This is a genomic window from Billgrantia gudaonensis, from assembly GCF_900100195.1.
Classification (GTDB): domain Bacteria; phylum Pseudomonadota; class Gammaproteobacteria; order Pseudomonadales; family Halomonadaceae; genus Halomonas; species Halomonas gudaonensis.
Genome location: NZ_FNES01000002.1, coordinates 1 through 224,589, shown reverse-complemented (window position 1 = coordinate 224,589; position 224,589 = coordinate 1). Strand labels below are relative to the sequence as shown.

221 protein-coding genes and 1 other RNA gene (1 of these 222 only partly in view) are annotated in these 224,589 nt (G+C 64.3%); 99 read left to right on the top strand and 123 right to left on the bottom strand.

Annotated features, from left to right (window positions below):
• From BLP96_RS03145 to BLP96_RS20065, 7 genes are all read right to left on the bottom strand, one after another.
• Positions 1-881: the 5' portion of a nitrite reductase gene (locus BLP96_RS03145; RefSeq protein ID WP_281182540.1), read on the bottom strand. It extends 661 nt beyond the left edge of the window; 881 of the gene's 1,542 nt are visible here — the first part of the coding sequence; its start codon is at positions 879-881; its stop codon lies off the left edge, out of view.
• The gene (cobA, locus tag BLP96_RS03140) at positions 878-1,729 is read right to left on the bottom strand and encodes a uroporphyrinogen-III C-methyltransferase (protein WP_089682986.1); all 852 of its coding nucleotides are present in this window, start codon (positions 1,727-1,729) and stop codon (positions 878-880) included. The genes BLP96_RS03145 and cobA overlap by 4 nt, the downstream gene beginning before the upstream one ends.
• A gap of 71 nt (positions 1,730-1,800) precedes the next feature.
• A complete protein-coding gene (nirJ, locus tag BLP96_RS03135; protein WP_089682984.1) occupies positions 1,801-3,000 on the bottom strand; it encodes a heme d1 biosynthesis radical SAM protein NirJ in 1,200 nt (399 codons plus the stop codon).
• Between the two features lie 26 nt (positions 3,001-3,026).
• Positions 3,027-3,587 (bottom strand): siroheme decarboxylase subunit beta, encoded by a 561-nt coding sequence (gene ahbB, locus BLP96_RS03130; protein ID WP_089682983.1) that lies wholly within the window; start codon positions 3,585-3,587, stop codon positions 3,027-3,029.
• Positions 3,562-4,044: an AsnC family transcriptional regulator gene (locus tag BLP96_RS03125; RefSeq protein WP_089682980.1), complete on the bottom strand. Its 483-nt coding sequence runs from the start codon at positions 4,042-4,044 to the stop codon at positions 3,562-3,564. The genes ahbB (BLP96_RS03130) and BLP96_RS03125 overlap by 26 nt, the downstream gene beginning before the upstream one ends.
• A complete protein-coding gene (ahbB, locus tag BLP96_RS20070) occupies positions 4,016-4,543 on the bottom strand; it encodes a siroheme decarboxylase subunit beta (protein WP_176761441.1) in 528 nt (175 codons plus the stop codon). Before ahbB (BLP96_RS20070) ends, BLP96_RS03125 begins: the two co-directional genes overlap by 29 nt.
• The gene (locus BLP96_RS20065) at positions 4,540-5,013 is read right to left on the bottom strand and encodes an AsnC family transcriptional regulator (RefSeq protein WP_176761440.1); all 474 of its coding nucleotides are present in this window, start codon (positions 5,011-5,013) and stop codon (positions 4,540-4,542) included. The genes ahbB (BLP96_RS20070) and BLP96_RS20065 overlap by 4 nt, the downstream gene beginning before the upstream one ends.
• Before the next feature lie 253 nt (positions 5,014-5,266).
• On the opposite strand from BLP96_RS20065, the gene BLP96_RS03115 reads away from it, so the two are divergent.
• Both BLP96_RS03115 and BLP96_RS03110 read left to right on the top strand, forming a co-directional pair.
• Positions 5,267-5,602: a c-type cytochrome gene (locus tag BLP96_RS03115; RefSeq protein WP_176761439.1), complete on the top strand. Its 336-nt coding sequence runs from the start codon at positions 5,267-5,269 to the stop codon at positions 5,600-5,602.
• A 10-nt stretch (positions 5,603-5,612) separates the two neighbouring features.
• A complete protein-coding gene (locus BLP96_RS03110; RefSeq protein WP_089682978.1) occupies positions 5,613-6,833 on the top strand; it encodes a cytochrome D1 domain-containing protein in 1,221 nt (406 codons plus the stop codon).
• Positions 6,834-6,913: 80 nt separating this feature from the next.
• Here BLP96_RS03110 and BLP96_RS03105 read toward each other — a convergent pair whose 3' ends face one another.
• Both BLP96_RS03105 and BLP96_RS03100 read right to left on the bottom strand, forming a co-directional pair.
• Positions 6,914-8,080, bottom strand: a complete 1,167-nt coding sequence (locus tag BLP96_RS03105; RefSeq protein ID WP_089682976.1) for a cytochrome P450 — start codon at positions 8,078-8,080, stop codon at positions 6,914-6,916.
• A gap of 143 nt (positions 8,081-8,223) precedes the next feature.
• Entirely contained in the window at positions 8,224-8,652 is a 429-nt protein-coding gene (locus BLP96_RS03100) for a MarR family transcriptional regulator (protein ID WP_089683369.1), read from the bottom strand.
• A 134-nt stretch (positions 8,653-8,786) separates the two neighbouring features.
• On the opposite strand from BLP96_RS03100, the gene BLP96_RS03095 reads away from it, so the two are divergent.
• Positions 8,787-9,353: a YIP1 family protein gene (locus BLP96_RS03095; protein WP_089682973.1), complete on the top strand. Its 567-nt coding sequence runs from the start codon at positions 8,787-8,789 to the stop codon at positions 9,351-9,353.
• Positions 9,354-9,448: 95 nt separating this feature from the next.
• On the opposite strand, the gene BLP96_RS03090 is transcribed toward BLP96_RS03095, so the two are convergent.
• The 7 genes from BLP96_RS03090 to BLP96_RS20055 form a co-directional block, all read right to left on the bottom strand.
• Positions 9,449-9,796: a hexameric tyrosine-coordinated heme protein gene (locus BLP96_RS03090; RefSeq protein WP_218118570.1), complete on the bottom strand. Its 348-nt coding sequence runs from the start codon at positions 9,794-9,796 to the stop codon at positions 9,449-9,451.
• Positions 9,797-9,927: 131 nt separating this feature from the next.
• Entirely contained in the window at positions 9,928-10,065 is a 138-nt protein-coding gene (locus tag BLP96_RS20060) for a hypothetical protein (protein ID WP_176761438.1), read from the bottom strand.
• 49 nt (positions 10,066-10,114) lie between these two features.
• Positions 10,115-10,351, bottom strand: a complete 237-nt coding sequence (locus BLP96_RS03085) for a hypothetical protein (RefSeq protein ID WP_089682972.1) — start codon at positions 10,349-10,351, stop codon at positions 10,115-10,117.
• Between the two features lie 125 nt (positions 10,352-10,476).
• Positions 10,477-13,575, bottom strand: a complete 3,099-nt coding sequence (locus tag BLP96_RS03080) for an efflux RND transporter permease subunit (protein ID WP_089682970.1) — start codon at positions 13,573-13,575, stop codon at positions 10,477-10,479.
• A complete protein-coding gene (locus tag BLP96_RS03075; protein ID WP_089682968.1) occupies positions 13,572-14,939 on the bottom strand; it encodes an efflux RND transporter periplasmic adaptor subunit in 1,368 nt (455 codons plus the stop codon). The genes BLP96_RS03080 and BLP96_RS03075 overlap by 4 nt, the downstream gene beginning before the upstream one ends.
• Positions 14,936-15,553, bottom strand: coding sequence for a TetR/AcrR family transcriptional regulator (locus BLP96_RS03070; RefSeq protein ID WP_089682966.1), 618 nt, complete (start codon positions 15,551-15,553; stop codon positions 14,936-14,938). The genes BLP96_RS03075 and BLP96_RS03070 overlap by 4 nt, the downstream gene beginning before the upstream one ends.
• A gap of 110 nt (positions 15,554-15,663) precedes the next feature.
• A complete protein-coding gene (locus BLP96_RS20055; protein ID WP_176761437.1) occupies positions 15,664-15,813 on the bottom strand; it encodes a hypothetical protein in 150 nt (49 codons plus the stop codon).
• On the opposite strand from BLP96_RS20055, the gene ytfE reads away from it, so the two are divergent.
• The 8 genes from ytfE (at position 15,812) to BLP96_RS03030 (ending at position 23,339) form a co-directional block, all read left to right on the top strand.
• Positions 15,812-16,468 (top strand): iron-sulfur cluster repair protein YtfE, encoded by a 657-nt coding sequence (ytfE, locus tag BLP96_RS03065; RefSeq protein WP_089682964.1) that lies wholly within the window; start codon positions 15,812-15,814, stop codon positions 16,466-16,468. The genes BLP96_RS20055 and ytfE overlap by 2 nt on opposite strands.
• 73 nt (positions 16,469-16,541) lie before the next feature.
• Complete coding sequence (locus BLP96_RS20470) at positions 16,542-17,747, top strand: methyl-accepting chemotaxis protein (RefSeq protein ID WP_281182539.1); 1,206 nt, start codon at positions 16,542-16,544, stop codon at positions 17,745-17,747.
• Between the two features lie 114 nt (positions 17,748-17,861).
• On the top strand, positions 17,862-19,586 hold the full coding sequence (locus BLP96_RS03055; protein WP_089682960.1) for a ribonucleoside triphosphate reductase: 1,725 nt from the start codon (positions 17,862-17,864) through the stop codon (positions 19,584-19,586).
• 41 nt (positions 19,587-19,627) lie between these two features.
• Positions 19,628-19,789 carry an anaerobic ribonucleoside-triphosphate reductase gene (nrdD, locus tag BLP96_RS20465; protein WP_089682958.1) on the top strand — a complete coding sequence of 54 codons (162 nt, stop codon included), beginning with the start codon at positions 19,628-19,630 and terminating at the stop codon, positions 19,787-19,789.
• Positions 19,790-19,845: 56 nt separating this feature from the next.
• On the top strand, positions 19,846-20,571 hold the full coding sequence (locus BLP96_RS03045; RefSeq protein WP_089682956.1) for an anaerobic ribonucleoside-triphosphate reductase activating protein: 726 nt from the start codon (positions 19,846-19,848) through the stop codon (positions 20,569-20,571).
• 102 nt (positions 20,572-20,673) lie between these two features.
• The gene (ubiU, locus tag BLP96_RS03040; RefSeq protein ID WP_089682954.1) at positions 20,674-21,669 is read left to right on the top strand and encodes a ubiquinone anaerobic biosynthesis protein UbiU; all 996 of its coding nucleotides are present in this window, start codon (positions 20,674-20,676) and stop codon (positions 21,667-21,669) included.
• Positions 21,670-21,678: 9 nt separating this feature from the next.
• Positions 21,679-22,599 carry a U32 family peptidase gene (locus BLP96_RS03035; protein WP_089682953.1) on the top strand — a complete coding sequence of 307 codons (921 nt, stop codon included), beginning with the start codon at positions 21,679-21,681 and terminating at the stop codon, positions 22,597-22,599.
• Positions 22,596-23,339 carry an anaerobic ribonucleoside-triphosphate reductase activating protein gene (locus BLP96_RS03030; protein ID WP_089682950.1) on the top strand — a complete coding sequence of 248 codons (744 nt, stop codon included), beginning with the start codon at positions 22,596-22,598 and terminating at the stop codon, positions 23,337-23,339. The genes BLP96_RS03035 and BLP96_RS03030 overlap by 4 nt, the downstream gene beginning before the upstream one ends.
• Here the strand turns inward: BLP96_RS03030 and cdd are convergent.
• The 7 genes from cdd to BLP96_RS02995 are packed head-to-tail and all read right to left on the bottom strand — an operon-like array spanning position 23,336 to position 29,954.
• A complete protein-coding gene (cdd, locus tag BLP96_RS03025; protein ID WP_089682948.1) occupies positions 23,336-23,746 on the bottom strand; it encodes a cytidine deaminase in 411 nt (136 codons plus the stop codon). The genes BLP96_RS03030 and cdd overlap by 4 nt on opposite strands.
• Entirely contained in the window at positions 23,743-24,480 is a 738-nt protein-coding gene (gene deoD / locus BLP96_RS03020) for a purine-nucleoside phosphorylase (protein WP_089682947.1), read from the bottom strand. The genes cdd and deoD overlap by 4 nt, the downstream gene beginning before the upstream one ends.
• Complete coding sequence (locus BLP96_RS03015) at positions 24,480-25,718, bottom strand: phosphopentomutase (RefSeq protein WP_089682945.1); 1,239 nt, start codon at positions 25,716-25,718, stop codon at positions 24,480-24,482. The genes deoD and BLP96_RS03015 overlap by 1 nt, the downstream gene beginning before the upstream one ends.
• On the bottom strand, positions 25,715-27,055 hold the full coding sequence (deoA, locus tag BLP96_RS03010; protein ID WP_089682944.1) for a thymidine phosphorylase: 1,341 nt from the start codon (positions 27,053-27,055) through the stop codon (positions 25,715-25,717). The genes BLP96_RS03015 and deoA overlap by 4 nt, the downstream gene beginning before the upstream one ends.
• Complete coding sequence (gene deoC, locus BLP96_RS03005) at positions 27,055-27,831, bottom strand: deoxyribose-phosphate aldolase (RefSeq protein WP_089682943.1); 777 nt, start codon at positions 27,829-27,831, stop codon at positions 27,055-27,057. The genes deoA and deoC overlap by 1 nt, the downstream gene beginning before the upstream one ends.
• 22 nt (positions 27,832-27,853) lie before the next feature.
• A complete protein-coding gene (locus tag BLP96_RS03000) occupies positions 27,854-29,128 on the bottom strand; it encodes a NupC/NupG family nucleoside CNT transporter (protein ID WP_089682942.1) in 1,275 nt (424 codons plus the stop codon).
• Between the two features lie 16 nt (positions 29,129-29,144).
• A complete protein-coding gene (locus BLP96_RS02995) occupies positions 29,145-29,954 on the bottom strand; it encodes an outer membrane protein OmpK (RefSeq protein ID WP_089682940.1) in 810 nt (269 codons plus the stop codon).
• A gap of 255 nt (positions 29,955-30,209) precedes the next feature.
• Between BLP96_RS02995 and BLP96_RS02990 the strand changes: the two genes are divergently transcribed.
• A complete protein-coding gene (locus tag BLP96_RS02990; RefSeq protein WP_089682939.1) occupies positions 30,210-30,971 on the top strand; it encodes a DeoR/GlpR family DNA-binding transcription regulator in 762 nt (253 codons plus the stop codon).
• Positions 30,972-31,043: 72 nt separating this feature from the next.
• On the opposite strand, the gene BLP96_RS02985 is transcribed toward BLP96_RS02990, so the two are convergent.
• The 6 genes from BLP96_RS02985 to BLP96_RS02960 form a co-directional block, all read right to left on the bottom strand.
• Positions 31,044-31,814 (bottom strand): ribonucleoside-diphosphate reductase, encoded by a 771-nt coding sequence (locus BLP96_RS02985; protein ID WP_089682937.1) that lies wholly within the window; start codon positions 31,812-31,814, stop codon positions 31,044-31,046.
• Positions 31,815-31,895: 81 nt separating this feature from the next.
• Positions 31,896-34,007 carry an adenosylcobalamin-dependent ribonucleoside-diphosphate reductase gene (locus BLP96_RS02980; RefSeq protein WP_089682935.1) on the bottom strand — a complete coding sequence of 704 codons (2,112 nt, stop codon included), beginning with the start codon at positions 34,005-34,007 and terminating at the stop codon, positions 31,896-31,898.
• 32 nt (positions 34,008-34,039) lie between these two features.
• Positions 34,040-34,513: a ubiquinone anaerobic biosynthesis accessory factor UbiT gene (ubiT, locus tag BLP96_RS02975; RefSeq protein ID WP_089682933.1), complete on the bottom strand. Its 474-nt coding sequence runs from the start codon at positions 34,511-34,513 to the stop codon at positions 34,040-34,042.
• A gap of 301 nt (positions 34,514-34,814) precedes the next feature.
• Positions 34,815-36,341, bottom strand: a complete 1,527-nt coding sequence (norR, locus tag BLP96_RS02970; RefSeq protein ID WP_089682930.1) for a nitric oxide reductase transcriptional regulator NorR — start codon at positions 36,339-36,341, stop codon at positions 34,815-34,817.
• A 52-nt stretch (positions 36,342-36,393) separates the two neighbouring features.
• Positions 36,394-37,779 carry an oxygen-independent coproporphyrinogen III oxidase gene (gene hemN / locus BLP96_RS02965; protein ID WP_089682928.1) on the bottom strand — a complete coding sequence of 462 codons (1,386 nt, stop codon included), beginning with the start codon at positions 37,777-37,779 and terminating at the stop codon, positions 36,394-36,396.
• A 113-nt stretch (positions 37,780-37,892) separates the two neighbouring features.
• The gene (locus BLP96_RS02960) at positions 37,893-39,056 is read right to left on the bottom strand and encodes an NnrS family protein (RefSeq protein ID WP_089682926.1); all 1,164 of its coding nucleotides are present in this window, start codon (positions 39,054-39,056) and stop codon (positions 37,893-37,895) included.
• Positions 39,057-39,117: 61 nt separating this feature from the next.
• Here BLP96_RS02960 and BLP96_RS02955 point away from each other — a divergent pair, with 61 nt between their 5' ends.
• The 3 genes from BLP96_RS02955 (at position 39,118) to BLP96_RS02945 (ending at position 40,455) form a co-directional block, all read left to right on the top strand.
• Positions 39,118-39,540, top strand: coding sequence for a DUF454 family protein (locus BLP96_RS02955; RefSeq protein WP_089682924.1), 423 nt, complete (start codon positions 39,118-39,120; stop codon positions 39,538-39,540).
• Positions 39,541-39,587: 47 nt separating this feature from the next.
• Positions 39,588-40,034, top strand: coding sequence for an Rrf2 family transcriptional regulator (locus tag BLP96_RS02950; protein ID WP_089682922.1), 447 nt, complete (start codon positions 39,588-39,590; stop codon positions 40,032-40,034).
• 109 nt (positions 40,035-40,143) lie between these two features.
• On the top strand, positions 40,144-40,455 hold the full coding sequence (locus BLP96_RS02945; RefSeq protein WP_089682920.1) for a c-type cytochrome: 312 nt from the start codon (positions 40,144-40,146) through the stop codon (positions 40,453-40,455).
• A gap of 94 nt (positions 40,456-40,549) precedes the next feature.
• Here the strand turns inward: BLP96_RS02945 and BLP96_RS02940 are convergent, their stop codons facing one another.
• The 6 genes from BLP96_RS02940 to nosR form a co-directional block, all read right to left on the bottom strand.
• Positions 40,550-41,107 (bottom strand): nitrous oxide reductase accessory protein NosL, encoded by a 558-nt coding sequence (locus tag BLP96_RS02940; RefSeq protein ID WP_089682918.1) that lies wholly within the window; start codon positions 41,105-41,107, stop codon positions 40,550-40,552.
• A 5-nt stretch (positions 41,108-41,112) separates the two neighbouring features.
• A complete protein-coding gene (locus BLP96_RS02935; RefSeq protein ID WP_089682916.1) occupies positions 41,113-41,943 on the bottom strand; it encodes an ABC transporter permease in 831 nt (276 codons plus the stop codon).
• Entirely contained in the window at positions 41,940-42,926 is a 987-nt protein-coding gene (locus tag BLP96_RS02930; protein WP_089682914.1) for an ABC transporter ATP-binding protein, read from the bottom strand. Before BLP96_RS02930 ends, BLP96_RS02935 begins: the two co-directional genes overlap by 4 nt.
• Positions 42,923-44,233, bottom strand: coding sequence for a nitrous oxide reductase family maturation protein NosD (locus BLP96_RS02925; RefSeq protein ID WP_089682911.1), 1,311 nt, complete (start codon positions 44,231-44,233; stop codon positions 42,923-42,925). Before BLP96_RS02925 ends, BLP96_RS02930 begins: the two co-directional genes overlap by 4 nt.
• A 57-nt stretch (positions 44,234-44,290) precedes the next feature.
• The gene (nosZ, locus tag BLP96_RS02920; protein ID WP_089682909.1) at positions 44,291-46,216 is read right to left on the bottom strand and encodes a TAT-dependent nitrous-oxide reductase; all 1,926 of its coding nucleotides are present in this window, start codon (positions 46,214-46,216) and stop codon (positions 44,291-44,293) included.
• A 123-nt stretch (positions 46,217-46,339) separates the two neighbouring features.
• The gene (gene nosR, locus BLP96_RS02915) at positions 46,340-48,481 is read right to left on the bottom strand and encodes a transcriptional regulator NosR (protein ID WP_089682907.1); all 2,142 of its coding nucleotides are present in this window, start codon (positions 48,479-48,481) and stop codon (positions 46,340-46,342) included.
• A gap of 297 nt (positions 48,482-48,778) precedes the next feature.
• On the opposite strand from nosR, the gene BLP96_RS02910 reads away from it, so the two are divergent.
• From BLP96_RS02910 to BLP96_RS02900, 3 genes are all read left to right on the top strand, one after another.
• A complete protein-coding gene (locus BLP96_RS02910; protein ID WP_089682905.1) occupies positions 48,779-49,117 on the top strand; it encodes a hypothetical protein in 339 nt (112 codons plus the stop codon).
• 98 nt (positions 49,118-49,215) lie between these two features.
• A complete protein-coding gene (locus tag BLP96_RS02905) occupies positions 49,216-49,584 on the top strand; it encodes a c-type cytochrome (protein WP_089682903.1) in 369 nt (122 codons plus the stop codon).
• A gap of 94 nt (positions 49,585-49,678) precedes the next feature.
• A complete protein-coding gene (locus BLP96_RS02900; protein WP_089682901.1) occupies positions 49,679-50,239 on the top strand; it encodes a hypothetical protein in 561 nt (186 codons plus the stop codon).
• A gap of 6 nt (positions 50,240-50,245) precedes the next feature.
• On the opposite strand, the gene BLP96_RS02895 is transcribed toward BLP96_RS02900, so the two are convergent.
• The 11 genes from BLP96_RS02895 to BLP96_RS02845 all read right to left on the bottom strand — a co-directional run bounded on the left by BLP96_RS02895 (position 50,246) and on the right by BLP96_RS02845 (position 61,197).
• Positions 50,246-51,022, bottom strand: coding sequence for a ferredoxin--NADP reductase (locus tag BLP96_RS02895; protein WP_089682899.1), 777 nt, complete (start codon positions 51,020-51,022; stop codon positions 50,246-50,248).
• Between the two features lie 287 nt (positions 51,023-51,309).
• Complete coding sequence (locus tag BLP96_RS02890; protein WP_176761436.1) at positions 51,310-51,681, bottom strand: copper-binding protein; 372 nt, start codon at positions 51,679-51,681, stop codon at positions 51,310-51,312.
• 95 nt (positions 51,682-51,776) lie between these two features.
• Positions 51,777-52,325, bottom strand: coding sequence for a hypothetical protein (locus tag BLP96_RS02885; RefSeq protein WP_089682896.1), 549 nt, complete (start codon positions 52,323-52,325; stop codon positions 51,777-51,779).
• Between the two features lie 74 nt (positions 52,326-52,399).
• Positions 52,400-52,744, bottom strand: coding sequence for a cupredoxin domain-containing protein (locus tag BLP96_RS02880; RefSeq protein ID WP_089682894.1), 345 nt, complete (start codon positions 52,742-52,744; stop codon positions 52,400-52,402).
• Positions 52,745-52,770: 26 nt separating this feature from the next.
• Positions 52,771-54,441, bottom strand: coding sequence for a NapC/NirT family cytochrome c (locus BLP96_RS02875; RefSeq protein ID WP_245682144.1), 1,671 nt, complete (start codon positions 54,439-54,441; stop codon positions 52,771-52,773).
• Positions 54,442-54,616: 175 nt separating this feature from the next.
• Positions 54,617-56,227, bottom strand: a complete 1,611-nt coding sequence (locus BLP96_RS02870) for a cytochrome D1 domain-containing protein (protein WP_089682892.1) — start codon at positions 56,225-56,227, stop codon at positions 54,617-54,619.
• 236 nt (positions 56,228-56,463) lie between these two features.
• The gene (locus BLP96_RS02865) at positions 56,464-57,240 is read right to left on the bottom strand and encodes a Crp/Fnr family transcriptional regulator (RefSeq protein ID WP_089682890.1); all 777 of its coding nucleotides are present in this window, start codon (positions 57,238-57,240) and stop codon (positions 56,464-56,466) included.
• Positions 57,241-57,269: 29 nt separating this feature from the next.
• Entirely contained in the window at positions 57,270-58,145 is an 876-nt protein-coding gene (gene ccmI, locus BLP96_RS02860) for a c-type cytochrome biogenesis protein CcmI (RefSeq protein ID WP_089682889.1), read from the bottom strand.
• A gap of 15 nt (positions 58,146-58,160) precedes the next feature.
• Positions 58,161-58,661: a cytochrome c-type biogenesis protein gene (locus tag BLP96_RS02855; RefSeq protein WP_089682887.1), complete on the bottom strand. Its 501-nt coding sequence runs from the start codon at positions 58,659-58,661 to the stop codon at positions 58,161-58,163.
• Positions 58,658-59,203, bottom strand: coding sequence for a DsbE family thiol:disulfide interchange protein (locus BLP96_RS02850; RefSeq protein WP_089682886.1), 546 nt, complete (start codon positions 59,201-59,203; stop codon positions 58,658-58,660). The genes BLP96_RS02855 and BLP96_RS02850 overlap by 4 nt, the downstream gene beginning before the upstream one ends.
• On the bottom strand, positions 59,200-61,197 hold the full coding sequence (locus BLP96_RS02845) for a heme lyase CcmF/NrfE family subunit (RefSeq protein WP_089682884.1): 1,998 nt from the start codon (positions 61,195-61,197) through the stop codon (positions 59,200-59,202). The genes BLP96_RS02850 and BLP96_RS02845 overlap by 4 nt, the downstream gene beginning before the upstream one ends.
• A 325-nt stretch (positions 61,198-61,522) precedes the next feature.
• On the opposite strand from BLP96_RS02845, the gene BLP96_RS02840 reads away from it, so the two are divergent.
• Entirely contained in the window at positions 61,523-62,065 is a 543-nt protein-coding gene (locus tag BLP96_RS02840) for a peptidylprolyl isomerase (protein ID WP_089683362.1), read from the top strand.
• A 62-nt stretch (positions 62,066-62,127) separates the two neighbouring features.
• Here the strand turns inward: BLP96_RS02840 and BLP96_RS02835 are convergent, their stop codons facing one another.
• Both BLP96_RS02835 and hemE read right to left on the bottom strand, forming a co-directional pair.
• Complete coding sequence (locus BLP96_RS02835; RefSeq protein ID WP_089682882.1) at positions 62,128-62,508, bottom strand: VanZ family protein; 381 nt, start codon at positions 62,506-62,508, stop codon at positions 62,128-62,130.
• On the bottom strand, positions 62,495-63,577 hold the full coding sequence (hemE, locus tag BLP96_RS02830; protein WP_089683360.1) for a uroporphyrinogen decarboxylase: 1,083 nt from the start codon (positions 63,575-63,577) through the stop codon (positions 62,495-62,497). Before hemE ends, BLP96_RS02835 begins: the two co-directional genes overlap by 14 nt.
• 170 nt (positions 63,578-63,747) lie before the next feature.
• On the opposite strand from hemE, the gene ribA reads away from it, so the two are divergent.
• Together ribA and trhA are read left to right on the top strand one after the other, a co-directional pair.
• The gene (gene ribA, locus BLP96_RS02825) at positions 63,748-64,383 is read left to right on the top strand and encodes a GTP cyclohydrolase II (protein WP_089682880.1); all 636 of its coding nucleotides are present in this window, start codon (positions 63,748-63,750) and stop codon (positions 64,381-64,383) included.
• Between the two features lie 99 nt (positions 64,384-64,482).
• Positions 64,483-65,154, top strand: a complete 672-nt coding sequence (gene trhA / locus BLP96_RS02820) for a PAQR family membrane homeostasis protein TrhA (RefSeq protein WP_089682879.1) — start codon at positions 64,483-64,485, stop codon at positions 65,152-65,154.
• Between the two features lie 15 nt (positions 65,155-65,169).
• On the opposite strand, the gene djlA is transcribed toward trhA, so the two are convergent.
• Genes djlA through BLP96_RS02800 form a run of 4 tightly spaced genes read right to left on the bottom strand, consistent with a single transcriptional unit; the run spans position 65,170 to position 69,057 of the window.
• A complete protein-coding gene (gene djlA, locus BLP96_RS02815) occupies positions 65,170-65,928 on the bottom strand; it encodes a co-chaperone DjlA (protein WP_089682877.1) in 759 nt (252 codons plus the stop codon).
• Positions 65,922-67,877, bottom strand: coding sequence for a 1-deoxy-D-xylulose-5-phosphate synthase (gene dxs / locus BLP96_RS02810; protein WP_089682875.1), 1,956 nt, complete (start codon positions 67,875-67,877; stop codon positions 65,922-65,924). Before dxs ends, djlA begins: the two co-directional genes overlap by 7 nt.
• Positions 67,878-67,892: 15 nt before the next feature.
• Positions 67,893-68,777, bottom strand: coding sequence for a farnesyl diphosphate synthase (locus BLP96_RS02805; protein WP_245682143.1), 885 nt, complete (start codon positions 68,775-68,777; stop codon positions 67,893-67,895).
• Positions 68,767-69,057: an exodeoxyribonuclease VII small subunit gene (locus BLP96_RS02800; RefSeq protein WP_089682873.1), complete on the bottom strand. Its 291-nt coding sequence runs from the start codon at positions 69,055-69,057 to the stop codon at positions 68,767-68,769. The genes BLP96_RS02805 and BLP96_RS02800 overlap by 11 nt, the downstream gene beginning before the upstream one ends.
• A gap of 227 nt (positions 69,058-69,284) precedes the next feature.
• Between BLP96_RS02800 and serA the strand changes: the two genes are divergently transcribed.
• The gene (gene serA / locus BLP96_RS02795; RefSeq protein ID WP_089682871.1) at positions 69,285-70,535 is read left to right on the top strand and encodes a phosphoglycerate dehydrogenase; all 1,251 of its coding nucleotides are present in this window, start codon (positions 69,285-69,287) and stop codon (positions 70,533-70,535) included.
• A gap of 18 nt (positions 70,536-70,553) precedes the next feature.
• Here the strand turns inward: serA and BLP96_RS02790 are convergent, their stop codons facing one another.
• Positions 70,554-71,765: an amino acid deaminase gene (locus tag BLP96_RS02790; RefSeq protein WP_089682870.1), complete on the bottom strand. Its 1,212-nt coding sequence runs from the start codon at positions 71,763-71,765 to the stop codon at positions 70,554-70,556.
• A gap of 101 nt (positions 71,766-71,866) precedes the next feature.
• Between BLP96_RS02790 and BLP96_RS02785 the strand changes: the two genes are divergently transcribed.
• The 3 genes from BLP96_RS02785 to BLP96_RS02775 all read left to right on the top strand — a co-directional run bounded on the left by BLP96_RS02785 (position 71,867) and on the right by BLP96_RS02775 (position 74,117).
• The gene (locus BLP96_RS02785; RefSeq protein WP_089682868.1) at positions 71,867-72,658 is read left to right on the top strand and encodes an enoyl-CoA hydratase; all 792 of its coding nucleotides are present in this window, start codon (positions 71,867-71,869) and stop codon (positions 72,656-72,658) included.
• Between the two features lie 98 nt (positions 72,659-72,756).
• A complete protein-coding gene (locus BLP96_RS02780; protein ID WP_089682866.1) occupies positions 72,757-73,602 on the top strand; it encodes an IclR family transcriptional regulator in 846 nt (281 codons plus the stop codon).
• Positions 73,599-74,117 (top strand): Lcl C-terminal domain-containing protein, encoded by a 519-nt coding sequence (locus BLP96_RS02775; RefSeq protein WP_089682864.1) that lies wholly within the window; start codon positions 73,599-73,601, stop codon positions 74,115-74,117. Before BLP96_RS02780 ends, BLP96_RS02775 begins: the two co-directional genes overlap by 4 nt.
• Before the next feature lie 3 nt (positions 74,118-74,120).
• On the opposite strand, the gene BLP96_RS02770 is transcribed toward BLP96_RS02775, so the two are convergent.
• Complete coding sequence (locus BLP96_RS02770; RefSeq protein ID WP_089682862.1) at positions 74,121-74,591, bottom strand: MarR family winged helix-turn-helix transcriptional regulator; 471 nt, start codon at positions 74,589-74,591, stop codon at positions 74,121-74,123.
• 252 nt (positions 74,592-74,843) lie between these two features.
• Here BLP96_RS02770 and BLP96_RS02765 point away from each other — a divergent pair, with 252 nt between their 5' ends.
• Together BLP96_RS02765 and BLP96_RS02760 are read left to right on the top strand one after the other, a co-directional pair.
• On the top strand, positions 74,844-75,872 hold the full coding sequence (locus BLP96_RS02765) for an aspartate carbamoyltransferase (protein WP_089682860.1): 1,029 nt from the start codon (positions 74,844-74,846) through the stop codon (positions 75,870-75,872).
• A gap of 188 nt (positions 75,873-76,060) precedes the next feature.
• Positions 76,061-76,708, top strand: a complete 648-nt coding sequence (locus BLP96_RS02760; protein WP_089682857.1) for a hypothetical protein — start codon at positions 76,061-76,063, stop codon at positions 76,706-76,708.
• Between the two features lie 156 nt (positions 76,709-76,864).
• On the opposite strand, the gene BLP96_RS02755 is transcribed toward BLP96_RS02760, so the two are convergent.
• The 7 genes from BLP96_RS02755 to BLP96_RS02725 form a co-directional block, all read right to left on the bottom strand.
• Positions 76,865-77,581: an ABC transporter ATP-binding protein gene (locus tag BLP96_RS02755; RefSeq protein WP_089682855.1), complete on the bottom strand. Its 717-nt coding sequence runs from the start codon at positions 77,579-77,581 to the stop codon at positions 76,865-76,867.
• On the bottom strand, positions 77,574-78,317 hold the full coding sequence (locus BLP96_RS02750) for an ABC transporter ATP-binding protein (protein ID WP_089682852.1): 744 nt from the start codon (positions 78,315-78,317) through the stop codon (positions 77,574-77,576). Before BLP96_RS02750 ends, BLP96_RS02755 begins: the two co-directional genes overlap by 8 nt.
• A gap of 13 nt (positions 78,318-78,330) precedes the next feature.
• Positions 78,331-79,578, bottom strand: coding sequence for an ABC transporter substrate-binding protein (locus BLP96_RS02745; RefSeq protein ID WP_089682850.1), 1,248 nt, complete (start codon positions 79,576-79,578; stop codon positions 78,331-78,333).
• Positions 79,575-80,549 carry a branched-chain amino acid ABC transporter permease gene (locus BLP96_RS02740; RefSeq protein ID WP_089682848.1) on the bottom strand — a complete coding sequence of 325 codons (975 nt, stop codon included), beginning with the start codon at positions 80,547-80,549 and terminating at the stop codon, positions 79,575-79,577. The genes BLP96_RS02745 and BLP96_RS02740 overlap by 4 nt, the downstream gene beginning before the upstream one ends.
• A complete protein-coding gene (locus BLP96_RS02735) occupies positions 80,546-81,403 on the bottom strand; it encodes a branched-chain amino acid ABC transporter permease (RefSeq protein WP_089682846.1) in 858 nt (285 codons plus the stop codon). Before BLP96_RS02735 ends, BLP96_RS02740 begins: the two co-directional genes overlap by 4 nt.
• A gap of 77 nt (positions 81,404-81,480) precedes the next feature.
• Entirely contained in the window at positions 81,481-82,314 is an 834-nt protein-coding gene (locus BLP96_RS02730) for a phosphoenolpyruvate hydrolase family protein (RefSeq protein ID WP_218118569.1), read from the bottom strand.
• Entirely contained in the window at positions 82,311-83,435 is a 1,125-nt protein-coding gene (locus BLP96_RS02725; RefSeq protein ID WP_089682842.1) for a Tm-1-like ATP-binding domain-containing protein, read from the bottom strand. Before BLP96_RS02725 ends, BLP96_RS02730 begins: the two co-directional genes overlap by 4 nt.
• 187 nt (positions 83,436-83,622) lie before the next feature.
• Between BLP96_RS02725 and BLP96_RS02720 the strand changes: the two genes are divergently transcribed.
• Entirely contained in the window at positions 83,623-84,306 is a 684-nt protein-coding gene (locus tag BLP96_RS02720; protein ID WP_089682840.1) for a phosphoenolpyruvate hydrolase family protein, read from the top strand.
• Here BLP96_RS02720 and BLP96_RS02715 read toward each other — a convergent pair.
• The 9 genes from BLP96_RS02715 to BLP96_RS02675 all read right to left on the bottom strand — a co-directional run bounded on the left by BLP96_RS02715 (position 84,303) and on the right by BLP96_RS02675 (position 91,798).
• Complete coding sequence (locus tag BLP96_RS02715; protein ID WP_176761435.1) at positions 84,303-86,093, bottom strand: phosphoenolpyruvate hydrolase family protein; 1,791 nt, start codon at positions 86,091-86,093, stop codon at positions 84,303-84,305. The two genes, BLP96_RS02720 and BLP96_RS02715, sit on opposite strands and share 4 nt — an antisense overlap.
• Before the next feature lie 55 nt (positions 86,094-86,148).
• Positions 86,149-86,592, bottom strand: coding sequence for a Holliday junction resolvase RuvX (gene ruvX, locus BLP96_RS02710; protein WP_089682836.1), 444 nt, complete (start codon positions 86,590-86,592; stop codon positions 86,149-86,151).
• Entirely contained in the window at positions 86,592-87,149 is a 558-nt protein-coding gene (locus tag BLP96_RS02705; protein WP_089682834.1) for a YqgE/AlgH family protein, read from the bottom strand. Before BLP96_RS02705 ends, ruvX begins: the two co-directional genes overlap by 1 nt.
• Before the next feature lie 19 nt (positions 87,150-87,168).
• Positions 87,169-88,080 (bottom strand): energy transducer TonB, encoded by a 912-nt coding sequence (locus BLP96_RS02700; protein WP_089682832.1) that lies wholly within the window; start codon positions 88,078-88,080, stop codon positions 87,169-87,171.
• A 12-nt stretch (positions 88,081-88,092) separates the two neighbouring features.
• Complete coding sequence (gshB, locus tag BLP96_RS02695) at positions 88,093-89,064, bottom strand: glutathione synthase (protein ID WP_089682831.1); 972 nt, start codon at positions 89,062-89,064, stop codon at positions 88,093-88,095.
• A 258-nt stretch (positions 89,065-89,322) separates the two neighbouring features.
• The gene (locus tag BLP96_RS02690; protein WP_089682829.1) at positions 89,323-90,033 is read right to left on the bottom strand and encodes a CvfB family protein; all 711 of its coding nucleotides are present in this window, start codon (positions 90,031-90,033) and stop codon (positions 89,323-89,325) included.
• 39 nt (positions 90,034-90,072) lie between these two features.
• Positions 90,073-90,843: a 16S rRNA (uracil(1498)-N(3))-methyltransferase gene (locus BLP96_RS02685; protein ID WP_089682827.1), complete on the bottom strand. Its 771-nt coding sequence runs from the start codon at positions 90,841-90,843 to the stop codon at positions 90,073-90,075.
• Entirely contained in the window at positions 90,818-91,345 is a 528-nt protein-coding gene (gene secB / locus BLP96_RS02680; protein ID WP_089682826.1) for a protein-export chaperone SecB, read from the bottom strand. The genes BLP96_RS02685 and secB overlap by 26 nt, the downstream gene beginning before the upstream one ends.
• A 30-nt stretch (positions 91,346-91,375) precedes the next feature.
• Positions 91,376-91,798: a rhodanese-like domain-containing protein gene (locus BLP96_RS02675; protein WP_089682824.1), complete on the bottom strand. Its 423-nt coding sequence runs from the start codon at positions 91,796-91,798 to the stop codon at positions 91,376-91,378.
• Between the two features lie 202 nt (positions 91,799-92,000).
• On the opposite strand from BLP96_RS02675, the gene gpmI reads away from it, so the two are divergent.
• The 3 genes from gpmI to BLP96_RS02660 all read left to right on the top strand — a co-directional run bounded on the left by gpmI (position 92,001) and on the right by BLP96_RS02660 (position 96,136).
• Positions 92,001-93,581 carry a 2,3-bisphosphoglycerate-independent phosphoglycerate mutase gene (gpmI, locus tag BLP96_RS02670; protein WP_089682822.1) on the top strand — a complete coding sequence of 527 codons (1,581 nt, stop codon included), beginning with the start codon at positions 92,001-92,003 and terminating at the stop codon, positions 93,579-93,581.
• Between the two features lie 18 nt (positions 93,582-93,599).
• On the top strand, positions 93,600-94,739 hold the full coding sequence (locus BLP96_RS02665) for a murein hydrolase activator EnvC family protein (RefSeq protein WP_089682820.1): 1,140 nt from the start codon (positions 93,600-93,602) through the stop codon (positions 94,737-94,739).
• 74 nt (positions 94,740-94,813) lie between these two features.
• The gene (locus BLP96_RS02660) at positions 94,814-96,136 is read left to right on the top strand and encodes a S41 family peptidase (protein ID WP_089682818.1); all 1,323 of its coding nucleotides are present in this window, start codon (positions 94,814-94,816) and stop codon (positions 96,134-96,136) included.
• Here BLP96_RS02660 and BLP96_RS02655 read toward each other — a convergent pair.
• The 4 genes from BLP96_RS02655 to BLP96_RS02640 form a co-directional block, all read right to left on the bottom strand.
• Positions 96,133-97,377, bottom strand: a complete 1,245-nt coding sequence (locus BLP96_RS02655; RefSeq protein WP_089683357.1) for a UbiH/UbiF/VisC/COQ6 family ubiquinone biosynthesis hydroxylase — start codon at positions 97,375-97,377, stop codon at positions 96,133-96,135. The genes BLP96_RS02660 and BLP96_RS02655 overlap by 4 nt on opposite strands.
• 101 nt (positions 97,378-97,478) lie before the next feature.
• The gene (gene ubiH, locus BLP96_RS02650) at positions 97,479-98,690 is read right to left on the bottom strand and encodes a 2-octaprenyl-6-methoxyphenyl hydroxylase (RefSeq protein ID WP_089682816.1); all 1,212 of its coding nucleotides are present in this window, start codon (positions 98,688-98,690) and stop codon (positions 97,479-97,481) included.
• 64 nt (positions 98,691-98,754) lie between these two features.
• Positions 98,755-100,092: a Xaa-Pro aminopeptidase gene (gene pepP, locus BLP96_RS02645; protein ID WP_089682814.1), complete on the bottom strand. Its 1,338-nt coding sequence runs from the start codon at positions 100,090-100,092 to the stop codon at positions 98,755-98,757.
• A gap of 34 nt (positions 100,093-100,126) precedes the next feature.
• Complete coding sequence (locus BLP96_RS02640; RefSeq protein WP_089682811.1) at positions 100,127-100,705, bottom strand: UPF0149 family protein; 579 nt, start codon at positions 100,703-100,705, stop codon at positions 100,127-100,129.
• Positions 100,706-100,890: 185 nt separating this feature from the next.
• Here BLP96_RS02640 and BLP96_RS02635 point away from each other — a divergent pair, with 185 nt between their 5' ends.
• The 3 genes from BLP96_RS02635 to BLP96_RS02625 all read left to right on the top strand — a co-directional run bounded on the left by BLP96_RS02635 (position 100,891) and on the right by BLP96_RS02625 (position 102,052).
• Complete coding sequence (locus BLP96_RS02635; protein ID WP_089682809.1) at positions 100,891-101,196, top strand: cell division protein ZapA; 306 nt, start codon at positions 100,891-100,893, stop codon at positions 101,194-101,196.
• Between the two features lie 36 nt (positions 101,197-101,232).
• Positions 101,233-101,417: non-coding RNA, 6S RNA (ssrS, locus tag BLP96_RS02630), on the top strand.
• Between the two features lie 8 nt (positions 101,418-101,425).
• Complete coding sequence (locus BLP96_RS02625) at positions 101,426-102,052, top strand: 5-formyltetrahydrofolate cyclo-ligase (RefSeq protein ID WP_089683355.1); 627 nt, start codon at positions 101,426-101,428, stop codon at positions 102,050-102,052.
• A gap of 539 nt (positions 102,053-102,591) precedes the next feature.
• On the opposite strand, the gene ilvA is transcribed toward BLP96_RS02625, so the two are convergent.
• Positions 102,592-104,106 (bottom strand): threonine ammonia-lyase, biosynthetic, encoded by a 1,515-nt coding sequence (ilvA, locus tag BLP96_RS02620; RefSeq protein ID WP_089682807.1) that lies wholly within the window; start codon positions 104,104-104,106, stop codon positions 102,592-102,594.
• Between the two features lie 166 nt (positions 104,107-104,272).
• On the opposite strand from ilvA, the gene rpiA reads away from it, so the two are divergent.
• Positions 104,273-104,947 carry a ribose-5-phosphate isomerase RpiA gene (gene rpiA, locus BLP96_RS02615; protein ID WP_089682805.1) on the top strand — a complete coding sequence of 225 codons (675 nt, stop codon included), beginning with the start codon at positions 104,273-104,275 and terminating at the stop codon, positions 104,945-104,947.
• Between the two features lie 12 nt (positions 104,948-104,959).
• Here the strand turns inward: rpiA and waaA are convergent, their stop codons facing one another.
• From waaA to BLP96_RS02600, 3 genes are read right to left on the bottom strand one after another with little or no spacing between them, the layout of a single operon-like run.
• Complete coding sequence (gene waaA / locus BLP96_RS02610; protein WP_089682803.1) at positions 104,960-106,264, bottom strand: lipid IV(A) 3-deoxy-D-manno-octulosonic acid transferase; 1,305 nt, start codon at positions 106,262-106,264, stop codon at positions 104,960-104,962.
• On the bottom strand, positions 106,261-107,691 hold the full coding sequence (gene hldE / locus BLP96_RS02605) for a bifunctional D-glycero-beta-D-manno-heptose-7-phosphate kinase/D-glycero-beta-D-manno-heptose 1-phosphate adenylyltransferase HldE (RefSeq protein WP_089682801.1): 1,431 nt from the start codon (positions 107,689-107,691) through the stop codon (positions 106,261-106,263). Before hldE ends, waaA begins: the two co-directional genes overlap by 4 nt.
• Entirely contained in the window at positions 107,681-108,769 is a 1,089-nt protein-coding gene (locus BLP96_RS02600; RefSeq protein WP_089682800.1) for a glycosyltransferase family 9 protein, read from the bottom strand. The genes hldE and BLP96_RS02600 overlap by 11 nt, the downstream gene beginning before the upstream one ends.
• Between BLP96_RS02600 and BLP96_RS02595 the strand changes: the two genes are divergently transcribed.
• Positions 108,768-109,472, top strand: coding sequence for a 3-deoxy-D-manno-octulosonic acid kinase (locus tag BLP96_RS02595; protein WP_089682798.1), 705 nt, complete (start codon positions 108,768-108,770; stop codon positions 109,470-109,472). The two genes, BLP96_RS02600 and BLP96_RS02595, sit on opposite strands and share 2 nt — an antisense overlap.
• Here the strand turns inward: BLP96_RS02595 and BLP96_RS02590 are convergent.
• The 3 genes from BLP96_RS02590 to BLP96_RS02580 form a co-directional block, all read right to left on the bottom strand.
• Positions 109,454-110,443, bottom strand: coding sequence for a glycosyl transferase family 90 (locus BLP96_RS02590; RefSeq protein ID WP_089682796.1), 990 nt, complete (start codon positions 110,441-110,443; stop codon positions 109,454-109,456). The two genes, BLP96_RS02595 and BLP96_RS02590, sit on opposite strands and share 19 nt — an antisense overlap.
• A gap of 107 nt (positions 110,444-110,550) precedes the next feature.
• Entirely contained in the window at positions 110,551-111,594 is a 1,044-nt protein-coding gene (locus BLP96_RS02585; RefSeq protein WP_089682794.1) for a glycosyltransferase family 4 protein, read from the bottom strand.
• 24 nt (positions 111,595-111,618) lie between these two features.
• Entirely contained in the window at positions 111,619-112,401 is a 783-nt protein-coding gene (locus tag BLP96_RS02580) for a glycosyltransferase family 2 protein (RefSeq protein WP_089682792.1), read from the bottom strand.
• Positions 112,402-112,515: 114 nt separating this feature from the next.
• Between BLP96_RS02580 and BLP96_RS02575 the strand changes: the two genes are divergently transcribed.
• Positions 112,516-114,186 carry a sulfatase-like hydrolase/transferase gene (locus BLP96_RS02575; protein ID WP_245682141.1) on the top strand — a complete coding sequence of 557 codons (1,671 nt, stop codon included), beginning with the start codon at positions 112,516-112,518 and terminating at the stop codon, positions 114,184-114,186.
• A 7-nt stretch (positions 114,187-114,193) separates the two neighbouring features.
• On the opposite strand, the gene waaF is transcribed toward BLP96_RS02575, so the two are convergent.
• Positions 114,194-115,246, bottom strand: a complete 1,053-nt coding sequence (gene waaF, locus BLP96_RS02570; RefSeq protein WP_089682790.1) for a lipopolysaccharide heptosyltransferase II — start codon at positions 115,244-115,246, stop codon at positions 114,194-114,196.
• On the bottom strand, positions 115,239-116,195 hold the full coding sequence (rfaD, locus tag BLP96_RS02565) for an ADP-glyceromanno-heptose 6-epimerase (protein ID WP_089682788.1): 957 nt from the start codon (positions 116,193-116,195) through the stop codon (positions 115,239-115,241). Before rfaD ends, waaF begins: the two co-directional genes overlap by 8 nt.
• 99 nt (positions 116,196-116,294) lie before the next feature.
• Between rfaD and glyQ the strand changes: the two genes are divergently transcribed.
• The 3 genes from glyQ (at position 116,295) to gmhB (ending at position 120,193) form a co-directional block, all read left to right on the top strand.
• Positions 116,295-117,287, top strand: a complete 993-nt coding sequence (gene glyQ / locus BLP96_RS02560; protein WP_089682786.1) for a glycine--tRNA ligase subunit alpha — start codon at positions 116,295-116,297, stop codon at positions 117,285-117,287.
• A gap of 2 nt (positions 117,288-117,289) precedes the next feature.
• Complete coding sequence (glyS, locus tag BLP96_RS02555) at positions 117,290-119,356, top strand: glycine--tRNA ligase subunit beta (protein WP_089682784.1); 2,067 nt, start codon at positions 117,290-117,292, stop codon at positions 119,354-119,356.
• A 282-nt stretch (positions 119,357-119,638) separates the two neighbouring features.
• Positions 119,639-120,193 (top strand): D-glycero-beta-D-manno-heptose 1,7-bisphosphate 7-phosphatase, encoded by a 555-nt coding sequence (gene gmhB, locus BLP96_RS02550; RefSeq protein ID WP_089682782.1) that lies wholly within the window; start codon positions 119,639-119,641, stop codon positions 120,191-120,193.
• Between the two features lie 224 nt (positions 120,194-120,417).
• Here the strand turns inward: gmhB and gyrB are convergent, their stop codons facing one another.
• Genes gyrB through dnaA form a run of 4 tightly spaced genes read right to left on the bottom strand, consistent with a single transcriptional unit; the run spans position 120,418 to position 126,617 of the window.
• A complete protein-coding gene (gene gyrB, locus BLP96_RS02545; RefSeq protein WP_089682780.1) occupies positions 120,418-122,838 on the bottom strand; it encodes a DNA topoisomerase (ATP-hydrolyzing) subunit B in 2,421 nt (806 codons plus the stop codon).
• Positions 122,839-122,849: 11 nt separating this feature from the next.
• Positions 122,850-123,971, bottom strand: a complete 1,122-nt coding sequence (gene recF, locus BLP96_RS02540; protein ID WP_089682778.1) for a DNA replication/repair protein RecF — start codon at positions 123,969-123,971, stop codon at positions 122,850-122,852.
• A 20-nt stretch (positions 123,972-123,991) separates the two neighbouring features.
• Positions 123,992-125,095 carry a DNA polymerase III subunit beta gene (gene dnaN / locus BLP96_RS02535; protein ID WP_089682776.1) on the bottom strand — a complete coding sequence of 368 codons (1,104 nt, stop codon included), beginning with the start codon at positions 125,093-125,095 and terminating at the stop codon, positions 123,992-123,994.
• A 58-nt stretch (positions 125,096-125,153) separates the two neighbouring features.
• A complete protein-coding gene (gene dnaA, locus BLP96_RS02530; protein ID WP_089682774.1) occupies positions 125,154-126,617 on the bottom strand; it encodes a chromosomal replication initiator protein DnaA in 1,464 nt (487 codons plus the stop codon).
• A 377-nt stretch (positions 126,618-126,994) separates the two neighbouring features.
• Between dnaA and rpmH the strand changes: the two genes are divergently transcribed.
• The 4 genes from rpmH to mnmE all read left to right on the top strand — a co-directional run bounded on the left by rpmH (position 126,995) and on the right by mnmE (position 130,796).
• Entirely contained in the window at positions 126,995-127,129 is a 135-nt protein-coding gene (gene rpmH / locus BLP96_RS02525) for a 50S ribosomal protein L34 (RefSeq protein WP_010626003.1), read from the top strand.
• Positions 127,130-127,142: 13 nt separating this feature from the next.
• Positions 127,143-127,514, top strand: coding sequence for a ribonuclease P protein component (rnpA, locus tag BLP96_RS02520; RefSeq protein WP_089682772.1), 372 nt, complete (start codon positions 127,143-127,145; stop codon positions 127,512-127,514).
• 118 nt (positions 127,515-127,632) lie between these two features.
• Positions 127,633-129,330 carry a membrane protein insertase YidC gene (gene yidC, locus BLP96_RS02515; protein ID WP_089682770.1) on the top strand — a complete coding sequence of 566 codons (1,698 nt, stop codon included), beginning with the start codon at positions 127,633-127,635 and terminating at the stop codon, positions 129,328-129,330.
• A 95-nt stretch (positions 129,331-129,425) separates the two neighbouring features.
• Positions 129,426-130,796, top strand: coding sequence for a tRNA uridine-5-carboxymethylaminomethyl(34) synthesis GTPase MnmE (gene mnmE / locus BLP96_RS02510; RefSeq protein WP_089682768.1), 1,371 nt, complete (start codon positions 129,426-129,428; stop codon positions 130,794-130,796).
• A 98-nt stretch (positions 130,797-130,894) separates the two neighbouring features.
• Here mnmE and BLP96_RS02505 read toward each other — a convergent pair whose 3' ends face one another.
• Positions 130,895-131,767 carry a MurR/RpiR family transcriptional regulator gene (locus tag BLP96_RS02505; protein WP_089682766.1) on the bottom strand — a complete coding sequence of 291 codons (873 nt, stop codon included), beginning with the start codon at positions 131,765-131,767 and terminating at the stop codon, positions 130,895-130,897.
• A gap of 198 nt (positions 131,768-131,965) precedes the next feature.
• Here BLP96_RS02505 and BLP96_RS02500 point away from each other — a divergent pair, with 198 nt between their 5' ends.
• The 7 genes from BLP96_RS02500 to BLP96_RS02470 all read left to right on the top strand — a co-directional run bounded on the left by BLP96_RS02500 (position 131,966) and on the right by BLP96_RS02470 (position 139,902).
• On the top strand, positions 131,966-132,697 hold the full coding sequence (locus BLP96_RS02500; protein WP_245682140.1) for an N-formylglutamate amidohydrolase: 732 nt from the start codon (positions 131,966-131,968) through the stop codon (positions 132,695-132,697).
• A complete protein-coding gene (locus BLP96_RS02495) occupies positions 132,690-133,286 on the top strand; it encodes a TRAP transporter small permease subunit (RefSeq protein ID WP_089682762.1) in 597 nt (198 codons plus the stop codon). Before BLP96_RS02500 ends, BLP96_RS02495 begins: the two co-directional genes overlap by 8 nt.
• On the top strand, positions 133,286-134,608 hold the full coding sequence (locus tag BLP96_RS02490) for a TRAP transporter large permease (protein WP_089682760.1): 1,323 nt from the start codon (positions 133,286-133,288) through the stop codon (positions 134,606-134,608). Before BLP96_RS02495 ends, BLP96_RS02490 begins: the two co-directional genes overlap by 1 nt.
• Positions 134,609-134,740: 132 nt before the next feature.
• Positions 134,741-135,793 carry a TRAP transporter substrate-binding protein gene (locus BLP96_RS02485; RefSeq protein WP_089682758.1) on the top strand — a complete coding sequence of 351 codons (1,053 nt, stop codon included), beginning with the start codon at positions 134,741-134,743 and terminating at the stop codon, positions 135,791-135,793.
• Between the two features lie 98 nt (positions 135,794-135,891).
• Positions 135,892-137,262 carry a glutamine synthetase family protein gene (locus tag BLP96_RS02480; RefSeq protein WP_089682756.1) on the top strand — a complete coding sequence of 457 codons (1,371 nt, stop codon included), beginning with the start codon at positions 135,892-135,894 and terminating at the stop codon, positions 137,260-137,262.
• 115 nt (positions 137,263-137,377) lie between these two features.
• On the top strand, positions 137,378-138,760 hold the full coding sequence (locus BLP96_RS02475) for an aldehyde dehydrogenase family protein (protein ID WP_089682754.1): 1,383 nt from the start codon (positions 137,378-137,380) through the stop codon (positions 138,758-138,760).
• Positions 138,757-139,902, top strand: a complete 1,146-nt coding sequence (locus BLP96_RS02470; protein WP_089682752.1) for an iron-containing alcohol dehydrogenase — start codon at positions 138,757-138,759, stop codon at positions 139,900-139,902. The genes BLP96_RS02475 and BLP96_RS02470 overlap by 4 nt, the downstream gene beginning before the upstream one ends.
• Before the next feature lie 59 nt (positions 139,903-139,961).
• Here the strand turns inward: BLP96_RS02470 and BLP96_RS02465 are convergent, their stop codons facing one another.
• The 4 genes from BLP96_RS02465 to rdgB form a co-directional block, all read right to left on the bottom strand.
• On the bottom strand, positions 139,962-140,810 hold the full coding sequence (locus BLP96_RS02465) for a 23S rRNA (adenine(2030)-N(6))-methyltransferase RlmJ (RefSeq protein ID WP_089683351.1): 849 nt from the start codon (positions 140,808-140,810) through the stop codon (positions 139,962-139,964).
• Between the two features lie 86 nt (positions 140,811-140,896).
• A complete protein-coding gene (locus tag BLP96_RS02460) occupies positions 140,897-141,580 on the bottom strand; it encodes a YiaD family glycine zipper/OmpA-like lipoprotein (protein WP_089682750.1) in 684 nt (227 codons plus the stop codon).
• Positions 141,581-141,618: 38 nt separating this feature from the next.
• Entirely contained in the window at positions 141,619-142,827 is a 1,209-nt protein-coding gene (gene hemW, locus BLP96_RS02455) for a radical SAM family heme chaperone HemW (protein WP_245682139.1), read from the bottom strand.
• Complete coding sequence (gene rdgB / locus BLP96_RS02450) at positions 142,824-143,441, bottom strand: RdgB/HAM1 family non-canonical purine NTP pyrophosphatase (RefSeq protein ID WP_089682748.1); 618 nt, start codon at positions 143,439-143,441, stop codon at positions 142,824-142,826. Before rdgB ends, hemW begins: the two co-directional genes overlap by 4 nt.
• 356 nt (positions 143,442-143,797) lie before the next feature.
• Here rdgB and BLP96_RS02445 point away from each other — a divergent pair, with 356 nt between their 5' ends.
• Both BLP96_RS02445 and BLP96_RS02440 read left to right on the top strand, forming a co-directional pair.
• Positions 143,798-144,478, top strand: a complete 681-nt coding sequence (locus BLP96_RS02445) for a LuxR C-terminal-related transcriptional regulator (RefSeq protein WP_089682746.1) — start codon at positions 143,798-143,800, stop codon at positions 144,476-144,478.
• 86 nt (positions 144,479-144,564) lie between these two features.
• Positions 144,565-145,920 (top strand): sigma-54 dependent transcriptional regulator, encoded by a 1,356-nt coding sequence (locus BLP96_RS02440; protein ID WP_089682744.1) that lies wholly within the window; start codon positions 144,565-144,567, stop codon positions 145,918-145,920.
• A gap of 66 nt (positions 145,921-145,986) precedes the next feature.
• On the opposite strand, the gene BLP96_RS02435 is transcribed toward BLP96_RS02440, so the two are convergent.
• The 6 genes from BLP96_RS02435 to BLP96_RS02410 all read right to left on the bottom strand — a co-directional run bounded on the left by BLP96_RS02435 (position 145,987) and on the right by BLP96_RS02410 (position 151,021).
• Positions 145,987-147,084, bottom strand: coding sequence for a transporter family protein (locus BLP96_RS02435; RefSeq protein ID WP_245682138.1), 1,098 nt, complete (start codon positions 147,082-147,084; stop codon positions 145,987-145,989).
• Positions 147,085-147,257: 173 nt separating this feature from the next.
• Entirely contained in the window at positions 147,258-148,073 is an 816-nt protein-coding gene (locus BLP96_RS02430) for a hypothetical protein (RefSeq protein ID WP_089682742.1), read from the bottom strand.
• Positions 148,074-148,106: 33 nt separating this feature from the next.
• Positions 148,107-148,820 carry a C39 family peptidase gene (locus BLP96_RS02425; protein ID WP_089682740.1) on the bottom strand — a complete coding sequence of 238 codons (714 nt, stop codon included), beginning with the start codon at positions 148,818-148,820 and terminating at the stop codon, positions 148,107-148,109.
• 72 nt (positions 148,821-148,892) lie between these two features.
• Complete coding sequence (locus BLP96_RS19780) at positions 148,893-149,798, bottom strand: hypothetical protein (protein ID WP_143005061.1); 906 nt, start codon at positions 149,796-149,798, stop codon at positions 148,893-148,895.
• Positions 149,799-149,858: 60 nt separating this feature from the next.
• Positions 149,859-150,614 (bottom strand): hypothetical protein, encoded by a 756-nt coding sequence (locus BLP96_RS02415; RefSeq protein WP_089682736.1) that lies wholly within the window; start codon positions 150,612-150,614, stop codon positions 149,859-149,861.
• 5 nt (positions 150,615-150,619) lie between these two features.
• On the bottom strand, positions 150,620-151,021 hold the full coding sequence (locus BLP96_RS02410; protein WP_089682734.1) for a hypothetical protein: 402 nt from the start codon (positions 151,019-151,021) through the stop codon (positions 150,620-150,622).
• Between the two features lie 656 nt (positions 151,022-151,677).
• Here BLP96_RS02410 and BLP96_RS02405 point away from each other — a divergent pair.
• Both BLP96_RS02405 and BLP96_RS02400 read left to right on the top strand, forming a co-directional pair.
• Complete coding sequence (locus tag BLP96_RS02405) at positions 151,678-153,042, top strand: sigma-54 interaction domain-containing protein (protein WP_176761434.1); 1,365 nt, start codon at positions 151,678-151,680, stop codon at positions 153,040-153,042.
• Positions 153,043-153,128: 86 nt separating this feature from the next.
• Positions 153,129-154,271: a DUF3187 family protein gene (locus BLP96_RS02400; protein ID WP_245682137.1), complete on the top strand. Its 1,143-nt coding sequence runs from the start codon at positions 153,129-153,131 to the stop codon at positions 154,269-154,271.
• Between the two features lie 53 nt (positions 154,272-154,324).
• Here the strand turns inward: BLP96_RS02400 and BLP96_RS02395 are convergent, their stop codons facing one another.
• From BLP96_RS02395 to BLP96_RS02360, 8 genes are all read right to left on the bottom strand, one after another.
• Positions 154,325-154,948, bottom strand: a complete 624-nt coding sequence (locus BLP96_RS02395; protein ID WP_089682728.1) for a hypothetical protein — start codon at positions 154,946-154,948, stop codon at positions 154,325-154,327.
• 26 nt (positions 154,949-154,974) lie between these two features.
• Positions 154,975-155,664, bottom strand: a complete 690-nt coding sequence (locus BLP96_RS02390) for a C39 family peptidase (RefSeq protein ID WP_245682136.1) — start codon at positions 155,662-155,664, stop codon at positions 154,975-154,977.
• A 14-nt stretch (positions 155,665-155,678) separates the two neighbouring features.
• Positions 155,679-156,086: a hypothetical protein gene (locus BLP96_RS02385; RefSeq protein ID WP_089682724.1), complete on the bottom strand. Its 408-nt coding sequence runs from the start codon at positions 156,084-156,086 to the stop codon at positions 155,679-155,681.
• 102 nt (positions 156,087-156,188) lie between these two features.
• A complete protein-coding gene (locus BLP96_RS20050; RefSeq protein ID WP_089682722.1) occupies positions 156,189-157,391 on the bottom strand; it encodes a hypothetical protein in 1,203 nt (400 codons plus the stop codon).
• Positions 157,392-157,886: 495 nt separating this feature from the next.
• The gene (gene hemL / locus BLP96_RS02375) at positions 157,887-159,170 is read right to left on the bottom strand and encodes a glutamate-1-semialdehyde 2,1-aminomutase (protein WP_089682720.1); all 1,284 of its coding nucleotides are present in this window, start codon (positions 159,168-159,170) and stop codon (positions 157,887-157,889) included.
• A 227-nt stretch (positions 159,171-159,397) separates the two neighbouring features.
• Entirely contained in the window at positions 159,398-160,216 is an 819-nt protein-coding gene (thiD, locus tag BLP96_RS02370; protein ID WP_089682718.1) for a bifunctional hydroxymethylpyrimidine kinase/phosphomethylpyrimidine kinase, read from the bottom strand.
• A 10-nt stretch (positions 160,217-160,226) separates the two neighbouring features.
• Positions 160,227-160,658 carry a protoporphyrinogen oxidase HemJ gene (gene hemJ / locus BLP96_RS02365; RefSeq protein WP_089682716.1) on the bottom strand — a complete coding sequence of 144 codons (432 nt, stop codon included), beginning with the start codon at positions 160,656-160,658 and terminating at the stop codon, positions 160,227-160,229.
• A 69-nt stretch (positions 160,659-160,727) separates the two neighbouring features.
• On the bottom strand, positions 160,728-162,512 hold the full coding sequence (locus BLP96_RS02360; RefSeq protein WP_089682714.1) for a chloride channel protein: 1,785 nt from the start codon (positions 162,510-162,512) through the stop codon (positions 160,728-160,730).
• A 133-nt stretch (positions 162,513-162,645) separates the two neighbouring features.
• Between BLP96_RS02360 and argC the strand changes: the two genes are divergently transcribed.
• The 19 genes from argC to mgtE all read left to right on the top strand — a co-directional run bounded on the left by argC (position 162,646) and on the right by mgtE (position 180,366).
• On the top strand, positions 162,646-163,680 hold the full coding sequence (argC, locus tag BLP96_RS02355) for an N-acetyl-gamma-glutamyl-phosphate reductase (RefSeq protein ID WP_089682712.1): 1,035 nt from the start codon (positions 162,646-162,648) through the stop codon (positions 163,678-163,680).
• A gap of 80 nt (positions 163,681-163,760) precedes the next feature.
• Positions 163,761-164,114, top strand: a complete 354-nt coding sequence (gene erpA, locus BLP96_RS02350; RefSeq protein ID WP_089682710.1) for an iron-sulfur cluster insertion protein ErpA — start codon at positions 163,761-163,763, stop codon at positions 164,112-164,114.
• A gap of 116 nt (positions 164,115-164,230) precedes the next feature.
• A complete protein-coding gene (locus BLP96_RS02345) occupies positions 164,231-165,001 on the top strand; it encodes a transporter substrate-binding domain-containing protein (RefSeq protein WP_089682708.1) in 771 nt (256 codons plus the stop codon).
• A 112-nt stretch (positions 165,002-165,113) separates the two neighbouring features.
• Positions 165,114-165,785, top strand: coding sequence for an amino acid ABC transporter permease (locus tag BLP96_RS02340; RefSeq protein ID WP_089682706.1), 672 nt, complete (start codon positions 165,114-165,116; stop codon positions 165,783-165,785).
• Positions 165,786-165,797: 12 nt separating this feature from the next.
• Complete coding sequence (locus tag BLP96_RS02335; RefSeq protein WP_089682704.1) at positions 165,798-166,571, top strand: amino acid ABC transporter ATP-binding protein; 774 nt, start codon at positions 165,798-165,800, stop codon at positions 166,569-166,571.
• Positions 166,572-167,094: 523 nt separating this feature from the next.
• Positions 167,095-168,990, top strand: a complete 1,896-nt coding sequence (gene mnmG, locus BLP96_RS02330) for a tRNA uridine-5-carboxymethylaminomethyl(34) synthesis enzyme MnmG (RefSeq protein WP_089682702.1) — start codon at positions 167,095-167,097, stop codon at positions 168,988-168,990.
• Positions 168,987-169,649 carry a 16S rRNA (guanine(527)-N(7))-methyltransferase RsmG gene (rsmG, locus tag BLP96_RS02325; RefSeq protein ID WP_089682700.1) on the top strand — a complete coding sequence of 221 codons (663 nt, stop codon included), beginning with the start codon at positions 168,987-168,989 and terminating at the stop codon, positions 169,647-169,649. The genes mnmG and rsmG overlap by 4 nt, the downstream gene beginning before the upstream one ends.
• Positions 169,650-169,678: 29 nt before the next feature.
• Positions 169,679-170,449 carry a ParA family protein gene (locus tag BLP96_RS02320; protein ID WP_089682698.1) on the top strand — a complete coding sequence of 257 codons (771 nt, stop codon included), beginning with the start codon at positions 169,679-169,681 and terminating at the stop codon, positions 170,447-170,449.
• Between the two features lie 22 nt (positions 170,450-170,471).
• A complete protein-coding gene (locus BLP96_RS02315) occupies positions 170,472-171,395 on the top strand; it encodes a ParB/RepB/Spo0J family partition protein (protein WP_089682697.1) in 924 nt (307 codons plus the stop codon).
• 262 nt (positions 171,396-171,657) lie between these two features.
• Positions 171,658-172,083 carry an ATP synthase subunit I gene (locus tag BLP96_RS02310; protein WP_245682135.1) on the top strand — a complete coding sequence of 142 codons (426 nt, stop codon included), beginning with the start codon at positions 171,658-171,660 and terminating at the stop codon, positions 172,081-172,083.
• A gap of 17 nt (positions 172,084-172,100) precedes the next feature.
• The gene (gene atpB / locus BLP96_RS02305) at positions 172,101-172,928 is read left to right on the top strand and encodes a F0F1 ATP synthase subunit A (RefSeq protein ID WP_089682693.1); all 828 of its coding nucleotides are present in this window, start codon (positions 172,101-172,103) and stop codon (positions 172,926-172,928) included.
• A 69-nt stretch (positions 172,929-172,997) separates the two neighbouring features.
• Complete coding sequence (gene atpE / locus BLP96_RS02300; protein WP_089682691.1) at positions 172,998-173,225, top strand: F0F1 ATP synthase subunit C; 228 nt, start codon at positions 172,998-173,000, stop codon at positions 173,223-173,225.
• 73 nt (positions 173,226-173,298) lie between these two features.
• On the top strand, positions 173,299-173,769 hold the full coding sequence (locus BLP96_RS02295) for a F0F1 ATP synthase subunit B (RefSeq protein ID WP_089682690.1): 471 nt from the start codon (positions 173,299-173,301) through the stop codon (positions 173,767-173,769).
• Positions 173,770-173,780: 11 nt separating this feature from the next.
• Positions 173,781-174,317: a F0F1 ATP synthase subunit delta gene (locus BLP96_RS02290; protein WP_089682688.1), complete on the top strand. Its 537-nt coding sequence runs from the start codon at positions 173,781-173,783 to the stop codon at positions 174,315-174,317.
• A 16-nt stretch (positions 174,318-174,333) separates the two neighbouring features.
• The gene (atpA, locus tag BLP96_RS02285) at positions 174,334-175,878 is read left to right on the top strand and encodes a F0F1 ATP synthase subunit alpha (RefSeq protein ID WP_089682686.1); all 1,545 of its coding nucleotides are present in this window, start codon (positions 174,334-174,336) and stop codon (positions 175,876-175,878) included.
• A gap of 68 nt (positions 175,879-175,946) precedes the next feature.
• A complete protein-coding gene (atpG, locus tag BLP96_RS02280) occupies positions 175,947-176,831 on the top strand; it encodes a F0F1 ATP synthase subunit gamma (RefSeq protein WP_089682684.1) in 885 nt (294 codons plus the stop codon).
• Positions 176,832-176,949: 118 nt separating this feature from the next.
• Entirely contained in the window at positions 176,950-178,326 is a 1,377-nt protein-coding gene (gene atpD / locus BLP96_RS02275) for a F0F1 ATP synthase subunit beta (RefSeq protein WP_089682682.1), read from the top strand.
• Positions 178,327-178,350: 24 nt separating this feature from the next.
• Positions 178,351-178,779 carry a F0F1 ATP synthase subunit epsilon gene (locus BLP96_RS02270; protein ID WP_089682680.1) on the top strand — a complete coding sequence of 143 codons (429 nt, stop codon included), beginning with the start codon at positions 178,351-178,353 and terminating at the stop codon, positions 178,777-178,779.
• A gap of 219 nt (positions 178,780-178,998) precedes the next feature.
• Positions 178,999-180,366 (top strand): magnesium transporter, encoded by a 1,368-nt coding sequence (mgtE, locus tag BLP96_RS02265; protein WP_089682678.1) that lies wholly within the window; start codon positions 178,999-179,001, stop codon positions 180,364-180,366.
• On the opposite strand, the gene BLP96_RS02260 is transcribed toward mgtE, so the two are convergent.
• On the bottom strand, positions 180,359-181,567 hold the full coding sequence (locus BLP96_RS02260) for a cation diffusion facilitator family transporter (protein WP_089682676.1): 1,209 nt from the start codon (positions 181,565-181,567) through the stop codon (positions 180,359-180,361). The two genes, mgtE and BLP96_RS02260, sit on opposite strands and share 8 nt — an antisense overlap.
• A gap of 207 nt (positions 181,568-181,774) precedes the next feature.
• Here BLP96_RS02260 and BLP96_RS02255 point away from each other — a divergent pair, with 207 nt between their 5' ends.
• The 6 genes from BLP96_RS02255 to BLP96_RS02230 all read left to right on the top strand — a co-directional run bounded on the left by BLP96_RS02255 (position 181,775) and on the right by BLP96_RS02230 (position 189,419).
• The gene (locus BLP96_RS02255) at positions 181,775-182,575 is read left to right on the top strand and encodes an undecaprenyl-diphosphate phosphatase (RefSeq protein WP_089682672.1); all 801 of its coding nucleotides are present in this window, start codon (positions 181,775-181,777) and stop codon (positions 182,573-182,575) included.
• A 23-nt stretch (positions 182,576-182,598) separates the two neighbouring features.
• Positions 182,599-183,669, top strand: a complete 1,071-nt coding sequence (locus tag BLP96_RS02250; RefSeq protein WP_089682669.1) for an FAD:protein FMN transferase — start codon at positions 182,599-182,601, stop codon at positions 183,667-183,669.
• 63 nt (positions 183,670-183,732) lie between these two features.
• Positions 183,733-185,100: a bifunctional UDP-N-acetylglucosamine diphosphorylase/glucosamine-1-phosphate N-acetyltransferase GlmU gene (gene glmU / locus BLP96_RS02245; protein WP_089682668.1), complete on the top strand. Its 1,368-nt coding sequence runs from the start codon at positions 183,733-183,735 to the stop codon at positions 185,098-185,100.
• 10 nt (positions 185,101-185,110) lie between these two features.
• A complete protein-coding gene (gene glmS, locus BLP96_RS02240; protein ID WP_089682667.1) occupies positions 185,111-186,946 on the top strand; it encodes a glutamine--fructose-6-phosphate transaminase (isomerizing) in 1,836 nt (611 codons plus the stop codon).
• 48 nt (positions 186,947-186,994) lie between these two features.
• Positions 186,995-187,816 (top strand): DUF72 domain-containing protein, encoded by an 822-nt coding sequence (locus BLP96_RS02235; RefSeq protein ID WP_089682665.1) that lies wholly within the window; start codon positions 186,995-186,997, stop codon positions 187,814-187,816.
• A 256-nt stretch (positions 187,817-188,072) separates the two neighbouring features.
• On the top strand, positions 188,073-189,419 hold the full coding sequence (locus BLP96_RS02230; RefSeq protein WP_089682663.1) for a sodium-dependent transporter: 1,347 nt from the start codon (positions 188,073-188,075) through the stop codon (positions 189,417-189,419).
• A 72-nt stretch (positions 189,420-189,491) separates the two neighbouring features.
• On the opposite strand, the gene BLP96_RS02225 is transcribed toward BLP96_RS02230, so the two are convergent.
• Entirely contained in the window at positions 189,492-189,692 is a 201-nt protein-coding gene (locus BLP96_RS02225) for a PA3496 family putative envelope integrity protein (RefSeq protein WP_089682661.1), read from the bottom strand.
• 229 nt (positions 189,693-189,921) lie between these two features.
• On the opposite strand from BLP96_RS02225, the gene hexR reads away from it, so the two are divergent.
• From hexR to BLP96_RS02210, 3 genes are all read left to right on the top strand, one after another.
• A complete protein-coding gene (gene hexR / locus BLP96_RS02220; RefSeq protein WP_089682659.1) occupies positions 189,922-190,785 on the top strand; it encodes a transcriptional regulator HexR in 864 nt (287 codons plus the stop codon).
• Between the two features lie 309 nt (positions 190,786-191,094).
• A complete protein-coding gene (uvrD, locus tag BLP96_RS02215) occupies positions 191,095-193,302 on the top strand; it encodes a DNA helicase II (protein ID WP_089682658.1) in 2,208 nt (735 codons plus the stop codon).
• A 132-nt stretch (positions 193,303-193,434) separates the two neighbouring features.
• Positions 193,435-194,535 carry a TRAP transporter substrate-binding protein gene (locus BLP96_RS02210; protein ID WP_089682656.1) on the top strand — a complete coding sequence of 367 codons (1,101 nt, stop codon included), beginning with the start codon at positions 193,435-193,437 and terminating at the stop codon, positions 194,533-194,535.
• A 48-nt stretch (positions 194,536-194,583) separates the two neighbouring features.
• Here BLP96_RS02210 and BLP96_RS02205 read toward each other — a convergent pair whose 3' ends face one another.
• Positions 194,584-194,997, bottom strand: coding sequence for an acyl-CoA thioesterase (locus tag BLP96_RS02205; protein ID WP_176761433.1), 414 nt, complete (start codon positions 194,995-194,997; stop codon positions 194,584-194,586).
• On the opposite strand from BLP96_RS02205, the gene BLP96_RS02200 reads away from it, so the two are divergent.
• The 5 genes from BLP96_RS02200 to phoU are packed head-to-tail and all read left to right on the top strand — an operon-like array spanning position 194,996 to position 200,341.
• A complete protein-coding gene (locus BLP96_RS02200; protein WP_245682134.1) occupies positions 194,996-196,033 on the top strand; it encodes a PstS family phosphate ABC transporter substrate-binding protein in 1,038 nt (345 codons plus the stop codon). The genes BLP96_RS02205 and BLP96_RS02200 overlap by 2 nt on opposite strands.
• A 43-nt stretch (positions 196,034-196,076) precedes the next feature.
• Entirely contained in the window at positions 196,077-197,207 is a 1,131-nt protein-coding gene (locus tag BLP96_RS02195; protein ID WP_089682652.1) for an ABC transporter permease subunit, read from the top strand.
• Positions 197,204-198,769 (top strand): phosphate ABC transporter permease PstA, encoded by a 1,566-nt coding sequence (gene pstA / locus BLP96_RS02190; protein ID WP_089682650.1) that lies wholly within the window; start codon positions 197,204-197,206, stop codon positions 198,767-198,769. Before BLP96_RS02195 ends, pstA begins: the two co-directional genes overlap by 4 nt.
• Before the next feature lie 14 nt (positions 198,770-198,783).
• Positions 198,784-199,572: a phosphate ABC transporter ATP-binding protein PstB gene (gene pstB, locus BLP96_RS02185; protein ID WP_245682133.1), complete on the top strand. Its 789-nt coding sequence runs from the start codon at positions 198,784-198,786 to the stop codon at positions 199,570-199,572.
• Between the two features lie 40 nt (positions 199,573-199,612).
• Positions 199,613-200,341, top strand: a complete 729-nt coding sequence (phoU, locus tag BLP96_RS02180; RefSeq protein WP_089682646.1) for a phosphate signaling complex protein PhoU — start codon at positions 199,613-199,615, stop codon at positions 200,339-200,341.
• Positions 200,342-200,359: 18 nt separating this feature from the next.
• Here phoU and BLP96_RS02175 read toward each other — a convergent pair whose 3' ends face one another.
• Complete coding sequence (locus BLP96_RS02175; protein WP_089682644.1) at positions 200,360-201,307, bottom strand: helix-turn-helix transcriptional regulator; 948 nt, start codon at positions 201,305-201,307, stop codon at positions 200,360-200,362.
• A 151-nt stretch (positions 201,308-201,458) separates the two neighbouring features.
• Here BLP96_RS02175 and BLP96_RS02170 point away from each other — a divergent pair, with 151 nt between their 5' ends.
• The 6 genes from BLP96_RS02170 to BLP96_RS02145 all read left to right on the top strand — a co-directional run bounded on the left by BLP96_RS02170 (position 201,459) and on the right by BLP96_RS02145 (position 207,743).
• A complete protein-coding gene (locus BLP96_RS02170) occupies positions 201,459-203,615 on the top strand; it encodes a TonB-dependent siderophore receptor (RefSeq protein ID WP_089682642.1) in 2,157 nt (718 codons plus the stop codon).
• 13 nt (positions 203,616-203,628) lie between these two features.
• The gene (locus tag BLP96_RS02165) at positions 203,629-204,591 is read left to right on the top strand and encodes an alpha/beta hydrolase (protein WP_089682641.1); all 963 of its coding nucleotides are present in this window, start codon (positions 203,629-203,631) and stop codon (positions 204,589-204,591) included.
• 50 nt (positions 204,592-204,641) lie between these two features.
• On the top strand, positions 204,642-205,367 hold the full coding sequence (cysZ, locus tag BLP96_RS02160; RefSeq protein WP_089682639.1) for a sulfate transporter CysZ: 726 nt from the start codon (positions 204,642-204,644) through the stop codon (positions 205,365-205,367).
• An 82-nt stretch (positions 205,368-205,449) separates the two neighbouring features.
• Positions 205,450-205,926, top strand: coding sequence for a copper chaperone PCu(A)C (locus BLP96_RS02155; RefSeq protein ID WP_089682636.1), 477 nt, complete (start codon positions 205,450-205,452; stop codon positions 205,924-205,926).
• 273 nt (positions 205,927-206,199) lie between these two features.
• Positions 206,200-206,463, top strand: a complete 264-nt coding sequence (locus BLP96_RS02150; RefSeq protein ID WP_089682634.1) for a hypothetical protein — start codon at positions 206,200-206,202, stop codon at positions 206,461-206,463.
• A complete protein-coding gene (locus BLP96_RS02145) occupies positions 206,460-207,743 on the top strand; it encodes a Wzz/FepE/Etk N-terminal domain-containing protein (RefSeq protein ID WP_089682632.1) in 1,284 nt (427 codons plus the stop codon). Before BLP96_RS02150 ends, BLP96_RS02145 begins: the two co-directional genes overlap by 4 nt.
• Here the strand turns inward: BLP96_RS02145 and phoR are convergent.
• The 4 genes from phoR to BLP96_RS02125 all read right to left on the bottom strand — a co-directional run bounded on the left by phoR (position 207,700) and on the right by BLP96_RS02125 (position 211,374).
• Complete coding sequence (gene phoR / locus BLP96_RS02140; RefSeq protein WP_089682630.1) at positions 207,700-209,055, bottom strand: phosphate regulon sensor histidine kinase PhoR; 1,356 nt, start codon at positions 209,053-209,055, stop codon at positions 207,700-207,702. The two genes, BLP96_RS02145 and phoR, sit on opposite strands and share 44 nt — an antisense overlap.
• A gap of 1 nt (position 209,056) precedes the next feature.
• Positions 209,057-209,746 carry a phosphate regulon transcriptional regulator PhoB gene (gene phoB / locus BLP96_RS02135; protein ID WP_089682628.1) on the bottom strand — a complete coding sequence of 230 codons (690 nt, stop codon included), beginning with the start codon at positions 209,744-209,746 and terminating at the stop codon, positions 209,057-209,059.
• A gap of 84 nt (positions 209,747-209,830) precedes the next feature.
• Positions 209,831-210,721: a 4-hydroxybenzoate octaprenyltransferase gene (gene ubiA, locus BLP96_RS02130; protein WP_089682626.1), complete on the bottom strand. Its 891-nt coding sequence runs from the start codon at positions 210,719-210,721 to the stop codon at positions 209,831-209,833.
• A gap of 86 nt (positions 210,722-210,807) precedes the next feature.
• Positions 210,808-211,374 carry a chorismate--pyruvate lyase family protein gene (locus tag BLP96_RS02125; protein ID WP_245682132.1) on the bottom strand — a complete coding sequence of 189 codons (567 nt, stop codon included), beginning with the start codon at positions 211,372-211,374 and terminating at the stop codon, positions 210,808-210,810.
• A 110-nt stretch (positions 211,375-211,484) separates the two neighbouring features.
• Between BLP96_RS02125 and BLP96_RS02120 the strand changes: the two genes are divergently transcribed.
• From BLP96_RS02120 to BLP96_RS02110, 3 genes are all read left to right on the top strand, one after another.
• The gene (locus BLP96_RS02120; RefSeq protein ID WP_089682622.1) at positions 211,485-212,642 is read left to right on the top strand and encodes an FAD-dependent oxidoreductase; all 1,158 of its coding nucleotides are present in this window, start codon (positions 211,485-211,487) and stop codon (positions 212,640-212,642) included.
• Positions 212,643-212,768: 126 nt separating this feature from the next.
• Entirely contained in the window at positions 212,769-213,047 is a 279-nt protein-coding gene (locus BLP96_RS02115) for an HU family DNA-binding protein (protein WP_089682620.1), read from the top strand.
• Between the two features lie 70 nt (positions 213,048-213,117).
• Complete coding sequence (locus BLP96_RS02110) at positions 213,118-213,474, top strand: hypothetical protein (RefSeq protein WP_089682618.1); 357 nt, start codon at positions 213,118-213,120, stop codon at positions 213,472-213,474.
• A gap of 146 nt (positions 213,475-213,620) precedes the next feature.
• Here BLP96_RS02110 and recG read toward each other — a convergent pair whose 3' ends face one another.
• Together recG and BLP96_RS02095 are read right to left on the bottom strand one after the other, a co-directional pair.
• The gene (recG, locus tag BLP96_RS02100; RefSeq protein ID WP_089682616.1) at positions 213,621-215,702 is read right to left on the bottom strand and encodes an ATP-dependent DNA helicase RecG; all 2,082 of its coding nucleotides are present in this window, start codon (positions 215,700-215,702) and stop codon (positions 213,621-213,623) included.
• Complete coding sequence (locus tag BLP96_RS02095; RefSeq protein ID WP_089683340.1) at positions 215,699-216,619, bottom strand: hydrogen peroxide-inducible genes activator; 921 nt, start codon at positions 216,617-216,619, stop codon at positions 215,699-215,701. Before BLP96_RS02095 ends, recG begins: the two co-directional genes overlap by 4 nt.
• 80 nt (positions 216,620-216,699) lie before the next feature.
• Between BLP96_RS02095 and BLP96_RS02090 the strand changes: the two genes are divergently transcribed.
• Positions 216,700-217,572, top strand: a complete 873-nt coding sequence (locus tag BLP96_RS02090; protein WP_089682614.1) for an NAD-dependent epimerase/dehydratase family protein — start codon at positions 216,700-216,702, stop codon at positions 217,570-217,572.
• A gap of 56 nt (positions 217,573-217,628) precedes the next feature.
• On the opposite strand, the gene thpR is transcribed toward BLP96_RS02090, so the two are convergent.
• The 7 genes from thpR to BLP96_RS19770 all read right to left on the bottom strand — a co-directional run bounded on the left by thpR (position 217,629) and on the right by BLP96_RS19770 (position 224,213).
• Positions 217,629-218,156, bottom strand: a complete 528-nt coding sequence (gene thpR, locus BLP96_RS02085; RefSeq protein ID WP_089682612.1) for an RNA 2',3'-cyclic phosphodiesterase — start codon at positions 218,154-218,156, stop codon at positions 217,629-217,631.
• Between the two features lie 7 nt (positions 218,157-218,163).
• Positions 218,164-218,553: a RidA family protein gene (locus BLP96_RS02080; RefSeq protein ID WP_089682610.1), complete on the bottom strand. Its 390-nt coding sequence runs from the start codon at positions 218,551-218,553 to the stop codon at positions 218,164-218,166.
• A gap of 83 nt (positions 218,554-218,636) precedes the next feature.
• Positions 218,637-220,772, bottom strand: coding sequence for a RelA/SpoT family protein (locus BLP96_RS02075; protein WP_089682609.1), 2,136 nt, complete (start codon positions 220,770-220,772; stop codon positions 218,637-218,639).
• A 21-nt stretch (positions 220,773-220,793) separates the two neighbouring features.
• Entirely contained in the window at positions 220,794-221,054 is a 261-nt protein-coding gene (rpoZ, locus tag BLP96_RS02070) for a DNA-directed RNA polymerase subunit omega (protein WP_089682607.1), read from the bottom strand.
• Positions 221,055-221,123: 69 nt separating this feature from the next.
• Positions 221,124-221,756 (bottom strand): guanylate kinase, encoded by a 633-nt coding sequence (gmk, locus tag BLP96_RS02065; RefSeq protein ID WP_089682605.1) that lies wholly within the window; start codon positions 221,754-221,756, stop codon positions 221,124-221,126.
• Between the two features lie 511 nt (positions 221,757-222,267).
• On the bottom strand, positions 222,268-223,257 hold the full coding sequence (locus BLP96_RS02060; RefSeq protein ID WP_089682603.1) for an IS481 family transposase: 990 nt from the start codon (positions 223,255-223,257) through the stop codon (positions 222,268-222,270).
• 248 nt (positions 223,258-223,505) lie between these two features.
• Positions 223,506-224,213: a hypothetical protein gene (locus BLP96_RS19770; RefSeq protein ID WP_143005059.1), complete on the bottom strand. Its 708-nt coding sequence runs from the start codon at positions 224,211-224,213 to the stop codon at positions 223,506-223,508.
• A gap of 88 nt (positions 224,214-224,301) precedes the next feature.
• Here BLP96_RS19770 and BLP96_RS19765 point away from each other — a divergent pair.
• On the top strand, positions 224,302-224,589 hold a 288-nt coding region (locus BLP96_RS19765; RefSeq protein WP_143005058.1), incomplete at its 3' end, for a transposase.

Sequence of the window (224,589 nt, the reverse complement as noted above, 5' to 3'; positions counted from 1 at the left end):
TGCTCGGGCCAGCGGATCTCCCAGATCTCGGGAATGTCCTTGAGGGCGGCGACGAAGCTGTTGCGCGGTGGCGCCGTGTAGACCGCGCTGACCCGCGAGGTCTCGCCGTTCTCGGCCTCCACCGGCAGGGTGGCGATCAGCTCGAGATTGCGGGCATCGAACAGCACCAGGGTGTGCGGCAGGTAATTGGCGGCCATCACGTAACGGCCATCGGCCGAGACGGCGATATTGCGCATGTTGATGCCGGCACGCACCTCGGCGGTGACTTCGAGGTTGTAGATGTCGTACTTGGTGATCCAGCCATCGCGGGAGCCGAAATAGACGTAACGGCCGTCCGGGGTGTACTTGGGTCCGCCGTGCAGGGCATAGCGGCTGGGAAAGCGTTCGATGCGCTCGAAGGTGTCGCCGTCGAGCAGACTGACGTGGTGGTCGCCCGTCTCCACCACGATGAAGAGGTTCTTGAGATCTTCGACTTCGAACACCGGCTCGTCGGGCAGACTGCCGTAAGGATGGTCGACGACATGGCTGGCGCGAATGTCGTCATCCGTCCAGGTCGGTTCCTCCTCGGGTGGCTCATGGATCCACTCGGCCAGTGCGGCGACTTCGTCATCGTCGAGCAGCGCACCGAAGGCCGGCATCTGCGTGGCCGGACGACCGTCACGAATCACGTCTCGAGCCGCATCGGGCTTGAGTCGCGATAGGTTTTCCGGCAACAGCGCCGGCCCGATGCCGCCCAGCCGACCGACGCCGTGACACGCGGAGCAGTGCTGATTGTAGAGCATGTGCGGATCGGGGCTCTCGGCCGTCACCGGAAGGGCAACCATGGCGAGCCCCCACAGCCCCCCGGTCAACAGTGTCGTTACGGCAGTGCGCAGGTTCACAGTGCCAGCCTCCCCATGGCCGGTTCCTCCATCGCGTGACGGGTCAGGTTGGTCATCGCCGGTGCCAAGTGGTCGGCCAGTCGCACCACCTCGCCCACCACGATGAGGGTCGGCGGCCGGAACCCCTCGCGTTCGATGACCTCGACGACATCCCCCAGGGTGGCCAGCACGTGGCGCTGCTCGGGGGTGGTACCGCGTTCCACCAGCGCCACCGGATGCGACGCGGGCAGCCCATGGCGCTGCATTTCGCGGCTGATCAATTCGGCGTTGGCCAGCCCCATGTAAAACACCACGGTGTGATTGGGCACCGCCAGCGCGGCCCAGTCCAGCGCCAGCTCGCCGTCCGCCTTGGCGTGGCCGGTGACGAAGGTGACGCTCTGGGCGAAGTCGCGATGAGTGAGCGGAAACCCCGAGTAGGTGGAGCAGCCCGAGGCCGAGGTGATGCCCGGCACCACGCGAAAGCCGATGCCATGCTCGATGAGGTATTCGGCCTCCTCGCCGCCTCGCCCGAAGATGTAGGGGTCGCCGCCCTTGAGACGCAGCACCCGCTGGCCATCGCGGGCCAGGCGCACCAGCAGGGCATTGGTCTCCTCCTGAGGCAGAGAGTGGTGACTGGCTGCCTTGCCGACATAGAAACGCGTCACGCCGGGGCGGGCCAGCGCCAGTACCTCCTGTGAGACCAGGCGGTCGAAAACCAGGCAGTCGGCCTGCTGCAGCAGCGACAGGGCACGCAGGGTCAGCAGCCCCGGATCGCCCGGCCCGGCGCCGACGATGGCGACCTCGCCGGGCGCCAACGGCGCCTCGTCGAGATCGAAATTCAGGTGTCGCGGTTGGCGATGTGTCGTCATGATCGGCCTCTCCCCGAAGCGTCAACGCGGTCTTTTTGGCTCGTTATGTTGTGGTCTTTCTGGTGTCGACATCACAGCTCGATGGCCTGGATGGCCTCGAAGGGCGCGGCCACGCGCCGTGCGCTCCCCCCGACGACGCCGATCTCCTCGTTGCCGAGATAACAGCCGGGATCCTCTTCCCAGGGGTCGCCGCTCACCTTCCAGGCGCGGACTCGGGTGTTGCCGTTGCAGATGGCCAGAAAGCGGCACTCGGCGCAGCGACCCTTGAGCGGCCTGGGGCGCTGCCGGAAGCCGCGCATCAGCGGGTCGGTGGTATCGCGCCAGATCGCCGAGAAGGGTCGCTCACGCACATTGCCCAGGTCGTGGTCCCACCAGAAGGTATCCGGATGGACGTTGCCCAGGTTGTCGATGTTGGCGATGTGCTCGCCGGATGCGTTGCCCCCCCAGTTGAGCAGGCGCCGCTCCAGAGCATCCGCCTGCTCGGGGAAGTGCTCGCGCGCCCACATCAGCAGGAAGGGACCGTCGGCGTCGTTGTTGCCGGTGACGTACTCGCGTTCGATGCCGCGCTCGAGTTCGCTGCGGCAGTGGTCGAACAGCCGCGTCATGGCATCGCGGGTCATCTGGTGCCAGGCGTCCTGCTTGCTGTGGCGACGCCCACGACCGCCGTAGTTGAGGTGCGAGAGGTAGAACTTGTCGACGTCGTGCTCGTCGAGCAGCGCCAGGATATCGCCGAACTGCTCGACGTTCTCGCGGGTCAGCGTGAAGCGCAGCCCCACCTTGATGCCGCGCTCCTTGCACAGCTTGACGGCATGCATCGACTCCCGGAACGCCCCACGGCGCTGACGAATGACGTCGTGGGTGGCCTCCAGCCCGTCGATGCTGATGCCCACGTAGTCGTAGCCGACCTCGGCGATCGCATCGATGTTGTCTTCGGTGATCAGCGTGCCGTTGGTGGAGAGCCCGGTGTAGATGCCCAGCGCCCGGGCTCGTCGCGACAGCTCGAAGATATCGGGACGCATCAGCGGCTCTCCGCCCGAGAGGATCAGCGCCGGCACGCGGAAGCGGTGCAAGTCGTCGAGCACCGTCATGGCGTCTTCGGTGGATAGCTCGCCGGCGAAGTCGATGTCCGCCGACGTGGTGTAGCAGTGCTTGCAGGTGAGATTGCAGCGCCGGATCAGGTTCCAGATCACTACCGGACCGGGCGGCTTGTGGGCCGGCGGCACCGGGGTCGGTTCGACCAGGGACTTGACGTAGCGGGTGACTCGAAACATGAGACTCTCCTCGAAAGCGGCAGCGCCTAGCGCATCTGGCCCCGCCGGTCGGAGCGGCCGGCCAGGCGCAGGCCGGTCTTCTTGAGAATGCGCGAGCTATAGAGAATGCGGTGGTCGCGACAGGCCGCACCCAACAGCTCGCATAGCCGCTCGGCCTGCTGTTCCACCTCCTCGCGGGTTCGGCCATGCAGCATCACGAACAGGTTGTAGGGCCATTCCGGCAGATGGCGCGGGCGGCGGTAGCAATGGCTGACGCCCGGCAGCCTGGCCACCTCGCGACCCAGCCGGTCGACGTGCGCATCGTCCACGTCCCACACCGTCATGCCATTGGCCACGTAGCCCAGGCGATAATGGTTCGGCACGGCGGCCACGCGGCGGATGACCCCGGCGGCCTGCATGCGCACCATGCGTTCGCGTACCGCCTCGCCGGATAGCCCGAGCGGCTCGCCCACGGCGCGCCACGGGTCCGGAACCAGCGGCAGGCCGGCCTGGGTAGCCACCACGATGGCCCGGTCGAGGACATCCAGCCCGTCCTGCCGAGGGGGATTGCTCGCCGCAGGCTCAGACGGGCAGGTGGAGACGGACATGGAATTCCTCCTGCTTGGGCATGTTGTAGACGGGCAGACCGGTCGCCGCCTCGATCTCGGCGATCGTCTCATCGATGCGTGCCGGGGTTTCGGTGGCCAGCACGAACCACATGTTGAGCCGATGCTCGCGGCGGTAGTTATGGGCCACTTCGGGAAAGGCGTTGACCAGCTCGGTGACTCGCGGGTACTCGGATTCGGGCACCGCCAGTGCGGCCAGGGTCAGGCCGCCGCCCAGCCGCTCGGCGTGATACATCGGCCCGAAGCGACTCAGCACGCCGCTCTCCAGCAGCCGCTCGAGACGATAGAGCAGCTCGCCCTCGGAGAGCCCGATCTCGGCCGCCACGCTTGCATAAGGCGACGCCACCAGTGGCAGCCCCTCCTGCAGACGGTTGATGATGCGTCGGTCGGCGGCATCCAGCGCGGCCGGCTCAGGCCGGGTGGTGGACTCTGCACTCATGGCTAGACTCCTCTTGGGTAAAGCGGCCGCCACACTGCTTGTAGGCCCGGTGACTGAACAGCACGCTATGGGGGATGGCCTCGAGGCCCTGGCGGGCGACGATCTCGGCGAGCTGCGCCTCGACCTGCTCGCGACGGGTGCCATGGATCATGCAGAACAGGTTGTAGGGCCAGCCGGGGCGCCGCGGACGCCGGTAGCAGAGCGTGACCGCCGGCTCGGCAGCCAGCCGGCGTCCCAGCTCTTTCACGGCGTCGTCGGGTACGTCCCACACCACCATGGCGTTGGCGTCGATGCCCAGCGCACGGTGACGCACCACCAGGCCCAGGCGTTTGATCAGGCCCTCGGCTCGCCAGCGCTCGACGCAGGCCAACACCTCGCTTTCGGAGAGTCCGCACTGCTCGGCCAGTGCCTGCCACGGGCGAGACGTGAGCGGCAGCCCCTGCTCGAGCCGGGCACGCAGCCGGCATTCGGCCGCCTGGCGAGATCCGGTTTGGCTCATGCGCGCTCCAGCTCGTACCAGGGAATGGGAAAGCCGAGGTCGATGTGAAACGCCTCGATCATCGGCAAACGCAGCACCGGATGGCCCAGCTCGGCTTCCAGGGCATCGAGCCGGGCGTCGAGCTGCTGCTCATCGGCAGCGGTCATCACGAACCACAGGTTGTAGCGGTGCTCACGGGCGTAGTTGTGATTCACTCCGACGGACTCGCTGATACGGGCGGCAACGGCATCGCGCTCGGCCTCCGGCACGGCCACGGCAGCCAGCAGGCTGGCCCCGGCCCGGGCGTGGTCGAACACCGGCCCCACCCGGCTCAGCACGCCTGCGGCCGCCAGACGCTCGAGCCGAGACAGCACCACCGCTTCGCTCTCACCGAGCCGCTCGGCCATGACCGCAAAGGGGCGCTCGCACAGCGGCAGGTCACGCTGATAGGCGTCGATGAGGCGTCGATCGAGTGCATCGAGTGCGACCATGGCAGTCACCGGGGGTCGAGTGGAATGATCTGGCTCAGTGGTATCTTACATGCCACATTCACTCGGCAAGCGATGATCGCCGCTGGCGTTGACACAGGTCAAAAGAGGTATCCGCCATATGCCTTTTATGCCGCTACGACATGACGAACCCCACTGCCATTGACGCCGGTCAAAGCAACGCCGCTGCCGCGGCGGGACACTCGCTCGAGCGTCCTTCACCGACGCACCGTTCATCCTGCATCCGAGGCTTTCCATGCACTTGCTGCCCCTGCTGCTCTGCGCTCTGCTGATACCGCCGGTAGCCCAGGCAGAGACGCCGGCCCCCGACGCCGAACGTCGGGCCGAACTGGAGACACTGCTCTATCAGGACTGCGGCTCCTGCCATGGAATGACGCTACGCGGCGGGCTGGGGCCGGCCCTGCCCCGCGATCGCATGAACGAATACGACGTCGAGGCGCTCAGCCACCTCATCCTGAGCGGTATCCCCGGCACCGCCATGCCGGGGTGGGGTGCGCTGATCGATGAATCCGACGCCCGCTGGATCGCCGAGCACCTGCAGACCGACAACCCCCTCGAAACGGTGGATTAGGAGAGACCCGATGCCCATTTCCGCTTCGCTCAAGACCCTGTTCGCCGCTGCCGGCCTGGCCCTGCTGACGGCCACTCCGGCCGTAGCAGAAACCAGCGGCGACGATGCCCCCGTGCTTCGCGGAACCGGCGATCTCGGCGTGGTGATCGAGCGCGCCACCGGTAGCGTGGCGCTGGTCGATACCACCGAGAAGAGCGTGCTCGAGCACGTCGATGGCTTCGGCGATCTTTCCCACGCTTCGGTGAAATTCAGCCGCGACGCCCGCCACGCCTTCGTGTTCGGCCGCGACGGCGGGCTCACGCGCCTAGACCTGCTCACCGGCGAGATCGACGGTCGTATCATCCAGTCGGGCAACAGCATCGGCGGCGCCATCTCCCAGGACGGTCGCTACGTCGCGGTGGGCAACTACGAGCCCGGCGGCGTCAAGGTGTTCGATGCCGAAACGCTGGAGCTGGTCGCCGACGTACCCGCCGACTATGAAACGGACGAAGGCGAAACCGCCCAGGCCAAGGTGGTGGGCGTGGTGGACGCCCCCGGCAACCGCTTCGTGTTCAGCCTCTTCGAGGCGAACCAGATCTGGGTGCTGGACATGAGCGGCGACGAACCGGAGGTGACCAAGTACCGCGACATCGGCAGCCAGCCCTACGATGCCCTGATCACCGCCAACGGCCGTTACTACATAGCGGGGCTGTTCGGCGAGGACGGCATGGCGCTGCTCGACCTGTGGCACCCCGAGAAAGGCGTCCAGCGCATCCTGCCCGACTACGGCCGCGGCGAGGAGCGCCTGCCGGTCTACAAGATGCCGCATCTGGAAGGCTGGGCCATGGCCGGCGACCAGGCCTTCTTCCCGGCGGTGGGGCGCCACGAGGTGCTCGTCGCCGACACCGACGACTGGTCGCTTACCGACCGCATCGAGGTACAGGGTCAGCCGATCTTCGTGATGAGCCGCCCCGACGAACGCCAGGTGTGGGTCACCTTCGCCCACCCCGACAACGACGCGGTACAGGTCATCGACAGCCGGACTCACGAAGTGATCGAGACCCTCTCGCCCGGCGATTCGGTGCTGCACAAGGAATTCACCCCGCGCGGCGAGCACATCTGGATCTCGGCCCGCGACAGCGATACCGTCACCGTCTACGACACCCGCACCTTCGAGAAGCTGGCCACCCTCGAGGCCGAATCGCCCAGCGGCGTGTTCTTCACCTACCGGGCACATCGCATCGGTCTGTAAGCGCCCCGACAAACGCCAGGGCCCGGGTCATCGACCCGGGCCCTGCTGCTGGGATCGCCGCTGCGTGACGCTCCTCGGCCTCAGCGCGTCACCCGCAGCGGTACCGCAGAATAGCCGCCGGCGGGGAACTTGGCGCGTACGGCCGGCTTTTCCGGTATCGGCTTCAACTGCACGGTATCGGCCAGCAACGCCTCCATGAACAGCTTGAGCTCCATGCGCGCCAGCGGCGCGCCGGGGCAGACGTGGATGCCGGCACCGTAAAGCAGGTTGTCCTCGGGGTCACGGTCGAGGCGGAACGCGTCCGGGTCGCCGAACACTGCCTCGTCACGGTTGGCCGAGCCCCACAGGATCGTCAGCCGCTCACCGGCGGGAATGTGTCGCCCGCCGATCTCCACCGGTCGCGTGGTGCGTCGGCGGTTGGACATCAGCGGTGCATCGATGCGCAGGATCTCGTCGATGGCCGGGGGCAGGAGCTCTGGCTCGCCACGCAGCCGGGCCTGCAACTGGGGATGGTCGGCGAGATAGCGCATCAATATGCCGATGCTGGCCGAGATGGTGCCCAGCTCGCCCACCGTCCAGTTGCGCAGGATGCTGACGATCTCTTCATCGCTCAGCGCTCGCCCCTCGACGGTTTCGTTCATGATCCTCGTGGTCACGTCATCAGGCGCGGCATCGCCGGCAGCGCGACGGGTTTCCAGCAGGTCGCGAATCACCCCGTCGAACTCCAGCGCCAGCTCGCCCAGCGCCTGGCGATCGCCGGCCAGGGTGGCGGCGTGCTGGCGGCGCGTCCAGTCGCGCAGCGGCTCATGCAGGCCCGTCGGCCAGCCCATGAAGGCGCACTGGATCTCCAGGGCGAAATTCTGACCCAGCTCGGCCATGGCCTCGATCTCGCCCGATTCGGGCAGGCGGGCCACCAGGCTCTCGGCGATCTCACGACAATGCGGCTCGAATGCCGCCATGGGACCGGGGCCGAAATAGGGCTCGATGAGACGCCGGAAGCGAGTGTGCTCGGGCGGGTCCATGGCATTGGGGACGGAAAGATGCCGGCTCGCCGCGTTGCTGAAGGTGTCGTGGTCTTCGAGCACGCGCTTCACGTCGGCATGGCGGAACAGCGACCACTGCAGGTAGTCGCTGTAGGCCACGGGGCAGCGACTGCGCATGGCATCGTAGGCGGCGATCTGGTCGTCGAGCACGGACTCGGCACGAGGATCCCAGTCCTGATGCACCGCATCGGTCGTTTCGTTCATGGTCTCTCCTTCTCGGATGAAAGCGGTCATCACCGACCAGCGCCGCAACTCACAGGCGAGGGAGGTCGTGGTAACGCATCACACCAAATGTCGAGGAAAGGCGCTTTGACGCACATCAGCCCATGTCCAATCGAAGCGGGCACTCAGTCGTCGTGGCGCTTGGCGACCTCGGGCCATCCCGGCAGTTGGAACTCCTCCTGCAGGTGCCGCAGCTCCGGCTGGTGCAGCCCCGCGATCTTCTCGACCAGCCTGTTTCCCTTGGGCAGCAGATGGACTTCGCTGCGTCGGCGGTCGTGACGTCCGGGACGACGCTCCACCAGGCCCAACTGCGCGCAGCGATCGACCAGCATCACCGTGCCGTGGTGCTTGGCCTGCAGCCGCTCGGCGAGCTCGCCCACCGTGGCCCATTCGCGCTCGGCGAACCCTTTCAGGTGCAGCAACAATTGGTACTGCAGTGCGGTCAAGCCGTGTTGTTGGCAGATGTCCTCGCTGGCACGCAGAAAGCAGCGCAGCTGATAGCGAAAGTGGGAGAGCCGTTCGTAATCCCGTTTGGTCAAGGCGTCATCGCACATGGACAGCATCCGTAGGGCAGAGTCCGGCGCCTCTCGGCTTGACAGACCACCGGACGGTGGCTAATGATTAACCAATAATATCATAGATTGATATTTTTGAATCCTCACATCCCTGACGTCAAGAGGACGCAGTCATGAATCCCGTCACCGTGATCAAACTGCCCTTCACCCGCCAGGCGGGATGGAAGGAGCTGCAGCGCCGCAAGCCCTCGATCGCCGTGCTGGCCTGGTGCCTGGTGCTGCCCATGTCGCTGCTTCCGCCGGTCCTGCTCTACTATGCCGGCACGCATTACGGCAACGAGTTCGTGGCCGGCTTCGGCGAGCGGGAGTGGCGCTTCATCACCACCATCCTGTTTCTCGCCGAGCTACTCACCTTCTGCGTGATGGGCTGGCTGATCCACGCCGTGGTCAATGGCACCCGCGAACTGTCGATCGGCTACCACGATGCCTATTTGCTGGCCGCCCTGGCGCCGCTGCCACTGTGGTCCTCGGCCATCGTGCTGCTGATTCCCAGCCTGCTGCTCAATGCCCTGGCGGTGCTGGTGGCACTGGGCATCTCCTGCAGCCTGGTCTACCACGGCCTGCAGGCGCTGTGCGCACGCAGCGACAACGACGTGACGACCATGTCGGCCACCTACACCATCATGGCCGCCGGGGTGCTGGCCTGGGGGCTGTTGATGGCCATCGTCTGGGCGTATTGATGCGCAACGCTTGGCCACGATGCAGCGAGGCCCCGGTTTGACCGGGGCCTCGCTGCATTAGGAAGGGATGGCTTCAGCGAACAGGTCGGGTCGCGTCAGTCGCGCCAGTAATCGTTGGCCGCGGCGACCGTCTGGAAGTGTGTGGCAATGACCTGCGATACGGCAATCAGACTGTCCGGATCTTCGGCATATTCAGGGCGCAATGCCTGGCGCACTTCGCCATCGGTCTGAGTCGTCGCCACCCCTTTCTGCGAAAGGGTAACCGCCAGAGCGAACCCCGCCTGCGGCGTTTCCGTGACCAGGCTGGGCAACCAGCTCTCTGCCTCGCCGTCGCCGTGCTCATCGGCCCAGATCGGGCTTCCCAACACGCTCGCTCCCAACAGAATGGAGAGCAGTACGGCCAACGGCATGCGCCGCTGCATCATCTTCACGGTCATGTTCATATCGCAACCTCCTCGTTGCTTGTCGTTGTGGTGCTTCAGTGCACATCCGCTGTACGTCATGTCTCCTTCAATGACCTCCATCGAGCGATATCGTGGGTCTGCAACCCCGGCGAGGGCCACGTCGGCGAGTGTCAGGTTCCACGTGCCAGTAGCATCGCCTCGATCCGGCCAATGGCGCGCATCGGGTCGAGACCCTTGAGGCATACCCAGGTGAAGTTGGCGATCTGCCGACAGCGGAACACGCTGGACGGATCGTCGAGATCGGCCATGCGCTCGTCCGTGTCGGCAGCGCGACTGTCGATCGGAAAGCGGTGGGCCTCAATAAGCAAGATGCAGACGATGCCGGGCGTTGATACGCATGACGTACCCGATCTTGACCAGAGTAGGGCCGACGATGACCAGAATATGCGCCAGCACCTGGACCATCAGCGACAGCCGGTCGTCGATCACGTAGCCGCCCATCACGCCGGCCCCCAGCAATGCCAGCCCCAGTATCAGCAGGGTGTCGCCTAGCGCATGGGTTCGGCCGGGATCTTCGAAGTAATGCAACAGCATACGGCTCCTCCTCGCTTCTGGGCAGGCCACGACAAGGGCCACCGATGGGCATCGCTTCCTGCCAACAAAAGATGCATTTGAATTACTTCTTATAGGATAGCCGCCATGCACCATCGGTCAACCCATCATGGGCACTCCGACACCTTCGCCAACCCCCAGTCGTCGAACAGCACGTAGAGCGCCGGAATCACCAGCAGTACCAGCACGGTGGCGCTGAGCAGGCCGAACACCACGGCGATCACCAGGGGCTTGATGGCATCCGCTTGGGTGCTGGTCTCGGCCAGCAACGGCAGCAGGCCGGCGATGGTCGTCGAGGAGGAGATCAGGATGGCGCGCAGCCGGTCGCGGCTGGCTCGGCCGGCCGCGGCCGCGGCATCGAGCCCCCTCGCCCTGTGCTCCTTGATGAAGTGGATCAGCAGGATGGCATTGTTGACCACGATGCCGGCCAGGGACGCTGCACCGATCAGCGAGGGCGTGGAGAGATAGTAGCCCATGATCACGTGTCCCCAGATGGCGCCGATGAAAGCCAGCGGGATGGAGAGCATGACGATCAGCGGCTCCACGTAGCTGCGGAACTGGAACGACAGGATCACGAAGATCCCCACCAGGCCGATCAGCAGGGCGCGGCCGATGGAGCCGCCGGTCTCCGCGGAGCTGGCCACCTGGCCCTCGAAGGTGACTTCCACATCGGGATGCTTCTCCCGGAAGTCTTGCAGCCAGCCGCTGCCGATCAGATCGTCGACGATGGCCTGGCCGCTGGCCCGACGGGCGTCTACGTTGGCCTCCACGGTCACCGTGCGCCGCCCGTCGATACGAGTGATGCGTGCCCACTCGCGACGCTCGGCCATCTCGGTCACCACCGAAAGCGGCACCTGGCTTCCGTCGGGCAGCATGATGGTCTGGTCGGCCAGGTCGTCGAGGCCGTCGCGGTCTGCCTCGGCCTGGCGCACCAGCACCTCGATCTCCTGCTCGCCGATGCGCTGGGTATCGGCGATCTCGCCGAGCAGGGCGGCACGCAGCTGGCCGGCCACCTCGTCGGCGGTGAGGCCCAGGCCGTGAGCCCCCGGGGCCAGGGAGTAGGCGCGCTGGGGCTTGCCCAGGCGCTGGTCATCCATGACGTTGTAGACCGCCGAATAACTCTCGAGTCGCTCGGCCAACTCGTGGGCTGCCGCCTTCATGGCATCGAGATCCTCGCCGGTGAGGCGCACCTCCACCGGCACTCCGGCAGGGCCGAAACCCGGTTCCTGGATGATCAGACGCTGCAGGCCCTCGATCTCGCCGATCGCCTCGCGCCACGCCGCGGTGAGCTCGTCCAGGCTCTTGGTGCGCCGCTCGGCAGTGAGCAGGTCGACGCTCACCGTGGCCACGTGGGGGCCCGTCTCCCGGGCGCTGAGGTTGTGGTTGAAGCGCACCTGAATCGCCTCGATCAGCGCCCTGCCCTCCGGCTGCTCGGGGGAGAACCGCGCATCGAGCTCGCGCATCGCCGCCTCGACCCGCTCGGCCACCGCCTCGGTACGTTCCAGCGGCGTGCCCTGGGGCATCAGGATGCGCGCCTCCAGCACGTCGCCGTCGATGTCGGGCATCGCCTCTCTGCCGACATGGCCACCGGCCATGAACCCCACCGATCCCAGCATGACGGCCAGCACTGTCCCCAGCACTGCATGGCGGAAACGAATCGTTCGGTCGGCCAGCCGTCCCACGCCCTCGCGGAAGCGCTCGAAGCCGCGGTCGAAGGCAGTGCGAAAACGGGAGTCAGGGTCCTGCTGCAGATATTCGACACTGCTTTTGAGGTGGTGGGGCAGGATCCAGAACGCCTCGACGAGACTCGCCGCCAAGGCGGCGATCAGCACTACTGGCAGCACCTCCAGCACCGCTCCCAGCTCGCCGGCCAGAAAGGAGAGCGGCACGAACACGGAAGCCGTGGTCAGGAAAGACGACAACACCCCGGGCAGCACCTGACGGGTCCCCGCCACCACCGCCTCCAGTGGCGTGGCGCTCTCCCCGGCGTGGGCAGCGATGTTGTCGGTGATGACGATGGCATCGTCCATGACGATGCCGATGGCCATCAGCAGCGCCACCAGGGTGATCATGTTCAGGGAAAGGCCGGCAAGCCCCATCACCAGAAAGGCGCCCATGAAGGCGGCGGGCAGTCCCAGTACCGCCCACAGCGCCAGGCGCGGTCGGAAGAACAGGCTCATCACCAGCACCACCAGCGCCAGACCCATGAGGCCGTTGGCCACCAGCATCTGCAGGCGGTCGCGCACGATGCGGGTCATGTCCTGGGTCAGGGTCAGCGAAACGCCGTCGTCGAAGCGGCGGCGCTCCGCATCGAGAAGCCCTTCGAGGCGCTCTTTCACCGCCAGAGCGTCATCGCCCAGGCCCTTGCTCACCTCCAGCACCAGCGCCGGCTCGCCGTTGAAGCGCAGCTTCTCTTCCTTGCGCTCACCGGTCTCGGTCAAGGTGGCGATGTCGCCCAGGGTCAGTTCGCCGCCGGCCGAGTCGGACATCACCACCAGGCTCTTCAGTTGGGAAAGCGAACGTCGCTGATCGGTGAAGCGCAGCAGAATATCGCGCTCGGGCGTCTCCAGCGTGCCCAGCGGCAGGTCTAGGCTCTGGGCGGCGATCCGCCGCGCCAGCTCGCTGGCCGAGAGACCGTGCTGACCGAGCACGTCACCGGGCACCTCCACCTGCCACTGACGCTGGGACATGCCGTGAATGGCCACGTCCGCCACGCCGGACAACGCCATGATGCGCTCCTCCAGGCGCAGGGCGTACTCCTCGAGCTGGCGGGCGGGCATGTCGGCCGACACCGCCACCGCCGCCACCGAATCGCTGCGATGCAACTCGCGCACCACCGGCGGCTCGGCCCGCGCCGGCAGCTCGGTGATGGCGCCGACCTCGGTGTCTATCTCGCTGACGAAGCGAATCGGGTCGCCACCGCCCTGCATGGTGGCGGTAGCGCTGGCCAGATTGTCCTGGGCCATGCAGACGAATTCGTCGAGGTACTCCACCCCCTTCACCGCCTCATGCAGGCGCCGGCACACGGCATCCTCCACGTCGGCGGCGCTGGCTCCGCGATAGACCACCTCGACGCTTACCTCCACCGGGCGATAATCGGGAAACGTCTCGCGCTCGAGCGACGGAGCGCTGAAGAGACCGGCAGCGATCAGCAGCACCAACAGCAGATTGGCGGCGGTGGGATGGGCGGCGAACCAGCGGATCATGGCCGCTCTCCCCGTGCGCGCGCGGCGATGCGTGCCTCCAGGGCTTCGTCACGCCGTGTCGTCAGCGCCATACCGGCGATCGCCGCGGGCAGGTCGTCGACCACCACCCGCTCGCCGGGCTCGAGACCCGCCTCGATCACCGCCAGGTCGCCCTGGGTGAAGGCCACGCTCACGTCGCGCCGCTCGAGGCGCTGCTCGGCATTGGCCAGCCACACCTCGCCCTGATGCACGGCGCTGGCCGGGATCGTCAGTCGTGGCTGCGGGCTCGATGCCGTGAGCCGCGTACGCACGTACATGCCGCGTTGCAGGGGTGGACGATCTGGCGGTCGAATGTCTCGGTAGGGTTCGTCCACCCGTACCACGGCACGCACCGTCCGCGTACTCGGGTCCAGCCCGCTGGCGACACGCACCAACCGCCCCGTCCAGCCCACGCCTTCGGCACCAGCCAGCGACAACTCGGCGTCCACTGCGGAGAGATCCAGCCGCTCGTCGAGGTCCAGTCCCGGATCGAAGGGTTCGTCGGGCAGGATCGCACCCAGCAGGCGGCGCATCATGTCGATGGGAACGTGCGCCTCCACCTCGGCAGCGGCCAGGCTGTCGGCCTCGAACAGCCGCTGCCCGCTGGCCACGAACTGGTGACGTTCTGCCTCCACCTCGCCCAGGCGCAGGTCGTAGGGTGCCACGAAGCGGGTATCCGCAAGATCCTCGCGGGCCTGGGCGAGGCGCACGGCGGCGCGCTCGCGCTGAGCCTCGAGCACCGCACGCCGTGCGGGCACCAGCGCCAGGGTGTTCTCCAGCGAAGCCACCGCCTGGCGCTGTCCCAGGGTGCTGCGACGCTGCTCGTCACGCCGTGAAGTGGAGACCGAGCCGCTGTCCGCCAGGCGCTCGATACGCGACAACTCCTGCTCGGCCAGGGCCAGCGCTTCCTTCTCCAAGGCCAGCAGGCGACCGGTATTGTCCTCTTCGGCCCGAAGCTGGGCCAGTTCGCCGGCCAGGCTCGACAACTCCGCCTCGGCCTCGGCGATGGCCAGCTCATAGCGGCTGGGATCCAACGCCACCAGCAGGGTACCCTCGGGCAGCAAGGTGCCACTCTCCAGCTCCGGGTGGCGCTCCACCACCCGGCCCGGCACATTGGCCACCGCCTGCCAGGTCTCGGCGGGGCGCGCCACTCCGTGCCCGCGCGCTTCCAGACGGAAAGCCAGCGGGCGGGCCTCGATGACCCGCACCGGAGTGGCGGCCGCCGACGCTTCCAGGCGCTCGGGAGCCTGGCGGTTGACCACGAAAAAGACCAGCAGCGCCACACCCAGGGCGACGCCGACGAGCACCGTCAGCGCCCGCCCCAACCGCCGACTCCAGGGCTTCATGCGTCACCTCCCGGCGCCTTGCAGATACCATACCGATAGAGGTCGAAGGCGGCCGGCGCGCGCTCGACGATGCCCGCCACGTCATCGGCGATCAACGCCTGCATCACCAGCCCCTGAAGCGTGCCGATGAACTGGGTCGCCGCGGTATCCAGATCGAGCCCGGGGCGCAGGCGTCCCTCGTCGCGGGCACGTTGCAGCAGGCTCAGCAGCCGTTGGCGGTAGCGCTCCATCAGCTCGCGCACCGTGCGACTGGCCGGCGTCGGACGGGGATGCTGAAGCTGGCCCATCAGCAGTCGCGGTACGCCAGGGTGCTCGGCGATGAAGGCAGCATGTGCCAGATACATCGCCTCCAGCGCCGCGAGGGGGTCATCGACACCCTCGGCGGCGGCGTCGACGCGCGCCATCACCCGCCCGGCCACCCAGGTCACCACCGCCTCCCAGATGGCGTCCTTGCTCGGAAAATGGCGAAACAACGCGCCCTGAGTGACGCCCATGCGCCGGGCAATGCGCCCGGTGGTGAGAGTGGCAGGCTCCTCCTCGCCGCACAGGGCGACGACGGTCTCCACGGTGCGCTCGCGACGCGCCTCGGCACTGAGATGCTGACGTTCCGACATGGCCGAACCTCAAAAGATAGTAATTGATTACTATCTTATCAGTCAGGTCGGCCTCCTTCCAGCCATCCACTCTGAGAGGATGTCTTACTTCTGAAGGACACGCGGCATGGTCAAAAAAACCCTTCACGGTCATAAAAACCCTGACCCAACAGGGTGATTTCGACCCTAAAACCCATAAAACCTTGATTGAAAAGCAAAGATTTGAGTGGCACGCCTTTTGCTAACTCAAGAGACCATTCTTTGTAAGGAGTCACTGCCATGCCCCTGCTCGACCAGACCGTAGGCCGTACCGCTCTCACCCTGCCCGGCGCCACTCGCGTCTTCCATGCCCATCACATCGATTTCTGCTGTGGCGGCCGCGTCACGCTGCGAGAGGCGGCCAAACGCGCCGGCCTGCATCCCGACAGGCTCATCGCCGAACTGGAAGCGTTGCCGGCCAACGCCAGCGAGGAGCACGACTGGTCGGCAGCCAGCAACGACGAACTGATCGACCACATCCTGACCCGCTACCACGACGTCCACCGCCAGCAGCTGCCCGAACTGACGCGCATGGCGCGCCGCGTCGAGCAGGTCCACGGCGACCGCGACGCCTGTCCCCGCGGGCTCGCCGACCTGCTGGCCGGCATCCACCAGGAGATGGAGAGCCACATGCAGAAAGAGGAGCAGATCCTCTTCCCCATGCTGCGCCGCGGCCAGGGCGCCCAGGCCCAGGGGCCGATCACCGTGATGCGCCACGAACACGACGATCACGGCGCCAGCCTCGAGCATTTGATGGTGCTCACCGACGACATCCATCCCCCCAGGGGCGCCTGCACCACCTGGCGCGCCCTGTATGCCGGCCTGCGCGAATTCCGCGAGGACCTGATGCAGCACATCCACCTCGAGAACAACCTGCTCTTCGAGCGCGCCGGCTGAATCACCACCACCCGACTTTGCACGCCGTCTCGTCATGGCAGGCGGCTTTTCCCCTGACCGACCCGGAGACTTCATGCGACTCTTTCGACGTACCGCACCGTCTCATCAGCGCGCCAGCGGCGATGCCGCAGACGCGCTGCGTGCCGAGCGCGACCGCCTTCAGGCCCGCATCGATACCCTCGAGGCCGAGCAGCGCCTCCACCAGCATCTGTTCACCAACCTCACCGGATTCGGCGACTCCGTGGTGGCTCTGCGCGAATCCTTCTCGGATCTCTCCGAGCTACTGCAGGGCAACCAGCGGGTCGCCGACTTCACCACCAGCGAATCGCAGCGCAGCCAGGATGCCTTGAACGCCATGGTCGATGAGCTGCGCGCTCTCAATGCACGCATCGGCCAGGCCGCCGAACAGGTCACGTCGCTGCGCGGCGATGCCGGGCGCATCGACAACTTCGTCACCGTCATCGACGAGATCTCCATGCAGACCACGCTGCTGGCCTTCAATGCCAGCATCGAGGCGGCCCGGGCCGGCGATGCCGGTCGCGGCTTCGCCGTGGTGGCCACCGAAGTGCGTCAGCTCGCCTCGCGGACCAACGACGCCACCGACGAGATCGGCGGGCTCAACGGCAGCATCCTGAGCCAGGCCGACCAGGTCGATGGCGTGATGGACGACAACGCCCGCAAGGCCGAACGTTTGAGCGCCGAGGCCAGCCGCGTCATGCAGCGTACCGAACAGCTGCTGGGCCTGAGCGGCGAGAGCAGCCAGGCGCTGGCCTTCTCCGCCATGCTCAGCGAAGTCGAGCTGGCCAACCTGGAAGAGCTGGAAATCAAGCTGGAGGTCTATCGCATCTTCATGGGCCTGTCGGACAAGCGCGCAGAGGACCTGCCCGACGAGACCCAGTGCGCCCTGGGGCGCTGGTACTACGACGGCACCGGCAGCCAGCGCTTCTACAGCGACAGCGATTTCCAGGCGCTGGAGGCTCCTCACCGCGAAGTGCACCAGCGCGCCATCGAGGCCGTGGCCCATCACCAGGAAGGACGCATGGACGAGGCGATGGCCGCCCTGGCGAAAATGGAATCCGCCAACCTCGACGTCATGAAGCGGCTGCGCTACATCATGCGCAAGTATCGGCCGGACACGCGCCAGGCTCGCTTGCCCGAGACAGCCGGCGCGCCTGCCCCTATCGCCCAAGATCCGCTACCGGAACCGGCAGCTCGGCGCAGCAACCGAGAAGGCAGCACTGCACCGGCTGCTGGAAATCACGCATTGCAGCCTTCATGACCTGGATCATTTTCCTGCCCCGCTGGAGTGTCTACCCTGCACGAAACACAACATATGGTGCCAATTTTTTTAGGAATCACCATATATGGATAATCGGCCAGCGAGGAAAGCGCCATGGAAAGCCCCCAGCTCAGCGTCGTCGACGTCGCTTCGACGGTCAACGAGTACCTGCAGCGCGCCGACTGGCGCGTCAACGCCAACGCCAATCAGGGTTTCTCCCTGGGTGGGCTGATCCTCAACGCCTCGGGCAAGCTGATCGCCAACTACTGGCTCGACGAGGTCTACCCCAGCGCCGTTGGCGAGGCCCACCGCCGCGGCGATCTGCACATTCACGACCTGGACATGCTCGGCGGCTACTGTGCCGGCTGGTCGCTGCGCACCCTGCTGATCGAAGGCTTCAACGGCGTTCCAGGCCGAGCGGAAAGCGGGCCGCCCAAGCATCTCTCCAGTGCACTGGGGCAGATGGTCAACTTCCTCGGCACCCTGCAGAACGAATGGGCCGGCGCCCAGGCGTTCAGCTCCTTCGACACCTACCTGGCGCCCTACGTGCGCATCGACCGGCTCGACTACCCGGCGGTGAAGCAGGCGGTGCAGGAGTTCATCTACAACCTCAACGTGCCATCGCGCTGGGGCAGCCAGACGCCCTTCACCAACCTAACCTTCGACTGGATCTGCCCGGCGGACCTGCGCGATCAGGTACCGATCGTCGGCGGCGAGGAGCAGCCCTTCACCTACGGCGAGCTGCAGGCCGAGATGGATCTGCTCAACCGCGCCTACCTGGAAGTGATGGAGGAGGGCGACTGCCGCGGCCGGGTGTTCACCTTCCCGATCCCCACCTACAACATCACCGCGGATTTCGATTGGGAGAGCGACAACGCCGAGCGGCTCTTCGCGCTGACCGCCAAGTACGGTCTGCCCTACTTCCAGAACTTCCTCAACTCCGACCTGGAACCGCACATGGTGCGTTCCATGTGCTGCCGGCTGCAGCTCGACCTCAGCGAACTGCTCAAGCGCGGCAACGGCCTGTTCGGCAGTGCCGAGCAGACCGGCTCGCTGGGCGTGGTGACGATCAACTGCGCGCGCCTGGGGCACCGCTTCGCCGGCGACCGGGCAGGGCTCTACGCCGAGCTGGACCGCCTGCTGGAACTGGGCCGCGACAGCCTGGAGGTCAAGCGCGAATACATCCAGCAGTGGATGGACGACGGCCTCTACCCCTACAGCCAGCGCTACCTGGGCACCCTGCGCAACCACTTCTCGACGCTGGGCGTGAACGGCCTCAACGAGATGGTACGCAACTTCAGCGACGACCGCTTCGACATCGCCGACCCCGAAGGCCAGCAGCTGGCCCTCGAACTGCTGGATCACGTCCGCGAGCGGATGCGCGAATTCCAGGAAGGCACCGGCCATCTCTACAACCTGGAGGCGACCCCCGCCGAGGGCACCACCTACCGTTTCGCCAAGGAAGACCGCAAGCGCTTTCCCGGCATCTTGCAGGCCGGCACGTCGGAGGCGCCCTACTACACCAATTCCAGCCAGCTGCCGGTCGGTTTCACCGACGATCCCTTCGAGGCGCTACTTCACCAGGATCCGCTGCAGACGCGCTATACCGGCGGCACGGTGCTGCATCTCTACATGCGCGAGAAGCTCTCCTCGGCCAGGGCCTGCAAGCAGCTGGTGCACACCGCCCTGTCGCGCTTCCGCCTGCCCTATCTCACCGTGACGCCGACCTTCTCGATCTGTCCGGTGCACGGCTATCTGGCCGGCGAGCACGAGTTCTGTCCGAAGTGCGACGAGGCGCTTCTGGCAAGACAGGCCTCGGCTGCCGCGACGACTGCCTGAGGCCATTCCCCCGCAAAAACCACCGTGAAAAGGAGCATCACATGAACCAGGCCATCGAGAACTTGCCCACCGAACAGCGTCAGCGCTGCGAAGTCTGGACCCGGGTGATGGGCTATCACCGCCCGGTCAGCCAGTTCAATCACGGCAAGCAGTCCGAGCACCGCGAGCGCCGCCACTTCAGCGAATCGGCCGGTCGCGCCTAACCCCACCGCCATACCAGGCGCCCCGGCGACCCCGGGCGCCTGCCTGGAAAGCGCCAATGCCCGCATCCGTATCGCCCCAGCTGCGCCTTCCCGTGGCCGGCCTCACGCCCATGACCACCCTGGACTACCCCGGCCACCTGGCCTGCGTGGTGTTTCTGCAGGGCTGCCCGCTGCGCTGCGGCTACTGCCACAATCCGCAGATGCTCGAACCGCGCAAGGCCGGCTCGGAAGAGTGGGCCGAGATCGAGGCGTTTCTCGAACGGCGCCGGGGACTGCTGGAAGGCGTGGTGTTCAGCGGCGGCGAACCCACGCTGCACGCCGACCTGCCCAATGCCGCCGAGCGGGCCCGCTCCCTGGGTTTCAAGGTGGGGTTGCACACCGCCGGCGTCTATCCGCGGCGCTTGCGGGCGCTGCTGCCCTGGCTCGACTGGGTGGGGCTGGACGTGAAGGGCCCGGCCGAGCGCTTCGATGCCATCGTCGGCCGCACGGGGCTCGGGGCCGGGCATCGTATGAGCCTGCAGATGCTGCTGGAGAACGGCATCGATTTCGAGTGCCGCACCACGGTGCACTGGCGCGACTTCGATCTGGACAATCTGCGCCGGCTGGCACTCGACCTCGCCGGACAGGGCGTGGGGCACTACGCCATCCAGTTGGCGCGACCGGGGCAGTGCCTGGACCCTGCCTATGCCGCCCCCTTCACCGACCGGCCTCGCAGCGAGGCCCTGGAATCGCTGCTCGCCTCGCTCCGTCCCGCCTTCGAGCGGCTCGAACTGCGCGATTGATCCCATCTCCTCGCGGGACCGTGTCTCGCCATGACCCGAGTCAAAAGGCCATGCCGCATAGTCGACTAGCATGGTTGGGTTTCTCATCACAGGAGGCTCACCATGGAGCTCGTCTGCCCCGCCGGCAATCTGCCCGCCCTGAAGCGGGCCGTGGATGAAGGGGCCGATGCCGTCTATTTCGGCTTCCAGAACACCACCAACGCCCGCCAGTTCGCCGGCCTCAACTTCACCGACAAGCGCGCCCGGGAAGGCATCGACTACGCCCACGCTCGCGGCAAGCGGGTGTTCTGCGCCATCAACACCTACCCGCAGCCGGACGGCTGGGCCATGTGGACCCGCGCCGTGGACCAGGCCGCCGACCTCGGCGTCGACGCCTTGATCCTGGCCGACATGGGGCTGCTCGACTACGCCGCGCGCCGCCACCCAGGGCTCGCCCGCCACCTCTCGGTGCAGGGCTCGGCCACCAGCCATGAGGCACTGCGCTTCTACCACGATCAGTTCGGCATCAAGCGCGCCGTACTGCCGCGGGTGCTCTCCATCACCCAGGTGCGCGACCTGGCCAAGCACACCCCGGTTGAGCTCGAGGTGTTCGCCTTCGGCAGCCTGTGCATCATGGCCGAGGGGCGCTGCTACCTCTCCTCCTACCTCACCGGCGAGTCGCCCAACACCCGCGGCGTCTGTTCGCCGGCGGCCCACGTGCGCTGGGAGGAGACCCCCCAGGGGCTCGAGTCGCGCCTCAACGGCGTACTGATCGACCGCTACGGCGAGGGCGAGAACGCCGGTTATCCCACCCTGTGCAAGGGTCGCTTCGAGGTGGGCGGCGAGACCTATCACGCCATCGAAGAACCCACCAGCCTCAACACCCTGGAACTGCTGCCGGAGCTGCACGAACTGGGCATCAGCGCAGTGAAGATCGAGGGCCGCCAGCGCAGCCCTGCCTACGTCTCCAAGGTCGCCGGCATCTGGCGCCAGGCGCTGGACCGCCTGGAAGTCGCTCCAGGTCGCTTCCACGCCGAGCCTGCCTGGATGAGAGGTCTTGGCGAGGTCTCCGAGGGCGCCACCACCACCCTGGGCGCCTACGAGCGCCGCTGGAAATAGGAGAGAGCCATGTCCACCCCCCAGACCCTGCAGCTGTCGCTGGGCCCGGTGCTCTTCTACTGGACCCGCGAGCGCTATGCCGACTTCTACCGCGAGGCCGCCGACTGGCCGGTGGAGATCGTCTATCTGGGCGAGTCGGTGTGCTCGCGCCGGCGCGACATGAAGCTCGACGACTGGCTGGGCATCGGCCGAGAGCTGGCCGAGAGCGGCAAGCAGGTCGTGCTTTCGAGTCAGACGCTGATCGAATCCGAAGCCGATCTGCGCGACCTTCGCAAGCTGTGTGACAACGGCGAGTTCAGCGTCGAAGCCAACGACCAGAGCGCCCTGCAGCGCCTCTCCGCCGCCCGCGTGCCCTTCGTTGCCGGGGCCGCGCTCAATCTCTACAACCCGACCACGCTGACGGTATTGGCGCGTGTCGGCATGCAGCGCTGGAACGCCCCGGTAGAGATGTCGCGCGACGACCTGGCCCGCCTGCTCGCCGACTGCCGCGCCGAGGGGCTCGACCACCCCTGCGAGGTATTCGCCTACGGCCACCTGCCGCTGGCCTGGTCCTCGCGCTGCTTCACTGCCCGGCGCTACCAGAAGCCCAAGGATCGCTGCCAATTCGTCTGCCAGAAACACCCGGAGGGCCTGGCGCTGCGCTCCCAGGAATCCCGGGAGGTGTTCACGCTGAACGGCATCCAGACCCTTTCCGGCGCCTGTCAGGATCTGCGCCATGAAGTGCCGAGCATGCAGGAGATGGGCGTCGGCGTGGCCCGCCTGAGCCCACGCGCCGAGGGCATGGCCGAGGTAGTCGCCGCCTTCGATGCCGCTCGACGTGGTGACCTGCCCGCCCCCGACCCACTCGCCCTGATCGACGCCGAGATCTGCGACGGCTACTGGCACGGCCGCCCCGGCATGGACAACACCCGGTCGGCGAGCCAGTCATGAGCGCCGTGCTACGCCTGGTCGACACCACGGCGCCGGCCATCCGCCTGCCGGTGGCGGGGCTGGCCGCCGACAGTGCCACGGCCTTTCCCGGTCGCCGGGCGGCGGTGGTGTTCCTGCAGGGCTGTCCGCTGGCCTGCCACTACTGCGACAGCGGCCCCATGGCCGAGGCGCGGCGCGCCAATCCCGGCGAGTGGGAGGCGATCCTGGCGTTTCTCGAGGCCCGGCAGGGCGAGATCGACGCCGTGGTGTTCAGCGGTGGCGAACCCACCCTGCACCCGGACCTGCCTGCCGCCGCCGCGGTGTGCCGGGAGCTTGGGCTGGCCGTGGGGCTGCACACCGCCGGCCCCTATCCCGAACGCCTGGAACGGCTGCTGCCACTGCTCGATTGGGTGGCGCTCGACACCAAGGGGCGCGGCCGCGACTTCGACCGTATCGTCGGGCGAGAGCGGGTCTGGCAGCGCCACGTGCGCAGCCTGGGGCTGCTGCTGGACGACGACACGCCCTACGAGTGCCGTACCACGGTACACTGGAAGGACTTCGACCTGGCGAGCCTGGAGCAGCTGGCGCTGACGCTGGCCGACTGCGGCGTGCGCCACTACGCCATCCAGCTGGCGCGCACCGCCCAGTGCCGCAACCCCGACTACTGCCACCCGGTCCCCGACGCCCCCACGCGGGAGAGCCTGGAGATCCTGATACGCAGGCTCAGGCCCTATTTCGAGCGCCTCGAATTGAGGGGTTAGGTGGGCAGATTCTCCGGCCCGAAGGCATCGGGCAGCAGCTCGTCCATGGTGTAGCACTTGAGCAGCCGGCCCCGGGCATCGACCACGTGGATGCGCGTCTCGGGCGTGGCGAACTCGCGGATGCGCTGGCGGCAGTCGCCGCAGGGCGTGCAGAGGTGCTCGCCGGGGCCGATCACGTAGACGTCGCGCAGCCGCCGCTCGCCGGCGCTGGCCATGGCAGCGATAGCCGAAGCCTCGGCACAGATGCTCTTGTAGTGGGCGACCTCGACGTTGGCGCCGAGGTAACGCGTGCCGGAGTCGCTCTCCACCAGCGCGCCCACCGGATGCTTCGAGTAGGGCGCGTAGGCGCGGTCGCGCACGGCGATCAGTTCCCCGACGATGGCCGTGTCGATGCTCGTCTCGTTCATGCCCGCTCTCCCCGCTGTGCGGCATCGTCGCGCAGCACGGCGTCCAGCGACACGCGCATCATCTCGTCGAAGGTGCTCTGGCGATCGGCGCTGGATAGCGACTCGCCGCGCCGGATGTGGTCGGAGACCGTGCAGATCGTCGCCGCCCGAGCGCCGTATTCGGCGGCCACGCCATACAGGCCGGCGGCCTCCATCTCCACGCCGACGATACCGTAGCGCTCGAGCAGCTCGACGGTGTCCGGGCGTGGATCGTAGAAGAGATCCGCCGAGAAGAGGTTGCCCACCTTGACCGGTACGCCCAGCGCCGCCGCGGCGTCCACGGCGTGGCGGGTCAGGGCGAAGTCGGCGATGGCGGCGAAGTCCATGCCGGCGAAGCGAGTGCGGTTGACCCCGGAATCGGTGCAGGCGCCCAGGCCGATCACCACGTCACGCAGCGCCACGTCGTCGCGCACCGCGCCGCAGGAGCCGACACGGATCAGCGTGGTCACGCCGTAGTCGGCGATCAGCTCGCGAGCATAGATGGAGACCGAGGGTATCCCCATGCCGTGCCCCATCACCGAGACCGGCCGTCCTCGGTAGGTGCCGGTGTAGCCGAGCATGTTGCGCACTGCATTGACCTCACGGACATCGTCCAGGAAGGTCTCGGCGATGTAGCGGGCGCGCAGCGGGTCGCCGGGCATCAGCACGGTATCGGCGAAATCGCCGCGCGCCGCCTCGATATGCGGCGTGGCCATCAGGGGTCTCCTTGGCTGTCGATGAGGAAGGAAGTGCCATCGGCGAACGGCGGCAGGTCGAAATGGTCGGCCAGGCTCTGACCGATGTCGGCGAAGGTCGCCCGCGCTCCCAGCGTGCCGGGCACGAGCCCCGCACCGCTCGCCAGCACCGGCACGACTTCGCGAGTGTGATCGGTGCCGTGCCAGGTGGGGTCGCAGCCGTGGTCGGCGGTGAGGATCAGCAGGTCGTCATCGCCGATCCGGGCCAGCAGTTCGGGCAGCCGGACGTCGAAGTGCTCCAGCGCGGCGGCATAGCCGGCCACGTCGCGGCGATGGCCGTGGACCATGTCGAAGTCGACGAAGTTGGTCATGATCAGCGAACGCTCGCCGGTCTCGTTCAAGGCGGTCAGAGTGGCGTCCATCAGGGCGTCGTGGCCGCTCGCCTTCACCGTGCGCGACACGCCGCAATGAGCGTAGATGTCGGCGATCTTGCCGATGGCGATCACCTCGCCGCCATCGGCGTGCAGCTTCTGCAGCAGCGTGGGCGACGGCGGCTCGACGCTGTAGTCGCGGCGATTCGACGTGCGTGCGAAGTCCGTCGCGCTGGTGCCGGTGAAGGGGCGGGCGATCACCCGGCCGATGTTGTAGGGCTCGAGCAAGCGACGCGCCGTCTCGCACACTGCGTAGAGTCGCTCGAGGCCGAATGCTTCTTCGTGGGCGGCGATCTGGAACACCGAGTCCGCCGAGGTGTAGACGATGGGTTTGCCGCTAGCGAGATGAGCCTCGCCGAGACGGGCGATGATCTCGGTGCCCGAGGCGTGGCAGTTGCCGAGCACGCCCAGCAGCTCGGCCTCGCGCGTCAGCGCCTCGAGCAGCTCGGCGGGAAAACTGCTGTCCCGTTCCGGGAAGTAGCCCCAGTCGAAACGCACCGGCACCCCGGCGATCTCCCAGTGGCCGGAGGGCGTGTCCTTGCCTGACGATATCTCCCGGGCGTGTCCCCAGGCGCCCGTGACCTCGGCCGGCGGCGTCACGCCCACTGCCCAGGCGCCGGTCGCCTCGCGGTGGGCGTGGAAGAGCCCCAGGCGGGCCAGGTTGGGCAGGTGCAGCGGCCCGCTGCGACCGCGGTCGTCGCACTCGCCGCGGGCACAGGCCGCGGCGATGTGTCCCAGGGTATCGGCACCCTCGTCACCGAAGCGCGCGGCGTCGGGTGCAGCGCCGATGCCGAAAGAGTCGAGCACCAGCAGGATGGCACGATTCATGGCACCTCCCGACGAATCACGTCCTGAATCAAGGTAGGGGCAGGCTCCGCGGCGTCGCCGACCGTTACGGCGGCACGCACTGCCCAGGCGGCCTGCTCGGCGTCCGCTCGGCTGGCGGCATGCACCACCGCCAGCGGGCGCTCGGCGTCGACCCCCTCGCCCAGGGCAGCGATCTCGGTGAGGCCCACGGCGGGGTCGATGGCTTCGCCGGGCTTGCGGCGCCCACCGCCCAGCGTCACCACGGCCAGTCCCAGAGCGCGGGTATCCAGGGCCTGAACGATGCCGCCCCGTTCCGCGGTCACGGCCAGTTGGACCGGTGCCTCGGGCAGGTGGTGGTCGGGGCTATCGAGCAGGTCGACCGGCCCGCCGAGGCCCACCACCATGCGCGCGAAACGCTCGGCGGCCGCGCCGGAGGCCAATCGCGCATCGAGCCGTGCCAGCGCAGCCTCGCGGTCCGCGGCCAGGCCACCGGCCAGCAGCAGTTCGGCCGCCAGCTCCCGGGTCACCGCGAGCAGCCGCGTATCCTGCCCTTCACCGGTGAGCAGACGGAGGGCCTCGCGCACCTCCACGGCGTTGCCGGCACAGGAAGCGAGCGGCTGGCTCATGTCGGTGACCAGCGCCGTAGTGCGCGTGCCGGCGCGGCTGGCCACGGTGGCGATCGACTCGGCCAGTTCCACCGACGCCGAGTGGGTGGGCATGAAGGCACCGCTGCCGGTCTTGACGTCCATCACCAGGGCATCGAGCCCGCAGGCGAGCTTCTTGCCGAGGATGGAGGAGACGATCAGCGGCAGCGACTCCACGGTGGCAGTGACGTCGCGCACTGCATAGAGGCGCTTGTCGGCGGGTGCCAGTTCGCCGGTCTGGCCGATGATCGCCACGCCCACCTCCTTGACCAGGCGGCGGAAGGTGGTGGTATCGGGCGTGACCGAATAGCCGGGAATCGCCTCGAGCTTGTCCAGAGTGCCGCCAGTGTGGCCCAGTCCCCTGCCGGAAACCATCGGCACGTGGCCGCCGCAAGCGGCGATCCACGGCCCCAGCACCAGCGACACCAGATCGCCCACGCCGCCGGTGGAGTGCTTGTCGAGCACCGGACCGGGCAGGTCGAGGCGCGTCCAGTCGAGCACCTCGCCGGAGTCGCGGATCGCCTCGGTGAGCGCCACCGTCTCGGCCTCGCTCATGCCGTTGAGGAAAATCGCCATGGCCAGCGCTCCGACCTGGGCATCGGACAGCGAACCGTCACTGATGCCCGCCACCAGCGACTGGATACCCGCGACATCCAGCGCCCGGCCGTCGCGCTTGGCGCGGATCAGCTCCTGGGGCAGGATCTGGGCAGCCATCAGTAGCCTCCCGCCGCCCCGCCCGGGGCCGGCATCACGCCAAGGGTTTGCAGCAGGTCGTCGAGCAACCCCGAGGCGCCGAAACGAAAGTGCGCCGGGGTGATCCACTCGCGGCCCATGATGCGCGCGGCGAGATCGAGATAGGCCTGGGCATCCTCGGCGCTGCGCACACCGCCGGCGGCCTTGAAGCCGACCTCCTTGCCACTGGCCCTGATCGTCTCGAGCAGGATCTCGGCCGCCTCCAACGTGGCGTTGACCGCCACCTTGCCGGTGGAAGTCTTGAGGAAGTCGGCACCGCCCTCGATGGCCAGCTCCGCGGCACGCCGAATCAGTGCCGGCTCGGCCAGCTCGCCGGTCTCGAGGATCACCTTGAGAGTCGCCCCACCGCACGCCTGGCGACAGCACGCCACCAGCTCGCGGCCGGTCTCCTCGTCGCCCGCCATCAGCGCGCGATAAGGGAAGACCACGTCCACCTCGTCGGCCCCGGACGCCGCGGCCGCGCGAGTCTCGCGCGCCGCCGCCATGACGTCGTCGTCACCGTGGGGAAAATTGGTCACCGTAGCGACCTTGACGGTGCCGCCCAGCTGGTGGGCAGTGAGGGCGCGCCGGGCAGTCACGACGAAGGCGGGGTAGATGCACACCGCCGCCGGCGTCCCCACCGGTGTCTTGGCACGCTGGCAGAGCGCCTCGATGGTGGCGTCGCTGTCGTCGTCGTTGAGGCTCGTCAGGTCCATCAGCGCCAGCGCTTGGCGAGCGGCCCGTTGCAGTTCGGTCATGCAGTCACCTTGTGAAATGGGTTTAGCCGAGCGCCGCAAGGGCCAGGAAGAACCCCGCAATCGACGCCGACATCAGGTTGGAAAGTGTACCGGCCAGTACCGCCTTGAGCCCGAAGCGGGCGATGTCGTGACGCCGGCTCGGAGCGATGCTGCCCAGACCGCCGAGCAGGATGGCGATCGACGACAGGTTGGCGAAACCGCACAGCGCGAACGAGAGGACCGCCATGGTGTGGGCGCTCATCGTCTCGCCGGTGGCGGCCACCACCTGCTCGCCGTCGAGGTAAGGCGCCAGATTGATGTAGGCGACGAACTCGTTGACCACCAGCTTCTGGCCGATGAAGGAGCCGGCGAGCGTCGCCTCCTCCCAGGGCACGCCGAGTAGAAAGGCCAACGGCGCGAAGAGCCAACCGAGGATCCACTCCAGGCTCAGCGCCTCGAAACCGAACCACCCGCCGATGCCCCCCAGCATGCCGTTGACCAGGGCGATCAGGCCAATGAAGGCAAGCAGCATGGCACCGACGTTGGCAGCCAGCTTGAGGCCCGAGGTGGCCCCCGTGGCAGCGGCATCGAGCACGTTGCTGGGGCGGTCTTCGTCGTGTTGCCGCTCCTCTTCGACCTTGGAGACGCTATCTTCGGGCTCGTCCGTTTCGGGCATGATCAGCTTGGCGAACAGCAAGCCCCCCGGGGCGGCCATGAAGGAAGCGGCCACCAGGTACTCCATGGGCACCCCCATGGCAGCGTAGCCGGCCAGCACCGAGCCGGCCACCGAGGCCAGCCCGCCGCACATGACCGCGAACAGTTGCGAGGAGGTCATGCGCGCGATGAAGGGGCGCACCACCAGCGGCGCCTCGGTCTGGCCGACGAAGATGTTGGCCGTCGCCGACAGCGACTCGGTACGCGAGGTGCCCAGGGCTTTCTGCAGGGCGCCGCCGAGAATGCGGATCACCCACTGCATGATGCCCAGATAGTAGAGCACGGCGATCAGCGAGGAGAAGAAGATGATCACCGGCAGTACCTTGATGGCGAACACGAAGCCCACTTCATCGGCATCGGCCAGACCGGCGAAGAGGAATTCGATGCCGTCGTTGGCATAGGCGACCACTTGGCTGACCGCCGCCGATATGGTGTAGAGCACCGTTTGGCCGAACGGAACGTAGAGCACGAAGGCACCGATGCCGGCCTGAATGGCAAAGGCGCCGACCACCGTTCTCAGACGGATCGACTTGCGGTCGTAAGAGAAGATCAAGGCGATGGCGATCAGGGTCACCATCCCGACGAGGCTCATGATGAGGGTCATGGTAGTCCCCTTTGCCTTACAGCAGGTTGAGCTTGAGGGTGTAGATCACGGCGTTCTGGTACTGTCCCGGCGCGCCCAGCTTCTCATCGGAGTAGCGATACTGCACGCCGGTGGTGATCCGATCATGGGGGTGCCACCAAAGACTCACCGCGCCGTTGGTACCCACGCTGTCGGCCTTGTCACCCACATAGTTCCGCTCCAGATAGTCGTCGTCGCGACCGAAAGTCTGCTCGTGCCAGTTGGTGACGCTGAACGCCTGACCGAAAGCACGGAAGTCGTAGCCGGCCACCCAGCCGGCCATGAAGCCGTTCATGCCGGTATAGGCGTCGCTCTGGACCCTTGCTGCCCCCAGGAAGGGCTTGAACCACAGGCCGCTCGCGAAGGTGTGACGGTAGCCCAGGCCGAGGATCTGGTCCTGTTCGCGGATATCATACCCATAGTCGCGGAAGTCGTAGAGGTGGGCATAGACCGAGAAGGACGACTCCCCGAGGTAGAGGTGGGAGGTCACCTTGCCGGCGGTACGGAAGTTGTCCTTGCCGTCGCTGGCTTCGTCGAACTGGTCGTTGCCAGGGTTTTCGAAATCGAAGAAGCCGTAGAATTCTCCCCACTCGTAGCCCAGGCCTCCCTCCAGTTCCAGATAGAGGAAGTCGCCCTTGGCGGCGTTGTCCGCGGTACGCGCCTCGGTACCGTCGGACCAGTCGAGGTAGTTGACGGAGACGTTAGCGAACGACCACTGCGGTTGCAGGGCATCGGCTTTAGCGTGCGTAGCGGCGAACAGGGCGCCGGCACAGAGAACGGCGAGGGAAGTCGTGCGTACGAAAGTCATCAGTGGCCTCGAGACGTTTGTCGTTGTTGGCGTCCCGGCGGTGCCGGGGGTGAAAGCATGACCTGCGCTAGGCAGCCTCAGTGTAAAACCTATAACATGCAATGTGATTTTTCTAACATTTATTGCCGTCATTCACCAGCTCAAAGTCCTTTGGGCGCTGCCGAACCCGCTGCGAGGCATGGCGGTGGCATTTCGGCGGTACCTGGATCAGCATGGGAGCAACACGATGTGCCACGATGAGGAGGTAGGGGGTCGATGAACGGTCGAAGCGCCAAGCGCCTGGCTCGGCTACAAGAGACCTTGTCTGGGGGTGGGACCATCCATCTCAGCGAGGCGGCCAAGCTGTGCGGCGTCTCGGAAATGACCATTCGCCGCGACGTAGCGGCCAGCAACGGTGCCATGACCTTCCTCGGTGGCCGCCTGGTGATGGCCGACAACCCTCTGTTCGCGCCGGTCTACGACCTCGACGAGCAGCAGGGCAGTCACTACCTGGCCAAGCATCGACTGTGCAAGGGGGCGGCCTCGTTCATTGCCGAGGGCGATACGCTGTTCATCGACTGCGGGACCACCCTGATGCCACTGCTCGGCATGCTGGGAGACTTTCAGTCAATCACCGTGGTGACCTACGCGCTGAACGTCGCCAATGCGGTGAGCGGGCTACCCAACGTGCGCCTGGTGCTGCTCGGCGGGCTCTACCACGACGTCTCGCAGACCTTCGCCGACGATGCGATGGGCGATGCCATTCGTCGCCTGGGCATCAACCGCGCCTTTCTGTCGGCCGCCGGCGTGCACGCCGAACGCGGGGTGAGCTGCTTCCACTTCCACGAGGTAGCGCCGAAGCAGGCCGCCATCGCCAGCGCCGCCCAGCGCCTGCTGGTAGTGGACGAGAGCAAGCTCGGTGCGATCCGCCCTGCTTACTTCGCCCGGCTCAGCGACTTCGACGTGGTGATCACCGAGAACGACGCCAAATTGGCGTCGGCGGAGGGAGAGCCCGGGCCGCGCATCGTTGCCGCCTGAGCGATGCCAGACGTGCCGAAGCCGGGCAATGCCCGGCTTCGTGGGTGGATTCTGGCCGAGCGCAGCCAGTTTTCAGCCGCACTTGGACCAGCCACAACCCGCATAGCAGGTAGGGCAGCCATCCATCATGATCAGCTCGCCGCGACACTCGGGGCAGTGGCCGACCACGGTGGGGCCATCGCTCTTGTCACCGCTCGCCTCGCTGCCGCCGATGGGGGAGACCGTACCGGTGGCCGGCGCCTCGTCCTCCTCTTCGGCCGAAGGCTGCCAGGCGTGGCCATGGGTCAGGCGGTGGGCGTAGCGGCGCACCAGTTCCTCCACCGGCACCTGGTTGCCGTCCTGGTCGAGGAAACCGCGGCGGTAGAGGATCTGCTGGATCGACCAGGCGATGGCCGCCACTTCGGAGTCGTGGAACATCGGCTTGCCCCAGCGGTTCATGCCGCAGCGCACCAGCCCCTTGTCCCAGGCCACCTTGCGCAGGTCGGCCACCGCCTGGGTCACGTAGCCGCCCCGCGCCGCCAGCGACAGGCTGCGCATGGTGGCGGTGATCCACTGGTGCTCGCTGGAGAGCTGGCCGGAGGGGAAGAAGAACTCCACCGGGCGCTCGATCACCACCCGCTTGCCGTCGAGCACGCCCTCCACGGGCATGAACGATACCAGCAGGTAGACCTTCTTGCGCCCCTCGGCACCGACGTAGGAGATCTTCTCGGAGACGGCCTCGAGGGTGCCCTCCGGGCGCGAGGGAATGCGCACCGTGAGCGGGTTCTCGTCGGCCAGCGGCGCCTCTTCCACGGCCTTCTTGACGCTGTAGGAGACGATCTTGGAGTTGATTTCGACGGCCATCAGAGGGCTCCTTGGATCTGTTGTGCTTTGACACCCGGGTGGCGACCACTCACAGCCACCACGATCGCAGTAGGACGTGGCTTACCACTTACCATAGGTGCCCTCCTTCAGCGCATCATACAGGTTGGCCGCGTTGTGCTCCTCGCCGTCGTAGATCACCTTCTCGTCGCCGGCGAGCTCGACGGTCTCGCCGTTCTCCAGCTCGAAGACGTAGGTGGTGTTCTTGAGATCGTCTTCGCGCACCAGCACGCCCTGGAAGGCCTCCGGATTGAAGCGGAAGGTGGTGCAGCCCTTGAGCTTGCTCTGGTAGGCGTCCAGGTAGAGGTTCTTGAACTGTTCGAAGGGAAACTCGGTCGGCACGTTGACCGTCTTGGAGATCGCCGAGTCGACCCAGGTCTGCGCTGCCGCCTGTACCGCCACGTGCTGTTCCGGGGTCACCGCGTCGGCGGTGATGAAATAGTCGGGCAGATCGCTCTCCACGGCGTCGGCGGCGATGAAGTGACGGTAGGCGGCCAACTCGAAGGAGACCACTTCCACCTGATCCTTGGTCTTCTTGCCCGACTGGATGACGTTGCGGAAGTAGCGGTGCGAGAACGACGGCTCGATGCCGTTCGACGCGTTGTTGCCCAGCGACAGCGAGATGGTGCCGGTCGGCGCGATGGAGCTGTGGTGAGTGAAGCGTGCGCCGTGCTCGGCGAGTGCGGCGACCAGCTCCGGCTCCACCTCGGCGACCTTCTGCATGTAGCGGCTGTAGCGCGCATGCAGAATGCGGCCGGGCACCTTGTCGCCCACCTCGTAGCCGTCCTTCTTGAGCTCGGGCCGTTCGCGCAGCATCTTGGGCGTGATCGCGAAGTCCTCGGCGAGGACCGGGGCCATGCCCTTCTCGCGGGAGAGTTCGAGCGCCTGTTTCCAGCCTTCGATGGCCAGGTTGCGGCTCACCTCCTCGGTGAACGCCAGCGACTCGGCCGAGCCGTAGGGGATCTTGAGCATGGTCAGGGTGGAGCCCAGGCCGAGAAAGCCCATGCCGTGACGACGCTTGGCCTCGATCTCGCGGCGCTGGCCCTCGAGCGGCAGACCGCTGATCTCCACCACGTTGTCGAGCATGCGGGTGAAGATCGCCACCACCTTGCGGTAGCGCTCCCAGTCGAAGCGCGGCTTCTTGCCGAAGGGGTCGATGACGAAGCGGGTCAGGTTCACCGAGCCCAGCAGGCAGGCACCCTCCGGCGGCAGCGGCTGCTCGCCGCACGGGTTGGTGGCACGGATCTCCTCGCAGAACCAGTTGTTGTTCATGCGATTGACCTGATCGATCAGGATGAAGCCCGGCTCGGCGTAGTCGTAGGTGGAACGCATGATGGTGTCCCACAGCTCGCGCGCCTTGATCACCTCGACGATGCGGCAGGCCACGCGGCCCTCGTCGTCGACGGTGTAGCCCTCCTCGATCACCGGCCAGTCGCGATAGATGAGCTCGGAGGGTTCGACGTCGTCCTTCTCGCCGGCATGCAGCGGAAAGGCCAGCGGCCAGTCGGCGTCGGTCTTCACCGCTTCCATGAACTCGTCGGTGATCAGCAGCGAGAGGTTGAACTGGCGCAGGCGCCCCGCTTCGCGCTTGGCCTCGATGAACTGGCGCACGTCGGGATGACCGACGTCGAAGGTGCCCATCTGGGCGCCGCGACGCCCCCCGGCGGAGGCCACCGTGAAGCACATCTTGTCGTAGATGTCCATGAACGCCAGGGGGCCGTTGGTACCGGCGCCGGCACCGAACACGAAAGCACCCTTGTGGCGCAGGGTGGAGAACTCGTAGCCGATGCCGCAGCCCGCCTTGAGGGTCATGCCGGCATCCACCACGGAGTCGAGGATGTCGTGCATGGAGTCGTGGATGGTGCGCGACACCGTGCAGTTGATCAGGCTCACCGCCGGTTTGTAGGCCTCGGCGCCGGCATTGGACATGATGCGCCCGGCCGGGATGGCGCCGTTTTCCAGCGCCCAGCGGAACTTGGGCAGCCATTCGTCGGCCTTGTCGCCTTCCACCGCTGCCAGGGCGCGTGCCACGCGATCCCAGGTCGCCGTCACGTCCTTGTCCACCGGCCGCCCGTGACGGTCCTTGAGACGATACTTGGAGTCCCAGATATCGCGCGAGGGTACCTGCAGCGGCACCGCATTGGATGTCTTGACGGCCTTGGTGGAAGTGCTCATGTCGGGAAGTCTCCGCAAGCTCGAAAGTCGGTTCAGTCGTCGCGCCGCGCCAGGCGCTCGAGGCGCACCAGCCACTCACCCAGCCGGCCCTGGGCCAGGCCCTCTTCGCGGCTGTCCAGCAGGTTCTTGACCATCAGCCCCAGCTCGGTGTCGCCCTCGATCAGCAGCCGGCGCTGGAAGAACAGCGCGTCGGGATCCTCGCGGCGCGTAGCCAAGCACAGGAACTCCCGCCAGCCGCCGCGGATGGTGGCCTCGCCAGCTTCGCCGCACAGCACCAAGCGACCGTTGACCAGCGAAAGGGTCAGCACCACGCCCAGATCCTCGACGGCGAGGGTGATGCGCCGTCCTTCCAGGGCGTCGAACTCGCCTTCGTCCAGAGGCTCGGCGAAGGTACGGTTGAGCACCGGCTCGATCACTCGGCGTTTGACCGGCAGGGGCACCCGCGGGTCGATGGCACGAATCAAACGGGTCGGGGCGGGGGGGCGTGGCAGCGACAGCGGCAGCATGAGCACTCTCCTTGGTCGGCGTCTCATCGTTGGACCATGAACCGTCGGCCCTTCTTCACGCGGGCCGGCGAACCGTTCATCCTAGGCGCCCTGGCCACGCTGCGCACTGATATGCGTCAAGCCCTCTCCATTGCCCCCGACCGGGGCCTGCACACCATATATAGTCCATATCTCAGGTTCAAGCACCATATCTGGTTAACTTTTTGTATCTGCGCTTGCCTTTTGCCGCCACTCTCGATCCACGCGACGGTCCACCGCACGGCGGCGGCGGCCATGCATGGCAGCGCAGGGGCGCGAGCGGCTACTTGAGCCCCAGCCGATGCGCCAGCTTGTGCAGGTTGCTAGCATCCACCCCCAGCGTGCGGGCGGCCTGTGCCCAACTCCCGTCGCTCGCCGCCAGGGCCTGGCGAATGGCACGACGCTGCGTCTGCTCCACCTGATCGCGCAGCGGCCGCGCAGTCTGGATCGGATCCAAGGACGCCCCCGCATCGCCCACCGCGCCAATGCTCCGGGCAACCGGCAAATCCAGCTGGTCCGGCTCGAGGGTCACGATGTCGTCGCGACGCGCACCTCGCCCCAGCGCCTTGATGGCGGCGCGGCTGATCACGTGCTCCAACTCGCGGACGTTGCCCGGCCAGGCGTAGGCGGTGAGTGCCGCTTCGGCCTCCGGCGAGAGGCGCAGGCTGCGCACGCCGAGACGTGCCCGGTTGATCTCCAGGAAATGACCGGCCAGCACCAGGACATCGCTGCCCCGCTCGCGCAAGGGAGGAATCGCCACCGGGTAGACGGAGAGACGGTGATAGAGGTCGGCACGAAAACTGCCTTCACGCACGGAGTCGGCCAGGCGGCGATTGGTGGCGGCGATGATGCGCACGTCGACCTGGCGCGGGGTGTCCTCGCCCAGGCGCTGCACCTCGCCGTTCTGCAGCGCGCGCAGCAGCTTGGCCTGAATGCTCGGCGGCAGCTCGCCCACTTCGTCGAGGAACAGGGTGCCGCCGTCGGCGGCTTCGAAGCGCCCGGGGCGCTCTGCGGTCGCCCCGGAAAAGGCCCCCTTCACATGCCCGAACAGCTCGCTTTCGGCCAGCGACTCGGGCAGGGCGGCGCAGTTGACCTGCACCAGAGGCCGGTCGCGACGTGCCGAGCGCTGGTAGAGACGGCGCGCGAACAGCTCCTTGCCCACCCCGGTCTCGCCGGAGAGCAGCACCGGCAGATCGGATTCCGCCACCACGTCGAGCTCGCGCAGCAGCCGCTGCAGCACGGCGCTGTGGCCGAGGATCTCACCGCCGTCGCCAGGCTCGACCCGGGTCACTTCGCCATGGTGCGCCATGCGCAGCGCACGCAAATCCCGCTCCAGACGGGTCACCCGCACCGCCGCCTCGATCAGCAGCGCGTAGCGTTCGAGAGCGGCATGTGCGGTTTCGTCGAAGGTGCCGGCAACCAGGGCATCGAGGGTCAACACCCCCCATGGCTCGCCCTCCACGTACAGGCTGATGCCCATGCAGTCGTGCACGTGCAGGGGTTCGCCGGGATGCTGCTCGACCAGACCGTCGTAGGGGTCGGGCAGACTCGAGTCAGGCGGAAAGATGGTGGTGCGACGACTGGCCAGGATGGTGGCCAGGCGCGGATGCCGCGCCACCTCGAAGCGTCGCCCCAGCGCCTCGCGCACCAACCCATCCAGGGCGACCGGAGCCAGTGCGCCATCCTGCAGGCGTAGCAGGCACACGGCTCCGCAGTGGAAGCCTTCGCGCAGGGTCCGCACCAGCCGCTGGAGGCGCACGGCGCTGGGCAGATCGGCGGTGAGATCGGCCAACAGGGTATCGTCGAGCATGAGGCGGTGGCTCAGGGGGCCGGCGAGTCGCCGGCCGCAATGGTTTGAACGCTCACACCGTACGCGAGAAGCGACCCTCGGCGGGCTTGAGGTAGGCGTCGAAGGCCATGGCCAGATTGCGCATCATCAGCCGTCCGGCAGGCAGCACCTCGAGCGCGTCTTCGCGGATGGCGATCAGGCCGTCGTCGGCCATCTCGGTCAACTGCTCGAGAGCATCGGCGAAGGTGTCGCGAAAGTCGATGTCATGGCGCCCCTCGATATCGGCGAAGTCGACCCGTCCATGGCACATCAAGGCGTTGATCACGTCGCGACGCAGGCGGTCGTCGTCGTTGAGCCGGTAGCCGCGCATCACCGGCAGCCGGCCACTCTCCAGGCGGTGCTGGTACTGGGCGGTTTCCTTGACGTTCTGGCTGTAGGTGTCGCCGACCTTGCCGATGGCGGTGATCCCGAGGCCCACGATGTCGCAGTCGGCATGGGTGGAATAGCCCTGAAAGTTGCGCTGCAGGGTGCCGTTCTCGCGGGCCAGGCTGAGTTCGTCGCCCGGCAGTGCGAAGTGGTCCATGCCGATGTAGACGTAGCCGGCCTCGGTGAGACGCCGAATGGTCAGTTCCAGCAGCTCCAGCTTGCGCTCGGGAGGCGGCATGTCCTCGGGGCGAATCAGCCGTTGCGCCTTGAACAGCTCCGGCAGGTGAGCATAGCTGTAGGTGGCGATCCGGTCCGGGCGCAGGGCGATGATCTTGTCGAGGGTCGCATCGAAGCTCGCCACCGTCTGCAGGGGCAGGCCGTAGATGAGATCGACGCTCACCGACTGGAAGCCGGCCTCGCGGGCCGCTTCGACCAGCTCGACCACCTGCGCCTCGCTCTGCTCGCGGTTCACCGCTTTCTGCACTTCGGGGTCGAAGTCTTGAACGCCGAAGCTCAGGCGGTTGAAACCCAAGGCATGAAGCTCGTGAATCTGGATGGGCGACACCGTGCGCGGGTCCACTTCGAGGGAGAACTCGCGCGCCGCGGGCTCGGCGAAGTGGAAGGCCGCATCGAGCGCTGCCATCAGCTCGCCGAGCTGCGCGTTGGTCAGGTAGGTGGGCGTGCCGCCGCCCAGGTGCAGCTGGGTCATGCGCCGCGTGTCGTCGAACAGCGCTCCCTGAACCTCGATCTCGCGCTCGAGCCAGGCCAGGTACTCGGCAGCACGGTCGGTATTATGGGTGATGATTTTGTTGCAGGCGCAGTAGTAGCACAGGCTCTTGCAGAAGGGGATGTGCACGTAAACCGACAGCGGCTTGGGCGAGGCGACCCGGTTGCTGCGCTCGGCGGCGGCCCGATAGTCGTCCTCGGCGAAGGCCGTGTGAAACTGCGGTGCCGTGGGGTAAGACGTGTAGCGCGGCCCCGGCCGGTCGTACTTCTCTACCAGGGGGCGATTGAACAGCAGCTCGTCTTGCATGGTCGAAAACAACCTCTTGAAAGGGTGGGCATGGACTGGCCATGGCCGCATGCCACCAGTATGCCATTGGCGATACGCATCGTCTCGGCCAGGCGCGTCTCTCTTGCTCGGGGTCAATTCGCGGAGGGGCGCGGTGTCGGCAGCCGGCCGATCCAGTACCACAGCCGGCCGGCCACCAGCAGCCAGGCAAGACTCCACGCCAGCGCCGCACCCCACAGCACGCCCAGCCAGGCGCTGCCGGTTTCCAGCGCCCACAGGCGCAGGATCGCCGCCGTGGCGAACAGCACCACCAGCGGCATCAGGGCCCACTCGCGCTCCGGCCGTGCCTTGGTACGCAGGATCGCCTGGCGCAGCATCACCGTACTGGCCAGCGTGCCCAGGGCACCGATGGTGAAGGCATGCAGTGGCGCGCTGTCGTGAGCCGGCAGCCACCAGGTACGCGCCATCAGCACCAGCCCCACACCCAGCCAGGCGTAGCCGGCCATCAGCGCCAGCAGATCCGGGCGCTGACGGCACTGGCCCGGCCCCCAGCGGTAGAGCCGCAGCAGTACCAGCCCTCCGGCGGCCAGCGCCAGCACGGCCGCCAGCGGCTGCAACCGTGGCCACAGCATCAGGAAGGGCGCGACGCCCAGCAGCACGATCAACCCCGCCTCGATGCGCGGCTGCACGCCGGCCCCGGACTGACCGAATTGACGCATCAGGTAGCCATTCACTGCCGGTGCGATGATGCGCCCGCCCATGAAGGTCATCAGCAGCACCAGCCACAGTACGCTCTGGTGCATCAACGGCGCCGTGGTGGGCATGTCGCCCAGGTAACGCCAGGTGAGGGTCACCACGCCGAGCAGGCAGATCAGCCCCAGCAGCGGCGAGAGAATGCGGTTGCGCCACTTCTTGGCGGCCATGAAGCGCGGAACCAACAGGCCGGCGACCCACAGCGCAAAGAGACCATCGGCCAGCGTGGCGACATACATCAGCGGCCAGGCCAGCACCCCCAGGCGCCCCACCGCCCACAAGGCGACCAACCCCGCCAGCCGACGCCGTGGCAGCGGGCCCAGCAGATAGCCGGCGATCACCGCCAGGGCGAATCCGAACACCAGCTCGCGGGCGTGCGCTGCCGGCGAGGCGAGCTGCGGCAGTACCTCCAACTGGTGATAGAGCGACAGCAGCGAGAGCGGCACCATGAGGGCTGCATGCAGCGCTGCCAGCGGGAAGAACCATCGCCAGGCCGGTAATCGTCGTTCTGGTGCGGAACCAGGTTTTGCATTGTCCTCAAACATGCATATAAAATACTATTTACACATCCCGCTGCCAATCGAAATGAGGAAGAGGCAAGGCGCCATGACCATCCGGATACCGCGTTTCGGCTGGAACCTGCTGGCCATCGTCAGTGTCGGTCTCGGTATGCTCGGGCTGCTGTTGCCCTTGCTGCCCACCACGCCCTTCCTGCTGATGGCGGCCTGGGCGGCATCCAAGGGATCGACGCGACTGTCGGACTGGCTGTGGCAGCATCCACGACTCGGGCCCGTACTGCACGCGTGGCAACGAGAGCGCGCCGTACCGCGGCGCAGCAAGTACCTGGCGGTGCTCCTGCTGCTCTCGAGCTGGTGGCTGTTATGGTTGTCGAGCGTGCCCACCTGGGGGCTGGTCAGCCTGGCGCTGCTGTTCGCCGGTATCGCCGCCTTCGTGTTGACGCGACCCGATGCCACACCGTTTCCCTACACTGCGACTTCGTGGGTCGATGATAGAATGTCACGCTTTTGAACCATGCCCCTTGATGAGCATCAAGGGAGTGCCGAGCCGGAAATCCTATGCGCCTGACCCGTTTCACCGACTATTCGCTACGCGTGCTGATCTACCTCGCCGTCAAGGGCGAGGAACGCTCGACCATCACCGAGATCGCCGAAACCTTCGAGGTCTCGCGCAACCACTTGATGAAGGTCGTGCAGGAGCTCAGCCACAAGGGTTACATCACCGCCATCCGCGGCAAGAACGGCGGCCTACTGCTCAATCGCGCACCCGAAGACATTTCGCTCGGCACCCTGGTCCGCGACATGGAACACGAGCTGACGTTGGTCGAGTGCTTCGGCGACCACAACGACTGCATCATCACCCCCGCTTGCCAGCTCAAGCCGATCCTCGGCGAAGCATTGACGGCCTTTCTGGCGGTACTCGACCGCTATACCCTGGCGGACATGCTGGGCCGGCGCCAACCGCAGTTGGCCAAGCTGATGCAGATCCCTACCGCCGAGATGTGAAAAATGCCAAGCGATCGACTTGGTTTAGAATGGAAGCCAGTTCCGAGCCGGGGCCGGTGCGCCCATCGACTGTTCTTCCCCGTGACTAGCCACGACTAGGAGAAAGAGAATGAAACTGCTGTCTACTGCACTCTTTGCCGGCGCTGCCGCCCTCGCCTTCACCACCTCCGCCCAGGCCGAAGCGGACGGCGAGGCGGTCTACAACCAGGCCTGCATGGCATGCCACATGACCGGGGCCGCCGGTGCGCCGATCAAGGGCGATGCCGACGCCTGGGCGCCGCGCATCGAGAAAGGCATGGAGACCCTCTACGATCACTCGCTCAACGGCTTCAACGCCATGCCGGCCAAGGGCGGCAACGCCAGCCTGAGCGACGAGGAAGTGAAAGCTGCCGTGGACTACATGGTGGCAGAGTCGCAGTAAGGATTGACACGCCTCGCTTGGCAGACGCCCCGTCCGGTAGCTTCCGGCGGGGCGTCTGTCGTCAAGGCGCGTCATGCCGCGATGGGTCAGGCGATCACCTGCCGCGCTGAATGTGCGAACGGGCGAGCTCGTTGATGGTCGCCACGTCGACCTCCTCGAAAGCCAGCTGGCGTCCGCCGTGCTCCTCCATGAACGCCTCGGCGTCGGCCGTGCTGGCGAAGGCGGCCAGGGTCGGTCCCATGGCGCCCTTCAGCGGCTGCTCGGTCACGTAGACGGCCGTATCGGCAACGATGTAGGCCTCGTCGGAGGGAGCATCCCAGGCGGTCTCGCCCATGTCGTGCACATAGGCCTGACGCAGCTGCGGTGGCGAGTCCGGCTGCAGCAGCCACACGAACAGATCCGAGGTGGAGCAGAACTTGAGCAACCGGCCGTCGCGCAGGCAGGCCTGCGCCTTGGGGCCGGGAAACCCGGCGATGAACATGCCGCACACGGCGCACTCGTCGCCGTCACCGATGGGTTCGGGCGCACAGGCGACATCGGCTTCCTCTTCACCGCCACAGCCCGTCAGAGCGGCCAGCGATACACCGCCGACCACGAAGATGAAGCGACGCCGCGTCAAGCGGGTTGCGTCAGCCGAATTCGGATCGCGCATGACGTTCACGCCTCCCGCCGACGGAAGATCCACAATGCCGCCCCCAGCGGTGCCGCGACCCACAGGCTCAGGGCACCGAGCAGCAGCGCCGGATGAAAGGCGGCATCGGCACCGAGGGAGGCGAGCCCCGCCTGGGTACGCGCCGCTTCGAAGAAGGTGAGATTGAGGATGCGGAAGATGTCGGCAGGGTTGAGCAGCAACAGCACGTGAAACAGCCCCTGGCTCACCTCGCCGCCGGTACCCACCAGCAGAGCCAGCAGAAGCAGATCGAAGACCAGCACGAAGGCGAACCACACCACCAGCGCGATGCCGGCGGCCCGCGACTTCTCCGACACGCTGACGCTGATCAGGTAAGCAAAGCCGATGAAGGCCCAGCCCAGCAGGGTGGCGGAAAGGATGAACAGTGCCAGAGCCGCAAGCAGCTGACCGAGGTCGTCGTGATTGCCGAAGGCGGCGATCACCAGCCCCGCCACCCCGAAGCCGACCAGCGTGGAAACCCCGAGAATCGCCGCATGGCCGAGGAACTTGCCGGCCAGGATCTCCACCCGGCTGATCGGATAGGTGAGCAGCAGCAGCAGCGTGCCCTGCTCGTCCTCGCCGACGATGCTGTCGTAGGCCAGCAGCAGCGCAATCAGCGGTATCAGAAAGACCGCCAGGCTCGACAGACTGACGATGGTGGTGGCCACGCCGGTGAAGCCCACCTGGCCGGACGCCGCGGCGCCGAAATAGGCCAGGCCGATGGCCAGCAGACCGAACACCAGGGTGATGGCCAGCACCCAGCGGTTGCGCAGGCCGTCGCGAAACTCCTTGCCGGCCACGGTGACGAGATGGTTCATGCGTTGGCCTCCTCGCGGCGGGGGGACGACGATTCGCTGGCCCGCATTCCCGGTGCCGCCGCCTGTGGATGCAGGGTGGCATCGAAGTGGGCGTAGAGCGACTCCAGCGTCGGCGGCTCGAGGTCGACATCCTCGACGGCGCCGTCGGTCATCAGCGCACGCAGCACCTCGATCTTGGCACTGCCCGGCACGGCCAGAGTGACGCGCGCTCCCGCCGCACCGGTCACCGATACGCCGACGGAGCCAAGCCGCCGCTCGAGATCTTCGGCTCCGCGCGACGTACGCAACCGCACGACCAGAGGCAGGTCGGCGGCCTCGCGAAGCTCGTCGATGGTGCCGGAAGCAAGCAGCCGCCCCTGGCCGAGGATCGCGGCGCGGTCGATGTGGCGTTCCACTCCCGGCAGCACGTGAGAGCACAGCACCACGCTCACTCCCTTTCCGCGCAGCTCGTCGACCAACGCGTAGAAATCGCGGGAAGCCATGGGGTCGAGACCGACGGTAGGTTCGTCGAGCAGCAGCAGACGCGGCTCGCCGAGCAGCGCCTGAGCCAGACCCAGGCGCTGGCGCATGCCCTTGGAGTAGGTCTTCACCCGGCGGTGCATGGCATGGGTCAGGCCCACGCGTTCCAGCAGGGCATCGACGCGGCGCAGGTCGTCGACGCGCTTGAGGCGGGCGAAATAGCGCAGCACTTCGACGCCACTGAGCTGCTCGTAGAACTGCACGTTCTCGGGCAGGTAACCCAGGCGCTGGCGCAGAACGTTGGCCTCGGCGCCGCTGGGGTCGTGGCCGAACACTCGAAGGCGGCCCATGCTGGGACGTATCAGGCCGAGTATCAGTTTCATCGAGGTGGACTTGCCAGCGCCGTTGTGGCCCATCAGCCCCAGCACCTCCCCCTCGTTCAAGGTCAGGCTGACCTCGTCGAGGGCGGTGAGGGTGCCGAAACGCTTGCTGACGGCGGCCATCTCGATCACGGGTTGAGTCATTGCAGGATCTCCGCCATCCGGTCCGGAAGGCTCATCAGGGGGTGGCTATCCTTGACGCCCGGCGGGCGCAGCACGGGGAACTCGCGTTGCACCCAGCGCAGCACCTGCACCGCCGGGCTGTTCATCAGGACCTTGGCCATGGGATAGGTCCAGACCAGACGGTCCACCGAGTCGTTGGGTTCGTAGGGCACGTCGCCGATGCCGTCGCCGCTGAGATCCCAGCCCAGGTAGTCGCTCCAGTAGTTGCCACGCCCCTCGTGAGACCACTCCTGCTGGCGCACCGCCACGTACTTCACCTGGGTCCGGTTGGCGACGAAGGCATTGCCGTGGAATTCGTTGTCCTCGGAACCGGCGGTCAGATGAATGCCGATCTCGGTGTGGGCGAAGAGGTTGTCGCGAATCTCGTTGAACAGCGAATTGTAGACGAACAGTGCCTTGCCTTCGGCGCCGCTGATGGCGTGACCATCGCCAGCCTCCGTACCGGGAGTGACGCCGCGCTGCGCCTCGATGGAGACGTTCTCGGCGATCACCGAGTCGACGATGTAGTTCATCAGGAAGCCGTAGTTCTGATCGCGTATGGAGCGATTGCCCACCACCTCGAGGTTGCGCGACTGCATCAGCGCATAGCCCAGGCGGTTGTTGCGGGTCACGTTGTCGCGCACCACGTTGTCCTGGGAGAACATGTAGTGCACGCCGTAGCGCTGATCGCGCAGCCGATTGCCGATCAATCGATTGCCGTTGCTGACGTCGATGTAGATGCCGTCGCGGGCCTGCCACACTTCGTTGCCAATGATCTCGGCACCGGTGACGTTATAGAGCTGCAGGCCGTTGCCACGATCCTGGGAGCGCAACGAAGTATCGCCGCTGATGCGGTTGGCTTCGACGCGCACGTCGGCCACGCCATCCAGCCAGATGCCGAAACCGCGGGCTTCGATGCGGTTGTTCTCGATCACCGCCCCCGCAGCGGACTTGGCCACGAAGATGCCGCTGTCCATGTCGGTGATGTTGGCGCCGTCATTGCGAATGTGCAGCCCGCTGACGTGCGCGCCGGGGGCCTCGACGGTGAGCACGCTGCCGCGACCCTGACCGTCGAGAATGGCCCCGTCGTCACCGCTCAAGGTGATCGGTTCGTCGATCACGAAGTTGCCGGAATAGACCCCGGCTGACAGGCGAACGCGGTCGCCCGACTCGGCGGTATCGAGCACCGCCTGCAGCGGTCGCTCGTCCGGCGAAGCCACGAGCTCCGCCGCCTGAACGCCGGCCGAGCCCAGAAATAGGAAAACGCTCAATAACCAGATCGGTCGCATGGGGATCTCGGCAGAAGAAAAATCGAGGGGCCGGCCGTGGGCCGGCCCCAGCCGGCATTATGCCGGTTCGACGAGCATGCGGCCCGTCATTTCCATGTGCAGCGCATGGCAGAACCAGTTGCAGTAGTACCAGTGCACCCCTGGCTTGTCGGCGGTGAAGGTGATGGAGGCAGTCTGCTGCGGACTGATCTCCATGCTCACCCCATGACCCACCATGCAGAAGCCGTGAGTCAGGTCCTCGACCTTGTCCATGTTGGTGATGGTCACCGTGACCTCGTCGCCCTGCTTGACGGTGAACTCGGTCACACCGAAGTTGGGTGCCACCGAGGTCATGTAGACGCGCACCTTGTTGCCGTCGCGGATCACCTGGTTGTCGGTCTCCAGGTTGATGCCATCCTCCTTGGCCATGGCCACGGTTTCGGCGAAGAACGGGTCGTCGCGTTCCCAGATCTGCTTGGTGGAGATCTGGTCACGACGAATGATCACCGCATCGTGGGGCTCGGCGAAGGTGGGCGTATCGTGGATCACCTTCATCTCGTCACCGGAGATGTCGATCATCTGATCGTTCTCGGGGTGCAGCGGCCCTACCGGAAGGTAGCGATCCTTGGAGAACTTGTTCAGCGAGAACAGGTACTTGCCATCGGCATCCTTGGATTCGGAGAGGGTCGCATGGTTGTGCCCGGGCTGATAGTGAACGTCGAGCTTCTGGATGATGTAGTCCACGTCCTCGCCGTTGTAGTTGCGCACCGCGGCATCCATGTTCCACTTCACGATCTGGCTGTCGATGAACACCGTGGTATAGGCATTGCCGCGACCATCGTAGGTGGTGTGCAGCGGACCCAGACCGATCTCCGGCTCGGCGGCGACCACGTCACGCTCATCGGACAGGTTGCCGGCGAACAGGTCGTCGAGCTTGGCGATCTCGATCATGGTGACGGTGGGCGAGAGCTTGCCGGCAGCGATGAAGTACTTGCCGTCGGTGGAGGTGTTGAGACCGTGCGGGTTCTTGGGCACCGGCACGTAGCGGGTGACGTTGAGATCGGCGCTCTTGCGACCGTCCACGACCGGCACGTCGGAATCGCCGATGGTGGTGAAGTTGCCGTCGGCCACCGCCTTTTCGATGTTCTCGATATTGAACACCACCACCCAGTCGCGATCGGCACGCATCTTGCCGGCTAGATCCACCGCACCCTCGGAGTTGTAGCAGGTGGCGGCGGCATACTTGCCAGTGTAGTCGGCATCCATGTTGTCCAGGTTGCCATCGACGATCACCTGCCACTTCACTTCCATGGTGTCGGCGTCGATGGCGTTCCACATGGTGTAGTACTTGGACGGGTCGTTGAGATCGCGACCGTCGTTGGGCTGCGGAATCATGTACTCCGCATTGCAGAACACATAGTTGGTGCGCGGTACCTTCTGCAGACGCAGACCGTGGATCGCCTGCACGTTGGGCAGGGTGACCACCTTGTCGGTCTTGAACACGTCCAGGCGCACGCGCGCCACGCGGGTGTTGGCCTTGTCGTTGATGAACAGATAGCGGCCGTCGTGGCTACCGTCGGTGTAGCTGATGTGGGGGTGGTGGGCATCGCCGTTGGTGAAGCGATGGCTGTCGCCCAGGACGCGCTTGGACTCGTTGGTCATGCCCCAGCCGGAGGCCGAGCAGTGGTTGAAGACCGGAATCCGCATGATCTCGCGCATGGAAGGAACGCCGTAGACGCGCACCTCGCCGCTGTGGCCGCCGCTCCAGAAGCCGTAGTACTCGTCGAGCTCGCCCGGCGCTACGTGAATGTCAGGGCCGTTACCGTTGCTGGCTGCCTGGGCCGGCTGACTGCGGGTCAGTGCGCCGACCCCGGCTACGCCGGTCGCCCCGGCTACACCGGCGGCACCGACCATGGCGCTGCCGGCGAGAAAGCGACGACGTCCCTGGTTGACCGTGGCGCCCGGCACCTCGGTCGGCTTGTCGTCGTGATGCTGATCACTCATGGCACTACCTCCGTTTCATTATGTCGAGAGAAGTTCTCGATACCGACTCTGCGATCGGCGTTTTTCGGCGAGGCGCTCGTTGTCGTGGCGTCCCGCCCTCGCTGCGCCTTCAGGCCCACGCCTTCAGGTCTCGTTCCCCGACAGCTGCGTCGCGGGAATGCGCTGCTCGTCCGCTGCCTTGCTGCTCAACCGCGCCGTCTTCTCGCGCTTCTTGCGCTGCACCACCATCGGCGGGCACTTGCGGTCGTCGTAATACGTCACCTGGCAGTCCAGGCAGTAGTGGCACTCGTTGGGATTGATCCGCCCATCGGGGTGGATCGCCCCGATTTCGCACTCGTGGGCACAGATCTGACACGGCTTGCCGCACTCCTTGTGGCGGCGCAGCCAGTCGAACAGCCGAATGCGCGCGGGAATCGCCAGCCCAGCGCCCAGCGGGCACACGTAGCGGCAGTAGAACTTGTGGTTGAAGGCGCTGATCGCCAGCAGCAGCCCGGCATACAGCACGAAGCCCCATTCGCGCTGGAACTTGAGCAGCACCGCCGTCTTGAACGGCTCCACCTCGGCATAGCGCTCGGCCTGGCCCAGCGACTGCAGGGAGACCGCGAACAGCGCCAGCAGGATGATGTACTTCAGCGCCCACAGCCGTTCGTGCAGCATGAAGGGCACCGAGAACTGAGGCACCTTGAGCTTGCGCGCCACGGCGCTGATCAGCTCCTGCATGGCGCCGAACGGGCACAGCCAGCCGCAGAACACGCCACGCCCCCACAGCAGCAGGGTCACCGCCACGAAGCTCCACAGGATGAACATCATCGGGTCCATCAGGAAGGTGGACCACTGGAAGTCGGTGAACAGGGCGTTGGTGAAGGTCAGGATGTTGACCACCGACAGCTGTGCCAGGGCGTACCAGCCGATGAACACCACGGTGTAGACCAGAAAGCCGTAGCGCAGCACGTGCAGCAGACGCGGGCGGCGCACCAGCCAATCCTGGAACAGCAGAATCGCGGTGAGCACGCCGAGGCCGGCACCCAGCACCGTGATGTGCAGCACGCGGTCTTCCCACACGCTCACCCACAGCGGGGCGTTCTCCTCGTCGGCCATGGCATCGGCGGCCGGCTCGGGAAACTCGAGAAAGCGCTCAGGGACCTGCACCTCGGAGGAGAAGCTGGCGAACTCGGTATCCAGCGCACCGACCTGGCGGCGTACCAGCAACTCCAGCTCCCAGGGCTTGCCGGGATCGAAGCGCGAGTCCTCGCGCAGGATGAAGATGTCACGCTCGGGCAGCTCGGGTGCCCCCTCGGCTTCGATGCCCCACAGGCGGCGCATGTCGCTGTCGTGGAACTGGTCGGCACGCCCTTCATGGTGAATCAGGATGCGGTCGTAGATGCCGCCGCGCACGAAGCCGGAACCCTTGAAGGAGTAACGGCCGTCGGCCATGATCGCCAGGGCGTGTTCGTCTTCGCCCAGCGCTTCCATCAGATCGTCGTACTGGCGGTCGCCGAGCAGGTTGCGCCCGATGGTCGGCACGTTGAGGTAGGCGAAGTAGAGGTCGATGAAGGTCTCGTCCTCGGCTCCCTCGGGGACGGGATCGACGTCTTCGGCCTCCGTGCCCTCGAAGGCCTCGTCGACCTCGCCGCGGGTCAGGTGCAGGTTGCCGATGACGCCCTGCTCGCGCAGCTCGCTCCAGCTCGCCTCTTCGAAAAGGTCGTGCCGTACCCGGGCGTGCTCGGTGACGCCACCACCGCTGAGAATGCCGACATGGCGCGCCACGCGCCGTGCCGAACGCATGATCCCTTCGCCCATCACCACCACCGTGACGGTGGCTCCGGACACCGCATCGACGCTCTCATAGCCTTCGCGCTCGCGCCGCGACAGGCCCACGCGGACCTTCTGCTGCACCGTCTTGTCACGATACTGGGCGACGAAGTCGTCGAGCACCGATTCCGGAATGCCCACCAGCATGATCGGCTCGGAGTGCTCCAGCACCTGCACGCCGGTGATGCGCCCCTCGAGATCGAGGCCCACGCGCATGTTGACGGGTTTGCCCGAATAAGCGGGAATCGGCGCGATGTCGTTGGTCTCGAAGACGTAACCCACCGGCTCGCCGTCGCGCAGCACGGTCACCGCCTCCACGTCCTCGACGGACTCGCCCACGGCGTCCGCCTCCGGGAAGACCTCGGGCAGCCAGTCTTCCGCCATGGCAGCCGGTGACATCCAGATCGCCACCAGCAAGAACAGCCCCCACAGCGCGGTATACAACGCCCTCATTCACTCGTCTCCATGCGCTCGTCTGTCGCCTGGAAGTCACTCGGCCATCTAAGAGAAACCGTCTAGAAGTCGTGACAGCAGCGGCAAAAGAAGTATTTTTGAAGCATGAACAACGTTAGCATACGAGGCAGCAGAAACCCTGACCTGCATCAACCCCGACTTGCCATCCCGCGTTTTCCCGGCACCCCTGCATGACCAGAGCGTTCGCTGAGGACAAAGCGTCACGGCTCGCTTCTCGTCGGCATGACGTGGTGCTAGGCTCAGGTCATCCCCATGCGCTTGTGGCAAGGAGCCGCCATGACCCCGGAAGATCCCCGTCCCGTTCCCCATTCGCTGATCACGCAACAGCGCCACTTGGTGACGGAATTCGCCTTCTGCCTGGGCGAGATACCCACCACCATCCGCATTCGTGTCTACCGACAGTTGGCCAATCAGCGTTATAGCGCCGAGCAGAGCCACTACATACAGACGCCATTGCAAAAAGAGCCGGCCTTCGAGAGCGGTGATGAGCATGCCAATCTGGATGCCTGCCTGACGGCCATCGCCGATATCATGGTGGAGCACTATCAGCAGGCCGAAAGGGCCGGCCACGCCCCTTCCGAAGACTGGCTGCTGCCCAGCCGCGACTTCGACTGAGCGCCGGCAGATGGAAGCGCAAGGCTGACATTGGTCAAGGCATGTCGGCGGGCTCCCGCGTTAAGCTGGCGCCAACGGCGAACAGCGACGAGACGACCATGCATCCACTCAGGACGCTCACCATGGCCTGTGCCGCGGTTTACATCGGCATCGGCATGCCGGCCATGGCCGAGAACGACGCCAGTCGCAACGAGACAGCGACCGCGCCACAGGCGACCGCCATGCCAGACGGCGACGCCGGACGCGGGGCCACCATGGCCCACCTGTGCGAAAACTGCCACGGCCCGGACGGCCATAGCCTCACCTCCCGCTACCCGGCCATTGCCGGCCTGCCCGAATCACGCATCATCGAGCGCCTGACGGCGTTTCGCGCCGGCGAGAGCAGCCACCTGATGGAGAGCATGACCCGCGGCCTCAGCGACCAGGACATTGCCGATCTCGCCGCTCACTTCTCACGGCTCGAGTGACTCCAACGCCTCCCGCATGGCGTCGCCGAGCGGGCACCCGGCTGCTACCATGCCTCTTTCACTACTGCCTTCGCCTGCCTCGGGAAGTCCTGACATGTCGCGTCGCCCAATCGCCGCTTTCGCTTATCTATCGCTCGCCGGCCTGCTGAGCGGCACGCCGGCCCTGGCCACCACGTTCAATGCCGAAGCTCTGAAGCGCCACGAGAACTGGCAATCGGCCGTGCTGAGCCTGGGCGAGGAGCGCCACTTCCGTGCCCTGGAAGCCGACAGCTACAGCGACACCGTCCTCAGTCTCAATCACACTGCCGGCGTGTGCGACCTGCCCTGGCTGGAAGTGCGCGTCGATCTCGACGAGCGCCAGGCGAAAGACCGGGCGGTCAACCTGGTGCCCGCCGACTTTCGCGTCGATCAAGACACCATCCACAACGGCATGGCCGAGTTCATCACCGAGCGCGGCGACAGCGGCTTCTACGCCCAGTTCTATCTACCGCGGCAGGCGCTATTGATCGAGGAGATGCGCCAGGGCGAAACCCTGCGACTGCGTTTCACTCTGGAGGAAGACGAACGCTGGTTCCTGACCTTCACCCTGAACGGCGCAGACGCCGCCATCGACCGGGCCGAGAGTCTCTGTCTGGCAGCCGACGACCCGCCGTGACGCCGCTCAGCGCTCCACGAAGGCACGCTCGATCACATAGTCGGCCGGCTCGCCCTGACGTGGCGAGATGGTGAAGCCCAGCTCATCGAGCAGGTTACTGGTCGAATCGAGCATCGAGGGGCTGCCGCAGATCATGGCGCGATCCCGTTGCGGATCGAGCGCCGGCAGTCCCGTGTCCTCGGCCAGCTTGCCGCTGCGGATATGGTCGGTGAGTCGTCCCTGGGTGTGGAACGCCTCCCGAGTCACGGTAGGATAATAGATGAGCTTGTCGCGGATCTCATCGCCCAGGTATTCGTGGGCCGGTAGCTCCCGGGTGATGAAGTCAGAATAAGCGAGTTCGCTGACCCGACGCACGCCGTGCACGAGCACCACCTTCGCGAAACGCTCATAGGTTTCGGGGTCCTGTATCACGCTCATGAAGGGCGCCAACCCGGTCCCCGTCGCCAGCAAATAGAGATGACGCCCCGGCAGCAGGTCGTCGATCACCAGGGTCCCGGTGGGCTTGCGGCTGACCATGATGGAATCCCCCACCCGAAGATGCTGCAACCGCGAAGTGAGCGGGCCATCCGGCACCTTGATGCTCAAGAACTCCAGGTGATCTTCGTAGTTGGGGCTGGCAATGGAGTAAGCCCGCATCAGCGGCTTGCCGTTCACCTCGAGACCGATCATCACGAACTGGCCGTTCTTGAAGCGCAGGCTGCGCTCGCGCGTGGTACGGAAACTGAACAGCGTGTCGTTCCAGTGGTGAACGCTCAGCACCTCTTCCAGGGCGAATTTGCTCATGCCAACTCCTTGATGCGCCTTCGGTCCAACAGGTTTCACACCCTATTCCGATCCGCCCCTCGTCATACGAGTCGGCTACAGAAGAAGGGTGCCGGATTGCACAACCGGCAATCGTTCGGCCCAGAGTAGCGAGCCGGGGAGTGCATGGCATGATATGCATCAAGAGACATGGCACTGAGCCCGTTACTGCGACATGATGTCTCGCCTGCCGCGCTGCCCGCCGAGCCGGCAGTGCCAGGACGATCGGCGCTCCACAGGACGCCGGTTCGAGCGACGATGACCCGGTATCAGAGGCCGATCTTGTCGCGCAGCGCTGGCGGCAGCGACAGCTCGGTCTCGGCGGGCAGCGCCTCGAGCTCCTTGGCATACCAGGTGCGGCCGTTCTCCACGCGGCTGAACATCTGGAAAGCGACCTTGTCGCCGACCGAGAAGTCCGGGGTCGGCTCGCCGTCCGGCAGGGCAAGGTGCATGCGCATGGCCATCATCACCTCGGGGACCGCCTCGTGGGCGATGGTGACGCGGTGCTCAGCCTCGTCGTAGCCGAGGAAGATCCCACGCGCCGCATGCCCCTCTTGCGTCGCTGCCATGTCGCTGGCCTGCGCCCCCAGGCTCAGCCAGGCCAGTGCCAGGCCGACCAGCAGCCCGCTACGTTTCATCATCGTCTCCTCCCTCATCGCGTCGAGCCGGACTCGACGCCTGCACATAGCAAAGCCGCCCCGTCAGGGCGGCCGTGCCGAACTGCCAGCGCGTCGGCTCAGTCGAAGCGCTGAGTGTCGAGATACTCCACAGACAGGTAGTCGTCGAAGGTCCATAGACGCACGAAGCGGCCGCGCTGCGAGGTTTCGTCGCCGCTGCCGCCCCACACCATCAGGCTCTGCGGCGGCTGCGGCATCCCCTCCTGAAGCTGCTCGAACCACCACTCGGCCATCTCTTCCTCCCAGGGATCGCCATGGTTCGATTCGAGCCGTGCGATGACCTTCTCGCGCTCCGCGACATCGGGATGGAAGGTGACCACCAGCGCCAGCTCATCGCCACCCGCCGGAAAAACGTAGCGCAGATCGGTCTCGGGCGCCTCGTCGGCCTGGAGTTCGCCATCGATGATCCGGTCGCCATCCTCGGTCTCCTCGACGGAGAGATTGGCCACGGCGTCATCGTTGCCCAGTGCCGACATGACCTCCTGGTAGGACATGCCGAACTCGACGCTGCGATAGCCGGTCGGCCCCTCAGCCGCCAGCGCCCCGGAGAAGGCCAGAGCGGCCAGACAGCCGCCAAGCCAGCCCGAAGCTCGGACGAATCGTTGCATTCTCGTTCCTCTCGATACTCGGGATGCGGTGACCGGTCTCGGCCGGCCACCGCATCGATGCATGATGCGTCGCATCACTCGGCCGGCACCACCGTTACCACGCCATCCATGTCGCGATTCTCGTGGGGACGGCAGTGGTAGGGGTAGGTACCCGGCTCGTCGAAGGTACGCTCCCAGCTCTCCTCGGGAAACAGGCGCTCCGAGCCGGCATCTTCCTCGGGGAAGTAGATGTCGTGGCTAGTGCGCTTTTCGGCATTGACCCAGCGCACCGTGGTACCCGCTTCGATTTCCAGTTCCGCGGGATGGTAGCCGTATTCGAGCATCTCCACTTCGACCACCGAGTCGCCGGCCAAGGCCGCCCCGCCCGTAAGCAGGGCGGCCAGGGCGGTAGCACCGAGTGTCAGTCGCGGATGTCGCATGAAAGCGTCCTCCCCTGTATGGCGCGTCACTCGACGCGCGTGGCGTTGATCTCCACCATGTCGGCACCGAAGGTCTCGTCGGGATCTTCGACGCCGAAGGCCAGGCCGTACTGCCAGGAAACGTGGTGGAAACGCGAGTCGGCGAAGTCGTCGTGCAGCGCAATGTTGGCACTGTAGAGCTTGTCGAGATCGAGCGGCTTGTCGCCTTCCACGCCGGTCTTGAGCGCACGCGTCAGGTAGGCCGTCCACACGCCGTCTTCCTCTTCGGCGCTGAATACCACGGCCTCGCTGTCACTGAAATGGCGCTCGTCGAGGACGTAGCCGGATTCGGTGGAACCGTCGCCGCTCTTGTAGCGTGCCAGGTTGAGATAGGCGCCGCCGTCGAGCAGCTCCTGGATTTCTCCCTCTTCCTTGAGCTTGTCCCAGCCGCCACGGGGCGTGTCATCACCGCCATCCACCTCGACCTCGGTGCGGCTCTCACCGAGATACTTGGTCACGCCATCGGAGAGGTCCAACCGGTCGACCAGGTCGCTGGTCGCCAGGGCATCCGGCTCCGGCGCATCGGGCATGTGCCGCGAGTCGTGGTGGCAGCTCGCCCAGCAGCCCGCCTGGTCGGCCAGTTCGACACGATCGTCGGAGAGGCTCAACGTCAGCTTGAAGGGGTTGTCGGGATCCATCTTGCCGTCGTTGTCGGCGAAGGGCAGCGGCGCATGCTCGCCTTCCTCCCACTGGAACTGCATGTAGAGGTATTCGTCGTCGAAGGCCGCCTTCACGCTCATCGGCACGTGGCCGCGCTTGTCGCCCAGATCGAAGGTCTCGATCTTCTCGGCGGTGACGGCCATCTCGCCGATGTCAGCCTCTTCGCCCTGGTGGCACCAGATGCAGCGGTCGCCGAAATCGACGGCTCGGCTGCCGCCATGCTCGCCGCCATCCCGAATCCACTCGATGGAGGCCTGACCCGGCAGGAACAGCGTCAGGTCGGTGGCGGCAATGGACTCCCAGTCCAACGATGCGGCTACGTTCTCGTCGACCGCCTTGGCCTCACCCAGGTCTTCCTCTTCGAGCGGCACCGCGGGCTCATCGCTGGCCTCGTCGGCTTCGGCGACCGCAAAGCGGTCTGCCCACACCTCGGACTCATCCCAGTTCTCGGGCAGCTCGTGGGCGATGCCCTGGTGACACTCGATGCAGGTCTGGCCCTGCTCGAAGGCGCGGGAGTGTTCGCGGCTGGCGCGTTTGGCCTGTTCCTCGAGGTCCATGTTCGACCAGTCGTGACAGTTGCGACACTCGCGGGAGTCGGTGGCGAGCATGGATCGCCAGACGTTCTCCGCTAGATCGAGCCGCTTGCCCTCGAACTTCTCCTTGGTGTCGATGGTCCCCAGCATCCAGTGCCATACCTCGCGGCTGGCCTTGATCTTGCGGATCATCTTGGGGCCCCAGGCGTCGGGCACGTGGCAGTCGGAGCACTCGGCACCCACCCCGGTGGCGTTCTCGTAGTGCGGACGATCCTGATACTCCTCATAGACCCAGCTCATCTCGTGGCAAGTCGAACTGCAGAACTTGAGGTTGTTGGTGGCTTCCATCACGGTATTGAAGCCACCCCAGAACAAGATGCCCGCCACGAAGAAAACCACGGCGGCGCTGATCGACGCCCCCATGATCGTGATCTTGCGCCAGTTGCGTGGACGCTCCCCTTGCATGTCAGTCTCCCGAATATGTCGTGACACGAGTTGTCGCTTTCATTGCCTGCCCTGCCGTCGGGTTGTGGTTGTCGTGTCCGGCCCCTTGCCCAGCCACTCCCGCTCGTGACGCAACGGGAGTGGCTGAAGAAGAGGCCGGAGCGCCCGAAGGCGCCCCGGCGGGCTCGGCCATTGATCAGCCGATGTGGTTCTTGCGGTTGTAGACGTTGAACTTGCCGGTCGGCGTGTTCAGGCCTTCGACGCGCGCCTTCTCCTCCAGCGTCTTGTCGTCGTAGACGACGATGGCGCCATCGTCCTGATGGCCTTCGCCGCGGGCCCAGATGGAGACCCACACCTCGGTCCCGGTCTGGTCGTACTCCATGTGCACCGCCACGGCATCATGCTCGGCGGGACGGTCGGCCACGTGGACCTTGGTCAGCTCGCGCGTCTCCTTGTCCATGACCATGACGTACTGGTTGACGTCGGCCTCGGGGTGCAAGGCCTGGTCGATCCAGACGTTGTCGGAGTCGGGGTGCGTGCGCACGAACAGGCCAGGACCTTCGGTCTCGACGCTGTCGCAGATCTGCCACGCCTGATCGGGATGCCCTTCGGGATCGTTGCCCCAGAAGGTCATGCGGCCTTCGCCCAGGTGAGTGGTACCGGCCACCGGGCCGCACTCGGGATCGACCCAGTTGGCACCCGGTCCCGGATGGGGCTTGACGCCGGTTTCCAGCATGCTGATCTTCTTGCGCGTCTCGGTGTCGATGAACACCATCTTGTCGCTCATGTTGGCCGCGATCTGGAAGTAGCGACCGGTCGGATCGAAGAAGCCGTCGTGCAGGTACTCGGCGGTCTCCATCATGTCGACGCGCAGGTTGTCGAGGTCGCTGTAGTCGACCTGCCAGACCTGACCGGACTCCTTGACGTTGACCAGGAAGGTCGGGGCATGCGGCGTGTTGTACAGCGCCGCCACGCGAGCCTCGTTGCGGAAGTTGCCTTCCGTGTCGTAGCTGCGGGTAGAGATGACCTTGAGCGGCTCCAGGGTGTCCGCATCGGTGATCACGGCGTGCGGTGGCCAGTAGGCGCCACCGATGACGTACTTGTCCTTCCACTCGCCGTAGTGGGAAACGGCCACGTCGCGGGCGTCGTAACCGATGAACACCTCGGCGGTGACCTGGGGCGGGTCCATCCACAGGTCGATCTTGGAGAGACGGCCGTCGCGACCCTGGACGTACCAGAAGCGGCCGTCGGAGCTCTCCTTGGCCACGTGCACGGCATAGCCGGTCTCGACCTCGGTGACCAGCTCCTTGGTGTCGGCATCGATGATGCCCATGGCGCCACGGTCACGCAGGATGGTGACCATGAAGTTTTCCCAGTTGAGATCGTGCTGGGGTTCGGTGGGCAGGTCTTCCGGCTCGACGAAGACCTTCCAGCGCTCCTTCATGTCGGCCAGCGACATCTCCGGCGGCTCGACCGGCTCGTTCTGGATGTACTTCGAAATCAGCGTGATCTCTTCCTTGGAGAGCATGCCGTCGAAGTTGTTCATGCCGCCTTCGGTACCCAGCGTGATGATGCTCTCCAGGCGACGCTGGCCCAGCTCCTGGGTATTCTCGGGCAGCAGGTCGGGGCCGGTGGCGCCGCCACGGGTGGTGCCGTGACAGCCCGCACAGCGCTGGAAGTAGATGTCGCTGGCGCGCTCCATTTCTTCCTCGCTCAGCTCCGGTGCCGCGGCCTGGGCGGTGCCCATCATGGCTGCCAGCGGGAAGCTGAGGGCGAAGATCCCCTTGCTCAAAGCTCTCTTGTACATAACACGTGCCTCGCTTGGTTTCCCCTTGGGGTAGTGGCTGGCGGGTGCTCGACCCGGCTGTGGTCGCCGGATTCATTGCCACCCTCCACCTGCGTTAGTAGTAGCAGCTTTGGTCCTGCCCTCACTTGACCGCTGTCAATAGATGCATTCTGGAGTTGACTTATGTCAGATGAGGCAGCAACTAAATCGCCAAAGCGGCACTTGCCCCCTTGACGACTCGGCGCTGGCGCCGGGAATCAGCGCACGGCCAGGGGCGATGGCGAGGTCGACGAAGTCGAGCGAGCCGCGCTAGCGCACAGTTTCTCCCCGGGGACGGCGGTCACCTCGGCACCGCTGGCAAAGTCGCGCAGCGCGGCAACGTCATCGATCCGCACGCAGTTGCCCTCGCAGCTCACGCCGACCTCCTTGAGACGCGCCATGGCTCGCGAGAAGCTCTCCGGCTTCATGCCCAGCCGTCCGGCGATCAACAGCTTGTCGCAGGGCAGCCGTACGGTGGCCGCTCCGGCATCGCGCTGGCACAGCGAGACGATGAACGCCGCCAGACGCTGGTAGGTGGGTTGGTTGGTCAGCTGATCGAGCTGACGTACCAGGTAGCGCAGCATGCTGGAGAGGTTCGCCAGCAGGTTGAGAGCCAGGCCGTGGTTCCGCTCGAGAGTGGTGAGGAAATGATCGGCGGTGAAGATCAGCAGACGGGCATCCTCGGCCACGGCGGCATTCACCGGAAAGCCCAGGCGGTCGAACATGGCCGCTTCGGCAAAGGATTCGCCGCGGGTGAACAGGCCCACCATGCACTCATTGCCATCGGGACTCTCGCGGTAGAGTTTGATCCAACCATCGAGCACCACGTAGAAGCGATCCGCCGGCTCCCCTTGGCTGAACAGCAGGGTGCCGCGCCGATAGCTGCGCTCCAGAGCGCCCGACGTCAGTAGCGCCAGGGTATCGTCGGCAAGCCCCGTGAACAGCGGCACCTGCCGAACGGCCTGCAGGGCGTCTCGACTCAGTGGCGTTTTCATAAGCACCTCCCACGCTAAACGTTGTCGTCTCAGCCCTTGCCGGTTGCCGCATCCACCCGGTCCAGGTTGCTGCGAATGATCTCGGCCTCGCGTGACTCGGACGGCAGCACCTCGAGCAGACGTTCCCAGTGCTGTCTGGCGGTGGCCAGTTCCTGGTTCTGGAACGCCAGACTCCCCGCCATCCACAGCCCCTGAGGATGATCGGGGTCGATGTCCAGCGCCTTCTCGATGAGCGTTGCCGGCTCGCCGCTCAAGCCCCCCTGGCGCTCGGCCAGGAGGTCGGCATAGCGGGTCAGCGCGTCGGGGTCGCGGTCGCCGCCGTGGGCCATGGCCTCTCGGAAGGCCCGCTCCGCGGCGGCAAGGTCATCCAGATACATCTGCGTACGCCCCAGCAGCATCCAGCTGTCGAGATCGCCGGGGCTTTCGGCAAGGCGCCCCTGCAACTGCTGCACCAGCATCTCGAACTCACGCTGGCGGCCCTCTGCCGACACCGGTGGCGCCTCATCCATCGCTGGATCGGCAAGGGCGAAGACCGTCTCGGCACTGCCCACGCCGAGGTAGAGCCCCATGGCCGCAAAGGGCAGACCGCCCAGACAGAGTGCCGCCGCGGCCATTGCCAACCGCCGCGGTCGAGGCCGCGGCGTCGCGCCGTCCTCGGACAGGGCGCCACTGTCGAGCAGCTCGCGCTCCAGGTCGGCCAACGCCAGATCGTACTGCCCCTGGGTCAATGTACCGGCGGCCAGGTCCTGGTCGAGCTCGCGCACGCGGTCACGGTGCACTCCCCGGTTGACGTCCGCCTGGCTGTCGGCCTCCATCCGTGGGGCGGGACGCAGCAGCGGGTAGGCCACGAAGGCCAGCGCCACCAGGCACGACACCAGAGCCGCTATCAGGAACAATCCGTTCATCACCACCCTCCGGAATCAATCGCCACGGCGCAGGCGCTCGAGCACCGCTCGCTCCTCGGCCGTGAACGTGGGTCGCGCCGCCGTGCCGCGACGCCCTCGCACCACCTGCCACCACACCACGCCGCCGACCAGCAACAGCAGGATGGGGCTGGCCCACAGCAGGGCGGTATTGGCCTGCAGCGGAGGGCGATAGCGTACGTAGTCGCCATAGCGCGCCACCATGAAATCGACGATGGCCTCGGCGCTCTGGCCATCACGGGTCATCTCGTAGACGCGCCGCCGCATGTCGCCGGCCAGCGTGGCGTTGGATTCATGAATCGTCTCGCCCTGACACACCGTGCAGCGCAGTTCGCGAATCACTCTCTGGTACTGCTCGCGCTCGGCCTCGCTGTCGAAATCGCCGGGTTCACCGATGGCCAGCGCCAGGGCCAGGCCTGCCGGCAACAGCCAGCCCACCAGCAGCCAGGGCAGTGCGGTGGCCGTTCGCCAGAACCCTCGGGGGAAGCGCCCTGTCATGACGTGGCCTCCCGCTGCTCGGCGCGCAGCTCGTCGATCAGCGGCAATACGTCCTCGCGAATCAGCTCGCGACTCAGAGGCCCGGTACGCTTGTAGCGAATCACGCCATCGGCATCGAGCAGATAGGTCTCCGGCGTGGCGTAGACGCCCCACTCCATGCCGGCATCGCCGTCGGGATCGTAGGCGATGGTGCGGTACGGGTCGTCGCTGATCTCGAGATAGCGCAGCGCCGCCGCACGCTCGTCGCGGTAGTTGATGCCGTGGATGGGAATGCCCTTTTCCGCCAACTCCATGAGCAACGGCTTCTCGGCTCGGCAGGTACTGCACCAGGTGGCCCAGACGTTGACCAGCGCGACCTCACCGGTGAAATCCGCCTCGGTGAGCCGCGTTTCCGGATCTTCCAGCGCGGTGAGCGAGAAGGCGGGCGCCGGCTGCCCTACCAGCGGCGAGGGCAGTTCACGGCTGTCGAGGCCCAGGCCGACCAGGAGCACGCCCAGCAGAGCGAGCACGGCCACCAGGGGTACGAGGATTCGCCATTTCATGTGCCGATTCCTTCTTCCCGAAAGGTAGCGCCCGATGGCCGCACCGCCGCCTTGCGGCGCTGGCGCAGACGGTAGCGCTTGTCCGCCGCGGCCAGCAGGCCACCCAGGGCGAGCAGCAGCGCACCGGACCACATCCAGAACATGTAGGGCTTGTAGTAGAGCCGCAGGCTCCAGGCATCGCCTTCCAGTCGCTCCCCGAGCGAGACATAGACGTCGCGAGTCGGGGCCCGGTGCAACGATGCCTGGTTCATGGGCATGTCGGGCTGGGTATCGTAGTAGCGCCGCTGGGGGACGAGGGTCGCTACCGGCCGGCCGTCGCGCGTCACCTCGAGGGTGGCCTGATCGGCCTCGTAGTTGGGCCCCTCCACGATGGAGACGCTCTCCATGCGGAAGTCGTAGCCCGCTACCGTAGCGCTCTCGCCGGGCGCCAGGCGCACGTCGCGCTCCACTTCATAGGTCTTGACCATGGCGATGGCCACCACCACCAGCGCCAACCCCACGTGGGCCAGGTGCATGCCGATGAACGAGGGCTTCGCCACCCGCCGGAGACGCGTGGCGAGCGGCTGGCGGCGGCTCCCCAGGCGTCGGTGGATATCCTTGCCGGCCGTCAGCACGATCCAGGCCGCCAGCATCAACGACAACGCGGTGAGCGGTCGCCAGGCGCCTGCCGCCAGCGGCCACAGGCCGCCGACGACGATGCTGACGAGGGCAACGCCGCGCAGCTCGCGCAGGATGATCGCCGGGCTGGCCTGCTTCCAGGCCACGCTGGGAGCCAGGCCGACCAGCAGCAGCAGCGGCATCATCAGCGGCGCGAACACGGTATCGAAGAAGGGCGGGCCCACCGATATCTTGCCCAGCCCCAAGGCGCTGAGCACCAGCGGATAGAGCGTGCCGATGAACACCGCCGCGCAGGCCACCGCCAGCAGCACGTTATTGGCCAGCAGCAACGACTCCCGCGAGTAGGCACCGAAGGCACCGCCCAATCCCACCTTGGGCGCTCGCCAGGCGTACAGCGAAAGGGCGCCCAGCAGGGTCAACGCCAGCAGGCCGAGCAGGAAGATGCCGCGCTGCGGATCGGTGGCGAAGGCGTGCACCGAGGTGATCACCCCGGAGCGCACGATGAAGGTGCCGAGCACGGTGAGCGCGAACGTGATGATCGCCAGCATCAGCGTCCATACCTTGAAGCCGCCGCGCTTCTCGGTCACCGCCAGAGAGTGGATCAGCGCGGTGGCGGTCAACCAGGGCAGGAAGGAGGCGTTCTCCACCGGATCCCAGAACCACCAACCGCCCCAGCCCAGCTCGTAGTAGGCCCACCAAGCGCCTACGGCGATGCCCAGCGTCAGGAACACCCAGGCCACGGTGGTCCAGGGCCGCGACCAGCGGGCCCAGGCGGCATCGAGGCGGCCACCGAGCAGCGCGGCGATGGCCAGGGCGAACACCACCGCCGTGCCCACGTAGCCCATGTAGAGCAGCGGCGGATGCAAGATCATGCCCGGATCCTGCAACAGCGGGTTCATGCCGCGTCCGTCGGCCGGACCCGGCACGATGCGTTCGAAGGGGTTGGAAGTGAACACCGTGAAGGCGATGAAGCCCACCGATATCAGCCCCATCACACCCAGCAACCGGGCCAGCATCTCGCGCGGCAGCGCGCGGCTGAAGTTCGCCACGGCCAGGCCCCAGCCGCCCAGGATCAGCGCCCACAGCAGCATCGAGCCTTCGTGGCCACCCCACACCGCCGTGACGCGATAGAGCAGTGGCTGCGAGAGGCTCGAATGGCTCGCCACGTAGCGCACGGAGAAGTCGCTGACCACGAACGTCCAGGTCAGCAGCGCATAGCTGACGGCCAGGAATACGAACTGCCCGGCGGCCAGGAAGCGCCCCGAGCGCATCAGTCGCGCCTCGCCGCAGTGGGCGCCCAGCAGGGGCAATACACCCTGGATCACCGCCAGGCACAGCGCCAGTATCAGGGCGAAGTTACCGAGCTCCGCTACCATGGATGGACCACCTCCTGCCGACGTCGGCGCCAACGGGCACCGCGACCGGTCGTATCGGGTCGGGATGGAGGCCGAATGCCGCCGAATTGGGCGACGACTCGACCGGCATGCCGCGATGGTCCGGCGAACGAGCGATAAAATCCATACTGGATACCTCTTTCCGCTCGCTCCTCGTGATCCAAGTCAAAGTATCCGTCCCGACCCACCAACGACCCGAATGCCGGGCACTCCAGCGCCTGACAAGCCGGCCTGCAGCCCGTAAGCTGATACTCCCCACCTGCAAGGAGCCCTGACCGTGCCGAAACGAACCCTGCTGCCCCTGCTCATGGCTGCCTGCCTGCCACTGGCTGCCTTTGCCGCCAGCGACGACGCCGATCTCACCCTGCACACCAACCACGGCGAGATCGCCATCGAGCTGTTCCAGGAGCAGGCCCCGCAGAGCGTCAACAACTTCCTCACCTACGTGCAGGAAGGCCACTATGCGGGCACGCTCTTCCACCGGGTGATCGACGGCTTCATGATCCAGGGTGGAGGCTTCGACCGGGACCTCCGCCAGAAGCCGACTCGGGACCCCGTGACCAACGAGGCCGACAACGGCCTGTCCAACGACCGCGGCACCCTGGCCATGGCGCGTACCGGCGACCCGCACTCCGCCACCGCCCAGTTCTTCATCAACGTGGCCGACAACGACTTCCTCGACCACCAGAGCAAGGATTCCGGCCAGACCTGGGGCTATGCCGTGTTCGGTCGCGTGATCGAGGGCATGGACGTGGTCGATGCCATCGCCCGGGTGCCCACCGGCAGCCGCGGTCCCTTCCAGGACGTGCCGGAAGACCCCGTGGTGATCGAGAGCGCCGAGATCCACTGACCGCAACGACACGCAAGCCCCCACCACTGAGTGGCGGGGGCCAAGGCATGGAGGGACGACGCCTATCGGTCGTCGAGTCTCGAACCGCGTCGTAGAGCGGACAACAGCAGCACCGCAGCACCTGCCCCGATGGCATTGGCGAGGATATCGGCAGGATCGCCGCCGCTACGCCCCGGTACGGCGAGCTGAGCGACCTCGATGGCAGCGCCGTACAGCAGGGTGACGATGAAAGCCGACGACAGGCGCAGGCCAGCCAGTCCGACGAGTCCCGCCAGCCCGGCATAGCCGAGGAAGTGATTGAGCTTGTCCCAGGGCAGGCGACTGGGCATCTCACCGCCCGGCGTCAGACTGCCCAGCGCGATGACGAAGGCCGCCAGCACGGCCAGCGCCGCCCACAGGCGGCGCCGTTCATGCCAGGTCGCCAGCCATCTAGACGCTGGCATGCTCGATGGAGCGGTGATAAAGCGGGCTCAGCTCGTGCAGCGCCTCCATGAAGGCGGTGACCCGATCGGGATCGGTGAACTGACTGATGCCGTGGCCCAGGTTGAAGACGTGCCCCGGTCCCTGACCGTAACTGTCGAGAATGCGCGCCACCTCGGCACGAATCGCTGCCGGACGGGCGAACAGCACATTGGGATCCAGGTTGCCCTGCAGCGCCACCTTGTGGCCCACCCGCGCCCGAGCGTCGGCCAATTCGGTACTCCAATCCAGACCCACGGCATCCGGACCTGCCAGCGCGATGTCCTCCAGCCACTGACCGCCATTCTTGGTGAACAGGATCACCGGTACTCGGCGCCCGTCATGCTCGCGGATCAGACCGGCGACGATCTGCTCCATGTAGCGCAGCGAGAACTCCAGATAGGCCGGCGTGGAGAGCGCACCGCCCCAGGTATCGAAGATCTGCACGGCCTGGGCGCCGGCACGAATCTGGGCGTTGAGGTAATCGGTGACCGCCGCCGCCAGGGTGTCGAGCAGCTCGTGCATCACGCTCGGCATGTCATAGAGCATGGTCTTCACGTGGCGAAAGTCCTTGCTCGAAGCGCCCTCGACCATGTAGGTGGCCAGTGTCCAGGGGCTGCCCGAGAAGCCGATCAGAGGCACGCGACCGTCGAGTTCGCGGCGAATGGTCGACACGGCGCGCATCACGTAGTCCAGGTCGCGCTCGGCATCCGGCGCGGCGAGTGCCGCCACATCCTCGGCACTGCGCACCGGCTTGCGGAATTTCGGCCCCTCGCCGGTCTCGAAGTAGAGCCCCAGCCCCATGGCATCCGGAATGGTGAGGATGTCCGAGAAGAGGATCGCCGCATCCAGCGGGTAGCGCTCCAGCGGCTGCAGGGTGACTTCGCAGGCCAGATCGTGGTTGCGACACAAGTCCATGAAGCTGCCGGCCTCGGCGCGGGTCGCACGATACTCCGGCAGGTAGCGGCCGGCCTGGCGCATCATCCACACTGGGGTACGGTCGACGGGCTGGCGCGCCAGGGCGCGTAGAAAGCGGTCGTTCTTGAGTTCCATGCAGGCGGTCATCCACAGGAAATGTCGCGACATTGTAGCGCATCGTTCGGGCTGCGGCTTGACCGAGGCCAAGTTCGGCGCCCCGCATGGACCGTGAGCCCGACCGGCGTTCCTGCTAGAATGGCGAGTCCGTTTCCGGCAGCGCCGTGGTCTTTCACCCGAGGTACCCCGTGACGATTCGATTCATCGCCGCCTCCCGGCTGCCCACCCCCTGGGCCACCTTCACCATGCATGGCTTCGAGGACGAGGCCACCGGCAAGGATCACATCGCTCTGACGCTGGGCGACGTGGCCGATGGCGAGCCGGTGCTGGGGCGAGTGCACTCCGAATGTCTGACCGGCGATGCGCTGTTCTCGATGCGCTGCGACTGCGGCTACCAGCTGCAGGAAGCGCTGAAGCGCATCGCCGACGAGGGGCGCGGCGTGCTGCTCTATCTGCGCCAGGAAGGGCGCGGCATCGGATTGCTCAACAAGATCCGCGCCTACCATCTGCAGGACCAGGGCGCCGACACCGTGGAGGCCAACGAGCGTCTCGGCTTCGGCGCCGACCTGCGCCGCTACGATCTCTGCGTGCCGATGCTCGAGCACCTGGGCGTCGCCGCCCTGCGGCTGATGACCAACAACCCGCGCAAGGTCGCCGCACTCACCGAAGCCGGCGTCAACGTCACCGAACGGGTTCCGCTGACCACCGGTCTCAACCCGCACAATGAGCACTACCTCTCCACCAAGGCCGGCAAGCTCGGCCACATGATGGCGCTGGGCGATTTCACCCAGGCCAGTGACGTGGACATCGAGCGCAAGCCCTGAACCGCAACCGATACGAACCGTTATCGGCTTCGTCTGTCCCATTCTAGAATGGGCGTGTAACGACGCACGTTTCGACACGACGGCCACGGGATCTCGGACATGGACAAGCGCGACAGAGCGGCAGGGCACGACTTCTCGCGGATGGAAGAGTTGCTGCACAGCGTCAGTCACGGGATCGGAGCCGGCCTCAGCCTCGCGGGGGTCGTGGTTCTATTGGTACTGGTCGTCCTGTCCGCCGATGTCGATCCGTGGAAGCTGGTCGGCATCAGCCTCTATGGCGCCAGCCTGGTCCTGCTCTATACCGCTTCGGCCCTCTACCACGCTTTCCGCCATCCCCGACTGAAGCACCTGTTCCAACTCTTCGACCACTGCGCCATCTACCTGCTGATCGCCGGCACCTATACCCCTTTCCTGCTGGTCAACATGCGCGGCGCGACGGGCTGGACCCTGTTCGCCATCGTCTGGGGCCTGGCAGTGGGCGGCATCGCCTGCAAGCTCTGCTGGCCCCACCGCTTCACCGCCCTGCGTATCACCATTTACCTGGTGATGGGCTGGCTGATCGTCTTCGCCAGCGGCGAGATGGCGGTCAGCCTCTCGGCAACCGGCATTGCGCTGCTCGTCGCCGGCGGCATCACCTACACTCTCGGCACGATCTTCTATGCCGTTCGCGCGATCCCCTTTCACCACGCCATCTGGCACCTGTTCGTCCTCGGCGGCAGCGCTTTCCACTACTTTGCGGTGTACACCGCGGTGCTGCCCCACACCGCTTGAGCGGCCAGGACGCCCTCAGGCCGCGCGCGCCTTGCGGATGCGCTCGTAGGCATTGGCAATCTCGCTGGTACGCTGCTGAGCGACCTCGCGCATGCTCTCCGGCAGGCCCTTGGCGGCGAGCTTGTCGGGATGATTCTGGCTCATCAGGCGGCGGTAGGCTTTCTTGAGTTCGGAGTCGCTCGCGTCTTCCTCGACCCCCAGCACCCGATAAGCCTCGTCGAGGGACGTCGCCCGGTCGCTCGCCGACTCGGCGGCGCCATGCAGTATGGCCTCGATCTGGGCGACCTCCGCCTCCGAGCAGCCCAACCCGCGCACCACCCGCATCAGCATGTCGTGCTCGGCGGGATGCAGTTGCCCGTCGGCAGCGACTGCCGCCAACTGGACCTGCAAGAACACCTGGCGCATGGCCGGCTGGCTGCCCACGATCCCCCGGACCTTGGCCAGCTCCGCCTCCAGGTCGAAGTCCGCCGACTTGCCGCGGGTGAAGTCGGCCCGAGCCTTGGCGCGCTGGGCCTCGTTCAAGCGCAGGCGATCCCACAGCTGGCGCGACGCATCCAGTTCATCCTCGGTGACCTGGCCATCGGCCTTGCACAGGCAACCCATGACCGCAAAGGTCGATTCCAGGAACTGCGCCTGGGCTTCGGCCAGTCGGCCCAGGGCACTGCGCCGCAGACGCTGGGCGAGCCAGTAGCCCAACCCACCGCCTACCAGCATGCCCAGCGGTCCTCCAATCCAGAAGCCCAGGAAGGCACCGATCAGCATGGCCATCAACATGTCGTTCGTCTCCCCGTGTCGCACCCTTCCACGTCACCGGCTTCCAGCCGCCGACGAATCGTCGCCTCGATGCCGTCCGCATCGAGACCGCAGTCGGTGAGCAGCTCGGCCGGCTTGCCGTGCTCGACGAAGACATCGGGCAGGCCGAGATGGAGCAACGCCACCGCCACTCCTTCGGCCGCCAGCAGCTCGCCCACCGCGCTGCCGGCCCCGCCGGCCACCACGTTTTCCTCCAGCGTTACCAGCAGGTCATGGTCGGCGGCAGCGGCGAGCACGGCCTGGCGGTCGAGCGGCTTCACCGAACGCATGTTGACATGGCTGGCATCGAGACGTTCGGCGACCTCGCCCGCCGGGCCGTTGAGGCTGCCGAAGGCGAGCAGGGCGATTCGCCGTCCCGGCTCGGCGCCGCTTCGGCGCCGCGGCTGGGCCGTGCCGATGGGCAAGGCTTCCAGATGGTCGGGGATCGCCACTCCCGGACCGGTACCGCGCGGATAGCGAACTGCTGCCGGGCCAGGATGGTGATAGGCGGCGCTGAGCATGGCACGGCACTCCGCTTCGTCGGCCGGCGCCAGCACCACCATCCCCGGCACGCAGCGCAGATAGCTGAGATCCAGGGCGCCATGATGGGTCGGGCCATCCTCGCCGACCAGGCCGGCACGGTCGAGAGCGAAGGTGACGTCGAGCCCCTGTACCGCCACGTCGTGGATCAGCTGGTCGTAGCCGCGCTGCAGGAAGGTGGAATAGATCGCCACCACCGGCTTCATCGCCTCGCAGGCCATGCCGGCGGCGAGCGTCACCGCGTGCTGCTCGGCGATCGCCACATCGAAGTAGCGCTCCGGATACTCCCGGGAGAAGCGCACCAGGTCGGAACCCTCGCGCATCGCCGGGGTGATGCCGATCAGCCGTGCATCGGCCGCGGCCATGTCGCACAGCCAGTCGCCGAAGACGTTGCAATACTTCTTCGGCTTGGGCTTGGGTGCCGCCGGCTTGAGCGGCGGTGGCGTGTCGCCGTTCTTCTCCAGCTTGGTGATGGCGTGGTAGCCGATGGGATCCGCCTCGGCGGGCAGGAAGCCGCGGCCCTTGCAGGTCTTGACGTGCAGGAACTGCGGCCCTTCCAGGTCGCGAATGTTGCGCAGCGTCTGGGCCAGCGTCGGCAGGTCATGACCGTCGATGGGCCCGATGTAGTTGAACCCCATCTCCTCGAAGAGCGTGGCCGGGCTGACCATGCCCTTCATGTGCTCCTCGGTGCGACGCGCCAGTTCCAGGGCGCCGGGCAGGTGAGCCAGCACCTTCTTGCTCTCCTCGCGCATGGCGAGATAGGGCTTGCTGGAGAGAACGTTCGCCAAGTAGCTGGCGATGCCGCCGACGTTTTCGGAGATCGACATCTCGTTGTCGTTGAGCACCACCAGCAGGTTGGCATCGACGTGGCCGGCATGGGCAAGCGCCTCGAAGGCCATGCCTGCGGTGAGCGCGCCGTCGCCGATCACCGCGCACACGCGGCGTTTCTCGCCGCTCGTGCGGGACGCCAGGGCCATGCCCAGCGCCGCGGAGATCGAGGTACTGGAATGGCCCACGCCAAAGGTGTCGTATTGCGACTCGGCGCGCCGTGGGAAGGCCGCCAGGCCGCCATGCTGGCGGATGGTGGTCATCGCCTCGCGGCGTCCGGTGAGGATCTTGTGCGGGTAGGCCTGGTGCCCCACGTCCCACACCAGGCGATCGTGGGGCGTTTCCAGCGCGTGGTGCAGGGCGACGGTGAGTTCGACCACGCCCAGACCGGCGCCGAAGTGACCGCCGGAAACCCCCACGCTGTAGAGCAGGTAGGCGCGAAGCTCATCGGCCACCTGCGCGAGCTGGGCCGTGTTCATCGCCCGCAACGCCGAGGGCGTATCCAGGGTGTCGAGCAGCGGCGTGTACGGGCGCTCGGCGGGAATGTCGTCGTAGAGCTTCATGAATGCCCTGTGGTGTCAGTGGTCACGTTCGATCATGTAACGGGCCAGTTCGGCCAACGGCGCCGCGGCATCACCCAGCGGCGCGAGTGCGGCAACGGCCTCGTCGACCAGTTCGCCAGCCCGCCGGCGCGCGCCCTCCAGCCCCAGCAGGGCCGGATAGGTGGGCTTGTCGCGCGCCGCATCGGCACCGGAGGCCTTGCCCAGAGTGCCGGTGTCGCCGGCCACGTCGAGCACGTCGTCATGGATCTGGAAGGCCAAGCCGATGGCGGCGGCGTAGTGCGACAATGCCGCCACCCGCGGGTCCGTTTCGTCCACGGCAGCCAGCGCCCCCAGACGCACGGCAGCGCCGATCAGGGCCCCGGTCTTGTGAGCGTGCACGCGAGCCAGCGTCTCGACGTCAGGGTGGCCGCCCACCGCGGCGAGGTCCAGCGCCTGGCCGCCGACCATGCCGTCGCGACCCGCGGCTTCGGCCAGGGTCCGCATCTGGGCCGGCAAGCGCGGGTGCGAGATCCCGGCCAGCACCTCGAAGGCCAGACACTGCAGGGCGTCCCCGGCGAGGATCGCCGTCGCCTCGTCGAAGGCCTTGTGCACCGTGGGCTGGCCACGGCGCAAGTCATCATCGTCCATGGCGGGCAGATCGTCGTGCACCAGCGAGTAGGCATGGATCAGCTCCACGGCGGCGGCCGGCGCATCCAGCACCGCGTCGTCGGCGCCCAGGGCTCGGCCGGAGAGATACACCAGCACCGGGCGCAGCCGCTTGCCGCCGACCAGCACGCCGTGGCGCATGGCGGCCTCGAGACGCGGCGCCGTCATCCGGCGCCCCTCGAACAACCCCGCCAGGTAGGCGTCGACTCGCGCACGATCGGCGGCCAGGCGCGCGGTCAGTGAGTCAGCGTTCACCCTCGCCCTCCGTCGGGTCGGCGAACGGCTGGAGGTCGGCGCTACCGTCGCCGCGCTCGGTCAGGGTGCGCACGCGCAGCTCGGCTTCGTCCAGCCGGCGCTGGGCATCGCGGGTCAGCCTCACGCCCTCCTCGAAGGCGGAGAGCGCCCCTTCCAGCGACAGTTCGCCGCCTTCCAGCTGCTCCACCAGCCGCTCCAGCCGCGCCACGGTGGCCGCGAAATCGGCCTCGCCGGAGGCGTCACCCGCGGCCGGGGATGATGACCGGTCATGCTCTACCATGGCTCGCTACTCGTCACCGCTGTGTCGAAATTCCAGGAGGCGACAGTATACACGCTCTGCCCCCGGGGTCGTCTGCCCAACATGCAGGGCGCTCATTCACGCAGCGCAGCCTTTTCATCGTCGTGGCGACCCGCTGTGTTAAGATATGTGCCCTGTTTCCCGCCCGATCCCGTCGGCCAGGCTGCGTCGTTGCCGACGGATCGCACCATCGAAGGGTTGATTCGACCATGGCCAAAACGTCCCTGGACAAGAGCAAGATCAAGATCCTGCTACTCGAGGGCGTCCACCAGAGCGCGGTGGACAATTTCCTGAATGCCGGTTACACCAACATCGAGCACCTGCCGACTTCGCTGGACGAAGCCACGCTGATCGACAAGATCCGCGACGTCCACTTCATCGGCATCCGCTCGCGCACCCAGCTCAACGAGCGCGTCTTCGCCGCCGCCGAGAAGCTGGTGGCGGTGGGCTGCTTCTGCATCGGCACCAATCAGGTCGACCTGGGAGCGGCGCTCGCCCGCGGCATCCCGGTGTTCAACGCGCCCTATTCCAATACCCGCTCGGTGGCGGAACTGGTGCTGGCCGAGGCGATCATGCTGCTGCGCGGCATTCCCGAGAAGAATGCCCGCGCCCACCAGGGCGGCTGGCTGAAGAGCGCCAAGCATTCCCATGAAGCACGCGGCAAGACGCTGGGCATCGTCGGCTACGGCAACATCGGCGCCCAGCTCTCGGTGCTCGCCGAGTCGCTCGGTTTCAACGTGCTCTACTACGACGTAGTCGCCAAGCTCGGCATGGGCAACGCCACCCAGGTGGCGAGCCTGGAGGAACTTCTGGCCCGTGCCGACGTGGTGAGCCTGCACGTCCCGGATGTGCCCTCCACACGGTGGATGATCGGCAAGGAGCAGCTGGCGCTGATGAAGCAGGGCGGCATCCTGATCAATGCTTCGCGTGGCAGCGTGGTGGTGATCGAGGAACTGGCGGCGGCGCTCGAGGCCGGTCGCTTGCTGGGCGCGGCCATCGACGTCTTCCCGGTCGAGCCCAAGGGCAACTCGGAGGAATTCGTGAGCCCTCTGCGCGGCCTGCCCAACGTCATTCTCACGCCGCACATCGGCGGCTCCACCCTGGAGGCTCAGGAGAACATCGGCATCGAAGTCTCCGAAAAGCTGATCACCTACTCCGACAACGGCACTACCGTCACTTCGGTCAACTTTCCGGAAGTGGCCCTGCCGGCCCATCCGGACAAGCACCGCCTGCTGCACATCCACGACAACGTGCCGGGCGTGCTCTCCGAGATCAACCGCGTGCTGTCGGAGAACGACATCAACATCTCCGGCCAGTATCTGCAGACCAACGAAAAGGTCGGCTATGTGGTCATCGACGTCGACAAGGCCTACGGTCCCAAGGCGCTGGACGCCCTGCGTCACGTCGAGCATACCTTGCGCGTGCGGGTGCTCTACTCGGAGACCAACTACCATGAGTGAGGTCTGGAAAGCGGGAGCCTAGAAACAGGTTTCCAGTACCTCAACGACGGCCAGCCGCTCGTCGACCCGGCACAGCCGGCGCCACTTGTCGAAGGTGAGGCAGGGGTGCGAGGCGCCGAAGGCGACGATATCGCCGACGCGCACCCCGTCGGGGTCGGGCGGCAGCGTCACGAAGGCGTGCTGGTCCATCAGCTTGGTTATCCGCCAGCCGTCCACCTCCAGCGGACGGTCGGCCCGGCCGCCTTCGCGGTAGCGGCGTAGCGGCTCGGGCAGCTGGTCATGGCCGATGTCGCGCTTGCCCAGGCCGACGATGGCCAGGCCCGGTTCGGGCAGCGACACCACTTGGGCAAACACCTCCAGTGCCGGCTCGAGCCCGCGCTCCAGATCGGGGCGGCGCTGGAGAACGCCCTGCTGAGCGCGGTGATACAGGCCGTGGTCGTGCACCAGGTAGCAGCCGGGGCGCAGCACCGGCACGAAGTGAGCGCCGAGCCGGGCCTCCTGGAAGACGGCGGCGATGAGGTCGTACCACGCCGAGCCGGAGGCGGTGATCAGCGGCTCGGCGGCTTCGATCAGGCCATCGAGGTCGAGCGCCTGAGCCGCCTCCACCAGACGCCAGGCGTAAGCTCGCACGTCTCGCGTGGGCTCGTCGCTCTGCACCACGCCCTCGTAGCCCTCCAGCCCCGCCAGTACCAGCGCCGGCTCGCCGGCCACCCGTTCGGCCAGTGCCACAACGGCGTCACGATCACGGCAGCCGCAGCGTCCACCGTCGATGCCCAGTTCGATCAGCACCGGCAGGCGCAGGCCTCGCGCGGCGAAGTAGCGGCCCAGTTGGTCGACATTGGCCGCGCTGTCCACCACGCAGTGGAACTCCGCTCCCGCTTCGATGAGCCGGGCGACGATGGCCATGTTGGCCTCGCCGACCAGCTGGTTGGCCATCAGCAGCCGCGTGACGCCATGGGCAAAAGCCGCCCGACACTGTGGCGCGGTGGCCAGAGTGATGCCCCAGGCCCCGGCAGCGAGCTGGCGGTGAAAGAGCGCCGGAGCCATGGTGGTCTTGCCATGAGGAGCGAGGCGCGCCCCGTGGTCGTCGGCGAAGCGTTGCATCCACGCCAGGTTATGGGCGAGCGGTGCCTCGTGAATCACCGCAGCGGGCAGGCTGACGTCGGCGAGCAAGTCGTTGCCGGTTTCCGGCAGCCCCTTGTCGAGGAGCGTCTTGGGAGAGTCGGGCATGGCGGGCCTCCGGCAACGGTCGTCTTTGGTCGCAAGCGTAACGAAAGGCGCGGCTGGCGCGCTAGGCTGGTGGGCGAATCCTACGCCAGCCAGGAGCCTCCATGTCCCGCTTTGACGACGAACTCCCCCTACGCCGCCATGTCGACGGCGGTGTGACCACTCTGACGATGCAGCGTCCCCGCCAGTTCAACGCCCTTTCCGAAGCGATGCTCGAGGCGCTGGGCCGCGAGCTCGAGCGACTCGCCGAGGACGACGACGTACGCTGCGTGGTGCTGGCCGCCGAGGGGCGCGCCTTCTGTGCCGGTCACGACCTCAAGCAGATGCGCGCCACCCCCGACGAGGCCTACTACCGTGACCTGTTCGCCCGCTGCGGTACCGTGATGCAACGCATCGTCACCCTGCCGGTGCCGGTGATCGCACGGGTGCAGGGGCTGGCCACGGCGGCCGGCTGCCAGTTGGTGGCAAGCTGCGACCTGGCAGTGGCCGCCCGCTCGGCGCGCTTCGCCGTCTCCGGCATCAACGTCGGGTTGTTCTGCTCCACCCCGGCGGTGGCGCTGTCGCGCACCATCGGCCGCAAGCGTGCCCTGGAGATGCTGTTCACCGGCGAGTTCATCGACGCCGATCGGGCCTTGGACTGGGGCCTGGTCAACCGCGTGGCCGACGACGACGCCCTGGACGATGCCCTCGGCGAACTCACCGCTGCCATCTGCGCCAAGAGCGCCGTGGCCCTGCATACCGGCAAGGCGCTGTTCCAGCGCCAGCTGCAGCAACCACTGGATGAGGCCTACTGCCTGGCCGGCGATACCATGGCCGCCAACATGATGGCCGAGGACGTGACGGAAGGCATCGATGCCTTCATCGAAAAGCGCACGCCGCAGTGGCGACATCGCTGAACCGGCAAGGTATGGAAGCCTTTTCCGCAACCGCGACATCACTGACACGAGCGGGTATCCTGTGGCCGTGATGGTTACTGGCACGAGGAGAGACGCGGGTGAGTGACGGCAAACGCAGAACGGCGGGACGTCCCCCAGGTCCCGGCAAGAGCAACAGCGGACACAGCCAGTCGTTGGTGCGCGGCCTGACCCTGCTCGAGCGTCTGGCGGCGACGCCCGGGGGGCTGGCGCTCTCCGAGCTGGCCGAGGCCGTCGACCTGGCGCCCTCCACCACCCATCGGTTGCTGCAGGCACTGCACGGCCAGGGTTTCGTCACCCAGGACGCCGAACTCGGCGTGTGGAAGATCGACGTCAAGACCTTCCGCATCGGCAACAGCTTTCTCGAGGCGCGCGACTTCGTGGCCACCAGCCGCCCCTTCCTGCGTCGCCTCACCGCCCAGACCGGCGAGACCGCCAACCTGGGCATCCGCGACGGCGGAACGGCGGTGTTCCTGGCCCAGAGCGAGTCGCCGCAGATGATGCGCATGATCACCCGGCTGGGCTCGCGAGCACCGCTGCATGCCTCCGGCGTGGGCAAGGCATTGATGGCCTGGCTGCCCGACGACGAGTTCGAGCGCATCCTCGACGAGCGGGGCCTGGCCCGGGTCACTGCCAACACCCTGCACAGCGCCGAAGCGCTGAGCGCCGATCTCGCCGAGATTCGCCGCCTCGGCTACGCTTGCGACCGAGAGGAGCACGCCATCGGCCTGCACTGCGTGGCGGCCTGCCTGCACGACGAGCACGCTACGCCGCTGGCGGCCATCTCGGTATCCGGCCCGGTGGCACGCATTCCCGAAGCGCGGCTCGCCGAGCTCGGCGAACTGGTTCGCGACACCGCCGCCGAGATCACCGCCCGCCTGGGCGGGCGAGTGCCGTCACCCAGCGAATCGCTGGCAGAAGCATGACGTCTCTTCGCCCCGCCCTGCTTCTGCTGGCCCTGGCGGCACCGATGGCGTTGGGCAGCGAGACCGAACGCTTTCGCTTTCCTGTCGCAGGCCTGGTAGTGGATTCCGCCGAGGAGCTGGTGTGGCAACGCTGCAGCCTGGGGCAGGCCTTCGTCGAAGGGCGCTGCGAAGGCGAGGCCGCCGATGTGACGCTAGCCGAGGCCGAGACCTACGCCGAGGCACAGTCGAGCCGCGACTGCCCATGGCGGCTGCCGCGCTTCTTCGAGATGCGCTCGCTGATGCGCGAAGACAACCGGGCCGATGTGGCCATCGATACGACGGCCTTTCCCGACACGCCTCGCGGCTGGTACTGGAACCAGGCGAGCGCCGGCGGCCACTCCCAACAGGACTGCTTCGTCGACTTCGCCGGCAACGGACGCACCCGCTGCAACATGGCCGGCGAGTTTCACGTGCGCCTGGTGATGGAACAGCAGGAAACGACTGGCGCATGTCGCGCGCCCGGCAACGATCGCTGACCCTCAACCGAGCCGCTCGAGCTGGCGTTCGAGCTTGCGCATGGCGTTGAACAAATCGCGGTATTCGCCGGCGGATAGGGTGGCGACGAGCTCGGCCTCCCAGGCCTGGGCATCGGGGATCAGCTTGGTCAGCAGCGCCTGGCCCTCCTCGGTGAGGTGCAGCTGGTGCAGGCGATGATCCCGCGGCGACGGCGTGCGGCTGATCAGTCCCCGCTCCTCCAGGGCTTGAATCGCCCGCGAGACGCGGGCCTTGTCCATGTGGGTATGGTCGCAGACTTTCTTCGCCGTCAGCTCGTCGCAGTGGCTGAGCCATGCCATCACCCGCCACTGCGCCATGCTGAGCCGATAGCGCTCGGCATACAGGCGCTCCAGTTCGCCGCCGATACGCTCGGCCAGACTGTTGAGCCGATAGGGCAGAAACTGGTCGAGATCCAGCTCGGGCTGTCCCACGGCTTCCGTCCGCTCGATGTTCATGATGGCTCACCTCGGCCCGATTCGCCGTAACCCGATGGCGAGAACGACACGGGCACCAGCCGTTCACGCCAACTGCAGACCGTCCACAGCGCCGCGATTAAGGCACATCGTTTCGCCGCCGTCCTTGATAGTGGGCAACCCCCACGGAGGATAACCTCCTGTCGCCTCATCGCCCGGGCATGGACTGGGCTGAATCCCGACGCCCTGCGCGGTTACACTAGCGGCAATTCCCGCTGCCAGCCGAGGCCCGCCATGTCCCCACACTTGCTCTCCGTCGACTCCCTCTCCCGGGACCATGTCGATCACCTGCTGCGCGTCGCAGCGCGCATGGAACCCATCGCATGCCGCCGCCAGGTGACGCGGGTGCTGGAAGGCGCCGTTCTCGGCAATCTCTTCTTCGAGGCCAGCACCCGTACCCGGGTGAGCTTCAACGCTGCCTTCTGCCGCCTGGGCGGCAGCGTCTGCGATACCACCGGCTTCACCTTCTCTTCCATGGCCAAGGGCGAATCGCTCTACGACACCAGTCGGGTAATGAGCGGCTACTGCGACGCCATCGTCATGCGCCACCCCGAACAGGGCTCGGTGGCGGAGTTCGCCGCCGCCACCCACGTGCCGGTGATCAACGGCGGCGACGGCCCCGGTGAGCATCCCAGCCAGGCACTGCTCGACCTCTACACCATCGACAAGGAGTTCACCCGGCTGGGCAAGCAACTGGCCGGTGCCCACGTTCTGATGACCGGCGATCTCAAGTACGGGCGTACCGTGCACTCGCTGATCAAGCTGCTGTCGCTCTACGCGCCCATGCGATTCACCCTGGTCGCCCCGCCGGGGCTCGAGATGCCCAGTCACCTGATCGATCTCGTGGCCACGCACGGACACCGCGTGGAGCAGCGCGACAGCCTGGCCGATGACTATTCGGACGTCGACGTGGTCTACACCACGCGCATCCAGAAGGAGCGCTTCACCGCCGAAATGAGCGAGGGCTTCAGCCTGTCACGCGACTTCACCGTCGACCGCGCCTTCATGGACGAGCGCTGCGGCCGCGATACCATCGTCATGCATCCGCTGCCCCGCGACAGCCGTCCGGATGCCAACGACCTGGACGTCGACCTCAACGGCGACCCGCGCCTGGCGATCTTCCGCCAGACCGACAACGGCATTCCGGTACGCATGGCGATCTTCGCCACCTTGCTGCAGGTGGAAGACCTGGTGGAGCAGGATTTGCGCCCGGTACGCTGGTTCGTGCCCAAACAGGTCGGGACGGACGATCCTGCCTGGTAACGAAGCAGCCGAGCCAACGCTGGGCATCGCCATGCTGATGATGCACGGAGAATATGCGAAGCTGTCTAAGCGGCCAGTGGTCGCCATGCCCTGACGACACGGTTCGAACGAGCCGACTAACGCGGATGACGAGCTCGAATAACAACGGCGTTGCCACCCAAGGCAACCGCGGAAAGGAGATGTGACGCATGACCCTGGAACGAGCGTACATATTGCTGGCGGTGTTCTACAGCGTCCTGGTAGCGATCGGCATCATTGCCCTGTTGGTGGGCGGTGGCCCGCTCTGGGGGGCGATTTCGGTGGGATTGGGTGCCCTGGTCGCCGCTGGCCTGTGGGGCCAAACCATGGGCAAGCCGGTGATGAATCCACGCATGTGGCGCCCGCTGTCGGGCATCATGGCGGCAGCCTTCCTCATTCAGCTGTTCGCCGTGTTCGCGCTGCATCCTCCCGGACCCGAACTGGCCTGGCTGCTGACCGGCGCCATCTTCTCCGTGCTGCCGGCCATCATGCTGTTCCAGTACGGCAAGCGCGACCAGGACGTGTGGGCCACGCCCGAGGAGCGCGAAGGCGGAAAGGTGCTCGAAGAGCTGCTCGCCGAGGGAAAGAATCTGTTCGTGGAAAAGCACGAAGCCGATCGCGAAGCGTCAGTGACCCTCACCAAGGCTGGCAACGAGTATCGCGCCAGCGTAGTGCGCCGCTACGGAGAACGGCAGGAGCGTTTCGAGGAGCGCTTCGCTTGCCCGTCGACGCTGGCTTTCTTCATCGAGAAGTTCACCTGCATCTCGGTCAACGACATCGCCAGCCAATACGGTGACGACGGTGCCGCAACCCCCTGAACGTTCCCCGTTCCCTCGTCCGTCCGGGCCTTGCCTCCGTCGGCGGTAAGATTACTGGCACTCAGGTCGGCTCGTGACGGGGGCTAGATCGATGCACGAGAGGCACGGAGCCGGCAGAGCGTCTGCCGGCCCCGTGCAGGCCGGCCAACGGACTGACTACACCGAAACGCCGAGATAGCGTCCTAGTGTCGCTTCGTCGGACATCGACTCACCATCGACGGTTTCGTGAACGATGCGACCCTCCGACATGAAATAGGCGCGGTCAGCCGCCAACGTCGCGGCCCTGACGTTCTGCTCGATCAGCAATACCGCCACTCCCTCGCGGCTGAGTTCCTTGAGGCTCAATGCGACATCCTCGACCACCGCAGGTGCCAACCCCTCGGTAGGCTCATCGAGTATCAGGCAGCCCGGGTTGGTGACCAGCGCCCGACCTATGGCCAACATGGAGCGCTCGCCCCCCGAGATCTGATCGCCATACGCCTTACGTCGACGTCCCAACGAGGGGAACAATTCGAAGACGCGGCTCGTCGACCAGTGTTCCCCAGTCGGTCCTTTGCGCGAGTTGAGCTGCAAATGCTCGTCGACGCTGAGCGACGGAAACAGTCGCCGCCCCTGAGGCACGTAACCCACTCCAAGACGCGCAATGCGGTACGGCGGCCAGCCGAGAACCGACTGGCCGAGCAGCTCCACCGAGCCTGTCGCCTGGGGCGGATCGAGCCCCATCAAGACTCTCGCCAGGGTGGTCTTGCCTACCCCGTTGCGGCCCATTACCGCTACGCACTCCTTGCCAACGTGCATGTCGAGGTCGTGCAGCGCCTGGCCAAGACCGTAATGGGCCTCGAGGCATTCGACGCGAATCATCGTTTCAGTCATTGGCACGCCCTAGGTAGATGTCACGCACACCCTCGTGGGCGGCGATTTCGTCAGGGCTACCCTCGGCGAACATCTCTCCTTGATGCAGCACGGAAATGCAATCGCTGAGGGCCAGCACCATCTCCATGTCGTGTTCGATCATCAGCAGGGTGACCTCCTGCGGCAAATCTTGCAGGAGGCCCTGCAGCACCTGGCGCTCGGCATGGGAAAGTCCGGCCGCGGGCTCGTCGAGCAGCAGCAGCCTCGGCTTGCGGGCCATCACCATGGCAAGCTCAAGCTGACGCAGGGTACCGTAGGAGAGGTTGGCCACCGACTCGTCGAGCACCGGCGTCAGTCCCAACTGGTCGGCAGTGGTCATCAGGTCATCGTCGAGCCTGGACTGCCAAGGCTGCCACAGCGATGGCAGGCGGCCGTCGCCCCGCGCCAGCGCCAGGTTCTCCCTGACCGTGACCGAAGGCACCAGCGTCGAGACTTGATAAGTGCGGCCCAGGCCCTCGAGGGTGCGCTGGATGACCGAATCGCCGGTGATCGCATTGCCGAAGAAGCGTATCGTCCCGCGGTCGGGCTTGAGCTCCCCGGCGATCATGTTGAACAGCGTGGTCTTCCCGGCACCGTTGACGCCGATCAGCCCACGCCGCTCACCGGGCATCACCTGTAGATGAACGTCGCTGGCCACCATCAGCGAGCCGAAGGACTTGGCAAGGCCGACGACCTCCAGCGCCGGCGCAGGATTCATCACGGAATGTCCGTCAGTCATAGTAAGGGTCCGAACAGTCGCCCGGGGGAAAGTCGCGGCTGTCGGGCTCGCCGGCCAGGTACTCTTCGGGGTCGAAGGGGCCGAACTGGCTGACGTCCGAATAGGTCTCGATGGGCACATTGACCAGCCGTCCGTCGACCTCCTGTACTTCGTTGATATAGATGTTCTGCACCGGGTTGCCGTAGTCGTCGAGATGGAAGGGGCCCCGCGGCGCATCGGGCATTTCGGACTCACGCAGCGCAGCGATCACCGCCTTGCGCTCCGCACCGTCGGCACTCTCGATGGCCTTCACCGCCATTTCGAAGGCCACGTAGCCGTGCTCTGCCGGCGCTAGCGGCATGGTGTCGTCTCCGTGCATCTCGCGAAAGGCGTCACGGAACGCCACGAAATTGTCGTTCTCGAGGCCTTCGGCATATTGCAATGCCGAGAGCCCGCCGAGGGCTGCCTCGCCCATCTCCGGCAGATCGCCTACGGCGAAGAAGTTGGACCCGCCCAGTAGCGGCATGCGTGCGTCCAGGCCAAAGTCATGGTACTGCTGGAAGAAGGCCAGACCGTCGCTGCCCGCGCCGTTGTAGAGCACGGCATCACCCTCCGGCAGAGTTGCCAGGATCGAGCTGTAGTCCGAGGTGCCGGTGGGATGCCAGATGCGCTCCACGGATTCGCCGCCGGCGCGACAGAACGTCTTCAGGAAGCCACCGGCCTGGTTGTAGGGAAAGGAGTAGTCCTGCCCGACCATGACGATTCGCTTGTGGCCTAGCTCTTCGGCCACGTACCGGCCGAAGGCAAACATCGGCTGCGCGCCGGTCCAGCCAGCCCGCACGACGTTCTCGACGCGGTTACGCATGGTGATGTCCTCAGGCGCCGAATAGGAGATCACCATTGGCATGCCAGAGCCCTGGGCCCACTCGAGCCCGGCTAGACCGGTGCCGCCCAGCACCGGGCCGATTACCAGATCGACATCGTCGCGCGACTCCATGGCCCGCAACCGGTCGACGGTGGTTTCGGCATCCCCTTGGGAGTCGTAGAACTCCACCTCGATATTCCTCTCATCCAGCCGATCCGAAAGCTGCTCCATGGCCAGCTCAACGCCCATGCGCTGCTGCTCGCCGAAGAACGAGAACACGCCGGTGGTAGGGCCGACCACCCCGATCCGAATGGTGTCGTCGGCCTGCAGCTGAGCGCCGCTGGCCAGTGTCAGGGCCGATACGCTCCCTAGCATGAGTGATTTGGCGTACTTCATGACTCGTCTCCACGGTTTGTTGTTGTCACTGAAGCCAGTGGCTTCGACTTGCGCTTGAATCGCTGCTCCAGTACATCCGCCAGCCCACGCGGCATCAGCAGGATGGAGAGCAGCAAGACCAGACCGATCACCATCATGTGACGGTCGGTGTACTGAGCTACCAGGGACTCCAGGGCGATCAGAATGGCTACGCCCAAAGCGGGACCCCACAGGCTGCGATAGCCACCCAGTACCGCCGCGGTCAGTACCCAGACGGCGTGTCCCAGGCCCAGCGGGGAGGGCGACATGATGCCCATGTCGTAGACCAGAAAGACGCCCGCTACCCCAGAGATCGTGCCGGCCAGCACGAAGGCGACGAAGCGAGCCAGATAGACGGGGTGGCCGAGGGCGCGCATGCGCTGTTCGTTCTCCTGAATGCCCAGCAGCAGCAACCCGAAAGGCGAGCGATACAGACGCCATACGGCAAGAAAGACAGCTAGCGTGGTTACGGCGACCAAGGCGTAGAACACCCGGGTGTCGTTGAGATCGAGCCCGCCGTAGGTGGGCAGGCGCACCCCGGCGATACCGTTGTAGCCGCCGGTGACATCGACCCACTGGAATGACAGCGCCCACACCATTTGCCCCAGCGCCAGCGTCAGCATCAGGAAGCTCACTTGGCGCGAGCGCACGGTCAGCAAGCCGAAGACGACGGCGCTGAGCGTGGTGAACAGCAGTGCCAGCATGACTACCAGCGGAAAGGGCAGACCGAAGCGCACGCCCAGAATGGCGATGGTGTAACCGCTGATACCGGCGAAGGTGGTCTGACACAGGGAGAACCAGCCCAGCCGACCCGCCAGCAGCGAGAAGCTCAGCGCCGCCAGGGCATAGATCATGGCTCGGTTGGCCTGGGCAACGGCATAGTCGCCCATCAGCAGCGGCCAGGCCACGAGCGCGGCGAGAACCGCGAGAATCAGCAGGCGTTCACGTTTCATGCGGCCCTCCCGTACAGCCCCTGGGGCCGGAAGACCAAGATCAGGGTCATGGGCAGGAACAGGAAGAACAGCGCGAATTGCGGCAGGTAGCCAGTGGCGAAGCTGGAAACCATACCGGTGATCAAGGCCCCTATCGCAGCGCCCTTGAGCGAGCCCATGCCACCGATGATGATCACCACCAACGAGAGCATCAGAACCCTTACGTCCAGCCCCTGGTTCAGCGACATGTAGGAGGTACCGATCACGCCGGCCACGCCGGCCAGGAAACTGGCCACGGCGAAGACGCCCCCGAACAGCCGCGATACGTTGATGCCCTGGGCCATGGCGGTTTCTCGATCGTCGACCCCGGCACGGATGGCGGCTCCGATACGGGTATAGGTCATCACCAACCACAGGGCGATGCCCAGCATCACGGCGAAGGCCATGATCAACACTCGGAAAAAGGGATACATCATGACGCCAAGGTCCACCGGCGCTCGCAGCTCTCGCGGCAATGGCAGGCTCACCGGCTTACCGCCGTAGACCACCAGCAGTGCATCGGCAATCACCAGCCCCACGGCGATGGTCAGCAGCGCCTCGGAAAGATCCAAACCGCGTACGCGCTGCAACAGGAAGCGCTCCATCAGCAGCCCTCCCACCAGAGCGATACCACCCCCGGTGAGAATGCCCAGCGCCAGGCTTCCCGTCTTGTCGATGACCTGGACTCCGACGTATCCGCCCAGCAGGTAGAAGGCACCATGGGCCAGGTTGACCACCCGCATCAGCCCGAAGGCCAGGGTCAGACCGCTGGCCATGATGAACAGCAGCGCCGCCATGGTCAGGCCGTTGAGGGTCAGAAAGTAGAAGGTATTCATTCCCATACCTCCCCGCTGATCGAGCATGGCGTTGCCATCGCCGGAGTGCCTTTGTTGTCGTTGAAGCACATGGCGGTTCAGCCTCGGCGAATGTTCTTGAAAGCCCGGGTCTGCTCCGTCAGAGCACGCTCGGTGGGCAGGCGCTCCATGCTCGAGGCACCATAGAAGCCGTGACACTGCGGACAGCGCGCCAGAACGTACTCGGCGTCATCGGGATCGGCGATGGGGCCGCCGTGGCAGAGCACGATGACGTCATCACGCACCGCGCTGGCCGCTGCCGCCCACTGGTTGATGGCTTCCACGCAGTCATCCAGGCTCATGGCAGTCTCGGCCCCAATGCTGCCCCCGGTCGTCAACCCCATGTGGCAGACGATGATGTCAGCACCAGCCTCGGTCATGGCGCGAGCATCCTCGCTGCTGAAGACGTAGGGCGTGGTGAGAAGGCCCGCCTCACGCGCCTGGCGGACCATCTCCACCTCCAGGGCGTAGCTCATGCCGGTCTCTTCCAGATTGGCGCGGAAGGTACCGTCGATCAGCCCTACGGTGGGGAAGTTCTGTACGCCGGCAAAGCCCATTGCCTTGAGCTCGGCGAGAAACGGTTCCATGAACACGAAGGGGTCGGTGCCGCAGACGCCTGCCAGAACCGGAGTCTTGCGAGTGACGGGGAGAACCTCGCGGGCCATCTCCTTGACGATCTCGTTGGCATTCCCATAGGGCATGATCCCGGCGAGCGAGCCACGCCCCGCCATGCGGTAGCGGCCCGAGTTGTAGATCACGATCAGATCGATACCGCCGGCCTCCTCGCACTTGGCCGACAGGCCGGTGCCCGCACCACCGCCCACGATGGGTTCGCCTCGCGCCACCATGGCCTGGAACTGCGCCATCAATTCTTCTCGGTTCCACGTTTTCAATTGGGCCTCCTCGGGTCATTTGCCATGACATCCCGAAAGTGCTCGACCAGGGCGGTGGCAAACTCGGGGTCATGGAACGGCTGGTCAGGCGCATCGAGCAGCGACACGCCGCCTTCCGGCATCAGAAAGCGCACCGGACCGGCGCAGCGATTGAGCTTCTCGCCGATCCAACGGCCCATGCGCGCGTTCTCCTCCGCAGTAGTGCGCATCAGCGTGACTTGGGGGTTGTGCTCGTGGAACAGGCGCTCGCGGTAGCACTCGGGCACGCTCTCCCGGCCGCCGAAGTTGACCATGTCCAGTGCTCCGCAGGAGCCCACATAGGGCACCCCGGTACGCGCTACGACGTCCAGACGCCCTTCACCGGCGCTGAATACGCCGCCCATGAATAGGTCGCAGATTTCAGTGGTGGTGATATCCAGCAAGCCGGCGACCATGCCGCTTTCCGCGAGTTTTTCCATCGACTGCCCACCGGTCCCGGTAGCGTGGAAGACAAGGCAGTCGTAGTCGTCTTCCAGGGTCCGGGATACCTGGCCGACGCAGTCGGTGGTCACACCGAACATGCTCAGCCCGATAGCGGGCTTGCCGTCATCCACCTCGGGTATGCGCCCCTGGAGCATGCCGGCCAGAGCGTTGGCAGCGTTGCCGAGAACCCGCCGCGAGATCCGGTTGATGCCAGCCACGTCGGTGACCGAGTAGATCATGGCAATGTCGCTGGGCCCGACATAAGGCGCGACATTGCCGGAGGCGACCGTCGAAACCATGACCTTGGGCACACCGATGTCCAGGTCGCGCATTGCCGGAGTGATCAGGGCCGTGCCTCCCGAGCCTCCCAACCCGATGACGCCCCCCAGGTCGTCGCGACTCGCCAGCAGTCGACGCAACGCCTCGGCCATGGCCGACACTGCTCGTCCGCGAACGTTTACGAAGACCTCTTCGGGACCATCGGGATGACTGGCGGCCACATCGACGGCGCGAATGTCGGCAGTGTCGTTGTCCTCGCCTCGCGTACTGACGTCGACGACGACGGTATCCAGGCCCGCCGCCTGTAGCAGACTTCTCACATAGCGCAGTTCGGCGGCTTTCGTGTCGCAGGTGCCAATGATGTAAGCTTTGAAGCCCATGGCGTGTCTCCCGTTCGGCCGCCCCGTCGTACGCAGCGGTCTCATTGTTCTGGCATAGCGTTGCAGTAAACGTGCCAAGTAAGAAATCACGCCAAACGGCGGGTTAAGGACCCAGGACGACCGGAAGCCTGGGTAATATTGGGAACCCGCTACCCAAGATTGCTCACAATGACTCATCGAGGTCGCCATGCCCCCTTCCTCTCGAGCCGAGCCTGGCTACCTGGTGGCCAGCCTCGAAGCGGTGCCGAACGACGCAGACGCTCCCCGCCTGCTGAGTCCCGTGACCGCTCGGCTTCCCGCGCCCTTGTCCGATCTCGCCTGCAGCCTGCCCATCGGCGATGCCAATGGCGAACTGCTGGAAGCGTTACACGGCGACATCGCTTTTCCCGAGCGGGGCTTTGCCGGTGTGCTGGCCATCGACCCCTTTCGCCTGGCGGACGACCTGCTCGAGATGCTGTCCCAGCGAGGCTGCCGGCGGGTGGCCAACTGGCCCTCCACCGCACTGCTCGGCGGAACGCTAGGGGAGTCACTGGCGCATTCTGGGCTCGGTTACGACGAGGAGATGGCCTTCCTGGCGCGCGCACGCCAGCACGGCTTTCACACCATGGCGACAATCGCCAGAGAGGAGCAGCTGTCTCCGGCACTGGCAGCGGGGCCATCGCAACTTCTCATGGCAGTCCCACCGGAGGCCGCCGAAACGCAGCCGGACAAGGCCAGGGCTGGGCTGTTGGCCCTGATGGAGAGAGTTCGGGAGGCCGGGTATTCCCCCTGGCTCTACGAACATGACGAAGTGAAAGCCCTGACGGCGTCACTCCATCCCTGGGTCGAGGCGGTGATACGCCATCCCGGCATGCTGGAGCGGCAGGGTTAGAGAAGCCCGTAGCGTCGCATCTTGTTATAAAGGGTCTTGCGCGCCAGCCCCAGTTCCGCCGCCGTGGCCTGGCGGCGGAAACGGTTGCGCCGCAGCGCATCGAGAATCCATTCTCGCTCGTTTTCGGGCAACGCCGCACTATCCGAGCCAGACTCCGCATCGGCACCGCGCACATTACGCGCGGGCATGCAGGTGTCCAGCAGCGGCAGGTCGTTCACGGTGACTACGTCTCGCTCGCACATCACCACGGCGCGCTCCAGCACGTTGCGCAACTCGCGAACGTTGCCGGGCCACGGGTGCTGCATGAGCACGCGATAGGCAGAGGCATCCATCTCGCGCACGTGTGGATTTACCTCCTTGGCGATCCGCGGCAGCAGATGACGCACCAGCAAGGGAATGTCCTCGATGCGTTCGCGCAGGGGCGGCAATCGTATCTCCACCGTATTCAGGCGGTAGAGCAAGTCCTCGCGGAAGCGGCCATCGGCGACCATGTCGCGCAGTGACCGATTGGTGGCACAGATCAGACGCGCATCGGTATGCCGTGGGCTGTTGCTGCCCAGGCGCTCGAAGGAGCCATCCTCGAGTACCCGCAGCAGCTTGGCCTGCAGGGAGAGTTCCAGGTCGCCGATCTCATCGAGCATAAGAGAGGTGCCATGGGCCTGTTCGAAGCGCCCTATGCGGGCCTTGAGGGCGCCGGTGAAGGCGCCGGCCTCGTGACCGAAGAGTTCGCTCTCGAGCAGCTCGCGAGGAATCGCCGCGCAGTTGACGGCCACCATGCGCTGATGACGGCGAGGGCTGCTGAGATGGATGGCACGCGCGACCAACTCCTTGCCGGTGCCGTTCTCGCCGGTCACCAACACCGAGATGTCGCTATTGGCCACCTTGCGGATCATCTGCACGACGTCAGTAATGACGGCGGAGCGGCCGATCAGGCCGAACTCGTGGCCATCCCCCAGCCATTCGCTCTTGAGGTTGTGCAGACGGTTCTGCAACTGAGCTACCGCCTTGTAGGCGGAAGTCGTCTCGGCTACCGCGGCTTCCAATGGAATGCGGTCGATGGTCGACCCGCCGATGTAGCCATTGGCCCCGGAGATCTCGGCAACCTTCTTGGCTTCGTCGGGGTTGGTGATGGGGCCGCCCTCGACGGTACACAGCAACCGCGGATGCCGGGCGCGCACCGCCTCGCATATGACGCGAGCATGCTCCGCCGCTTCGTCCAGGCTATAGCGACTGGGTACGCCGCTGGCACCGCCGGCGTTCCAGCCGTAGTTGATGCACAGCATATCGACGCCGGCATCCGCCATCATCGCCGCTTCCGCCAGTTCGCGCACGTAGCCGCACGTCCGCAGGCCGGCCTTCCGAGCCAGCTGCAACAGGCGCACCTCACGCGCCAGGCCGACGCCATTGGCCTCGAGACGAGCGCGCAACGCGCCGTCGAAGTGAACCACGGTGGGGAAATTGCAAATGCCTTGGAAACCCGCGTCGCTGACCTGCTGGACGAGCGTCTCCAGATCGCCATCGGGGTCGAAGACGCAGGCGCCGAAATACACCGGCAGCGCCACCCGCGTCAAAATCTCGGCACGTGAAAAGCTCATCACGGCGCGATTGTTGTCGGCCAGCGGCAACATGCAGGCGATCGACGGTCCGCCCTGCACCCGCAGCCGACCGGCGTTGAGCGCCAGCAGGAAGTCCGCCCCTCCGTGGGCGGCCGCCTTGGCCGTCATGCCGGTGCCGATGGCAGCCCCCACGAGGAAGCGACGATTGTCGAGTGTCGATGCCTGGGCCATGGCCGCATTAGAGCCCGTGTTCGGCATCATCACAAGGCCGGAAACGGCAGACCGGTCAACGCGACGGCATCCCCTCGCCGCGGGCGAACCAGCTTTCCAGGATCAGCACCGCGGCGATGCCGTCGACCCCCTGGTCGCGGTAGTTGCCGCGGTGCCCTGCCTCGCGGGCGATCGACTTGGCCTCGCGGGTCGAGCCGTGCTCGTCGACCCACTCGCAGGGAACGCCGTAGCGGCCGAACAGCCGCTTGCCGAACTTGCGCGCGCGCCGGCTCATCTCCGATTCGCTGCCATCGGCGTGCAGCGGCAACCCCACCACGAACAGCGCCGGCTGCCACTCTTCCACCAGCCGCGCGACGAGATTCCAGTCGGGAATGCCGTCGCGGGCCGGCAGCGGCTCGAGCTCGCGGGCGCGGCCCACCAGCTCGTTGCCCACCGCCACGCCGATGCGCCGCGTGCCGAAGTCGAACGCCAGCACCAGACGCTGTCCGGCTTCGCGCATCAGCTGTGCCCGGCCTCGCGGGTCATCAGGCTCAGGTCGACGCCGAGGATGCCAGCAGCGGCGGAGAGACGCTGCTCGGCCGGCACCTCGAAGAGGATCTCGGGACGCCCCTCCACGGTGAGCCAGGCGTTTTCCTTGAGTTCGTGCTCGAGCTGTCCGGCTTCCCAGCCGGCACAACCCAGACAGATCAGGAACTGCTCGGGACCGCGCCCCTGGGCCAGCGCCTGGAGCATGTCCATGGAGGTGGTGAGGGCGATCTCCTCGGAGACCTGGATGCTGGAATCCCAGGCATCGCTGTCGCCGCGATGCAGGATGAAGCCACGATCCTTGTGAGTCGGCCCGCCATAGTAGACCGGCGCATTGCGGTGCGGGCTCTCCTCTCCCCCCAGTTCGAGCTGCTCGAACAGGGCATCCAGCGTGATGTCCAACGGGCGGTTGACGATCACGCCCATGGTGCCGTTCTCGTCGTGATCGCAAAGGTAGCTGAGGGTGCCGGCGAAGTTGGGATCTTCGAGATGCGGCATCGCCAGCAGGAAGTGGTCTTTCAAGCTTTGCATGGGACTCCCGGGCGGCGGGTCAGGGGCCCTGCCGCACGCCGTAGTGATTGCCTTGGCCGAACCGCCAGACGCGGGTGATGGAAAGACTGTCCAGCGCGCCCATGTCGCCGTCGAAGGGGCGATAGGGGCCAGCGCCGTGCACGGTCTCCAGCGCTGCCCGGTCGAGTTCGGCATGTCCCGAGGATTGTACCACCTCTGTCTGGCGTAGCTCGCCATCACGACCGATCACTACGCGAATGCGCAGCTGGCCATGCAGCTCGGGCGGCGCCGGGTGAACGCGGTTGCCGTAGGCCTCGATTCGTCGAGTCCAGTCGTCGATGTAGCGCGCCTCGGCGGCTTGCTGGGCCGCTTGGCGGGAGCTCTCTCCGCTGAAACCCGCCACCTCGAGCGAGCGCCCCTGCTCACGCCGGCTGCTTGCAGCCTCGGCCATCGAGTCGCGCCCTACCGCGGAATCGGCGCTGGCCGCAGTGGGCGAAGGGCTAACTGCCCCTGGCGCATCCTGGTGCGCTTCGGCGGCACGCTCCGACGTCGTGGGAAAAACGGCGGGGTCGCTGGCATCGAGGGTAGCGAGCGCCTCCCGGGCGCGCTGGCGCGACGCGGTTGGCTGGGTGGGCGGAAGCGCGGCCTCGCGGCGGGGTTGCCGGGTCTGGGTCAGCGCCCGCGCTTCAGCGGGATCCGAGGTATCCGGCTGGCCGGCGGCACGTTGATTCTGCTCGGCAATGGCGGCTGCTTCCACCGGCGCCGACGAAGCCCGTGTCACCAGCACCACGTCCAGGCTGGTGGCGGGCGGCGATGAAGCGCCGAAGGGCAGGCCCGCCACGCTACCCAGCAACGCCAGGTGCAGCAGCACGGCGATCGACAATGCCAGCCAGCGCCGGTAGGGCCGCGTGACCGGCGCGTAGTGGATGGGGTCGCTGAGTGCCGCCGGCATGTCGAGCGCCGCCTAGACGCTGCGCCGCGTGGCCAGCCTACGCACGATGGCCTCCATCAGCAGGCCGGCGATGTCGGTACCCCGCTGGTCGTCGATCTCGCGCACGCAGGTGGGGCTGGTCACGTTGATTTCGGTAATGTAGTCGCCGATGACGTCGAGGCCCACGAACAGTAGCCCCTTGTCGCGGATCATCGGCTGCACCTGAGCGATCAGCCAGCGGTCGCGGTCGGTGAGCTCACGGCTCATGCCCTGGCCACCGGCCGCCAGGTTGCCGCGCGTCTCGCCGGCCATGGGCACCCGTGCGAGCCCGAAGGGCACCGGCTCGCCGTCCACCAGCAGAATGCGCGTATCGCCGTCGCGGATCTCGGGGATGTAGCGCTGAGCCATGATCTGGCGTCGGCCGCGCTCGGTCAGCAGCTCGATGATGGCACCGAGATTGCGACCCTCGGGCTGGACGTGGAAGATCCCGCTGCCTCCCATGCCGTCCAGCGGCTTGAGGATGACGTCGCCATGCTCGGCATGGAAGGCGCGCAATACCGACTCGCGGCAGGTGACCACCGTCGGCGTGCAGCAGTGCGGGAACTGCTGGGCGAACAGCTTCTCGTTGCACTCGAGCAGCGCCCGGGTGGGGTTGACCACCAGCACCCCCTCACGCTCGGCGAAGCCCAGCAGGTGCACGGCGTTGAGAAAGTGATCGTCCACCGGCGGATCCTGGCGCATCAGGATGACGTCGAGCTCGGCCAGCGGACGCGTCTCCGGCTCGCCCAAGGCGTACCAGCGCGCCGGGTCGCGAAACGCCTCGAGCTCACGTCGCCGGCCGAAGGCACGGCCATCGCGCAGAAAGAGGTCTTCCGGCTCCAGGTAGTGCAGCGTCCAGCCGCGCGCCTGGGCCGCCCACAGCATGGCCAGGGTGGTGTCCTTCTTGTAGGCGAGGTCGGCGATGGGATCCATCACCACCCCGACGTGGAGGGCGCGTTCGCTCATGATCGGTATCCGGTCGAATCAGTGGTCAGACGCAGTATGCCCGAGCCCCCTGGCGACACCAAGGCAGCCAGGGCACCTTTCGGGACTATCGCCGCTAGCCTATACGGTGCACAGATATCGGGGCTGACTCCGGGTGACAGGCCTGCGCGGAGGCGCTGTAAACCCCTCCCTGGGCGCTACCGACGCCATCCCTGGCATCGGACCTCCGCTGCGCCTGCCCCCGGCGCCCCTCGCGCAGGCTAGCCGCGATTGCCCACGCTACTCCCTGCCGGGCACCAGGCGAATGCCGCTCGCTTCGATGGTGATGCGCTGCTGTTTGTAGAGCCGCCCAATGGCCTGCTTGAAGGCACTCTTGCTCACTCCCAGGCGCGCTTTTATCTCGTGCGCTGGACTCTTGTCCGCCAGAGGCAAGTACCCACCGCTTTTGCGTAGCGCCTCGAGTACCCGCTCGCCCACCGCATCGAGGCGCGCTTCTCCGGGCGGCAGCAACGAGAGATCCAGCCGCCCATCGTCGCGCACACGTTTGACGAAGCCGGCGAGACGCTGACCACGACGCACCGGCCGGGTCACATCGTCGCGATAGAGCAGTCCCCAGAAGCGGTGATCGACCACCGCCTTGACCCCCAGGTCGGTGTGATCGGCGATCACCAGTTCGACCTCGTCGCCCGGCGCCAGACCCACTGCCGCATCCTGCACGAAGCGGTCGAGCTTTTGCGAGGCCACCGGCCGCCCCTGCTGGTCCTCGTAGATGCGCACCAGCACCCGCTTGCCCGGGGTGGGGCGAAAGTGCTGCTCGCCGAAGGGCAGCAGCAGGTCGCGGGGATGGCCCCAGTCGAGGAAGGCGCCGGTGTCGTTGACCGTGACCACCTCGAGGTAGGCGACCTCGCCGACCCGGGCCTTCGGCGTGCGAGCGCGACGGGCACCGGAAGTCGTCGCGCGGGAAGATCGCGGATCTCGTGAATCGGGCATGGCAGCGGCTCCATCGGCAGAGAGAAGGGGCGGTGACGTTCAAAGGTCGCCGAAACGGTGCTGCAACAGGGACAATGCCACCACGGGGGCCGTTTCGGTGCGCAGGATGCGCGGCCCCAGGCCCAGCGGCACGAAACCCTCGCCTTGGGCGGCCTCGACCTCGCTTTCGGCCAGGCCTCCTTCGGGGCCGATCAGCAGGGCGACGGCGGCGGGAATCTCGCTGCGTTCGAGCGCTCCTCCGCCGCCGGGATGCAGCACCAGACGCAGCGCTTCGTGGCGGCCAGCCAGCCACTCGGCGAGTTCGACGGGCGGGTGAACGCGGGGTACCACGGCACGGCCGCACTGCTCGCAGGCACTGCCCGCCACCGCCTGCCAGTGGGTGAGCTTTCTGGCGGCGCGGTCACCCTTGAGACGCACGTCGCCATGCTCGGTATACAGTGGCGTGATGGCGGCCACCCCCAACTCCACGGCCTTTTGTATGGCGTAGTCCATGCGATCGCCCTTGGCGATCGCCTGGCCCAGATGAACGGCCAGCGGCGATTCGCCACGGCCCGCTTCGACGGTCTCGATGCGCGCCACCACCTGCTTGCGGCCGGCTTCGACGAGCACGCCACGCGCCTCGCGGCCCGCGCCATCGAACAGGGTCAGCGGTGCGCCCGGCCCCAGGCGCAGCACCCGCGCCACATGACGGGCAGGGCCTTCCGGCAGAACGACGTCGCCGCCGATGCGATAATCGGCGGCGACGTGGATGCGCGGGGCTTTCGATGCCACGGCTCGACCGCCGTTACTGGGTGGTCTGCCCGCCGGCATCCTGCTGGGCCTGCTCGGCTGCGCGTTTCTTCTTCTGGGCGTAGATCGCCTCGAAGTTGACCGGTGCCAGCATCAGCGGAGGGAAGCCGCCGCGATTGACCAGGTTGTCGATGCACTCGCGGGCATAGGGGAACAGCATGTTGGGGCAGAAAGCACCCAGGGTGTGCTCGAGCTGCGAGCCCTCGATGCCGCTGATGCGGAACAGGCCGGCCTGCTCGATCTCGGCGAGGAATGAGGTGGTGCCCTCTTCGCTATGAGTGACCTGGGCAGTGACCTTGAGCGTGACCTCGTAGAGATCGTCGCCGACTTTCTGGCTCGATGAGTTGAGGTCCACGCCGACCTTGGGCTTGAACGGCTGCTGGAAGACCGCCGGGGAGTTGGGCGCCTCGAAGGAGATATCCTTGACGTAGACGCGCTGTACGGCGAACTGCAGCTGCTGCTGGTTCTGCTGGCCGGCGGCCTGGCTATCGCCACCGCCGTTCTGGCTGTTCTCTTCCGCCATGGGAAAGGTCCTTTGCGTCGCTGGAATGAGTTATTTCTTGACCACCGGCAGGCCATCCGCCTGCCACTGCGCCATGCCGCCCTTGAGCTTGAAGACTCGCGGAAAGTCGGCCTTGGTGAGCTTGGCCACGGTAACGCCGGAGCTCTGCCCACTCTTGCACACCACGATGATCGGCTTGTCCTTGACCTTTTCGAGCTCGTTCATGCGGTCGTCGATGCGGCTCTGGGGGATGTTGCGCGCCCCGGCGATGTGGCCGGCCTTGAAGTCGCCAGCCTCGCGGGTATCCACCACCACCGCATCCTCGCGGTTGATCAGCTGCGTTGCTTGGCTGGCCGTCACGCCGCTGGAGGAGGCGTTGCGGGCCTCGTAGAAGATCCACGCCGCCAGCACCATCAGGAAAGCGGCTACCAACAGCGGGTGATTCTGCACGAATTCGAACAGCTGATCGATCATGGGTCCGGGACACTCCGGGTCGGGTACACGGTTGAGCAAACTGGGCGGCGCCCAGTATACACGAATGGGCGCGAGGCTCGCTGCCGTCGCCATGACGGCCAAGCGTGCCGTACGTTATGATGCCGCAAGCCGATGCAAGTCGCGACCCCGTCGCCGAGACCGATGGCCGGTCGTGCCGAGACCACCACGAGGCCTTCCCGACATGACGACCGCTTCTCCTTCCGCCGCCCCGCGCCCCGTGGCGCTGATCATTCTGGACGGCTACGGCCACAACCCCGACCGCGCCAGCAACGCCGTCGCCGCCGCGCGCACCCCGACCCTCGACCGCCTGTGGGCCGAGCGACCGCACACTCTGATTCACACCGACGGCCGCCACGTAGGCCTGCCCGACGGCCAGATGGGCAACTCCGAGGTCGGCCACATGAACCTGGGTGCCGGACGCATCGTCTACCAGGACTTCACGCGCATCACCAAGGCGGTGGAAGAGGGCGAACTCGACACCATCGCTACGCTCACCGACCCCATCGATACCGCCGTGGCAGCGGGCAAGGCCGTGCACCTGCTGGGCCTGCTCTCGCCCGGCGGGGTGCATAGCCACGAAGACCACATCCTGGCCATGGCCGAGCTGGCCGCACGGCGGGGCGCCAAGCGCATCTACGTGCACGCCTTCCTCGACGGCCGCGACACCGCACCCAAGAGCGCCAACGCCTCGCTGGAACGCACCGAAGCGCGACTCGCCGAACTGGTCGGTGCGGACAACGGCCGGGTCGTCTCGCTGATCGGTCGCTACTATGCCATGGATCGCGACAACCGCTGGGAGCGCATCGAGAAGGCCTACCGCCTGCTCACCGAAGGCGAGGGCGATTTCACCGCAACAAGCGCCAAAGCCGGGCTCGAGGCTGCCTACGATCGCGGCGAAAGCGACGAGTTCGTCGCCGCCACGGCCATCCATGACGGGAGTGGGCCAGTCACCATTGGCGACGGCGACGCCGCCTTCTTCATGAACTTCCGCGCCGACCGTGCCCGGGAGCTGACCCGCGCCTTCGTCGAGGACGACTTTTCCGGTTTCGAACGCCGCCAACGCCCCTCGCTTGCCGGCGGCAGCCTGGTCACGCTGACCCAGTATGCCGCGGACATTCCCGCTCCGGCCGCCTTTCCGCCCGTGGCGCTGCACAACACCCTCGGCGAGGTGATGGAGAGCCGTGGCCTGACCCAACTGCGTATCGCCGAAACCGAGAAGTACGCCCACGTCACCTTCTTCTTCTCCGGCGGACGTGAAGCGGAGTACCGCGGTGAAACCCGAATCCTGGTTCCCTCGCCCAAGGACGTGCGCACCTATGACGAAAAGCCCGAGATGAGCGCCGTCGAGGTCACCGACCGGCTGGTCGAGGCCATCGACGGCGGGACCTTCGATCTCGTGGTGTGCAACTACGCCAACGGCGACATGGTCGGCCATACCGGCGACTTCGACGCCGCCGTCAAGGCCATCGAGGCAGTGGATGCCTGCGTGGCACGCGTCGTGGAAGCCATCGAGCGCGTCGGCGGCGCCTGCCTGGTCACCGCCGACCACGGCAACGCCGAGCAGATGGTCCACCCCGAGACCGGCGCTCCCCAGACGGCTCACACCACCTTTCCGGTGCCGCTGATCTACGTGGGAGCACAACCGCTGCGCCTGCTCGACGATGGCCGCCTGTGCGACATCGCTCCAACCCTGTTGACCCTGATGGCACAGCCGATACCCGAGGAAATGTCTGGCCGGGTACTGGTCGAGCCGGTGGCCTGAGCGCGGCGCGCGCCGTCCATGATCCGAGGGTTCGTTCGACTCTCCGTCTTCGCGCTTGCCGTGGCATCGTCCCAGCTGCTCGCCCAGCCCAGCGAGCGCGAGGCACGCGAGCGCCTCGACGCGATCGGCACGGCCATCGAGTCGGCCAGCCAGCGCCTCGCCACCACCCGCGAAGCCCAGGATGAGGCCACCCAGGCGTTGCGCGACGTGGAGACGGCGCTGGCCGAGACCCATCGCCGCCTCGATGCCATCCAGGCCGAGCGTCGCGAGGTCGATGCACAGCTCGCCGAGCTGGAGTCTGCCCGCGACGACCTCCAGGCCGAACGCAGCGACCAGGTCGAGGCGCTGCGTGCCCAGCTCGACGCCCTCTATCGCCTGGGTCGGACGCCTCAGCTCAAGCTGCTGCTCAACCAGGACGATCCGGCGCGGCTCGACCGTCTGCAAACCTATCTCAATAGCCTGGCCGAGGCGCGCCATGCGCGACTCGACGCCATCGCCCAACTCGATGCCGAGCTCGACGCCAACCAGCGTGAGCGGCGCCAACAGCGTCAGCGGCTCGACGCCCTGGCCGACTCCCTCGCCGAGCGCAGCGCCGAACTGGCCGATCAGGTCGCCGAACGCGAGCGGTTGGTCGCAGCGTTGGCAGCGCGCCACGGCAGCGAGCGAGCTCGCCTGGCCCAGCTCGAGCAGGACCGTGAAGCCGCCGAGCAGCGCCTCGAGGCCATTCGTCAGGAGCTGGCCCGGCTCGATAGCCCGCCCCCCTCCACGGCCATCGAGCGCACCCAGGGCGAACTGCCGTGGCCGGTGGAAGGGGAGCTCGCCGCCACGTTCGGCAATGGCGACGGCGTGCATCGCAACGGCTTGCTGATTCGCACCGCGGAAGGCACCCCTGTCACGGCCGTGCACGCGGGGCGGGTGGTCTTCGCCGAATGGATGCGCGGCTTCGGCAACCTGGTGATCGTCGATCACGGCGATCAGGTGATGACGCTCTACGCGCACCTGCAGCACTTCGAGACCGAGGTCGGCCGGGCGCTGTCGCGGGGCGACCCTCTAGGCGCGGTCGGCGTGAGCGGTGGCCAGCGCCAGCCCGGGCTCTACTTCGAAGTCCGCCGGCAGGGCAAGCCAATCGACCCCGAGGCATGGATCGCCCAGCGCTAGACACCGCCCCTTTCACAAGCACCAGAGCGCGGGCTATGCTGGACTGCCCTGCCTCCTGACTTTGCGGAGTTCGCATGCTGTCACCTCTCGTTCACGTCGGCCGAGTCTTGCAACATCCCCATTGGATGCTGTCGGCGGTTCTGCTGGCGTTCTGCCTGGTTCCCCTGCCACTCGCGGCGCAGGCCACGTCGGACGACATGCCGGCAGTGGACGAGCTGCCGGTCGAAGACGTCCAGACCTTTGCCGAAGTCTTCGAGCGCATCAAGCGGGCCTACGTCGAGGAAGTCGACGACCGCACCCTGCTACGCAACGCCATGCGCGGCATGCTCAACGAACTGGACCCGCACTCCGCCTATCTCGACCGTGAGGAGTTCGAGAGCCTGCGCGAGTCGACCCAGGGCGAATTCGGCGGTGTGGGCATCGAAGTCGGCATGCAGGATGGTCAGTTGACCATCATCGCCCCCATCGACGACACGCCGGCCTCCCGTGCCGGCCTGCAGTCTCGCGACGTCATCCTGCGCATCGACGACACGCCCACCGAGTCGCTGTCGCTGCAGGAGGCGGTGACCCTGATGCGCGGCGAACCGGGTAGCGACATCACCATCACCATCCTGCGCCGCGGCGAGGAGTCCCCGCGGCGGGTCACCATCACCCGCGAGATCATCCGCACCGAGAGCGTCAAGCACGAGCTGCTGGAAGAGGGCTTCGGCTACTTGCGGGTGAGCCAGTTCCAGAGCCGCACCGGAGAGCAGGTCGTGGGCGCGCTGGAGGAATTGACGGCCGAAGGACCTCTCGACGGCCTGGTGCTCGACCTGCGCAACAACCCGGGCGGCGTGCTGCAGGCCGCCGTCGACGTCGCCGACGCCTTCCTGGAAGAGGGGTTGATCGTCTATACGGAAGGGCGGTTGCCCGATACGGAAATGCGTTTCTCCGCCAAGCGCGAGACGGCCGCCCCCGACGTGCCGCTGGTGGTGCTGATCAACGGCGGCAGCGCGTCAGCGGCCGAGATCGTCGCCGGCGCCCTGCAGGACCAGCGTCGCGCCGTGGTGATGGGCACCGAGAGCTTCGGCAAGGGTTCGGTACAGCAGATCATGCCGCTGGGCAACGGCGAGGGTCTCAAGCTGACCACCGCTCTCTACTTCACCCCCGAGGGGCGCTCCATCCAGGCCCAGGGCATCGAGCCCGATGTCGACGTGGTGCGCGGACGACTGGAAGTGGCCGAAGGCCAGGACATCGGCGTACGCGAAGTCGACTTGGAAGGCCACCTGCGCTCCCGCAACGAACCTCGTGAACGCAGCGAGATGAGCGAGCGGCTACGCGAGGACTACCAGCTCGCCGAAGCGCTCAATCTGCTCAAGGCACTCAACGTGGTGGGTCAGCGCAACCAGCGCGATTAGCGGCACGACCGGGGCAGCCGCCCCCGCTCGCCGATCGCCTGGCGCATCAGCAACCGCTTGACCGACACCAGGCGGTCGACGCCGGAAAGCCCCAGGTTGCGCGCCACCGTCAATGCCGGATGGCGAGCGCCGAACAGCAGCCGGAAGCCGTCCATCAGCGCCAGCATGGCGGCATTGTCGCCGCGCCGTCTTCGCGCGTAGCGGGCCAGTGCGCTGGCTTCACCCGGCGGCATGCCGCGCTGCCGCGCCGCGAGCACTTCCTCGGCGAGCACCGCCGCATCCATCAGCCCCAGATTCACCCCCTGGCCGGCCAACGGATGAATGGTGTGGGCGGCATCTCCCACCAGGGCGAAGCCCGGTGCCACGTAGCGTTCGGCATGGCGCTGGGTGAGTGGTACTGCCAAGGCTTCGTCCGCCACGCTCACCGCACCGAGTTCTGCGGCGAAGGCCGAGGTCAGCGCCTCGCCCAGCGCCTTCGGCGACAGAGCGACCAGCCGCTCGGCTTCGTCCGGTGTCGTGGACCACACGATGGAGCACAAACGGTCGTCACCCTCCACCGTCAGTGGCAGGAACGCCAGTGGCCCGCTGGACAGGAAGGCCTGGCGTGCCACGCCACCGTGGGGCCGCTCGGTACTCACCGTGGTGACCACGGCCACGTGGCCGGTTTCGCGGTTCGCCACGGCGATACCGGCCAGGTCGCGCAGCGGTGAGCGGGCGCCATCGGCGGCCACCACCAGCGGCGCGGCCAGACGTTCGCCGTCGTCCAGAACCACCTCGCGGCCGGTCGGCGTCTCGCGCATCTCCGCCACGCGTGCCCCCAGCCGTACCCGCACGCAGGGCAGCTCGCACAGGCGAGCCTCCAGCCCAGCCAGCACCACGTCATTCTCGACGATATGCCCCAACGCTGGCACCCCCGCCTGGTCGGCGGAAAAACTCACTGCGCCGCTGCCTTCGGCGTCCCATACCTGCATGTAGCGATAGGGCGTCACGCGGCGGTTCGCCATCCAGCGCCAGGCCCCTAGCCCTTCCAGCAATCGCTGCGACACGGGCGTAATGGCGCTCACTCGCCGCGCCGGCCGGCCACTCCCCACTGCCTCCCGATCCAGCGTTCCCGGCCGTGCATCGAGCAGCATCACCGCCACGCCAGCCTCGCCGAGCAGGGCCGCCAGCGCGGCCCCCACCATGCCTCCGCCAACGACGATCACCTCGGCGGCGTCGCCAGCTCGTTCCAAGCCATGCATCAGCATGCTTCTCGCATCGTCGTCATCCTTCGCTTCACGTCTCACTCCGTCCTTCCCCGCCATCCCTCTGCCTTCTTCCTTCTGACTCCTGATGTCTTTCATCAGCGCTCCACTCCCATGGCGCGGCGCGCCAGACCCCGGCGCAGCGGGCCAGTCAGGTTCAGACCGATCAGGCCGGCGGCCCGGGCATGCGAGAGCAGGGGGTTGTCGATGTCGAAAAGCCGCACCAGGCCGTCACTGAAACGGGTCACGGCATCACGATCGCCGCCTCGGCGCGCTTCGAACGCCTGCAAGGTGGTCAAATCGCCCGGGGCTCGTCCTTCCGCCAGTGCCTCGGCCAGGGTGTCGACCAGGTCGGTCACCCCGCGCAGGGCCAGGTTGAACCCCTGGCCTGCCACCGGATGCAGCGCATGAGCGGCATTGCCAAGCACGGCCAGGCCGGGGCGAACCGTCTCGCGGGCAGTAATCAGCGTGAGCGGGTAGGCATGACGGCTGCCGACACGACGAAAGCGCCCCGCTCGATCGCCAAAGGCGCGCTGCAATGCCTCCAGGAAGTCGCCGTCGGAAAGGGCCAGCCGGGCCTGCTCGCGCCCCTTGGCATGGGTCCATACCAACGCCATCTGCTGGCCGGGAAGCGGCAGCAGCGCGATGGGCCCCTCACGGGTGAAGCGCTCGTAGGCGGTGCCGTCGTGAGGGCGGCTCACCGCCACGTTGGCGATCAACGCCACCTGTTCGTAAGGCGCCTCGCGGCTGGCGATGCCCAGTCGCTCCTTGAGCCCGGAACGACCGCCGTCGGCCAGCACGGTCAGGCCCGCCTGCAGGACGTTGCCATCGGACAGACTCAGACGATGGCCCGAACCTCGCGACTCGATGCGCTCGACGCTTGCCGGGCAGTGCCAGCTCAGCGGCAGATCGACCAAGCGACGGTGCAGCACCCGCCCCATCCAGGCATTGGGCACGACATGCCCCAGCGCTGCGCTGCCGACGTCTTCGGCGCTGAGACGGGTGGCCCCGAGCCGCCCCCGCTCGCTGACATGAATACGCCGGATCGTTGCCGCCCGTTCGGCCATGGCCTCCCACACTCCCATGGCCTGGAAGCGCTGGGCGGAGCCCTCGGCAATGGCACTCGCACGGGCGTCGAAGCTGGGCTGCCAGGCAATCTGCGTCGATTCGCTCATGGGTGCGGCTTCGATCACTGCCACACGCAGACCGTAACGAGCGATCAGCGGCGCCAGCGCGCAGGCCAGGCTGGCTCCGACCAGTCCGCCGCCCACGATGGCGATATCCACCGTCTGCCGTTCAGACTCGGCCATGGCAGGCCCTCCGTATTGCGTAACGTAAATTACATAACGGCATGATGCCGAATCCGACCGGCGGTCAGAAACTGACCATCAATGCCTCGATATCGGCCACTTCCTTGGGCACATCGGCGGTGAGCACCTCGTGACCTTCAGCGGTCACGGCGACATCGTCCTCGATGCGAATGCCGATGCCGCGAAAGCGATCCGGGATATCGTCGCTATCGGGTATGTAGAGCCCCGGTTCGACGGTGAGCACCATGCCGGGCGCCAGCGGGCGGGGCTCGCCGTCGCAGCGATAGTCGCCCACGTCGTGCACGTCCAGCCCCAGCCAGTGGGAAGTGCTGTGCGGATAGAACCGCTTGATGCTGCCGTCATCGATGCGCGCCCGCTGATCGCCATCGAGCAGCCCCAGGCGGATCAATCCCGCGGTCAGATCGCGCACCACGCCATCATGGATCGCTGCCAGCGTGGTCCCGGGGCGAACGGCTTCCAGCGCACGCTTCTGGGCTGCCAGTACCACTTCGTAGAGGGCCCGCTGCGCCTCGCTGAAGCGTCCGCTCACCGGAAAGGTGCGGGTGATGTCGCCGGCATAGAGGTCGAACTCGGCACCGGCATCGATCAGTACCAGCTCGCCGTCGCGCAGCGGGGCGCGGTTCTCCACGTAGTGCAGCACACCGGCATTGGCGCCGCCACCGACGATGCTGGCGTAGGCCGGGCCACTGCCGCCCTGCCAATGGAATTCGTGTTCCAGCTCGGCCTGCAGGTGATATTCGGCCAGGCCGGGGCGGGCCGCGGCCATGGCGCGACGATGGCCACGTGCGGAAATGGTGCCGGCATGGCGCAGCAGCTCGAGCTCGGCGGCACTCTTGATCAGGCGTCGCTCATGGAGCAGCGGCGCCAGATCGACGAAGGCCAGCGGCGGTCGGGCCCCACGGCGCCCTCTGGCAGTCAGTCGGCCGCGTACCGCTTGGGCCAGCGCCAGCGACTCGGCGTCGTCGAGCATCAGATAGCAGGTGGTTCGCCCGTCGAGCAGCTGGTCGAGTCGCTCTTCGCGCTCGGCGTTCTCGAAAGCCTGATCCACGCCGTGCTCGCGAACGGCGCCCTCGGCGCCCAGGCGGATACCGGTCCAGGTCTCCAGCGCCGGATCGCGGTCCTGACAGAACAGCACGCTCTCGCCCTCGGCACGTCCCGGCAACAGCACCAGCAGGGCATCGGGCTCGGGAAAACCGGTGAGATAGTGGAAGTCGCTGGCCTGGCGAAAGGGGAAGTCGCTGTCTCGCGAACGCGTGACCAGCGAAGCCCCCGGCAGCAGCACGGCGCTGTCGGCGGGCAGTTCGTCCATCAGCGCCGCGCGGCGGGCGCGATATTCGGCGTTGTCGATCGCCGCGGGCCGCGGCAGGATCTCGGGCAGCATGGCGTCTCCTGAAACGTGAGCGAAGGGGAGAGAATCAGTGGCGGGTGGGCGTCTCGACGTTCTCGACCTGCGGCTTGCCGGGATGCTGTTCTGTGTAGAGCAGCATGGCGGCCATGCGCACGTGCTCGGTCAGCGCGAACAGGTCGTTCTCGTTCTCTGCGCTATCATCGAGATCGGTCTCCAGCGCCGCCACCACGCCGAGATCCTCGACGGCTTCGGTCAAGGCGGCGGACCAGCCTTGGCGAGGGGCGTCGCCCATCTCGTCGAGCACCTCGAGGAAGCCTTGAGTCCACTCCGAGAGACCCCGCGCACGTTCGGCCAGCGAGTAGAGCTCGTCGGGCAGCAGCGGTTCGTAGTCCAGCGAACTGTCGGCCAGGGCCTCGAGGGTATGGCGGCGCCAGGCCAGCAGCGTCGCGGCGCTGTCGCGATCCCGCGGCTGCTCGACACCGAGCCCCAGACACACGCTCTCGAGCCAGGCGTCGGCATCGAGGTCGCTGAGCGCCAGGGCGGCACACAGACGACCGTCGAGGAAAGCCGGCGACTGCAGGCTCCCGTGGAGCAGGAAGAGATCGGCGACGGTCGAGAAGTCCGGGCGTTCGTCGATGGGAGACATGACGGTTTCCTGGTTGGCATCGGTGGATCGGTGGGAAGGCAGCGATGGTGACGGACCGGCGAGTCCTGCGCGATGCGTTGACCGCTTGCAAACGGCTCTCTTATAGTGACGTTTGGCCGGATGCGCCATTCCCATCAACCTGGATGGTACCGCATCGTGCCACTCCCTCGACACCGGAGCCTGCCATGAGCGACGCTTCCCGGCCGACCGCCGAGATCAACCTGCTGGGCCGACACTACACCATCGCCTGCGCGCCGGGGGAGGAGCACAAGCTCGATCGCGCCGCCCGCTATCTCGACCGCGCCATGCATGGAATCCACGCCCAGAACTCGCTGCTCGGCAACGAGCGAATCGCCATCATGGCCGCCCTCAACATCACCCACGAGCTGCTCGAAACCCTGGAAGAGCGTCGCGACGGCGAACGTACCCTGGACCGCCTCAGCGAACGTCTGGAACGGGCACTGGCGGACGCCGGACGCCGTGCACAATGACATTGGACGCCATCACTGGCTCTGTTAGGATAAAAGCGTTCCCTGGGGTGTTGGCCAGTCGTTATCGTCCCTCGAGCCTATGCGCAATACCCAGGGCGGCCAACGGCTAGCCGGACCCGTGTGCATGTCCGTGCGACGGAAAGCCTGACGGTTCGGCTGCGGCCACCCACCTTGAACCAAGGGTTCAAGGGCCACAACGACAGCGGCACTCTGGGGAACCCTGCCCATCATGCGCGCGACCTTCGACCGTGATACCCACACAGCCGAGTCACGCCGCCAGCTACGCCGTGAGCTGCGTTGCCGACGCCGAGCGCTCGGCGCTCGGGAGCAACGCCAGGCCGCGGAAGCCCTGTGCTACCGGCTGCGCCGGCTTCCCGAGGTGAAGCGCGCCCGCCGCGTGGCGCTCTATCTGCCCAACGACGGCGAAATCGATCCACAGCCCCTGATCCCCTGGTTGCGTCGCCGTGGCGCTCGGGTCTATCTGCCGGTACTCAAGCCGCTCTCCGATAACGCCCTGTGGTTCGTGCATTACCGCCGCGATACGCCCATGCAGCGCAACCGCTTCGGCATTCCCGAGCCCGAGGCCCGCCACGGCGCTCACCGCGCACGACGGCAACCGGCCTGGACGCTGGACTTGATCCTGCTGCCGCTGGTGGGCTTCGATGCTAAGGGCAACCGACTGGGCATGGGCGGTGGCTTCTATGATCGCAGCCTGGCATTCACTCGCCGCACGGGACCGCGTCCAACGCTGATCGGCCTGGCCCATGAGTGTCAGCGAGTGGAAAGACTACCCGCCGCCGCCTGGGACGTCCCGCTGGACGCCATCGTCAGCGATCGGCGCACCGTCCGGCCTTGAAGGAAGTGCTGAACGAATCGGCGAGCGGAGTTAAGTGCAAGGCGCACGGAGCACAGAACCGAGCGAAGCGACAAACAGCCGAAGGCTGCGAGTCAACCGGAGCCTATGCGGTACTAGGTGAGGATTCCGACCGGGCTGGCGTACCAGCACCGCGCAACGCAGCGATTTGCCCGAGCGGACATTTGTACAGTGCTTCCTGAATGCAAGCGGGCCGGCGCATCATGCACCGGCCCGCTCTTTCTGCATTTCTGGTCATGGCACTGCTTGCCGAATCAGCTGCCCACCAGCGCCTGAGCATAGCCCGTCACCACGACGCCGATGCCGAAGGCCAGCACCAGTGCCATGACCAGATCGGGTTTTCGCCTCATGACTCACTCCTGAAAGACGATTGAGACTAACGGTTGCACGAATAGCTGTGATCAACACCGACTATAGAGGCACGGCCGGTGCACTGACAACCGTTCTCAGGCCACGATCAATCGACGAAAGACGCGCCATTTCCGAGGTTTGGCGTAAGTCAACGTTCACTTCCGGGCGTTTCACGCCATGAACAGTCGGTAGGCGGCGTTGTCGGTCTCCTTCCAGTAACGATAACCGATGGCATCGAAATACTCTTCGACATGGGCTCGATCGCCATTGGGCACCTGCATGCCCACCAGCACGCGGCCATAGGCCGCACCGTGATTGCGGTAGTGAAACAGCGAGATGTTCCAGTCCTGAGGCAGGTGAGTGAGGAAGTTCATCAGTGCGCCCGGCCGCTCGGGGAATTCGAAGCGATAGACCTCCTCGTCGAAACGTTCCTTGGGGCGACCGCCACCCAAGTGGCGGATGTGCAGTTTGGCCAGCTCGTTGTCGGTGAGATCCTCCACCGGATAACCGGCGTCGTGCAGCTTGGCGATCACGCTTCGCCGATCGTCGCCACCGGGCTTGACCTGTACGCCAACGAAGATGTGCGCGGCCTGCGGGTCGGCATAGCGATAGTTGAACTCGGTCACCATGCGCTTGCCGATGGTCTTGCAGAATTTCTTGAAGCTGCCGGGTCGCTCGGGGATGGTCACGGCGAGAATCGCCTCGCGCTGCTCGCCCAGCTCGGTGCGCTCGGCGATGTGCTGCAAGCGATCGAAGTTGGTATTGGCACCGGAGTTGATGCACAGCAGCGTCTGGCCTTCGACGCCCGTCTGCTGTACGTATTTCTTGAGTCCTGCCAGCGACAGGGCACCCGACGTTTCGGATACCGCACGAGTATCGTCGAAGATGTCCTTGACCGCCGCGCACATCTCGTCGGTATTGACGGTGATCACCTCATCGACCAGCTCGCGGATGATCGAGAAGGGCACCTCGCCGATCTGCGCCACGGCCACGCCCTCGGCGAACACGCCCACCTGATCGAGCACCACCCGTTCGCCGGCGTCCAATGCCGCCTTGAGGCAGGCGCTGTCTTCGGCCTCGACGCCGACGATCTTGATGTCGGGGCGCAAGTACTTGACGTAGGCCGCCACACCGGCGATCAACCCACCGCCGCCTACCGGCACGAAGATCGCATCCAGGGCGCCGCCATGCTGGTGGAGAATCTCCATGCCGATGGTGCCTTGTCCGGCGATCACGTCGATGTCGTCGAAGGGCGGGATGTAGGTATAGCCGTGTTCGCGGATCAGCTCCTGAGCGTGTTCGGCAGCTGCCGAGAAGGCATCGCCCTTGAGCACCACCCTGGCACCGCGTGCACGAACCGCCTGGACCTTGATGTCCGGCGTGATGCGCGGCATGACGATCACCGCCTTGACGCCCATCTGCTTGGCCGCCATGGCCAGCCCCTGTGCATGGTTGCCCGCCGAGGCCGCGATCACCCCCTTCGCTTTCTGCTCGTCGGTGAGCTGCGCCATCTTGTTGTAGGCGCCGCGAATCTTGAAGGAGTGGACCGGCTGCAGATCTTCTCGCTTGATGAGAATCTGGTTATTGAAGCGCCGCGACAGAAAAGGTGCCGGGGAGATCGGCGTTTCCCGGGCGGCTTCGTAGACCCGGGCCTGAAGAATCTTCTTGACGGTGGCTTCGAGCATCCTGATATCCCAGAGGAGTGACGCAAGGAGTGCGGCGCCTGCTGCGCTGCAGAGAAAACCCCTATTGGTAGCATTCCCGCTGCCACGGCGTCCAGCACGGCGATGTCGGCAGCCCTCCCTTGCTTGGCCTATACTGGGCCGCCCACTCGACTACGGAGCGAAGCCCATGACCCAGGACGAACTCAAGGACGCCGTGGCCGCCGCCGCGATCGACGAGGTCCGCCCGTGTCTGGAGCGCGACAGCGTGCTCGGCATCGGCACCGGTTCCACCGCCAACCGTTTCATCGACCGCCTGGCCCTGCTTCGCGACGACTTCCGCGGCGCCGTGGCCAGCTCCGAGGCCAGCGCCGAACGACTGCGTGGACACGGCATCGAGGTCTTCGAGCTCAACAGCGTCGGCACCGTGCTCTTCTACATAGACGGCGCAGACGAAGTGAACGCTCACCTTCACCTGATCAAAGGTGGCGGGGGTGCACTCACCCGCGAGAAGATCGTTGCCGCCTGCGCTGAGCGCTTCATCTGCATCGCCGACGCCTCCAAGCGCGTCGAGCGCCTCGGTGAGTTTCCCTTGCCGGTGGAAGTGATCCCCATGGCGCGCTCCTACGTGGCCCGCGAGCTGGTGAGACTGGGCGCCGACCCCGTCTATCGCGAGGGCGTGATCACTGACAACGGCAACCAGATACTGGACTGCTACGACTTTCCGATCGACGATCCGCTGGCCATGGAAGCACGGCTCAACGGCATCGTCGGCGTGGTCACCAACGGCCTTTTCGCCGCCCGCGGTGCCGATGTGCTGTTGCTGGGCACCGACCGGGGAGTGGAACGCATCACCCCTCGGTGAGTGAACGCACACTCACTCGGGAAGCATCGTTTCCAGGCCTTCCAGGGTTCGCGTCAGCGCCCCGCGGTTGGCCGCCACCACCGTCTGGCCGGCTTCCGCCAGACGGTGGCGTTCCGGCTCGTCATCGAACAGGCGCAGCAGCGTCGCGCTCAAGGCCTCGCCGTTGGCAACCTCGACCAGCGCCCGGGCCCGTCGCAGCTCGTCGGCGATGTCACTGAAGTTGGCCAATGCTGGGCCGCTGAGTACCGGTACCCCCATGGCAGCGGGCTCGAGCAGGTTGTGCCCACCGACCGACACGAGGCTACCACCCACGAAAGCGAGATCTGCCGCCCCGTAGAGGATGAGCAGCTCTCCCATGGTGTCGCCCAGATAGACGGCCGTGCGCGCCTCGGGCCATTCGTCCCGCGAGCGCCGGGCGAGCGGCAGGCCGTGCTCTCGACACAGCCGTGCCACCTCGTCGAAGCGCTGAGGGTGGCGCGGAACGAGGATCAACAAGGCCGATGGGTAGTGCTGGCGCAGTCGCGCATGGGCCTCGAGCAGGATCGCCTCTTCGCCGGGATGCGTCGAGCCGGCGACCCATACCGGGCGAGGGCCCAGCGCCTGGCACAGGCGCTGGCTCGCGGCAAGCACCGTCGCCGACACCTCCAGGTCGAACTTCAGCGAGCCGACCACCGTTGTGCGCGCGGCCGGCATGCCCAGACGCCGGAACCGCCCCGCGTCGGTGCGAGACTTGGCGGCCAGCCAGTCGACCCGGGCAAGGGCATCGGCGAGCAGCGGACGAATCCGCCAATAGCGCCGAAATGCACGTGGCGACAGACGCCCGTTGACCACCGCCACTGGAATCCCGGCCCGATCGCAGGCAGCGATCAGGTTGGGCCATAGCTCCGTTTCGAACAGCAGCGCCAACTCCGGGCGCAGCCGTGCAATGAAACGCCGGGGCGCCCCCGGGAAATCCAGCGGCACGAAGTGATGGCTCACCTTGCCGTCGGACTCGCTGGCCGCGGCGAGCTCTTGGGCGATGGCCGCCACCCGTTCGGCGCCGGTGGCGGTCATCGTCGTGATCACCAGGCGATGCTGGGGGTAGCGACCGTGGAGCGCCACGATCAGCGGGCGGGCCGCCAGCACTTCGCCGACGGACGCACAGTGCAGCCAGATGCAGCGCTCTCCAGCGGTAGCCGCGGGAATCGATCCGAGCCGCTCGCGGCGGGAGCGAGTGGGCACTTGCTCACGCCATACCCGCTGCCATATCAGCGGAGCCGACAAATAAAGGGCGGCCGAATAGAGGCGTCGTGCCCAGCGGTGCGGCCCGTTTCTCATCGCTCGCGATCGAGGATGGTGGCAATCATGGCGGTGGTGGAAACGCCATCCTCGAAGTCGAGCACCTGGACCTCGCCACCTGCCGCGCGCACCGCCTCGCCGCCGGCGATGTCTTCGGGGCGGTAGTCGCCCCCTTTGACCAGCACATCGGGCAGTACCGCCTCGATCAAGCGCTGCGGCGTATCCTCGCCGAAGGGCACCACCCAGTCGACCGCACCCAGACCGGCCAGCACCTGCATGCGCCGCGTCTGGGGGTTGATGGGACGTTTGGGGCCCTTGAGGCGTGCTACGGAAGCGTCGTCGTTGACCGCCACGATCAACCGGTCGCCGAGCCGGCGGGCGTGCTCCAGATAGGCGACGTGGCCGGCATGCAGGATATCGAAGCAGCCGTTCGTCATTACCACCCGTTCGCCGCGTGCCTGGGCGGCGCGAACCGCCTCGACCAGCGGCGCCTCGGCGATGACGCCGAACTCGGCCAGCTTGTCACCGTGCAGGGCGGTGTAGAGTTCGGCGATGGAGAGCGTGGCGGTCCCGGGCTTGGCCACCACCAGGCCGGCAGCGAGGTTGGCCAGTGTCATCGCCTCGGGGAAGGCATGGCCCGCAGCGAGCGCCAAACCCAGCACGCCGATCACGGTGTCGCCGGCGCCGGTGACGTCGAAAACCTCCCGAGCCCGGGTCGGCAAGTGAAGCGGCTCGTGCCCTTCGCGAATCAGGGTCATGCCCTTTTCGCTGCGGGTGACCAGTAGCGCCTCTAGCTCGAGCTCGACGCGCAGCGACTCACCCTTGGCAGCCAGCTCGCCGTCGCTGTGGCAGGGGCCGACTACCGCTTCGAACTCGGCAAGGTTGGGAGTGATCACGCTCGCCCCGCGATACTTGCCGAAATCGCTGCCCTTGGGATCGACCAGCACTCGCTTGCCGGCCTCGCGCACCATCGCGATCAACGTCTCGATCCGGTTCAAGGTACCCTTGCCATAGTCGGAGAGAATCACCAGATCGGCGCTGGGCAAGGCCGCAGCGACCTCCTTCAGCAGCTCTCCGGTGTCCGCCACTCCCAGGCTCTCCTCGAAGTCCAGGCGAAGCAACTGCTGGTTGCGACTCATCACCCGCAGTTTGGTGATCGTTGGAACGCCGGGACGACGGGACAAGTAAGCGCTCACCTCGTTGGCTTCCAGGCGTCGAGCGAGCTCGTCGGCATGGGCGTCGTCACCCACCAGGCCGGCCAATGATGCCTGGCCGCCCAGGGCCGTGATGTTGAGCGCCACGTTGGCGGCACCGCCGGGGCGGTCCTCGCTGTCTTCCACGCGCACCACCGGTACCGGGGCCTCAGGCGAGATGCGCGAGGTACCGCCATACCAGTAGCGGTCAAGCATGACATCGCCCACCACCAGCACGCGGGCTTGCTCCAGCGCAGTCAAATCAAGTTTCATCGGGAGTCTCCGTTTCCTGGCGAGCCGCCAGCAGGCGTTCCAGCTGGGCGATCACGTCCTCGGCGTGGATCAGCGACATGGCATCGGGATGGCGAACCCGCTGCCCCCAGGGAATCGCCTCCGGTTCCTTGTGCAGGTACGTGCGTACGGCATCGGGATAGCGATCGACCACGTAGTCGCGCCATTGGTAGGGTGCGGCACGATCCGGATTGGTGGTGGCGTATAGGCCTACCACGGGGATACCCAGGGCATTGGCCATGTGCACCGGCCCCGAGTCGGGCGCCACCACGGCTCGTGCCCCCTGAATCAATGCCAGCAGTCCCTTGAGCGAAGAACGGCCGATGGCGTCGACCACCGCTTCTGGACGGCACAGGCGGCGAATTCGCTCGCCCATCTCGCGCTCCGCGGTGCTTCCGCCGCCGGTGAGAAGCGCCTGGAGCCCATGATGGCTCCAGGCGTGTTCGATCACCGCGGCATAGCCCTCGGCCGACCAGTTGCGAAAGTTGCGCAGCCGCGGATTGGCACAGGGACTGAGCAGCAGGTAGGGTGCCTGGCCACTGAGCGTGGCCGCCTCGGCGACGGCGCTCTCCGGCACCGGCAACTGCCAATCGAGCGACAGATCCTCCACGCCGAGGAGCCGGGCGAAGTCGAGGAAGGACTCCAGCACGTGAGCCCGCGGATGAGGCGCGATGTGGCGCTGTGTGAACCAGTGCTGGGCATCCTTGGCCCGCGCCTTGTCGTAGCCGACGCGCACGTCGGCCTTGAGCCCCAGGGAAAGCACGCTGGCGCGCAGTGCTTGCTGCATGTGCAGCAGCACATCGAAGCGCGTCTCGGCAAGCTCCCGCCACAGCTCGCGCATGCCGGCCAGGCCCGCCGCCTTGTCGTAGACGACGAACTCGACCCCGGTAAGCCCCGCCAGTAGACTGTACTCCGCCTTGCCGATGATCCAGGTGATCCGCGCCTCGGGCCACTGGCGCTGCAACGCCCTCACGGTGGGGACCAGGTTGCAGACATCGCCCAGGGCGGAGAGGCGGAGGACGCCGATATGGCGAGGTTCGGCAGGCAGAGGATGCTTCATGCGCTTGGCAACGTATCGGACGAGAAAGAGCGTCATTCTATATGATGCCGACAGTGTATGTGACGCCGACTCGGCGCCACAAATCGGCCCGACCCTCATTTCTCCCGATGCCTGGCGTCAGCGCGGGCTCGTGGTTGGCGACGCAGCCGGCCGTGGTGCCAGCCTGTTCCTCGATGCCGGCGAGGAGCAGTGGGTGCTACGCCCCTACCGCCGCGGCGGCATGATCGCTCGTTTGAGCGAGCGCCGCTACGTATGGACCGGCTGGGAACGCACTCGGGCCATTCGCGAATTCCGTCTCACCGCAGACCTGCATGCGCAAGGACTACCTGTCCCGCGACCGGTGGCCGCTGGCGTTACCCGTTACGGACTGACCTACGAAGCCGCCCTGATCACCGTACGCATTCCCGGCGCCCATGCACTGGCCGATCTGCTGATCGCCGATGAAGCCGACGACGAGCTGCTGCACCGCGTTGGCGCTACCATCCGCCGTTTCCACGACGCCGGGCTCGACCACGTCGACCTCAATGCCCGGAATCTGCTGGTGGACCGGGAGGGCAAGGTGTGGATGATCGATTTCGATCGGTGTCGATTGCAACCGCCAGGAGATTGGCAGCAAGCCAACCTGGAGCGACTCCACCGATCTCTGGTGAAGTTTAGTAATACGCACGCGATACATGCGATTGATCAGGGGTATGCGCGTTGAGGCAACGATAACTGCCCCGATCTTTCGAAATATTTTTGCAGAACCAACATCCCGATGAGGCGTTCACGGGACTCATTACGGAACTGAGCCACGTAGCGATTGGCATTGCGAACGATGGCTTTCGCCTCGTCTGGATGGTGAGTGTAGTAATGGATTTTTTCTTCCAGATCCGAATAATCGTCCTTCAACTCTACGTAGTGGTATGCCGGTATCAAAGTGCCTTCCATGAACCAGGTTTCGAATTTTGGCCGCGTCATGAAACACAGCGAATTCGAAGCCATGGCCCACTTCAAGTTCGTAGCCACATCGTTGCCTTCGATGCTCAGTACGAATTTGTAATTCAGCTGCTCGGGAACCGACATGAAAGCGCGATGCCAGGGCATGCCCTGAGCCTTTCGATGCACGTCGCCAACGTTGCAGAGCGGATGATCATGAAACGCCTGGATGAAATGCTGACGATGCGGCTGGTGGCAAGCCCCTCGCCAGACAAGCTGGTCACGCTTCGCTTCGAAAGGCACCTTGTCATCGACAAAATAGTAGTGCCGAACTCGATTCAATTTCAACAGTACGGCATTGGCATTGTCTGAAACGATCGGGCGACTCTTGACTAAGGAAGGCCTTTCTGGAACCCACTTGACATCGCCGAATAGATGATCAAAGCGATATTCACCGGGGAAGGCTCTCAATAACGTCAACAAGTCCAGGTAGTATGACCAGCTCTTCTCACGCTGAAAAGCATCGATGCGCCGGGATTGTTCGGACAGGTCGAACGGTTCGCTCAACCGATTGTAATATTCGACACGCCTCCATATGGCGCTGACCTCTTCGACAGGGAGTCGCTCTAGGTCAGCCAACGCTCGCTCAAACCAGCGCCGTTGCCAAGTAGCAGGTATTGCAAGACTCAAAAAATGCCGGGTATAGAATCCCAGCTTGTGAAGGTTCTTGTGTGCCCGGTGAGCCAAGTCACTCACATCCCCCTCCACTAGTCACTAGTTGATGCATGGAAATAAGGCACAAACTGGTCATGTGAGATTCTATGTCGACCGGCCCACCGGAGGAACTCACCGAGTAACGCATCTTAGTCCTCTTCGTGTCTTAGGATGGACTGATACAGAGAAAAATAGCTGTCAGCCATGCTTTCCGGGCAGAATGTCTGGAGCGACTCCCTCGCGCTCCTGCAAAGCTGATCTCTCAAACCTGGAGAGCGATACAGCCTTACCAGCGCTTCGCTCAGCGCATCGGCATCTCCATTCGGAATCAGCAGGCCCGTTTCGTCATGCTCCACGATATCGGGTATGCCGCCTACGTTCGAAGCGACGACCGGAATGCCGGCATCCATCACGTCCAGCAGAACGGAGCCCAAGCCTTCATTGCGTGAGGGAAAGGCAAAGACATCCAGGCCAGCCAGGTAGTCGGCGACATTCTCCTTGAATCCCAGCCAGGTGACGTTCGACAGGTCGCTCGCTTCATGCTGCAGCGCCTCGCGATCTTCGCCATCGCCCAGAAAGACGAAATGCATTTCGGGAAAGCGCGGCTCCAGGATGCGTGCCGCCTTCAACAGTACACGCTGCCCCTTGTGTCGATCCACTAGAGCGCCGGCATGCCCGACCAGGAACTTGCCGGGAAAGCCGGCACGAAAGCACTTCGTAGCCTCCTGAGAACTTGTCAGGCCCGAGAAGGCACTGGGTATGAGTTTCACGTCTCCCCAGCCACGTGCCTCGAGGTGGCGCTGGATCGTTCGTGAAATTGCCACTCGGCAAGCCGCACGGCGGTAACACCAGCGATTGACTGCTTTCTCCTTGACCGGAGTATCGACCCGCCGTGTCAAGATATAGGGCGTGCCTTTCACAAGGCGATGCAGAGCTGCCCAATGCACGGCCTTGGCTTCATGGGCATGCACGATATCCGGCTTTCTCACGTGCACATGCCCGGCCAACTGATGGCTGGCAGCGACGAACCGCAGGTTCGCGACATGAGCCAGACGCTCACGAAGCGGCGAGTCGGTTCGACATACCAAGACTTGCTGTAGATTGCTGCGAGCGGCTAACCCCTCTATCAATAGCGCCGTTTGGCGCTCACCGCCACGGAACCCCTTCGCTAAGTTGACATGAGCGATTCTCAATTTTCATTCCTTGCAAACCCATTCTCACCAGATCTTCTCGAAATCTTCTGCCTCAAGAACCTTGGCATCACGTTGATACTCCAAAAGCTTCGCATATTTCAAATAACTGTTTACTGCAGCGCTCAAGGATACCGTCATGCCATCCACCCCACCGGCAAATCCATGCTGGAAAAGATATTTCCTTATGAATGCATTCGTTCCGTGAACGAATGGTGACCAAGCATTGGCACGCTTGCCTTTCTTGTACATGACCTTTGCTGCTCGCGTACTAAAGTTTCTCTCCGGCTTTGAAAAGAGCTCGCCGATATTCTCGAAAGAGTAATGGATCATGTCAGCTTTTATATAGCCAACATCTTTTGCCGCTATGCTCGAATGCTGCTCAACCTCTTTGAATCCGACCTTTTCCTTGTCATACAAACGCACACAGTAATCCGGATACCAACCACAGTGGCGCACCCATCGCGAGCCGATCATATTTTTTCTGCGGAAAGCAAAGGCCTCATGCCCTGTCGCACCGAGTTCCAGGTTCCGTATGGCATGCACCAGTTCATCCGATAGCCTTTCGTCCGCATCGACGCTCAACACCCACCGGTTCCCGGCATGCTCATTGGCAACATTTTTCTGAAACCCATCACCAAGATAGGGCTGCGTAACCACCTTCGCCCCTTTTTCTTTGGCAATGTCAACGGTCGCGTCCTCGCTCCCCGAATCAACTACGATGACTTCATTACACACTTGCGCGACCGAATCGATGCATGCACCGATATTTGACTCTTCATTAAGAGTAATGATGTTTGCGCTTATCATGAGCTTCGCATTCAAACTAAGAAACACGGTTTGTAAAAAACATACGGATGACAGTATACGGGAAAAACGCTATGCTGATTGGTCACTCTGCTAGTTCCCTCTGACCTAGACATCATGCCAAGATTTTTTCCTCGTGTCTTCAATAGCCAGCTACGCTGGGCCGTCCTTCTGATCATGGGCCTGTGGCTGGGCCATGCCATCGCCTCCATGGCGCTGCTGCCCATATGGTTGATGTTTCCCATTGCCGCTGCTTGGCTGTGGCTGGGCCGGCAATTTCGCTGGGGAGCTGCCACGCCTCCCGCCCAGCGCCACTGGCCCTGGTCACTGTTTCCCATCGCCCTATGGGGGCTATACATTTATCTAGCCGACAGCTTCGGCGAAGTCGATCTGGGTGCGCTTTTCTTCCACCTTCAAGCCGGCATGCAGGGCCATGGGGGCGTCGACCGCAGCCTCGCGGCCATCGGCTACACGCTATCGATGGTGGCCTTGCTGGCAAGCTTTACCTGGTTGACTCACCACGATGGGCGCTGGCAACGGATCGAACACTTCCTGGCTCTGGTGCTGCTGGCCAGCAACCCGTTGCTCTATGGCGTCTCGCAACGTGGCGCCGCCATCGTCATCGATGATGGCGCCTGGTTCGACCGCCAGTATGTCGAGCCCGTCGTTCTCGAGGCGCCTTCCTCTCCTCCCAATTTACTGATTCTCTATCTGGAGAGCATCGAGCGGACCTATGCGGATCGTGAGCGTTTCGGCGATGTCTATGCCGACCTGGAAGCCATCGGCGAGGAGGCGCTGGTCTTCGAAGGCGTCAAACAGATCGACAATACCGGCTGGACCATGGCGGGCATGATCGCCAGTCAATGCGGCACCCCGCTGATGCCGGCTGGGCTGCTCCACGACAGTCAGCTCGAGCCGCTCGAACAGGTGGTTCCCGGTGCGGATTGTCTGGGGGATATTCTGTCGTCCCATGGCTATCGGCTGAGCTACCTCGGTGGAGCGAGTACCGATTTCGCCGGCAAGGGCGTCTTCTACGAAGATCACGGTTTCGACCGGATACTGGGCCGCCAGCAATTGCAGCCTCGGCTCGAGGATCCGGACTACGTCAACAACTGGGGGCTCTATGACGACTCCCTCTACGACTTCACGGTCGAGGAGATACGCCGACTCGACGACGAGGCCGATGGGCCCTGGGGCGTGGTCGCACTGAGCATCAGCGGCCATGCCCCCAACGGCTATCCTGCACAACGCTGCCGTGAACGTCAGGGCGAGTTCGACGGGCGGGACATTCTGTACTCAGTGGAGTGCTCGGCCTGGCTGACTCGCCAACTGCTCGAACGACTCGACGGGGAGGGTCTTCTCGACAATACCCTGGTGGTGGTCACCAGCGACCACCTGACGATGCGGGTCTCTGCCTGGGAGGACCTGATCGAGACCGAACGCGAAAACACCTTCATGCTCCTCGGTCCCTATGTGCCAGCCGAACGGCGCGAGCGCGATGCCTCGATGATGGATGTCTTCCCCACGGTGCTCGAGGCCATGGGCTTCACCATCGACTGGCACCGCGCCGGGCTTGGCGTCTCTCTACTGTCGGACGAACCCACCCTGGTCGAGGAACACGGCCTGGAGACGCTCAATGAGCGCATGCGCGGAGAGACGGCCCTGCAGGAGCGCCTGTGGGACGGCCTGGCCCCTAAAGGTGCTGAGAAGGCGCCGGACCCCTCCCCGGAGCAGGTGGTTGAAACTCCCGAGGACATGGCCGACGACCCCGCACCGGACATGCAGTGACTCCGCCTCAACCGCTGGCGATGCGCTCGCCGGCCGGACCGTCAGCTGCCAGGATTGCCTTCAACAGACGATCCGGCGAGAGATCGACCAGACACCGAGTATGGCCAAGAGGGCAGTTGCGCTCGAAGCAAGGGGAGCATTCCAGCGCTAGATAGTGGATCTCGGCATTGTCGGTCAGGGGGGGCGTATAGCGCGGCGATGAAGAACCGTAGATGGCCTGTATGCGCGTCCCCACTGCCGCGGCCACGTGCATCAACCCGGAGTCGTTGGTCACCACCTGGCGGCAATCGGCGAGCAGGTCGACCGCATCGCCCAGGCGTGTCTTGCCGCACAGGTCGTGGGCCCGCGCCAGCCCAGCGGTGATCGCCTTACCGGCCTCGGCATCCTTGGGCCCGCCCAGCACGCGGACCTCGAAGCCCGTCGCAATGAGACGCTCGGCCAGCTCGCGGAAGTGCCCCAGAGGCCATTGCTTGGCCGGACCGTACTCGGCACCGGGCATCATGCCGATAGCGGGTCGCGACGAGAGTCCATGAGCCAGGCGCTGTTCGACGAGGTTGTCCGGATCCACGGAGAGCCGCGGATGGGGCAATGCGAAGTTGCCGGTGGCCGTTTCTTCTGCCGGCAGGCCCAGTGCCACGAAGCGCTTGACGGTCTGGTCCAACACTCGCTTGTCGAGCGGCCGGCGGTCGTTGAGCAGGCCGAAACGTTGCTCACCGGTAAACCCCGTTCGCCGAGGAATACCGGCCAAGAAGGGCACGAGCGCCGACTTCCATGACCGCGGCAACACGATCGCCCAGTCGAAGCGCCCCCGCAGCCGTTTCGCCAGCGCACGCCGCGGCCGCCAACCGAACTTGCCATGCTGGGTCGCCAGCTCGGCCACCTCGCCCACTTCCGGCATGCGCTCTAGAATGGGGCGCGACCAGGCCGGCGCTGCCACACCCAGGTGGCAGCGGGGATATCGGGCTTTGAGCGTTTTGAACAGGCTCTGCGCCATCACCATGTCGCCAACCCAGGAAGGACCGACCACGAGGATGCGAGGCGCCGCGCCGGCATCAGCCATTCAACCACTCCAGATAGTCACCCACGCCCTCGGCCACGGTACGGAAATCGCGATCGTAGCCCGCCTTGCGCAGCCGCGATATGTCGGCGCGAGTATAACTCTGATAGCGCCCCTTGAGCTCCTCGGGAAAATCGATGTACTCGATTTCGCCACGGCCATAGTAGTCGATCACTGCCTCGCCGATCGCCTTGAACGGTTCGGCGCGCCCGCTGCCCAGGTTGAAGATTCCGGATTCGTCAGGATGATCGAGGAACCACAGGTTGACGTCCACCACGTCACCCACGTAGACGAAATCCCGACTCTGCATGCCCGCCTCATAGCCGTCCCATGCCCCGAACAGCTTGAGATTCTCGCCCGCGCTCACCTGAGTGTGATGGTGGTAGGCCACGCTGGCCATTTTCCCCTTGTGCTGTTCGCGGGGACCATAGACGTTGAAGTAACGAAATCCCACCACCTGGCTATCGAGCTCGTGCCAGCGAGCACGCACGTACTGGTCGAACAACAGCTTGGAGTAGCCGTAGACATTGAGCGGTTTCTCGTGCTCGGGCGCCTCCACGAACACCTCGCTGCCACCATAGGTGGCCGCCGAGGAGGCGTAGAGGAAGGGGATTCCCTGGCGCTGGCAGAAATGCAGCAGCACCTTGGAGTATTCGAAGTTGTTGTCGAGCATGAAGCGACCATCCCACTCGGTGGTGTCGGAACACGCTCCTTCATGGAAGATCGCCTCGATGGGCGGTAGCCGTGAGGGTTCGCCACGCAACACCGCTTCCACACGCGCACGGAACTCGTCCTTGTCCAGGTAGTCACCGAGCGAACAGTCCACCAGGTTGACGAACTTGGTACCGTCCGAAAGGTCATCGACGACCAGGACGTCATCGTGGCCGCGCTGATTGAGCGCCTTGACCAGATTGGCACCGATGAAGCCGGCTCCGCCTGTCACTACGATCATGGAATTCCTCTCTATGGCGCAGCAGGCTGCGCCTATAACCAATGTGCCTGTGATTGTATACTTGGCCACCAGTGAATTCATGGCCAACGGTGCTTTCCGATGACGCTCTCGACACTCTCGTCGACCTCGACCCCGGGGCCGACGCCGGACGCGACGACCTTCCAGGGCCTGATCCTGGCCCTGCAGCAGTACTGGGCCGAACAAGGCTGTGTGGTGCTTCAACCGCTCGACATGGAGGTCGGCGCCGGCACCTTCCACCCTGCCACCTTCCTGCGTTCCATCGGCCCCGAGTCCTGGAACGCCGCTTATGTACAACCCTCGCGTCGCCCTACCGACGGTCGTTACGGCGAGAACCCCAACCGCCTGCAGCACTACTATCAGTTCCAGGTGGTGATGAAGCCTTCTCCCGCGGACCTTCAAGCGCTCTACCTCGGCTCGCTGGAGCGCCTCGGCATCGATCCTCTGGTGCACGACATCCGTTTCGTCGAGGACAACTGGGAATCCCCGACCCTGGGCGCCTGGGGCCTGGGGTGGGAAGTGTGGCTCAACGGCATGGAGGTGACCCAGTTCACCTACTTTCAGCAGGCCGGCGGCCTCGAGTGCTTCCCAGTCACTGGCGAGCTCACCTACGGCCTGGAACGCATCGCCATGTACCTGCAGGACGTCGACAGCGTCTACGACCTGGTGTGGACCGTGGCACCCGATGGTTCACGGGTCACCTACGGCGATGTCTATCTGCAGAACGAACGCGAACAATCCGCCTATAATTTCGAACATGCCGATGTACCGGCGCTATTCGCGGCTTTCGACCACCAGGAACAGGAGTGCGGCAAACTCCTTGCCGCTAGCCTGCCGCTTCCCGCCTACGAGCAGGTGCTCAAGGCCTCGCACACCTTCAATCTGCTCGATGCCCGCCACGCCATCTCGGTGACCGAGCGCCAGCGCTATATCCTGCGCGTGCGCACCATGGCCCGCGATGTCGCTCACACCTACTATGCATCGCGCCGAGCGGCCGGCTTTCCCATGGCACCCGAAGCGCTGCGCCGAGAGCTGCTGGCCGAAGAATCGCCGACCGACCAGGGAGACGCATGAGCATGGCCGCCACTACCTTTCTGCTGGAACTGGGCGTCGAAGAACTGCCGCCCCACGCCATCGATACCCTCTCCGACGCCCTGGCCGACGGCGTCCGCCACGGCCTCGCCGAGGCCGATATCGAACATGGTGCCATACGCGCCTATGCAACGCCTCGCCGCCTTGCCGTACAGGTCCATGAGTTGGCCGACAAGCAGCCCGACCGTGAGGTCGAGCGCCGCGGCCCGGCGCTCGCCGCCGCGTTCAAGGAGGGCCAACCCACCAAGGCGGCCGAAGGCTTCGCCCGCTCCTGCGGCGTCGACGTAAGCGAGCTGATCCATCTGGAGACCGACAAGGGCACCTGGCTCGGTTATCGCGAGCGGCGCCCCGGCGAAGCCACGAAAAACCTGCTGCCAGACATTGTCAGCAAGGCCATTGCCGCTTTGCCAGTTCCCAAGAACATGCGCTGGGGAGCCTCCCGTACCGAGTTCTCGCGCCCCGTCCACTGGCTGGTCATGCTGTTTGGTAGCGATGTCGTAGCTGCCGAGGCACTCGGCCTCACCGCCGGTCGCACCACCTTCGGACACCGTTTCCATGCCCCGCAAGCGATCGAGCTGGCTCATGCCGACGACTATCTCTCCGCCATGGAGAACGCCTGGGTATTGGCCGATCGTGAACAGCGACGCGAACGCATCCGCGAACAGGTGCTGGCCGAGGCCGAGGTACAAGAGGCTACGGCCGTCATCGATGAAGACCTGCTCACCGAGGTCAGCGGCCTGGTCGAATGGCCGGTAGCGCTAACCGGCAGCTTCGACGAGCGCTTTCTCGAGGTACCGCCCGAGTGTTTGATCTCTTCGATGAAGGCCAATCAGAAGTACTTCCACCTGCTGGACGAGCAAGGGCGCCTCAGGCCGCTGTTCATCACCATCGCCAACATCGACAGCGCCGACCCGCAGCAGGTCATCGAGGGCAACGAACGAGTCATTCGCCCCCGCCTGGCCGATGCCGCCTTCTTTTTCGATACCGACCGCAACCGGCCACTGGCCGATCGCATTCCCGAGCTTGCCAGTGTGCTCTTCCAACAGCAGTTGGGCTCCTTGACCGACAAGGCTCACCGCAACGCTGCCGTGGCCGCCTTCATCGCCGGCCAGATCGACGGCGATGTCGGCCACGCTCGGCGTGCTGCCGAGCTCGCCAAGTGCGATCTGGTTACCGAGATGGTTCTGGAATTCCCCGAGTTGCAGGGCACCATGGGGCGTTATTACGCCATCCATGACGGTGAACCCGAGGAGGTCGCACAGGCTCTCGAGGAACAATACCTGCCGCGCTTCGCCACCGATGCGATTCCCGTGACGCGCACGGGCCTGGCTCTGGCGCTCGCTGATCGTCTCGACACTCTCACCGGCATCTTCGGCATCGGCGCCCGTCCCACCGGTACCAAGGACCCATTCGCACTGCGCCGGGCAGCCATTGGTGTGTTGAACATCCTGGTCAAGGGCGAACTCGACCTCGACCTGCGCGAACTGCTCGAACTGGCTACCGCTCAGCATCAGGAACTGCCCTACGCGGGCGGTCTGGTCGACGAAGTGCTCGGCTACATGCTCGACCGTTTCCGCGCCTGGGCCCAGGACGAAGGCATCGATGCTGAAGTGTATCTCGCCGTGCGTTCTCGCCCCGTCACCCGGCCGTTGGATTTTGCACGACGGCTGCGTGCCGTCGCTGCCTTTGCCGGTCGCGACGAGGCGGCGGCATTGGCCGCTGCCAACAAACGCGTTGCCAACATCCTTGCCAAGCAGGATGAGCCCATCCCCGCCTCGGTCGACCCCCAGCGCCTTCAGGAGGACGCAGAGAAATCCCTTCACCAAGCCGTCATGGCTCGGCAGGAGCGCGTCATGCCATTGTTTGCCGAAGGCCGTTACCAGGAAGCACTCGATGCCCTGGCCAGCCTGCGGCAGCCCGTCGATGCCTTCTTCGATCAGGTGATGGTCATGGCGGAAGATCCCGAGATTCGTGCCAACCGCCTGGCTCTTCTGGCCGCGCTACAGGCTCTCTTCCTCGAAGTGGCAGACATTTCCCTGCTTCAGCAGTGACCGCTTTGCGCTGTGCGTGCATTCTCGGGCCGGCCGGGGGTTGGGGCCCCTCCGGCCTTTTCCGGTTCGTTCCACGTGGAACGCCTTGCTGAAGCACGACTTAGCCAACGGAAAGTCGTTCACCCCAACCTGGCGGTCCCGACCATTGTTCCACGTGAAACATCACTGCTCAGCGCAGCTGTGAGCAGATACCCACCGACAGGCAGAGGCTCCAAGATGGTGGATGCTGTTTCATGTGAAACATGCCACGATACCCATTCCACACCGACGAACCGTCACGATATGCCTAGCGCAGACCGACTGGTCATCTTGGACCGCGATGGCGTGATCAATCGAGATTCCGATCACTACATCAAGTCACTGGATGAGTTCATCCCCTACCCCAGCGCTATCGAGGCCATCGCGCGATTGACCCACTCCGGCTGGACGGTGGCCGTCGCCACGAACCAGTCGGGAATCGCCCGCGGCTATTACGATCAGGACACTCTCGACACAATGCATCGTCGACTTCACGACCTGGTCCGGCAGGCGGATGGAGAGATTGCGCACATTGCCGTGTGCCCGCACGGGCCGAATGATGGATGCGACTGCCGCAAACCGCTCCCCGGTCTGCTGCATGAAATTCGTGACGTCCTCGGACTGAGTGCTCTGGAAGGTGCCTGGATGGTCGGCGACAGCCTGCGCGACCTTCAGGCCGGCGAGAAGCTCGGCTGCCACTCGGTTCTCGTTCGCACGGGAAAGGGGGACAGAACCCTGGCCAAGGGTGAAGGCCTCGACCAAGCGCATGTCTTCGCGGATCTCGCCACTTTCGTTGACTGGCTACTCGCTACGCAATAGCCCGCAGCCCGCAGCCCGCAGCCCGCAGCCCGCAGCCCGCAGCCCGCAGCCCGCAGCCCGCAGCCCGCAGCCCGCAGCCCGCAGCTAGTATATTGCTCAGTACTTGTAAGCAAGTGGCCGGAGCCTTTGCCACAGAAACACGAAGCCCCGCGTAGAATGCCACTTCGCGGGGCTTCGCTTTGCGCCTGCCGTGTTTCACATGAAACACATCACACCGACATTGATCAGATATCCAAATTGGCCACAAGGGCATTGCGCTCGATGAAGTCGCGGCGCGGCTCCACTTCATCGCCCATCAGCGTGTTGAACATCATGTCGGCAGCCACCGCGTCCTCGATGGAAACCCTCAGCAGACGACGGGTATCCGGGTTCATCGTAGTTTCCCACAGCTGCTCGGGGTTCATCTCACCCAGCCCCTTGTAGCGCTGGATGGAAAGGCCGCGCTGTGCCTCGTTCATCAGCCACTCCAGCGCCTCGTAGAAATTCGCCACGGGCTTTTCGCGCTCACCGCGAGCGATGTAGGCTCCTGGTTCGATCAGGCCTTCGAGCGTTTCCCCCAAGGAGGCCATGGCCCGATAGTCAGCACTGGTGAAGAAATCGATGCCCCACACGTAATCGGTGCTGACGCCGTGCGCCGTCAGGGTGACGGCAGGCAGGAAAAGGCCGCGTTCGACGTCTTCCTCGATGCGGAAGGTATAACGCGGGCCTCCTTCGTAGGCCACCAGTGCATCCATTTCCTGCTGCAGGAAGGCTATCCAGCGCTGCATCGTGACACGGTCCTTGAGGCTCGCCTCGCCGTCCAGAGGCGCTGCATGGACGACCTTCCGCAGCACGACATTGGGATAAACCCGGGACAAGCGATCGATACGCTTCATGACATCACGGTATTGATTCACCAACGCCTCGAGCTGGGCCCCGGCCACTGCTGGCGCCTCCGGATTGACGTAGAGACGTGCGCCATCCATTGCCGTCGTGGTGAGATAATCGAGCATCGCCTGCTCGTCCTTGAGGTAGAGCTCCTGCTTTCCACGCTTCACCTTGTAGAGCGGCGGCTGGGCAATGAAGACATGGCCACGTTCGATCAACTGCGACATCTGCCGGAAGAAGAAGGTGAGCAACAAGGTCCGTATGTGCGAACCATCCACATCCGCATCGGTCATGATGATGATAGAGTGGTAGCGCAACTTGTCCGGGTTGAATTCCTCGCGCCCGATGCCACAGCCCAGGGCAGTGATCAGAGTCCCCACCTCGGCTGAAGAGAGCATCTTGTCGAAACGCGCCTTCTCGACGTTGAGGATCTTGCCCTTGAGCGGAAGGATGGCTTGGGTCCGTCGGTCACGGCCCTGCTTGGCGCTACCCCCGGCTGAATCCCCCTCCACCAGGAACAGTTCGGAAAGGCTGGGATCCTTCTCCTGGCAGTCAGCCAGCTTGCCCGGCAGGCCCGCGATATCCAGCGCTCCCTTGCGGCGGGTCATGTCACGAGCCTTGCGCGCCGCTTCTCTGGCACGAGCGGCATCGAGCATCTTGCCGACGATCGCCTTGGCTTCGTTGGGTCGCTCGACGAGGTAGTCGGCAAGCTGGCGGCCCATTTCTTGCTCCACGGCCGTCTTGACCTCGGAGGACACCAGCTTGTCTTTTGTCTGGGAAGAGAACTTGGGGTCTGGAACCTTCACCGAGATGATCGCGGTGAGTCCCTCTCGGGCGTCGTCCCCTGACGTATTGATCTTGGTCTTCTTGAGCAGACCTTCCGACTCGATGTAGCCATTGAGGCTACGAGTCAGAGCAGCACGAAACCCCGCAAGATGAGTACCACCATCACGCTGCGGAATGTTGTTGGTATAGCAGAAGATGTTCTCCGAAAACGAGTCGCTCCACTGCATCGCCACTTCGACTCCCACGCCATCTTCGCGCTCCACGTTGAAGTGGAAGACCGGATTGAGCACGGTCTTGTTGGTATTGAGATGGTCGACGAAAGCCTTGAGCCCGCCATCGTAGTGGAAGAGCTCTTCCTTTCCGCTTCGCTCGTCGATCAGTCGTATGGCGACTCCAGAGTTGAGAAACGACAGTTCACGAAGGCGTTTGGCCAAGATATCGTAGTGAAACTCGATGTTGGCGAAAGTCTCTGAAGACGGCTTGAAGTGAATCCGCGTGCCACTTTTCTCTGTCTTTCCCACGACGTTCAGTGGCGCGTCGGGCACGCCATGATGGTACACCTGCTCGTGAACCTGCCCGGCCCGCCATATCGTCAGCCTGAGCTCTTCGGAGAGCGCGTTCACCACCGAGACGCCGACACCGTGCAAACCACCGGATACCTTGTAGGAATTGTCGTCGAACTTGCCGCCGGCATGGAGCACCGTCATGATCACTTCGGCTGCCGAGACTCCCTCTTCCTGGTGGATGTCCGTGGGTACGCCCCGACCGTTGTCGCTGACGGTTACCGATTCATCGGGATGGATGATGACTCGAATCTCGCTGCAGTGGCCGGCCAGCGCTTCATCGATGGAGTTGTCCACCAGCTCGAACACCATGTGGTGCAGGCCGGTTCCATCATCGGTATCGCCGATGTACATGCCAGGCCGCTTGCGTACCGCGTCCAGGCCCTTGAGAACCTTGATGCTCGATGAATCGTAAGCCTGTTCGCTCATTGACTACTCCGTCATGAAGTCTGTCCGTGCCCGGTAGGCACCAGCCGCCCCTGCCCACTGGGCGATTGTTCCACGTGAAACATCGTCAGCGAGGTGTGGGACGACCAGGGCCCCACTAGGGCATCGTGTTCAACGCTGGTGATGAAGGTCTGGCAGCCCATCCTTTCCAGCAGCTGGCAGAAGACGCGCCGATGGTCAGTGTCCAGCTCCGCCGGCAAGTCATCCACCAGGTAAAGGCAGGTGCGGCCGGTCATGCGTTCCAGCAGCCGCCCCTGCGAAAGCTTCAGTGCGCTCACCACCAGTTTTTGCTGGCCGCGAGACAATACTTCCACCGCGGGATGGCGTCCCAGGCGAATGCGCAGATCGGCCCGTTGCGGCCCCTGCTGGGTAAAACCCATCTGGCGATCCGTCTCTCGCGCCTGCGAGAGAACCGTTTCCAGATCGCGCTGGCGGTCCCAGCCTCGAGAGTAACGCAGTGTCAGTTCCGGCAAAGGCAACAGATCGGCCAGCGTCTCTTCGAATATTGGCTGGAACGCGGACATCCAGCGGCACCGAAAGTCATCCAGGCGCTGTCCCCAGTGAGCCAGCTCCGACTCCCAAATCGGCAATGAATCATCGGATATTTTACCATGCCTGAGCAGGGCATTCCGATGCTTGAGAGCGCGTCGAGCCCGACGCCAGGCATCGAAGAACGCATGTTCCACGTGAAACACGCCCCAGTCGATGAATTCCCGCCGGCCGGCCGGCGGTCCTTCGAGCAGCCGGAAAGAGTCGGGATTGACGAGCTGCAATGGCAGCGCCTCGGTCAGCCGGGCCAGCCGGTGCACACGCTCGCCGGCCAAGCGCAGCTCCAGCTCGCTCACATCGCGGGCACGACGCAACCCGATGGGAAACGACGCATCGCCATCATCCACTCGCGCAAAGAGCGTCATCACGTCGGCGTCATGGGCGATGGCATGTTTGAGATGGCGGGTTCGAAACGAGCGCCCCATGCCCAGCAAGTGAAGGCCTTCGAGCACGCTGGTCTTGCCGCTGCCGTTAGCACCCACCACTAGGTTGATACCTGGCCCGGGGGTGACATCTATCGCCGAAAGGTTGCGCAACCCATTGAAGCAAAGACGATTAATGGGCATTCGCGAAACACTCAAGAGCCTTACAGGCGCATCGGCATGACGACGTAGAGCGCATCTCCTCCGCCGGGCTCTTCCAGCAAGGCACTGCTGTTGGAATCGGAAAGCGTCATCTGGATGCGATCCTCTGCCACGACATTGAGCACATCGATCAAGTAGCCCACGTTGAAGCCGATCTCCAGCGCTTCACCGCCATACTCCACGGCAACGTTCTCCTCGGCTTCCTCCTGCTCGGGATTATTGGCCATGACCTGGAGATTGCCTTCGGCGAGATGCAGGCGCACGCCACGGTACTTCTCATTGGAAAGAATGGAGGTTCTTGAAAGCACCTGGCGCAATTCCGTGCGATCGGCAATGAATACCTTGTCACCACCACGTGGCACCACGCGCTCGTAATCGGGGAACTTGCCATCGACCAGCTTGGAGGTGAACGTGAAGTCGCCGGTATGGGCACGTACATGGGTGCTGCCAAGGGTGAGGGTGACCGGCTCGTCGCCATCATCCAGCAAGCGAACCAGCTCCATCACGCCCTTGCGCGGTACGATGAGCTTGCGCGGGCTTTCCAAGGCGACCTCGGCCGGACGCGAACAGACGGCCAGGCGGTGTCCGTCGGTAGCCACTGCCCGTACCAGGTTGCTGTGTAGGTCCAGCAGCATGCCGTTCAGGTAGTAGCGCACGTCCTGCTGCGCCATGGCGAAGGCGGTGGCGTCGATGAGGTGTTTCAGAGTACCGCGAGGCAAGCTCAGCTCGATGTCGCCCTGGGCATCTTCGATATTGGGAAACTCGGCAACCGGAAGCGTCGACAGCGTGAAACGCGAGCGACCGCTGCGCAGAACGGCCCGCCCCTCCTCCAGAGTGAAATGCAGCTCGGACTGATCGGGGAGCGACTTGCAGATGTCCATCAGCTTGCGGGCCGGTACGGTGACGGCACCCGGCTCATCGACCTGAGAGGCTGCGGTACGCCCTATCAACTCGACCTCCAGGTCGGTGCCGGTCAGCGCCACCTGATCGGGGTCGACCTGAATCAGCACATTGGAAAGCACCGGCAAGGTCTGGCGGCGTTCCACGACACCGGCCACCAGCGCCAGGGGGCGCAGCAGGGCTTCACGCGAGATGGAAAACTTCATGGTCGGCTCCACGTCTTGTTCCTGAAGGGTGATATATGGCGTTGGGGGAAACCCGTGTTCAGCTCGTCAGCAATCGCAAGAGGTTCTTGTAGTCTTCACGGATATCGGCACTCTCTTCCTGCAACGCCTGCACCTTGCGGCAGGCGTGCAATACCGTAGTGTGATCGCGCCCACCGAAGGCATCGCCGATTTCCGGCAGGCTGTGGTTGGTCAACTCCTTGGCCAGCGCCATGGCCACCTGGCGAGGGCGTGCCACGGAGCGGGAGCGCCGCTTGGAGAGCAAATCGGCGAGCTTGATCTTGTAGTACTCCGCCACCGTGCGCTGAATGTTGTCGACACCGACCTGCTTGTCCTGCAGGGCCAGCAGATCCTTGAGGGACTCGCGGATGAAATCCTGGGTGATCGTCTTGCCCATGAAATGGGAGTCGGCGATCACCTTCTTCAGCGCGCCCTCGAGCTCGCGAACGTTGGAGCGAATCTTCTGGGCAATGAAGAAGGCGGCGTCGTGTGGCAGGTCGACCTTGGCCTGGTCGGCCTTCTTCATCAGGATGGCGACCCGCGTCTCCAGTTCCGGCGGCTCGATGGCCACCGTGAGCCCCCAACCGAAGCGTGACTTGAGACGCTCTTCGACGCCACTGATCTCTTTGGGATAGCGGTCGGAAGTGAGGATCATCTGCTGACCGCCCTCGAGCAGGGCATTGAAAGTGTGGAAGAACTCCTCCTGAGAGCGCTCCTTGCCGGCGAAGAACTGAATGTCGTCGATGAGCAGCGCATCGACGCTGCGATAGAAACGCTTGAAGTCATTGATAGCGTTGAGTTGAAGCGCCTTGACCATGTCGGCGACGAAGCGCTCCGAATGCAAGTAGACGACACGCGCATTCTCGCGCCGAATGGCCAGAGCATTGCCCACGGCGTGCATCAGGTGCGTCTTGCCCAGCCCCACTCCCCCATAGAGGAACAGAGGATTGTAGGCCCCCCCGGGATTCTCGGAGACCTGACGCGAGGCCGCACGAGCCAACTGGTTCGACTTGCCCTCGACGAAGGTATCGAACGTGAAATTGGGATTGAGGCCGCTACTGTGCTTGAGGCTACCCTCGACCTGAACTTCGCGTTCTCCACGGCGACCGACGGATGCCGAGCCTTCCTCGTTCGACGACTCGATCTCGCGCTCATCGCCGATATCGCCGCGTGGCGGTGTCTGCACGGCCGGCGCGCGAGGGCTTGCGGAAACCGGTGCACCCAGTTCACGGGGCTGTGGTTTGGCCACCGCCGCCCGTCGGCTACCCACGGTAAGCACTACCCGCGGCGGCTTGCCTTGTGCCAGTTCGCGCAGCAGCTCGTTGATGCGCTTGGCGTACTTGTCGCCCACCCAGTCACGCACGAAGCGATTGGGCGCCAGCAGGCGCAGCTCGTCGGACTCCCCCTCTTCCGCCTGCAACGGGCGAATCCAGGTGTTGAACTGCTGAGCGTTCAGCTCATCCTGCAGGAAATCCAGACACTGTTGCCAGAGAGCCAGCGACACGCGACCTCACCCCGGTTGATGAATGACCGATCATTGTATCCTTCCCCCGGCAGGTTATCCACATGCGTGCACTCCGCCTCCTGGTTACGACCGACAACCCATATCCACACCTTTATACAATAAACAGGCGATTGTTTAATAAGAATAAAGCGCAATTATCCACAACTCGGCACCGCGCTCCTGCCCACAGGCCGAACCGCCACGCTCCGGGCAGAGCCCATTCCGACGGCAGAAACCAGGGGCGCAACAATTGCGTCGAAGCGGCGAAGTCACTACAATTTCCGGTCTTGAACCGAATCCTCCCGGGGCCGCACGTGGCCTCAGGGTGCTGTCTTGAAGACGTTCCGTCCAATTTAACCACGTGGGAATCAAGAGTTATGAAACGCACTTTCCAACCCAGCGTTCTCAAGCGCAAGCGTGTGCATGGCTTTCGTGCGCGCATGGCCACCAAGAACGGCCGTGCCGTACTGGCACGTCGTCGCGCCAAGGGCCGCAAGCGTCTGAGCGCCTGATCGCGGATTGCCCGTGTCCGGTCATGGTTTTCCCCCTCGGTTGCGCTTGCTGACTGCCGGGGACTACCGCCACGTCTTCGATCACGCTGCTTTCAAGGTTCACGGCAAAGGGCTGCTGGCCCTGGCGTGCCCCAACCAGCAAGGACACGTCCGACTCGGCCTGGTGTTCAGCAAGAGAAACGTTCGCCGCGCCGTCGATCGCAATCGCCTGAAGCGGCTTGCCCGCGAGTCCATCAGACTCCAGCAACATAGGCTACCCGCCGTCGATATCGTGGTGCTGGGCCGTCGTGGCGCCCATGAACTGGATAACGCTACGCTCCATCGCCAGCTGCATGGCATGTGGCGCCGGCTGGAACGGGACGTTCGCCAGTCGAAGGCATCCTGAGCGGATGCGGTGCCGGTTTCCGCCACGATAGCCTGCCTCGGGCAGGCTTTCGCGTATATCGGCCTGGCAGCAGGCCCCGTTCCAGCGGCATGTACACTACCCACCGGGCAGAACCCTCATGGACGTAAAACGACTCCTACTGTTGATTCCTCTGGCCGTGCTCGCCTACATGATCATGGTGCAGTGGAACCAGGACTATGGCCAGAACACGCCTGAGCCGAACACTCCCAGCGTCACCACCACGGCCAGCGAACAGGAAGCCGAGACGGCCGAAACGCCTGATGAAGAAGGCCTTGCCGTCCCCAGCGCCCCGCGCGAACAGGACGAAATGGCCGGCGACATGCCTAGCGACACGGCACGTCCCGGCACCAGCCGGGATCTGATCGTGGTGGAGACGGACGTCCTCGACTTGCGCATCGATCCCCAGGGCGGCGACGTCGTCTACGCAGCACTGCCGCAGCACCGGCTCACGCGAGACAGCGAGCACCCCTACGTGATGCTGTCCGACAGTGAAACGCGCAGCTACGTGGCGCGTTCCGGGCTACAGCTCGATGGTCACTCGGGCCGCATCAGCTATACGCCGGAAACCACGGAATACCGACTGTCCGAGGATGAGGATAGCCTGGAAGTCGACCTGGCCGCCGAAATCAACGGCGTGGAGGTCATCAAGCGCTTCACCGTCGAGCGTGGCAGCTATGCCGTGGATGTCAGCTACCATCTGGCCAACCAGAGCGAGGAGCCGGTGACGGCTCGCTTCATCGGCCAGCTGGCTCGCGACAACAGCCCCGACCCCTCGAGCGGTCCGGCACTCGGCATGCAGTCGTATCTGGGAGCGGCCTTCTCGACGCCGGATGACCGCTACCAGAAGGTCAGCTTCGAAGACATCAAGGAAGGCAACTTCGCCAACCGCGATGCCCAGGGTGGCTGGGTCGCCATCATTCAGCACTATTTCGTCTCGGCGTGGGCACCCTCGCAGGACGAGCAGAACCTCTATTACGCCACCACCGATTCCCGCGACCGCAACGTGGCCGCCATGGCCGGCCCCGTTGCAACGCTGGCCCCGGAAGAGAGCGCTCGCCTGGGCGCCACTCTCTACGTCGGCCCCAAGGTACAGGACTACCTCGAGCAGGTGGCGCCCAACCTGAAGCTCACCGTTGACTTCGGCTGGCTGTGGTTCATCGCCAACCCGCTGTTCTGGCTGCTCGACCAGATCCACAACCTGATCGGCAACTGGGGCTGGTCGATCGTCCTGCTCACCGTGCTGGTCAAGCTGGTCATGTGGCCGCTCTCCGCCAAGGCCTACAAGTCGATGGCGCGCATGCGCAAGCTGGGCCCGGAAATGCAGCGTCTCAAGGAGCAATACGGCGATGATCGCCAGAAGATGTCCCAGGAGATGATGAAGTTCTACCAGAAGGAGAAGATCAATCCCCTCGGGGGCTGTCTTCCCATCCTGGTGCAGATGCCGGTATTCATCGCTCTCTACTGGATGCTGCTGGAGTCCGTGGAGCTGCGCCACGCCCCCTTCATGTTCTGGATCCAGGATCTGTCGGTGAAGGATCCCTACTTCATCCTGCCGATCCTGATGGGCGCTTCGATGTTCGTCCAGCAGCTGCTCAATCCGACACCGCCGGATCCCATGCAGGCCAAGATCATGAAGATGCTGCCCGTGGTCTTCACTTTCTTCTTCCTGTGGTTCCCGGCAGGCCTGGTCATCTACTGGGTGGTCAACAACGTCATCTCGATCGCCCAGCAGTACGTGATCACGCGAAAGATCGAGAGCGACCCAAGTGTCGGCAAGGGCATGAAGGCCAAGTAGGCCCTCCTTACTTCCGAGCCGCCGACCCCCGCCCCGTGCGGGGGTCTGGCGTTTGCGCCCCCGGAAACCGACAATGGTGCAGCCAGGAGACGACAATGCCCGAGACCCTCTACACGCCGGACACCATTTGTGCACTCGCCACTCCGCCGGGCCGCGGCGGAGTGGGCGTCATTCGCGTTTCAGGGCCGCTCTGCCGCACCATTGCCGAAGCCGTGGTAGAGCACTACCTTTCTCCGCGACACGCCCACTACGGGCCGTTTCGCGGAGAGCACGGCGTCATCGACGAGGGCATCGCCCTCTTCTTCCCCGGCCCGCACTCCTTCACCGGCGAGGACGTACTGGAGCTACAGGGCCATGGCGGGCCAGTGATCATGGATCTACTGCTCGAGCGCTGCGTGCAACTCGGCGCCCGGCTGGCACGCCCCGGCGAATTCTCCGAGCGCGCCTTCCTCAACGACAAGCTCGACCTGGCCCAGGCCGAGGCCATCGCCGACCTGATCGAAGCCAGCTCGCGCGCTGCCGCCGAGAATGCCCTGCACTCGCTGCAAGGCGAGTTCTCGGCCCGCGTCGAGACGCTGGTCGAGCGCCTGATCGAGCTGCGCATGTACGTGGAAGCCGCCATCGACTTCCCCGAAGAAGAGATCGACTTCCTTGCGGATGGTCGTGTGGCCGAGATGCTGGATGGCGTCAAGACGGAGCTGGCCAGCGTCCGCACTGCCGCCGGTCAGGGTGCGCTGCTGCGGGAAGGCATGAACGTGGTAATTGCCGGACGCCCCAACGCCGGCAAATCGAGCCTGCTAAACGCCCTCACCGAGCAGGAAACCGCCATCGTCACCGAGATCGAGGGCACCACCCGCGACGTGCTGCGCGAGCACATCCACATCGACGGCATGCCGCTGCACGTGGTCGACACCGCCGGACTCCGCGATACGCCGGATGCCGTGGAGAAGATCGGCGTGGCCCGCGCCTGGGAAGAAATCGAAAAGGCCGACCGGGTGCTGCTGATGGTGGATGCCGCCACCACCGAGGCAACCGACCCCATGGCCATCTGGCCCGAATTCGTGGCCCGCTTACCCGACCCCGCGCGCCTGACTCTGGTACGCAACAAGATCGACACGAGTCATGAAGACGCCGGGCTCGATCTGACCACCGACCATCCCGTGGTGCGGCTGTCGACGAAGACGGGCGCGGGCATGGACGACCTGAAAGCGCACCTCAAGACGGTCATGGGCTACGCCGGCACCACCGAAGGACGCTTTTCGGCGCGCCGCCGCCACCTGGATGCCCTGGACCGCGCACGAGAGGCACTGGACAACGGCGAGGCACAGCTGGACGGCCATGGCGCCGGCGAGCTACTGGCCGAAGACCTGCGCCAGGCTCAGCAGGCTCTGGGCGAGATCACCGGCGAGTTCAGTGCCGACGACCTCCTGGGCGAGATCTTCGGCAGCTTCTGCATCGGCAAATGAACGGCGCAATCACGAGCCCACCCATTGCAGCATCCTGGGCAATCCGGCGGATACATCGAGCCTGAGCAAGGTTCGGCCATCGATCATTGATAGGCCGATCAGATGAACCGGCGAAACAGTTGAGTCATGTCGAACAGCTCTTCCAGCCTTTCGTAGCGCGCGCGAGTTTCCGGCCAACGTTGCTCCTGAACGGCCGCGATCATGGCCTCCAGCAGCATCATGGTCGCGATGTTGGAATCCCAGCCAGAGGGAATTTCCACCCAACAGTTGAACGTGAAGTCGGCTACCGACGAGATGGGCGACCCCCACTGATCGGTGCATAGAACGATGGTAACCCCACGGTTGCCGACGAGTTCCGCCAGGCGCAGCAAATTCGTCTCGTAACGCCGGATATCGAAGATCAGTAGGGTTTCCCCCGGCTCCATATCGAGCACGTAATGCGGCCAGGTGCCGGAGGACGAGGCCATGTGGGTCACATGAGGACGCACCGCCTGGAGGTGAGTGAAGGCATAATCGGCCAACGCATGAGTGATCCGACCGCCGACGATATACAGGCGCTTGTCGGCATCCGCCAGCTTGTCAATCACCTGATCGAAGCGAGCGGACTCGATATGCGCAAAGGTCTGCTCCAGGTTATAGCTGACAGCCTGGGAAAAGCGATTCAGCAAGTGCGTCTCGGGCGCCTCTGACAGCCAGTTGTTGCGCCGTTGAGTGGGCCCTACGCCTTTGGCCTCGAGCTCATGAAGCAATGCCTGATGGAACTGGGGATAGCCCTTGAACCCCAGCTTCTTGATCATTCGCGCCACGGTGGGAGTCGACACTCCCGCATTGCTGGCCACGGCGGTGATCGAGGCGAGTCCGGCCGCCGGGTAGTTCTCCAACAGGGTGCCGGCCAGCTTGCGCTCCGACGGCGTCAGTTCTGAATAATGCTGGCGAATCAGCTCACGTACCGTAGGTTTAGTCGTCGTCAAGAGTCACCTGTCTGTGATGATCCATATATCGGCCGCTTCGTCAGCGACCGGCGTCGAGCCGCCTACTGAATAAATCTTGACGTAATGTCATCTCCGCGTCTATATCTTTACAGAGACGAGGAGGAGGCAGGAATGCCAAGAACAACAACAGCGTCATTCCCAAGCGTCGAGCTGCACAATCGATCAGGCAAAGGGCCTGTGGTCATTCTGTGCGAACACGCCTCGCCGGACATTCCCGAGCCCTATCACGACCTCGGGCTCGACCCCGCCCATCGCTTCAGCCATGCGGCCTGGGATCCCGGTGCCCGAGACGTCGCCATGGCGCTGTCCCGGGCACTCGATGCCCCCTTGGTGGCGAGCCGCGTTTCACGACTCGTCTATGACTGTAACCGTCCGCCCGAGGCGGCCAGTGCCATGCCCGAACGGTCGGAAGTCGTCGATGTGCCAGGCAACCGGAACCTCACTGAGGCCCAGCGCGCCCAACGCATCGAATCGGTCTACCGTCCCTTCTGTACGGCCGTGACACAACGACTCGAGGAGCGCGCCGCCAGCCACCTGCCTACAGCGCTGATCACCGTGCATAGTTTCACTCCCGACTATCACGGCAAACCCCGAACGGTTGAAATCGGCATTCTGCACGACGCCGACCGGCGACTGGCCGATGCCATGCTGGCCCAATCCCACCGTCTGGCACACCGCCAGATCCGGCGCAACGACCCCTACGGCCCCGAAGACGGTGTAACCCACTCACTGAAACTGCACGGCATCGGTCATGGACTGGCGAATGTGATGATCGAGATTCGCAACGACCTGCTCGGCACGCCAGCCGATGCATCCACCATGGCCGACGAGCTCCTGCTGTTGATCGAGCCTGCACTGGCAGAGCTCGGATTCGAAATCCCGATTCGGGGAGACGCGCACGATGCCTAAAGCGATCCTGGGCTATATCGCCATTATCGATGTCATGAATCGCATCATCGGCCGATTTGCGATGTACCTCATCTTCGTTCTGATTGCCATATTGCTGTGGTCGTCGGCCTCCAAGGCGTTCATGACCCCATCGCTATGGACCTTGGAAACTGCTCAATTCGTCATGGTGGCCTACTTCGTATTGGGAGGACCCTACTCCATCCAACTCGGCTCGAATGTAAGGATGGATCTCTTCTACGGAAACTGGAGCTTGAAGACCAAGGCCTGGGTCGACGCTTTCACGGTGTTCTTTCTGCTCTTCTACCTTGGCGTACTGCTTTATGGTGGATTGGTTTCGATGGCTTACTCTCTAGGATATTTCGGAAGCGAGCCCTTTACGTTCCTCTTCGACCTTGCCTGGACACTTTTTACCCAGGGGCCCTCCGAAGCGAGCGAAAGCTTAGGCTTCCTGGAGAGAAGCTCGACGTCCTGGCGGCCCGTGCTATGGCCCATAAAGGCAATTCTTTGCATCGGTATATTCCTTATGATTCTTCAAGCAAGTGCCGAGTTTTTCCGAGATATCAGCCGACTTCGTGGAGTTAATATCTGATGTCTTACGAGATGATCGCCATCGTCATGTTCAGCTCGATGATGTTGATGCTGATGACGGGGCAACGAGTCTTCGGTGCGATTGGTTTTGTCGGTGCATTGGCTGGCGTTCTGCTATGGGGTACCGGCGGCGTTGACATACCCTTCACCTCCGCAATGAAACTCATGAAGTGGTATCCACTGCTGACACTACCGATGTTCATCTTCATGGGTTACATCCTGTCGGAGAGTCGGATTGCCGATGACTTGTATAGGATGTTCCATGTCTGGATGGGTCCGGTAAAAGGCGGTCTAGCCATCGGTACGATCGGGCTGATGGTGCTGATATCCGCCATGAATGGGCTGTCGGTAGCCGGAATGGCAATAGGGGCTACTATCGCCTTGCCTGAATTGCTGCGCCGAGGCTATGACAAGATCATGGTAACCGGCGTCATCCAGGCGGGCTCCAGCCTGGGCATTCTCGTGCCGCCCTCGGTGGTACTGGTGCTCTATGCGATGATCGCCCGCCAACCCGTCGGTCAACTTTGGCTTGCCGGGGTGCTCCCCGGGCTGATGATGGCAACGCTGTTCATCATCTACATCTACGTTCGCTGTCGTGTGCAGCCGGAGCTTGGTCCGGTTCTGGCGGTCGAAGAACGCAACGTTTCCTTGTCCGAAAAGCTGCGGCTATTACGCGCCGGCATACTGCCACTCATGATCTTTGCAATCATGATGGTGCCCTTCGTAAAAGGCTGGACCTCATTGGTCGAGAGCTCGGCAGTAGGCGCCATGTCAGCGTTGCTCGCAGCGATCGTCAAGGGTCGCATGACGCGAAAAGTCTTCGAGGTCTCGGTACGCCAGACCCTGGCGATCTCCTGCATGTTCATGTGGATCATTCTCGCCGCACTCGCTTTCGGCGCCATCTTCGACGGCTTGGGCGCCGTCAAGGCCATCGATAGCCTTTTCACCGAGAAGCTGGGCCTTTCGCCATGGATGATACTCATCATGATGCAGCTGAGTTTCATCGTGATGGGCACTTTCCTCGATGATACCGCCATGCTGGTGATCGTGGCACCGCTCTACGTGCCTCTGGTCGATGCGCTGGGTTTCAACCTGATCTGGTACGGCGTGCTCTACACGATCACCACGCAGATTGCCTACATGACCCCACCATTCGGCTATAACCTGTTCTTGATGCGTGCCATGGCACCGCCTCAGATTGGGCTAATCGATATTTACAGATCCATTATCCCTTTCGTTTTCGTGATGACGGTCGCCCTGAGCCTGGTAATGATCTTCCCTCAGATTGCCCTATGGTTACCCGGGTATATCTATGGAAACTGACCGTTTCAATATGACGCCTGACCATCAGTCGGTCGAAAAAAGACACGGCGGTGGTTAACCGAAAGACAAGAAGAGCCTCACCAAGGGCCGACGCTAAGCCATTTTCGGCATTTCATGTCAGGAGAGAAAACGATGACAACAAGACGCAAGTTTCTGATCACCGCTGCGGCCGGTGCTGCCATGGCTCCGCTGGCCAGTCGGGTCGTTGCCCAGTCTCAGAGCGAGCCGGCCATCAAGTGGCGCATGCAGACCTATGCCGGTGCCGCTCTGGCCGAACATGTCGCCAAGCCGGCCATCGATCTGTTCAACCGAATCGCCGGCGACCGAATGCAGATCGAGCTATTCTACGCCGACCAGCTGGTTCCGACGGGAGAGCTGTTCCGGGCCCTGCAGCGCGGAACCATCGATGCCGTACAATCGGATGACGACTCCATGGCATCACCTACCGAAGTCACCGTCTTCGGTGGCTACTTCCCCTTCGGGTCACGCTACAGTCTGGATGTGCCCGTATTGTTCAACCAGTACGGCCTCAAGGAGATCTGGGAGGAGGAGTACTCCAAGGTCGGCGTCAAGCACGTCAGTGCCGGGGCCTGGGATCCGTGTCATTTCGTTACCAAGGATCCGATCCACAGCCTCGCAGACCTGGAAGGCAAGCGCATCTTCACCTTCCCCACTGCCGGGCGTTTCCTTTCGCAGTTCGGCGTCGTGCCCGTGACGCTCCCCTGGGAAGACATCGAAGTCGCGGTACAGACCGGCGAGCTGGATGGGATCGCTTGGTCGGGCATCACCGAGGACTACACGGTGGGCTGGGCCGATGTCACCAACTATTTCCTGACCAACAACATCTCCGGTGCCTGGATCGGCCACTTCTTCGTCAACATGGAACGCTGGAACGAATTGCCCGAGGATCTCCGGCTGCTGTTCGAGGTGTGCTGCGAGCAGTCCCACTATTATCGCCAGCACTGGTACTGGGGTGGCGAAGCCAAGCTACGCGTGCATGGCGACAAGCTCGAACTGACCAGTATTCCCGACGCCGAATGGGAACAGGTGGAAAACGCCGCCCAGGAGTTCTGGGATGAGATCGCCGCCGAATCCGAAACCAAGGCCAGGGTGGTCGAGATTTTCAAGCAATACAACGCCGACATGCGCAAGGCGGGCAAGCCCTATCGCTATACGGACGCCTGATATTCCTTCACGCCCCGCGGTTGCGGGGCGCACAACGATAGCAAGGTCCGGACCCCAGGCCGGGCCTTGTCATGGCGATCCAACAAGGAGCCTCTCAAATGAACAGCGCAGCGACTGTCGATGCCCTGTCGGCCCTGGAGGCCCAGGTCAGGAACGGCGATGTCGACACGGTTCTGGCCTGCTTCGTGGACATGCAGGGCCGCTTGATGGGCAAGCGGCTTCATGCGCGTCATTTCGTCGACGGTGGCTGGGAAGAGACACACTGCTGCAACTACCTGCTCGCCACCGATCTCGAGATGGCAACGCCGGACGGCTATGCCAGCACGTCATGGCAAGCCGGGTATGGCGATTACATCATGAAGCCCGATCTGGCCACCCTGCGCCCGGTTCCGTGGCTCGACGGCACTGTGCTGGTTCTGTGCGACATCCTGGATCATCACAGCCATACGCCAGTGGCCCACGCCCCGCGCACCATGCTCGAGCGCCAGCTCGAACGGCTCGAAGAGCTGGGACTCGATGCGATGATCGCCAGTGAACTGGAATTCTTCCTGTTCGAGCAGAGTGTCGATGAAATCCGCCAGGCGGATTTCCGTGATCTACGCCCCATCAGCGGTTACAACGAGGATTACCACATCTTCCAAACCGCCAAGGAAGAGCATGTACTGCGTCCCGTGCGCAACCTGCTCCATGCGGCAGGAATCCCCGTGGAAGGCACCAAGGGCGAGGCTGGCTGCGGTCAGGAAGAGCTCAATATCAAGTATGCACCGGCACTGGATACTGCCGACTACCACACCATCGCCAAGCATGCGATCAAGGAGATCGCCTGGCAGAAAGGCCGCGCGGCAACCTTCCTGCCCAAGTGGCATCAAGAACACTCGGGCAGTTCGAGCCACATTCATCAGTCATTGTGGCAAGGCGATACGCCGGTCTTCTACGATGCCAGCGATGAGTTGGGCATGTCCTCCCTGATGAAGCATTACCTGGCCGGCCTTCTGAAGTACGCCCCCGACTACACCTACTTCCTGGCACCCTACATCAACAGTTACAAGCGTTTCCAGAAAGGCTCCTTCGCTCCAACCCGCACGGTCTGGTCAGTGGATAACCGCACCGCCGGCTTCCGACTGTGCGCCAGCGGCACGAAAGCCGTACGTATCGAATGCCGTATTGGCGGTTCGGATCTGAATCCATACTTGGCCATCGCAGCCCAACTGGCCGCCGGCATGAAGGGGATCAACGACAGGCTGGAGCTGCCGCCACCGGCCGTGGGCGACACCTACGCCGGTGATAGCGGCCTGATTCCACAGAACCTGCGCGATGCCAAGGATGCGCTGCAGGGCTCCAGCATGTTGCGCGAAGCGTTGGGCGACGCCGTGGTCGATCATTACGTACGCGCCGCCGAAGTGGAGCTGGAAGATTTCGACAGGGTGGTGACGCATTACGAGGTAGCCCGCGGGTTCGAGCGCGCCTGACGCCCAGGATAACGAAGGCCCCGGTCGGACACAGCGCTGGCCGGGTGAAGGCAGTTACCGCTAGACGAACGGCAGGTCGACGGTCATTCGGGCCGGCCGCAAAAAGGAGATGACGATGGGCCATATGCTGCAGTGTATCTCACCGATCGATGGGGAGATCTACGCCGAACGTGAGGCTCTGTCGACCACGGCAGCCCGGGAATCGGCACAGCGGGCACGGGAGGCACAGGCAAGCTGGGCCGCCCGGCCTCTGCAGGAGCGTATCGATCGGGTGATGGCGGGCATCGCCGCGGTGGGGGCGATGAACGACGAAGTGGTGCCCGAGCTGGCGTACATGATGGGGCGCCCGATTCGCTATGGAGGCGAATTTGGCGGCTTCGAGGAGCGTGGCAGCCACATGGCGGCCATCGCCCGGGAGGCGCTCGCCGACATCGCGGTGGGTGAGGACGCCACGGTAAAGCGCTATATCAAGCGCATTCCACACGGCGTGGTATTGGTAGTGGCGCCCTGGAACTACCCCTACATGACGGCCATCAACAGCGTGGCGCCGGCACTGATCGCGGGCAACACGGTGTTGCTGAAACACGCCACCCAGACCTTGCTCGTGGGCGAGCGCATGGCCCGGGCCTTCCACTCTGCCGGCGTACCCGAGGATGTGTTCCAGAACGTGTTCCTCGACCACGACACTACTTCGGCCCTGATCGCGGAACGTGCCTTCGATTTCGTCAACTTCACCGGCTCGGTGCCGGCCGGACGCACCCTCGAACGTGCGGCAGCGGGTACGTTCACCGGCATGGCCCTGGAACTCGGCGGCAAGGATCCGGGGTATGTCATGGAGGATGCCGACCTCGATGCCGGCGTCGCCGCACTGATCGACGCCGCCATGTTCAATTCCGGGCAATGCTGCTGCGGAATCGAGCGCATCTACGTCCACGAAAGCCTGTATGACCGTTTCGTCGAAAAGGCCGTGACGATCGTCGAGGGCTACCGGCTCGGCAACCCGCTGGACGCTGCCACGGACATAGGCCCCATGGCCCATGTCCGCTTCGCCAGGGAAGTCCGTGCGCAGATCGACGAGGCCGTGGCCGCAGGAGCCAAGGCGCACATTGCCACCAAGCCCGGGGATGATGGCGAAGCCTATCTCACCCCGCAGATCCTGACCGAGGTGACCCACGACATGCGAGTCATGCGCGATGAAAGCTTCGGTCCGGTCGTGGGCATCATGAAAGTCTCCGGCGATGACGAAGCCGTTCGACTGATGAACGACAGCGCGTTCGGCCTCACCGCCAGCCTGTGGACGGCCGACCTCGCCCGCGCCCAGCGAGTCGGCGATCGAATCCAGACCGGCACCGTGTTCATGAACCGCGCCGACTACCTCGACCCCGGACTCTGCTGGACCGGATGCAAGGATACCGGACGCGGCGGCTCCCTCTCGGTGATCGGCTATCACAACCTGACTCGCCCCAAGTCCTATTACCTGAAGAAGGTGACGAAATGACATTGACCGGAAACTGGACTTACCCAACGGCCATTCGCTTCGGTGCGGGACGGATCGCCGAGCTCCCCCAGGCCTGCGCCCAGGCAGGTATCGGCAAGCCCCTGCTGGTGACGGACCGGGGGCTAGCCGAACTGCCCATCACCGCCCAGGCACTGAATATCCTCGAAGCCGCGGGCCTGGGGCGTGCGCTGTTCTCCGATGTGGACCCCAACCCGAACGAGACCAACCTGGCTGCCGGCGTCGAGGCCTTCAAGGCGGGTGATCACGACGGCGTCATCGCATTCGGCGGTGGTTCGGGTCTGGATCTGGGCAAGATGGTCGCTTTCATGTCGGGACAGACGCGCCCCGTGTGGGATTTCGAAGACATCGGCGACTGGTGGACTCGTGCCGATGCCGATGGCATAGCACCCATCGTGGCAGTTCCCACCACCGCCGGTACCGGTTCGGAAGTGGGGCGTGCCAGCGTCATCACCAACTCGCAAAGCCACGAGAAGAAGATCATCTTTCACCCCAAGGTGCTGCCTTCCGTGGTGATCTGCGATCCCGAACTGACGGTGGGCATGCCCAGGCCAATCACCGCTGGTACGGGGCTGGATGCCTTTGCCCATTGCGTAGAGGCGTTTTCCAGCCCTCACTACCATCCGATGAGTCAGGGCATTGCGCTGGAGGGCATGCGTCTGGTGAAGGAAAATCTGCCGCGTGCCTATGCCGATGGCCACGACATCGAAGCCCGCGCGCACATGATGAGCGCAGCGATGATGGGGTCCACGGCCTTCCAGAAGGGGTTGGGGGCGATACATGCGATGAGCCACCCCATCGGCGCATTGTTCAACACCCATCACGGCACCACCAATGCGATCTGCATGCCCGCAGTGCTCGACTTCAATGCCGAGCCAATACGCAAGAGGTTCGACCGGGTCGCTGCCTACCTGGAGATCGACGGCGGTTTCGAGGGTTTCCGCACCTTCGTGCAGTCATTCAATGACCGGCTGGGTATCCCGCGCCGACTCTCCGAGATCGGAGTCACGGCGGAGCGGATCGACGAACTCGCCGAGATGGCGGTACGCGATCCCAGTTGCGGCGGCAATCCGGTGGAGTTGACCCGCGAGAATCTCAAGGAGCTGTTCCAGCGTTGCCTGTAACCGGCTGGCGATGAACGGAGCTCTGGCGACCCGATGCACTCTCCGGCACGCCATCTCCGCTACTCCCCCACCCACCAGCCGCTGGAATAGCGGCTGCTCTGGCCCAGCCGCGGCGTCACCGCCGCCATGGCGTCTATCAGGCGCGAATCCAGCCCCCAGGGCGGGTTGATGACCAGCATGCCGCTGCCGTACATCCCGTGCTCCCCGACACCCGGCTCATGCAGGCACAGCTCGCTACGCCACACCTTGCGCAAACCGCTCTCGCGAATGCCCTCCAGCAGCTCATGGTGGCGTGCTGCCGGCAACAACGGGTACCACACCAGCATCACCGCATGACGCGCCTTGCGCATGGCCACGTGCAGCGTGTCGGCCACCTCCCGGTACTCCGCCTTGCGCTCGTAGCTGGGGTCGATCAGCGCGCAGAGCCGCGGCGTGGTCACCGGCAGGCTGTCGAGCAAACCCGCCAGGCCATCGCCGTGCACCCACTCGACGTCCCCGGCCATTGGCTGCTCGGCTAGGCAGGCGTGTTCACCGGGATGCAGCTCGAACAGCTTCAATCGATCCTGAGGACGCAGGCGATGGACCAGCCAGGCTGGCGAACCGGGATAGTGGCTGAGCACCTGCGGATTCGGTTGCATCGCCGTCAGCGCCGACAGCCACCCGGCCAGCAGCGGTTCTTCCATCAACTGGCCTCGGGCTCGCCACAACGGCTCGACACCATGGCGATACTCCCCCAGCCGACGCGTTTCCTCGGCCGCCAGCCGATAGCGACCGCGTCCGGCATGGGTATCGAAATAGCTGACGGGCGTTGGTTTGCGCAACAGATGATCGATGACGGCGAACAGCGTGAGATGCTTGTGAACGTCGGCGAAATTGCCGGCGTGGTAAGCGTGCTGATAGGAGAGCATGGCAACGGACTCCAGCAGGGCCATCATGCAAGGGCCCGCCAGTTCGGCGGGCCCCGGTTCATGCGAGGGTCGAAGGTGGCATCAGGTTACTGCTGCTGGATCCGCGACTCGATGGGGGACAGAGTGATTTCCACGCGACGATTCTGTGCGCGTCCCTGTTCGGTGTCGTTGCTAGCCACCGGCTGATTCTCGCCGTAGCCCCGCATGGCCAGGCGATTGTTCGCCACCCCGGCCTGGGCCAGATAGCTGCCGACCGACTCGGCACGACGTTCGGAAAGACGCTGATTGTAGCTCGCGTCACCGGTGCTGTCGGTATGGCCGGCAATGTTGACGCGGGTATCGGTGTACTGCGTCAACACCGAGGCGACGTCGTTGAGAGCATTTCGCGCACTCGATGTCAGCTCGCTGGAGTCGAAGTCGAAGGTCACGCTGCTCGGCATGTTGAGCACGATGTCATCGCCACGGCGGTCGACGCCGATGCCCGTCCCTTGCATGCTTCGGCGCAGTTCCTCTTCCTGGCGATCCATGTAGGCACCGATACCGCCGCCGGCTGCCGCCCCAACGGCGGCACCGATCAAGGCGCGATCACGACGGCTGGTGCTGCCATCCCCGGAGAGTGCCCCGGCTGCCGCCCCCACGGCGGCTCCGATGGCGGCTCCGGTTCCCGTGTTGCTGCGCCGGGTTTCTCCGGAATAAGGGTCCGTGGTGGTACATCCCACCAACAATACGGCCGCTGAGATGGAAGCAACCAATCGAATCGGTGTGAACATGTATCCCTCCTGGATGGGTCAGGGTGGCGAGCTTGGGGTCAGCTGGCCCGATGCTCGCCAATCGAGGCCAGCAGTTCATTCAAGAATAGTAGACCGTGCGGCGTGGCTTGAAGCCGCTCGGAATCTTCCACGAGCAGTCCCTTGGCGCGTGCGGCGGTGAGACAAGCTTGCAGCGCCTCGGTTCCCTGGCCGGTATGGGCCACCCACTCCTGCAAAGGAACGCCGGACACGAGGCGCAGGGCATTCATGGCGAACTCCAATGGCAGTTCCGCCTCGTCGATCTGCGAACTCCCGGCCACGAAGCCCCGTGGATCGTTTCGCCGACGCAGGTAGCTGGAGGGCTGTCGGACTTTCCAGCGACGCTCGATGGCCAGGCTCCCCTCCTCGCCCGGGGCGCTCAGCTTGCCATGGGCACCAGCGCCGATACCCAGGTAGTCGCCGAACCGCCAGTAGTTCAGATTGTGCCGACACTGGCGAGCGCCCCGGGAATAGGCGGAAATCTCGTAGCGCGAGAATCCTGCGGATAGCAGTCGCTCGTGACCGATGTCCTGGATGTCCCACAGCGTCTCCTCCACCGGCAGCACCGGTGGCCGGGAGTGAAACTCGGTATTGGGCTCCAAGGTGAGCTGATACCAGGAGAGATGGGAGGGCCCCAGCGCCAGGGCACTGTCGATATCCGCCAGCGCCAGGTCGGGCGTCTGGTCCGGCAAGCCGTGCATCAGATCGAGATTGAGATCGTCGAACCCCGCCTCGCGCGCCTCGTCTACCGCCCGGCGTGCATCGTCGCCGCTGTGGATACGCCCCAAGGCCGTGAGCTGAGCATCCTGAAAACTCTGCACGCCCAACGAAAGGCGATTGATGCCAGCCGCCCGGTATCCGGCGAAGCGGCCTCGCTCCAGCGTGCCGGGATTGGCCTCCAGCGTCACTTCCAGATCGGCGGCCAGCGGCAAGCGCTCGGCTACCGCCTCCAGCAGACGCGCATAGAAATCCGCCGACATCAGGCTGGGCGTGCCGCCACCGATGAACACGCTGACCACTTCGCGGCCAGCCGCCAGGGGGAGGTCGCCTTCCAGGTCCGCGATGAGCGCTGCCAGATACTCGGCCTCGGGCAGTTCGGCGGCATGCCCCACACCATGCGAATTGAAGTCGCAATAGGGGCACTTGCGCACGCACCAGGGAACGTGCACGTAGAGCGCCAGGGGCGGCAAGGAAGACGCCGCCGCCGGCATCGAGCGCATCGTGATCATGGCAGGCTACCGCTATCCGACGACATGGCATCGATCAGCGCGCGCAGCGCCCGGCCGCGATGGCTGAAGCGGTTCTTTTCCTCGGCCGACAGCTCGGCAGCGGTCTTGCCGCGATCGGGTAGCCAGAACAGCGGATCATAGCCAAAGCCGCCATCGCCCCGGGGCGAATCGAGGATCACCCCTTCCCAGCTGCGCTGCACGATCAACGGCACGGGATCCTCGGCATGGCGCAACATGACCAGCACGCACCAGTAGCGCCCCGCACGCGACGCCGCCGATACCTCGGCCAGGGCATCAAGCAGCTTGGCGTTGTTGCGGGCATCGCTCTTGGGCTCCCCGGCATAGCGCGCGGAATGGATGCCGGGCCTTCCTTGCAAAGCGTCCACTTCCAGCCCGGAATCGTCCGCCAACGCTGGCAGCCCGCTGACCCGGCTCGCCTCGCGCGCCTTGAGCAACGCATTTTCGACGAAGGTCAGGCCAGTTTCCTCGACATCATCCACACCGAAATCGGCCTGGGCTCGGACTTCCAAGCCGAGAGGGGAAAGCAGCTGGTTGAACTCGGCGAGCTTCCCGGGATTGGAACTGGCCAGCACGAAAACTCGAGGCAGTGGCATGGAAACTCCTAAGAATATCGCTGGGTGGAACGGGCAAACCGACAATTATCGTTGGCCTGCGAACGAAACGAAAGAGGCTTCCAGAAAGTCAGGCAAACTCATCAGAGCGTATGAAACGACTAAGCCTTTCGCATAGCTCAGCCGCCCACTCTTTTGAGCACAATGCGCTATCGCTTTGAAACGAAGAGACTATCTCGATGATATCGAGCCTGACACCGAGACGATCCACAACATCCTAAACCAGCTTCGACTAACATATATTTACAATTCATCACGCCTCGACAACACTAAGCTAGGAACACCACGAGACCCACCTCAGATTGCGAGCCGCGTCATGCCATAGGGGAGCAGACATCATGGGCCACGGACAAGATCTGGTGTTGCTGGTTACCGACAGCAACCCGCAATCCCAGCTCTTCATCAATTACATCCACGAACAGGTCGGTTGCCCGGTGCGAATCTTATCACCCGAGGATCGACTGGCCGATACGCAATACGAACGTATCGTACTGCTTCTCGATATCGATCACCTGGCCATCGAAGGCATGAGAACATGGCAGGGCAGAATCGCTGACGATGGCCGCGTAGCGATAGCCGCCTTCAATGTCAGGGATGAAACGGTAGCCGTCGACATTCTCGCCGTCATGCACCTGGAAGGGATCTTCTACCGCAGCAATAGTCTCGAAATGATCTGCAAGGGCATTACCAAGATGCTCGAAGGCGACCTGTGGATGTCACGCAGCCTGATGACGCAAATGATCGATTTCTACCGAAAGCAGCAGCGAAACGCTTTTCGTCCGATATGCGGCCTGACCCATCGAGAACTGGAAATCATCGGTCTGCTGGGCTCGGGCGCATCCAACGCCGAGATCGCCAACCAACTATTCGTTAGCGAGCACACCGTAAAGTCGCATCTTTACAATATATTCAGAAAAATAAACGTGCACAATAGGATACAGGCCATGAACTGGGCCAGACACAACCTGATGGGTATCGCTCCCGGTCAAAGGCATCATGAAAAAACGTTAGCGCACTAAGTTCGTAAAGAATCATCCATCATTACCCTTTCACTGAGTATCGCAATATGGATACCCGAGCTCTCATTTGCAAAGAGAAACGGCCAATGGATGGAAACGGCACATTACTGATCGCAGGGGAAACCAACGAACTTTCACCAAGTCTCCCATCCTATTTGAGAGGAAATGGCTGGATCGTCGACCATGCAAAAAGCCTGAAAGACGCTATCGACATATTGAAAGAGAAGAGTCATGAAACCGGACTGATATTGATCGACGATGGGCAAGATATAAACGTACCAGATATCGAAAAGTGCCTGGAAGAGTCTTCACTCAGCTGGATGGCACTCATCCACCCCAATCTGCTCGACAATGCGTCCATCCTGCAGCTACTGCGAAAGCATTGCTACGCTTACCATGTCCTGCCAGGCAGCGACGAGCAGGTCGAATGCATTCTTCGTCATGCTTGCGCCATGCGCAGACTTCACGAGCTGCAGAAAAAGAATGACGCAACGCTCATCGACGACTACGAAATGGTCGGAACGACAGCGAGCATGAAACAGCTCTTCGACACGATTCGTCGCGTCGCTGCCGTCGATGCCCCCGTCTTCATCAGCGGTGAATCTGGCACCGGCAAGGAGCTCGCTGCTCACGCCATTCATGAACGCTCGCAGCGCCGAGACGGTCCCTTCATTGCCGTCAATTGCGGGGCGCTGCCCAGCAACCTGATACAGTCGGAGCTGTTCGGACACGAGAAAGGCGCCTTTACGGGAGCCAGCCAACGCAAGATCGGCAAGGTCGAAGCCGCTCAGGGAGGGACCCTATTCCTGGACGAGATCGGTGACCTGCCATTGGAGATGCAAGTCAACCTGCTGCGCTTCCTGGAAGATCACCAGATACAACGTATCGGCAGCACCAAGGAAATCGTCGTCGACGTGAGAATCCTGGCGGCCACCCATGTCGATCTGGAAAAGGCCGTAAAGGAAGGCCGCTTTCGCGAAGACCTCTATCATCGCCTCAACGTTCTGCAGATATTCCTGCCACCTCTCCGTGAGCGGCAGGAGGACATCGAAGTGCTGGCCAGGTTCTTCTTCGACAAATTCGCCAATGAAAAAGCCTGCCAGGTCAAGGGGTTCAGTCAGGAAGCCTTGCGGCTGATGCAGTGCCACAGCTGGCCGGGCAATATCCGGGAACTGATCAACCGTGTGCGCCGGGCACTGGTGATGTGCGAAACGCGCTTGATCAAGCCCGAGGATCTCGGCCTGGAGCGGCGCCAGTCGTCACGCTGCATCATGACGCTCGAGCAGGCCCGTGACCATGCCGAGTACGAGGCGCTGGTCTCCGCCCTGGGCCGGAACCGCTACAAGATCCAGAACGCCGCCCGCGATCTGGGCGTGTCGCGAGTCACGCTCTATCGTCTGATGGAAAAGCATCATATCCATCGCGAAGTGGCCGTCGTTTAGAAGGTCGCCAACTGATTGCCCCGCCATGTCCTGATTGGACATGGCGGGGCAGCGACAGGTGCGATATCAGATCTGGAAGGGCATCCTGAAGTCGAGGGTGAAATCGGGAGCATCGTCGGTCAGCCCGACGCCCACGCTGGTGACGATCGACGTGGAGTCCGTCAAGCCGTAGGTGGCACCGAAGTTGACTGAGGCGGAATTCGCACTACTCCCAATGATATCTTCCGCAGATCCGCCATCCTGGGTAATCTGGGTCTCGAAAGCATGCTGATAGGTAAAGGACATGGAAAGGCTGAAGCGTTCGTTCAAGGCGAAAGCCGTACCGAAGCCGAAACGCACGCTATCGCCGAGATCCACTTTTCCCGGAACCTGATCATCGCCTGAGCTAATATCATCGAAACTCTCCTCGATATTATACGTATAGCCGAGGTTGGCGAAGATGATGGCCGGATCCACGGTCTTCAGAAGAGAAAGCCCCGTACTGACGCCCCAAACGCCATTGCCCGTAGGAAGATCATTGGGGACGGTAAGATTTTCCACCCCTCCTTCTTCGTCATCTATGGTGGTCGTTCTAATATCATAAGGATGCTTACCGGTCGGGGCTCGCACGGAAAAGCTCCAGACGATATCCGGCCGACTCTCCGTCTCGGGAAGCAGACGATAGTAGAGGCCCGCGCTGATATCGCCCAGGTCACCTTGGCTGACGGTATCTTCTATTAACCCTGGCCCTCCCTCATCGCCCATCGTTTCATAGCGGCTGCTACGATAGACATATGGGATCACCAACTCCAATTCCAGACGATCGGTGACACCATAACGTGTACTCAGATCGAACGTCGTGGTATGACTCTCCACGGTATCGACGCTGATATTGCCCAGGAAAATGGCATCTAGGGCCAGAAACCCGTTCAACGCCAGCTCGCTGCGATCCGAATAGGAGTAGCTGATGCCCGGCTCGATGGTCAGGCGGTCGGAGAACAGCGCATGTTCCTCGCGAAGTACGTCGCGAACGCTCTGGCTGGGCTGCGCTTCACGAACGACGCCGTCGTCATTCGATTGTGCCAAAACGACCGTGGGAATGCCCATGGTGGCAGACACGATCAGCCACGAGGCGATAGGAAAGGTGGAAGCGTGTACCTGGTTTTTCAGCTTGTTGTCCGGCATCTTGGACTCCCCTGAAAGTATGGGCTCTCTACGAGCATATCGCCCTTCCCTCCAACGGACGAAAAGGCCAAATCTTGGGCTACGCCTAGCTAGATTAGCAGGCCTTAGCGTTGGCAACACGGCTTAACAAAAAAGGCCGATCACGATCGGCCCGATAATGAAACTCGCTCAAACTACTGACGTAAACGATCCAGTCCGCGCACGGATTGAAGCATGCGTTTCATATCCTGGCCTATCTTCGCGGTGGAAGCCTCACCCAGTTGAATTCGCAGCCGCGTCATGTTGTTGATCGTCTGATGGCTGCTGGAGAGCTGAATGGACTGATGCAGTCCCCGGCGCGAAAGAATTTTCTGACTGGCGCGCCCAGCTCCAGGAACGTCAAGCGTCATCCCTAGGCTTCCGGCTTGCTTGGTAATCGCCACATGCGCACCGGCTGGCGTTTCGAGACTTTGCTCATTGTTTCCCGTAAGTACGCTACCGCGGCCGACATCCTGGCCAACATCGATCCAGAACCGGTTGTTGGCACTATTGAAGTCGCCACCAGCCTGGACCAGTTGAACGACACCCTTGGCATTGGAAGAACCCGTATCGACCACCTGTCCAGCATCAGACATCGCCTGCCGATAGGCGGCATACTGTTCAGGCGTGGTCGCGGTGATGTGACTCGTAAACGTCGGCGACGGCTGGCCATTCGCCATATCGATACCAAGATCCGCCCGCGCGTGGATTTCCTCACCCGCCGGTGACTTCCAGTTCATCGACATTTCGACGCCGAAGAACAGGACCTGACGGCCATTAACGGCCTTGCCGCGCAGCTGCGCCAGCTCATAATCGGAAAGCTGTTGGCCATTCTGAAAGGCGGGTTCGCTGAAATCGGTAGCTACCGTAGCCGCTCGAGCCGACAACGGGGCTGACAGCACCAGCGAGGCGCCGATCAACGTAACGCTTACTGCGCCGTACCATCGCTTCCTGCTTTCAAAGCCATTCATGGTTCCACCCTCATGTGCTTTCATTACAAGTGGTCAGAACACTTCGGCATGGCGAAACCCGAAGTCCAACAGCTGTTGTTTGGGTACGGGAGAGAAGACATCGGCCAAGCGGCGAGCCGTCAATGGTTGATCCGGATCGAGCAGCACCGTGTGGGTGTCGAAGTTTTCTCCTACGACGGCAAATATCACGTTGTTCCAGGCCTCGACGAATTCGGAACGATCCATGACCTTGTTGCCCAAGGCAGGGTCGCCGATATAAACTCGATCCCCCACCACTTTCTTCATCACCACGAAGTGCTGGTATCCATCAAGATCCAGCAGCACGATGACGGGAATCGAAACGGTATCCAGAGCAGGCTCATCGATCTTGTAGCCACGCCCACGCAACCCAACGGTTTCCACATAATTGTTGAGGTCAAGCAGCGAAAAACCCATCTTCTTCGCTTGCTCGGCATCGGAAATTTCGAACATACCTTGGAGCACCGTTTCTTCGGTGACATCCGAGCGGCCATAGGCGTACTTGAGAATGGTTGCCAGCGAAGCGGCACCACAGGAGAAATCGGTCTCCTGGGCAACTAGGTTCTCGAATTTCAGCTCTTTCATTGACTGGACTTGCTTGGTGACATTGGTTCCGGGAACGACATTTCCCATCCTAATGGACGCAGCCTCTACGTTTTCACTGATAAAGCCCGACAGGAAAAAAACCGGAACAGTCAGAAATAACGTGGCTAGTCGAAAACTCTGCATCGTTGCTCCTCCCTGCCGAAGTGTGAAAGCCCGGTCCGCCTAAGGCGGACCGGGAACGGCCTGGGCATCGGCTCACTTGGCGCGAGCGATGGAGAGCGTATTGCTCTGCATGTTGGCATTGCCAGAGGCAATGTTGACCCCAACGTTACCGCTAGCTCGGTTGAAGCTATTGGTGAGGTAAGAGTTGTTGGTGTTGCCACAGCCACAACTCACTTCGTTATCAAGCTCGTTATTGTAAACTGCCTGAACTCCAGCCACGGTAGCTTCCGCGGAGCTATTATTGCCCACAGACAGTGCCATGCCGTTGTGCTGAGCGTTGCCGAACCCTGCAGCCATATTTACACCCAAATTACCGGAAGCACGGTTAAATGAGTCAGTTGTACCAGCATTGTTGTTGGTGGCATCGTTGTTGTAAATGCCATTGGAGCTCGACTGGATCGAGAAAGTCGCTGCCTTGGCAAAAACCATGGCTTCATCGGTTTCTACAGTCGTCTCCTCTGTTGGCTTCCATACACCACCATGATACGACGTTGGATAATAATCGTATTCAGTCGTGGTAGTCGTGGTAGTCGTGGAACCGTTGTCGCTGCCTTTCGAAATGGCCGCATCATTGGCTTGACTATTCAGGCCGCCACTAGCAACGTTGACACCCATGTTGCCTGAAGCACGATTCCCTGAGCCAGTTGCCGTGGAGTCGTTATCCGTCTCATCATCGTATACACTATTTTCGTTAGTGAACTGCTTACGATCGATGGTCGCAATCGAAAAATGATTCGGGTCTACGACATCGGCCTTCAGGTCGAGCTCAACCCAGATATCATTTTCAATTTCATGGCCGATTTCGACTTCGATATCGTTTTCGACATCAACATCCATTTTGGCATCGGTGTCGAAATCATTGTCTCCAGCCAGCGCATAGGGCGCAGCGAGCAGGGCGGTAATGGCCAGAGCGAGTGGGGCTTTTGCGAACGTTTTCATGATCTTTCTCCTGAATGAACCTGAGAGTTCTGCTCTTGATGTTGTGAGGCACGACTACCGCTATCTACGTGCACCGGATGTCATGCGGACACCGACATGGTTCCCGGTAGCGTTGCCCTTTCCCGCCGACTGATTCACCTGGATGACGCCGCGCGACCCGGCAAAGGCCGAATCCTCGATGGCGACTCGCCGTGACGACGTTCCGTCATCCGACTCCTCGGTCGACTCCTGCGTACGGGACTGAACCTGACTCAGCGACTCGCTATTCAGAGAACTGCCCCTGATGCCCAGAGCCACACTCAAGGTGTTGCTCTGCACATTTTCCTGCCCCGCGGCCTGGTTGACGGAAATCCAGCCAACCGATTGGCTCAACGCCTGATCCTTGATCACGGCGGTCGCCTGCTCCGGCGCGAGACGATTGTTCGATGTAACCACCTGCACCACGATGTTGTTGGCAAGTGCCTGCTCGCCCATGGCGATGACACCGGAGTTGCTCTGCAAATTGCTGCTGCCTGCAGCCATGTTGACGTTGATGGCCCCCTGCACGCCTCTCAGGGAATGTCCGTCGATGACGGAAGCAGCTCGATAGGTGGTGAAGACGCGGTAGTATCCGTCATCCACGAACTCCTCCTGGCCCCAGGCTTCCTCCGTGAAACCGGACAAGACGATTGCCGACAGCCCCGCAGCCACCAGGGCACTCACCATGCCGCGGTGCCAATGGCCTGCCGCCGAGCACTCGAGGGCAACTCCTTCCTGCCACCCCTTGGGGGCTCGTCGTTGCCACTGCCTGGCTGTCATGCGCTGTGCGATCGTCATTGGATTCACCTGTGACTGCTCGTCGTCACCGTCTGGCTCTGGTGGTTGTCGTTTCCCTTGGCCTGATGGCGGTTTCCACCGCCTCCCCTGCCCTTGCCGATCGAACGGCTTTCATCCCACAAGATGACGCCAAGCCCTTCGTCGATGGCAGTGGTCGAGCCCTTCGCATACCGCCCCCGAACCTCATCCAGTCGTTCCTTCGAAAGCGCCTTTCCTTCGAATGCCCGGGTTGCCACCATGCCGCTTTCTACGGCATCAGAGCCCTGTGCCAGGGCAACGGAAGCAAGACTTGCAAGCCCGACACCGAGGGCCATGGCCGTGAGCCATCGACAGGAAGGCAGCAACCCCTTCAGGCGCTGAGCGCCGTTCTGTCCCCTGTCAGTGACCCGCGATCTGGATGGCATCATCGAGGCTCCAAATTGTTTCAATATGTAAATAGCAATAGCCGTGCCAACTATGTAACTATATGATTTATAATCTTTTTCCTGAAAAATGAAAACGAGACAAGTGTTAGCTTCATGTAACGTGAATTCGATTTCGTGCCCCTCAATCCGCTTCGTCCCCCACTACGGAGCCCACACCGAAGCGCCGGGAGCTCGGAATGCAGTCACTGCAAAGCTGATGAAACATCGCCACGCAAAATTTCTTATCCGTACTTGCAACTCATTGTTTCTTATGTCCAAAAAGGATCTTCATAAGCCGTGACTTCCAACACGGTCGCTGAAAGAAGTGCGATCGACCCATTCCCTTCATCACCTTGGAACGGGAGCGTAAATTTCCCAGACAGAACGAAACCACTCGGTTGAACACAATGTAATGCACATGAGTAATATAAGATTTAATGGGTTTTCCACCTCGGTAATTAGCCAATCCTATGGCACCGTATTACGAGCTTTCGCCATACTATTTCCCTAAAAAACATAACTTTACAAACCCTCTGACCAGGCCCTACCTTATAGGTCACCAGGGAAATACCGATACGCTTCTCCAAATGGCGTCAACCGGAAAGGCAATATCAATCGATATTCGAGTCATGCCTTTCCGTTGGACCGGGAGCCAGCCGATGGACGTGATACCTAATCTGTTGCTGGTATACCGTTCCGATAGTGTGAGAATGGAAATCAGTGAAAACTTGTCCAGCTACCAGAAATACTTGATGACGACCGATGACATGAAATCGGCCCTCAACCTGACTCAACAACACCCATTTTCCATTGCACTATTCGAACTAAAACTTTTCGATAACAGCAACACTATTTTCCATCGAATTCTCGAATCCCTACAAGATACCCACTTGGTAGCGATAGTCGATGAAAAAGAAAATGGCGACCCAATCAAGAAAAAACTCATTCACGACCATTTCTTTACGTTTTTATCGATCCCCACATCACCGCGGGATCTCACTTCGGTCATCGAAACACTACTCTGGATGCGACGTTTCAACGGAAAGGATCACTATGATCAATCCATTATCGTCAACGGGCGAAAACTCGAGAGTGAAAACCCTCGGGTCAATACTCTCATCATTGCCATTCAGAAAACCGCCAGGGTGGATGCTCCCGTTCTCATCCATGGTGAAACGGGGGCGGGGAAGGAGCTCGTTGCAAGAGCCATCCATCACTATTCTCGCCGGAGCAATGGACCCTTCATCACCGTCAACTGTGGTGCCATTCCCCGCGAACTGATGCAATCCGCTTTTTTTGGCTATGAACGAGGCGCCTTTACGGATGCGCACCAACGCCACATCGGACATATCGAATCGGCATCGGGTGGAACGCTTTTCCTGGACGAGATCGGTGACCTTCCATTCGACATGCAGGTATGCCTGCTGAGGTTCCTTGAAAACCATCGTATCCAACGCCTGGGCAGTCATGAGGATATCGATGTCGATGTCCGCATCGTATCGGCCACTCATGTCGATATGGAAGAAGCCATTTCCAATGGCGAATTTCGTGAGGATTTGTACTACAGGATCAATGTATTGAGTCTATGCGTTCCACCTCTCCGAGATCGTCTCGAAGACATCGAAAATCTGGTCGATTCGATTCTCATGGCGCATAGCGATGACCGGCCCGTTAATTTCCAAGGTGTGAGCGAAGCAGCCATGAATCTCATGAAACAGTATCACTGGCCGGGCAACATCAGGGAGCTTTCCAACCGGCTCCGTCGCGCCATGATCATGTGTCGCACTGGCTGGATCGAACCCGACGATCTCGCTTTGCCTCTATTGTCTGAAGCGCCATTGACCATCCATATCGATAAAGTACGAGAACAGGCTGAAAAACGGACCATTCGATCCGCCCTGGTTCGTTGCAATAACAATATTTCTTCCGCTGCCAAGGAGTTGGGCGTATCCCGCGTCACACTCTATCGACTCATGGAAAAACACGGCATCGATCGTGACATTTCTCACTGGCATCGCAGATGAGATCCACAGGAACTCAGACACTCGAAATCGAGGATGGAATAGGAGAGAAAGACGAGAGAAAACCATGACGATGAAAGCACGAGTCAATGCAACGAAACGTATTTCAAAGACGATACCAAGGGATCAAGGTCATGAAACCGATAAAGTCACTCTGCATCTTGGCTACCGGCACCCTGTGCCTATCGCTATCCTCTAGCCTTCTCGCTCAAGCGACCAGCGATACGTCGAACGTTCCCGATACCGACTCGCCTGTCGGCCAGGCTCCTGTGCGACAGGAGACGCAGCCCGAAGTCCAGGCCATTCCCGATATCGGCGGTGTACTGACGCCTCGCGGACAGCTGGTACTGGAACCTTCGCTGCAGTACTCCCACGCCAGTGTGAATCGGCTGACGTTTCGGGGCGTGGAGATACTCAGCACCTTGCTGATCGGCGTGTTCGAAGCCGAAGACGCCGACCGCGATACCTGGACGGCTGCCATGACCGGACGCCTCGGCGTCACCGACCGACTGGAGCTGGAGCTGAAGGTGCCTTACGTCTATCGTGACGATTCGCTGTTCGCTACGGTCGCGACCACGGAAGGGCAGCAGGAATTCGATATTTCCCGCGACATCAGTGGCGATGGACTCGGTGATATCGAAGCCGCAATGCACTATCAGCTGAATAGCGGCCGGAACGGCTGGCCCTATTTCGTGGGCAACCTGCGCTACAAATCGACGACCGGGGAGGGACCCTTCGATATTCGCCGCGACTCCGATGGCATCGAGCGCGAACTGGCCACCGGCTCCGGTTTCCACTCCATCGAACCCAGCATCACCATGCTCTTCCCGTCGGATCCTGCCGTCTACTTCGCCAACCTTGGCTACCTCTACAATATCGAGGACGACGTCGACAAACGAATCACCGATGACATTCGCATCGGAAAAGTCGACCCAGGCGATGCCATCCGCCTGAGTTTTGGAATGGCTTATGCCATCAACGAGCGCTCTTCGTTCACGCTGGGTTTCAAGAACGATTTCATAGATGATACCAAGACCGAATTCATCGGTAACAATGGCAATTCGACGACGCAGAGCTCTCGCTCATTGAACATTGCTTCTCTGCTGCTGGGATGGTCCTACCAGCTCAGCCCCATGACCTCCATCAACCTGGGTCTCGAACTTGGGGTTTCGGACGATGCGCCGGATACCGTACTGACGCTGAGAGTGCCCTTCGGCCTCGACGCCTACTGAAAAGACGCCCCGCATGGACTACCCATGCGGGGCGCTTGCCCTTCGCCTCACAATCAGCGCAGCAGCGAATTGAGAATGCGCGTATGTGCACTCAGGCTACGCAGCGCTTCCATGTTGTTGACGGAAACGTCGACATCGATCTGGTTGCTGATCTGCCTATCGCTGGCATTGCTCACGACACTGCCGATGATGGCCTGGTTGGTAATCTGGTGTAGCACTGCCGTGAAACCTTTCGCATCGTTCAGTGCCATACCGGAGAAATTGCTCATCCCCGGTAATGAGATACCAACGGGACTCACATTCGCCACATTGTTGGACGAAGGATTGACATTATGAGCATTGCCAGTTGGGTCGGTCAGTGTCTGGGAGATGACATGTGGCCCCGTATTGCGAAACTCGACCATGGTCTGCTGCATCACGTCATCGATCATGGACCTCACTCTGGCACCGAAGGCGAGATCCAGACCATTGATCGAGAAGCCGCCTCTCAATTCTGCCATCTCGGTGGTATCGATGACTTCCAGAACGGGGCTTGCAAATCCATTGGTATCGCCTGGGTCCCGATATGGATGACCCTCCAGCTCATCGAAGAAACTCGCCGCCTGAACCCCTGCGGCCATTCCCGATGCCATGGTCAGCAGCAGCATGGTTCCTAGCAAACGCCGATAACCATTCATCACACTCCTCCTGGCAGTTCGCCATTTCACTTACCCAGTTCATTGGGCCCCGGCATCAGCAACATTGCCGTACCGATATCGGCCCGACGACGTCCTTTGTCGATCGGAGCGCTCGGCCGAATGGCCCAGTCTCGCTCATGGTTGAAGTTCTGCTTGGCAATGGCCATGTCTGCCCTGGCTCCAAGCACCGTTCCCTGCCAGAGGGTTTCGAAATGCTCCTTGGGAACGACCACACTCCCTACGGCTGGATCACCGATAAGAACGCGTCCTTCATCCATTCCCTTGATGACGACGAAATGCTTGTAACCTCCGGTATCGATCAAGGTAATGGAGGGTGCACCAATGTCGAGATAGTCGTCCAGGTCGACCTTGAATCCATCGGAATCGAGACCCTGACTGTCGAGATAGTTCTTCATGTCTAGCATCGAGAATCCTTGGGTTTCGATCTGTTCTCGATCACCCACGGAAATCATGTACTCGAAGACTTCGGCTTCGGTCGTTTCGCGCCCGTAATGGTAGGTCAGCAGCGTCGCCACGGCCGCGGCGCCGCAACTGTAGTCGTACTGCTGCGGCACCACCTGGTCCCAACGCATTTCGTTGAGACTGCGTGCCTGGACGACGAAGGAACCAAAACCGCCGGCCACCGTCACGGGGCCGGCCACGGCAGGTAGGGCAACCAGTGACCACGCAGCCACGACCAACGCAGTCTTTTTCATGGCCATTCTCCCAATCAGGGATTCTGCACCGGTGCGTAGATGCTGATGGTGACGCCGGTATTCACGGCGTTTCCATTGCCCGTCAGCATGTTGAACTGGCCAATGCCCGAGAAGCGTTCCATCGCTCCCGCTTCGACACGAATGCCACCGGTAACGATGGTTCCTGCGGTAAACGAGGCATCGCTGACAGCCGCTTCCATGTTCTGAACGCTTTGTACCGACACGAGATCCCTGAAACCTTCACGACCGCGCAATCGTTCCAATTCGCCGCCTCCCACTTCCTGAAGCGCTGCAAATCCCTCGCCGACGCTCTCAGGCACTCTCTCATCGGCCAGGCTGATGCCCGATGCGCCCAGGAAACACACCAATCCAATGGCCACTGCCGGATACCGCATCCAACCCATCTTCAGTGCACGGTTCATGACATCGACTCCCCAGAGTGAAGTGACGACGACTCGGTATCGGCCGAAGGCGAGCCGGCGATCTACGCCGACCCGCCCCCGACTCGTCACCTCGACCGTCGATCAGTTACCGATATTCACGTTGCTGTGCGCGGCCACGTTGGTCGCTGCCAGCTGGGAGTTGTAGATACCGGTGGACAGGTTCATGTTGGCAATCCCGCCGAAGGTACCGGCACCGGCTGCCATGGTGGCCGCTCCAGTGGCCAGGGTGGCATTCCCTCCGGCACCGCCATTGCCACCGTTGCCACCATTGCCGGCCTGAGCGAGGGTGTCGCCATTGGTGGCCGTACCGCCGCCACCGCCGCCGCCGTTACCGGCGCCGCCATTGCCACCCGCTGCCGTGGCTGCACCGCCGTCGCCGCCTGCGCCGCCGGTGCCCGTACCGGTCCCCGTACCCGTGGAAGTCGCCGTGCCGGAGCCTGCGCCGCCCGTACCACCGGACGAAGTCTGGTTGGAGGTGGCGGCGCCGCTGGTAGCAGCTCCGCTGCTGGCGGCATTGGTGTTGGTGTTGTCGTCGTCGTTCTTGAAGTCGTCGGCCTTGGCGTAAGCCTTGCCACTGTCGGCGTAGCTGCCGGCATAGCCATCATCGTTCTCGGAATCGGCATCGCCGCCGTCGCCTGCCCCTACGCTGTGGCCGAAGCCCATGCCCTTGCCGACGCCATCACCACCATCGTCACCGTCGCCGGCCTTGGCATAGCCCTTGCCGCCTTCACCACCGTCGCCTTTACCACCGTTGCCACCGACGCCCAGAGAGATGGGAACCGCATTGGCATCTCCCCCATGTCCACCCATCGCCCCATCATCGCCGTCACCGGCCTTGATGTAGATCTTCGCTCCGGAAACCTTGGACTTGAGGTCTTGATAGGCGATGACTTCCGTCACGCTGTTGAAGGACTCGCTCCAGGCGCTGGCATCGCCGCCACGGCCGCTGGTGCCGCCCATGCCACCGGCTCCTCCCGCTCCACCGGTGCCGGTACCGCTGCTAGCCGCACCATTCGCGGTCAGCGAGTTCTCGTCACTGCTGTCCTTGAAGTCGTCGACTTCGTTCTCGGTCTCGTTGGAAGCCGCACTGGTGCCATGGCCTCCCCAACCGCCGTTGCCGCCGTCGGCGCTGCCGCTCTTGCCGCCCACGGCCACGGCTTCGGAGTAGACCGAGTTCTTCTGATCGTCGCCGAAGTTGAACTTATTGATGGGGTTGGCATGGGCCGTGGAAATGGCCATCACCAATGCCAGGACGGACGTACCCGCTAGGACGTACTTGTTCATGGTCTTTCTCCGTTTCTTCATGCATGAATCGTTTTCCGTAGACGCCAGTCAGAGCGGACTCGACCCGGCCTGAAGACATCGACAACCGCCGCTTCATCGTTCCCGTCGATGGGATGATGGAGGAGTCGAGCGGCGCTGCCGTGCACTTCAGTTACTCTGGCTTACCGTCCATTTACACAAAGCACGATACATGCCACCCATTCGGAAACGGAGGGCAGACAATGAAAATCATAGGGTTGCCAAGCGCAGCCAGGTTAGAGGCAACGACTGAACCGGCCGCAATCGCAGTGATTGCGGCCAGCCACCTTTCAGGAAGTTAACACTTCCATTAGCCGGTTAATCGATTTTTCCGAGAGTGGGAGAAGAGACAAGCGGTTAGCGAGACGTTCCCAGGTTCCGGATTTGAAACAGGTAGGGGTATCGTCGTGAAACGACCGCATCGCTCCGTTACAAAGGGAAGATGCGGTCGTCCGACTTCATGCCAAGCAGTGCCATTCAGGCTAGGACGGCGAACGCCTTCTCCGAGGCATCCAGCGTCTTCTGGATGTCTTCCGGCATGTGGGCGCTGGACATGAAGCCCGCTTCGAAAGCCGAGGGTGCCAGATAGACGCCTTCGTCGAGCATCGCCGAAAAGAACCGGCGGAAGACATCGGCGTCGCAGGCGGTGGCCTGGGCAAAGTTGTCCACGCGGCTCTGCCCGGTGAAGAAAAGCCCGAACATGCCGCCTGCGCGTTGAGTGATCATGGCCACCCCGGCGGCATCGGCACGCTCCTGCAAACCTTGGCACAGGGTTTCGACGCGCTGGGCCAGGGCATCGTGGAAGCCGGGTTCGCGCAGCTTGGTCAGCAGAGCGATGCCCGCCGCCATGGCCAGCGGATTGCCGGAGAGGGTGCCGGCCTGGTAGACGGGCCCCAGCGGCGAGATGTATTCCATGATTTCGCGCCTGCCACCGAAGGCTCCCACCGGCATGCCGCCACCGACGATCTTGCCCAGGCAGGTCAGGTCGGGAAGCACCCCGTAGTGCGCCTGAGCCCCGCCCAGGGCGACGCGGAAGCCGGTCATCACCTCATCGAAGATCAGCACGCTACCGTGTTCGTTGCACACCCGCCGCAGGGTCTCGAGAAAGCCGGGCACCGGGGGGATGCAGTTCATGTTGCCCGCCACCGGCTCGACGATGATGCAGGCGATCTCGCTGCCGATCTCCTCGAAGCAGGCCTCCACCGCATCGGCATCGTTGTAGGAGAGAGTGATCGTGTGCTCGGCCAGTGAGGCCGGAATGCCCGGTGAACTCGGCTCGCCGTGGGTGAGCGCCCCGGAGCCCGCCTTGACCAGCAGCGAATCGGTGTGGCCATGGTAGTTGCCCTCGAACTTGACGATCTTGTCACGTCCGGTGTAGCCACGGGCCAGGCGGATGGCCGACATCGTCGCTTCGGTGCCGGAATTGACCATGCGTACCATCTCGATGGTGGGAATCATCTCGCAGATGAGATCCGCCATGCGGGTCTCGATCGCCGTGGGCGTGCCGAAGGAGAGGCCGTTGTCGAGACGCTCACGCACCGCGCCAAGCACGTCGGGATCGGCATGGCCGGTGATCATCGGCCCCCAGGATCCCACGTAGTCGACGTATCGCTTGCCTTCCACGTCGTACAAATAGGCCCCCTGGGCACGCTCCATGAAGAGCGGCGGTCGATGCAGCCCCTTGAAGGCACGAACCGGCGAATTGACGCCACCGGGAATGTGCCGGCAGGCCTGTTCGAAGAGCTGTGCGGATGTGGTCATGGAAGCCTCACTGCAGTCACTGGTTGGAAATCGATAGCGGTGTGCTCGAAACCGTCGAGCTGTGGATAATTTATTGGATAACTTCTGAATCCGTCGTGAAAAGGCCGTGAATCATACGCTCGAGGGCATGCCCTACCGCTCTTCAACGACGGCTCCGGCCATTCTGGTCATCCTGGCAGCGCCTGACCAGCCCTCCGCCCGGCAAGGCCGCACCCGCTTGCCGTCGATCAAGAGAAGCGGTGGAATACGGATTCAGGCCCGGCCCGCTGAGGTAGCCACTGCGCCTCTCCCGGCTGCCAGCCCCGCGAAAGGGCACGCCAAGCATGCGATTGCGCCCGTTCACAAGCCAGTGCCAATGCATCACCCGCCGCCAGACGCGCTGCCAGGGCCGCTGCCAGGGTGCAACCCGATCCGTGATAGCGATGGGGCAATCGCGGCCAACGCCAGCGCCACTCGCCTTGCGGCGTGAACAACACCTGCTCGACGATGTCCGGGTCCACCCCTTCGGCAGGCGCATCGGTACCGGTCACCAACACCGCACGGCACCCCATGTCCATCAGCGCTGCCGCTCTCGCGGCATCATCCTTCCCCTCTGCCGACAGGTGCATCAGTTCGAGCCGGTTGGGCGTCGAGATATCCACATGCGGAAGCAACCGAGCGCGGCACGCCTCGATGAGACTCTCTGTGGATAACGTTTTCCCGCCACCCGCCGTCAGAACGGGATCGAGCACCACAGGGGCGTCAGGAAAACGCTGGATCACGTCGACTACCGCCTCGAGCGTCTCGGCGCTCGCCAGTAGGCCCACCTTGATGGCCCCGATGGCGAATTCGTCCAGTTCCGCCACCATCTCGCCGATCAAGGCGGGCTCCACCGGCACCACGCGGCGCACGTCACGGCAACTCTGTACCGTCAGCGCAGTAGGAACCGTCACGGCCCAGCCGCCGCAGGCGGCCACCGCCTCGCGATCGGCAATCAGCCCCGCTCCGCCGGTAGGATCATGACCGGCCAGTACCAGTACCACGGGCAACGCGCGAGAGGATGGCATGTCATTCGCCTCAGAACGGCTTGAGTACGGCAAGAAACAGGATCGCCAGCAAGACGAGCACCGGCAGCTCGTTGAATACCCGGAAGAAGACATGCGAACGGGTACAGCGCGCTTCGGCGAACTGGCGCAGGAAGCGCCGACACAGGTGGTGGTAGCCGATCAGCGCCACCACCAGCAATAACTTGACGTGCAGCCAACCCTGGCTGAGCCAGGCCGGCGACAGGAACAGCAGCGCGACGCCTAGAACCACCACCGCGATCATCGAGGGCGTCATGATGCCGCGATAGAGTTTGCGCTCCATCACCGTGAAGTAGTCGATGGCCTGGGTCTCTCCCTTGTCACGCGCCATGGCATGATAGACGTAGAGGCGCGGCAGGTAGAACAGCGCGGCGAACCAGGTCACCACCGCGGCCAGATGCAACGCCTTGATCCACAAGTACATGAAGGCTCCTCGTCGAGAAATTGCGCATTGACGTGTGCGCCATGCATTGGTGGGCCAGAAAAATGCGCCCTATCCACTGGCCTGCACATCATTCAGCCGGTAATAGCGCTCGATGGCGCCCCGCGTGATGATACCCGAAATCCGCTTCTGCCTCGGTCGATGCCCATGTTCGACGTAGAGCGCATCCACTGCCTGGTCATTGAGCCGCTCGAACGCCTCTGACAGCGTGGCCTGCAGATGGATGGGAGCCATTTCCAGACGTTGCCCGGGTACCTCCAGCAGGTCGATCATCGCTCCCGGGGCCTCGATGGATTCCTCCATGGACTCTTCCATCATTGCCCGTGCCAGGTCGGCAGCCTTGAGTGCCAGCGTCGGCTTGTCGTCGGAAGAGCGCATGATCAGTATCCACACCGGCCCCCGTTCGAGCAGCGCGCGTGCCTGATCGCAGGTCACCATGCGCGAGGTTCGTACGAAATTGCGCTCCATGACCGCAGGCACGGAAACGCGCGACAGCGCCTGCATCAGCGGCTGCTGCAACGGATGCAGGCCGTGCCGCGTCACACTGATGAAAAAGCCGTCGCAACGGCACAGCTGCCGTGCGGTAAGCCCGGCCACCACGACGGCCAACATGCCCGGCATGATGATGGAAGGGTTGTGAGTGAGCTCCAGCAGCGCCATCAGCGCAGCCAGCGGTGCTTGCAGCACCGCCCCCATCATCGCTGCCATGCCGAGCATGGCGTAGAGAGCCGGGTCGGACGCCTCCATGGGCAGCAGCGCCTGACCCGCCAGGCCACACAGCGCACCGGCCGCTCCACCGATCACCAGAATGGGACCGATGATGCTCACCGGAATGCCGCATGCCACGGTACCGGCTGTGAGCAACAGCTTGCCGATGGCCACGGCCAGTAACACGTCGACGGCTACCGAACCGGAAAGCGTGGCCTGCAGGGTGTCGTAGCCCATCCCTTGGACCTGGGGATACCATCCGGCAACGGCTGCCACGACGACGCCGGCCAGGGCGAAACGCAGCGCCATGGGTATCTGCTCGAAGCGCCGGCCCAATCGCGAGACGCGCACGAACAGGCCGGCCAACAGACCGATCACCAGTGCACTCACCACGATCCACGGCAAATCGAGCAACGAGCGAAGATGCAGGTCGGGAACCCCGATCGCCGGATCCGGACCATAGACCAGTTGCGCCACCACCGCTCCCATGCTGGAAGCCAGGATCACCGGCATGAAGCCCACGATGGTGTACTCCATCATCACCACTTCCATGGCGAAGATGACCCCAGCGATGGGGGTGTTGAACGAGGCCGAAATGCCTGCAGCCGTGCCGCAGGCCACCAGCACGCGCAAGCTGTTGTGAGGCAGGCGCAGGCGCTGACCGAGCCCGCTGGCCGCTGCGGCGCCGAGATGGATCGCCGGCCCTTCGCGACCTGCCGACAGCCCACCGATCACCGACACCACCCCCACCCACCATTGGGTGAACCAGTTGCGGATGGGAAAGCGCCCCTGTTGATAGGTCAACCGGTCGATGACGTGCAGTACGCCGATCTGCCGGCCGGAAGCCGGCATGCGCCACATCCATGCGCCGATCAACAACACGGCCAGCAAGGGCATCGCGACACGCAGTAGCGGCGCAAGCGCTTCGAACGCCTCCGGATCGTTGTCGGGAAACAACAGCCAGCCGCCCAGAGCCAGCAGGCTGCGAAACACCACCATCAAAGCGCCGGTGACCAGGCCCGACACCACACCGAGCACGCACAACTGCGGCAAGGCATCGACGTTGGCGAGCTGGCGACGAAAGCGTTCCAGACTCTGGCTGGCACTGAAGCGCGATAAACGCGACACGGCAGGTTTCCTGTACGATCCGTGGCAGGGGACGGCTGGGTCGCAGCCCCGTCACTTGTGTATCATAATCTGACGGGGCGATCCCAGTGCGTCGCTCCCGTCCTCTCCCTGGCCAACCAACGAGGAGTGCAACGTGATCAAGGTGGGAATCGTCGGCGGCACCGGTTACACCGGCGTCGAGCTGCTCAGGCTGCTGGCCCAACATCCCGAAGTCGAAATCGAGGCGATCACCTCACGCTCCGAATCGGGCGTGGGCGTCAGCGAACTCTATCCCAACCTGCGCGGGCACTACGACGACTTGGTCTTCAGCCCACCCGACCCGGATCGACTGGGCAAGTGCGATGCCGTCTTCTTCGCCACTCCGCATGGCGTGGCCCACGCCCTGGCCGCCGAGCTTCTCGAGCGCGGCACCCGGGTGATCGATCTCTCTGCGGATTTCCGCCTGCGCGATGCCGAAGAGTGGGCGCACTGGTACGGCCAGCCACACGGGGCCCCCGCGCTGCTCGAACAGGCCGTTTACGGATTGCCAGAGACCAATCGCGAGCAGATCCGCGAGGCACGCCTGATCGCCGTGCCCGGCTGCTATCCCACGGCCGTGCAGCTCGGTCTGCTACCGCTGCTGGAAAGCGGTCTCATCGACACCGACCACGTCATCGCCGACTGCAAATCCGGAGTGACCGGCGCCGGGCGCGGTGCCAAGGTGCCCTCGCTGCTCGCCGAGGCGAGCGAATCGATGAAGGCCTACGGCGCCTCTGGCCATCGCCACCTCCCTGAGATCCGCCAGGGGTTGAGCGATGCCGCGGCAGGCCCGGTCGGACTCACCTTCGTGCCCCACCTCACACCGATGATCCGCGGCATCCATGCCACCCTCTACGGCCGGCTGACCGCTGAACCCGGCGATCTCCAGACGCTCTTCGAATCGCGCTTCGCCGGTGAGCCCTTCGTCGACGTCATGCCGATGGGCAGCCACCCCGAGACGCGCAGCGTCAAGGGCGCCAATCTGTGCCGAATCGCCGTGCACCGTCCCGGCGACAGCGACACCGTCGTGGTACTGGCGGTGATCGACAACCTGGTCAAGGGCGCCTCGGGTCAGGCGATCCACAATCTGAACCTGATGTTCGGCTGCGACGAAACGGCCGGTCTCGCCGCCCCGGCACTGATGCCCTGACCCTTGATAGTTGACCCTGCCGCTCGGGATTGCGGATAATGCACGGTTAGCCATTCATTCCGGCGCATAGGAGTTCGCCCATGAGCGGCGCAGAGTCATTCGTACCGACGCCCCTGATGCTCTCCGACACTGCCCGTGCACGCCTGCGGACACTGATCGAGGAAGAGGGCAACCCCGCGCTCAAGCTGCGCGTCTACGTGACCGGCGGTGGCTGCTCGGGCTTCCAGTATGGCTTCGACTTCGCCGAAGAGGTCGGCGAGGACGACGCTCTGATCGAATTCGGCGACGTGGCCATGGTCGTCGACGCCCTCTCGTATCAGTACCTGGTCGGCTCCACCGTGGACTTCGAGGAGGGCCTGGCCGGCACTCGTTTTCTGGTCCAGAACCCCAACGCCACCACCACCTGCGGCTGCGGCGCCTCCTTCATGGTATGAAGGTCAGCGTTGGCCACACGCTGGCAAACCGACGGCCCACCGACTTGACGCTTCCCCGGGAACTCGCCATGGTTTATGGCGTCATTCACAACAATGTCCTCCACGGGGAAAAAAACATGCAACATCACCTGAAATCAGCCGCCCTCGCCTCCGGTATCGCCGCTGCCGTGGGCTTTTCGAGCCTGGCCAGCGCCGACGACCACGTGCTCGACGTAGTCACCGACCCGAGCTTCGTGCCGTTCGAAATGATGGATGAAGACACCGGCGAGATGGTCGGCTTCGACATGGACATCCTGGCCGAAATCGCCGAACGCGCCGGCTTCGAGTACAACCTCGAGACCATGGACTTCAACGGCATCATTCCCGCCGTGCAGACCGGCAACGTGGACATCGCCATCGCTGGCATCACCATCACCGAAGAGCGCGAGGAGATCGTCGACTTCTCCGATCCCTACTACGACAGCGGCCTGAAGATCCTGGTCCGCGCCAACAACGACGAGGTCGAGGATATCGACGATCTCGAGGGCCTGAAGATCGGAACCAAGGTCGGCTCCACCAGCTACGACTTTCTCGACGAGAAGTTCGGCGACGACGCCGACGTCACCCCCTATCCGGGTTCCAGCGACATGTACATGGCGCTGCTCGGCGGTAGCGTCGACGCCGTCTTCTACGACGCGCCCAACGTCGGCTACTTCTCGCAAACTCGTGGCGAAGGTCGCGTGAAAGTCGTCGGCCCGCTCTACGAGGGGCAGCAGTACGGCATCGCCCTGGCCGATGGCAGCGAATGGGTCGAGCCCGTCAACGAGGCACTGGCCGCGATGAAGGAAGACGGCACCTACGACGAAATCCACGCCAAGTGGTTCGGTAGCAGCAGCAACGACGAATAAGGCCACTGCCGCCTGATCGCGGGGTCGGGTCCGAGGACCCGACCCCGCTGCGTTGAAGCCCCGCACGACCGATACTCGCCATTCCACGACGCCTCTTGACGGGAGACCCCCTGTGGACGCCACCTTTCAATTCGACTGGCAGGCCGCCTTTGCATCCATTCCCCATCTGCTGCCCGGCATCCCCTATACGCTGCTGATCTCCTTCGGAGGCCTGGCCATCGGCTTTTTGATCGGCATCGTTTTCGGCCTGCTGCGCATCAGCCCGATCGTCTGGCTACGCGTGCCCGCCGTCGCCTACATCGAAGTCTTCCGCGGAACGCCGGTCCTGGTGCAGGTCCTGTTCATCTTCTATGGACTGCCTCAATTGCTCGGCGGCCCCATCAACGCCCTCGTGGCAGGCATCGCCGCCATCGCCGTCAATTCCGGCGCCTACATCTCCGAGATCGTCCGCGGCGGCGTGCAGTCCATCGAACGCGGCCAGCGCGAGGCCGGCCTGTCGCTGGGGCTGTCGCGTCGACAGACCTTCCGCTACATCATCTGGCCCCAGGCCTTTCGCCGCATGATCCCACCGCTCGGCAATCAAGGCATCATCAGCATCAAGGACACGTCACTGTTCTCGGTCATCGGGGTCGGCGAGCTGGTTCGTCAGGGTCAGGTCTACATCGCGACCACCTTCACCGCCCTGGAAGTCTACCTGATGGTGGCTCTGCTCTATCTGGCGATCACCCTGAGCCTGTCGTTTGCGCTGCGCCAGCTGGAGCGCAAAGGCCTGGTCGGACAATAAGGAACGCGCGACATGAATCACGACAAGTCTCCGTCCACTGACGCTCCCATCGTGCAACTGGAGAAGGTGAACAAGCACTTCGGCAGCCTGCACGTACTCAAGGACATCGACCTCGAGGTCGCTGCTGGCGAGGTGGTGGTCGTCATCGGTGCCAGCGGCTCCGGAAAATCGACCCTGATACGTTGCATCAACGGGCTCGAGGAATTTCAGCAGGGTCACATCCAGGTCGATGGCAACGATCTGGTGCCCTACGGCAAGGCCGCCAAGGCACTACAGAAGATTCGTACCGAAGTGGGCATGGTATTCCAGCAGTTCAACCTCTTTCCCCACCTCAGCGTGCTGGACAACGTGACCCTGGCCCCGATGAAAGTGCGCGGCTGGAGCCGCAAGGATGCAACGGAGACGGCCGAGCGCCTCCTGGAACGCGTCGATATCGCCGACCAGGCCAGCAAGTACCCGAGTCAGCTCTCCGGCGGCCAGCAGCAGCGTGTCGCACTGGCACGCGCCCTGGCCATGGAACCTCGCCTGATGCTCTTCGACGAACCGACATCGGCACTCGACCCCGAGATGATCGGTGAAGTGCTGGATGCGATGCGTGAATTGGCCCACGAAGGCATGACCATGATGATCGTCACCCACGAAATGGGCTTCGCCCGCGAGGTTGCCGATCGCGTCATCTACATCCATCAGGGAGAAATTGCCGAGGAAGGCCCACCGGAGGAGATCTTCGATTCGCCGAAGAACGAGCCTACCCGCAACTTCTTGGCGCGTGTGCTCAAGCACTGATTCCCCCAGCCTCTCTGGCAATCCTCCGCAGGCCCTGTCGATACCGTCAGGGCCTTTTTTCGGCCTGTGGACAAGATTTTTCACCGAATGGCACCCAGCCCCGCGGTTGCGCCGCCGAACCCGGTTTGGCCCGGTTGTTCACAGCCACGATGACAACTCCGGTATCCATCGGTGGAAAACGCCTTGATGTGTCAGGCTGTGGACGACTGGCGATTCCATCCACAGCGTCCTCACCGTTCGCGCCCAGGACGTCGACCGTCTTTCCGAGTTTCAGTCAACACAGCAAATGACTGTCTTTAAAAGAGTAATCAACCTTATCCACAAATAATGTCCACACCAGTAATTACAACCACAACAGAACTTCTCTTTATTTCATATAGATAGTAATTGATGGAGAGACCCCCTGTGCATGCTGGCTTCGGCCATGTGGAAAACCCCTGACGTTTACCCACAGGGGAGTTATACTGGCGGGCTGATTTCCCCTGATTCCAGGACAGGCGCAACGGCGCCAGCGAGGTGCACCTTGGATTACCCCGACCGCTTCGACGTCATCGTCATCGGCGGCGGCCATGCAGGAACCGAAGCCGCCTTGGCCGCTGCACGCACGGGCTGTCGGACACTGCTGCTGACCCACAACATCGAGACGCTGGGACAGATGTCCTGCAATCCCGCCATCGGCGGCATCGGCAAGAGTCATCTGGTCAAGGAGATCGATGCGCTGGGTGGCGCCATGGGTTTGGCCACCGATCGGGGCGGTATCCAGTTCCGGGTTCTCAATGCCCGCAAGGGACCGGCGGTGCGCGCCACCCGCGCCCAGGCGGACCGGATTCGCTACAAGGCGGCGATTCGCGGGCTGCTGGAAAATCAGCCCAACCTGACGCTCTTCCAGCAGGCCGCTGGCGATCTGGTGGTGGAAAATGACACCGTACGCGGCGTGGTCACCGAGACCGGCATTCGCTTCCATGCCGAAACGGTGGTGCTGTGCACCGGCACCTTTCTCGGCGGGGTCATCCACATCGGCCTCGACAACAGCCGCGGGGGGCGCGCTGGTGACCCACCGTCGAACCGCCTGGCCGAACGGCTGCGTGCGCTGCCCTTCCGCGTGGATCGGCTCAAGACCGGCACACCGCCACGCCTCGACGCCAAGAGCGTGGATTTCTCGGCCCTCGAGGAGCAGCCCGGCGACACTCCGACTCCGGTGATGTCCTACCTGGGAACGCGCGACATGCACCCCCATCAGGTCAGCTGCCACATCGCTCACACCAATGCGCGTACCCACGAGATCATCCACGCCAACCTCGACCGCTCACCGATGTACTCCGGGGTGATCGAAGGCGTAGGCCCGCGCTATTGCCCGTCCATCGAGGACAAGGTGCATCGTTTCGCCGACAAGGCGAGCCACCAGGTGTTCATCGAGCCCGAGGGGCTCGACACCCACGAACTCTACCCCAACGGTATCTCCACCTCGCTGCCCTTCGACGTCCAGCTACAGGTGGTGCGCTCCATCCAGGGCCTGGAGAATGCCCATATCACCCGGCCCGGCTACGCCATCGAGTACGATTTCTTCGATCCGCGCGATCTCAAGCACTCGCTGGAGACGAAATTCGTTCACAACCTGTTCTTCGCCGGGCAGATCAACGGCACCACCGGCTACGAGGAAGCCGCGGCCCAGGGGCTGCTGGCCGGTCTCAATGCCGCCCGGCGAGCCCAGGAGCTCGAGGCCTGGTGGCCGCGCCGCGACGAGGCCTACTTGGGCGTGCTGGTCGATGACCTGATCTCCCTGGGCACCCGCGAGCCCTACCGCATGTTCACCTCGCGGGCCGAGTACCGGCTGCTGCTGCGCGAGGACAATGCCGATCTGCGCCTCACCGAGACCGGTCGCCGATTGGGCCTGGTCGACGATGCCCGTTGGGCCGCGTTCAGCGGCAAGCGCGAGGCGATCGAGCGCGAACGCGCCCGGCTCGAGGCGACCTGGGTGCAACCCGGCACGCCCGCGGCCGAGGCGGTGGCGGCAAAGATCGGCAAGCCACTCGCCCGCGAATACAGCCTGCTCGACCTGCTCAAGCGGCCCGAGCTCGGCTACGCTGACGTGGCGACTCTGGCCGGGGAGCCGGCGAGCGATCCCATCGTCGCCGAGCAGGTGCAGATCCAGACCAAGTACCAGGGCTACATCGACCGTCAGCAGGATGAGATCGACAAGCTCAAGCGCCACGAAGCCACCCCCTTGCCGGCCGACCTCGATTACGACCAGGTCGAGGGGCTCTCCCACGAAATCCGCCAGAAGCTCGGCGAGGCGCGTCCCGAGACGTTGGCCCAGGCCGCGCGGATTGCCGGCGTGACGCCGGCAGCCGTATCCATCTTGCTGATTCACCTGAAGAAGCGGCGTCTTCTCGATGACAGCCGGGTGGCCAACGGATGAGCGTGGCGCTCTCCGCAACCGGCCGCAGGCATCTCGACGACGGCCTCGACCAGCTAGACATTGCCGTTGATGCCCGTCAGCACGAACGGCTCCTCGCACTGGTAGAGTTGTTGCACAAGTGGAATCGCGCCTATAACCTCACCGCGATACGTTCACCCGATGAGATGGTGGCCAAGCACCTGCTCGACAGCGCAGCCGTCGCGCCCTACGTCACCGAGGAGCCGCTGCTCGACGTGGGTGCCGGTCCCGGTCTGCCGGGCCTGGTTCTGGCCATTCTGGCTCCGCAGCGGTCGGTGACCCTGCTCGACAGCAACGGCAAGAAAGTGCGTTTTCAACGGCAGGCCGTGATGGAGTTGGGACTCGACAATGTGGTGCCGGTGCAAGCGCGGGTCGAAGCGTTCGAGCCTGGCGATGCGCGTTATCCACAGGTGATCTCCCGCGCCTTTGCCAGCCTGGGCGACTTCGTCCGGTTGACGAATCCGCTGGTCGCGCCGGGTGGGCGCTGGCTAGCCATGAAGGGGCCAGCAGCCGATGACGAGCTGGCCGAACTGCCTGACGGGGTAGCGTTGCGAGATCGTCGAACGCTGACGGTACCGTTCACCGAGGCAGACCGTCAGCTGCTGATCGTCGAGCGAATCGACAACCCCGGCCGCCGGTGAGCGCGCCGCCTGACGCAAGGATGTCGCCCGTGACTCGAATCATCGCGCTAACCAACCAGAAAGGGGGCGTGGGCAAGACCACCACGGCCGTCAACCTAGCAGCGAGTCTCGCCGCCCTGGATCGGCGCGTGCTGCTCGTCGATCTCGATCCCCAGGGTCATGCCACCATGGGCAGCGGTATCGACAAGCACGCGCTCGATGTCAGCGTGCTCGATCTACTGCTGGCCGACACGCGCGCCACCGAAGTGATTCTCGACTGTCCGGCTGCCGGCTATGCCCTGCTTCCGGGAAACGGCGACCTCACCGCAGCCGAGGTCGAGTTGCTCGATCGCGCCGAGGGACGCGAGCGCTGTCTGGGCAAGGCGCTCGAGCCGGTGGCCAGTGAATACGACGTCGTGCTGATCGATTGTCCGCCATCGCTCAACATGCTCACCGTCAACGCCTTGACCGCGGCCGACGGGGTGCTGATCCCCCTGCAGTGCGAGTTCTACGCCCTGGAAGGCCTCTCGGCGCTGCTCGATACCGTCGAGCAGATCAAGGACAGCGTGAATCCGGCACTGGCCATCGACGGCATCCTGCGTACCATGTTCGATTCGCGCAACAGCCTGACGCGGGACGTCAGCAAGCAGCTGCGCGACTATTTCGGCGAAGCGCTGCTCAAGACCACCATTCCGCGCAACGTGCGCGTCGCCGAAGCGCCCAGTCACGGTCTGCCGGTCACCCGATACGCCCGCTTTTCGCGCGGCAGCCAGGCCCACCGGGTGCTGGCCAAGGAACTGATCCGTCGCCTGTCGCTGTAACCGCTGTGATGAGGGAAAGTCGATGACGCGCAAACAACGCGGTTTGGGCCGTGGCCTGGATGCCCTGATCGGTGCAGGTGCTCGCCGCCGCGAGAGCCTTGATCTACCCGATGGCGATCCGGATGGCGTCGATGCGGCTGCGTCGTCGCCGGTGCCCGAGCCCACTGCCGAGGAGCGCCTGGAGCGTTTGCCGCTGGGTCAACTGACCCGCGGTCGCTATCAGCCGCGCCGCGACATCCAGCCCGAGGCCCTGGAGGAACTGGCCGACTCGATTCGTGCCCAGGGGGTCATGCAGCCCATCGTGGTGCGCCCGGTCGGCGATGCGCGTTACGAGATCGTTGCCGGCGAGCGCCGCTGGCGCGCTGCTCAACTCGCCGAACTCGATACCATCCCGGCGGTGATTCGCGAGGTCAGCGACGAAGTCGCCCTGGCCCTGGCGCTGATCGAGAACATTCAGCGCGAGAATCTCAACCCCGTCGAGGAGGCCATGGCGCTCAAGCGGTTGCTCGATGAGTTCGAGCTCACCCAGCAGCAGGTGGCCGATGCCGTTGGCAAGTCACGCGCTCAGGTGGCCAACCTGCTGCGTCTGCTGTCGCTCGAGACCGAGGTGTTGACGCTGCTGGAGCGCGGCGATCTGGATATGGGCCACGCCCGGGCGCTGCTCTCGCTTTCCGGTGCCAAGCAGCGCAAGGCCGCCCACGAGGTGGTCAACCGCGACCTCACCGTTCGTGACACCGAGGCGCTGGTCAAGCGGATGCTCAGCGGCGAACCCAAGCGGGCCGAGAGTCCGGCCCCCAGCCCCGACGTGGCACGTCTGGAGACGCGTCTCGGCGAGCTGCTCGGCGCCCCGGTGAAGATTCAGCACGGTCGTGGTGGCAAGGGTCGAGTGACCATCCGCTATTCGAGTCTGGACGAGCTGGACGGCATTCTCGAGCACATTCGCTGAGAGGTCAGGGCTATCTCTGCGACCCGTCGCCGGCTGGGCCTTTCGCCATGTTCGACTGCGATTGGCCCAGCCGAGAATGCTGGGTTGTTTTTAGCACGCTAACGGATTTTCCCGTCATGAACTCGCCATTTGGTCTTAAGCTGGCGTGATATCGTGTCAAAACGGTGCAGCTCAGGTTGAAGGTGCCAAGGGGCTTCCCTATAATCCGCCGGTGTTTGCCTGACGGGCACTAGCAGCGTATCGATTGCGCACCGGCGCTTGAGTGCGCGACATCGTCGACAGGATGTGCATGCCAAGATCAGCTGCCATGAAGCGCCGGCGACTGGATGCCACCCGCTTGCTGCTGGCCCAGGGGATCAGCACGCTGCTGGCAACGGGCCTGGGTGGCTTGCTGGCCGCATGGCCGGGTGCCGCTTCCGCCTTGCTCGGCGGGCTCACGTGCCTGATTCCTTCACTCTATTTCGCTTGGCGTGTCGGTTCGGTGGGCGGTGGCAGACAGGCAAGACGCTTCGTCGCAAACGTTTATCGGGCCGAAGCGGGAAAGTTCGGTTTGACGGTGGCACTGTTCGTGGTGGTGTTCATAGCCGTGCCCCCCTCAAACCCGATTTTCTTCTTTGTCGCATATGTGGCGGTACTCTTCACGCACTGGCTGGCTCCTTGGCTGGTGCGCGGCGGACCGGCTCCCTGAATCGAGGTAACCACGGTATGGCAGCAGGTAGCGAGAACACGGCAGCGTATTACATCCAGCACCACCTTCAGAACCTCACCTACGGTTATCACCCCGAGAACGGCTGGTCACTGGCCCACTCCGCCGAGGAGGCTCGCGAAATGGGCTTCTGGGCACTCCATCTCGACACCATGGGCTGGTCCATCGCCATGGGCGCGTTGTTCATCTGGCTGTTCCGCAAGGCGGGTCGCCTGGCCACCACCGGGGTTCCCGGCGGCCTGCAGAACGCCGTCGAGATGGTGGTCGAGTTCATCGAGAACCTGCTGCGTTCCACCTTCCACGGCAAGAATCCGATCATCGCGCCGCTGGCACTGACGCTGTTCGTATGGATCCTGTTCATGAACACGTTGAAGATCATTCCGGTGGACTACTTCCCGCAGCTGTTCTCGCGCCTCGGCGTCGAGTACATGAAGATCGTGCCCACCACCGATCCCAATGCCACCCTGGGCATGGCGCTGGGCGTGTTTATCCTGATCATCTACTACAGCATCAAGGTCAAGGGAGCCGGTGGCTTCGCCAAGGAGCTCTCGCTGACGCCCTTCAACCACTGGGCGCTGATTCCCTTCAATCTGGTGCTGGAAATCATCGGCCTGCTGGTCAAGCCGTTGGGCCTCGGCCTGCGTCTGTTCGGCAACATGTTCGCCGGCGAAGTGATCTTCATTCTGATCGCTCTGCTGCCGTTCTGGGCCATCTGGCTGCTGGACGTGCCGTGGGCGATCTTCCACATCCTGGTGGTGACGCTGCAGGCCTTCATCTTCACGGTGCTGTCCATCGTGTACCTGAGCGCCGCTCACGAGCATCACTGAACCGAGCAACGCTTACCATCCCCTCAACCCTAACCCGCTGAACCTCAACTCAACGTCAGGAGTAACATCATGGAAATGGTCTACATTGCTGCAGCCATCATCATCGGTCTGGGCGCTCTGGCTACCGGTATCGGCTTCGCTCTGCTGGGTGGCAAGCTGCTCGAGTCCACGGCTCGTCAACCCGAGCTGGGCGATCAGCTGCAGACCAAGACCTTCATCATGGCCGGCCTGCTCGACGCCGTGCCGATGATCGGCGTCGGTATCGCGATGTACCTGATCTTCGTTGTCGCCGGTTAACGTCATTGCCGAGCGCTGAGGCGCTCGGTTCGTTCGTTTCCGGTCGCCACGAACCTGTCAGAGGTACATTCCCGTGAATATCAACATGACGCTAATCGGACAGACGCTCGCGTTCGCGATCTTCGTCTGGTTCTGTATCAAGTACGTGTGGCCGCCGATCAGCACGGCGCTCCATGAGCGCCAGAAGAAGATCGCTGATGGTCTCGATGCGGCCAGCCGGGCGTCACGTGACCTCGAGCTCGCCCAGGAGCAGGCGGCCGAGACGCTGCGCGAGAGCAAGGAGCAGGCGGCTGCGATCCTCGAACAGGCCAACAAGCGCTCTTCCCAGATCGTCGAGGAGGCCCGCGAGCAGGCCCGCGCCGAGGGCGAGCGCCTGGTGACCAGTGCGCGTGCCGAGATCGATCAGGAAATCCAACGCGCCAAGGACGAGCTTCGTGCCCAGGTGTCGCACCTCGCGGTGACCGGTGCCGAGCGCGTCCTGGAAGCCTCCGTCGACGAGAAGGCTCATCGCAAGCTGCTCGACAAGCTTGCCGCCGAACTGTGAGGAGGTGATCCATGGCGGAACTGTCTACCGTCGCACGGCCCTACGCCAGGGCGGCGTTCGAGTATGCTCGCGATCACAAGGCGCTGGAGAAGTGGTCCGAGTGGCTGGGCAAGCTGGGGCAGGTGGTTGCCGTTCGCGACGTCCAGAAGCTGCTGTCGAGCCCGAGTCTCGATGCCGAGCGCAAGACAGGCCTGGTCGTCGAACTGGCCGAGGTCGAGGTCGACGAGGACGCCAAGCGCTTTCTCGACACTCTCGGCGCCAAGGGGCGGCTCGCCGCACTGCCGGCAGTCGCCGAGCAGTTCGAACGCTTGCGCGCCGAGCATGACAAGCGCATCGACGTCACCGTCGTCTCGGCTTACGCGCTCGACGACAAGCAGCAGCAAAAGCTCGCCGGCGCGCTCAAGAAGCGCCTGAACCGCGAAATCTCCATTACCACTCAGGTGGAACCGAAGCTGATCGGGGGCGTCATCCTGCGCGCCGGCGACACCGTCATCGACGGGTCGGTGCGCGGTCGACTGGACCGCCTCTCCGAAGCTCTCACCGCTTGAGTCCGAGGGACATGGCATGCAGCAACTGAATCCTTCCGAGATCAGCGACATCATCAAACAGCGTATCGAAAAGCTGGATGTCGCTTCCGAAGCCCGCAATCAGGGCACCATCGTCAGCGTCTCCGACGGCATCGTGAAGATTCACGGTCTCGAGGACGCGATGTTCGGTGAGATGATCGAATTTCCCGGCAGCATCTACGGCATGGTGCTCAACCTGGAGCGCGACTCCGTGGGTGCCGTGGTGCTGGGCGACTACCTGCAGCTCGAAGAGGGCATGACCGCCCAATGCACCGGGCGCATCCTCGAGGTGCCGGTGGGCCCCGAGCTGATCGGCCGCGTGGTCGACCCGCTGGGGATGCCCATCGACGGCAAGGGTGAGATCAACGCCAAGCTCACCGACGCGGTCGAAAAGGTCGCTCCGGGCGTCATCACCCGTCAGTCGGTGGATGAGCCGATCCAGACCGGCCTCAAGTCCATCGATGCAATGGTGCCGATCGGCCGTGGCCAGCGTGAGCTGATCATCGGTGACCGCCAGATCGGCAAGTCGGCCATCGCCGTCGACACCATCATCAACCAGAAGGGCAAGGGCGTCACCTGCGTCTACGTGGCCATCGGCCAGAAGCAGTCGACCATCGCCCAGGTGGTGCGCAAGCTCGAAGAACACGGCGCCATGGAGCACACCATCGTGGTTGCCGCCGGCGCCGCCGATCCGGCTCCGATGCAGTTCCTGGCGGCCTACTCCGGCTGCACCATGGGCGAGTACTTCCGTGACCGCGGCGAAGATTCGCTGATCGTCTACGACGACCTGTCCAAGCAGGCCGTGGCCTATCGTCAGGTGTCGCTGCTGCTGCGTCGCCCGCCGGGCCGCGAAGCCTACCCGGGCGACGTCTTCTACCTGCACTCGCGCCTGCTCGAGCGTGCCGCACGCGTCAATGCCGACTACGTGGAGAAGTTCACCGACGGCAAGGTCAAGGGCAAGACCGGCTCGTTGACGGCCCTGCCGATCATCGAAACCCAGGGTGGCGACGTCTCGGCGTTCGTTCCGACCAACGTGATCTCGATCACCGACGGTCAGATATTCCTCGAGACCAACCTCTTCAACTCGGGCATCCGTCCGGCCATCAACGCCGGTCTTTCGGTATCTCGCGTGGGTGGTTCGGCACAGACCAAGATCATCAAGAAGCTCGGCGGCGGCGTGCGTCTGGCACTCGCCCAGTACCGCGAACTGGCGGCCTTCTCCCAGTTCGCCTCCGACCTGGACGAAGCCACCCGCAAGCAGCTCGAGCACGGTCAACGCGTCACCGAGCTGATGAAGCAGAACCAGTACTCGCCGATGTCCGTGGCCGAGATGGCGCTCTCTCTGTATGCCGCCAACGAAGGCTTCCTGGACGATGTCGAGGTCAACAAGGTGCTGGACTTCGAGCGTGCCCTGCGCGACTACATGAAGGCCGAGCACAGCGATCTGTTGGACAAGATCAACGAGACCGGCGACTACAACGACGAGATCCAGCAGGGCTTGAAGGCGGGTCTCGAGAAGTTCAAGGCCACTCAGAGCTGGTAATGCCGCCGGCCCGCCCGAGCGGGCGGGCCCACGACGTTTTCTGAGGGCCACGAACGGAGTAGATCGCTATGGCAGCTGCAAAAGAGATACGCACCCAGATCGGGAGCATCAAGAATACGCAGAAGATCACCAGTGCCATGGAAATGGTCGCTGCGTCGAAGATGCGTAAAGTGCAAGACCTGATGAAGGCCAGCCAGCCTTACGCCAAGCAGATCCGCAACGTGGCAGCCCACATCGCCGACGCCAACCCCGAGTATCGTCATGACTACATGATCGAGCGCGACGAGGTGAAACGGGTCGGATTCATCGTGGTGTCCACCGACCGGGGTCTGTGCGGCGGCCTGAACCACAACCTGTTCAAGGCGGTGGTGAAGGATGCCAAGGCGTGGCGCGACAAGGGTGCAGAGCTCGATTTCTGTGCCCTGGGCACCAAGGCCGGTGCCTTTTTCCGCAACTATGGCGGCAATCTGGTCGCGGCGAAGAGCGGTCTGGGGGAAGCCCCGGAAGTGGACGACCTGATCGGCAGCGTCAAGGTGATGCTCGACGCCTACGACGAAGGGCGGCTCGACCGTCTCTACGTGGTGTACAACGAGTTCGTCAACACCATGACGCAGAAGCCGGTGGTTCGCCAGCTGTTGCCGCTCACCCCGGGCATGGGGTTGGATGAAGAGGCCGAAGACAATCAGCGTCCCGGTAGCTGGGACTACCTGTATGAACCGGATGCCAAGGCGCTGCTCGACAGCCTGCTGGTTCGCTTCATCGAATCGCAGGTGTACCAGGCGGTGGTCGAGAATGGGGCCTGTGAGCAGGCCGCGCGGATGATCGCCATGAAGAGCGCCACCGACAATGCCGGCAACCTGATCGATGATCTGGAGATGGTGTACAACAAGGCCCGCCAGGCCGCCATCACCCAGGAAATCTCCGAGATCGTCGGTGGTGCCGCCGCCGTATAGCGCCAGGGGAGGGCCAGGCCTTCCCTGAGGCCTGTACGAGGAGCCACCGAACGCAGGCAGTGTTCGTACAGCGCCAGGCATGCAGGTTTCATTTGCAGGTACTTTGAGAGGAACCAAGATGAGCGGACGTATCGTACAAATCATCGGCGCGGTGATTGACGTAGAGTTTCCGCGGGACGATGTTCCCAAGGTCTACGACGCGCTGAAGGTCTCGACTGTCGAGACCATTCTTGAGACTCAGCAGCAGTTGGGCGACGGCGTGGTGCGCACCATCGCCATGGGCTCCACCGAGGGCCTCAAGCGCGGGATGGAGGTCGCCAATACCGGTGCTGCCATCTCCGTGCCGGTGGGCAAGGAGACCCTGGGCCGCATCATGAACGTGCTCGGCGAGCCCATCGACGAAGCCGGGGAGATCGGCGAACAGGAGCGCATGCCGATTCACCGCAAGGCGCCGAGCTATGCCGATCAGGCGGCGTCCAGCGAACTGCTCGAGACCGGCATCAAGGTCATCGACTTGGTCTGCCCTTTCGCCAAGGGCGGCAAGGTCGGCCTGTTCGGTGGTGCCGGTGTTGGCAAGACCGTCAACATGATGGAGCTGATCCGCAACATCGCCACCGAGCACAGCGGCTATTCCGTGTTCGCGGGGGTCGGCGAGCGGACTCGCGAGGGTAACGACTTCTACCACGAGATGACCGAATCCAACGTCATCGACAAGGTATCGCTGGTCTACGGTCAGATGAACGAGCCGCCGGGCAACCGCCTGCGGGTGGCCCTGACCGGCCTGACCGTCGCCGAGAAATTCCGCGACGAAGGCCGCGACGTACTGCTGTTCGTCGACAACATCTACCGCTACACCCTGGCCGGTACCGAGGTATCGGCACTGCTGGGTCGGATGCCTTCGGCGGTCGGGTATCAGCCGACCCTGGCCGAAGAGATGGGCGTGCTCCAGGAGCGCATCACCTCGACCAAGACCGGCTCCATCACCTCCGTGCAAGCGGTCTACGTGCCTGCGGACGACCTGACCGACCCGTCCCCGGCCACCACCTTCTCGCACCTCGACGCGACCGTGGTACTGGCGCGTTCCATCGCCGAGCTGGGCATCTATCCGGCCATCGATCCGCTGGACTCCACCTCGCGTCAGCTCGACCCGTTGGTGGTCGGCGAGGAGCACTACAACACCGCCCGCGGCGTGCAGAACGTGCTGCAGCGCTACAAGGAGCTCAAGGACATCATCGCCATTCTGGGCATGGACGAGCTGTCCGACGAGGACAAGCAGGCCGTGGCCCGGGCGCGCAAGATCCAGCGCTTCCTGTCGCAGCCGTTCTTCGTGGCCGAAGTGTTCACCGGCGCACCCGGCAAGTACGTGTCGCTGAAGGACACCATCCGCGGTTTCCAGGGCATCCTCGACGGTGAGTACGACGAGCTGCCCGAGCAGGCCTTCTACATGGTCGGCACCATCGACGAGGCCGTCGAGAAAGCCAACCAGATGAAGTAATCCCGTCCATCAGGGGGATTCGCTATGGCGAACAGCTTCAAGTGCGAAATCGTCAGCGCTGAAGCGTCGATCTACTCGGGCGAGGTCGAGCAGGTCGTCGCGTCCGGCGTGATGGGCGACCTCGGTATCCTGCCCGGGCACGCACCGCTGCTCACCGAGCTGCAGCCGGGCCCGATCCGCGTCATCCACGACGGCGGGCAGGAGGAGAACTACTACGTCTCCGGCGGCTTTCTGGAAGTGCAGCCTGACGTGGTGACCGTGCTTGCCGACTCCGCGGCACGTGCCAAGGATCTCGACGAGGCAGCGGCCGAGGAGGCTCGGCAGCATGCGCTGAAGGCATTCAACGACAAGTCGGCCGAGCTGGACTACAGCCGTGCCGCCGCCGAGCTCGCCGAGGCGGTGGCCCAACTGCGTACCATCCAGCAGTTGCGCAAGAAAGCCGGCAAGGGCTAGGCGTCGTCCGCAAACTGGCTTTGCGCCGACTTGTCGGACAAAGTCTTGGCGCCGGACCGCCGTGCGAAAGTGGCCGGTCTATCGCAGCGCCCTCCGAACACCGTTCGGGGGGCGTTTTCTCGTCTGCTATGATGGCGGCACTGGCCCGGACGTTCCCGGAGCTTGGCATTCGCTACCGCCTGGATGCGGTGCACCCCCCGCGGCGGCAGGAGGAAGCCCATGTCTTTGAGCGAAACGCTGCAAGAACACAAGGAGGAACTGCTGTCCGCCTTGGAGGAAGGGCGTCGCGATACGCTCGATGAGCAGCTCCCCGAGCTGCGCGCCGCGGACTTGGCCGAGATCCTTGAGGACCTGCTCGCCGAGGATGAAGGCGTGGAAACCGTGCTTGCCCTGCTCGACTGCTTGCCCATCGAGCGGCGTGCCAACGTGCTCGGCTATCTCCCAGGCGAGGAACAGCTGGCGCTTTCCGAGGCGATGTCCGACGAGACGCTGCTCAAGGTGCTCGAGGAGATGGGCTCCGACGAGCGCGCCGATCTCTTCAACCTGCTCGACGAGGATCGCCGCGAGAGCCTGCTGCGGCGCATGGCGCGTCAGGAGCGCGAGGATCTCAAGCGCCTGGCCAGCTACGAGGAGGGAACCGCCGGGGCCATCATGACCTCGGATTACGTGGCCATTCCCTGTGGCATGACGGTCTCCCAGGCGATGATGCGGGTGCGCCAGACGGCGCCGGATGCCGAGACGGTCTATCAGCTCTACATCGTCGACCGCGACGGGCGCCTGGCCGGCACCTTGTCGCTGCGCCAGCTGATGGTGGCCCGCCCGGGCGCCCAGGTCGACGAGTTGATGATCAAGGACGTGATCAGCGTGTCGGTGGACGAAGCCCAGGAAGAAGTGGCGCGGCTGGTCGCCCGCTACGATTTGCTGGCGGTGCCGGTGGTCGATCACGAGCAGCGTCTGGTGGGCATCGTCACCCACGACGATGCCATGGACGTGGCCGAGTCCGAGGCTACGGAAGACATCCACAAGGGGATGTCGATCGGTCAGCTCGAGGATGGCGTGAGCCGGGTGCCGTTGTGGAGCCTCTACCGCAAGCGGGTGACCTGGCTGGTGCTGCTGGTCTTCGCCAACCTCTTTTCCGGGGCGGGCATCGCCTATTTCGAAGAGACGATCGCCGCCCAGGTCGCTTTGGTGTTCTTCCTACCGCTGTTGATTGGCAGTGGCGGCAACGCCGGCGCCCAGGCGGCGACGCTGATGGTGCGCGGCATGGCCACCGGCGACGTGGGGGTCAAGGACTGGGGCAAGCTACTGGGGCGAGAACTGCTGGTGGCGGGCTCGCTGGGATTGACCATGGCGCTGGCGGTGGCGCCTATCGGCGTCATGCGCGGCGGCGAGGCAGTGGCGATGATCGTGGCATTGAGCATGGTGACCATCGTACTGTTCGGCAGCCTGATCGGCATGTGTCTGCCCTTCGTGCTCGACCGCGTGGGTTGGGATCCGGCCACCGCCTCGGCGCCGCTGGTGACGACGCTGGTCGACGCCTCGGGTGTGTTGATCTACTTCAGCATCGCGACCGCCATGCTCACCTAGCATGCCATGAGCGACCGGTCATGGGATCGCTGGCGGCACGGGTGACGAACAGCACCTCGACGTTGCCCAGCCACTCGATGTCACTGGCCAACGCTTTGAGCTGACTGGCCAGGCATTGCGGTGGCTGGTGAATGTCGTCGCCCACCACGAGCGAAACCGAAACTTTTCCATTCAGGTAATGCAGCTGAAGGTCGGTGAGGGTGCGCCAGACGGGATGCGTGTACCAGCGTTCGTCCAGTGCGGCCTCGACTTCCGGGCGCAGCGGCAGGCCGGGGAAGCGGCTGGGGTCGCCTTCGCCGGCATCGTCCTCCGGGTCGATGTGGAAAATCACGTCGGTCAGCGCGGGGAAGGCGTGCCGCAGCCGACGACTCACCTCGTTGCCGATCTCATGGGCTTCGGAGACGCTCACCTTGGGGCCGACGACGATGTGCAGGTCGACCATGACCCAGCCGGCGGACTGGCGGGTGCGTAAATCGTGGACGCTGTCGACGCCCGGCACGCTGCAGGCCACCTCGTGCATGCGCTGCTGGGCGTCCTCGGGCAGGGCGGTGTCGACCAGCTCGCGGGCCGATTCCCAGAGCAGATCCCAGCCTACCTTGCCCACCAGCAGGCCCACCACCACGGCGGCGATGGCGTCGAGCCAGCCAGCGCCGAACTGGGCGCCGATCAAGGCCACCAGGACCACGGCCGTGGAAAGCGCATCGGAACGCGAGTGCCAGGCATTGGCCTCGAGCAGTCGCGAGCTGACCCGTTTGGCCACTCGCAGGGTATATTGGAAGATCCACTCCTTGGCGAGCAGTGCCGCGACGGCCAGCAGCATCGCCCAAACGCCCGGTGCGGGAATGCTGGTGCCCGCCAGCAGGCGCTGCAGGCTCGACCAGGCGATGGCGCCGGCTACGAAGATCAGCACGCTGCCCAGCAGCAGGGTGGCCAGCGTTTCGATCCGCCCGTGGCCGTAGTGGTGGTCCTGGTCCGGATCCTGGCGGCCGTAGTGGGTGGCCGCGAGCACGAAACCGTCGGTGACCAGGTCGGAGAAGGAGTGAATGCCGTCAGCGATCAGAGCCGCCGATCCGACCATCAAGCCGACGACGACCTTGGCCAACCCCAGGGTGCCATCGATCCAGGCGCCGATGAGGGTGACGCGCTTGGCATCACGAATCTGCTCGTGATGGTCGGTCAAGGAGTGATCGCTTGCACTCATGGTCGCTACCGATGGGTCACGCCCTGGAAGATGGGGGCGGACAATGTGGACTCATTCGGTCGGAATTCTCGCATTACCGCTGGCTGAATTGAAGAGGAATAGGCTCTGCCGCGCTGCATGGCGGACAGCCGGGCGTCGGACGTGTATCCTCTGCGCGTCACAAGGGTCTGCGCTCGCTTCGGCGCTCACTGGTTAGGGAAGTGCCCCATGGATTGGCTACAGGTCCTCATTCTCGCTGTCTTTCAGGGGCTGACCGAGTTCCTACCGATCTCCAGTTCCGCCCACCTGATTCTGGTGCCCGAGCTCACCGGCTGGGGAGATCAGGGTCTGGCCTTCGACGTGGCCCTGCATCTCGGCAGCCTGTCCGCGGTGGTGGCTTACTTCCGTCAGGAGCTCGCCCGCATGGCCCGTGCCTGGCTGGCTTCGCTTTCCGGCGCGGGGGTCGATCGGGATGCCCGGCTGGCCTGGTGGGTGGCTCTAGCCACCGTGCCGGTGTGCATTTTCGGCCTGCTGTTTCGGGATGCCATCGCTCTGGGCATGCGCTCCCCGCTGCTGATCGCTGCCGCGCTGATCGGATTCGGGTTACTGCTGGCCTATGCGGATTGGGGACAGCGCGGCGAACGCAGCGAATATCAGCTTTCGCTGCGCGACGCCCTGTTCATCGGCTTCGCCCAGGCGCTGGCGTTGATACCCGGCACCTCGCGCTCGGGCATCACCATTACCGCAGCGCTGCTGCTGGGGCTGAGCCGTGAGGCGGCGGCGCGCTTCTCCTTCCTGCTCTCGATCCCGGTGATCGTGCTGGCCGGCGGCCTGGAAGCCGCAGGCCTGATTCAGCAGCCACAACGCATCGACTGGGTGGCGTTGAGTCTCGGCACGCTGCTCTCCGGCGTCAGTGCCTACCTGTGCATTCACTATTTCCTGGCCTTCATCCGTCGTCTCGGCATGCAGCCCTTCGTGATCTATCGTCTGGTACTCGGCGGTTGGCTGCTGTGGGCGTTCTGGCCGTGAAGCATCCGTCACGAGGAGTTTGCATGATGTCGTCGCTACGTTCCTGGTTTGGCCCGCTGATCCTGGCGGCACTGCTGGTCAGCTGCTCGGAAAGCGATCGGCCGCTGGAGTCGCCGGTGCGCCTGGAGGGCGCCATCTTCGGAACCTTCTATCAGGTGACCATGGTCGATTCACTGACGGTGGGAGAAGTACGGGACCTGGAAGAGGGCATCGAGTCGGTACTGGAAGACGTCGATGCCAGCATGTCCACCTATCGCGACGACTCCGAGCTGTCCGACTTCAACTCGGCTCCGGTCGGTGAATGGCAGCCCCTGACCGACGAACTGATCGAGGTGCTCGCCATCAGCGAGGCAGTGGCCGAGGCCAGCGACGGCGCCTTCGACGTCACCGTCGGTGGGCTGGTCAACCTGTGGAGCTTCGGGCCCGAGGCGCGTCCCCGCGAAGTGCCGGACGAGACGACATTGCGCGAACGCCTGGCCGAGATCGGGCCCGACAGCCTGGAAGTCGAGCCCGAACGTCAGCGTGCCAGGCGAGTGCGCGACGTCTTCGTCGATCTCTCCGCGGTCGCCAAGGGCTACGCGACCGACCGGGTGGCGGAGTATCTGGCCAGCGAGGGCATCGAGCACTACCTGGTCAATCTGGGCGGCGATCTGAAGGTGGCCGGATGGCGCGACGGCGAGGCCGAACCCTGGCGCATCGGCATCGAGGCGCCCCTCGACGATCGCCAGGAGGCCACCCATGTCGTTCCCCTGCACGATATCTCGGTGGCCACTTCTGGCGACTACCGCAATTTCTTCGAGGAGAATGGGCAACGCTACTCGCATACCCTCGATCCACGCAGTGGTCGACCGATCACCCATGGCCTGGCTTCCGTCACCGTGGCGCATCCCTCCAACGCCTGGGCGGATGCCTGGGCGACCGCATTGAGCGTGCTCGGCGAAGAGGAAGGCATGGCGCTGGCACGCCGGGAAGCGCTGGCGGTACTGATGCTGGTGCGCCGTGGCGACGCTTGGGAGAGCTGGGTGAGCCCGGCCTTCGTCGAGACGTTCGGCGAGGAACGGGTCGAGGAACTGGGTGTGGAGGTGCGACGTTGATCCGCGGGTGTAAACTGACAGCCGATGAACGCGATCCGATCAATGAACCGACAAGGAGTCCCGATGAGCCTTGACGTGGTGATTCTGGCGGCTGGACAGGGCACGCGCATGCGCTCCAGCCGGCCCAAGGTGCTGCATCGCCTGGCGGGCAAGCCGATGGTGCGCCATGTGCTCGATACCGCAGGCCAACTGGCAGCCGATCGGCTGCACGTGGTGGTGGGTCATGGCGCCGAGGCCGTGCGCGAGGCGTTGTCTGACACGCCCGTGCACTTCGCGCTGCAGGCCGAACAGAAGGGTACCGGGCATGCCGTGGCCCAGACGCTGGAGGCGCTGGGGCAGGGCAAGGTGTTGGTGCTGTATGGCGATGTGCCGTTGATTCGCCGCGATACCCTGGCGACGTTGCTCGCCGAGGTCAGCGACTCGCGCCTGGCGCTGTTGACCGTGACGCTGGATGACCCGACGGGGTATGGACGCGTGCTGCGCAACGCCGACGGTGAAGCGGTGGCCATCGTCGAGCACAAGGACGCCAGCGAACGCGAACGCGCCGTGCACGAGTGCAATACCGGCATCATGGCCATGACCGCTGCCCAGCTGCGTCGCTGGCTGCCGCGACTCTCCGCCGACAATGCCCAGGGCGAGTACTACCTCACCGACATCATCGCCATGGCCGCGGCCGAAGGTGTACGCATCGCTACCGCCCAGCCCAGCGAGGCGCTGGAGGTGGAGGGCGTCAACGATCGGCTGCAGATGGCGCGCCTCGAACGGGCCCACCAGGCTCGGCTCGCCGAGGAGCTGATGCGCGAAGGGGTGGCGCTGGCCGATCCCGCACGGCTCGATGTGCGCGGGCAACTGCGCTGTGGCCACGACGTGGAGATCGACGTGGGCTGTATCTTCGAGGGCGAAGTGGAACTCGGCGAGGGGGTGCGCATCGGCGCCCACTGCGTGATCCGGGATAGCCACATCGGTGCCGAGACGCTGATCGAGCCGCACAGCGTCATCGAAGGAGCAGTGATTGCCGGTCATGGCCGCATTGGCCCCTTCGCCCGGCTGCGGCCCGGGTCGCGCCTGGCGGTGGGGGCCAAGGTGGGCAACTTCGTCGAAACCAAGAACGTCGAGGTGGGCGAGGGCAGCAAGATCAATCATCTGAGCTACGTGGGCGACGCCCGCCTGGGACGCGGGGTCAACGTGGGCGCCGGCACCATCACCTGCAACTACGACGGTGCCCACAAGCACCGTACCGAGATCGGCGACGATGCCTTCATCGGTTCCAATACCGCCCTGGTGGCGCCGGTCAGCATCGGTCATGGAGCCACCGTGGGCGCCGGGTCGACGATCAGCAAGGACGTCGCGGACAATGCCCTGGCCGTCTCGCGGGCACGCCAGGTGAGCAAGGCCGACTGGCCGCGACCCAGCAACGCCAAACAGCAATAGGAGAGGCACCATGTGTGGCATCGTCGGGGCCGTGGCCCAGCGCAACGTGGAAGGCATTCTGCTCGAGGGGCTCAAGCGGTTGGAGTATCGTGGCTACGATTCGGCCGGCATGGCGGTGCTGTCCGGCGACGGGCGACTGCAGCGCAGCCGCGCGGTGGGCAAGGTGGCGGCTCTGGAAGCGTGCCTCGCGGCCGAACCCATGACGGGGCACTGCGGCATTGCGCACACGCGCTGGGCGACCCATGGCCGGCCCACCGAGGATAACGCCCATCCGCACCTGTCGGGTGAGCGGCTCGCCGTGGTGCACAACGGCATCATCGAGAATCACGAGGTGCTGCGCGAAGAACTCGTCGCAGCGGGGTATCGCTTCACCTCGCAGACCGATACCGAGGTGGTGGCCCACCTGATCGATCGCGATTATCGCCACAGTCAGGACCTGCTGAGCGCGGTGCAGAGCAGCCTGGCTCGCCTCGAGGGCGCCTATGCACTGGCCGTGGTGCATGCCGACGAGCCGGACGTGGTGATCGGCGCCCGCCAGGGCAGCCCGCTGGTCGTCGGGGTCGGCATCGACGAGGCCTTCATCGGTTCCGATCCGCTGGCGCTGCTGCAAGTCACCGACCGCTTCATCTATCTGCAGGAGGGCGATCTGGTGCGCCTGGCCGACGGTGGCCGCATCGACGTCTACGATACGAGCGGTCGCACGGTCGAACGCGAGGTGGATACTTTCGAACATGGCGACGGTGCCGCCAGCAAGGGTGAGTATCGCCACTTCATGCTCAAGGAGATTCACGAGCAACCCGCGGTGATCGCTGCTGCCCTGGAAGGGCGTCTGGGCGATAGCGCCGTGCTGGTCGAGAGTTTCGGGCCCGAGGCGCGGGCGCTGTTCGAGCGCGTCCAGCAGATCCATATCGTCGCCTGCGGCACCAGCTATCATGCCGGTCTGGTCGCCCGTTACTGGCTGGAGCGCTATGCCGGCGTGCCGGTGCAGGTGGAGGTCGCCTCCGAGTACCGCTATCGCCAGGTGGTGGTACCCGAGGGCACCCTGTTCGTGACGCTTTCCCAATCCGGCGAAACCGCCGATACCCTGGCAGCGCTGCGCTTCGCCCGCGAGAAGGGCTATCTCGCTAGCCTGGCGATCTGCAACGTGCCGGGCAGTTCCCTGGTGCGAGAATCCGACCTGACATTGATGACCCAGGCCGGCCCCGAGATCGGCGTGGCCTCCACCAAGGCGTTCACCACCCAACTGGCGGCCTTGATGCTGCTGACCCTGGCGTTGGGCCGCAGTCATGGGTTGGACGAGGCGATCCAGAGCGAACTGGTCAACGCCCTGCGTGGCTTGCCTCGGCTGGTGGAACGGGTACTGGCGCTGGACGAGGGGATCGAGGCGCTGTCGACGGGCTTTGCCGAAAAGCACCATGCGCTGTTCCTGGGACGCGGTGCGCACTTCCCGATCGCCCTGGAAGGGGCGCTGAAACTCAAGGAGATCTCCTACATTCATGCCGAGGCATACCCGGCGGGCGAGCTCAAGCATGGTCCTCTGGCGCTGGTCGACAGCGAGATGCCGGTGATCGCCGTGGCACCCAACGATGAGCTGCTCGACAAGCTCAAGTCGAACCTCCAAGAAGTGCGGGCGCGTGGCGGTGAGCTGTACGTGTTCGCCGATGAGCAGGTGAGCCTGGCCGAGGAACCGGGCATTCGCGTGCTCCATCTGCCTCACGTGCACGAGGCGCTGGCGCCACTGCTTTATACCCTGCCGCTGCAGCTGCTCAGCTATCACGTGGCGGTGCTCAAGGGCACCGATGTCGACCAGCCGCGCAACCTGGCCAAATCCGTTACCGTGGAGTGACGCGTGGCCACCTGCCAGCCTCGAGCGTGTCTTCGTCTGGGGCTGCCCATGTGGGCCAACGCCGACTGGCGAGGCACGCTCTATCCGCCCCACGGCGGCGGCCTCGAGGAGTACGCTCGGACGTTTTCCGCCGTGGAGGGCAACACCACCTTCTACAGCGGTGCTCCCCGAGAGGAGACCGTCGCCGCCTGGGCCCGCCAGACGCCGCCGCATTTTCGTTTCTGCTTCAAGTTGCCGGCGCGGCTGACCCACGAGCGGCGCCTGGTCGGTGTCCGTAGCGAGGTCGACGCCTTCCTGGAGGCGCTCGCACCTCTGCACGATCGATTGGGCCCGGTGATGGTGCAGCTACCGAGGGATTTCGGCGTCGACGAACTACCGCAGCTGGAAACGCTGCTCTCCCGCTGGCCTGCGGCAATTCCGTGCGCCGTGGAGGGACGTCACCGGGATTTTTTCCACAAGGGGATGGCAGAACGGGCATTCAACCGATTGTTGATAACTCAGGGTGTCAACCGCGTGATGCTTGACGTTCGCCCTCTCTTCGCTCCACCGCATGATGATCGTTCAGGGTTGGCCAAGGCCCGGCAAGAGAAGCCAAAATGCCCATTACACGTGCTTTCCACGGCAAGTGAACCGGTGGTGCGCTTCATCGGGCATTGTGAAGAGGCAACCAATCTGGCGCGGTTTCAGCCCTGGGTCGACCAGCTCGGCCTGTGGATAAAACAGGGGAAAACCCCTTTTCTCTTTGTGCACACGCCGGATAACCGTCAGGCCCCCCAGCTCGCCAGAACCCTGTACTCTCAACTGGCCAGCGCTCTCGACCTGCCGGCGCTGGCGGACTTCGCCGGCGAAAAACAGACTCCTCTTTTCTAGGAGACTGTCGGACTTGACACGGATCTACTGCGAAATCCGAACGCCACATCACGATCGGCCAAACCCGACAGACCCTCGGTTTTCCTCGATCCCGAATCGGGGGATCCCCTTTTGGTGGAATGCCCCGATCCGGCGCCTGGCCATCGAGCGTATGATCGGATAGATTTGCCGCTATTCGGGCGATATTCCATCGAATCTTGCTGTAATCATCGCCTCGAGGCACATCAACGACCATATCCACAACAACAGGTGATACATGTCGAAGCTCGCTCATGCGCAGTGGTCATCGAAGATGACCTTCGTGCTCGCCGCCGCCGGTTCGGCGGTCGGTCTGGGCAACATCTGGAAATTTCCCTACATGGTAGGCGAGAGCGGCGGCGCCGCTTTCGTGCTCGTCTACCTGGTGTGCATCGGCCTGATCGGTCTGCCGATCCTGATCGCGGAGTGGCTGATCGGTCGTCGCGGACAGGAGAATCCCATCAATGCCATGGCGGATCTCGCCAAGCGGGGCGGACATTTCCCGGCCTGGGTGGCGGTGGGGATCAGCGGCGTGCTGGGCGGTTTCCTGATTCTCTCCTTCTACAGCGTGATCGGCGGCTGGTCGCTCTACTACACGCTGGGCTCGGTCACCGGTAACTTCAGCGGCAAGGATGCCGATGGCATCGGCGCCGTCTTCACCGGCATGCTGGGCAGCCCCGGCCTGCTGCTGCTGTGGCATACCGCCTTCATGGTGCTGGTGATCGGCATCGTGGCGCGTGGCGTGACCAACGGCCTCGAGGGAGCCGTACGTACCCTGATGCCGGCGCTCGTGATACTGATGCTGGTTCTGGTTGGCTACGGCATCACCACCGGCCATTTCGGCGAGGCCCTGGCATTCATGTTCAGTCCGGATTGGGGCGCCGTGAACGGTGAGGTGGTGCTGGCAGCGATGGGACAGGCCTTCTTCACCCTGTCGCTGGGGATGGGCATCATGATGGCCTACGGTTCTTACCTCGGCGAGGACGTCAACCTGCTGAGCACGGCACGCACGGTGATCCTTCTGGATACGGTAATCGCCGTGCTGGCGGGACTGGCCATCTTCCCGATCGTCTTCGCCAACGGCCTGGATCTGGATTCCGGCCCCGGCCTGATCTTCGTCACCCTGCCGCTGGCTTTCGGCAACATGGCCGGCGGTACCATTCTCGGCCTGATGTTCTTTCTGCTGCTGACCTTCGCTGCGCTCACTTCGGCCATCTCGCTGCTCGAGCCGGCGGTGGAGTTCATGGAGGAGCGCACCTCGCTGTCACGCGTCGCGGCAACGGCGACCTGCGGTATCGGCGTGTGGCTGCTGGGGATCCTGGCACTGCTGTCGTTCAACCTGCTGGGCGACTTCCTGATCCTGGGCTTCAATATCTTCGATCTGCTGGACAATCTGACCAGCAAGATTCTACTGCCGTTGACTGGCCTGGGTGCCGTGGTGTTCGCCGCCTGGTGCCTGGATCGCCAGGGCGTGGCGCAAGAACTGAGGCTCTCCGGCGGCGCCGAGTCGCTGTGGGTCGTGGTGGCGCGCTACATAGCCCCGCTGGGAGTGATCGCGGTGTTCGTCAACTCGCTGGTGGGGTGACGCCTCCCCCTCTCCGCCCCGCTGCACGGGGCGGAGAGATCACACCGAGTCGATCGTCGTGGGGCGGTCGACTCAGTGTTTTTCGTCGTCTACCAGGTCGGCGATGTCGCGCTCGAGCCGTTTGAATTCGCGATGCAACTCGATGCCGCGCCGGGCGCGCAGGTTGCGCTGGGCAGCGCTGCGCGAGCGTTGCTCGTGTTCCGCGACTTCCATGCTCATGTAAATGTCGAGAAGTTGGCTCTTGACGGAGGTGACGCGTTCGGCATTGCGCATGTTTGACTCTCCCTACTCGTTGCGCTTCTCGTGGCGAATTGCGTTCGCCTGCAAGGTGCGGTGCAACACGCCATTTCTTACTATACCCTACTTGACAGAATGATGACGCTCAGGGCCATTCCACGTTCGGAGGGCGAAGTTCCCCGTTCTCCGCCCGGATGGGGCATACTGTGGACACATCGGCATCGCGGCCGACCCATACACAGCCGTTACCAGCAAGGAGTTTCGCGTGAGCCGCGCCCTCTTCGACGACATGCGACGCCGCATGGAGCATTTCCGCCGCTCCGAGCAAAAAGTGGCGCGCTACGTGCTGCGCAACCCCGAAGACGTCATTCACATGCGCATCGTCGATCTGGCCACCGAGGCAAAGGTGAGCGAGCCGACGGTGGTGCGCTTCTGTCGGGCCCTGGGCTGCAATGGTTTCCAGGACTTCAAGCTCAAGCTGGCGCAGATGCTCGCCTCGGGCAGCCAGTTCGCGCAGTTCTCGATGAACGACGACGATTCGGTGGCGGAGTTCTCCCAGAGCATCTTCGACTCCACCGTGGGCACCTTGCTGTCGGTGCGCGACCGTCTCGACAACGAGGCGTTGAGCCGCGCGATCCAGGCGCTGGCCATGGCCAACCGGGTGGAGTTCTACGGTTTCGGCGCTTCCGGCGCGGTGGCCTTCGACGCCCAGCACAAGTTCTTTCGCCTGCAGATATCCACCGCCGCCTATGCCGACCCGCACATGCAGAACATGTCGGCGGTCACCCTCAAGGAGGGCGACGTGGTGGTGGCCATTTCCCAGACAGGCCGCACTCGGGCCCTGGTGGCCAGCGTACGTCTGGCCCGCGAGGCCGGTGCCACGGTGATCGGCCTGTGTCCCAGCGGCTCGCCGCTCGCCGAGGAGGTGACTCTGCCGCTCTACATCGACGTCCACGAAGACACCGAGATCTACACGCCGATGAGTTCGCGCATCGCTCACCTGGTGCTGGTCGACGTGCTCGCCGTGGGCGTGGCCAAGACCCGTGGCCCCAAGCTCGCCGAGCAGCTCAAGGCGGTGAAGAAGAGCCTGACGCCACTGAGATTCCCGGAACAAGAGGGAAAACCATAAAGCGAGCGGCGCCGGGGGCAGGCCGAAGAGGAGGTCCTTCGCCATGGGTGAGGAGCACTGCTCCGAACGGGCTGGCCATGGATGGCCAGCACCGGTCCTGCAAGCGAAGCAGGATGCGAGAGCGAAGCAGGGCGAAGGTAGCGCCCAGGGAGGGGTTTACAGCGCCTCATCGACGGTCCGGCGCTCCGGGGCCTGCCGACGGATCAGCTGAGAGCGATATCTGCGAGGCCGCTCTGCTCGTGCCCCCGGTTCCGTCGGGCGCAATATGCTAAGCTGTCGGCCCATTTTCCGAGCAGCGATGCCTTCCCCATGGACGACGTCACGGCGATCCTCGACCACCTGAATGCCGCCCAGCGCGAGGCGGTGAGCGCCCCTCAGGGCAATCTGCTGGTACTGGCCGGAGCCGGTTCCGGAAAGACCCGTGTGCTGGTGCATCGCATCGCCTGGCTGATGCAGGCCGAGGGCCTGTCGCCCTATGCGGTGCTCGCCGTGACCTTCACCAACAAGGCGGCGCGCGAGATGCGCACCCGCCTGGAGGCGCTGCTGGGCCTGTCGCTGCGCAACGTGTGGGTCGGCACCTTCCACGCCATCGCCCACCGCCTGCTACGCACCCACTGGCAGGATGCACGCCTGCCGCAGCACTTCCAGATCATCGATACCGACGACCAACTGCGCCTGATCAAGCGCCTGCTAAAGGATCACCGCATCGACGACGAGCGCTTCCCGCCACGCCAGGTGCAGTCGTTCATCAGCGGTTGCAAGGAGGAGGGGCTGCGTCCGCATCAGGTCGACGCGCACGGCGACGCCTATCTGGGGCAGATGGTGCAGCTCTACGAGCGCTATCAGCTCACCTGCGAGCGCGGCGGGTTGGTCGATTTCGGCGAGCTGCTGCTGCGCAGCCTGGAACTGCTGCGCGACAACCCGGCGCTGCTCGCTCACTATCGCGAGCGCTTCGCTCACGTGCTGGTCGACGAGTTCCAGGACACCAACACCCTGCAGTATGCCTGGCTCAAGCTGCTCACCGGCATGACCACGCCGATGACCGTGGTCGGCGACGACGACCAGTCGATCTACGGCTGGCGTGGCGCGCGGGTCGAGAACCTGCGCCGCTTCGAGCAGGAGTTTCCGGAAACGCAGACGGTGCGCCTGGAGCAGAATTACCGTTCCACCAGCGTCATCCTCGATGCCGCCAACGCCTTGATTCGTCACAATGCCGATCGACTGGGCAAGGCGTTGTGGACAGAGGGTGCCCATGGCGAGCCGATTTCCGTGTACTCGGGGTTCAACGATCTCGACGAGGCACGCTTCATCGTCGACACCATCAAGGAGAAGGTCGACGCCGGCTTCAACCGCCGCGAGGTGGCCATTCTCTACCGCTCCAACGCTCAGTCGCGAGTCATCGAGGAGACGCTGATCCGCCAGGGCATGCCCTATCGGATCTACGGCGGCCAGCGCTTCTACGAGCGCCTGGAGATCAAGAACGCCCTGGCCTACCTGCGCCTGCTGCTCAACCGCGATGACGACGCTTCCCTGGAGCGCATCGTCAACGTGCCCGCGCGCGGCATCGGCACCCGCACCGTGGAGCAGGTGCGCATGCTTGCCCGTGAGAGCGGCGTGTCGCTGTGGCAGGCGTTGCATGACGGCCTGGCCCAGGGGGCATTCAAAGGGCGAGCCGGAACGGCGCTCACGGCGTTCGCCGATCTCGTCGAGGCGCTCGACAATGCCACTGCCGGCATGACCTTGGGCGAGATGGTTTCCCACGTCATCGAGCGCTCGGGGCTGATCGCCCATCATCACAGCGAGAAGGGCGAGAAGGGCCAGGCTCGTGTCGAGAACCTCGAGGAGCTGGTCAATGCCGCTCGCGCCTTCACCCAGGGCGAAGCGCTCGATCCGCCCGAGGTGGGCGAGGGCAGCGTGGCGCTGGAGAACTTCCTGGCCGAAGCGGCGCTCAACGCCGGCGATCACGAGGCCGACGAGTTCGAGGATGGCGTGCAGCTGATGACCCTGCATTCGGCCAAGGGGCTGGAGTTTCCGGTGGTGTTCATCGCCGGCGTCGAGGAGGGGCTCTTCCCGCACAAGATGTCGCTGGAAGAGCCGGGGCGTCTCGAGGAGGAGCGCCGCCTCTGCTACGTAGGCCTGACCCGGGCGATGAAGAAGCTCTACCTCACCCATGCCGAGATCCGCCGCTTGCACGGCAAGGAGACCTACCAGCGGCCGTCGCGTTTCTTGCGCGAGATTCCCGAGGAGTTCCTCGAGGAAGTCCGCCTGCGCGGCCAGGTGTCGCGGCCGGTTACCGTCACTCGTCCGGCGGTGGGGCTGTCGCGTCAGACCTCGGTGGATGGCGGCGCCGACCTGCCGAGTCTGAGCCTGGGCCAGCGCGTCAGTCACCCGGTGTTCGGCGAGGGTGTGATCCTCAATGCCGAGGGCGAGGGGCAGCGCGCCCGGGTGCAGGTGAGTTTCGAGGGCGAGGGGGAAAAGTGGCTGGTGCTGGGATTTGCCAAGCTCACCCCTCTGTAGGAAGACAGGTACGTTTATTGGCAAGTCCGTTGGTCGGCTTGCCGGCTAATTCGGCCTTGCCGCATACTCTGGGGCGGACACGTCGCGTGATCGCACGCGGATCAGAACAATTCACCCGGAGTCATGCCCGCCATGCAACGCCGTCACTTTCTCAAGAACACCCTCAAAACCGCCGGCTTGGGTGCTGCCGGTATCGCCGCCGCTCCTTTCGTTTCCACTGCCAAGGCCCAGGAAACCATCACCTGGGACATGGTCACCTCTTGGCCGAAGAACTTTCCCGCCCTGGGTACCGGCGCCAACGATTTCGCCGCACGCATCGAGCGGCTCTCGGCCGGTCGCATGCGGGTCCGCGTGCACGGTGCCGGCGAGATGGTACCCGCGCTGGAGGTCTTCGATGCCGTCGCGGCCGGCACTGCCGAGATGGGGCACTCCGCCTCCTACTACTGGCGTGGCAAGGTGGCCGCGTCACAGTTCTTCACCGCCGTCCCCTTCGGCATGAACACGACCGAGACCAACGCCTGGCTCTACCATGGCGGCGGTCAGGAACTGTGGGACGAGGTCTACGCCAAGCACAACCTCAAGCCCTTCCCGGTGGGCAACACCGGTACGCAGATGGCCGGTTGGTTCAAGAAGGAAATCAATTCGCTGGAGGACATGGAAGGCCTCAAGCTACGTTTGCCCGGGCTCGCCGGCGAGGCGATGAACCGCATCGGCGTGACCACCGTCAACATGCCGGGCTCGGAGATATTCACCTCCCTGCAGACCGGCGTGCTGGATGCTGCCGACTGGGTGGGGCCTTACAACGATCTGGCGTTCGGCCTGCACGAGGTAGCCGACTACTACTACACTTCGGCCTGGAACGAACCCTCGGCGATTCTCGAAGGCACCGTCAACCTGGATGCCTGGAACGAACTGCCCGACGACCTCAAGGCGGTGGTCACCGAAGCGGCGCGTGCCTCCAATCTGGCGATGATCAGCGAGTTCGCCTTCCGCAACGCTCAGGCACTGGATACGCTGGTCGACGAGCATGGCGTACAGTTGAGGAGCTTCCCGGATGACGTCATGGCGGCACTCCACGAGGCTTCGAAGGAGGTCATCCAGGAGCAGGTGGACGACGATGCCGACTCGGCCAAGGTCTACGAGTCCTACATCGCCTTCCAGCAGCTGGTGCGTCGCTTCAGCGACGTCGGCGAGTTCGCTTATCTCAAGGCTCGCGAGCAAGTGGGCGCTTGAGCGGCGCCACCATCGGCCGCATGACAGGGGCGCCTCACGGCGCCCCTGTCATTGGTGGACGTTGCGGTACACGGAACGGATGCGACCGTTGTCGTCGAGGGCAACCATCACGAATTGCGCCTCGGTGACTTTGTTGAGCTCGTCGGAGTCGCGCTCGTGGGGCGAGCGAATCCAGACTTCCACGTCGATCTTGATCGAGCTGTGGCCGATATCGCGCACGCGGGTGAAGATGTTGACCGTGGACCCGACTCGAACGGGACACAGGAAATCCATGCCCTCGATGGCTACGGTGGCGGTGCGGCCAAGCGCTTCGCGGCCGGCGGCCAGTTCGGCGGCCTGGTCCATGTGGCGTACCAACCAGCCACCCGGAATGTCGCCATAGAGGTTGGTGTCCTGGCGGCTGGCCAGCAGTTTCAGCGTCAGTTGCCCCTGTGGGGCGGGTACATCATCGAGGTCTGTCATGAGGTGTCGCAAGCTCGGCTTGTTGTTGTGGATGACGGTACTCGGCTGCCGCGTTGCGATGCAGCGTGGGCGCCTGGTGCGCCATCTTATACGCCTTGGGCATTCGGGCTCCAGCCTGGCGGCCCTGCTGACCGTTGGCCTGCTGTTCGCTACCCCGCTGCGAGCCGAGCCGGTGGGTACGCTGGGCACCATGGGCTCCGACACCCTGGCAGGGTTGATGCTGCGCTGGGGCGAGCAGCTCACCGAACGCCATCCTGGCATTCGCCTGCAGCTGCAGGCCAGCGGTTCGGCCAGTGCGCCTCCCGCTCTCACCGCGGGGACCACGCGCCTGGGGCCCATGTCACGGCCCATGCGCGAAGCCGAGCGCGAGGCGTTCATCGCCCGTCATGGCTATCCGCCGGTAGAAATCGAGATCGCTCGCGATGCCCTGACGGTGGTGGTGCATCGCCACCATCCTCTGACAGCGCTCGACCGCCAGACGCTGGATGCCATCTTCTCGCGCACGCGCCACTGCGGCGCCGAGAGTGCCATCACCCGCTGGTCGCAGTTGGGAGTCGATGCGCCCCCGGGTCGCATCGAACTGCACGGCCGCAACCTGGCCTCCGGCACCTATGGCCTGTTTCGCGAGAGGGCCCTGTGCGGGGGGGAGTATCGCCGTGCGCTCAACGAGCATCCCGGCTCGGCGGCGGTGGTGGCAGCCGTGGGCGAAACGCGCAGCGCCATCGGCTATGCTGGACTCAATCACCTCACGGCGTCGGTCAAGGCGCTGGCCTTGGTGGACGATAACGGCGTTCGTCATCGGCCCACCGTCGAGGCGGTACGCCGTGGCGACTATCCGTTGAGCCGTTCGCTCTACCTCTATCTCAACCTGCCGCCGGATGGCACCTTACCCGCAGTGGAGCGAGCCTTCCTGGATCTGGTGCTGTCGCCGGCTGGCCAGGCCAGTGTCGGCTCGCTGGGCTTCGTGACGCTGCCCGAGGCAAGGCTGGCCAGCCAGCGCCGTCGCCTGGGGCTGGCACCGCTAGCCGACGACTGAGCCTGTCACTCATCTGTCATCAAGGTGTCTTACGCTGTAGCGCATGATCGACCGTTTCCCCGTTTCGTTGCCTCGCACCCGCCGGCGTCACCTGCGCGACCGCCTGGCCACCGCCATGATCACCGCCGGTGGCATCGGCGTGATCCTGGCCGTGCTGGCCATCGGGCTCTTCCTGGCAGTGGAGGCCTTACCCGCCCTGCTGGGGGGTGGGCTGGAAATCGACAGGATTCGGGCGACCTTGACACCGATCGCCTGGGGTACCCTGAAAGCGGCATTTTGGGCACTGCTCTTCGCCATTCCGCTGGCGCTGGGGGCGGCGATGCATTCGGCACTGTTCATGTCGCCGCGGCTGCGGACTCGGCTAAAGCCGACCCTGGAGCTGATGGAGGCGCTACCTGGGGTGGTCATCGGCTTCGTTGCCGGTCTGGTGTTGGCTCCCTGGGTGGAGCGACATCTCCCCGAGGCGCTGACGCTGTTGCTGATATTGCCGCCGGCCGGACTCCTGGCCGGTGCGTTATGGCGCTGGCTGCCGACCGGCGTGCGCTGCTGGCTGCCATTGAGCTGGGCCGGGCTGTGGCTGGTGCCATGGCTCATTGCCCTGAGCTGGGTAGCGATGATCGTGGCGCCGGCTCTGGAGGCCCTGCTGTTCGGAGGCGACCTGCGCGGCTGGCTGGATGCCGAGCTGGGGCTGCACTATGCAGCGCGCAACGCGCTGATCGTCGGACTCGCCATGGGGTTTGCCGTGCTGCCCAGCGTCTACGCTCTGGCCGAAGAGGCGCTGGCCGGCGTGCCGGCGAGCCTGGCCGAGGGCGCCCAGGCACTGGGTGCGACACGCTGGCAGGCATTGTGGCGCGTGGTGTTGCCGGCAGCGTCGCCGGGGATCTTCGCAGCGGTGATGATCGGCGCCGGCCGCGCCGTGGGCGAGACCATGATCGTGTTGCTGGCCAGTGGCAATAGCGCCCTGATGAGCGCCAGCCCTCTGGAAGGCATGCGCTCGATGGCGGCGAGTATCGCCATCGAGCTGCCCGAGGCCACGCCGGGCAGCCCGGATTATCGTCTGCTGCTGTTGGCAGCGTTGGTGCTGTTCGTCTTCACCTTCCTCGTCAATACGCTGGCCGAGCTGGTGCGCACGCGGTTGCGCCGTCGCTATCGTCGAATGGGTGGTACGGCATGACTCTCGCTGAACGGATCCGCCGTTCCCGGCCTGTCAACGAAGGCGCCGGCGCCTGGTTGGCCGCCGGAAGCGTGGCGCTGTCGCTGCTGATGCTCGGCGGCTTGCTGTTGCTGATCGCCGTGCGGGGCCTGGGACACTTCTGGCCGGCTTCGGTGGCATTGGTGGAACTCGAGGACGGTCGCCAGTTGGCCGGCCAGGCCGTGCGTGAGCTGCCGCTGCCCGATGGGCAAGGACGCGAACGCCTCTACTTCACCGGCAATCGCGATCTGGATGGCGGAGTCTGGGCGTGGCTACCGGTGGAGGAGATCGCCGCGCAGCGTCATCCCGCCGATCTGGTGGTGCTCGAGCGGCAGCGCTGGGGCGATTTCATCGGCCGACTGGTGGCCGTCGAGCCGCGCGAAACCGAGGATGCGCCTGGGCAGTCCGATCCGGAGGGCGCGTGGATGCAGTTGCAGGCACGGCTGGCGGAGCTGGAAACGCTACGGGAAGCGCGAGAGACTCTCGAGCGCGAAACGATCCGCCCCTTGGCGCGTCGGCTCGAAGACGATCCCGACAACGTCGAAGCGCGCCAGGCCCTGGAAGCCGCGACGGCAAGGGTGACTCGCCAGACTGCGGCGATGGAGGAGACCACGCTGGTGCTGGAGAGCGTCGCCGGCGATCGGTTTCGTCAGCCGCTCGATGCAGTGCTGGCGGCCAGCCGGCCCAACGCCATGTCGACGGGCGAGAAGCTGGGCGCCTGGACGCAGGGGGTGTGGCGCTTTCTCTCCGAAGGCCCCCGCGCCGCCAACAGCGCCGGCGGCGTGTGGCCGGCGATCTTCGGTACCGTGCTGATGGTGATGCTGATGTCGTTGCTGGTGACCCCATTCGGGGTGCTGGCAGCCTTCTACCTCAACGAAGTGGCCCATCAGGGGCGCCTGACGCGCTTGGTGCGCATCGCCGTGCGCAACCTGGCTGGGGTACCTTCCATCGTCTATGGCGTGTTCGGGCTCGGGGTGTTCGTTTACGGCATCGGTGGCACTCTCGACGACTGGTTCTTCGGCGACAGCCTTCCGTCGCCCACCTTCGGTACCGGTGGCCTGCTGTGGGCCTCGCTGACGCTGGCGCTGCTCACCCTGCCGGTGGTGATCGTGGCCACCGAAGAGGGGTTGGCGCGCATTCCCGACCACCAGCGGGAAGGCGCACTGGCGTTGGGCGCCACCCGCCTGGAAATGCTCACCCGGGTGGTATTGCCCATGGCGGTGCCGGCCATGCTCACTGGGGTGATCCTCGCCGTCGCTCGGGCCGCCGGCGAAGTGGCGCCGCTAATGCTGGTCGGCGTGGCCAAGCTGGCCCCACAGATACCGGTGGACGGCGACTTCCCCTTCCTGCATCTTGACCGCAAGTTCATGCACCTCGGCTATCACGTCTACGACACCGCCTTCCACGGCGATGACGTCCAGGCGGCGATGCCACTGGTATTTGCCACGGCGCTGTTGCTGGTACTGGTGATTCTGGTGCTTAACCTGACTGCAATATTTCTGCGCCATCATGTCGGGTCGCGCCATGCCATGACGGCGCCTTGATGGGGATAGAGGGGATGGTGAATCCGCCAGTCATCGACTTCCCGCGCGAGGCGAGCTGCTTCGACATCGCGGGCTTGAGCCTCGCCTACGGCGATACACCGGCGCTCGAGGGATTGACCCTGCGCGTTCCGCGCCATCGGGTGACGGCCTTCATCGGGCCTTCGGGATGCGGCAAGTCGACGCTGCTGCGGGCACTCAACCGGTTGCACGACCTCGACGAGACGGTGACGCAACGCGGCACGATTCGCTTCGAGGGGCAGGACATCCATGCCCCCGAGGTGGCGGTGGATGAGCTGCGTCGCCAGGTGGGCATGGTGTTCCAGATGCCCAATCCCTTTCCCATGTCGATCTACGACAACGTGGCCTTCGGGTTGCGCCTGCAGGGCGGGCTGACCCGGCGGCAACGCGACGACGTCGTCGAGTGGGCGCTCGGTGCTGCGGCGTTATGGGATGAAGTGAAGGATCGCCTGGGGGATTCGGCCTGGTCGCTCTCCGGCGGCCAGCAGCAGCGCCTGGTGATCGCCCGCACCCTGGCAGTGAAGCCGTCGGTGCTGCTGCTCGACGAGCCGGCCTCGGCGCTCGACCCTATCTCGACGCTCAAGATCGAAGATCTGATCCGTAGCCTCAAGGGCCAGCTCACTCTGGTGCTGGTCACCCACAACATGCAGCAGGCGGCGCGGGTTTCCGACTATACCGCTTTCCTGCAGCAGGGTCGGCTGGTGGAGTATGCGCCCACCGACACCCTGTTCACCAACCCGCGCCTGGCGCACACCGAGAACTACATCACCGGCCGCATTGCCTGACGTCTACAGGATCGGTCGGCGGCACCCCGAGGAGGTTCCGATGGACATCACCAGTGAAACCCATAGCCAGCACATCTCTCGCCAGTTCAACCAGGAGCTGGAGGAGCTCAAGACCCACCTGATGACCATGGGAGGCCTGGTGGAACAGCAGGTCCAGCAGGCCATCCAGGCGCTGCTTGACGGTGACAGCCGCCTGGCCGAGGAGGTCAGCGAGGGCGACCATCAGGTCAACGAAATGCAGCTCAAGATCGACGACGAATGCACCCGCGTGTTGGCCCGACGTCAGCCGGCGGCTTCCGACCTGCGCCTGGTGCTGGCGGTGATTCGTGCCACCGCCGACCTGGAGCGCATCGGCGACGAGGCGAGCAAGATCGCGCGCAACGCCTTGACCCTGATCGAGAGCGGCAACGGCGTGCGCGGCCTGGTGGAAGTTCGCCACATCAGCGAACACGTGCGCAAGATGCTGCGCGATGCGCTGACCGCCTTCGCCCGCTTCGATACCGAGTTGGCATTGCAGGTGGTGCACGAGGACGATGCGGTGGACGACGAATACGGCAGCGCCATGCGCTCGCTGATGACCTTCATGATGGAGGACAGTCGCGCCATCGGCCCGGTGCTCAGCGTGATGTGGATCCTGCGTGCCCTGGAGAGGGTGGGCGACCATGCCGACAACCTGGCCGAGTACGTCATCTACCTGGTCAAAGGCCTGGACATTCGTCACATGGACCCCGACCAACTCGACGAGAGCGCGCTGAAGCGCAAGGGGTGAGACGAGCGGGCGTCGGTCCTAGTCACGCAACTGACTGGGGCTGATACCGAACCGCTGCTTGAACGCCGTGGCGAAGTTGGCCGTGCTGGCATAGCCCGCCAGCTCCGCTGCGGTGTCCAGTTCCATCCCCTCGTGCTCCAATGCCTGGCGGGCCCGCCTCAGGCGGCGGTGGCGTAGGTACGTGCCCAGGCTCTCGCCGCAATGGCGGCGAAACTGACGCTGCAAGGTGCTCAGGCTCATGGCCAGCCGTTCGGCGAGCTGGGATTGCGTGCAGCCGTCGGCCTCGCCGCTGTCGATCAACTCCTTCAATCGCCGCATGCGGCGATCCTCGCTCTGACCGAGGGGGACTCGATGACGATCCATCGTCGGTGCATCCCCGCCGTGGCTCGCCAGGGCCTCGCCCAGCATGGTCAGGGCCAGCGCTTCCGTCATGAGACGACCCGACAGCCCTCCGGCACTCAGGCCACCCCGCCGAATGACACGTCGCGCCTGCACGGCAAGCGTGGAAGAGGGGCGCCAGGCCTGCAGCTTCAGGTGCGTGCCGCGAGCCGGCATGCCGTTGCTGGCGAGCCACTCCTCGCTCAGCGTCATGGTCAGCGTGCACTCATGACGCCCTACCCATCCTTGGCGGTGAAATAGCTCCGCCGATTCCAGCGGTACCATGATCGCCTGCGGACTGCCGGGCGCCGCCTGGGGCCCCAGGTGCAGGGGCCGGTCGGCAAAGCTCACCTCGGCTTGACCGTCAAGCACCCAGGCCAGCTTGAGGCCGGGGCGCAACTCGGCCTCGCTCTGCAGGTCGTAGCGATCCTTGACGTTGGCCAGGCGCAGGAACATGCCGGGCTGGATCTGGCAGAGCTCCATGCTCCCCTCGAGCAGTGGCGAGCGGCGATCCCAGTGGGGCGCGTGCAGCGCGTAGTGCGAGGAAAGGCGAGGCGAGAGCGCATGGAGCCGGGTCGCGTCGATCATGCAGCACCCTCCGAATCATGCCGTATTTGCAAAGCCGATCTGCACGTTTTGCAAAGGCCGAATGGCGTGGATGGGGGCGATAATGCGCGTCATGTCAAACAAATGCAATGTATTATCATTGACATTCATCGAAGAGATTCGGAAGACGACCATGAACGCAGCAGATATCCACGACCGTGCCGGTGTGCCGATAGTGCTCATCGGCGCCCTTTCCATGACGATTCTCCCCAATCTGGCCAGCGCCCAGCAGAGCGAGGCGCGACTCGAGACGCTCACGGTGGCGGGCAACCGGCTGTATGACATGCTGCCCTCGGAGGTCACGGGCGGCTATGCCGTGGATGCCGCCACCGTGGGCACAAGAACGCCGGCATCGCTGCGCGACATCCCGCAATCGGTGACCGTGCTGTCACGCGACTACCTGTCGGACCGGCAGTTCGTGACCCTCGACCAAGCCGCCAAGTACACGCCGGGCCTGCGCACGCTGGCCAATGACGACGGTCGCTCGTCGATCTTCTCGCGTGGCTATGAGTACAACGAATACAACGTCGACGGCCTGCCGGCGCCGATGTCGAGCCTGTGGGGGACTTTGCCGTCGATGGCCGCGCTCGACCGGGTCGAGATCATGCGTGGCCCGTCGGGGTTGTTCAACAGCACCAGCGAACTGGGCGGCATCGTCAACATGGTGCGCAAGCGTCCCACCGATACTTTCAGCGGGGCCTTGACCGGGCGCTACGGCAGCTGGAACCAGCGCTACCTGGAAGCGGACCTGGGTGGGCCGCTCGATGCCGAGGGGCGAGTGCGCGGGCGCGTCGACCTCGCCCTGGCCGATCGCGACAGCTTCGTCGACGTCAAGGAGAACCGCAACGAGAGCTTCTACGGCACGCTGGACGTCGACCTCAGCGATGCCACGACCCTGTCGGTGGCCTGGTGGCGCCAGGACAAGGAGATGGTGCCCGGCAATGGCCTGCCGGCCTGGTCGGACGGCACGCTGCTCGACGTGCCGCGCTCGACCTTCCTGGGCGCCGACTGGAACCGTTTCGAAGGCAGCATGGACGACGCCTTCCTCGAGCTGACCCACCGCTTCGCCAACGGCGGGCACGGCCGGATAGCGGCGCGCGGTTCCTGGCGCGATGCCGATCTCGCCTATGCCTACAGCGCCAGCGGGGCAGACGCCAACGGCGACGTCGGCATGGCCGCCATCGGTCGTACCTTCTCGCAGGATACGCTGGCGGTGGATGCCAGCTACAGCCAGCCGTTCGCGGTCCTGGGTGGCATCAGCGAATTCGTGGTGGGCAGCGATTTCAAGCGCTATGACACCGACTATCGTGCCTGGGCCCTGCGCAACCTGGGGACGTCCAACGTCTTCGACCACGATCCGAGCGCCATCGTCCGTCCGGGTCAGGACTACACCACTGCCAATCGGGAGTCCGAGCGCGAAGCGGGTGTCTACTCCAAGCTGACTCTGCGGCCCGTGGCTTCGCTGGCGCTGATCGGCGGGGCGCGCCTGAGCTGGTACGACGTCGACAGCGAAGCCACCACCCTGGCGACCGGCAGGACCCGCCGCGACGAGCAGTCGCTGGATGCCGAGGTGACGCCCTATGCCGGCGCGGTGTGGGACATCGATGACGCCCATTCGCTGTATGCCAGCTATTCGGAGGTCTTCCAGCCGCAGTCGGCACTCGACGAGCAAGGCGACCTGCTCGAACCGCGCCAAGGGCGGCAGTACGAAGCCGGCATCAAGGGCAGCTATCGCGACGGGGCGTTGAATGCTCGCCTCACCCTCTTTCAGCTCACCGACGAGAATCGCGCCACGACGCCCTACGATGAGAACGGGGCACCGATTTCCGCCTATCAGGTGGCCAGCGGCGAGACGCGCATCCGCGGTGGCGAGCTGGAGCTAGGCGGCGAATTGATGCCTGGCTGGCAGTGGCTGGCCGGTTACACCTATCTCGATACCGAGACTCTCTCCGGTGACGAGGAAGCTCTGTTCGCCATCATGCCACGCCATCACTTCACGCTGTGGAACCGTTACGACTTCGGCGGTGCGCTGTCGGGATGGCGCGTGGGGGCCGGCCTCAATGCCATGAGCGAGTTCGCCTTCGAGCGCGGCGGTACGCGGGTCGAGGCACCGGGCTATGGCGTGGTCGACGCCATGGTCGGCTACGACTTCAACGAGTCGTTGAGCGCCACCCTCAACGTCAACAACCTCCTCGACAAGACGTACTACGCGCGCATCGCCACTCCGGCCACCTTCAACTTCTACGGCGAGTCGCGCAGCGTCGTGGCGGGCATTCGCTACACCTTCTGATCTCGGAGCGGTCATGCAACGCATCATCGGATGGCTCGTCGGGTGGATGGGGATGGGCCTGCTGTGCGGTCAGGCTCTGGCCCAGGGCGGTCCGGCGCAGTGGGAGCTGACTCTGACGAGCCCGCAGACCGGCCGCGACTACTGGATCCAGATCTCGCTGCCGGCCGGCGAGGCGCCGGCAGAAGGCTACCCGGTGCTCTACGTGCTGGACGGCAACATCCGCTTTCCACTGCTCGCGGCGGCACGCCAGACCCTGAGCCGCCAGGGCATGCAGCGGGAGGGCATGCCCTGGGTCATCGTTGGGATCGGCTATCCGGGCGTCGCCGATCTCGATGTCGCAGCGCGGGCCGAGGACCTGACGCCCCCGGCGCCGGACATGAGCGAGACCGGTGACCCGGGGCAGCGGCCGCAGGGCGGTGCCGAGCGTTTCCTGGATTTCATCGAGGACACCCTCGAGCCGGAACTGGCGCAGTGCTTGCCTTTGAGCGAGCGTCGCAAGGCCCTGCTCGGCCACTCCTACGGCGGCCTGTTCACGCTATATACGCTGTTCACCCGGCCTCAGGCGTTCACCGACTACCTGGCGATCAGCCCTTCGATTTGGTGGAACGACCGCTATCTGCTCGAGGTCATGGCGGCGCAGGCGGAGCATTCCGCTCCACCCGCGACATCGCCACGCCTGCTGATCGCCGTGGGGGGACTGGAGCAGTCGGTGCGCCCCGGCGAGGAGGGCAGCGAGCGGGCCAGGCGGCGCGAGTCCAACGCCATGATCGACAATGCGCGGACGCTTGCCGAATCGTTGCCCGAAGCGCTGCCCTGGGTCGAGACGCAGTTCGTGGTCTTCGACGGCGAGGATCACGGTAGCGTCATGTGGCCGGCCAGCCGTCATGCCCTGGAATTCCTCGGCGTCGTGCCGTGTCGAAAGGTGTGCCAGCCGGCGGGATATCGCCCCCGAGGACGGGGCCTTGCGTCGCCGTGAGCGGGTCGGCGATCATGCCGCTACCTTGCCGACCGATCTAGAGACGCCCGATGCTCGACGCCTTCACGGCCCTGACTCGCGGGACGCGGCTGGTCTACACCCGCGGCCTGCGGCGCTATGTCTTCGCGCCGATACTGGTCAACCTGCTGGTCTACTCCACCATGCTCGGCTACGTCGTGACGAATTTCGGCGGTTGGCTGGATGCCTGGATGGCCATGGTGCCCGGCTGGCTAGGTTGGCTCGAATGGCTGATCTGGCCGCTGTTCGTGATCAGCCTGCTGTTGATCGTCTTCTTCACTTTCACCCTGGTGACTCACCTCATCGCCGCCCCCTTCTACGGCTTTCTGGCAGCCAAGGTGGAGATCGTCGCCACCGGGCGGCCGCCCCTCGACGATCGTGGCCTGGCCAGAGCCGCCATGGACGCCCTGGGCCGCGAGTTGGTCAAGCTCGCCTACATCCTACCGCGGGCGCTGCTGCTGTTCGTCATCAGTTGGATCCCCGGCCTCAACCTGGTGGCACCGCTGCTGTGGGCGCTGTTCTCCGCCTGGGTGATGGCCATCACCTACCTCGACTACCCCATGGACAACAACCAGGTGAGTTTCGCCGACATGCGCCGCCGCCTTGCGCGTCGCTGGTGGCCGACGCTCACCTATGGCGGCTGGGTGACCTTGATCACCTGGGCGCCGCTGGCCAATCTCTTTCTGTTGCCCGGTGCCGTGGCGGCGGCCGTGCTGATGTGGGAGCGCCACTACGCCTGCGACATCGCGACGCCGTGAAGGTGGCCGGCGGCTGCTATGATGCCTTGGGCGTACCTCTCGGGTACGCCCAAGGCACGACGACACTAGATGAGGAGAGCCCATGCGTTCCATCCTGCCCCTGCTGCTGACCAGCGTGTTGCTGGCGGCCGTGCCCGCCCAGGCCCACGAAAGCCGTCTGGACGACGTACGCATTGCCCATCCGTTCGCCACTCCGGCGCCGCCCAGCGTGCCTCATGGCGCGGCTTACCTGGATATCGGCGTGGAGGGTGATTCATCGGCGGTGCTGGTGGGGGCGAGTTCGCCGGCCAGCGAGAGCGTCGAGATTCACGACATGTCCATGGACGATGGCGTGATGCGCATGCGCCGTGTCCCGCAACTCGAGATCGAGCCCGGCACCACGCAACGCATGCGGCCCGGCGGCGGCTACCATCTGATGCTGATGAACCTCGTGGCCCCGCTCAGCGAAGGCGACCGCTTTCCGCTGACGCTGGAGTTCGCCGAGCGCGGCGAGGTGCAGGTGGAAGTGCGAGTGGAAAGCGCCCAGGAGGGCAGCGAGGCCGCCGACGGGCATCATTAGCACTGAGCGCTATCAGTGCTGCCGGCTGGAGTGGCAAGTGGAGTGACCGCAGCGCCACCTGCGGTCACGGCTCGTTCTTCCAATGACATGATCCAGAGTCGCCTGCGTGTATATTGATTTAAGTCATTGAAAGTGTTCGAGCGTATCTGACGATTTGATCGTCATCATATTTGAGTGTCATTTTCATTCAGTCTAATGTCCTAGTGTTACTTAGTGAGGTAGACTTAGCCGCCCAGGCTAGGATTGCCACGTCTCATCGCTAGGTCTACTGTCATGAAACCCTCGACCCACGATCCGCGCAAGCTGATCGAACCCGCACTCGTCTTTCCGCTCTTCGTCGTCATTCCGGGCTTTTCCCTGGTGTATCTGAAGCGCTGGAAGGCTGCCTCCACCTTCTTGTTCACCTGCACCATCATCGTCGGCGCGATTTTCTGGCTGTCGCTGGAAGATCGAATGTTGATAGCTGCCACTGTCATCGTCGCTCTCCACGGCGTGGTCAATGCTGCTCTCCTCGTCATTCAGGGAGAGAAGACATGAATGCTTATTCCGAATATCCCGATGCGACTACTGACGAAATCGACCTGCGTGATATCGCCATTGCCCTCGTGGAGGGTTGGCGCTGGATCGCTGGGGCAGTCGTGGCGGGGGTGGCACTGGCCCTGATCCATCTGTTCATGACGACGCCGACTTACAGTAGCGAACTGAAAATCTCCCCTTTCCCCGATGGACTCAGGGAAATCAACGCCATCGAGGGCTACAGCTATTCCGAGGAGAGGGCCTTCGATGAGTTCGTACAGCGGGTTTCCTCCTACCAGCATTTTCAGCGGTTCATCGAAGGCTTCGACAGGCCGGCATCAGAGTGGGGCCTCCCCGCGGATGGTGAGCCCGGTGACGCAGATTTCGACGCTGCGCTGCGACGTTTTTTCGATGCTCGTTTCTCCGTTGGCCGGCTCGACGAGGGCAGTGCCGTACTGCAGCTCTCCTACCCTCGCGGCGTGCAAGGCCACGAATTGCTGAACGCCTATGTCTCCTGGGCGAACTCCGATTTCGCGAGCGTTCTCGCCAACCGTGCGCAGCGGGCCCTCGATTCGGCGATCTCACGCAATGAAGCCAGAATGGAAGCGCATTTGACGGCGTATGAGGGCGAAGTGAGCGCTCGCATTGCCAGGTTGTCCGAGGATGACGAGATTCGCCTGGAAAATCTTCGCGACCGGCTGGAGGCCGAGAAGCGGGCAGTGGTCGCGGCGCGTGAAGAGCGAATCAGGCTTCTGACCCAAGCCGAGCACATTGCCGAGCAGTTGGGCATCGAGAGGCCCACCACACCGCGCGACCTCGGCCGGCAGAGCGGCGAGCGCGATATCGTCTATGCCGAAATCAATTCTCAGGAGGGCCTGCCCCTTTATTTCATGGGAACGCGTGCCTTGCAGGCCGAACGTCGGGTGATCGAGGAAAACCTGGATCAGGAAGCCAAGACATCAGCGATTCGCGAGATCGAAAAGGAGATCGCCCAGCTGGAGACCAATCACGAGATTCAGGCCATGCTGGCCAGGAAGAGTCATTCGCCCTTCATCGATGCGTACAACGCCCTCAAGCAAGACAATGCCCTGCTGCGTGCCAACGTGATTCGTCTGGAAGACATTCGGGTGGCGGATGTCACGCAGTGGGCCTACGCACCTGAAGCTCCAGACTCGCCCAGGACGCAACTGGTGGTCGTCTTGGCACTGGTGCTGGGCGGCATGGTTGGCATCTTGCTGGTGTTCATTGCCAATTTCGTCAAGAGTCTTCGCGCCTACCGGCGGCAGCGGATACTGACGTAGCGGGCGGCTTAGCCTTGGCGGCTTCGTCGCGCAACCGCGACGACGGAAAATGGCAGCGAAAGCGCGCCCCCTGGCCGGGGTGGGAATCGATTTCCAGATGGGCGTCGTGGCGCAGCAGCACGTGCTTGACGATGGCCAGCCCCAGGCCGGTGCCGCCGGTGGCGGTGCTGCGTCCCTTGTCGACGCGGTAGAAGCGCTCGGTGAGGCGGGGAATGTGCACCGGGTCGATGCCTTCGCCGTCGTCTTCCACGGCGACGCAGGCGCCGTCACCGCAGGGCATCCAGCGCAGCACGATATGGCAGCCGTCGCCGGCATAGCGCACGGCATTGAAGGCCAGGTTGGAAATGGCGCTGCGGACCTCGGATTCGCTGCCGATCAGGCGCCGCGACTCGTCGATCACCACTTCCACCGTTTGACGCTCGCCGGCCAGCGCCTGGACGTCGCGACGGACGCTCTCCAGCACGGCGGCGACATCCAGCGGGCCATGGTCGTGCCCGCCACGATCGATCTCCAGCCGCGATAGCAGCAGCAGGTCATCGACCAGGTTCTGCATGCGTGTGGTCTGGCTCTGCATCTGCGAGACTCCCTTGGCCAGTCGCGCTGGTAGGGTATCGGCGAGGTCGCCGAAGGTCTCGAGGTAGCCGGCAAGCACGGTCAGGGGCGTTCTCAGCTCGTGGGAGACATTGGCCACGAAGTCGCGGCGCATCTCCTCCAGGCGATGCAGGCGAGTGATGTCGCGGGCCATCAGCAGGCGCTCGTCGTCGCCGTAGAGGGTGAGCTGGAACTGCAGTACCTGGCGTTCGTCGATGGGCGAGGGCAGGGTCAGCGGTTCGCGGTAGTCGCGGGCATTGAAGTAAGCGACGAAGCGCGGGTCGCGGATCAGGTTGGTGATGTGCTGACCGCGATCGTGAGCGGGCTGCAGCCCCAGCATGCGCTCGGCGGCGCTATTCCACCATTCCAGGTCGCCGTGGGAGTCGAGCATGACCACGCTGTCGCGCATGGCTTCGGAGGATTCCTGGATGCGACGCAGGGTGGTCCGCAGCCGCTGCTGGGTGTGGCGCTGCCCCTTCTGGTAGCGATAGAGCCGGTCGAAGAGTTCGCCCCACAGGCCGTTGGCAGCCGGCGGTTCGGCCTGTGGGTTGCGAGTCAGCCAGCGGTGCAGGGCGCGCAGCTGGCGCAGATGATAGGCCAGGCACACGGCCAGCCCGATGGCCAACCCCAGGGCGGGCGATGAGAGGGGCCAACCGAGCAGTGCGCCGACCCCGCCCAGCCACGTCAGGCGCCACAGTTCTCGGCTCCAGGGGCGTCTCACGTCAACCCTTGGCGGAGAACCGGTATCCGGTGCCGCGTACGGTCTGGACGAGGTGCTGGTGGTGCTCGCCGAGCGCCTTGCGCAGACGACGGATGTGCACGTCCACGGTACGTTCCTCCACATAGACGTTACCGCCCCACACTTGGTCGAGTAGCTGGCCGCGGGTATAGGCGCGCTCCTGATGCGTCATGAAGAATTGCAACAGGCGATACTCGGTGGGGCCGATCTCCAGGGGCTTGCCATTGGCGCTGACCCGGTGGCTGACCGGGTCGAGCAACAGGCCGTCGATCTCGACCGGGTCTTCCACGCCCCGCGGTGTGGCGCGGCGCAGTACGGCCTTTAGCCGGGCTACCAGCTCGCGCGGTGAGAACGGCTTGGTGATGTAGTCGTCGGCACCTGCCTCGAGCCCCTGGATCTTGTTGTCTTCCTCGCTCTTGGCAGTGAGCATGATGATCGGCAGCTCGGCGGTGGTTTCCTCGCGCTTGAGGCGCCTGGCCAGCTCGATGCCGCTGGTACCGGGCATCATCCAGTCGAGCAGTAGCAGGTCCGGCTGGTGATCGACCACCATGGCGTGGGCATCCTGGGCGTTGTCGGCTTCCAGCACGCGGTAGTCGGCCATCTCCAGCGCCACGGCGATCATCTCGCGAATCGATGCCTCGTCATCGACGATCAGAACGGTCTTGGCAGTCATCCCGGGCCCTCGCGGTCAGTGGCGGCTCGCTGACGATCTCATCACGTCATGATGACAGTAAGATGACAGTCGCGCCATGCAGCCTCAGCCTGCGGTCGGCCACAGGGCGAGTGCGATGCCGGCGAACACCAGCAATCCCGACCAGTGATTGTTGAGGAATGCCTGGAAGCAGCGATTCCGCTCGCGGTGGCGAATCAGCGCCTGCTGGTGAACGAAGGTGGCCGCCATGGCGGCGAGCCCCAGCCAGAAGAAGGCGCCGAGTGCCAGGCGCGCCCCGGCCCAGGCCAGCAGGACCAGCGTTAGACCCTGCAGCAGAGCGATCATCAGCCGGTCGGCGTGGCCGAAGAGCACGGCGGTGGACTTGATGCCGATGCGCAGGTCGTCGTCGCGGTCGACCATGGCGTATTCGGTGTCGTAGGCCACCGTCCAGGTCACGTTGGCCGCGAACAGCAGCCAGGCCTCGAATGGCACCTCGCCCAGCACGGCACCGAAGGCCATGGGAATCGCCCAGGAGAACGCGGCGCCCAGGAACAGCTGCGGCAGATGGGTGTAGCGCTTCATGAACGGGTAGATGAAGGCCAGCACGACGCCGACCAGCGAGAGCATCACGGTGAAGAGATTGGTGAACCACACCAGCACGAATGCCGCCAGCACCAGGGCGGCGAACACCACCTGGGCCTCACCCTCGGTGATGCGGCCGGTGGCCAGGGGACGGTCCTTAGTGCGCTTGACGTGGCCGTCGAAGTGGCGATCGGCGTAGTCGTTGACCACGCAGCCGGCAGCGCGCATCAGGTAGACGCCGGCAATGAAGATCAGCAGCACGCGCCGCTCGGGAATACCGGCAGCGGCCACCCACAGTGCCCACAGGGTGGGCCACATGAGCAGCCAGGTACCGATGGGCCGATCCAGGCGCGTCAGGTGCAGGAAGTCGGGAAGTCGCGAAAGCCCCGTGGGGCGCAGCAGCGTGCGGTCCATCTCAGCCTCGTGAGCGGGTATGGCGGGGGTGAGAGACAGCGTCCGGGCGACTCGGGGCGCGGCACGCTGTCGGATCTTGGCCCAGCCTAGCGTGGCGGCAGCGCCAGGTCATCCGCCATGGTATCCAGAAAGAACTCCTGGACCAGCACCGCGAAGCGGCCATGACGAAACACCGAGCGTCGCCCCCAGGGACCGGGCGCGTCGTGAAAGGGGGCGGCAACGGGGGTGACCTCGATGGGACTGCGCTCGAGGTCCGGTTGTCGAAACAGCCAGCTGCCCAACGAGCGCTCGCCGAGCTGGCCCAGCCGGTAACCCCGTAGCCGAGTGAGCGGGGCCGCCGACCGAGCGACGACCCAGGGGCGCCCCTCCAGGCACAACGCCACCTCGCGCAGCCAGGCGTAGCGGTCAGCCGGCAGCCCCAGCGCTTGGGCCTCGTCGGGGTGCGGCCGGTCCAGGCGCTGGCTGAGTAGGCGAACGCGAAAGCGTCGCCCCTCGCCGGCGGCGATCAGCCGGGCGGTGAGCGAGTCCCGCGAGGCCACCCAGCGCCACCAGGCCGGGGACATGGCCGGTCGAGCGGCGCACAGAGGACGCCAGGGAAGGGCGTTGGCAGCGGGGCAAGCAGGGGTGTTTCGCACCGTACGGCTGCGGATCACCGGGTCTCTCCACGTCATGCGAGGGGCGGATAGTGTACCATGCGTCGCATTACCGATTCCCGATGCGCGCTGACGTTTGGCATCGGGTTGCGCGAGCGAGAGAGGCGCTCATGACCGTTCCTTTGACCATCGTTGGTTCCGGCATGGCCGGCTTGGGCCTGGTGCGCCAGCTGCGTGCCCTGAAGGATGATCGGCCGATCACCGTCATCACCGCCGACAGCGGTGACGGTTATTCCAAGCCGCTGCTGTCGACCGGCTTTGCCAAGGGCCTGCCGCCTGAGCGGCTAGCCATGCAGTCGGCTCTGGAGGTTGCCGAGCAGTTGAAGGTGGTGATGCGCTGTCATACGCGGGTGGAGGCGATCGACCTGCAGTCGCGCACCCTGCGCATTGGTGCCGAGCGTCTGCCCTGGGGCGAACTGGTGCTCGCCACCGGAGCCAGCCCGGCCATGCCGTTTCGCGTGCCTCCGGCGCTTGGCGACCGAGTGTTCCAGATCAACGACCTCGACGACTACCGTGCCTTCCATGGCGTTCTCGAAGCGCTGGGCCGCCCAGCGCGGGTCGCGATCGTCGGTTTCGGTCTGGTGGGCTGCGAGTTCGCCAACGACTTGACGGCGGGTGGACATCGGGTGGCGCTGGTGGCGCCCGAGGAGGCACCGCTGCCGCGGCTGCTGCCGGCACCGCTGGGCCGGGCGCTGGGCGATGCTTTCTCCGAGGCGGGCATGAGCCTGTACTCAGGACGCAGCGTGGCCGGCTTCTTCCGGCAGGGCGCGGACGTGGGCGTCGCGCTCGATGACGGCAACCAGCTCGATGCCGATCTGGTGCTGGTCGCCACCGGGCTTCGGCCGCGCACGGCACTGGCCGAGGCAGCAGGGTTGCCGACCGGTCCCGCGGGCATCCACGTCGATCGGACGCTCACGGCCGTACCCGGCGTCCATGCTCTGGGCGACGTGGCCTGCGTGGATGGCGTCAATGCCATGTACGTTCAGCCGCTGCAGGCGTGTGCCAAGGCGCTGGCGCAGACGCTGGCCGGCACGCCGACCGACGTCGTCTTCGGTGCCTGGCCGGTGTTGGTCAAGACACCGCTGCTGCCGGTAGTGGCACTGCCGCCTGCCGAGCCGCCGGCACGTTGGCGGCTCGAAGGCGAGGGGCAGGATTGGGTGGCGCTGGCCGAAGATCAGGACGAACGTTTGATCGGATTTGCGTTGACAGGACGCTGCGTGCGGCGGAAAGTTGAGCTGGCGCGGGCCGCACCGGCGTTGCTAGGCTAGGTTCGGTATCGCTGCCACGGCCAGGCGGCGGTGGCGGCAAATCCGTCGGTATCATTCGCCATTCGATAACAAGGTCGCCGGTGATGCTCATCGCCGGGCAACATAGCCAACATTCAGGAGGGCTTTATGCGTAAACCAGAACTCGCCGCGGCGATTGCCGAGCGTGCCGATCTGTCCAAGGACAAAGCGAGCCAGGTGCTCAATGTCATTCTCGACGAGATCACTGGCAGCGTGGCTCAGGGGCAGGACGTGTCGCTGATCGGTTTCGGCACCTTCACCGTGCGCGAGCGCGCTGCTCGCACTGGCAAGAATCCCCAGACCGGCCAGCCGTTGGCCATTCCGGCCAGCAAGACGGTGGCTTTCAAGCCCGGCAAGGGCCTCAAGGATGCCGTCGGCAAGGGTTGACGTGCTCCGTGGCGCGGTCTGTATCACGGCAGGCCGCGGCGCTTCCCTCTCCGTTCGAAGCGGACTCGAGATGAAGCTTCAATTGACGCTGTGGTTGCTGGGCTGGATGCTAAAGCGCGCCCTCAAGCGCAAGCCGCATTTCCGCGACAGTCTGAGCGAGATGCGCGGCCTCGACTGGGGCATCGCCACCGAGGATCTTGCCATTGCTCGCCACTACCGCATGTCGCCGCGCGGCATCGAAACTGGTCGCGGTCTACCGGTGGATCTCGACCTGGAACTGCGTTTCGCCGATGCGGCCACGGCGCTCGAGATCCTGCGCAAGCCTACCCAGCAGGCTTTCCTCGACGGCATGATGGCGGGCCGGGTACGCCTGGTCGGCGACTCCAGCGATCTGCAAAAGCTGCAGAAGCTTCTGAAAGCGCTTTAAGAGCGCCGTTGGCGAGATACGAGCCACGAGCTTCGAGTTGCGGGTTTCGAGGGGCGAGTTAGGCTATTGCCCGCAGCCCGCAGCCCGCAGCCCGCAGCCCGCAGCCCGCAGCCCGCAGCCCGCAGCCCGCAGCCCGCAGCCCATCGTCACACTTGCCCATAACGCCCGGCCTCTGCGCCCAGCCAGCGGCGGATCAGCGGCTGGCTGGCCTCGGGGCGGCTGGCGAGCAAGGCGTCGGCCAGCGGGGCGACTCGCTCCAGGAGATCGGCATCGCGCTCCAGGTCGGCGATCTTCATCTGTGCCAGGCCCGTCTGCCGAGTGCCCAGCACTTCTCCGGGGCCACGCAGCTCCAGGTCCTTTTCGGCGATGCGAAAACCGTCGGTGGTTTCGCGCATTACCGCCAGGCGCTCCTTGGAGTGGGCCGACAGTGGTGGATGATAGAGCAGCACGCAGTAGCTCTCGGTGCTGCCGCGCCCCACCCTGCCGCGTAACTGGTGGAGCTGGGATAGCCCCAGTCGTTCGGGGTTTTCGATGATCATCAGACTGGCATTGGGTACGTCGACGCCTACTTCGATCACCGTTGTGGCCACCAGCAGATCCAGCTCGCCGGCCTTGAAGGCGTCCATCACCGCCGCCTTTTCGGCAGCCTTCATGCGCCCGTGGACCAGGCCGATGGCAAGTTCGGGCAGTGCCTCGGTGAGTTCGTCACGGGTCGCCTCGGCGGCCTGGCACTCCAGTACCTCCGATTCCTCGATCAAGGTGCATACCCAGTAGGCCTGGCGACCTTCGGCACAAGCGTGGCGGATGCGCGCCACCACCTCGGGGCGGCGTTCGTCGGGGACCACCACCGTTTTCACCGGGGTGCGACCGGGCGGCAGCTCATCGATCACCGAGACGTCGAGATCGGCATAGGCGCTCATCGCCAGTGTGCGTGGAATCGGCGTGGCGGTCATCACCAACTGGTGGGGTGTCAGGCCCCCGGCCTCGCCTTTCTCGCGCAACGCCAGGCGCTGGTGTACGCCGAAGCGGTGCTGTTCATCGACGATGGCCAGGCCCAGACGCTGGAAATGCACGTCTGCCTGGAAGATGGCGTGGGTACCCACCACCAGCCGCACGCGGCCATCGCGGATGGCTGCCTTGGTGTCGAGGCGTGCCTTGCCCTTGAGCTTCCCGGAGAGCCAGGCCACCTCGATGCCCAGCGGGGCGAACCACGCCTGGAAAGTGCGGTAGTGCTGTTCGGCGAGAATCTCGGTGGGCGCCATCATCGCTGCCTGGCAGTCGCCGGCGATGGCGGCGAGCGCGGCCATGGCGGCGACCACCGTCTTGCCCGATCCCACGTCACCCTGTAACAGGCGCAGCATGGGAACTTCCTGGGCCAGATCGGCGGCGATCTCGTCGAGCACGCGGCGTTGGGCGCCGGTCAACGAGAAGGGAAGCTGGGTGAGAAAGCGTGCCTGCAGGCCACGCCCGCTGGGCAGCACCGGTGCGCCATCTTGCTGAATCTTCAGGCGTACTTCGCGCAGGCTGAGGTGGTGGGCGAGCAGTTCTTCCAGCGCCAGGCGGCGACTCGCCGGGTGGCGCCCGCTGGCCAGAATGTCGCGGTCGATGTCCGGTGGCGGGCGGTGCAGTACCTGCAGGCAGTGGTGCAGCTCGGGTAGATCGAAGCGCTGGCGCAAGGGGGCGGGAAGCCAGTCCGGCAGTGCGTCCGGAGCGTCGTCGAGCTGGGTTAGCGCCTGTTCGACCAGGGCTCGCAGGCGACTCTGGTGGAGCCCCTCGGTGGTTGGGTAGATCGGTGTCAGATGGTCTTCCACCGGAGCAGCACCTTCGCCGAGCAGCCGGTATTCGGGATGGTAGATCTCGAGCCCCGTGGCGCCGGCCCGAGCCTCGCCGAAGGCGCGCACGCGGGCACCGGGGCGAAACTGCTGCTGCTGGGCCGGCGAGAAGTGGAAGAAGCGCAGACTGAGGATGCCCGAGCCGTCGCGCAGGCGCACCAGCAGGCTGCGCCGACGTCCCCGCACGACCTCGCTCGCTGCCACCTCGCCCTCCACCACGGCTTCCATGCCGGCCTTCAGGGTGGCGATGGGGGTAATGCGAGTACGGTCCTGGTAGCGCAGCGGCAGGTGAAAGAGCAGGTCGGCCACGCTGGATACGCCCAGTCTGGCGAGTTTCACGGTGAGCGCTTCGCCGACCCCTTTGAGGTCGGCGACGGGGGCGTCTAGGGTGCTCATGCCGTCTCGGGAAGCGCCTCGTGGCAGCGCAGGATGGCACCGGTGACGGCATCGATGGCCTTGGGTCGCGGAAAGCTGGCGCGCCAAGCGATGGCCACGGTACGTGACGGTGCCGGCTCGCGGAAGGGACGACTGGTGAGCAGCCCGCTCTCGTAGTGGCCGGTGCCGATGGCCGAGTGTGGCAGCACGGTGATGCCGAGCCGGGAAGCCACCATGTGGCGAATCGTTTCCAGCGAGCCGCCCTCGGCGGTAAGAGTATTGTTGGGGCTGGCCAGCTTGTGGCTGATGGCCGGACACGCCTCGAGGATCTGGTCGCGGAAGCAGTGACCTTCCCCAAGCAGCAGCAGTCGCTCATCGAGCAGGTCTTCCTTGTCGATGAACTCGCGTTCTGCCCAAGGATGGTCGGCCGGTATCAGCACTTCGAAGGCTTCTTCATAGAGCGGCTTGGTGACCACGTCGGTTTCGGTGAAGGGCAGGGCGACGATGATGGCATCGAGTTCGCCGCTGCGCAGCTTGCGCCGCAGGTTGCCAGTGAATCCCTCTTCGATGTAGAGCGGCATCTGCGGCGCGCTCTGGGACAGCGCCGGTACCAGTTGGGGGAAGAGGTAGGGGCCGATGGTGTAGATGGCGCCGATGCGCAGCGGACTGGCCAGCTGGTCGCGCCCCGCCGAGGCGAGCTCCTTGATCACGCTGCTCTGTTCCAGCACGCGCTGGGCCTGTTCGACGATCTTCTCTCCCATGGGGGTGACCTGGACGGTGGACTTGGAGCGCTCGAAAAGGGCGACGCCGAGCTCTTCCTCGAGCTTCTTGACGGCCACCGACAGGGTCGGCTGCGATACGAAGCAGCGTTCGGCGGCGCGTCCGAAGTGGCGCTCCTGGGCCAGTGTCACGATGTAACGAAGTTCTGTTAGAGTCATGATGGTGCCCGCGGGCATCCTCTCGGACGATGGATGAGTGGCTTTCCGATAGGGACTTTTTATCAGGGGGCGAGAGAAAGGTGAAGAAGACAACGCTGATTCTAGGCTGTGGCGATATCGGCCAGGCACTGGGCCGCGAGTTGATCGACGCGGGACATCGGGTGATCGGGGCGCGACGCCATGCCGCGGCACTGGAAGGTAGCGGCATCGAGCCGCTGGCGTTGGATCTCGGCGATCCGGCGGCGCTCGATGCCTTGCCGCAGGCCGACTACGTGGTCTACGTACTGAGCGCCGACCGCTTCGAAGAGGCCGCTTACCGGGCCGCCTATCCCGACGGTCTCAAGGCGGTGCTGCGGACCTACGAACGCCACGAGCGTCCCCCGCAGCGGCTGCTGTTCGTCTCCTCCACCAGCGTCTACGGCCAGAAAGAGGGCGAGCGGGTCGATGAGGAGAGTCCGGCCGAATCCGCGGGTTTCTCCGGGGTGTTGATGCGCGAAGCCGAGCAGGCGTTGCACGATAGCCCCCTCCCCGGGACCGTGGTGCGCTTTTCGGGCATCTACGGCCCGGGGCGCGATCGGCTGATTCACCAGGTGCTGGAGGGGCGCATCGCCCCCACGGCCCCCCCCATGTACTCCAACCGCATTCATCGCGACGACTGCGCCGGGGTGCTGGCCCATCTGATTGGGCTCAGCGAGGCCGGCCAGCCGGTGGAGCCGCTGTACCTGGCCAGTGACTGCGAGCCGGCGCCGCTCTATGAGGTGATGCGCTGGATGGCCACGCAGCTCAAGGTCGAACCCACCGAGGTGATCCAGGCGCCGCTGCGCAAGCGTGCCAGCAAGCGCTGCGACAATGCGCGCCTGCGCGAATCCGGCTACGAGTTTCGTTACCCCGACTACCGCGCGGGCTATACCCAGGTGATGAGAACGGGCGGCTTTCTGACGCAGCCGGTGTGAATCGGTTTGTGCGCCAGCGTTTGGTCTGCCATGTGCAGTCGAGCCGAATGCTGGCGCTATGCATTGGATGCTGGCGTTGATTGTGCCAGGGTCCGGTAGCAAGCCCCGCGGTGGTCGGTCAGCGACTGCATCAGCGCGATACGGTCGTAGGTCCAGCGCGATGCCGGCGGAGGGGGAAGCGTTTGGCTGTCGGGTTGCGTTGCCTGGCGTACGAGGGTGACATGAGGCACGAAGTGCCCGCTGCGCCCGGTGACTCCCCGAGCCTCGAGGCTTTCCCACAGTTGCTGGTGCAGCGCCGTGAGCATCGGGTCGGGCTGCTGCCCACCCACCCAGACGATGCCCGGGCGCGGGAAATGCCCCCAGGCATCGAGGCGCCATTCGCCGGGGGTGATGGTGAGACCGCGCAGCCAGTCGGCCAGCACCCTGGACTTGGCCTCCTCTACTTCGCCGAGAAATGCCAGCGTAAGGTGTAGGTTGGCAGTCGGCACCCGCCGCCCGCCGCAATGGGCATGGGCGATATCCGCCAGCTCGTCGAGGCGCAGACGCAGCTCGGGCGGCGGATTCAGCGCCAGGAAGAGCCGCATGCTCGGCTCAATCCCCTATCACCATGATGGCTTCCGCTTCCACTTGAGCGCCTTTCGGCAGCGCCTTCACGCCCACCGCGGCGCGCGCCGGGAAGGGGGCGTCGAAGAACGATTCCATGACCTCGTTGACGATGGCGAAGTTGTCCAGGTCCACCAGGTAGAGGTTGAGCTTGACGATGTCCTGCAGCGAGCCGGCGGCTTCTTCGCAGACCGCCTGGAGGTTGGTGAAGACCTGACGCGCCTGGGCTTCGAAGTCGTCGGAGACCAGCGACATGGTGGCCGGGTCGAGGGGGATCTGACCGGAGAGATAGACGGTGTTGCCGGCCTTGATGGCCTGGGAGTAGGGGCCGATGGCGGCGGGAGCATTGTCGGTGTTGATGACGGCTTTGTTGCTCATGGGAGCCTCCTTGTTGGTTGGGTATGCGAGCCGTAACGAAAGGCTGTCGCTGCGCAGCAGCGCAGGACGACGGGGAAACGGGATCAGTTGCCGACGCGGGTGATCTTGCCGACGTGGGCGAGGTTGCGCAGGCGCTTGATGATGCGTGCCAGGTGGACGCGGTCGCGAACCGCCAGGGTCAGGTTGACGATGGAGAGTCGCGCGTCGCGCTCCTCGATGCCGATGCGCTCGATGTTGGCGTCGGCATCGGTGACCAGGCTGGCCAGTTCGGCGACCAGGCCCCGGCGACTCTCGATCTCGATGCGGAGGGCTACGGCGAAGTCTTCGTGGTGCTCGTCGGACCATTCCAGAGCGAACAGTTTGTCGGGCTCGCTCCTGAGTTCGTCGAGATTGCGGCATTCGGCGCGGTGCACCACGATGCCCTTGCCCACCGAGAGGTGGCCGACCACGGGGTCGCCGGGCAGCGGATGGCAGCAGCGGGCGAATTTGATCACCATGCCTTCGGCGCCGCTGATCACGATGGGACCCTGGGGGCGTATCGGGGCTTGGTCGCCGAGGGTGTCGTCGCCCCGGCGAATGTCGATCAAGCGACCTGCCACGGCGTGGGCGACGCGATTTCCCAGCCCGATGGATTCCAGCAGGGCCTCTTCGTTCTTCACGCCGAGCTCGGCGAGCAGGGTCGGCAACGCCTCGTCCGGCAGCTCCTCGAGGCTCGTCTCGTAGGGCCCGAGCGCCTTGTTGAGCAGCCGGCGGCCGAGCTGCACCGCTTCGGTATGCTGTTGATGCTTGAGGGCGTGGCGGATCGCCGAGCGCGCCTTGGCGGTGATCACGAAGTTGAGCCAGGCCAGGTTGGGCTTGGCCCCGGGCGCGGTGATGATCTCCAGTGTCTGGCCGCTCTCCAGGCGGGTGGAGAGCGGGGCCAGGTGACGGTCGATGCGACAGGCGATGCAGCCGTTGCCGATGTCGGTATGCACTGCGTAAGCGAAGTCGATCACCGTGGCGCCCTGAGGCAGCTCCATGATGTCGCCGCGCGGGGTGAAGACGTAGATGTCGTCGGGGAAGAGGTCGTTCTTGACGTGCTCGATGAACTCCAGCGAATCCCCGGCGTGGCGCTGCATTTCGAGCAGGCCCTTGACCCACTCGCGGGCGCGGGCGTGGCTGCCCTCGGCGATGGGGTGATCCGTCTGGCCGGCCTTGTAGAGCCAGTGGGCGGCGATGCCGTTGTTGGCCATGGCCTCCATCTCGCGGGTGCGGATCTGCACCTCGATGGGCATCCCGCCGCGGCCGAACAGGGTGGTGTGTAGGCTCTGGTAGCCGTTGGCTTTGGGGATCGCTATGTAGTCCTTGAAGCGCCCGGGCACCGGCTTGTAGAGGTTGTGCACCACGCCGAGGATGCGGTAGCAGCTGTCGACGTCGTCGGTGAGAATGCGAAAGCCGAACACGTCCATGATCTCGGCGAACGACTTGCGCTGGTCGCGCATCTTCTTGTAGATCGACAGCAGATGCTTCTGGCGGCCCACTACGGTGCCCGATAGCCCCTCGTCGTCGAGGCTCTTCTGCAGGGCGTTCTGCACCTGGCGGATCGCCGAGCGGCGGTGGCCCCGGGCACTGGAGACGGCGCGCTTGATGCGCTCGGCGCGCATCGGATATAGCGCCTGAAAGGAGAGGTCCTCGAGTTCCACGCGGATGGTGTTGATGCCCAGGCGGCTGGCGATGCGGGCGTAGATCTCCAGGGTCTCGCGGGCGATGCGGCGCTTCTTCTCCGGACGCAGTGCGCCCAGGGTACGCATGTTGTGCAGGCGGTCGGCGAGCTTGACGATGATCACGCGGATGTCGCGCGACATCGCCAACACCATCTTCTGGAAGTTCTCGGCCTGGGCGACCGCCTTGTCCTCGAAGGTGATCTGGGTGAGCTTGGAGACGCCGTCGACGAGTTCCGCCACGGGCTTGCCGAACTGCTCGCCCAGTGCCTCCTTGGAGACGCCGGTGTCTTCGATGACGTCGTGCAGCATGGCCGCCATCAGACTCTGATGGTCCATGTGCATGTTGGCCAGAATATTGGCAACGGCCAGCGGATGGGTCACATAGGGTTCGCCGGAGCGCCGTTGCTGGCCGTCATGAGCCTGTTCGGCATAGTAGAAGGCGCGCTTGACCTGCTGGATTTCGTCAGCGGGCAGATAGCCGCCGAGTCGGTCGGCCAGGTCGTCGATGGTGAACATGGGCGCGCCTTGAACTGGGGGTTACTCCTCGATGGCGATGCCCGGCTCGCTTTCGGGACGAACTCTGACCGGTGCTTCGATGGGCTCATCGAGCACGCTGGCGTCGACCAGCCCTTCGGCGATTTCGCGCAGGGCCATGACGGTGGGCTTGTCGTTCTCCCAGGGCAGCAGGGCATCGCGGGAGCCGCGGGCGAGCTGGCGAGCGCGCTGGGTGGAAATCATCACCAGCTGAAAGCGGTTATCGACGTTTTCCAGACAATCTTCGACGGTGACTCGCGCCATTTGGACCTTCCTGAACTGTGAAGCGCCGGCCATGGCCGGGCGGGAGTGACAACAACGGGACAGAATAGATTACTCGACCGCTGGCGGCTGTGACAAGAGCGCTTCGAGCAGCGGGCCGTGGCGTTCGCGAATGCGGGCGACCCCGAGCCGCCGGCTGATCACCAGCGACTGCAGCTCACGCAGTGCCGTGGTGAAATCGTCGTTGATCACCAGATAGTCGTATTCGCCATAGTGCGACATTTCGCTCACGGCGTCGCGCATGCGCCGGGCGATGGTGGCATGCTCATCGGTGCCGCGACTGGCCAGGCGACGCTCCAGTTCCTCGCGTGAAGGGGGCAGGATGAACACCGAGACGGCCTCGGGCATCTGCGAGCGCACCTGGCGGGCACCTTGCCAGTCGATCTCCAGTATCACGTCCTGGCCGGCCTCGAGCATCGCTTTGACGGCGGGGCGGGCGGTGCCGTAGTAATTGTCGAACACCCGGGCGTGCTCGAAGAACTCGCCGCGCGCGATCATGGTCTCGAAGGTTTGCGTGTCGACGAAATGGTAGTTCACCCCGTCCACCTCGCCGCGGCGCCGCGGACGAGTGGTGTGCGATACCGAGACCTGAATGCCGTCGAGACTTTCGATCAGCTCGCGCACCAGGGTGGTCTTGCCGGCGCCGGAGGGGGCGGAAACGATGAACAGCGTACCTTGAGACATGGCGAAATATCTCTGGTTGGGCGGCGGATGACGGCTCGAGGCCAGTGGACGGGCTCGTCTCCTGGCTCGTGGGGCCGCATAGTATACATGGCTCGAGCCTACTCGATATTCTGGATCTTAAGATCGAATAACTGGAAAAAAATAATGAAAATCATGTTGTTGCGTAATTTCGGGAGGTGAATTTATAAGGGGGTGCTCCCCATTGTACTCCCCGCTTGGCAGAGGCTGTTCACGTCCATCAGATCGCGTATGGCGGAGATGAGAGCAACCACCAGCATCTTACCGGAGAGGCAGGCCAGAGGCGATGGCTGCTGTGTAGCTGCGGTGCCGGCCTAGCCCTTGGCAGGTTGGCAGCAACGGACCTTGGTCATCCTTCGGGATAGCAGGAAACTGTTGGATAAGCAGGTGCGGCTCTATCTGCATCCAGCCACCCTAGCGGAATATCAGGAGGTGTTCCCGGTTTTTGTCACCATGCACGAGACTCGCTGTTTCGAGGTCGGAGCCAAGGCAATTAGGTGTCGGGTCCCGGGTGATTGACTACCCGATTGGTAAATAGCGCTGGCCGTTTGGCCTGCCATTCTTTCATCGCTGCAATCGGTGATTGATGGTGCAGCGCCTTCTGGGAGATATGGTGATTGTACAGCCAACAGTACCGCTTCAGCGTCTGTTCCAGATCCTCTCCTGATGCATAGTGCCGAGTGGCCAGCACATCGCTGATGCGACCGTTGAAGCGTTCCACCATGCCGTTCGTCTGCGGCTTGCCCGGCTTGATCAGGCGGTGTTCGATACCATGGACTTGGCACTCCTGATCGAAGGGGTGGTGACCGCTGGGCTTGCGCTCGCCCGCCCGCGTGAAGCGATCGGTGAACGACTTTCCGTTGTCGGTCAGCACCGTCTGGATCATGAAAGGCGCTTTGTCCTCCACCTGCTGCATGAACGCCTGCGCGTCCCTGGCGGACTGGCTGCGCCTAACCTCCAGATAGACCCAGCGCGTGGCACGATCAATGGCGACGTACAGGTAGCGTTTCTGCTGCTCGTCGGGCATTTGGGGCAGGTGCTTGATGTCGATGTGCACGAAGCCCGGCTCGTAGTCCTTGAAGGGTTTGTGCCGGGGCTTTCCATCATCGCCAGCGTCCTGCCGAGCCAGTTCCGCCAGTGTCGGCACCTCGCGCCGCTGGAGCATGCGATGCAGGCCGGAGCGTGACAAGCGGGGGTTCAGGAACTCACGCGCCACGACGAGGAGATCATCCAGGCCGAGGCGAAGGAATTCACGAGCCGCAATCAACACCTCCTCCTGCTCGGGAGTCAGCGTGGCCAGGAGGTTGTGGCGAGTGTGGGGTCGATCATGGACATCGCCTCGGTAGCGCCAACGGCGGATGGTCGAGTCGGACACGCCATACTGCCGGGCCAGTTCACTATCACTGACACTGGCGGGCGCTGCCTGGATCTCGGCACGAATCTTCGGTGTCGTCGTCGCTTGCTTATGCAGCTTGATGTCCATGAACCTGCTCCCGGATGAAGTGCTGTAGAAGCTCTCTGGCTGCCAGCAGAGGATAACTCCTATAGCTCATTTGATCATCCGGGACTCTACATCTACCCTATTTCTTGGATAGCTATTCCATCTTGGGAAATTTTGAGGCCAATTTCCCATTCGATTTTATGACTGATCAGGGGGTGTTTTCGGAAGATCTTCGATGATTGCCAGGCGCTTTTGAGTAATTTTCAGGCCAAGCAGACAGCGTCTTAACATTAGAGCTTCAGAATATCTTTGATTTTTATCTCGGTAGCGATATCCAGGGGAAAGGTTCTTTTTTTCCAGGCGGGGATTTTGCGAAGAGCTCTATTAATAGCTTCTGTTTCTGTTGACAATCTTGACTGCATGTAGTCTTTAGTGCCGAAATGTTTGTGGGTTAATGTGTGGTTTTCCCTGAGTGCATCTACCTCACACTGGATCAATCTCTCCACGTATTTGTTAAGAAGGTAAAGGAGAGAATTCGTTGTCATTTCGACTTCATTGAGCCTTGTTTTTTGAGCGCCTCTTGAGTTTTCTAAGTATTGGTGTAGATTTTTTTTCTCTTCCTCTAACTTTTTTTGATACTCTTTTTGTCTTGATAGCTCGTCATCAATTAGGTCTTCAAGCGTTTCACCTAGGGTCTTTCCTTTTTTTCCGGAAAGGGCTCGAAGCTTGCTTTTCTTTTCGTTGCTTATCACTAAGCTGAACTCTATCTTTCCCTTCCTTTTTTCGCGTATTTTCTTTTGTCTCCATGCGGCTTTCATGGAGTTTTTCGCAAGCTTGTAGTGCGGGTTTTCTTGGAAATTTTTATCTATATCCAAAAGGTATTCATAGTTGCTTTTCGAGCGCCAGTAGGGGTTTATTCCTTTTCTTTCTAGATAGCTCACTGCCCAGGCGTGCTGTTCTTCGTCATAGGCTATTAACCAATTTCTCAAGCTAGGCATGTCTTCTATTTCCACTTCAGGTTGATCTAGGCTTCTGCCCCTATGCGTCAACGTAGTTGTCACCTAAACGGATTGAGAGGTGATCAACATGCGTTACCCCGCAGAGCGTAAGGAAGCCATCCTCAAGAAGATGGCGCCGCCGATGAGCATAACCATCCCGGAACTGGCCGAGCAGGAAGGCATCACCGCGACAACCCTCTACAATTGGCGGAAACAGGCCAGAGCACGAGGACAGGTTTTGCCATCACGTTCGAACGAGCCCGACCAGTGGACCAGCCAGGAGAAATTCCAGATCGTCCTGGAGACGGCCCCGATGAACGAGGCCGAACTCAGCGCCTATTGCCGCGAGCGTGGGCTCTACCCCGAGCAGGTGGAG

What these genes read in the sequence shown, in the direction of transcription:
- BLP96_RS02175 (WP_089682644.1), bottom strand. Translation starts at nt 201,307, where the DNA reads ATGATCGACGCGACCCGGCTCCATGCGCTCTCGCCTCGCCTTTCCTCG.
- phoU (WP_089682646.1), top strand. Translation starts at nt 199,613, where the DNA reads ATGGACATCACCAGTGAAACCCATAGCCAGCACATCTCTCGCCAGTTC.
- thpR (WP_089682612.1), bottom strand. Translation starts at nt 218,156, where the DNA reads ATGCGGCTCTTCCTGGCGCTGAATCCGCCGCCCGAGCTGCGTCTGCGC.
- BLP96_RS02225 (WP_089682661.1), bottom strand. Translation starts at nt 189,692, where the DNA reads ATGCGCAATGCCGAACGCGTCACCTCCGTCAAGAGCCAACTTCTCGAC.
- BLP96_RS02725 (WP_089682842.1), bottom strand. Translation starts at nt 83,435, where the DNA reads ATGGGCTTCAAAGCTTACATCATTGGCACCTGCGACACGAAAGCCGCC.
- rsmG (WP_089682700.1), top strand. Translation starts at nt 168,987, where the DNA reads ATGAGCGTGGCGCTCTCCGCAACCGGCCGCAGGCATCTCGACGACGGC.
- BLP96_RS02660 (WP_089682818.1), top strand. Translation starts at nt 94,814, where the DNA reads ATGCTGTCACCTCTCGTTCACGTCGGCCGAGTCTTGCAACATCCCCAT.
- ilvA (WP_089682807.1), bottom strand. Translation starts at nt 104,106, where the DNA reads ATGCTCGAAGCCACCGTCAAGAAGATTCTTCAGGCCCGGGTCTACGAA.
- BLP96_RS20050 (WP_089682722.1), bottom strand. Translation starts at nt 157,391, where the DNA reads ATGAACAAGTACGTCCTAGCGGGTACGTCCGTCCTGGCATTGGTGATG.
- BLP96_RS02400 (WP_245682137.1), top strand. Translation starts at nt 153,129, where the DNA reads ATGCAACGAAACGTATTTCAAAGACGATACCAAGGGATCAAGGTCATG.
- BLP96_RS02870 (WP_089682892.1), bottom strand. Translation starts at nt 56,227, where the DNA reads ATGTACAAGAGAGCTTTGAGCAAGGGGATCTTCGCCCTCAGCTTCCCG.
- BLP96_RS03115 (WP_176761439.1), top strand. Translation starts at nt 5,267, where the DNA reads ATGCACTTGCTGCCCCTGCTGCTCTGCGCTCTGCTGATACCGCCGGTA.
- hemL (WP_089682720.1), bottom strand. Translation starts at nt 159,170, where the DNA reads ATGACCACATCCGCACAGCTCTTCGAACAGGCCTGCCGGCACATTCCC.
- ubiH (WP_089682816.1), bottom strand. Translation starts at nt 98,690, where the DNA reads ATGGCCGAGTCTGAACGGCAGACGGTGGATATCGCCATCGTGGGCGGC.
- BLP96_RS02580 (WP_089682792.1), bottom strand. Translation starts at nt 112,401, where the DNA reads ATGATAAGCGCAAACATCATTACTCTTAATGAAGAGTCAAATATCGGT.
- BLP96_RS03090 (WP_218118570.1), bottom strand. Translation starts at nt 9,796, where the DNA reads ATGAACATGACCGTGAAGATGATGCAGCGGCGCATGCCGTTGGCCGTA.
- BLP96_RS02980 (WP_089682935.1), bottom strand. Translation starts at nt 34,007, where the DNA reads ATGAGCACTTCCACCAAGGCCGTCAAGACATCCAATGCGGTGCCGCTG.
- thiD (WP_089682718.1), bottom strand. Translation starts at nt 160,216, where the DNA reads ATGCCATCCTCTCGCGCGTTGCCCGTGGTACTGGTACTGGCCGGTCAT.
- cysZ (WP_089682639.1), top strand. Translation starts at nt 204,642, where the DNA reads ATGCTCGACGCCTTCACGGCCCTGACTCGCGGGACGCGGCTGGTCTAC.
- BLP96_RS02485 (WP_089682758.1), top strand. Translation starts at nt 134,741, where the DNA reads ATGACAACAAGACGCAAGTTTCTGATCACCGCTGCGGCCGGTGCTGCC.
- glyQ (WP_089682786.1), top strand. Translation starts at nt 116,295, where the DNA reads ATGACGCTCTCGACACTCTCGTCGACCTCGACCCCGGGGCCGACGCCG.
- BLP96_RS02290 (WP_089682688.1), top strand. Translation starts at nt 173,781, where the DNA reads ATGGCGGAACTGTCTACCGTCGCACGGCCCTACGCCAGGGCGGCGTTC.
- hemE (WP_089683360.1), bottom strand. Translation starts at nt 63,577, where the DNA reads ATGGAACTCAAGAACGACCGCTTTCTACGCGCCCTGGCGCGCCAGCCC.
- BLP96_RS02995 (WP_089682940.1), bottom strand. Translation starts at nt 29,954, where the DNA reads ATGACTTTCGTACGCACGACTTCCCTCGCCGTTCTCTGTGCCGGCGCC.
- BLP96_RS02625 (WP_089683355.1), top strand. Translation starts at nt 101,426, where the DNA reads ATGCGCGCGACCTTCGACCGTGATACCCACACAGCCGAGTCACGCCGC.
- BLP96_RS02835 (WP_089682882.1), bottom strand. Translation starts at nt 62,508, where the DNA reads ATGCCAGCGTCTAGATGGCTGGCGACCTGGCATGAACGGCGCCGCCTG.
- BLP96_RS03095 (WP_089682973.1), top strand. Translation starts at nt 8,787, where the DNA reads ATGAATCCCGTCACCGTGATCAAACTGCCCTTCACCCGCCAGGCGGGA.
- BLP96_RS02110 (WP_089682618.1), top strand. Translation starts at nt 213,118, where the DNA reads ATGAAGCTTCAATTGACGCTGTGGTTGCTGGGCTGGATGCTAAAGCGC.
- BLP96_RS02890 (WP_176761436.1), bottom strand. Translation starts at nt 51,681, where the DNA reads ATGATGAAACGTAGCGGGCTGCTGGTCGGCCTGGCACTGGCCTGGCTG.
- BLP96_RS02395 (WP_089682728.1), bottom strand. Translation starts at nt 154,948, where the DNA reads ATGAATGGTTATCGGCGTTTGCTAGGAACCATGCTGCTGCTGACCATG.
- BLP96_RS03125 (WP_089682980.1), bottom strand. Translation starts at nt 4,044, where the DNA reads ATGAGTGCAGAGTCCACCACCCGGCCTGAGCCGGCCGCGCTGGATGCC.
- BLP96_RS02150 (WP_089682634.1), top strand. Translation starts at nt 206,200, where the DNA reads ATGAAACCCTCGACCCACGATCCGCGCAAGCTGATCGAACCCGCACTC.
- BLP96_RS02345 (WP_089682708.1), top strand. Translation starts at nt 164,231, where the DNA reads ATGCAACATCACCTGAAATCAGCCGCCCTCGCCTCCGGTATCGCCGCT.
- gpmI (WP_089682822.1), top strand. Translation starts at nt 92,001, where the DNA reads ATGACGACCGCTTCTCCTTCCGCCGCCCCGCGCCCCGTGGCGCTGATC.
- BLP96_RS02270 (WP_089682680.1), top strand. Translation starts at nt 178,351, where the DNA reads ATGGCGAACAGCTTCAAGTGCGAAATCGTCAGCGCTGAAGCGTCGATC.
- BLP96_RS02800 (WP_089682873.1), bottom strand. Translation starts at nt 69,057, where the DNA reads ATGGTAGAGCATGACCGGTCATCATCCCCGGCCGCGGGTGACGCCTCC.
- BLP96_RS02705 (WP_089682834.1), bottom strand. Translation starts at nt 87,149, where the DNA reads ATGCAAAGCTTGAAAGACCACTTCCTGCTGGCGATGCCGCATCTCGAA.
- BLP96_RS02665 (WP_089682820.1), top strand. Translation starts at nt 93,600, where the DNA reads ATGATCCGAGGGTTCGTTCGACTCTCCGTCTTCGCGCTTGCCGTGGCA.
- BLP96_RS02095 (WP_089683340.1), bottom strand. Translation starts at nt 216,619, where the DNA reads ATGACTCTAACAGAACTTCGTTACATCGTGACACTGGCCCAGGAGCGC.
- BLP96_RS02415 (WP_089682736.1), bottom strand. Translation starts at nt 150,614, where the DNA reads ATGACGATCGCACAGCGCATGACAGCCAGGCAGTGGCAACGACGAGCC.
- BLP96_RS03055 (WP_089682960.1), top strand. Translation starts at nt 17,862, where the DNA reads ATGGAAAGCCCCCAGCTCAGCGTCGTCGACGTCGCTTCGACGGTCAAC.
- BLP96_RS02740 (WP_089682848.1), bottom strand. Translation starts at nt 80,549, where the DNA reads ATGAAACGTGAACGCCTGCTGATTCTCGCGGTTCTCGCCGCGCTCGTG.
- BLP96_RS02315 (WP_089682697.1), top strand. Translation starts at nt 170,472, where the DNA reads ATGACGCGCAAACAACGCGGTTTGGGCCGTGGCCTGGATGCCCTGATC.
- nosR (WP_089682907.1), bottom strand. Translation starts at nt 48,481, where the DNA reads ATGAGGGCGTTGTATACCGCGCTGTGGGGGCTGTTCTTGCTGGTGGCG.
- ubiA (WP_089682626.1), bottom strand. Translation starts at nt 210,721, where the DNA reads ATGGACCGCACGCTGCTGCGCCCCACGGGGCTTTCGCGACTTCCCGAC.
- BLP96_RS03015 (WP_089682945.1), bottom strand. Translation starts at nt 25,718, where the DNA reads ATGAATCGTGCCATCCTGCTGGTGCTCGACTCTTTCGGCATCGGCGCT.
- BLP96_RS02930 (WP_089682914.1), bottom strand. Translation starts at nt 42,926, where the DNA reads ATGACTCAACCCGTGATCGAGATGGCCGCCGTCAGCAAGCGTTTCGGC.
- BLP96_RS02405 (WP_176761434.1), top strand. Translation starts at nt 151,678, where the DNA reads ATGGACGTGATACCTAATCTGTTGCTGGTATACCGTTCCGATAGTGTG.
- BLP96_RS02080 (WP_089682610.1), bottom strand. Translation starts at nt 218,553, where the DNA reads ATGAGCAACAAAGCCGTCATCAACACCGACAATGCTCCCGCCGCCATC.
- deoD (WP_089682947.1), bottom strand. Translation starts at nt 24,480, where the DNA reads ATGGCCACGCCGCATATCGAGGCGGCGCGCGGCGATTTCGCCGATACC.
- BLP96_RS20065 (WP_176761440.1), bottom strand. Translation starts at nt 5,013, where the DNA reads ATGGTCGCACTCGATGCACTCGATCGACGCCTCATCGACGCCTATCAG.
- BLP96_RS02575 (WP_245682141.1), top strand. Translation starts at nt 112,516, where the DNA reads ATGCCAAGATTTTTTCCTCGTGTCTTCAATAGCCAGCTACGCTGGGCC.
- BLP96_RS20060 (WP_176761438.1), bottom strand. Translation starts at nt 10,065, where the DNA reads ATGGCCGATCTCGACGATCCGTCCAGCGTGTTCCGCTGTCGGCAGATC.
- BLP96_RS02075 (WP_089682609.1), bottom strand. Translation starts at nt 220,772, where the DNA reads ATGTTCACCATCGACGACCTGGCCGACCGACTCGGCGGCTATCTGCCC.
- BLP96_RS02335 (WP_089682704.1), top strand. Translation starts at nt 165,798, where the DNA reads ATGAATCACGACAAGTCTCCGTCCACTGACGCTCCCATCGTGCAACTG.
- BLP96_RS02750 (WP_089682852.1), bottom strand. Translation starts at nt 78,317, where the DNA reads ATGAATCCTGCGCCGGCGCTGGAGGTCGTCGGCCTTGCCAAGTCCTTC.
- BLP96_RS02790 (WP_089682870.1), bottom strand. Translation starts at nt 71,765, where the DNA reads ATGCCCGACTCTCCCAAGACGCTCCTCGACAAGGGGCTGCCGGAAACC.
- BLP96_RS02445 (WP_089682746.1), top strand. Translation starts at nt 143,798, where the DNA reads ATGGGCCACGGACAAGATCTGGTGTTGCTGGTTACCGACAGCAACCCG.
- deoC (WP_089682943.1), bottom strand. Translation starts at nt 27,831, where the DNA reads ATGACCGAACTGCAACGGGCCGCTCGCCAAGCGCTGGCGCTGATGGAC.
- BLP96_RS02640 (WP_089682811.1), bottom strand. Translation starts at nt 100,705, where the DNA reads ATGTCTCCCATCGACGAACGCCCGGACTTCTCGACCGTCGCCGATCTC.
- BLP96_RS02115 (WP_089682620.1), top strand. Translation starts at nt 212,769, where the DNA reads ATGCGTAAACCAGAACTCGCCGCGGCGATTGCCGAGCGTGCCGATCTG.
- BLP96_RS02260 (WP_089682676.1), bottom strand. Translation starts at nt 181,567, where the DNA reads ATGAGTGCAAGCGATCACTCCTTGACCGACCATCACGAGCAGATTCGT.
- BLP96_RS02155 (WP_089682636.1), top strand. Translation starts at nt 205,450, where the DNA reads ATGCGTTCCATCCTGCCCCTGCTGCTGACCAGCGTGTTGCTGGCGGCC.
- BLP96_RS02060 (WP_089682603.1), bottom strand. Translation starts at nt 223,257, where the DNA reads ATGGACATCAAGCTGCATAAGCAAGCGACGACGACACCGAAGATTCGT.
- BLP96_RS02385 (WP_089682724.1), bottom strand. Translation starts at nt 156,086, where the DNA reads ATGAACCGTGCACTGAAGATGGGTTGGATGCGGTATCCGGCAGTGGCC.
- BLP96_RS03030 (WP_089682950.1), top strand. Translation starts at nt 22,596, where the DNA reads ATGAGCGCCGTGCTACGCCTGGTCGACACCACGGCGCCGGCCATCCGC.
- glyS (WP_089682784.1), top strand. Translation starts at nt 117,290, where the DNA reads ATGGCCGCCACTACCTTTCTGCTGGAACTGGGCGTCGAAGAACTGCCG.
- dnaN (WP_089682776.1), bottom strand. Translation starts at nt 125,095, where the DNA reads ATGAAGTTTTCCATCTCGCGTGAAGCCCTGCTGCGCCCCCTGGCGCTG.
- BLP96_RS19780 (WP_143005061.1), bottom strand. Translation starts at nt 149,798, where the DNA reads ATGAAAACGTTCGCAAAAGCCCCACTCGCTCTGGCCATTACCGCCCTG.
- BLP96_RS02165 (WP_089682641.1), top strand. Translation starts at nt 203,629, where the DNA reads ATGCAACGCATCATCGGATGGCTCGTCGGGTGGATGGGGATGGGCCTG.
- BLP96_RS02230 (WP_089682663.1), top strand. Translation starts at nt 188,073, where the DNA reads ATGTCGAAGCTCGCTCATGCGCAGTGGTCATCGAAGATGACCTTCGTG.
- BLP96_RS02715 (WP_176761435.1), bottom strand. Translation starts at nt 86,093, where the DNA reads ATGGCCCAGGCATCGACACTCGACAATCGTCGCTTCCTCGTGGGGGCT.
- mnmE (WP_089682768.1), top strand. Translation starts at nt 129,426, where the DNA reads ATGCCCGAGACCCTCTACACGCCGGACACCATTTGTGCACTCGCCACT.
- BLP96_RS02145 (WP_089682632.1), top strand. Translation starts at nt 206,460, where the DNA reads ATGAATGCTTATTCCGAATATCCCGATGCGACTACTGACGAAATCGAC.
- BLP96_RS02470 (WP_089682752.1), top strand. Translation starts at nt 138,757, where the DNA reads ATGACATTGACCGGAAACTGGACTTACCCAACGGCCATTCGCTTCGGT.
- gmhB (WP_089682782.1), top strand. Translation starts at nt 119,639, where the DNA reads ATGCCTAGCGCAGACCGACTGGTCATCTTGGACCGCGATGGCGTGATC.
- BLP96_RS02785 (WP_089682868.1), top strand. Translation starts at nt 71,867, where the DNA reads ATGTCCCGCTTTGACGACGAACTCCCCCTACGCCGCCATGTCGACGGC.
- BLP96_RS02465 (WP_089683351.1), bottom strand. Translation starts at nt 140,810, where the DNA reads ATGCTCTCCTATCAGCACGCTTACCACGCCGGCAATTTCGCCGACGTT.
- BLP96_RS02940 (WP_089682918.1), bottom strand. Translation starts at nt 41,107, where the DNA reads ATGCGCGATCCGAATTCGGCTGACGCAACCCGCTTGACGCGGCGTCGC.
- waaF (WP_089682790.1), bottom strand. Translation starts at nt 115,246, where the DNA reads ATGGCTGATGCCGGCGCGGCGCCTCGCATCCTCGTGGTCGGTCCTTCC.
- BLP96_RS03085 (WP_089682972.1), bottom strand. Translation starts at nt 10,351, where the DNA reads ATGCTGTTGCATTACTTCGAAGATCCCGGCCGAACCCATGCGCTAGGC.
- ytfE (WP_089682964.1), top strand. Translation starts at nt 15,812, where the DNA reads ATGCCCCTGCTCGACCAGACCGTAGGCCGTACCGCTCTCACCCTGCCC.
- BLP96_RS02755 (WP_089682855.1), bottom strand. Translation starts at nt 77,581, where the DNA reads ATGACTGAAACGATGATTCGCGTCGAATGCCTCGAGGCCCATTACGGT.
- ahbB (WP_089682983.1), bottom strand. Translation starts at nt 3,587, where the DNA reads ATGTCCGTCTCCACCTGCCCGTCTGAGCCTGCGGCGAGCAATCCCCCT.
- BLP96_RS02885 (WP_089682896.1), bottom strand. Translation starts at nt 52,325, where the DNA reads ATGCAACGATTCGTCCGAGCTTCGGGCTGGCTTGGCGGCTGTCTGGCC.
- BLP96_RS03000 (WP_089682942.1), bottom strand. Translation starts at nt 29,128, where the DNA reads ATGACCCTCATCATGAGCCTCGTCGGGATGGTGACCCTGATCGCCATC.
- BLP96_RS02925 (WP_089682911.1), bottom strand. Translation starts at nt 44,233, where the DNA reads ATGCGACCGATCTGGTTATTGAGCGTTTTCCTATTTCTGGGCTCGGCC.
- rpmH (WP_010626003.1), top strand. Translation starts at nt 126,995, where the DNA reads ATGAAACGCACTTTCCAACCCAGCGTTCTCAAGCGCAAGCGTGTGCAT.
- nosZ (WP_089682909.1), bottom strand. Translation starts at nt 46,216, where the DNA reads ATGAGTGATCAGCATCACGACGACAAGCCGACCGAGGTGCCGGGCGCC.
- cdd (WP_089682948.1), bottom strand. Translation starts at nt 23,746, where the DNA reads ATGAACGAGACGAGCATCGACACGGCCATCGTCGGGGAACTGATCGCC.
- BLP96_RS02945 (WP_089682920.1), top strand. Translation starts at nt 40,144, where the DNA reads ATGAAACTGCTGTCTACTGCACTCTTTGCCGGCGCTGCCGCCCTCGCC.
- BLP96_RS02205 (WP_176761433.1), bottom strand. Translation starts at nt 194,997, where the DNA reads ATGACAGACCTCGATGATGTACCCGCCCCACAGGGGCAACTGACGCTG.
- norR (WP_089682930.1), bottom strand. Translation starts at nt 36,341, where the DNA reads ATGCTCGACGATACCCTGTTGGCCGATCTCACCGCCGATCTGCCCAGC.
- BLP96_RS02430 (WP_089682742.1), bottom strand. Translation starts at nt 148,073, where the DNA reads ATGAATGGCTTTGAAAGCAGGAAGCGATGGTACGGCGCAGTAAGCGTT.
- erpA (WP_089682710.1), top strand. Translation starts at nt 163,761, where the DNA reads ATGAGCGGCGCAGAGTCATTCGTACCGACGCCCCTGATGCTCTCCGAC.
- BLP96_RS02490 (WP_089682760.1), top strand. Translation starts at nt 133,286, where the DNA reads ATGTCTTACGAGATGATCGCCATCGTCATGTTCAGCTCGATGATGTTG.
- BLP96_RS03035 (WP_089682953.1), top strand. Translation starts at nt 21,679, where the DNA reads ATGTCCACCCCCCAGACCCTGCAGCTGTCGCTGGGCCCGGTGCTCTTC.
- yidC (WP_089682770.1), top strand. Translation starts at nt 127,633, where the DNA reads ATGGACGTAAAACGACTCCTACTGTTGATTCCTCTGGCCGTGCTCGCC.
- rfaD (WP_089682788.1), bottom strand. Translation starts at nt 116,195, where the DNA reads ATGATCGTAGTGACAGGCGGAGCCGGCTTCATCGGTGCCAATCTGGTC.
- atpA (WP_089682686.1), top strand. Translation starts at nt 174,334, where the DNA reads ATGCAGCAACTGAATCCTTCCGAGATCAGCGACATCATCAAACAGCGT.
- BLP96_RS19770 (WP_143005059.1), bottom strand. Translation starts at nt 224,213, where the DNA reads ATGCCTAGCTTGAGAAATTGGTTAATAGCCTATGACGAAGAACAGCAC.
- BLP96_RS02210 (WP_089682656.1), top strand. Translation starts at nt 193,435, where the DNA reads ATGCAACGCCGTCACTTTCTCAAGAACACCCTCAAAACCGCCGGCTTG.
- pepP (WP_089682814.1), bottom strand. Translation starts at nt 100,092, where the DNA reads ATGCTGCCCGAGATCCTGCCGCGGCCCGCGGCGATCGACAACGCCGAA.
- BLP96_RS02235 (WP_089682665.1), top strand. Translation starts at nt 186,995, where the DNA reads ATGTGGGCCAACGCCGACTGGCGAGGCACGCTCTATCCGCCCCACGGC.
- ubiU (WP_089682954.1), top strand. Translation starts at nt 20,674, where the DNA reads ATGGAGCTCGTCTGCCCCGCCGGCAATCTGCCCGCCCTGAAGCGGGCC.
- gshB (WP_089682831.1), bottom strand. Translation starts at nt 89,064, where the DNA reads ATGAGCGAACGCGCCCTCCACGTCGGGGTGGTGATGGATCCCATCGCC.
- uvrD (WP_089682658.1), top strand. Translation starts at nt 191,095, where the DNA reads ATGGACGACGTCACGGCGATCCTCGACCACCTGAATGCCGCCCAGCGC.
- BLP96_RS03070 (WP_089682966.1), bottom strand. Translation starts at nt 15,553, where the DNA reads ATGTCGGAACGTCAGCATCTCAGTGCCGAGGCGCGTCGCGAGCGCACC.
- BLP96_RS02765 (WP_089682860.1), top strand. Translation starts at nt 74,844, where the DNA reads ATGTCCCCACACTTGCTCTCCGTCGACTCCCTCTCCCGGGACCATGTC.
- rdgB (WP_089682748.1), bottom strand. Translation starts at nt 143,441, where the DNA reads ATGCCACTGCCTCGAGTTTTCGTGCTGGCCAGTTCCAATCCCGGGAAG.
- BLP96_RS02440 (WP_089682744.1), top strand. Translation starts at nt 144,565, where the DNA reads ATGGATGGAAACGGCACATTACTGATCGCAGGGGAAACCAACGAACTT.
- BLP96_RS02760 (WP_089682857.1), top strand. Translation starts at nt 76,061, where the DNA reads ATGACCCTGGAACGAGCGTACATATTGCTGGCGGTGTTCTACAGCGTC.
- atpE (WP_089682691.1), top strand. Translation starts at nt 172,998, where the DNA reads ATGGAAATGGTCTACATTGCTGCAGCCATCATCATCGGTCTGGGCGCT.
- BLP96_RS02850 (WP_089682886.1), bottom strand. Translation starts at nt 59,203, where the DNA reads ATGAAATGGCGAATCCTCGTACCCCTGGTGGCCGTGCTCGCTCTGCTG.
- recG (WP_089682616.1), bottom strand. Translation starts at nt 215,702, where the DNA reads ATGAGCACCCTAGACGCCCCCGTCGCCGACCTCAAAGGGGTCGGCGAA.
- secB (WP_089682826.1), bottom strand. Translation starts at nt 91,345, where the DNA reads ATGGCGGAAGAGAACAGCCAGAACGGCGGTGGCGATAGCCAGGCCGCC.
- BLP96_RS20055 (WP_176761437.1), bottom strand. Translation starts at nt 15,813, where the DNA reads ATGGCAGTGACTCCTTACAAAGAATGGTCTCTTGAGTTAGCAAAAGGC.
- deoA (WP_089682944.1), bottom strand. Translation starts at nt 27,055, where the DNA reads ATGGCTGCCCAGATCCTGCCCCAGGAGCTGATCCGCGCCAAGCGCGAC.
- atpD (WP_089682682.1), top strand. Translation starts at nt 176,950, where the DNA reads ATGAGCGGACGTATCGTACAAATCATCGGCGCGGTGATTGACGTAGAG.
- BLP96_RS02655 (WP_089683357.1), bottom strand. Translation starts at nt 97,377, where the DNA reads ATGCATGGCTTGGAACGAGCTGGCGACGCCGCCGAGGTGATCGTCGTT.
- serA (WP_089682871.1), top strand. Translation starts at nt 69,285, where the DNA reads ATGGCCAAAACGTCCCTGGACAAGAGCAAGATCAAGATCCTGCTACTC.
- hemJ (WP_089682716.1), bottom strand. Translation starts at nt 160,658, where the DNA reads ATGTACTTGTGGATCAAGGCGTTGCATCTGGCCGCGGTGGTGACCTGG.
- atpG (WP_089682684.1), top strand. Translation starts at nt 175,947, where the DNA reads ATGGCAGCTGCAAAAGAGATACGCACCCAGATCGGGAGCATCAAGAAT.
- mgtE (WP_089682678.1), top strand. Translation starts at nt 178,999, where the DNA reads ATGTCTTTGAGCGAAACGCTGCAAGAACACAAGGAGGAACTGCTGTCC.
- BLP96_RS02875 (WP_245682144.1), bottom strand. Translation starts at nt 54,441, where the DNA reads ATGCAAGGGGAGCGTCCACGCAACTGGCGCAAGATCACGATCATGGGG.
- BLP96_RS02195 (WP_089682652.1), top strand. Translation starts at nt 196,077, where the DNA reads ATGATCGACCGTTTCCCCGTTTCGTTGCCTCGCACCCGCCGGCGTCAC.
- BLP96_RS02700 (WP_089682832.1), bottom strand. Translation starts at nt 88,080, where the DNA reads ATGCCGGCGGCACTCAGCGACCCCATCCACTACGCGCCGGTCACGCGG.
- BLP96_RS02955 (WP_089682924.1), top strand. Translation starts at nt 39,118, where the DNA reads ATGACCATCCGGATACCGCGTTTCGGCTGGAACCTGCTGGCCATCGTC.
- BLP96_RS02910 (WP_089682905.1), top strand. Translation starts at nt 48,779, where the DNA reads ATGACCCCGGAAGATCCCCGTCCCGTTCCCCATTCGCTGATCACGCAA.
- glmS (WP_089682667.1), top strand. Translation starts at nt 185,111, where the DNA reads ATGTGTGGCATCGTCGGGGCCGTGGCCCAGCGCAACGTGGAAGGCATT.
- BLP96_RS02895 (WP_089682899.1), bottom strand. Translation starts at nt 51,022, where the DNA reads ATGAGCAAATTCGCCCTGGAAGAGGTGCTGAGCGTTCACCACTGGAAC.
- BLP96_RS02170 (WP_089682642.1), top strand. Translation starts at nt 201,459, where the DNA reads ATGAACGCAGCAGATATCCACGACCGTGCCGGTGTGCCGATAGTGCTC.
- BLP96_RS02480 (WP_089682756.1), top strand. Translation starts at nt 135,892, where the DNA reads ATGAACAGCGCAGCGACTGTCGATGCCCTGTCGGCCCTGGAGGCCCAG.
- BLP96_RS02990 (WP_089682939.1), top strand. Translation starts at nt 30,210, where the DNA reads ATGAACGGTCGAAGCGCCAAGCGCCTGGCTCGGCTACAAGAGACCTTG.
- waaA (WP_089682803.1), bottom strand. Translation starts at nt 106,264, where the DNA reads ATGAGAAACGGGCCGCACCGCTGGGCACGACGCCTCTATTCGGCCGCC.
- BLP96_RS02635 (WP_089682809.1), top strand. Translation starts at nt 100,891, where the DNA reads ATGAGCGACGCTTCCCGGCCGACCGCCGAGATCAACCTGCTGGGCCGA.
- BLP96_RS02865 (WP_089682890.1), bottom strand. Translation starts at nt 57,240, where the DNA reads ATGAAAACGCCACTGAGTCGAGACGCCCTGCAGGCCGTTCGGCAGGTG.
- ruvX (WP_089682836.1), bottom strand. Translation starts at nt 86,592, where the DNA reads ATGCGCGAAGCCGGACAGCGTCTGGTGCTGGCGTTCGACTTCGGCACG.
- nirJ (WP_089682984.1), bottom strand. Translation starts at nt 3,000, where the DNA reads ATGTTTCGAGTCACCCGCTACGTCAAGTCCCTGGTCGAACCGACCCCG.
- BLP96_RS03110 (WP_089682978.1), top strand. Translation starts at nt 5,613, where the DNA reads ATGCCCATTTCCGCTTCGCTCAAGACCCTGTTCGCCGCTGCCGGCCTG.
- BLP96_RS03105 (WP_089682976.1), bottom strand. Translation starts at nt 8,080, where the DNA reads ATGAACGAAACGACCGATGCGGTGCATCAGGACTGGGATCCTCGTGCC.
- BLP96_RS02845 (WP_089682884.1), bottom strand. Translation starts at nt 61,197, where the DNA reads ATGGTAGCGGAGCTCGGTAACTTCGCCCTGATACTGGCGCTGTGCCTG.
- rpiA (WP_089682805.1), top strand. Translation starts at nt 104,273, where the DNA reads ATGACCCAGGACGAACTCAAGGACGCCGTGGCCGCCGCCGCGATCGAC.
- dxs (WP_089682875.1), bottom strand. Translation starts at nt 67,877, where the DNA reads ATGAAGCTCTACGACGACATTCCCGCCGAGCGCCCGTACACGCCGCTG.
- BLP96_RS02985 (WP_089682937.1), bottom strand. Translation starts at nt 31,814, where the DNA reads ATGGCCGTCGAAATCAACTCCAAGATCGTCTCCTACAGCGTCAAGAAG.
- BLP96_RS02900 (WP_089682901.1), top strand. Translation starts at nt 49,679, where the DNA reads ATGTCGCGTCGCCCAATCGCCGCTTTCGCTTATCTATCGCTCGCCGGC.
- ahbB (WP_176761441.1), bottom strand. Translation starts at nt 4,543, where the DNA reads ATGAGCCAAACCGGATCTCGCCAGGCGGCCGAATGCCGGCTGCGTGCC.
- BLP96_RS02410 (WP_089682734.1), bottom strand. Translation starts at nt 151,021, where the DNA reads ATGATGCCATCCAGATCGCGGGTCACTGACAGGGGACAGAACGGCGCT.
- BLP96_RS02600 (WP_089682800.1), bottom strand. Translation starts at nt 108,769, where the DNA reads ATGAAGCATCCTCTGCCTGCCGAACCTCGCCATATCGGCGTCCTCCGC.
- BLP96_RS02120 (WP_089682622.1), top strand. Translation starts at nt 211,485, where the DNA reads ATGACCGTTCCTTTGACCATCGTTGGTTCCGGCATGGCCGGCTTGGGC.
- BLP96_RS02255 (WP_089682672.1), top strand. Translation starts at nt 181,775, where the DNA reads ATGGATTGGCTACAGGTCCTCATTCTCGCTGTCTTTCAGGGGCTGACC.
- BLP96_RS02720 (WP_089682840.1), top strand. Translation starts at nt 83,623, where the DNA reads ATGCCCCCTTCCTCTCGAGCCGAGCCTGGCTACCTGGTGGCCAGCCTC.
- BLP96_RS02960 (WP_089682926.1), bottom strand. Translation starts at nt 39,056, where the DNA reads ATGTTTGAGGACAATGCAAAACCTGGTTCCGCACCAGAACGACGATTA.
- BLP96_RS02675 (WP_089682824.1), bottom strand. Translation starts at nt 91,798, where the DNA reads ATGATCGATCAGCTGTTCGAATTCGTGCAGAATCACCCGCTGTTGGTA.
- BLP96_RS03080 (WP_089682970.1), bottom strand. Translation starts at nt 13,575, where the DNA reads ATGATCCGCTGGTTCGCCGCCCATCCCACCGCCGCCAATCTGCTGTTG.
- BLP96_RS02460 (WP_089682750.1), bottom strand. Translation starts at nt 141,580, where the DNA reads ATGTTCACACCGATTCGATTGGTTGCTTCCATCTCAGCGGCCGTATTG.
- BLP96_RS03045 (WP_089682956.1), top strand. Translation starts at nt 19,846, where the DNA reads ATGCCCGCATCCGTATCGCCCCAGCTGCGCCTTCCCGTGGCCGGCCTC.
- BLP96_RS02425 (WP_089682740.1), bottom strand. Translation starts at nt 148,820, where the DNA reads ATGCAGAGTTTTCGACTAGCCACGTTATTTCTGACTGTTCCGGTTTTT.
- BLP96_RS02200 (WP_245682134.1), top strand. Translation starts at nt 194,996, where the DNA reads ATGAGGTGTCGCAAGCTCGGCTTGTTGTTGTGGATGACGGTACTCGGC.
- trhA (WP_089682879.1), top strand. Translation starts at nt 64,483, where the DNA reads ATGGACAAGCGCGACAGAGCGGCAGGGCACGACTTCTCGCGGATGGAA.
- BLP96_RS03100 (WP_089683369.1), bottom strand. Translation starts at nt 8,652, where the DNA reads ATGTGCGATGACGCCTTGACCAAACGGGATTACGAACGGCTCTCCCAC.
- BLP96_RS02390 (WP_245682136.1), bottom strand. Translation starts at nt 155,664, where the DNA reads ATGAAAAAGACTGCGTTGGTCGTGGCTGCGTGGTCACTGGTTGCCCTA.
- BLP96_RS02250 (WP_089682669.1), top strand. Translation starts at nt 182,599, where the DNA reads ATGATGTCGTCGCTACGTTCCTGGTTTGGCCCGCTGATCCTGGCGGCA.
- recF (WP_089682778.1), bottom strand. Translation starts at nt 123,971, where the DNA reads ATGCCCATTAATCGTCTTTGCTTCAATGGGTTGCGCAACCTTTCGGCG.
- atpB (WP_089682693.1), top strand. Translation starts at nt 172,101, where the DNA reads ATGGCAGCAGGTAGCGAGAACACGGCAGCGTATTACATCCAGCACCAC.
- BLP96_RS02685 (WP_089682827.1), bottom strand. Translation starts at nt 90,843, where the DNA reads ATGCCGGCGGGCAGACCACCCAGTAACGGCGGTCGAGCCGTGGCATCG.
- BLP96_RS02950 (WP_089682922.1), top strand. Translation starts at nt 39,588, where the DNA reads ATGCGCCTGACCCGTTTCACCGACTATTCGCTACGCGTGCTGATCTAC.
- ubiT (WP_089682933.1), bottom strand. Translation starts at nt 34,513, where the DNA reads ATGCTGCCGCTGTCGCTGCCACGCCCCCCCGCCCCGACCCGTTTGATT.
- BLP96_RS02840 (WP_089683362.1), top strand. Translation starts at nt 61,523, where the DNA reads ATGGCTGCCTGCCTGCCACTGGCTGCCTTTGCCGCCAGCGACGACGCC.
- BLP96_RS02595 (WP_089682798.1), top strand. Translation starts at nt 108,768, where the DNA reads ATGCGCTTGGCAACGTATCGGACGAGAAAGAGCGTCATTCTATATGAT.
- phoB (WP_089682628.1), bottom strand. Translation starts at nt 209,746, where the DNA reads ATGACTGCCAAGACCGTTCTGATCGTCGATGACGAGGCATCGATTCGC.
- hemW (WP_245682139.1), bottom strand. Translation starts at nt 142,827, where the DNA reads ATGATCACGATGCGCTCGATGCCGGCGGCGGCGTCTTCCTTGCCGCCC.
- gmk (WP_089682605.1), bottom strand. Translation starts at nt 221,756, where the DNA reads ATGTCTCAAGGTACGCTGTTCATCGTTTCCGCCCCCTCCGGCGCCGGC.
- BLP96_RS02770 (WP_089682862.1), bottom strand. Translation starts at nt 74,591, where the DNA reads ATGAACATCGAGCGGACGGAAGCCGTGGGACAGCCCGAGCTGGATCTC.
- pstB (WP_245682133.1), top strand. Translation starts at nt 198,784, where the DNA reads ATGGTGAATCCGCCAGTCATCGACTTCCCGCGCGAGGCGAGCTGCTTC.
- BLP96_RS20470 (WP_281182539.1), top strand. Translation starts at nt 16,542, where the DNA reads ATGCGACTCTTTCGACGTACCGCACCGTCTCATCAGCGCGCCAGCGGC.
- hemN (WP_089682928.1), bottom strand. Translation starts at nt 37,779, where the DNA reads ATGCAAGACGAGCTGCTGTTCAATCGCCCCCTGGTAGAGAAGTACGAC.
- BLP96_RS02775 (WP_089682864.1), top strand. Translation starts at nt 73,599, where the DNA reads ATGACGTCTCTTCGCCCCGCCCTGCTTCTGCTGGCCCTGGCGGCACCG.
- ccmI (WP_089682889.1), bottom strand. Translation starts at nt 58,145, where the DNA reads ATGAACGGATTGTTCCTGATAGCGGCTCTGGTGTCGTGCCTGGTGGCG.
- rpoZ (WP_089682607.1), bottom strand. Translation starts at nt 221,054, where the DNA reads ATGGCGCGAGTCACCGTCGAAGATTGTCTGGAAAACGTCGATAACCGC.
- BLP96_RS02735 (WP_089682846.1), bottom strand. Translation starts at nt 81,403, where the DNA reads ATGAATACCTTCTACTTTCTGACCCTCAACGGCCTGACCATGGCGGCG.
- BLP96_RS02745 (WP_089682850.1), bottom strand. Translation starts at nt 79,578, where the DNA reads ATGAAGTACGCCAAATCACTCATGCTAGGGAGCGTATCGGCCCTGACA.
- pstA (WP_089682650.1), top strand. Translation starts at nt 197,204, where the DNA reads ATGACTCTCGCTGAACGGATCCGCCGTTCCCGGCCTGTCAACGAAGGC.
- hldE (WP_089682801.1), bottom strand. Translation starts at nt 107,691, where the DNA reads ATGAAACTTGATTTGACTGCGCTGGAGCAAGCCCGCGTGCTGGTGGTG.
- nrdD (WP_089682958.1), top strand. Translation starts at nt 19,628, where the DNA reads ATGAACCAGGCCATCGAGAACTTGCCCACCGAACAGCGTCAGCGCTGC.
- cobA (WP_089682986.1), bottom strand. Translation starts at nt 1,729, where the DNA reads ATGACGACACATCGCCAACCGCGACACCTGAATTTCGATCTCGACGAG.
- BLP96_RS02935 (WP_089682916.1), bottom strand. Translation starts at nt 41,943, where the DNA reads ATGAACCATCTCGTCACCGTGGCCGGCAAGGAGTTTCGCGACGGCCTG.
- BLP96_RS02880 (WP_089682894.1), bottom strand. Translation starts at nt 52,744, where the DNA reads ATGCGACATCCGCGACTGACACTCGGTGCTACCGCCCTGGCCGCCCTG.
- gyrB (WP_089682780.1), bottom strand. Translation starts at nt 122,838, where the DNA reads ATGAGCGAACAGGCTTACGATTCATCGAGCATCAAGGTTCTCAAGGGC.
- djlA (WP_089682877.1), bottom strand. Translation starts at nt 65,928, where the DNA reads ATGTTGATGGCCATGCTGATCGGTGCCTTCCTGGGCTTCTGGATTGGA.
- BLP96_RS02435 (WP_245682138.1), bottom strand. Translation starts at nt 147,084, where the DNA reads ATGCCGGACAACAAGCTGAAAAACCAGGTACACGCTTCCACCTTTCCT.
- glmU (WP_089682668.1), top strand. Translation starts at nt 183,733, where the DNA reads ATGAGCCTTGACGTGGTGATTCTGGCGGCTGGACAGGGCACGCGCATG.
- BLP96_RS02475 (WP_089682754.1), top strand. Translation starts at nt 137,378, where the DNA reads ATGGGCCATATGCTGCAGTGTATCTCACCGATCGATGGGGAGATCTAC.
- BLP96_RS02855 (WP_089682887.1), bottom strand. Translation starts at nt 58,661, where the DNA reads ATGACAGGGCGCTTCCCCCGAGGGTTCTGGCGAACGGCCACCGCACTG.
- BLP96_RS02690 (WP_089682829.1), bottom strand. Translation starts at nt 90,033, where the DNA reads ATGCCCGATTCACGAGATCCGCGATCTTCCCGCGCGACGACTTCCGGT.
- BLP96_RS03075 (WP_089682968.1), bottom strand. Translation starts at nt 14,939, where the DNA reads ATGAAGCCCTGGAGTCGGCGGTTGGGGCGGGCGCTGACGGTGCTCGTC.
- BLP96_RS02905 (WP_089682903.1), top strand. Translation starts at nt 49,216, where the DNA reads ATGCATCCACTCAGGACGCTCACCATGGCCTGTGCCGCGGTTTACATC.
- BLP96_RS02495 (WP_089682762.1), top strand. Translation starts at nt 132,690, where the DNA reads ATGCCTAAAGCGATCCTGGGCTATATCGCCATTATCGATGTCATGAAT.